The 230,686-nt window shown below is 52.7% G+C and carries 207 protein-coding genes, 7 tRNA genes, 1 other RNA gene, 2 pseudogenes, 1 riboswitch and 1 other annotated feature (1 of these 219 cut by a window edge); of the genes and pseudogenes, 94 read left to right on the plus strand and 123 right to left on the minus strand.

Annotated elements, in window-relative coordinates; genetic code table 11:
• Both F3J40_RS12745 and F3J40_RS12750 read right to left on the minus strand, forming a co-directional pair.
• On the minus strand, positions 1-226 hold a 226-nt coding region (locus F3J40_RS12745), incomplete at its 3' end, for a hypothetical protein (protein ID WP_167015181.1).
• A gap of 81 nt (positions 227-307) precedes the next feature.
• Positions 308-736, minus strand: a complete 429-nt coding sequence (locus tag F3J40_RS12750; RefSeq protein WP_017345580.1) for a DcrB-related protein — start codon at positions 734-736, stop codon at positions 308-310.
• 322 nt (positions 737-1,058) lie between these two features.
• A riboswitch (TPP riboswitch) is annotated at positions 1,059-1,148 on the plus strand.
• 45 nt (positions 1,149-1,193) lie between these two features.
• Between F3J40_RS12750 and thiB the strand changes: the two genes are divergently transcribed.
• Genes thiB through thiQ form a run of 3 tightly spaced genes read left to right on the plus strand, consistent with a single transcriptional unit; the run spans position 1,194 to position 4,445 of the window.
• A complete protein-coding gene (gene thiB, locus F3J40_RS12755) occupies positions 1,194-2,180 on the plus strand; it encodes a thiamine ABC transporter substrate binding subunit (RefSeq protein WP_167015183.1) in 987 nt (328 codons plus the stop codon).
• Positions 2,180-3,766 (plus strand): thiamine/thiamine pyrophosphate ABC transporter permease ThiP, encoded by a 1,587-nt coding sequence (gene thiP, locus F3J40_RS12760; RefSeq protein WP_167015185.1) that lies wholly within the window; start codon positions 2,180-2,182, stop codon positions 3,764-3,766. The genes thiB and thiP overlap by 1 nt, the downstream gene beginning before the upstream one ends.
• Positions 3,750-4,445, plus strand: coding sequence for a thiamine ABC transporter ATP-binding protein ThiQ (thiQ, locus tag F3J40_RS12765; protein WP_167015187.1), 696 nt, complete (start codon positions 3,750-3,752; stop codon positions 4,443-4,445). The genes thiP and thiQ overlap by 17 nt, the downstream gene beginning before the upstream one ends.
• Here thiQ and F3J40_RS12770 read toward each other — a convergent pair.
• Positions 4,442-5,206 carry a DedA family protein gene (locus tag F3J40_RS12770; protein ID WP_017345584.1) on the minus strand — a complete coding sequence of 255 codons (765 nt, stop codon included), beginning with the start codon at positions 5,204-5,206 and terminating at the stop codon, positions 4,442-4,444. The genes thiQ and F3J40_RS12770 overlap by 4 nt on opposite strands.
• Positions 5,207-5,322: 116 nt before the next feature.
• Here F3J40_RS12770 and polB point away from each other — a divergent pair, with 116 nt between their 5' ends.
• The 3 genes from polB (at position 5,323) to rluA (ending at position 11,474) form a co-directional block, all read left to right on the plus strand.
• Positions 5,323-7,719 (plus strand): DNA polymerase II, encoded by a 2,397-nt coding sequence (gene polB / locus F3J40_RS12775; RefSeq protein WP_205297358.1) that lies wholly within the window; start codon positions 5,323-5,325, stop codon positions 7,717-7,719.
• A gap of 155 nt (positions 7,720-7,874) precedes the next feature.
• Positions 7,875-10,781: an RNA polymerase-associated protein RapA gene (rapA, locus tag F3J40_RS12780; protein ID WP_167015191.1), complete on the plus strand. Its 2,907-nt coding sequence runs from the start codon at positions 7,875-7,877 to the stop codon at positions 10,779-10,781.
• 39 nt (positions 10,782-10,820) lie between these two features.
• Positions 10,821-11,474: a bifunctional tRNA pseudouridine(32) synthase/23S rRNA pseudouridine(746) synthase RluA gene (gene rluA / locus F3J40_RS12785; protein WP_167015665.1), complete on the plus strand. Its 654-nt coding sequence runs from the start codon at positions 10,821-10,823 to the stop codon at positions 11,472-11,474.
• A 98-nt stretch (positions 11,475-11,572) separates the two neighbouring features.
• Here the strand turns inward: rluA and djlA are convergent, their stop codons facing one another.
• Positions 11,573-12,388, minus strand: a complete 816-nt coding sequence (djlA, locus tag F3J40_RS12790) for a co-chaperone DjlA (RefSeq protein WP_167015193.1) — start codon at positions 12,386-12,388, stop codon at positions 11,573-11,575.
• A 181-nt stretch (positions 12,389-12,569) separates the two neighbouring features.
• Between djlA and lptD the strand changes: the two genes are divergently transcribed.
• The 6 genes from lptD to apaH are packed head-to-tail and all read left to right on the plus strand — an operon-like array spanning position 12,570 to position 19,388.
• Positions 12,570-14,939, plus strand: coding sequence for an LPS assembly protein LptD (gene lptD / locus F3J40_RS12795; protein WP_167015195.1), 2,370 nt, complete (start codon positions 12,570-12,572; stop codon positions 14,937-14,939).
• Between the two features lie 54 nt (positions 14,940-14,993).
• Positions 14,994-16,289, plus strand: coding sequence for a peptidylprolyl isomerase SurA (gene surA, locus F3J40_RS12800; protein ID WP_167015197.1), 1,296 nt, complete (start codon positions 14,994-14,996; stop codon positions 16,287-16,289).
• Entirely contained in the window at positions 16,279-17,271 is a 993-nt protein-coding gene (gene pdxA, locus F3J40_RS12805; RefSeq protein ID WP_167015199.1) for a 4-hydroxythreonine-4-phosphate dehydrogenase PdxA, read from the plus strand. Before surA ends, pdxA begins: the two co-directional genes overlap by 11 nt.
• Positions 17,264-18,088, plus strand: a complete 825-nt coding sequence (gene rsmA / locus F3J40_RS12810; protein ID WP_017345592.1) for a 16S rRNA (adenine(1518)-N(6)/adenine(1519)-N(6))-dimethyltransferase RsmA — start codon at positions 17,264-17,266, stop codon at positions 18,086-18,088. The genes pdxA and rsmA overlap by 8 nt, the downstream gene beginning before the upstream one ends.
• Positions 18,089-18,092: 4 nt before the next feature.
• On the plus strand, positions 18,093-18,470 hold the full coding sequence (gene apaG / locus F3J40_RS12815; RefSeq protein ID WP_017345593.1) for a Co2+/Mg2+ efflux facilitator ApaG/CorD: 378 nt from the start codon (positions 18,093-18,095) through the stop codon (positions 18,468-18,470).
• 60 nt (positions 18,471-18,530) lie between these two features.
• A complete protein-coding gene (gene apaH / locus F3J40_RS12820) occupies positions 18,531-19,388 on the plus strand; it encodes a bis(5'-nucleosyl)-tetraphosphatase (symmetrical) ApaH (RefSeq protein WP_167015201.1) in 858 nt (285 codons plus the stop codon).
• Positions 19,389-19,439: 51 nt separating this feature from the next.
• On the opposite strand, the gene folA is transcribed toward apaH, so the two are convergent.
• From folA to dapB, 5 genes are all read right to left on the minus strand, one after another.
• Entirely contained in the window at positions 19,440-19,919 is a 480-nt protein-coding gene (folA, locus tag F3J40_RS12825; protein ID WP_017345595.1) for a type 3 dihydrofolate reductase, read from the minus strand.
• A gap of 229 nt (positions 19,920-20,148) precedes the next feature.
• Positions 20,149-21,291 (minus strand): porin, encoded by a 1,143-nt coding sequence (locus tag F3J40_RS12830; protein WP_167015203.1) that lies wholly within the window; start codon positions 21,289-21,291, stop codon positions 20,149-20,151.
• 526 nt (positions 21,292-21,817) lie between these two features.
• Positions 21,818-25,042 carry a carbamoyl-phosphate synthase large subunit gene (gene carB / locus F3J40_RS12835; RefSeq protein ID WP_167015214.1) on the minus strand — a complete coding sequence of 1,075 codons (3,225 nt, stop codon included), beginning with the start codon at positions 25,040-25,042 and terminating at the stop codon, positions 21,818-21,820.
• 13 nt (positions 25,043-25,055) lie between these two features.
• A complete protein-coding gene (gene carA, locus F3J40_RS12840) occupies positions 25,056-26,204 on the minus strand; it encodes a glutamine-hydrolyzing carbamoyl-phosphate synthase small subunit (RefSeq protein WP_167015216.1) in 1,149 nt (382 codons plus the stop codon).
• A 469-nt stretch (positions 26,205-26,673) separates the two neighbouring features.
• Positions 26,674-27,489: a 4-hydroxy-tetrahydrodipicolinate reductase gene (gene dapB / locus F3J40_RS12845; RefSeq protein ID WP_167015218.1), complete on the minus strand. Its 816-nt coding sequence runs from the start codon at positions 27,487-27,489 to the stop codon at positions 26,674-26,676.
• A 252-nt stretch (positions 27,490-27,741) separates the two neighbouring features.
• On the opposite strand from dapB, the gene F3J40_RS12850 reads away from it, so the two are divergent.
• Positions 27,742-28,776 (plus strand): pentapeptide repeat-containing protein, encoded by a 1,035-nt coding sequence (locus F3J40_RS12850; RefSeq protein ID WP_167015220.1) that lies wholly within the window; start codon positions 27,742-27,744, stop codon positions 28,774-28,776.
• Between the two features lie 46 nt (positions 28,777-28,822).
• Here F3J40_RS12850 and ispH read toward each other — a convergent pair whose 3' ends face one another.
• The 5 genes from ispH to ribF are packed head-to-tail and all read right to left on the minus strand — an operon-like array spanning position 28,823 to position 34,520.
• A complete protein-coding gene (gene ispH, locus F3J40_RS12855) occupies positions 28,823-29,773 on the minus strand; it encodes a 4-hydroxy-3-methylbut-2-enyl diphosphate reductase (protein WP_017345602.1) in 951 nt (316 codons plus the stop codon).
• On the minus strand, positions 29,754-30,224 hold the full coding sequence (fkpB, locus tag F3J40_RS12860; protein ID WP_017345603.1) for an FKBP-type peptidyl-prolyl cis-trans isomerase: 471 nt from the start codon (positions 30,222-30,224) through the stop codon (positions 29,754-29,756). Before fkpB ends, ispH begins: the two co-directional genes overlap by 20 nt.
• 4 nt (positions 30,225-30,228) lie before the next feature.
• Positions 30,229-30,735 carry a signal peptidase II gene (lspA, locus tag F3J40_RS12865; protein ID WP_017345604.1) on the minus strand — a complete coding sequence of 169 codons (507 nt, stop codon included), beginning with the start codon at positions 30,733-30,735 and terminating at the stop codon, positions 30,229-30,231.
• Positions 30,735-33,554 (minus strand): isoleucine--tRNA ligase, encoded by a 2,820-nt coding sequence (ileS, locus tag F3J40_RS12870; protein ID WP_017345605.1) that lies wholly within the window; start codon positions 33,552-33,554, stop codon positions 30,735-30,737. The genes lspA and ileS overlap by 1 nt, the downstream gene beginning before the upstream one ends.
• 27 nt (positions 33,555-33,581) lie before the next feature.
• On the minus strand, positions 33,582-34,520 hold the full coding sequence (gene ribF / locus F3J40_RS12875; protein WP_017345606.1) for a bifunctional riboflavin kinase/FAD synthetase: 939 nt from the start codon (positions 34,518-34,520) through the stop codon (positions 33,582-33,584).
• A 317-nt stretch (positions 34,521-34,837) separates the two neighbouring features.
• Here ribF and rpsT point away from each other — a divergent pair, with 317 nt between their 5' ends.
• Positions 34,838-35,101, plus strand: a complete 264-nt coding sequence (gene rpsT, locus F3J40_RS12880; RefSeq protein WP_026042361.1) for a 30S ribosomal protein S20 — start codon at positions 34,838-34,840, stop codon at positions 35,099-35,101.
• A 411-nt stretch (positions 35,102-35,512) separates the two neighbouring features.
• A complete protein-coding gene (locus tag F3J40_RS12885) occupies positions 35,513-36,532 on the plus strand; it encodes a YVTN family beta-propeller repeat protein (RefSeq protein WP_167015222.1) in 1,020 nt (339 codons plus the stop codon).
• A gap of 33 nt (positions 36,533-36,565) precedes the next feature.
• On the opposite strand, the gene nhaA is transcribed toward F3J40_RS12885, so the two are convergent.
• The 6 genes from nhaA to tal form a co-directional block, all read right to left on the minus strand.
• Positions 36,566-37,744, minus strand: coding sequence for a Na+/H+ antiporter NhaA (nhaA, locus tag F3J40_RS12890; protein WP_167015224.1), 1,179 nt, complete (start codon positions 37,742-37,744; stop codon positions 36,566-36,568).
• Positions 37,745-37,922: 178 nt separating this feature from the next.
• A complete protein-coding gene (dnaJ, locus tag F3J40_RS12895) occupies positions 37,923-39,062 on the minus strand; it encodes a molecular chaperone DnaJ (RefSeq protein WP_167015226.1) in 1,140 nt (379 codons plus the stop codon).
• Between the two features lie 100 nt (positions 39,063-39,162).
• On the minus strand, positions 39,163-41,073 hold the full coding sequence (dnaK, locus tag F3J40_RS12900; protein ID WP_167015228.1) for a molecular chaperone DnaK: 1,911 nt from the start codon (positions 41,071-41,073) through the stop codon (positions 39,163-39,165).
• A 203-nt stretch (positions 41,074-41,276) separates the two neighbouring features.
• Positions 41,277-42,575 (minus strand): MFS transporter, encoded by a 1,299-nt coding sequence (locus F3J40_RS12905; RefSeq protein ID WP_167015230.1) that lies wholly within the window; start codon positions 42,573-42,575, stop codon positions 41,277-41,279.
• 113 nt (positions 42,576-42,688) lie between these two features.
• Positions 42,689-43,276, minus strand: coding sequence for a molybdopterin adenylyltransferase (gene mog / locus F3J40_RS12910; protein WP_017345613.1), 588 nt, complete (start codon positions 43,274-43,276; stop codon positions 42,689-42,691).
• A gap of 122 nt (positions 43,277-43,398) precedes the next feature.
• The gene (gene tal / locus F3J40_RS12915) at positions 43,399-44,352 is read right to left on the minus strand and encodes a transaldolase (protein ID WP_017345614.1); all 954 of its coding nucleotides are present in this window, start codon (positions 44,350-44,352) and stop codon (positions 43,399-43,401) included.
• Positions 44,353-44,576: 224 nt separating this feature from the next.
• Here tal and yaaA point away from each other — a divergent pair, with 224 nt between their 5' ends.
• Complete coding sequence (gene yaaA, locus F3J40_RS12920) at positions 44,577-45,353, plus strand: peroxide stress protein YaaA (RefSeq protein ID WP_167015232.1); 777 nt, start codon at positions 44,577-44,579, stop codon at positions 45,351-45,353.
• A 5-nt stretch (positions 45,354-45,358) separates the two neighbouring features.
• On the opposite strand, the gene F3J40_RS12925 is transcribed toward yaaA, so the two are convergent.
• The 8 genes from F3J40_RS12925 to F3J40_RS12960 all read right to left on the minus strand — a co-directional run bounded on the left by F3J40_RS12925 (position 45,359) and on the right by F3J40_RS12960 (position 55,699).
• Complete coding sequence (locus F3J40_RS12925; protein WP_167015234.1) at positions 45,359-47,458, minus strand: peptidase domain-containing ABC transporter; 2,100 nt, start codon at positions 47,456-47,458, stop codon at positions 45,359-45,361.
• Complete coding sequence (locus F3J40_RS12930) at positions 47,458-48,735, minus strand: HlyD family secretion protein (RefSeq protein ID WP_167015235.1); 1,278 nt, start codon at positions 48,733-48,735, stop codon at positions 47,458-47,460. Before F3J40_RS12930 ends, F3J40_RS12925 begins: the two co-directional genes overlap by 1 nt.
• A gap of 471 nt (positions 48,736-49,206) precedes the next feature.
• A complete protein-coding gene (locus tag F3J40_RS12935) occupies positions 49,207-49,536 on the minus strand; it encodes a hypothetical protein (protein ID WP_167015237.1) in 330 nt (109 codons plus the stop codon).
• Between the two features lie 435 nt (positions 49,537-49,971).
• A complete protein-coding gene (gene thrC / locus F3J40_RS12940; RefSeq protein ID WP_167015239.1) occupies positions 49,972-51,258 on the minus strand; it encodes a threonine synthase in 1,287 nt (428 codons plus the stop codon).
• A gap of 3 nt (positions 51,259-51,261) precedes the next feature.
• Positions 51,262-52,191 (minus strand): homoserine kinase, encoded by a 930-nt coding sequence (thrB, locus tag F3J40_RS12945; protein WP_167015241.1) that lies wholly within the window; start codon positions 52,189-52,191, stop codon positions 51,262-51,264.
• 2 nt (positions 52,192-52,193) lie between these two features.
• Positions 52,194-54,656 carry a bifunctional aspartate kinase/homoserine dehydrogenase I gene (gene thrA, locus F3J40_RS12950; protein WP_167015243.1) on the minus strand — a complete coding sequence of 821 codons (2,463 nt, stop codon included), beginning with the start codon at positions 54,654-54,656 and terminating at the stop codon, positions 52,194-52,196.
• Positions 54,657-54,681: 25 nt separating this feature from the next.
• Positions 54,682-54,801: a sequence feature (Thr leader region), on the minus strand.
• Positions 54,740-54,901: a thr operon leader peptide gene (gene thrL / locus F3J40_RS25200; protein WP_369410947.1), complete on the minus strand. Its 162-nt coding sequence runs from the start codon at positions 54,899-54,901 to the stop codon at positions 54,740-54,742. Its footprint overlaps the feature before it by 62 nt.
• A gap of 93 nt (positions 54,902-54,994) precedes the next feature.
• The gene (locus F3J40_RS12960) at positions 54,995-55,699 is read right to left on the minus strand and encodes a tRNA/rRNA methyltransferase (protein WP_017345622.1); all 705 of its coding nucleotides are present in this window, start codon (positions 55,697-55,699) and stop codon (positions 54,995-54,997) included.
• Between the two features lie 594 nt (positions 55,700-56,293).
• Between F3J40_RS12960 and arcA the strand changes: the two genes are divergently transcribed.
• Entirely contained in the window at positions 56,294-57,010 is a 717-nt protein-coding gene (gene arcA, locus F3J40_RS12965; RefSeq protein ID WP_017345624.1) for a two-component system response regulator ArcA, read from the plus strand.
• Positions 57,011-57,079: 69 nt separating this feature from the next.
• On the opposite strand, the gene creA is transcribed toward arcA, so the two are convergent.
• Positions 57,080-57,553 (minus strand): protein CreA, encoded by a 474-nt coding sequence (gene creA, locus F3J40_RS12970; RefSeq protein WP_167015247.1) that lies wholly within the window; start codon positions 57,551-57,553, stop codon positions 57,080-57,082.
• Between the two features lie 194 nt (positions 57,554-57,747).
• On the opposite strand from creA, the gene robA reads away from it, so the two are divergent.
• Complete coding sequence (robA, locus tag F3J40_RS12975) at positions 57,748-58,629, plus strand: MDR efflux pump AcrAB transcriptional activator RobA (protein ID WP_167015249.1); 882 nt, start codon at positions 57,748-57,750, stop codon at positions 58,627-58,629.
• Positions 58,630-58,664: 35 nt separating this feature from the next.
• On the opposite strand, the gene gpmB is transcribed toward robA, so the two are convergent.
• Entirely contained in the window at positions 58,665-59,312 is a 648-nt protein-coding gene (gene gpmB / locus F3J40_RS12980) for a 2,3-diphosphoglycerate-dependent phosphoglycerate mutase GpmB (RefSeq protein ID WP_167015251.1), read from the minus strand.
• A 47-nt stretch (positions 59,313-59,359) separates the two neighbouring features.
• Here gpmB and yjjX point away from each other — a divergent pair, with 47 nt between their 5' ends.
• Positions 59,360-59,881, plus strand: coding sequence for an inosine/xanthosine triphosphatase (yjjX, locus tag F3J40_RS12985; protein ID WP_167015253.1), 522 nt, complete (start codon positions 59,360-59,362; stop codon positions 59,879-59,881).
• A gap of 9 nt (positions 59,882-59,890) precedes the next feature.
• Here yjjX and trpR read toward each other — a convergent pair whose 3' ends face one another.
• The 3 genes from trpR to F3J40_RS13000 all read right to left on the minus strand — a co-directional run bounded on the left by trpR (position 59,891) and on the right by F3J40_RS13000 (position 63,876).
• Positions 59,891-60,208 carry a trp operon repressor gene (gene trpR / locus F3J40_RS12990; RefSeq protein WP_167015255.1) on the minus strand — a complete coding sequence of 106 codons (318 nt, stop codon included), beginning with the start codon at positions 60,206-60,208 and terminating at the stop codon, positions 59,891-59,893.
• A gap of 46 nt (positions 60,209-60,254) precedes the next feature.
• The gene (sltY, locus tag F3J40_RS12995; RefSeq protein WP_167015257.1) at positions 60,255-62,174 is read right to left on the minus strand and encodes a murein transglycosylase; all 1,920 of its coding nucleotides are present in this window, start codon (positions 62,172-62,174) and stop codon (positions 60,255-60,257) included.
• Between the two features lie 88 nt (positions 62,175-62,262).
• A complete protein-coding gene (locus tag F3J40_RS13000; RefSeq protein ID WP_167015259.1) occupies positions 62,263-63,876 on the minus strand; it encodes a methyl-accepting chemotaxis protein in 1,614 nt (537 codons plus the stop codon).
• A 211-nt stretch (positions 63,877-64,087) separates the two neighbouring features.
• Here F3J40_RS13000 and deoR point away from each other — a divergent pair, with 211 nt between their 5' ends.
• Positions 64,088-64,852 (plus strand): DNA-binding transcriptional repressor DeoR, encoded by a 765-nt coding sequence (gene deoR, locus F3J40_RS13005; RefSeq protein ID WP_167015261.1) that lies wholly within the window; start codon positions 64,088-64,090, stop codon positions 64,850-64,852.
• 26 nt (positions 64,853-64,878) lie between these two features.
• Here the strand turns inward: deoR and F3J40_RS13010 are convergent, their stop codons facing one another.
• Positions 64,879-65,403 (minus strand): chorismate mutase, encoded by a 525-nt coding sequence (locus F3J40_RS13010; protein WP_205297359.1) that lies wholly within the window; start codon positions 65,401-65,403, stop codon positions 64,879-64,881.
• Positions 65,404-65,636: 233 nt separating this feature from the next.
• On the opposite strand from F3J40_RS13010, the gene ettA reads away from it, so the two are divergent.
• Together ettA and F3J40_RS13020 are read left to right on the plus strand one after the other, a co-directional pair.
• Positions 65,637-67,304 (plus strand): energy-dependent translational throttle protein EttA, encoded by a 1,668-nt coding sequence (ettA, locus tag F3J40_RS13015; RefSeq protein ID WP_167015263.1) that lies wholly within the window; start codon positions 65,637-65,639, stop codon positions 67,302-67,304.
• Positions 67,305-67,439: 135 nt separating this feature from the next.
• Complete coding sequence (locus F3J40_RS13020; RefSeq protein WP_167015265.1) at positions 67,440-68,441, plus strand: zinc-binding alcohol dehydrogenase family protein; 1,002 nt, start codon at positions 67,440-67,442, stop codon at positions 68,439-68,441.
• Here the strand turns inward: F3J40_RS13020 and nadR are convergent.
• From nadR to serB, 3 genes are read right to left on the minus strand one after another with little or no spacing between them, the layout of a single operon-like run.
• On the minus strand, positions 68,435-69,664 hold the full coding sequence (gene nadR / locus F3J40_RS13025) for a multifunctional transcriptional regulator/nicotinamide-nucleotide adenylyltransferase/ribosylnicotinamide kinase NadR (protein ID WP_167015267.1): 1,230 nt from the start codon (positions 69,662-69,664) through the stop codon (positions 68,435-68,437). The two genes, F3J40_RS13020 and nadR, sit on opposite strands and share 7 nt — an antisense overlap.
• Before the next feature lie 31 nt (positions 69,665-69,695).
• Positions 69,696-71,078, minus strand: a complete 1,383-nt coding sequence (radA, locus tag F3J40_RS13030; RefSeq protein WP_017345637.1) for a DNA repair protein RadA — start codon at positions 71,076-71,078, stop codon at positions 69,696-69,698.
• Positions 71,079-71,103: 25 nt separating this feature from the next.
• Positions 71,104-72,069: a phosphoserine phosphatase gene (gene serB / locus F3J40_RS13035; RefSeq protein WP_017345638.1), complete on the minus strand. Its 966-nt coding sequence runs from the start codon at positions 72,067-72,069 to the stop codon at positions 71,104-71,106.
• A gap of 107 nt (positions 72,070-72,176) precedes the next feature.
• Between serB and F3J40_RS13040 the strand changes: the two genes are divergently transcribed.
• Positions 72,177-72,833: a YtjB family periplasmic protein gene (locus F3J40_RS13040; protein ID WP_167015269.1), complete on the plus strand. Its 657-nt coding sequence runs from the start codon at positions 72,177-72,179 to the stop codon at positions 72,831-72,833.
• A 5-nt stretch (positions 72,834-72,838) separates the two neighbouring features.
• On the opposite strand, the gene yjjJ is transcribed toward F3J40_RS13040, so the two are convergent.
• The 4 genes from yjjJ to F3J40_RS13060 all read right to left on the minus strand — a co-directional run bounded on the left by yjjJ (position 72,839) and on the right by F3J40_RS13060 (position 75,798).
• Positions 72,839-74,149 carry a type II toxin-antitoxin system HipA family toxin YjjJ gene (yjjJ, locus tag F3J40_RS13045; RefSeq protein ID WP_167015271.1) on the minus strand — a complete coding sequence of 437 codons (1,311 nt, stop codon included), beginning with the start codon at positions 74,147-74,149 and terminating at the stop codon, positions 72,839-72,841.
• Positions 74,150-74,275: 126 nt separating this feature from the next.
• A complete protein-coding gene (gene yjjG, locus F3J40_RS13050; RefSeq protein ID WP_167015273.1) occupies positions 74,276-74,956 on the minus strand; it encodes a pyrimidine 5'-nucleotidase in 681 nt (226 codons plus the stop codon).
• A 19-nt stretch (positions 74,957-74,975) separates the two neighbouring features.
• On the minus strand, positions 74,976-75,416 hold the full coding sequence (gene rimI / locus F3J40_RS13055) for a ribosomal protein S18-alanine N-acetyltransferase (protein ID WP_017345642.1): 441 nt from the start codon (positions 75,414-75,416) through the stop codon (positions 74,976-74,978).
• Positions 75,388-75,798, minus strand: coding sequence for a DNA polymerase III subunit psi (locus tag F3J40_RS13060; RefSeq protein ID WP_017345643.1), 411 nt, complete (start codon positions 75,796-75,798; stop codon positions 75,388-75,390). The genes rimI and F3J40_RS13060 overlap by 29 nt, the downstream gene beginning before the upstream one ends.
• Positions 75,799-75,905: 107 nt before the next feature.
• Between F3J40_RS13060 and rsmC the strand changes: the two genes are divergently transcribed.
• From rsmC to F3J40_RS13080, 4 genes are all read left to right on the plus strand, one after another.
• On the plus strand, positions 75,906-76,937 hold the full coding sequence (rsmC, locus tag F3J40_RS13065) for a 16S rRNA (guanine(1207)-N(2))-methyltransferase RsmC (RefSeq protein WP_167015275.1): 1,032 nt from the start codon (positions 75,906-75,908) through the stop codon (positions 76,935-76,937).
• Positions 76,938-77,093: 156 nt separating this feature from the next.
• A tRNA-Leu gene (locus tag F3J40_RS13070) sits at positions 77,094-77,180 on the plus strand.
• 31 nt (positions 77,181-77,211) lie between these two features.
• Positions 77,212-77,298, plus strand: a tRNA-Leu gene (locus tag F3J40_RS13075).
• A 37-nt stretch (positions 77,299-77,335) separates the two neighbouring features.
• Positions 77,336-77,422, plus strand: a tRNA-Leu gene (locus F3J40_RS13080).
• A gap of 134 nt (positions 77,423-77,556) precedes the next feature.
• Here the strand turns inward: F3J40_RS13080 and F3J40_RS13085 are convergent.
• Positions 77,557-77,841, minus strand: a complete 285-nt coding sequence (locus F3J40_RS13085) for a DUF1435 domain-containing protein (RefSeq protein WP_167015277.1) — start codon at positions 77,839-77,841, stop codon at positions 77,557-77,559.
• Between the two features lie 229 nt (positions 77,842-78,070).
• Here F3J40_RS13085 and F3J40_RS13090 point away from each other — a divergent pair, with 229 nt between their 5' ends.
• The 3 genes from F3J40_RS13090 (at position 78,071) to F3J40_RS13100 (ending at position 80,594) form a co-directional block, all read left to right on the plus strand.
• The gene (locus F3J40_RS13090; RefSeq protein ID WP_167015279.1) at positions 78,071-79,159 is read left to right on the plus strand and encodes a GGDEF domain-containing protein; all 1,089 of its coding nucleotides are present in this window, start codon (positions 78,071-78,073) and stop codon (positions 79,157-79,159) included.
• A gap of 79 nt (positions 79,160-79,238) precedes the next feature.
• Entirely contained in the window at positions 79,239-80,036 is a 798-nt protein-coding gene (gene fhuF / locus F3J40_RS13095; protein WP_167015281.1) for a siderophore-iron reductase FhuF, read from the plus strand.
• Between the two features lie 93 nt (positions 80,037-80,129).
• Positions 80,130-80,594 carry a YbaK/EbsC family protein gene (locus F3J40_RS13100; protein WP_017348582.1) on the plus strand — a complete coding sequence of 155 codons (465 nt, stop codon included), beginning with the start codon at positions 80,130-80,132 and terminating at the stop codon, positions 80,592-80,594.
• Here F3J40_RS13100 and F3J40_RS13105 read toward each other — a convergent pair.
• From F3J40_RS13105 to F3J40_RS13120, 4 genes are all read right to left on the minus strand, one after another.
• On the minus strand, positions 80,591-81,811 hold the full coding sequence (locus F3J40_RS13105) for an MFS transporter (protein WP_167015283.1): 1,221 nt from the start codon (positions 81,809-81,811) through the stop codon (positions 80,591-80,593). The genes F3J40_RS13100 and F3J40_RS13105 overlap by 4 nt on opposite strands.
• A 206-nt stretch (positions 81,812-82,017) precedes the next feature.
• Positions 82,018-83,004 carry a nucleoside hydrolase gene (locus tag F3J40_RS13110; RefSeq protein WP_167015285.1) on the minus strand — a complete coding sequence of 329 codons (987 nt, stop codon included), beginning with the start codon at positions 83,002-83,004 and terminating at the stop codon, positions 82,018-82,020.
• Positions 83,001-84,035, minus strand: a complete 1,035-nt coding sequence (locus tag F3J40_RS13115) for a LacI family DNA-binding transcriptional regulator (RefSeq protein ID WP_167015287.1) — start codon at positions 84,033-84,035, stop codon at positions 83,001-83,003. Before F3J40_RS13115 ends, F3J40_RS13110 begins: the two co-directional genes overlap by 4 nt.
• 12 nt (positions 84,036-84,047) lie before the next feature.
• Positions 84,048-85,439, minus strand: a complete 1,392-nt coding sequence (locus F3J40_RS13120; protein ID WP_167015289.1) for an MFS transporter — start codon at positions 85,437-85,439, stop codon at positions 84,048-84,050.
• A 562-nt stretch (positions 85,440-86,001) separates the two neighbouring features.
• On the opposite strand from F3J40_RS13120, the gene F3J40_RS13125 reads away from it, so the two are divergent.
• Entirely contained in the window at positions 86,002-86,559 is a 558-nt protein-coding gene (locus F3J40_RS13125) for a histidine phosphatase family protein (RefSeq protein ID WP_167015291.1), read from the plus strand.
• On the opposite strand, the gene F3J40_RS13130 is transcribed toward F3J40_RS13125, so the two are convergent.
• Both F3J40_RS13130 and F3J40_RS13135 read right to left on the minus strand, forming a co-directional pair.
• Positions 86,556-87,506, minus strand: a complete 951-nt coding sequence (locus F3J40_RS13130; protein ID WP_167015293.1) for a beta-propeller fold lactonase family protein — start codon at positions 87,504-87,506, stop codon at positions 86,556-86,558. The genes F3J40_RS13125 and F3J40_RS13130 overlap by 4 nt on opposite strands.
• Before the next feature lie 87 nt (positions 87,507-87,593).
• Positions 87,594-88,508 carry a LysR substrate-binding domain-containing protein gene (locus F3J40_RS13135; protein WP_167015295.1) on the minus strand — a complete coding sequence of 305 codons (915 nt, stop codon included), beginning with the start codon at positions 88,506-88,508 and terminating at the stop codon, positions 87,594-87,596.
• 123 nt (positions 88,509-88,631) lie between these two features.
• On the opposite strand from F3J40_RS13135, the gene F3J40_RS13140 reads away from it, so the two are divergent.
• Positions 88,632-89,021: a tautomerase family protein gene (locus F3J40_RS13140; RefSeq protein WP_017348590.1), complete on the plus strand. Its 390-nt coding sequence runs from the start codon at positions 88,632-88,634 to the stop codon at positions 89,019-89,021.
• A 186-nt stretch (positions 89,022-89,207) separates the two neighbouring features.
• Positions 89,208-91,499 (plus strand): phosphatidylglycerol--membrane-oligosaccharide glycerophosphotransferase, encoded by a 2,292-nt coding sequence (gene opgB, locus F3J40_RS13145; RefSeq protein ID WP_167015297.1) that lies wholly within the window; start codon positions 89,208-89,210, stop codon positions 91,497-91,499.
• A 43-nt stretch (positions 91,500-91,542) separates the two neighbouring features.
• Here the strand turns inward: opgB and F3J40_RS13150 are convergent, their stop codons facing one another.
• A complete protein-coding gene (locus F3J40_RS13150) occupies positions 91,543-92,253 on the minus strand; it encodes a GNAT family N-acetyltransferase (RefSeq protein ID WP_167015299.1) in 711 nt (236 codons plus the stop codon).
• 107 nt (positions 92,254-92,360) lie between these two features.
• Complete coding sequence (locus tag F3J40_RS13155; RefSeq protein WP_167015301.1) at positions 92,361-92,792, minus strand: RcnB family protein; 432 nt, start codon at positions 92,790-92,792, stop codon at positions 92,361-92,363.
• Between the two features lie 270 nt (positions 92,793-93,062).
• Here F3J40_RS13155 and F3J40_RS13160 point away from each other — a divergent pair, with 270 nt between their 5' ends.
• Complete coding sequence (locus tag F3J40_RS13160) at positions 93,063-93,728, plus strand: YecA/YgfB family protein (protein WP_167015303.1); 666 nt, start codon at positions 93,063-93,065, stop codon at positions 93,726-93,728.
• Positions 93,729-93,850: 122 nt separating this feature from the next.
• Positions 93,851-95,026: a serine hydrolase domain-containing protein gene (locus F3J40_RS13165; protein ID WP_167015305.1), complete on the plus strand. Its 1,176-nt coding sequence runs from the start codon at positions 93,851-93,853 to the stop codon at positions 95,024-95,026.
• Positions 95,027-95,214: 188 nt separating this feature from the next.
• On the opposite strand, the gene F3J40_RS13170 is transcribed toward F3J40_RS13165, so the two are convergent.
• Complete coding sequence (locus F3J40_RS13170) at positions 95,215-96,108, minus strand: helix-turn-helix transcriptional regulator (protein ID WP_167015307.1); 894 nt, start codon at positions 96,106-96,108, stop codon at positions 95,215-95,217.
• Between the two features lie 108 nt (positions 96,109-96,216).
• Between F3J40_RS13170 and F3J40_RS13175 the strand changes: the two genes are divergently transcribed.
• Positions 96,217-97,641 carry an MFS transporter gene (locus F3J40_RS13175; RefSeq protein WP_167015309.1) on the plus strand — a complete coding sequence of 475 codons (1,425 nt, stop codon included), beginning with the start codon at positions 96,217-96,219 and terminating at the stop codon, positions 97,639-97,641.
• 78 nt (positions 97,642-97,719) lie between these two features.
• Positions 97,720-98,985 (plus strand): mechanosensitive ion channel family protein, encoded by a 1,266-nt coding sequence (locus F3J40_RS13180; protein WP_167015311.1) that lies wholly within the window; start codon positions 97,720-97,722, stop codon positions 98,983-98,985.
• 37 nt (positions 98,986-99,022) lie between these two features.
• On the opposite strand, the gene F3J40_RS13185 is transcribed toward F3J40_RS13180, so the two are convergent.
• From F3J40_RS13185 to F3J40_RS13205, 5 genes are all read right to left on the minus strand, one after another.
• Positions 99,023-100,630 (minus strand): purple acid phosphatase family protein, encoded by a 1,608-nt coding sequence (locus F3J40_RS13185; RefSeq protein WP_240155459.1) that lies wholly within the window; start codon positions 100,628-100,630, stop codon positions 99,023-99,025.
• Between the two features lie 141 nt (positions 100,631-100,771).
• Positions 100,772-101,827: a DUF1176 domain-containing protein gene (locus F3J40_RS13190; protein WP_167015313.1), complete on the minus strand. Its 1,056-nt coding sequence runs from the start codon at positions 101,825-101,827 to the stop codon at positions 100,772-100,774.
• Positions 101,828-101,850: 23 nt separating this feature from the next.
• The gene (locus tag F3J40_RS13195; protein WP_167015315.1) at positions 101,851-103,578 is read right to left on the minus strand and encodes a DUF4153 domain-containing protein; all 1,728 of its coding nucleotides are present in this window, start codon (positions 103,576-103,578) and stop codon (positions 101,851-101,853) included.
• 13 nt (positions 103,579-103,591) lie between these two features.
• Positions 103,592-104,668, minus strand: a complete 1,077-nt coding sequence (locus F3J40_RS13200; protein WP_167015317.1) for a DUF1176 domain-containing protein — start codon at positions 104,666-104,668, stop codon at positions 103,592-103,594.
• A 23-nt stretch (positions 104,669-104,691) separates the two neighbouring features.
• Positions 104,692-105,036: a hypothetical protein gene (locus F3J40_RS13205; RefSeq protein WP_167015319.1), complete on the minus strand. Its 345-nt coding sequence runs from the start codon at positions 105,034-105,036 to the stop codon at positions 104,692-104,694.
• Positions 105,037-106,092: 1,056 nt separating this feature from the next.
• On the opposite strand from F3J40_RS13205, the gene F3J40_RS13210 reads away from it, so the two are divergent.
• Genes F3J40_RS13210 through F3J40_RS13225 form a run of 4 tightly spaced genes read left to right on the plus strand, consistent with a single transcriptional unit; the run spans position 106,093 to position 109,204 of the window.
• The gene (locus F3J40_RS13210; protein WP_167015321.1) at positions 106,093-106,263 is read left to right on the plus strand and encodes a hypothetical protein; all 171 of its coding nucleotides are present in this window, start codon (positions 106,093-106,095) and stop codon (positions 106,261-106,263) included.
• A 10-nt stretch (positions 106,264-106,273) separates the two neighbouring features.
• Positions 106,274-106,819, plus strand: a complete 546-nt coding sequence (locus tag F3J40_RS13215) for an ABC-three component system protein (protein ID WP_167015323.1) — start codon at positions 106,274-106,276, stop codon at positions 106,817-106,819.
• Positions 106,816-107,304 (plus strand): ABC-three component system middle component 5, encoded by a 489-nt coding sequence (locus F3J40_RS13220; protein WP_369410948.1) that lies wholly within the window; start codon positions 106,816-106,818, stop codon positions 107,302-107,304. Before F3J40_RS13215 ends, F3J40_RS13220 begins: the two co-directional genes overlap by 4 nt.
• Complete coding sequence (locus tag F3J40_RS13225; protein ID WP_167015325.1) at positions 107,291-109,204, plus strand: SMC family protein; 1,914 nt, start codon at positions 107,291-107,293, stop codon at positions 109,202-109,204. The genes F3J40_RS13220 and F3J40_RS13225 overlap by 14 nt, the downstream gene beginning before the upstream one ends.
• 386 nt (positions 109,205-109,590) lie before the next feature.
• Here F3J40_RS13225 and F3J40_RS13230 read toward each other — a convergent pair.
• Both F3J40_RS13230 and F3J40_RS13235 read right to left on the minus strand, forming a co-directional pair.
• Positions 109,591-109,820 (minus strand): annotated as a pseudogene (locus F3J40_RS13230) (ogr/Delta-like zinc finger family protein); the annotation flags it as partial.
• 23 nt (positions 109,821-109,843) lie between these two features.
• Entirely contained in the window at positions 109,844-110,038 is a 195-nt protein-coding gene (locus F3J40_RS13235) for a hypothetical protein (protein ID WP_167015327.1), read from the minus strand.
• 29 nt (positions 110,039-110,067) lie between these two features.
• On the opposite strand from F3J40_RS13235, the pseudogene F3J40_RS13240 reads away from it, so the two are divergent.
• Positions 110,068-110,367 (plus strand): annotated as a pseudogene (locus tag F3J40_RS13240) (helix-turn-helix domain-containing protein); the annotation flags it as partial.
• Positions 110,368-110,568: 201 nt separating this feature from the next.
• On the opposite strand, the gene F3J40_RS13245 reads toward F3J40_RS13240, so the two are convergent.
• Positions 110,569-110,695: transfer RNA gene (locus F3J40_RS13245), tRNA-Leu, on the minus strand.
• 34 nt (positions 110,696-110,729) lie between these two features.
• Between F3J40_RS13245 and F3J40_RS13250 the strand changes: the two genes are divergently transcribed.
• The 4 genes from F3J40_RS13250 (at position 110,730) to F3J40_RS13265 (ending at position 114,585) form a co-directional block, all read left to right on the plus strand.
• Entirely contained in the window at positions 110,730-111,959 is a 1,230-nt protein-coding gene (locus tag F3J40_RS13250; protein ID WP_167015329.1) for a tyrosine-type recombinase/integrase, read from the plus strand.
• 109 nt (positions 111,960-112,068) lie between these two features.
• Positions 112,069-112,446 (plus strand): hypothetical protein, encoded by a 378-nt coding sequence (locus F3J40_RS24900; RefSeq protein WP_240155461.1) that lies wholly within the window; start codon positions 112,069-112,071, stop codon positions 112,444-112,446.
• 107 nt (positions 112,447-112,553) lie between these two features.
• Positions 112,554-112,814 carry a hypothetical protein gene (locus F3J40_RS13260; RefSeq protein WP_167015331.1) on the plus strand — a complete coding sequence of 87 codons (261 nt, stop codon included), beginning with the start codon at positions 112,554-112,556 and terminating at the stop codon, positions 112,812-112,814.
• Between the two features lie 958 nt (positions 112,815-113,772).
• Complete coding sequence (locus F3J40_RS13265; protein ID WP_167015333.1) at positions 113,773-114,585, plus strand: ribonuclease HepT family protein; 813 nt, start codon at positions 113,773-113,775, stop codon at positions 114,583-114,585.
• A 50-nt stretch (positions 114,586-114,635) separates the two neighbouring features.
• Here the strand turns inward: F3J40_RS13265 and F3J40_RS13270 are convergent, their stop codons facing one another.
• From F3J40_RS13270 to F3J40_RS13280, 4 genes are all read right to left on the minus strand, one after another.
• Positions 114,636-115,286, minus strand: a complete 651-nt coding sequence (locus tag F3J40_RS13270) for a hypothetical protein (protein WP_167015335.1) — start codon at positions 115,284-115,286, stop codon at positions 114,636-114,638.
• A gap of 42 nt (positions 115,287-115,328) precedes the next feature.
• Positions 115,329-115,955, minus strand: a complete 627-nt coding sequence (locus F3J40_RS13275) for a DUF4145 domain-containing protein (RefSeq protein WP_167015337.1) — start codon at positions 115,953-115,955, stop codon at positions 115,329-115,331.
• Between the two features lie 17 nt (positions 115,956-115,972).
• On the minus strand, positions 115,973-116,254 hold the full coding sequence (locus F3J40_RS25205; RefSeq protein ID WP_369410943.1) for a 7(1) septoil knot domain-containing protein: 282 nt from the start codon (positions 116,252-116,254) through the stop codon (positions 115,973-115,975).
• Between the two features lie 952 nt (positions 116,255-117,206).
• Positions 117,207-117,291 (minus strand) — tRNA-Leu (locus F3J40_RS13280).
• A 412-nt stretch (positions 117,292-117,703) separates the two neighbouring features.
• Here F3J40_RS13280 and F3J40_RS13285 point away from each other — a divergent pair.
• Together F3J40_RS13285 and F3J40_RS13290 are read left to right on the plus strand one after the other, a co-directional pair.
• On the plus strand, positions 117,704-118,219 hold the full coding sequence (locus F3J40_RS13285) for a YjjA family protein (RefSeq protein WP_167015339.1): 516 nt from the start codon (positions 117,704-117,706) through the stop codon (positions 118,217-118,219).
• Positions 118,220-118,780: 561 nt separating this feature from the next.
• On the plus strand, positions 118,781-119,419 hold the full coding sequence (locus F3J40_RS13290) for a hypothetical protein (protein WP_167015341.1): 639 nt from the start codon (positions 118,781-118,783) through the stop codon (positions 119,417-119,419).
• Positions 119,420-119,823: 404 nt separating this feature from the next.
• On the opposite strand, the gene F3J40_RS13295 is transcribed toward F3J40_RS13290, so the two are convergent.
• From F3J40_RS13295 to F3J40_RS13305, 3 genes are read right to left on the minus strand one after another with little or no spacing between them, the layout of a single operon-like run.
• Positions 119,824-121,089, minus strand: a complete 1,266-nt coding sequence (locus F3J40_RS13295; RefSeq protein ID WP_167015343.1) for a c-type cytochrome — start codon at positions 121,087-121,089, stop codon at positions 119,824-119,826.
• 4 nt (positions 121,090-121,093) lie between these two features.
• Positions 121,094-122,863: a GMC family oxidoreductase gene (locus F3J40_RS13300; protein ID WP_017350093.1), complete on the minus strand. Its 1,770-nt coding sequence runs from the start codon at positions 122,861-122,863 to the stop codon at positions 121,094-121,096.
• Between the two features lie 36 nt (positions 122,864-122,899).
• Positions 122,900-123,631 carry a gluconate 2-dehydrogenase subunit 3 family protein gene (locus F3J40_RS13305; protein ID WP_026042896.1) on the minus strand — a complete coding sequence of 244 codons (732 nt, stop codon included), beginning with the start codon at positions 123,629-123,631 and terminating at the stop codon, positions 122,900-122,902.
• A 444-nt stretch (positions 123,632-124,075) separates the two neighbouring features.
• Here F3J40_RS13305 and F3J40_RS13310 point away from each other — a divergent pair, with 444 nt between their 5' ends.
• From F3J40_RS13310 to F3J40_RS13320, 3 genes are all read left to right on the plus strand, one after another.
• A complete protein-coding gene (locus F3J40_RS13310) occupies positions 124,076-125,650 on the plus strand; it encodes an ABC transporter substrate-binding protein (protein WP_167015345.1) in 1,575 nt (524 codons plus the stop codon).
• 80 nt (positions 125,651-125,730) lie between these two features.
• Positions 125,731-127,233: a helicase HerA-like C-terminal domain-containing protein gene (locus F3J40_RS13315; protein WP_167015677.1), complete on the plus strand. Its 1,503-nt coding sequence runs from the start codon at positions 125,731-125,733 to the stop codon at positions 127,231-127,233.
• 16 nt (positions 127,234-127,249) lie between these two features.
• The gene (locus tag F3J40_RS13320; RefSeq protein ID WP_167015347.1) at positions 127,250-128,521 is read left to right on the plus strand and encodes a DUF445 domain-containing protein; all 1,272 of its coding nucleotides are present in this window, start codon (positions 127,250-127,252) and stop codon (positions 128,519-128,521) included.
• 192 nt (positions 128,522-128,713) lie between these two features.
• Here F3J40_RS13320 and rnpB read toward each other — a convergent pair.
• Positions 128,714-129,090: RNase P RNA component class A (gene rnpB, locus F3J40_RS13325), an RNA gene on the minus strand.
• 33 nt (positions 129,091-129,123) lie between these two features.
• The gene (rsmI, locus tag F3J40_RS13330) at positions 129,124-129,987 is read right to left on the minus strand and encodes a 16S rRNA (cytidine(1402)-2'-O)-methyltransferase (RefSeq protein WP_167015349.1); all 864 of its coding nucleotides are present in this window, start codon (positions 129,985-129,987) and stop codon (positions 129,124-129,126) included.
• A 62-nt stretch (positions 129,988-130,049) separates the two neighbouring features.
• On the opposite strand from rsmI, the gene F3J40_RS13335 reads away from it, so the two are divergent.
• Genes F3J40_RS13335 through dolP form a run of 4 tightly spaced genes read left to right on the plus strand, consistent with a single transcriptional unit; the run spans position 130,050 to position 133,649 of the window.
• The gene (locus tag F3J40_RS13335; protein WP_167015351.1) at positions 130,050-132,107 is read left to right on the plus strand and encodes a penicillin-binding protein activator; all 2,058 of its coding nucleotides are present in this window, start codon (positions 130,050-130,052) and stop codon (positions 132,105-132,107) included.
• Positions 132,065-132,460, plus strand: a complete 396-nt coding sequence (locus F3J40_RS13340; protein WP_017349657.1) for a YraN family protein — start codon at positions 132,065-132,067, stop codon at positions 132,458-132,460. The genes F3J40_RS13335 and F3J40_RS13340 overlap by 43 nt, the downstream gene beginning before the upstream one ends.
• A gap of 14 nt (positions 132,461-132,474) precedes the next feature.
• A complete protein-coding gene (diaA, locus tag F3J40_RS13345; RefSeq protein ID WP_017349656.1) occupies positions 132,475-133,062 on the plus strand; it encodes a DnaA initiator-associating protein DiaA in 588 nt (195 codons plus the stop codon).
• 14 nt (positions 133,063-133,076) lie between these two features.
• Complete coding sequence (gene dolP / locus F3J40_RS13350) at positions 133,077-133,649, plus strand: division/outer membrane stress-associated lipid-binding lipoprotein (protein WP_167015353.1); 573 nt, start codon at positions 133,077-133,079, stop codon at positions 133,647-133,649.
• A gap of 59 nt (positions 133,650-133,708) precedes the next feature.
• Here the strand turns inward: dolP and F3J40_RS13355 are convergent, their stop codons facing one another.
• Entirely contained in the window at positions 133,709-134,410 is a 702-nt protein-coding gene (locus F3J40_RS13355; RefSeq protein WP_017349654.1) for a pirin family protein, read from the minus strand.
• Between the two features lie 130 nt (positions 134,411-134,540).
• On the opposite strand from F3J40_RS13355, the gene F3J40_RS13360 reads away from it, so the two are divergent.
• A complete protein-coding gene (locus F3J40_RS13360) occupies positions 134,541-135,440 on the plus strand; it encodes a LysR family transcriptional regulator (RefSeq protein ID WP_017349653.1) in 900 nt (299 codons plus the stop codon).
• 53 nt (positions 135,441-135,493) lie between these two features.
• Here F3J40_RS13360 and cybC read toward each other — a convergent pair whose 3' ends face one another.
• Together cybC and pmbA are read right to left on the minus strand one after the other, a co-directional pair.
• Positions 135,494-135,880 (minus strand): cytochrome b562, encoded by a 387-nt coding sequence (gene cybC / locus F3J40_RS13365; RefSeq protein ID WP_167015355.1) that lies wholly within the window; start codon positions 135,878-135,880, stop codon positions 135,494-135,496.
• Positions 135,881-135,949: 69 nt separating this feature from the next.
• Positions 135,950-137,290 carry a metalloprotease PmbA gene (pmbA, locus tag F3J40_RS13370; RefSeq protein WP_167015357.1) on the minus strand — a complete coding sequence of 447 codons (1,341 nt, stop codon included), beginning with the start codon at positions 137,288-137,290 and terminating at the stop codon, positions 135,950-135,952.
• A gap of 116 nt (positions 137,291-137,406) precedes the next feature.
• Between pmbA and yjgA the strand changes: the two genes are divergently transcribed.
• Positions 137,407-137,949 (plus strand): ribosome biogenesis factor YjgA, encoded by a 543-nt coding sequence (yjgA, locus tag F3J40_RS13375; RefSeq protein ID WP_017349650.1) that lies wholly within the window; start codon positions 137,407-137,409, stop codon positions 137,947-137,949.
• Between the two features lie 28 nt (positions 137,950-137,977).
• On the opposite strand, the gene miaE is transcribed toward yjgA, so the two are convergent.
• Together miaE and rraB are read right to left on the minus strand one after the other, a co-directional pair.
• Positions 137,978-138,745 (minus strand): tRNA isopentenyl-2-thiomethyl-A-37 hydroxylase MiaE, encoded by a 768-nt coding sequence (miaE, locus tag F3J40_RS13380; RefSeq protein WP_167015359.1) that lies wholly within the window; start codon positions 138,743-138,745, stop codon positions 137,978-137,980.
• 46 nt (positions 138,746-138,791) lie between these two features.
• The gene (gene rraB / locus F3J40_RS13385) at positions 138,792-139,214 is read right to left on the minus strand and encodes a ribonuclease E inhibitor RraB (RefSeq protein WP_017349648.1); all 423 of its coding nucleotides are present in this window, start codon (positions 139,212-139,214) and stop codon (positions 138,792-138,794) included.
• A gap of 169 nt (positions 139,215-139,383) precedes the next feature.
• Between rraB and argF the strand changes: the two genes are divergently transcribed.
• The 6 genes from argF (at position 139,384) to nrdG (ending at position 145,100) form a co-directional block, all read left to right on the plus strand.
• The gene (gene argF / locus F3J40_RS13390) at positions 139,384-140,391 is read left to right on the plus strand and encodes an ornithine carbamoyltransferase (protein WP_167015361.1); all 1,008 of its coding nucleotides are present in this window, start codon (positions 139,384-139,386) and stop codon (positions 140,389-140,391) included.
• 260 nt (positions 140,392-140,651) lie between these two features.
• Positions 140,652-141,587, plus strand: a complete 936-nt coding sequence (pyrB, locus tag F3J40_RS13395; RefSeq protein ID WP_017349646.1) for an aspartate carbamoyltransferase — start codon at positions 140,652-140,654, stop codon at positions 141,585-141,587.
• Between the two features lie 7 nt (positions 141,588-141,594).
• Positions 141,595-142,059 (plus strand): aspartate carbamoyltransferase regulatory subunit, encoded by a 465-nt coding sequence (pyrI, locus tag F3J40_RS13400; protein WP_026042845.1) that lies wholly within the window; start codon positions 141,595-141,597, stop codon positions 142,057-142,059.
• Between the two features lie 55 nt (positions 142,060-142,114).
• On the plus strand, positions 142,115-142,501 hold the full coding sequence (ridA, locus tag F3J40_RS13405) for a 2-iminobutanoate/2-iminopropanoate deaminase (protein ID WP_017349644.1): 387 nt from the start codon (positions 142,115-142,117) through the stop codon (positions 142,499-142,501).
• A 230-nt stretch (positions 142,502-142,731) separates the two neighbouring features.
• On the plus strand, positions 142,732-144,591 hold the full coding sequence (gene nrdD / locus F3J40_RS13410) for an anaerobic ribonucleoside-triphosphate reductase (protein ID WP_167015362.1): 1,860 nt from the start codon (positions 142,732-142,734) through the stop codon (positions 144,589-144,591).
• Entirely contained in the window at positions 144,588-145,100 is a 513-nt protein-coding gene (nrdG, locus tag F3J40_RS13415) for an anaerobic ribonucleoside-triphosphate reductase-activating protein (protein ID WP_167015364.1), read from the plus strand. The genes nrdD and nrdG overlap by 4 nt, the downstream gene beginning before the upstream one ends.
• Here nrdG and F3J40_RS13420 read toward each other — a convergent pair.
• A complete protein-coding gene (locus tag F3J40_RS13420) occupies positions 145,081-145,506 on the minus strand; it encodes a YhbP family protein (RefSeq protein ID WP_167015366.1) in 426 nt (141 codons plus the stop codon). The two genes, nrdG and F3J40_RS13420, sit on opposite strands and share 20 nt — an antisense overlap.
• A 101-nt stretch (positions 145,507-145,607) precedes the next feature.
• Between F3J40_RS13420 and F3J40_RS13425 the strand changes: the two genes are divergently transcribed.
• Positions 145,608-145,919 carry a GIY-YIG nuclease family protein gene (locus F3J40_RS13425; RefSeq protein WP_167015368.1) on the plus strand — a complete coding sequence of 104 codons (312 nt, stop codon included), beginning with the start codon at positions 145,608-145,610 and terminating at the stop codon, positions 145,917-145,919.
• Here F3J40_RS13425 and F3J40_RS13430 read toward each other — a convergent pair.
• Positions 145,879-146,415, minus strand: a complete 537-nt coding sequence (locus F3J40_RS13430) for a GNAT family N-acetyltransferase (RefSeq protein ID WP_167015370.1) — start codon at positions 146,413-146,415, stop codon at positions 145,879-145,881. The two genes, F3J40_RS13425 and F3J40_RS13430, sit on opposite strands and share 41 nt — an antisense overlap.
• A gap of 470 nt (positions 146,416-146,885) precedes the next feature.
• Here F3J40_RS13430 and F3J40_RS13435 point away from each other — a divergent pair, with 470 nt between their 5' ends.
• Positions 146,886-147,896, plus strand: coding sequence for a luciferase-like monooxygenase (locus tag F3J40_RS13435; RefSeq protein ID WP_167015372.1), 1,011 nt, complete (start codon positions 146,886-146,888; stop codon positions 147,894-147,896).
• 57 nt (positions 147,897-147,953) lie between these two features.
• On the opposite strand, the gene F3J40_RS13440 is transcribed toward F3J40_RS13435, so the two are convergent.
• From F3J40_RS13440 to rlmE, 17 genes are all read right to left on the minus strand, one after another.
• Positions 147,954-149,837, minus strand: coding sequence for a DEAD/DEAH family ATP-dependent RNA helicase (locus F3J40_RS13440; RefSeq protein WP_167015374.1), 1,884 nt, complete (start codon positions 149,835-149,837; stop codon positions 147,954-147,956).
• A 16-nt stretch (positions 149,838-149,853) separates the two neighbouring features.
• Positions 149,854-149,910 (minus strand): protein YrbN, encoded by a 57-nt coding sequence (gene yrbN / locus F3J40_RS25210; RefSeq protein ID WP_100229640.1) that lies wholly within the window; start codon positions 149,908-149,910, stop codon positions 149,854-149,856.
• Between the two features lie 103 nt (positions 149,911-150,013).
• Positions 150,014-150,898: a lipoprotein NlpI gene (nlpI, locus tag F3J40_RS13450; RefSeq protein WP_017349636.1), complete on the minus strand. Its 885-nt coding sequence runs from the start codon at positions 150,896-150,898 to the stop codon at positions 150,014-150,016.
• A 126-nt stretch (positions 150,899-151,024) separates the two neighbouring features.
• Complete coding sequence (pnp, locus tag F3J40_RS13455) at positions 151,025-153,157, minus strand: polyribonucleotide nucleotidyltransferase (protein WP_017349635.1); 2,133 nt, start codon at positions 153,155-153,157, stop codon at positions 151,025-151,027.
• Between the two features lie 309 nt (positions 153,158-153,466).
• A complete protein-coding gene (gene rpsO, locus F3J40_RS13460) occupies positions 153,467-153,736 on the minus strand; it encodes a 30S ribosomal protein S15 (protein WP_017349634.1) in 270 nt (89 codons plus the stop codon).
• 128 nt (positions 153,737-153,864) lie between these two features.
• Positions 153,865-154,809 carry a tRNA pseudouridine(55) synthase TruB gene (gene truB, locus F3J40_RS13465; protein WP_167015376.1) on the minus strand — a complete coding sequence of 315 codons (945 nt, stop codon included), beginning with the start codon at positions 154,807-154,809 and terminating at the stop codon, positions 153,865-153,867.
• Positions 154,809-155,216 (minus strand): 30S ribosome-binding factor RbfA, encoded by a 408-nt coding sequence (rbfA, locus tag F3J40_RS13470; RefSeq protein WP_017349632.1) that lies wholly within the window; start codon positions 155,214-155,216, stop codon positions 154,809-154,811. Before rbfA ends, truB begins: the two co-directional genes overlap by 1 nt.
• Positions 155,217-155,281: 65 nt before the next feature.
• Positions 155,282-157,978 (minus strand): translation initiation factor IF-2, encoded by a 2,697-nt coding sequence (gene infB, locus F3J40_RS13475; protein ID WP_017349631.1) that lies wholly within the window; start codon positions 157,976-157,978, stop codon positions 155,282-155,284.
• A gap of 17 nt (positions 157,979-157,995) precedes the next feature.
• Positions 157,996-159,483, minus strand: coding sequence for a transcription termination factor NusA (gene nusA, locus F3J40_RS13480; protein WP_017349630.1), 1,488 nt, complete (start codon positions 159,481-159,483; stop codon positions 157,996-157,998).
• A gap of 24 nt (positions 159,484-159,507) precedes the next feature.
• Positions 159,508-159,960: a ribosome maturation factor RimP gene (rimP, locus tag F3J40_RS13485; protein ID WP_167015378.1), complete on the minus strand. Its 453-nt coding sequence runs from the start codon at positions 159,958-159,960 to the stop codon at positions 159,508-159,510.
• Positions 159,961-160,173: 213 nt separating this feature from the next.
• A tRNA-Met gene (locus F3J40_RS13490) sits at positions 160,174-160,250 on the minus strand.
• Between the two features lie 59 nt (positions 160,251-160,309).
• Positions 160,310-160,396: transfer RNA gene (locus tag F3J40_RS13495), tRNA-Leu, on the minus strand.
• Positions 160,397-160,445: 49 nt separating this feature from the next.
• Complete coding sequence (secG, locus tag F3J40_RS13500) at positions 160,446-160,778, minus strand: preprotein translocase subunit SecG (RefSeq protein WP_017349628.1); 333 nt, start codon at positions 160,776-160,778, stop codon at positions 160,446-160,448.
• A 218-nt stretch (positions 160,779-160,996) separates the two neighbouring features.
• Positions 160,997-162,331 carry a phosphoglucosamine mutase gene (glmM, locus tag F3J40_RS13505; RefSeq protein ID WP_167015380.1) on the minus strand — a complete coding sequence of 445 codons (1,335 nt, stop codon included), beginning with the start codon at positions 162,329-162,331 and terminating at the stop codon, positions 160,997-160,999.
• Between the two features lie 8 nt (positions 162,332-162,339).
• Entirely contained in the window at positions 162,340-163,173 is an 834-nt protein-coding gene (gene folP / locus F3J40_RS13510) for a dihydropteroate synthase (RefSeq protein ID WP_017349626.1), read from the minus strand.
• Between the two features lie 82 nt (positions 163,174-163,255).
• The gene (ftsH, locus tag F3J40_RS13515; RefSeq protein WP_017349625.1) at positions 163,256-165,187 is read right to left on the minus strand and encodes an ATP-dependent zinc metalloprotease FtsH; all 1,932 of its coding nucleotides are present in this window, start codon (positions 165,185-165,187) and stop codon (positions 163,256-163,258) included.
• A 114-nt stretch (positions 165,188-165,301) separates the two neighbouring features.
• Positions 165,302-165,931: a 23S rRNA (uridine(2552)-2'-O)-methyltransferase RlmE gene (gene rlmE / locus F3J40_RS13520; protein WP_017349624.1), complete on the minus strand. Its 630-nt coding sequence runs from the start codon at positions 165,929-165,931 to the stop codon at positions 165,302-165,304.
• Between the two features lie 126 nt (positions 165,932-166,057).
• On the opposite strand from rlmE, the gene yhbY reads away from it, so the two are divergent.
• The gene (yhbY, locus tag F3J40_RS13525; protein WP_167015382.1) at positions 166,058-166,351 is read left to right on the plus strand and encodes a ribosome assembly RNA-binding protein YhbY; all 294 of its coding nucleotides are present in this window, start codon (positions 166,058-166,060) and stop codon (positions 166,349-166,351) included.
• Between the two features lie 116 nt (positions 166,352-166,467).
• Here the strand turns inward: yhbY and greA are convergent, their stop codons facing one another.
• Positions 166,468-166,944, minus strand: coding sequence for a transcription elongation factor GreA (gene greA, locus F3J40_RS13530; protein ID WP_026042843.1), 477 nt, complete (start codon positions 166,942-166,944; stop codon positions 166,468-166,470).
• Positions 166,945-167,194: 250 nt separating this feature from the next.
• Between greA and dacB the strand changes: the two genes are divergently transcribed.
• Entirely contained in the window at positions 167,195-168,628 is a 1,434-nt protein-coding gene (gene dacB / locus F3J40_RS13535; protein ID WP_167015384.1) for a serine-type D-Ala-D-Ala carboxypeptidase, read from the plus strand.
• Positions 168,629-168,676: 48 nt separating this feature from the next.
• On the opposite strand, the gene F3J40_RS13540 is transcribed toward dacB, so the two are convergent.
• Positions 168,677-170,905 (minus strand): TonB-dependent siderophore receptor, encoded by a 2,229-nt coding sequence (locus tag F3J40_RS13540; protein WP_167015386.1) that lies wholly within the window; start codon positions 170,903-170,905, stop codon positions 168,677-168,679.
• A 245-nt stretch (positions 170,906-171,150) separates the two neighbouring features.
• Between F3J40_RS13540 and fes the strand changes: the two genes are divergently transcribed.
• Genes fes through F3J40_RS13555 form a run of 3 tightly spaced genes read left to right on the plus strand, consistent with a single transcriptional unit; the run spans position 171,151 to position 176,562 of the window.
• Complete coding sequence (fes, locus tag F3J40_RS13545; RefSeq protein ID WP_240155462.1) at positions 171,151-172,383, plus strand: enterochelin esterase; 1,233 nt, start codon at positions 171,151-171,153, stop codon at positions 172,381-172,383.
• 41 nt (positions 172,384-172,424) lie between these two features.
• Positions 172,425-172,646, plus strand: a complete 222-nt coding sequence (locus F3J40_RS13550) for an MbtH family protein (protein WP_167015395.1) — start codon at positions 172,425-172,427, stop codon at positions 172,644-172,646.
• Entirely contained in the window at positions 172,639-176,562 is a 3,924-nt protein-coding gene (locus tag F3J40_RS13555; protein ID WP_167015397.1) for an enterobactin synthase subunit F, read from the plus strand. The genes F3J40_RS13550 and F3J40_RS13555 overlap by 8 nt, the downstream gene beginning before the upstream one ends.
• A gap of 30 nt (positions 176,563-176,592) precedes the next feature.
• On the opposite strand, the gene F3J40_RS13560 is transcribed toward F3J40_RS13555, so the two are convergent.
• The 4 genes from F3J40_RS13560 to fepB all read right to left on the minus strand — a co-directional run bounded on the left by F3J40_RS13560 (position 176,593) and on the right by fepB (position 180,501).
• Complete coding sequence (locus tag F3J40_RS13560; RefSeq protein ID WP_167015681.1) at positions 176,593-177,354, minus strand: ATP-binding cassette domain-containing protein; 762 nt, start codon at positions 177,352-177,354, stop codon at positions 176,593-176,595.
• A 32-nt stretch (positions 177,355-177,386) separates the two neighbouring features.
• A complete protein-coding gene (gene fepG, locus F3J40_RS13565; RefSeq protein ID WP_167015399.1) occupies positions 177,387-178,370 on the minus strand; it encodes an iron-enterobactin ABC transporter permease in 984 nt (327 codons plus the stop codon).
• The gene (gene fepD / locus F3J40_RS13570) at positions 178,367-179,353 is read right to left on the minus strand and encodes a Fe(3+)-siderophore ABC transporter permease (protein WP_167015401.1); all 987 of its coding nucleotides are present in this window, start codon (positions 179,351-179,353) and stop codon (positions 178,367-178,369) included. Before fepD ends, fepG begins: the two co-directional genes overlap by 4 nt.
• A 179-nt stretch (positions 179,354-179,532) precedes the next feature.
• Positions 179,533-180,501, minus strand: coding sequence for a Fe2+-enterobactin ABC transporter substrate-binding protein (gene fepB, locus F3J40_RS13575; protein ID WP_167015403.1), 969 nt, complete (start codon positions 180,499-180,501; stop codon positions 179,533-179,535).
• A 177-nt stretch (positions 180,502-180,678) separates the two neighbouring features.
• Between fepB and F3J40_RS13580 the strand changes: the two genes are divergently transcribed.
• Genes F3J40_RS13580 through F3J40_RS13600 form a run of 5 tightly spaced genes read left to right on the plus strand, consistent with a single transcriptional unit; the run spans position 180,679 to position 185,535 of the window.
• The gene (locus F3J40_RS13580) at positions 180,679-181,857 is read left to right on the plus strand and encodes an isochorismate synthase (RefSeq protein ID WP_017349612.1); all 1,179 of its coding nucleotides are present in this window, start codon (positions 180,679-180,681) and stop codon (positions 181,855-181,857) included.
• Positions 181,858-181,867: 10 nt separating this feature from the next.
• On the plus strand, positions 181,868-183,484 hold the full coding sequence (locus F3J40_RS13585) for a (2,3-dihydroxybenzoyl)adenylate synthase (protein WP_167015405.1): 1,617 nt from the start codon (positions 181,868-181,870) through the stop codon (positions 183,482-183,484).
• Between the two features lie 17 nt (positions 183,485-183,501).
• Positions 183,502-184,356 (plus strand): isochorismatase family protein, encoded by an 855-nt coding sequence (locus tag F3J40_RS13590; protein ID WP_167015407.1) that lies wholly within the window; start codon positions 183,502-183,504, stop codon positions 184,354-184,356.
• Positions 184,353-185,111, plus strand: a complete 759-nt coding sequence (gene dhbA, locus F3J40_RS13595; protein ID WP_167015409.1) for a 2,3-dihydro-2,3-dihydroxybenzoate dehydrogenase — start codon at positions 184,353-184,355, stop codon at positions 185,109-185,111. Before F3J40_RS13590 ends, dhbA begins: the two co-directional genes overlap by 4 nt.
• Before the next feature lie 4 nt (positions 185,112-185,115).
• Positions 185,116-185,535, plus strand: coding sequence for a hotdog fold thioesterase (locus tag F3J40_RS13600; RefSeq protein ID WP_167015411.1), 420 nt, complete (start codon positions 185,116-185,118; stop codon positions 185,533-185,535).
• A gap of 298 nt (positions 185,536-185,833) precedes the next feature.
• Here F3J40_RS13600 and cgtA read toward each other — a convergent pair whose 3' ends face one another.
• From cgtA to rplU, 3 genes are all read right to left on the minus strand, one after another.
• A complete protein-coding gene (cgtA, locus tag F3J40_RS13605; RefSeq protein WP_017349605.1) occupies positions 185,834-187,015 on the minus strand; it encodes an Obg family GTPase CgtA in 1,182 nt (393 codons plus the stop codon).
• 240 nt (positions 187,016-187,255) lie between these two features.
• On the minus strand, positions 187,256-187,513 hold the full coding sequence (gene rpmA / locus F3J40_RS13610; RefSeq protein ID WP_017349604.1) for a 50S ribosomal protein L27: 258 nt from the start codon (positions 187,511-187,513) through the stop codon (positions 187,256-187,258).
• A 15-nt stretch (positions 187,514-187,528) separates the two neighbouring features.
• Positions 187,529-187,840: a 50S ribosomal protein L21 gene (rplU, locus tag F3J40_RS13615; RefSeq protein ID WP_017349603.1), complete on the minus strand. Its 312-nt coding sequence runs from the start codon at positions 187,838-187,840 to the stop codon at positions 187,529-187,531.
• 257 nt (positions 187,841-188,097) lie between these two features.
• Between rplU and ispB the strand changes: the two genes are divergently transcribed.
• Both ispB and F3J40_RS13625 read left to right on the plus strand, forming a co-directional pair.
• Entirely contained in the window at positions 188,098-189,069 is a 972-nt protein-coding gene (gene ispB, locus F3J40_RS13620) for an octaprenyl diphosphate synthase (protein ID WP_167015413.1), read from the plus strand.
• A gap of 230 nt (positions 189,070-189,299) precedes the next feature.
• Positions 189,300-189,599 carry a helix-turn-helix domain-containing protein gene (locus F3J40_RS13625; RefSeq protein ID WP_167015415.1) on the plus strand — a complete coding sequence of 100 codons (300 nt, stop codon included), beginning with the start codon at positions 189,300-189,302 and terminating at the stop codon, positions 189,597-189,599.
• A gap of 159 nt (positions 189,600-189,758) precedes the next feature.
• On the opposite strand, the gene murA is transcribed toward F3J40_RS13625, so the two are convergent.
• The 7 genes from murA to mlaF form a co-directional block, all read right to left on the minus strand.
• Positions 189,759-191,018: a UDP-N-acetylglucosamine 1-carboxyvinyltransferase gene (murA, locus tag F3J40_RS13630; protein WP_017349600.1), complete on the minus strand. Its 1,260-nt coding sequence runs from the start codon at positions 191,016-191,018 to the stop codon at positions 189,759-189,761.
• 55 nt (positions 191,019-191,073) lie between these two features.
• A complete protein-coding gene (gene ibaG / locus F3J40_RS13635) occupies positions 191,074-191,331 on the minus strand; it encodes a BolA family iron metabolism protein IbaG (protein WP_017349599.1) in 258 nt (85 codons plus the stop codon).
• Between the two features lie 114 nt (positions 191,332-191,445).
• Positions 191,446-191,751 carry a lipid asymmetry maintenance protein MlaB gene (gene mlaB / locus F3J40_RS13640; RefSeq protein ID WP_167015417.1) on the minus strand — a complete coding sequence of 102 codons (306 nt, stop codon included), beginning with the start codon at positions 191,749-191,751 and terminating at the stop codon, positions 191,446-191,448.
• The gene (gene mlaC, locus F3J40_RS13645) at positions 191,751-192,383 is read right to left on the minus strand and encodes a phospholipid-binding protein MlaC (RefSeq protein WP_167015683.1); all 633 of its coding nucleotides are present in this window, start codon (positions 192,381-192,383) and stop codon (positions 191,751-191,753) included. The genes mlaB and mlaC overlap by 1 nt, the downstream gene beginning before the upstream one ends.
• 13 nt (positions 192,384-192,396) lie before the next feature.
• Positions 192,397-192,930: an outer membrane lipid asymmetry maintenance protein MlaD gene (mlaD, locus tag F3J40_RS13650; protein ID WP_017349596.1), complete on the minus strand. Its 534-nt coding sequence runs from the start codon at positions 192,928-192,930 to the stop codon at positions 192,397-192,399.
• 4 nt (positions 192,931-192,934) lie between these two features.
• The gene (gene mlaE / locus F3J40_RS13655; protein WP_017349595.1) at positions 192,935-193,717 is read right to left on the minus strand and encodes a lipid asymmetry maintenance ABC transporter permease subunit MlaE; all 783 of its coding nucleotides are present in this window, start codon (positions 193,715-193,717) and stop codon (positions 192,935-192,937) included.
• Positions 193,718-193,721: 4 nt separating this feature from the next.
• Positions 193,722-194,537 (minus strand): phospholipid ABC transporter ATP-binding protein MlaF, encoded by an 816-nt coding sequence (mlaF, locus tag F3J40_RS13660; protein ID WP_017349594.1) that lies wholly within the window; start codon positions 194,535-194,537, stop codon positions 193,722-193,724.
• A 223-nt stretch (positions 194,538-194,760) separates the two neighbouring features.
• Here mlaF and F3J40_RS13665 point away from each other — a divergent pair, with 223 nt between their 5' ends.
• The 11 genes from F3J40_RS13665 to npr all read left to right on the plus strand — a co-directional run bounded on the left by F3J40_RS13665 (position 194,761) and on the right by npr (position 202,740).
• Positions 194,761-195,747 carry a calcium/sodium antiporter gene (locus tag F3J40_RS13665; protein WP_017349593.1) on the plus strand — a complete coding sequence of 329 codons (987 nt, stop codon included), beginning with the start codon at positions 194,761-194,763 and terminating at the stop codon, positions 195,745-195,747.
• A gap of 15 nt (positions 195,748-195,762) precedes the next feature.
• Entirely contained in the window at positions 195,763-196,749 is a 987-nt protein-coding gene (gene kdsD / locus F3J40_RS13670) for an arabinose-5-phosphate isomerase KdsD (protein ID WP_017349592.1), read from the plus strand.
• 13 nt (positions 196,750-196,762) lie between these two features.
• Complete coding sequence (kdsC, locus tag F3J40_RS13675; protein WP_167015419.1) at positions 196,763-197,329, plus strand: 3-deoxy-manno-octulosonate-8-phosphatase KdsC; 567 nt, start codon at positions 196,763-196,765, stop codon at positions 197,327-197,329.
• The gene (gene lptC / locus F3J40_RS13680; protein ID WP_017349590.1) at positions 197,326-197,889 is read left to right on the plus strand and encodes an LPS export ABC transporter periplasmic protein LptC; all 564 of its coding nucleotides are present in this window, start codon (positions 197,326-197,328) and stop codon (positions 197,887-197,889) included. The genes kdsC and lptC overlap by 4 nt, the downstream gene beginning before the upstream one ends.
• A complete protein-coding gene (gene lptA / locus F3J40_RS13685; protein ID WP_167015421.1) occupies positions 197,873-198,424 on the plus strand; it encodes a lipopolysaccharide ABC transporter substrate-binding protein LptA in 552 nt (183 codons plus the stop codon). The genes lptC and lptA overlap by 17 nt, the downstream gene beginning before the upstream one ends.
• Positions 198,425-198,429: 5 nt before the next feature.
• Entirely contained in the window at positions 198,430-199,155 is a 726-nt protein-coding gene (lptB, locus tag F3J40_RS13690) for an LPS export ABC transporter ATP-binding protein (protein WP_017349588.1), read from the plus strand.
• A 51-nt stretch (positions 199,156-199,206) separates the two neighbouring features.
• Positions 199,207-200,640 (plus strand): RNA polymerase factor sigma-54, encoded by a 1,434-nt coding sequence (gene rpoN / locus F3J40_RS13695; protein WP_017349587.1) that lies wholly within the window; start codon positions 199,207-199,209, stop codon positions 200,638-200,640.
• A 21-nt stretch (positions 200,641-200,661) separates the two neighbouring features.
• Positions 200,662-200,949, plus strand: coding sequence for a ribosome hibernation promoting factor (gene hpf, locus F3J40_RS13700; RefSeq protein ID WP_017349586.1), 288 nt, complete (start codon positions 200,662-200,664; stop codon positions 200,947-200,949).
• A 140-nt stretch (positions 200,950-201,089) separates the two neighbouring features.
• Positions 201,090-201,569 carry a PTS IIA-like nitrogen regulatory protein PtsN gene (gene ptsN / locus F3J40_RS13705; protein WP_167015423.1) on the plus strand — a complete coding sequence of 160 codons (480 nt, stop codon included), beginning with the start codon at positions 201,090-201,092 and terminating at the stop codon, positions 201,567-201,569.
• 47 nt (positions 201,570-201,616) lie between these two features.
• Entirely contained in the window at positions 201,617-202,471 is an 855-nt protein-coding gene (rapZ, locus tag F3J40_RS13710) for an RNase adapter RapZ (protein ID WP_017349584.1), read from the plus strand.
• Positions 202,468-202,740, plus strand: a complete 273-nt coding sequence (gene npr / locus F3J40_RS13715) for a PTS phosphocarrier protein NPr (RefSeq protein WP_167015425.1) — start codon at positions 202,468-202,470, stop codon at positions 202,738-202,740. The genes rapZ and npr overlap by 4 nt, the downstream gene beginning before the upstream one ends.
• Here npr and mtgA read toward each other — a convergent pair.
• The gene (gene mtgA / locus F3J40_RS13720) at positions 202,737-203,459 is read right to left on the minus strand and encodes a monofunctional biosynthetic peptidoglycan transglycosylase (RefSeq protein WP_167015427.1); all 723 of its coding nucleotides are present in this window, start codon (positions 203,457-203,459) and stop codon (positions 202,737-202,739) included. The two genes, npr and mtgA, sit on opposite strands and share 4 nt — an antisense overlap.
• A gap of 888 nt (positions 203,460-204,347) precedes the next feature.
• Positions 204,348-206,684 (minus strand): aerobic respiration two-component sensor histidine kinase ArcB, encoded by a 2,337-nt coding sequence (gene arcB, locus F3J40_RS13725; protein ID WP_167015429.1) that lies wholly within the window; start codon positions 206,682-206,684, stop codon positions 204,348-204,350.
• Between the two features lie 898 nt (positions 206,685-207,582).
• On the opposite strand from arcB, the gene F3J40_RS13730 reads away from it, so the two are divergent.
• Positions 207,583-213,108: a glutamate synthase-related protein gene (locus F3J40_RS13730; protein WP_167015431.1), complete on the plus strand. Its 5,526-nt coding sequence runs from the start codon at positions 207,583-207,585 to the stop codon at positions 213,106-213,108.
• A gap of 64 nt (positions 213,109-213,172) precedes the next feature.
• On the plus strand, positions 213,173-214,927 hold the full coding sequence (locus F3J40_RS13735; RefSeq protein WP_167015433.1) for a sulfite reductase subunit alpha: 1,755 nt from the start codon (positions 213,173-213,175) through the stop codon (positions 214,925-214,927).
• A gap of 59 nt (positions 214,928-214,986) precedes the next feature.
• Here F3J40_RS13735 and F3J40_RS13740 read toward each other — a convergent pair whose 3' ends face one another.
• The 7 genes from F3J40_RS13740 to F3J40_RS13770 form a co-directional block, all read right to left on the minus strand.
• Complete coding sequence (locus F3J40_RS13740; RefSeq protein ID WP_167015435.1) at positions 214,987-215,322, minus strand: YmdA family protein; 336 nt, start codon at positions 215,320-215,322, stop codon at positions 214,987-214,989.
• Between the two features lie 404 nt (positions 215,323-215,726).
• On the minus strand, positions 215,727-216,758 hold the full coding sequence (locus F3J40_RS13745; protein ID WP_167015437.1) for a fimbrial protein: 1,032 nt from the start codon (positions 216,756-216,758) through the stop codon (positions 215,727-215,729).
• A gap of 24 nt (positions 216,759-216,782) precedes the next feature.
• Positions 216,783-219,341, minus strand: a complete 2,559-nt coding sequence (locus F3J40_RS13750; protein WP_240155464.1) for a fimbria/pilus outer membrane usher protein — start codon at positions 219,339-219,341, stop codon at positions 216,783-216,785.
• Between the two features lie 74 nt (positions 219,342-219,415).
• On the minus strand, positions 219,416-220,099 hold the full coding sequence (locus tag F3J40_RS13755) for a fimbrial biogenesis chaperone (RefSeq protein ID WP_167015441.1): 684 nt from the start codon (positions 220,097-220,099) through the stop codon (positions 219,416-219,418).
• 52 nt (positions 220,100-220,151) lie between these two features.
• Positions 220,152-220,691 (minus strand): fimbrial protein, encoded by a 540-nt coding sequence (locus F3J40_RS13760; protein WP_017349574.1) that lies wholly within the window; start codon positions 220,689-220,691, stop codon positions 220,152-220,154.
• Positions 220,692-221,051: 360 nt separating this feature from the next.
• Positions 221,052-221,762 carry a PilZ domain-containing protein gene (locus tag F3J40_RS13765; protein WP_167015443.1) on the minus strand — a complete coding sequence of 237 codons (711 nt, stop codon included), beginning with the start codon at positions 221,760-221,762 and terminating at the stop codon, positions 221,052-221,054.
• 60 nt (positions 221,763-221,822) lie between these two features.
• The gene (locus F3J40_RS13770; protein ID WP_167015445.1) at positions 221,823-222,071 is read right to left on the minus strand and encodes a hypothetical protein; all 249 of its coding nucleotides are present in this window, start codon (positions 222,069-222,071) and stop codon (positions 221,823-221,825) included.
• A 463-nt stretch (positions 222,072-222,534) separates the two neighbouring features.
• Between F3J40_RS13770 and F3J40_RS13775 the strand changes: the two genes are divergently transcribed.
• Positions 222,535-222,888: a hypothetical protein gene (locus tag F3J40_RS13775; RefSeq protein ID WP_167015447.1), complete on the plus strand. Its 354-nt coding sequence runs from the start codon at positions 222,535-222,537 to the stop codon at positions 222,886-222,888.
• A gap of 137 nt (positions 222,889-223,025) precedes the next feature.
• Here F3J40_RS13775 and sspB read toward each other — a convergent pair whose 3' ends face one another.
• The 5 genes from sspB to zapE form a co-directional block, all read right to left on the minus strand.
• Entirely contained in the window at positions 223,026-223,508 is a 483-nt protein-coding gene (gene sspB, locus F3J40_RS13780; protein WP_017349569.1) for a ClpXP protease specificity-enhancing factor, read from the minus strand.
• A 5-nt stretch (positions 223,509-223,513) separates the two neighbouring features.
• Positions 223,514-224,146, minus strand: a complete 633-nt coding sequence (gene sspA / locus F3J40_RS13785; RefSeq protein WP_017349568.1) for a stringent starvation protein SspA — start codon at positions 224,144-224,146, stop codon at positions 223,514-223,516.
• Between the two features lie 397 nt (positions 224,147-224,543).
• Entirely contained in the window at positions 224,544-224,936 is a 393-nt protein-coding gene (rpsI, locus tag F3J40_RS13790; protein ID WP_017349567.1) for a 30S ribosomal protein S9, read from the minus strand.
• A gap of 15 nt (positions 224,937-224,951) precedes the next feature.
• Positions 224,952-225,380, minus strand: a complete 429-nt coding sequence (gene rplM / locus F3J40_RS13795; protein ID WP_007886599.1) for a 50S ribosomal protein L13 — start codon at positions 225,378-225,380, stop codon at positions 224,952-224,954.
• A 235-nt stretch (positions 225,381-225,615) separates the two neighbouring features.
• Positions 225,616-226,743 carry a cell division protein ZapE gene (gene zapE, locus F3J40_RS13800; protein WP_167015449.1) on the minus strand — a complete coding sequence of 376 codons (1,128 nt, stop codon included), beginning with the start codon at positions 226,741-226,743 and terminating at the stop codon, positions 225,616-225,618.
• Between the two features lie 177 nt (positions 226,744-226,920).
• On the opposite strand from zapE, the gene zapG reads away from it, so the two are divergent.
• From zapG to degS, 3 genes are all read left to right on the plus strand, one after another.
• Positions 226,921-227,325 (plus strand): Z-ring associated protein ZapG, encoded by a 405-nt coding sequence (gene zapG, locus F3J40_RS13805; protein ID WP_017349564.1) that lies wholly within the window; start codon positions 226,921-226,923, stop codon positions 227,323-227,325.
• Between the two features lie 110 nt (positions 227,326-227,435).
• The gene (gene degQ / locus F3J40_RS13810) at positions 227,436-228,809 is read left to right on the plus strand and encodes a serine endoprotease DegQ (RefSeq protein ID WP_167015451.1); all 1,374 of its coding nucleotides are present in this window, start codon (positions 227,436-227,438) and stop codon (positions 228,807-228,809) included.
• 88 nt (positions 228,810-228,897) lie between these two features.
• Positions 228,898-229,953, plus strand: a complete 1,056-nt coding sequence (gene degS / locus F3J40_RS13815; protein WP_017349562.1) for an outer membrane-stress sensor serine endopeptidase DegS — start codon at positions 228,898-228,900, stop codon at positions 229,951-229,953.
• Between the two features lie 671 nt (positions 229,954-230,624).
• On the opposite strand, the gene epmA is transcribed toward degS, so the two are convergent.
• On the minus strand, positions 230,625-230,686 hold the 3' end of the coding sequence (gene epmA, locus F3J40_RS13820; RefSeq protein WP_017347403.1) for an elongation factor P--(R)-beta-lysine ligase. The gene runs 916 nt beyond the window's last position; only the last 62 of its 978 coding nucleotides appear in the window; its start codon lies off the right edge, out of view; its stop codon occupies positions 230,625-230,627.

Raw genomic sequence — 230,686 nt, forward strand, 5'->3', positions numbered from 1 at the left:
CCGCCCCGACCACAATGCCGCTGAGTACACAACTGCTGCTGATGGCGGTGACGGTCATCGCCACGGCCCCGGCCGCCACAAACGGCGCGGCGGCGGTGGCGGCGGCCATCACGTAAGCGCCTGCCAGGCCGTAGGTGACGGTTTCGGCCACCACGCTGATGATGTCCGCCAGCAGGGTGGTGTGAATAATCGGGTCGCCCTTGCGGGCTGCGTATCCGTCGCTCACTGCGCTCTGTCCTTAAATTCTGGTAGGCCAATCGGCCCAAAAAATAACATCCTGGTTAAGGGGCTTACGTGCCCCCTTCAACTAACCTTGCAACGTCAGCGACGTACAAATCTCCTGCCAGCGCTGGTGATCTTCGGCGGTGAATTCACGCGCTGCCGAAAGGGTCAGCACCAGCATCTGCTTGCCATCCGTCACCGGCAGCGCCAGCTGTTTTTGCCACAGCGGCTGATTATTGTGGCTAAACGCCGTTTCCACCGCGGTGGCCGCTAAGCGCCCTTCCGGCCCGACCAACACGGTGCTGAATTCACTCTGCGCCGTGACCTGCATTTGCGGACGCAACATCTCCCACTGCTGGCGAAACGCCTGAGCCGCAGTGTCTCCGCTGGCGAGCGGCGCACGGCTGATGACAATAGTCAGACCACCTTTTGTATCACGCAGAATTTGAGTCGATGCGTCCTGCCACTCCGCAGGAAACAGTGAGAGTGAGCCTTCGTTAAAACGATAATCCATAACCGGTTCCTGTCTTGTGATCCCTGATGCGTCAACCAGACCCACCGCCTGGAGCGCGACCGGCGGAACATTCACAAAATTAAAGCATGATGTCAATCAGAGCAGCGCGCAAAAATCCGCCAGCGCATGTCTCATCTAATGGGCCGGGTAAAACATCCTGCTGCTCAGCGAAATCCAGGGCAATAATGCATCGCAAATACAGCGATACACCTGATGATTCCCACCAATATTCTGCCCAATTATTTATAAAAAAATTTCCTGCTACCCCACCGTACATTGGGCAAAGCACTGGCAGTCTCTGCACGGCTTCACTAGAATGAGCGCGTTCTCAACGGGGTGCCACAAGGCTGAGAGAAACCCGTCGAACCTGATCTGGTTAATGCCAGCGGAGGGATTTGAGAGGCTGTGAAACTCAGATCCTTTGCGCATAACATGACAAATGCCTCTGGAGCGCAAAGTGTTGAAAAAAATCTTACCTGTCCTGCTGCTGATAACAGCGCCTGCCTTCGCGGCCAAGCCGGTATTAACGGTCTACACCTACGACTCATTCTCCTCTGACTGGGGCCCCGGCCCGGCAGTGAAAAAAGCCTTTGAAGCACAATGTGGCTGTGAACTGAAATACGTTGCCCTGGAAGATGGTGTTTCGCTGCTCAATCGTCTGCGTATGGAAGGCAAAAACAGCAAGGCGGATGTGGTGGTCGGGCTGGATAACAATCTGCTTCAGGCGGCGCAGCAAACTGGTTTGTTTAAGGCAAGCGGCGTTGATACCAGCAAACTGCAACTGCCAGAAACCTGGCAGAACAACACCTTTGTCCCGTTTGATTACGGTTACTTTGCCTTTGTTTATGACAAAAATAAGCTGCCGAACCCGCCCAAAAGCCTGAAAGAACTGGTGGAAAGCCCGCAAAAATGGCGCGTGATTTATGAAGATCCCCGCACCAGTACGCCTGGGCTTGGCCTGCTGTTGTGGATGCAAAAAGTGTATGGTGACCAGGCACCTGCGGCCTGGCAGAAACTGGCTCAGAAAACCGTGACCGTAACCAAAGGCTGGAGTGAAGCCTATGGTCTGTTCCTGAAAGGAGAAGCGGATCTGGTGCTGAGTTACACCACCTCTCCGGCGTACCACATTATTGAAGAGAAAAAACAGAATTACGCCGCCGCGCCGTTCAGCGAAGGGCATTATGTGCAGGTCGAAGTGGCCGCACAGCTGAAAAACAGCCAACAGCCGCAGTTGGCACAGCAGTTTATGCAGTTCATCGTCTCCCCGGCTTTCCAGAATACCATTCCACAGGGCAACTGGATGTATCCGGTGATCAAAACCGATCTTCCGGCCGGTTTCCAGGGGCTGGTTCAGCCTGCAACCACGCTGAGCTACTCCGCCGAACAGGTGGCTGAGCATCGCGCCGGTTGGGTCAACGCCTGGCAAGCAGCCGTTAGCCGCTGATGCCACGTTGGTTACTTCCCGGCGTAAGTGCCATGCTGCTGCTAGGCAGTGTGGCACTGCTGGCCTTCGCTGCACTGTGGTTCTCCGCGCCCACGGCCAATCTTTGGGGTTTGCTGCAAGATAGCTATCTGCGTCACGTGCTGTTTTTCTCCTTTACCCAGGCACTGCTGTCCGCGCTGCTGTCGGTTATTCCGGCGCTCTTCATTGCACGGGCACTGTGGCGCAGGCGTTTTCCAGGCCGGGAGTGGCTGCTACGCCTGTGCGCCATGACGCTGGTGCTGCCGGTGCTGGTGGCGGTGTTTGGTCTGCTCACCGTCTATGGGCGCGTCGGCTGGCTGGCACAGCTTTGTCAGCATGTAGGGCTGGCGTGGAACTTCTCCCCCTATGGCTTGCAGGGCATTCTGCTGGCGCACGTATTCTTCAACTTGCCACTAGCCACCCGCCTGATGCTGCAAGCGCTGGAGCGCATTCCGGCGGAACAGCGCCAACTCGCGGCTCAGCTCAACCTGCGCGGCTGGTATGGTTTTCGCCTGCTGGAGTGGCCGTGGTTGCGTCGCCAGTTGCTGCCCGCAGGGGCGCTGATTTTTATGCTGTGCTTCGCCAGTTTTGCCACTGTGCTGGCGCTGGGGGGCGGCCCGCGAGCCACTACCATCGAACTGGCTATCTATCAGGCGCTGAGTTATGACTACGATCCGGCTCGTGCGGCACTGCTGGCGCTCCTGCAACTGCTCTGCTGCCTGAGCCTGTTGGCGGTGAGCCAGCGTTTGAGTAAGTCGTTACCCAGCGGGCATACGCAACTCCTGCAATGGCGCGATCCTCACGACTCTGGATTCGCGAAAATCACCGATAGCCTGCTGATTGGGTTTACCCTGCTGCTGTTGCTGCCGCCGCTGCTGGCGGTGGTGGTGAATGGCCTGCAAGGGGGCATTGCCCACGGGCTGGCGCAACCTGCACTGTGGCAGGCAACATTCACTTCACTGCGTATCGCACTCGGTGCAGGAATACTGTGTATTGTGCTCACCATGATGCTGTTGTGGAGCAGCCGGGAGCTTCGCCAGCGTCAGCGTTTGCTGGCGGCACAGAGTATGGAAGCCAGCGGGATGTTAATTCTGGCAATGCCGGGTATTGTGCTGGCGACCGGTTTCTTTTTACTCCTCAATAACAGCATTGGACTGCCCGAGCGCCCTGATGGACTGGTGATCTTCACTAACGCATTGATTGCCATCCCCTACGCGATGAAGGTACTGGAAATCCCGATGCGCGATCTAAGCGAGCGTTATGCACCACTGTGCGCCTCGCTTGGCCTGAGCGGCCTTAACCGACTGCGAGTGATTGAGCTGCGGGCATTAAAGCGCCCACTGGCGCTGGCACTGGCGTTTGCCTGTGTGTTGTCACTGGGGGATTTCGGCGTTATTGCCCTGTTTGGTAGCGAGAATTTCCGCACGCTACCCTTTTACCTTTATCAACAGATTGGCGCTTATCGCGGCTCGGATGCGGCAGTGACCGCGCTCCTGCTACTGCTCATCTGTCTGATTTTGTTCACCGTGATGGAAAAACTTTCAGGTCGCCATGCTGACACTCAATAATCTGACCTACCTCTATCAACATCTGCCGATGCGTTTCAACCTTGAGATCAAGGCAGGCGAACGGCTGGCGATTCTTGGGCCAAGTGGCGCAGGGAAAAGTACCCTGCTCAACCTGATTGCCGGATTCTTACCCGTGAGCCAGGGCAGCATCTGGATTAATGGTGACGATCACACTCACAGTGAACCGGCACAGCGGCCGGTCTCAATGCTGTTTCAGGAAAACAATCTGTTTCCCCACCTGACCGTACAGCAAAATATGGCTCTGGGGCTGCATCCGGGCATGAAACTGAATGCCACGCAGCGCGCGCAGGTGCTGGAGATTGCACAACAGATGGGGCTGGGGGAGATGCTGTCACGTTTGCCAGGGCAGCTCTCTGGCGGGCAACGGCAGCGCGTGGCGCTGGCGCGCTGTTTACTGCGCGAACGCCCGGTGCTGCTGCTCGATGAGCCCTTCTCTGCCCTTGACCCGGCCCTGAGAGCAGAGATGCTTCAGCGGGTTCGCAGCCTGTGTGAAGCGCGCCAGATGACGTTGCTAATGGTGTCACACAGTCTGGAAGATGCGCAGCAAATTGCACCGCGCAGCGTAGTGGTCGTAGATGGCAGAGTTTACTGGGATGGCCCTACAGCGCAGCTACTGACGGGAGAAAGCCCCGCCGCCAGTATTCTGGGTGTGCGCTAACCGAAAAACACCCGCCACAGTAGATGACGGAACAGTGGCATCATCGGGTGGAATTGCAGGGCAACAAACGCCCCACCACCGATGATAAGCCCGAGGGGTGCCAGCCAGCGTAATCGGGCCACGGTGAGTTTGGGCGACAGCCAGTCCTGGGTTTTTGCACTGCGCCACCAGCGCCAGCAGAGCCAGGCACCCAACCAGACCAGCACTGCCGTGCCTAACAGCAGCCACTTAAACCCGCCGCCCTGATCCGCCTTCGGCACATCAATGGCTACGCCAGCCAGAATACCGGGCATCAGGTAGATCGGTGGCCAGAGCAGGCAGCCGATCAAGTTCGGGGCAATAAATTTCCGCACCGGCAGTTCCAGCATTCCCGCCAGCAGGGGGATCAGTGGCCGCGTTGGCCCGACAAAGCGCCCCACCAAAATGGTAAACATGCTGTGTTCATACAGCGCATGTTCGGTTTTATCGAGCAGCTTTTGATGCTTTTTCAGGTATTTCCAGCGGTGCAACGGCCCCTGGAATTTCCAGCCAATACCGTAGGAGAGCCAGTCACCCAGCAGGCAGCCGGCAAATCCCGCCGCCCACGCCGGATAGAGGCCAATCTGGCCACTGCCCACCAGCGCGCCGAGGCTCGCCATCATCACTGTACCCGGCAGCAGTAGCCCGACCAACGCGAGAGATTCGAGAAAAGTCACCAGTGCAACGGCAAATAAAGCCCACTCCAGTGACTGTGTAAACAGATGTTGTACCCAGGCTTCCATAACCATCCTTAACGACAACCGAAGGCAGGATTGTCCAGAGCCAGGCCGACAGCGTCAAGGTGAGAATTGTAGAGAGGCATTGACATTAAGTGCCATTGGGAACTGTATAAATATACATGCTATACTCTCAGCAACTACGCAGCGGAGTTATTGTGACCACACCTCAAGCCGGATTTCTTCTCAGTCGCCACTGGCGCGATACCCCAACAGGCAGTGAAATCAGCCTGTGGCTGGCTACGGACAGTGGCCCGCAACAGGTGATTTTACCACCACAGGAAGCGGTGGCTTTTATTCCGGAAGCCTGGCGCGAACAGGTTGAAGCCTTGTTAAAGCCAGAGTCGCACTGGCGCATCACGCCGCTGACGCTGCGGGATTTTCGGCATCGTCCGGTATTTGGCCTCTACTGCCGCCAATATCGTCAGCTACAACGGCTAGAGAAGCTGCTACGCGAGCAAGGTATACCGGTTTATGAAGGTGATATTCGCCCCGCCGAGCGCTTTTTAATGGAGCGTTTTATCACCGCTGCGGTGTGGTTTGATGGCGAACCGCGCGGCGGAGTAATACGTAATGCCCGTATCAAGCCCCATCCGGATTATCGCCCGCCGCTGAAGTGGGTATCACTGGATATCGAAACCACGCAACACGGTGAACTGTACTGCATCGGCCTGGAAGGCTGTGGTCAGCGTCAGGTATACATGCTCGGCCCCGCTAACGGGGATGCCAGTAAACTGGATTTTGAACTGATCTACCTTGATAGCCGCCCACAGCTGCTGGAGGCGCTTAACGCCTGGTTTGCCCAACACGATCCCGATGTGGTTATCGGCTGGAATGTGGTGCAGTTTGATCTGCGTGTCTTGCAAAAGCATGCTGACCGTTACGGCATTCCACTGCGCCTGGGCCGCAATAATAGCGCACTGGAGTGGCGCGAACACGGCTTCAAACCCGGTGTGTTTTTTGCCCAGGCCAACGGTCGCCTGATCATTGATGGTATCGAAGGGCTTAAATCCGCCTTTTGGGATTTCCCCTCTTTCAGCCTTGAAGCCGTTGCCCAGCAGTTGCTGGGTGAAGGCAAAGCGATTGACAACCCCTGGCAGCGCATGGAAGAGATCAACTGGCGCTTCGCGAACGATAAGCCAGCCCTGGCGCGCTACAACCTGAAAGACTGCGAGCTGGTCACGCGCATTTTCCATAAAACCGATCTGATGCCTTTTTTACTGGAGCGTTCAGCGGTGAATGGCCTGGCGGTAGACCGGCATGGCGGTTCCGTCGCTGCGTTTGGTCATCTCTACATTCCTCGCATGCATCGGCTTGGGTTTGTTGCCCCCAATTTAGGCGAAGTGGCACCAGAAGCCAGCCCCGGCGGCTACGTGATGGACTCTCGCCCCGGCCTGTATGATTCCGTGCTGGTGCTGGATTTCAAAAGCCTGTACCCCTCCATCATTCGTACTTTCCTGATCGATCCGGTTGGGCTGGTGGAAGGCCTCGCCCATCCTGATGATGTGGATTCCGTACCGGGCTTTCGCGAGGCGCGCTTTTCACGCCATACCCATGCGCTACCCGCCATCGTGGAGCAAATCTGGCAAGGCCGCGAACACGCCAAACAGCAGGGCAATAAGCCGCTGTCGCAGGCGCTGAAAATCATCATGAATGCCTTTTATGGCGTGTTAGGCACGAGCGCCTGCCGCTTCTTCGATCCCCGCCTCGCCTCGTCAATCACGCTACGCGGCCATGCCATCATGCAGCAGACGCGGGCACTGATTGAAGCCGAAGGGTTTGACGTGATTTACGGCGATACGGATTCCACCTTTGTCTGGTTGAAATCCGCCCACAGTGAAACCGAAGCCGCAGAAATTGGTCAGCGGCTGGCAAGCCACGTTAATCAGTGGTGGCAGCAGCATTTGCAGCAGGAGTACGGGCTGAGCAGCGCACTGGAGCTGGAGTATGAGAATCACTTCTGCCGTTTTCTCATGCCGACCATTCGTGGTGCGGAACAGGGCAGTAAAAAACGTTATGCCGGTTTGATTCGCCAGGGTGAGCAGGCCCACATGGTGTTTAAGGGGCTGGAGTCAGTGCGTACCGACTGGACGCCACTCGCGCAACAGTTTCAGCAACAGCTCTATAGCCTGATTTTTCATCGCCAGCCCTGGCAGGAGTATATCCGCACCACCGTCAGCCAACTGTTGGCCGGAGAACTGGATGACCAGTTGGTGTATAAAAAACGCCTGCGTCGCCCACTCAAAGAGTATGAACGCAACGTACCGCCACATGTGCGCGCGGCTCGGCTAGCCGATGACTTCAATCAGAAACAGGGGCGACCGTTGCTCTACCAAAATGGCGGTTCGATCCGCTACGTCATGGCCACCGCCGGGCCGGAACCGCTGGAAGCTCGTTCAACGCCGCTTGACTATGATCACTACATTAGTCGTCAGCTACAGCCAGTTGCCGATGGCATCCTGCCTTTTGTCGGTGATGACTTTGCTACACTAATAACAGGTCAGTTAGGACTGTTTTGACTGTTGGCGAAAGCCCCGCCTTCCAGTACCATAGCGCCCTTCCTCACCTTCACTGCAAAGTTACCTGCACCAGGCCCCTTCGCCTGGCGACAAACTATTGCCTGTGAGCAGGAATACATATCAAAAACACACTAAGAGAATCGAGCTAAAAAAATATGGTGTTTACATTAGGTCAGCGCTGGATAAGTGATACGGAAAGTGAACTGGGACTGGGTACCGTGGTAGCGGTGGACGCACGTATGGTTACGTTAATGTATCCAGCAACGGGTGAGAACCGCCTTTACGCCAGCAATGACTCTCCCATCACACGTGTTATCTTCAACCCCGGTGATACCGTTACCAGCCACGAAGGCTGGCAGATGGTCGTCGATGAAGTGCGCAATGCCAATGACCTGATGACCTATATTGGTACCCGCCTCGATACCGAAGAGAGCGGCGTGATACTGCGCGAAGTGATGCTCGACAGCAAACTGGTGTTCAGTAAGCCACAGGATCGCCTGTTCGCCGGTCAGCTTGACCGCATGGACCGTTTCGCCCTGCGCTATCGCGCACGTAAATATCAGAGTGCTCAATATCGCTTAGCCGTCAGTGGCCTGCGCGGTATGCGTACCAACCTGATTCCGCACCAGCTCCACATTGCCCATGATGTAGGCCGTCGCCACGCGCCTCGCGTACTGTTGGCGGATGAAGTGGGCTTGGGTAAAACCATTGAAGCCGGGATGATCATCCAGCAACAGCTGCTGGCTGGCCGTGCTGAGCGCGTGCTGATTGTGGTGCCAGAAACCCTGCAACATCAGTGGCTGGTTGAAATGCTGCGCCGCTTCAACCTGCGTTTTGCCCTGTTTGATGACGACCGCTACGCCGAAGCCCAACACGACAGCACCAACCCGTTTGATACCGAGCAGCTGATTATCTGCTCGCTGGACTTCGTGCGTCGTAACAAGCAGCGCCTGAACCTGCTGGCTGAAGCCGAGTGGGACCTGCTGGTGGTGGATGAAGCGCACCACCTCGCCTGGTCTGAAGGCGAACCGAGCCGTGAGTACCAGGTGATTGAGCAACTGGCCGAAAGCACCCCTGGTGTACTGCTGCTGACTGCAACCCCTGAGCAGCTCGGGATGGAAAGCCACTTTGCGCGTCTGCGCCTGTTGGACCCGGATCGTTTCCACGATTTCGAAGCTTTCAATGCCGAACAGCAGCAATACCGCCCGGTTGCCGATGCGGTCTCTTCGCTGTTGGCTGACAACGCCATCTCCAATGATGAGATGAACCTGATTAACGATCTGGTCGGCGAGCAGGACATTGAACCGCTGCTACAGGTCGCTAACAGCGAGCGCGAAGGCAAGCTGGACGCACGCAAAGAGCTGATCAGCATGTTGATGGATCGCCACGGCACCAGCCGCGTGCTGTTCCGTAACACCCGTAACGGTGTGAAAGGCTTCCCGAAACGCGAACTGCACCAGATCCGCCTGCCACTGCCTGCGCAGTATCAAACGGCGATCAAAGTTTCTGGCATCATGAGTGCGCGTAAAAGCGCGGATGAACGCGCGCGTGACATGCTCTATCCAGAACAGATTTATCAGGAATTTGAAGGCGATAGCGGCACCTGGTGGAACTTCGACCCACGCGTTGAGTGGCTGATGGGCTATCTGACCACCAACCGCAAACATAAAGTGCTGGTGATTTGCGCCAAAGCCGCGACCGCACTGCAACTGGAACAGGTTCTGCGCGAGCGCGAAGGTATCCGCGCTGCGGTGTTCCATGAAGGCTTGTCGATCATCGAACGCGACCGCGCAGCGGCCTTCTTCGCCTCAGAAGAAGATGGCGCTCAGGTGCTGATCTGTTCTGAAATCGGTTCTGAAGGCCGTAACTTCCAGTTCGCGAGCCGCCTGGTGATGTTCGACCTGCCGTTTAACCCGGACCTGCTGGAGCAGCGTATTGGTCGTCTGGACCGTATCGGTCAGATGCGCGATATCGAGATCATGGTGCCGTGGCTGGAAAAAACGGCTCAAGCGGTGCTGTTGCGCTGGTATCACGAAGGTCTGGATGCGTTTGAACATACTTGCCCGACCGGTCGTACCATTTATGACAGCGTCTATGGTCAGTTGATCGAATATCTGGCGGCACCTGAAAACCCAGAAGGGTTGGATGAATTTATTACTGGCTGCCGTAAACAGCACGATGCGTTGAAATTGCAGCTGGAACAGGGCCGTGACCGCCTGCTGGAGATGCACTCCAACGGTGGCGAAGCCGCACAGCAACTGGCTGATGAAATTGCTGCTCAGGACAACGACACCGAGCTGGTTAACTTTGCCCTCAACCTGTTTGATATCGTCGGTATCAACCAGGAGGATCGCAGCGATAACCTGATTGTCCTGACGCCATCGGACCACATGCTGGTGCCGGATTTCCCAGGCCTGCCGGAAGATGGCTGCACCATTACCTTTAACCGTAATCAGGCACTGTCACGGGAAGATGCGCAGTTCATCACCTGGGAACATCCTCTGATTCGTAACGGTCTGGATCTGATCCTGTCAGGTGATACCGGTAGCTGCGCCCTGTCACTGCTGAAAAACAAAGCTTTGCCGGTCGGCACGCTGCTGGTGGAGCTGGTGTATGTGGTGGAAGCTCAGGCACCGAAGCACCTGCAACTGACCCGCTTCCTGCCGCCAACGCCAGTGCGCATCCTGCTGGACCGCAACGGCACTAACCTGGCGGGTAAAGTGGAGTTCGAAAGCTTCAACCGTCAGCTCAACGCCGTTAACCGTCATACTGGCAGCAAGCTGGTGAATGCCGTACAGCAAGAAGTTCACGCCATTCTGACCAAAGGTGAAGATGTGGTGGCACCGGAAGCGCGTGCACTGATCGAGGTTGCCCGTCAGGAAGCGGATGAGCAGTTGAGTGCTGAGCTGTCACGTCTGGAAGCATTGAAAGCGGTGAACCCGAACATCCGTGACGATGAAGTCGAAGCGCTGGAAACCAACCGTCAGGAAGTGTTGAACAGCCTGAACGATGCCAACTGGCGTCTTGATGCGTTACGCCTGATTGTGGTGACACACCAGTAAGTTTATGGGGCCGTAAGGCCCCTTGTTTTGGAACAGATGATGGAACCTTATAACCCTCCGCGCGACCCCTGGCTGCATATTCTCTACCAGGACGATTTTATTATGGTCGTCAATAAACCCAGCGGTTTGTTGTCCGTACCTGGCCGACTGGAAGAGCACAAAGACAGCGTCATGACGCGCGTTCAGCGTGATTTTCCTGAAGCGGAGTCAGTGCATCGCCTTGATATGGCCACCAGTGGTGTGATTGTGGTCGCGCTGACCAAACCCGCTGAACGCGAGCTGAAACGCCAGTTCCGCGATCGTGAGCCGTCCAAGACTTATGTGGCTCGCGTGTGGGGGCATCCGACGCCGGAAAAAGGCCTGGTGGATCTGCCGCTGATTTGCGACTGGCCGAATCGGCCGATGCAGAAAGTGTGCTATGAAACCGGTAAGTCGGCGCAAACCGAGTATGAAGTGCTCTCTTACGATGCGGATAACAGCGCGCGGGTTTCGCTAAAGCCCATCACTGGCCGTTCGCACCAGCTGCGTGTTCACATGCTGGCGCTGGGTCATCCGATTCTTGGCGATAACTTTTATGCCCATCCAGAGGCTAAAGCCATGGCTCCACGCCTGCAACTGCACGCCGAATCACTGACGATTGTGCACCCGAAATTCGGTAACAGCATGACTTTTCGTCAGCCTGCGGAGTTTTGATTCGCACTCCGCGACAGCCTGACAGCCAAACCGTTTTCTGGCCGATCGATGAAGTAAACCAGTGTTTAGTTCATCGTCTCAGCCAGAATAACCCGCCGTTACTTAAATCCTTTTTCCTTTCGAATCAGATCATAAGCTGACTGGATTGACTGCGCTTTTTGCTTGGCCATCTCCATCATTTCCGGTGGCAAACCTTTAGCCACCAGTTTATCTGGATGGTGTTCGCTCATCAGCTTACGGTAGGCGCGCTTAATCGTGGTGGCATCATCCGAGGCTTTCACACCCAATACGCTGCATGCATCCTCCAGCGTTGGGCCGCGTTGGGCCTGCTGGTAGCCGCCGCCGTAACCGCCGCGATGACCGCCGCCAAACTGCTGCCCGCCCTGCATCATGCGCAAGAACTGCTCAAACTGCATCCGGGAAATACCCAGCTCTTCAGCGATGATATACAACACCTGGCGCTCGCTGGGATGCAGCGAACCATCAGCAAATGCGGCCTGGATCTGAATTTCGAGAAACATCTGAATCAGATCATAACGACCAAAGCAGACACTGCGAAAAGACTGTAACTTGCTGCGCAGTGGAAAATCACTTTGCTTGCCTTCACGGAAAGCCTGCTGCGCTGCCACACGCGCTTCCCCGTGCAGTTGCATGCGATCCATGAGCAAAGAGGCTACCTGAATGTCCGCTTCCGTGACTCGTCCCTTCGACTTCGTGAGATGTCCCATTACCTGGAAAGTGGTACGGAAAAAGGTGGCCTGCCGCGTCTGGTTATTGGCGCGAAACGCCTTCACCTGCTCACTGCGACCCACGTCCACCAGGTGCCCAATCAGCAACCCCGCAACAATCCCCCAAAAGCCAAAACCGGAAATTAACCCCAGCAAGAGACCGATTACTTTTCCCCAGTAGCGCATAAACTCCTCAATTCGCCATGCTTGCGGCTGAAAATTGCATTATCATACCTTTCATTTACTTCAGTGCCTAACAGCAACGCGATCAGACATGGATTAACACTGGCACAACGCCGGGCAGTAAGTTAGTCTCTGAGCCGATTGTCGGCATGATGCCCGTTTTCATGGAAATCCCGAACCGCGTATGAAAAAACAGATACCTACCCTGCTGGCAACCATGATTGGTGCCGCACTATACAGCCAGTATTCGCTGGCTGACGACCTCACGTCGCAGTGTATGCTGGGCGTGCCGAGCTACAATCGTCCGTTGGTTCCCGGCACGACGAATCAGCTTCCGGTCACCATTCACTCGGATTCCGTGAAAGGTAACTATCCTGATGACGCGGTTTTCACCGGCAACGTAGATGTCCAACAGGGCAACGGGCGGCTGACTGGCGATGAAATGCAGTTGCATCAACGCCAGCAAGACGGCCAGACCACCCCGGTGCGCACCGTTGATGTGCTGGGTAATGTGCACTATGACGACAATCAGGTCATCCTGAATGGTCCTAAAGCCTGGTCTAATCTGAATACCAAAGATACCAACGTCTGGAACGGGGATTACCTGATGGTAGGCCGCCAGGGACGTGGTACCGCAGACCAGATGAAACTGCGCGGCAATAATCGCTACACCATTCTGGAAAATGGCAGCTTCACCTCTTGCCTGCCAGGTGCCAACACCTGGAGTGTAGTCGGTTCTGAAGTGATTCAGGATCGCCAGGAAGAAGTGGCGGAAATCTGGAATGCGCGCTTTAAGCTCGGCAGTGTACCAATCTTCTACAGCCCGTATCTGCAATTACCGATTGGTGACCGCCGCCGTTCCGGGTTCCTGATCCCGAACGCGAAGTATGGCAGCAGCAACGGTTTCGAATTCATGCTGCCTTACTACTGGAACATCGCGCCGCAGGCGGATGCCACCATTACGCCGCACTACATGAGTAAGCGCGGCCTGCAATTGCAGAATGAATTCCGTTATCTGTCGCAGTTCGGTGCGGGTCTGATGGAGCTGGATTTCCTGCCTCATGATTCCCAGTACAACCGTGATAAAGCGGTGCGCAGCATTGCCGATGATGATAGCTCCAACCGTTGGTTGTTCTACTGGCGTCACTCTGGTGTGTACGATCAGCACTGGCGCATGAACGTTGACTACACCAAAGTCAGCGATCCTTACTACTTTAACGATCTGACCTCGCGCTATTACAGCTCGACAGATGGCTACGCCACGCAGAAATTCAGCTTCGGGTATGCCGATACTAACTGGAACGCCACACTTTCCACCAAAGACTTCCAGGTATTCGGTAACACCAGCACCAATAACGTTTATCGCGCTATGCCGCAGTTGGACGTTAACCTGTATCAGAATGATATCGGTCCGTTTGATGGCCGGATCTATGCGCAGGCGGTGAAATTTACCAACGTAAACAACGCCTATCCGGAAGCCACGCGACTGCACATCGAGCCAACGCTCGACCTGCCGTTGTCCAATAGCTGGGCGAGCCTGGATACAGAAGCGAAGTTCCTCGCGACCCACTATCAGCAAACCGGTGTGGATTATTACAATGAAAACATTGATACCACACACACCAACCAGCTGAAAAACTCGGTCAACCGCACCATGCCTCAGTTCAAAATTGATGGCCGTATGGTGTTTGACCGCGATATGGACTGGTCAAAAGGCTACACTCAGACGCTGGAACCGCGCGTTCAGTACCTTTACATCCCGTATCGCAACCAGAGCAATATTTATCCGTACGACTCAACGTTACTGCAAACGGACTACACCGGCCTGTTCCGCGATCGTACTTATTCTGGCCTCGACCGCATTGCCTCTGCCAACGAGTTAGCCACCGGTGTCACGACGCGTATTTATGATGACAATTTGGTTGAACGTTTTAACCTTTCTGTTGGTCAAATCTACTCGTTTACCCCGTCTCGCACGGGCGCGACGCAAACAACCGATGAAGATGACACCGGCAGCTTGATCTGGGCAGGTGACAGCTACTGGAAAATCAGCAATCGCTGGGGTGTGCGCGGCGGCATTCAGTATGACACGCGCCTTGATAACGTAGCGCAGGGCAATGCGGTTATTGAGTATCGTCAGGATGCCGACCGTATGGTTCAGCTGAGCTACCGTTACAGCAGCCCGGAATACGTTGCCAGCGCGCTGAATGACTCTTCTCTGCTGAATAACCCGATCTACAAAAACGGGATTTCGCAGGTAGGGGCCACCGCCAGTTGGCCAATTGCTGATTCGTGGTCTGTGGTAGGCGCAACCTACTATGACACACGTAACAGCCGTCCGGCAGAACAGCTACTCGGCCTGCAATACAGCTCTTGCTGCTATGCAATCCGCGTTGGCTACGAGCGCAAAATCAACGGTTGGGAAAATAACGACAGTAAGTATGACAACCAAATCTCATTCAACATTGAGCTACGTGGTCTGAGTTCTGGCTATGGCCTGGGCACCGATCAGATGCTGCGTGAGGGCATTATCCCTTACCAGCGCGCTTTCTGATGTTGTGATGTTTGACAGGCAATCCCGCAGTGCGGAAACAACAATGGATAAAGTATGAAGAACTGGAGAATGCTGATTCTTGGTGTGGCGATGGCTGCCAACACTGCGTTCGCAGCACCACAAATGGTGGACAAAGTTGCCGCTGTGGTAAACAACGGTGTGGTTCTGGAAAGTGACGTCGACAGCATGATGCGTACGGTGAAATCCCAGGCGACTCAGGCTGGTCAGCAACTGCCAGACGACAACACCTTGCGCCATCAGATCCTGGAGCAGCAGATCATGGACAGCATCATCCTGCAAATGGGTGATAAAGCCGGCCTGCAAATTACCGATCAGCAGTTAGATCAGGCAATTGGTAACATCGCTGCACAGAACAAAATGACAGTGGATCAGCTGCGTAGCCGCATTGCCTATGACGGCATTGACTACAACACCTACCGTGCTCAGATCCGCAAAGAGATGACCATTGCTGAAGTGCGTAACGGTGAAGTTCGCCGCCGCATCACTATTCTGCCGCAGGAAGTGGATACGCTGGCACAGCAGATGAGCGCGCAAAACGCACCAGGCACTGAAGTGAATGTCAGCCACATCCTGCTGCCACTGTCAGAGAACCCAACCCAACAGCAGGTTGACGATCAGGAAAAACTGGCACGCCAGCTGATCGCTCAGCTGAAAGGCGGTGCTGATTTCGGCAAACTGGCCGTGACCTACTCAGCAGACTCACAGGCGCTGAAAGGCGGCAACATGGGCTGGAGCAAAATTGAAGAGCTGCCAACCCTGTTCACCCAGGCACTGGCTAGCGCGCAGAAAGGCGACATTGTTGGCCCAATCCGTTCGGGTGTTGGCTTCCACATCCTGAAAGTGAACGATGTGCGTAAAGAGACGCCTAACGTCTCCGTTACGGAAGTCCACGCACGCCACATTCTACTGAAGCCGTCACCGATTCTGAGTGATGACCAGGCGCGTGCTAAAATCGAACAGATTGCTGCTGATATCCGCAGTGGGAAAACCACTTTCGCTGCTGCTGCGAAACAGTTCTCTGACGATCCAGGCTCTGCCAACCAGGGCGGCGATTTAGGCTGGGCTTCCCCAGACATCTACGATCCTGCGTTCCGCGATGCGCTGCTGAAGCTACAAAAAGGCCAGGTAAGCCAGCCTGTTCACTCCTCTTTCGGCTGGCACCTGATTCAGCTGCTGGATACCCGTAAAGTGGACAGAACCGGTTCGGCAGAAAAAGACCGTGCTTATCGCCTGCTGTTCAACCGTAAGTTTGCTGAAGAAGCGCAAACCTGGATGCAAGAGCAGCGTGCCCAAGCCTATGTGAAGATTCTGGATAACAATGGCCAGTAATTATCGTGTAGTGATCACTCCCGGCGAACCCGCCGGGATTGGTCCCGATCTCACCGTTCAACTGGCCCAGCAAGACTGGCCGGTTGAACTGGTGGTGTGCGCCTCAGGCGCACTACTACAAAGCCGGGCCGAGCTACTGGGCTTACCGCTCAGCCTGCGTGATTATGATGCCAGCGCTGAGCCTGTCGCTCAGCGCGCGGGCAGCCTGACGCTACTCAACATCGATACTGCGCAACCGGTACAGCCGGGTAAGCTGAATGTTGAGAACGGGCATTACGTACTGGATACGCTGGCTCGTGCCTGTGACGGTTGCATTAGCGGCGAGTTTTCCGCCCTGATCACCGGCCCTGTACAAAAGAGCGTGATCAATGACGCGGGTATCCCTTTTACCGGTCATACTGAATTCTTCGCCGATCGCGCCGGTGGCCATCGCGTCGTGATGATGCTGGCAACCGAGGAGCTACGCGTAGCGTTAGCGACCACGCATCTGCCGCTCAAAGACGTCTCTGATGCCATTACCCGTGAGAGCTTGCATGAAGTGATCACGATCCTGCATCAGGATCTTCAGCAGAAATTTGCCATTGCAGAACCGCAAATTTACGTCTGCGGCCTTAACCCACACGCGGGTGAAGGCGGCCATATGGGACGTGAAGAGATCGATACCATTAGCCCCGCGCTAGAAGAACTGCGCGCCCAGGGCATCAAACTGACCGGACCTCTGCCTGCTGATACCCTGTTCCAGCCCAAATATCTGCAACATGCCGATGCTGTGCTGGCGATGTATCACGATCAGGGGCTTCCAGTGCTAAAATACCAGGGCTTTGGTCGCGCGGTGAATATCACCCTCGGCCTCCCCTTTATCCGCACCTCCGTTGACCACGGCACCGCCCTTGAACTGGCGGGTCTGGGCAAAGCAGAACCGGGTAGCTTTATAACGGCGCTTAATCTCGCCATCACCATGATCAAGAGCAGTAATGAATAATCGCGTCCATCAGGGGCACTTTGCCCGTAAACGTTTCGGGCAGAACTTCCTGAACGATCAGTACATCATCGACAGCATCGTAGCTGCCATCCATCCGCAGCGCGGCGAAGCCGTGGTAGAAATCGGCCCTGGGCTGGCAGCCTTGACTGAGCCCGTTGGCGAGCGCATGGACGAGCTGACCGTCATCGAACTGGACCGTGACCTTGCTGCTCGTCTGCAAACACACCCGTTCCTCGGTCCTAAGCTGACGATTTTCCAGCAGGATGCCATGACCTTTGATTTCGCCGCATTAGCCGCGGAACGTGGTCAGCCACTGCGTGTGTTTGGCAACCTGCCATACAACATCTCGACGCCGCTGATGTTCCACCTTTTCAGCTATACTGGTTCGATTAAAGACATGCACTTCATGCTGCAAAAAGAAGTGGTTAATCGACTGGTTGCGGGGCCAAACAGCAAAGCCTATGGCCGTCTCACCGTAATGGCGCAGTATTACTGCCAGGTGATCCCGGTACTGGAAGTGCCACCTTCTGCGTTTACTCCACCACCAAAAGTGGATTCCGCGGTAGTGCGCCTGGTGCCTTACACCGAGCTGCCACACCCAGTGAAAGATGTGCGCCTGTTGAGCCGCATCACGATGGAAGCCTTCGGTCAGCGCCGTAAAACGCTGCGCAACAGCCTGAGCCACATGGTGGCGGCCGGTGCTTTTGAAGAGCTGGGCATTGATGCCTCACTGCGTGCAGAGAACGTTTCCGTAGCCCAATTCTGCCAGTTGGCAAACTGGCTGGCCGACCATCAGGAAAGCCTGAAGGAGAGTTAATCTCATGAGTGATTCGCCTCGCGTTGTGATCCAGGTGCAGACGCTGTATGTAGAAACCCAATCCTCACCCGATGAGGAGCGTTTTGTTTTTGCGTATACCATCACCGTGCGCAATCTGGGGCGAAATCCCGTGCAGTTGTTACGCCGCCACTGGCTTATCACCAACGGCAACGGGCGTGAAACTGAGGTAAAAGGCGAAGGCGTGGTGGGCGAGCAGCCCACTATTTCTCCCGCCAGCGAATATCAGTATACCAGCGGTGCGGTACTGGAAACGCCGATGGGAACCATGCAAGGCCACTATGTCATGGTAGATGAAAACGGTGAGGAGTTTGCCGTGGACATCCCGGTTTTCCGTCTGGCCATTCATACCCACATCCACTGATCGCATCCTGCTGCCCGGCCTCTCCGGGCTTTGTTTTTTTCTATTCCGGACGAAACGTTTATGAGTACATACCTGATTGGCGATGTTCACGGCTGCTACGATGAATTACGTGCACTGCTGAAACAGGTCGATTTCCAGCCCGAGCAAGATACTCTGTGGCTGACGGGTGATTTAGTTGCACGCGGCCCCGGCTCACTGGAAGTGCTGCGTTACGTGAAATCCCTTGGCGAGAGCGTGCGCATCGTGCTGGGTAATCACGATCTCCATCTGCTCGCAGTCTATGCCGGAATTAGCCGCAACAAACCGAAAGATCGTTTGACGCCACTGCTGGAAGCACCGGATGCCGATGACCTGATTAACTGGCTGCGTCGCCAGCCGTTATTGCAGATAGACGAAGAAAAACAGTTGGTCATGGCGCATGCAGGCATCACTCCCCAGTGGGATCTTGAAACCGCGAAGGTCTGTGCAGCTGAGCTGGAAGCGATCCTCTCTAGCGATAGCTACCCGCTGTTCCTCGACTCCATGTACGGTGACATGCCAAATAACTGGACGCCGGAGCTGAGCGGTTTGTCTCGTTTACGGTTCAGTGCCAATGCGCTGACGCGGATGCGTTTCTGTTTCCCGAACGGGCAACTGGATATGATTTGCAAAGAAGAACCTGCGTCTGCGCCACCGCCGTTAAAACCCTGGTTTAACGTGGCAAACAAAATTCCTGAAGGGTACAGCGTGGTGTTTGGTCACTGGGCTTCGCTGGAGGGCAAAGGCACGCCCGAGCACGTTTACGGCCTCGATACCGGCTGTTGTTGGGGTGGCGTGTTGACCTTGCTGCACTGGGAGAGCCAGACCTACTATGTTCAGCCTTCCAATCGCAAACAGGCGTTAGCGACCGAAGCGGTCACACAATCTTCAACGGACTGATAAAACAACGCCCGGTGTTTAATGACCGGGCGTTTTCACTTCTGACACCACTTAACGACGTTCCAGAATCTCGAAGCAGTAGCTGTGGGAGTTCTTCGCGTCTGCATCGTGGAATTCACTGAACACCGACTGCCAGTGGCCGGGATCGTAATCCGGGAAATGTGTATCCCCTTCGACTTCCGCATCAATGTGGGTCAGGTAGAGCCGATCTGCATGTTTCAGCATCTGTTCGTAGATGCGTCCACCGCCAATCACCATCACCTCTTCTACTTCGCCTGCTACGCTCAGGGCATCTGCAATTGAAGTGACCCAGGTAACACCTTCATGGATGCCAGGCTGGCTACTGATAACGATATTCAGTCGCCCAGGTAACGGACGCCCAATGGATTCAAACGTCAGCCGTCCCATAATCACTGGCTTATTGAGTGTATTGCGCTTAAACCACGCCAGATCTGCAGGCAGATCCCAGGGCATGGCATTTTCCATGCCGATAACGCGATCTGCTGCCAGTGCCGCGATCAGACTAATCATGATTAAGACTCACAGGTAAAAAATTGGCGACATCATACGTAAAGCACAAAGTTTCGTCGATAGGAGGGAACGTCTAATTGCGTAAAGCCGTTTTGCCACCGCATTTTGTTGCTAAGTCAGCGTAAAACTCCGCCACAACACAGGAGAGTGATGGATATCGCCAGAGATGTGTAGAGAAGCAGTGGATTAGAGGGTAAAAAAACGGCTCCCGCAGGAGCCGTTGCTATTATCAGAAATCGTAACGCAGACGCAGCAGGTTCACGTCACCCAGCGATTTGTCGGTGCTGGAGGTGAAGACATGCTCGTAGTAGAAGCTGAAGCCGTAGCCAAAGCCAAGCTTCACACCCAGACCGTTATCGATACGCTGATAGTTGCGGCCATTTACGTACTCCAGACGGTCACCCATCGCGTATGGCTGGATGTAAGTCAGCACTGGGTTTGCCAGTGGGAACTTATAGGCTGCGTAGTATTCAACGCCCCATGCATCGTCTGCGAAGTAGTTATGTACCTGGCTGGTTTTGGTCAGCAGGAAGTTCTGGTAGTAACCTACACCGCCAGACAGCGTCCAGTTGCCTGGGGTCCAGCTCAGAGCAGTACCATAGATGTTCTGGTTGTAGGTTTTGTTATCGCTGTTGTCGCGGTTGCGTACATCAGCACGCGTGTAGTTCCACGCAGTACCCCAGGTCAGGTCTTTGGTGATGTGGTAGTCCACACCCAGAGAACCACCGCCATCACGCTTGTAGCGGATGCCTTTGCCTGGCAGGTAGTTAGTATCTTCAAACAGGTAAGCGGCATAAACATCCGCAGCACCGTAGGTGTTCTTGTACTTCAGCATTTTACGTGAACGGTAAGAACCGTCGTAATCGCCGTTAATACCGTTGCCTGGTGCCTGCGCCAGCATGTCGTAGTTCCACTGGTCAGTTTTCACACCTACCACATCGTAGAACACGCTGTTCTGCTGACCGAAGGTCAGAGTACCCCAGGTTTTGCTGGTGAAGCCGGTGTACAGCTGGCGACGCGTGGTGTTGTGAGCGCCATCAGCATAGTGACCATCCCAACCAAACCATGCCGGGAAGTTAACGCCCAGCTCGTAGTAACCTACCCAGCTGACGTCATCGAACAGGTAGTAGTTCGCGGTGAAACGGAAACGTGAACCGCCATCATAGCCGTCACGCTTGTAAGATTTGTCGCCCACACCGGTCATGCTCTGGACCTGAGGACGGATGCTACCACCTACTTTAAAATCGAGGCGGCTCAGCGGATCACCCGCTTTCGGATCTTGCTTCAATAAAGTAATTTCGGCCTGGCTGGCTAATGGAAGACCTGCCATCAGTGCAGCAACTGCACACAGGGAGAAAGCACGCATTTTCATTTTTTAATAGTTTTCCATAGTTATCGCTGCAGTAATGAGCGAAAAACATCTTACTTATGAATTAAATTTTCAGGAAGTGTCATTTTTATAATTTTGTGCGATTAATTATGCACAAATTGAACCTTCCTTCGAAGCTAAAAACATAAGTAAAATCATTGCGTTTAGTCATAGTTTAATCATTCTGTGTCATTTCCAAATATGTCACAAGCTTACATTTTGCTCATGTTTAACGTTTGTTGTTGTTTTAAAAGTGAAATGATCAGAAGGCAGAGCGTTAGAAGCAGAATGGTATGAAGCCTAATTGTTTATTTATCGTGCCGCGCATCAGGTTTATTAACGCGATTAAACTGTAAATTATTTAGTACCGCCACGAAATCACCCGCAAAAAAATTAACGATATTTTCGATAAAAAATATCAAATGGCTAAATATCATTCAGGCGAAAGTGACAATTGACGGCATTATGGCATTAAAAAAGCCAGTCAGCGTAAACTGACTGGCTTAAACACGTTCACTTTCTGGCTAGATTAGCCGTTCAGCTGCGCGTGCATCTCCTGCACAGAAATCACCTGCTCGGTTGGATCAGCAGTCAGTGCATTCACTGTGGCAAAACCGCCGTTCAGTGTGGTGTCGTAGTGTACTTTGTACTGGAGTGCGCTACGGCGAATCAGTTTCGAATCTTCGATAGCCTGACGACCTGCCGTGGTGTTCACGATGTAGGTGTATTCGCCATTCTTGATACGGTCCTGAATGTGCGGACGACCTTCATGCACCTTGTTCACCAGACGCGGGTTAATGCCTGCTTCACCCAGCACTACAGCAGTACCGTGAGTAGCATCCAGCTCAAAGCCAAACTGCTGCAGCTTCGCAGCCAGCGCGACAATACGCTTCTTGTCGCCTTCACGTACTGACAACAGTGCGCGACCCGACTTCTTCATATTGCTCTGTGCGCCCAGCATCGCTTTAGCAAAGGCTTCGGCAAAGGTACGACCCACGCCCATCACTTCACCGGTAGAACGCATCTCAGGGCCGAGGATTGGGTCAACGCCCTGGAACTTGTTGAACGGCAGTACCACTTCTTTAACTGAGTAGTATGGCGGGATAACTTCTTCCGTCACACCCTGCTCTGCCAGTGATTTACCGGCCATGACGCGAGCAGCCACTTTTGCCAGTGCTACGCCGGTCGCTTTGGAAACGAACGGTACGGTACGCGCTGCACGTGGGTTAACTTCAATCAGGTAGACTTCGTTGTCTTTAACCGCGAACTGCACGTTCATCAGACCACGTACGTTCAGCTCAAATGCCAGTTTCTCAACCTGCTGACGCATCACATCCTGAATCTCTTTGCTCAGGGTGTAAGCAGGCAGAGAACACGCAGAGTCACCAGAGTGAACGCCCGCCTGCTCAATGTGTTCCATGATGCCGCCAATCAGCACACGTTCGCCGTCGCAGATTGCATCAACGTCTACTTCAACAGCGTCATCCAGGAAGCGGTCCAGCAACACTGGTGCATCGTTAGAAACTGACACTGCGGTCTGGAAGTAACGCTTCAGGTCGATTTCGTCATAAACGATTTCCATCGCACGGCCGCCCAGCACGTAGGATGGACGCACCACCAGCGGATAACCGATGGTTGCTGCACGCTCTACTGCCTGCTCAATCGCGGTTACGGTGGCGTTTTCTGGCTGTTTCAGGCCCAGGCGCTCAACCGCCTGCTGGAAACGCTCACGGTCTTCTGCACGGTCAATGGCATCCGGGCTGGTACCGATAACCGGTACGCCAGCGGCTTCCAGCGCACGCGCCAGCTTCAGCGGAGTCTGGCCGCCGTACTGCACGATAACGCCTTTTGGCTTCTCGATGCGCACGATTTCCAGCACGTCTTCCAGCGTTACCGGCTCGAAGTAGAGACGGTCAGAGGTGTCGTAGTCGGTAGAAACCGTTTCTGGGTTACAGTTGACCATGATGGTCTCGAACCCGTCTTCACGCAGTGCCAACGCCGCGTGTACACAGCAGTAGTCAAATTCGATACCCTGACCGATACGGTTCGGGCCGCCACCCAGCACCATGATTTTGTCACGGTCCTGATTTGGGTTGGCTTCGCACTCTTCTTCATACGTGGAGTACATGTAAGCGGTATCGGTAGCAAACTCCGCCGCACAGGTATCAACACGCTTGTAGACCGGGTGCAGGTTGTACTGCTGACGCAGTTTACGGATTTCGTTCTCTGACACGCCCGCCAGCGTAGAGAGGCGAGCATCGGCGAAGCCTTTGCGCTTCAGCTGACGCAGGAAATCGGCTGACAGGCCGTTAACGCCTTCACGCTCAACTTGTTGCTCCAACTGCACCAGCTCTTCAATCTGAACCAGGAACCAGCGGTCGATGTTGGTCAGGGCAAACACATCTTCTACGTTCATGCCTGAACGGAAGGCATCTGCGATGTACCAGATACGGTCTGAGCCCGCGTCTTTCAGTTCGCGACGAATACGGGTTGCCGCTTCCGCATCATCCAGGCTGACTTTAGGGTCGAAGCCGTTAGCACCGACTTCCAGGCCACGCAGGGCTTTCTGCATCGATTCCTGGAAAGTACGGCCGATAGCCATAACTTCACCTACTGACTTCATCTGCGTCGTCAGACGGTCGTTGGCGCCAGCGAATTTTTCGAAGTTAAAGCGTGGAATCTTGGTCACGACATAGTCGATAGATGGCTCAAACGACGCTGGGGTCAGACCGCCAGTGATGTCGTTCATCAACTCATCCAGCGTAAAGCCAACCGCTAATTTAGCGGCCACTTTCGCAATCGGGAAGCCAGTCGCTTTAGAAGCCAGTGCAGAAGAGCGTGAAACGCGTGGGTTCATTTCAATAACGATCAGGCGACCATTTTCTGGGTTAACCGAGAACTGAACGTTGGAACCGCCGGTTTCGACACCGATTTCACGCAGTACCGCCAGCGAGGCGTTACGCATGATCTGGTACTCTTTGTCGGTCAGGGTCTGTGCAGGCGCAACGGTGATGGAGTCACCGGTGTGGATCCCCATCGCATCGAAGTTTTCGATCGAGCAGACGATGATGCAGTTGTCGTTTTTATCACGCACCACTTCCATCTCATACTCTTTCCAGCCAATCAGCGACTCATCAATCAGCAGCTCATTGGTTGGCGACAGGTCGAGGCCACGCTCACAGATCTCTTCAAACTCTTCGCGGTTATACGCGATACCGCCACCGGTGCCACCCATAGTGAAGGATGGGCGAATGATGCACGGGAAACCAACGTCTTCAGCGACTTTCAGCGCCTCTTCCATGGTGTGTGCGATACCTGAACGCGCGGTATCCAGACCGATGCTTTTCATTGCAACGTCGAAGCGACGACGGTCTTCTGCTTTATCGATAGCATCTGCGGTAGCACCGATCATGGTGACGCCGAACTCTTCCAGTACGCCCTGACGCTCTAATTCCAGCGCACAGTTCAGTGCTGTCTGCCCACCCATGGTTGGCAGAACAGCATCCGGGCGCTCTTTTTCGATGATTTTGCGCACCACTTCCCAGTGAATCGGCTCGATATAGGTCGCATCGGCCATGTTAGGGTCGGTCATGATGGTGGCTGGGTTGGAGTTCACCAGGATAACGCGGTAGCCCTCTTCACGCAGCGCTTTACACGCCTGAGCACCGGAGTAGTCGAACTCACAGGCCTGGCCGATAACAATCGGGCCAGCGCCAAGGATCAGGATGGATTTTAGGTCTGTACGTTTTGGCATCTTAGGCTCCTGATTACTTAGCGTTAGAACGGAAGGCTGCAATCAGCTCAATAAAGTGGTCAAACAGCGGTGCTGCATCGTGCGGACCCGGGCTGGCTTCAGGGTGGCCCTGGAAGCTGAACGCCGGTTTGTCGGTACGGTGAATACCCTGCACGGTTTTATCGAACAGCGAAATATGCGTCACGCGCAGGTTCGCTGGCAGGCTGTTTTCATCGACTGCGAAACCGTGGTTCTGTGCGGTGATCATCACCGTGTTGTTGTCCAGATCCTGTACCGGGTGGTTACCACCGTGGTGGCCCAGCTTCATCTTGACGGTTTTTGCACCGCTCGCCAGCGCTAATAACTGGTGACCGAGGCAGATACCGAAGACAGGAATATCCGTCTGCAGGAAAGACTGAATCGCGTTGATGGCATAATCACATGGCTCCGGGTCACCAGGGCCGTTGGACAGGAAAATACCGTCTGGATTGAGCTTCAGCACATCTTCAGCCGGGGTTTGCGCTGGCACTACCGTCAGGCGGCAGCCGCGATCCACCAGCATACGCAGGATGTTGCGTTTTGCGCCGTAATCATAGGCGACAACATGATAAGGCAGTTCAGCTGCGGTTTTGGCTGCTGGCAGGTCACCTTCCAGTGTCCAGCTGCCCTGCTGCCAGGCGTAAGTTTCCGCCGTGGTCACTTCTTTCGCCAGGTCCATCCCTTTCAGGCCAGGGAATGCCTGAGCCTGTTGCAGTGCCAGTGCGGCATCTGGGTTATCACCCGCGATGATGCAACCGTTCTGCGCCCCTTTTTCACGCAGCAGGCGCGTCAGCTTACGGGTATCGATATCCGCGATGCCGACGATGTTGTTACGTTCCAGATACGCTGACAGGCTCTCTTCGCTACGGAAGTTGCTGGCAATCAGTGGCAGGTCACGAATAACAAGGCCTTGTGCATGAATTTGGCTAGATTCTTCATCTGCGGCATTGGCGCCGACATTACCAATATGGGGATAAGTGAGAGTGACGATCTGGCGGGAATAGGAAGGATCAGTGAGGATTTCTTGATAACCGGTCATTGACGTGTTGAAAACGACCTCCCCCACTGCCGTTCCGGTTGCCCCGATGGCCCGACCGTGGAATTGGGTTCCGTCTTCCAGAACCAAGAGCGCTGACTTAATCAAAACATCCTCCAGGGAATAAACAGTCACATTAATTGCATATTAATTCATAACCACTGCCTGAATCAACGTCAAAAACGCCTGTTTAATCGATTTTTGGCAAATTGCGCGCATTCTAATGATCACCCCGCGGGTTGTCCAGTCAGAAGGGCATTTTTTTTGCTTGTTTTGGGGTTCAGAGTGCTAATAAGAGGAATACAGGGCAAAAACAGATAAAAAGTCAGTAAAAAAATCGTTTGCCTGGGTGTTAGATCTGAAAAAATGGACTAGCGAGCCAATTGTTTTGACCAAATGGTCAAAAATAATGTCCCTTGATGACAAAAAACCGATAAAACAACGAAAAACAGCAGTTAGACTAAAAAATCACATCGAAAAGTCTGTTTTTAAATAAAATTAAGGGCAATGATAACATTGCCCTTTTCAATCAATACATTACTGATTGAAACAACCACATCACGATGGTTCACAACACTCACAACATCGATAAATCCAGCACGTCACGCATATCAAACAAGCCAGATTTCTTATCTTTGAGCCATAACGCCGATTTCACAGCGCCAGTGGCGAACGTCATGCGACTGGAGGCCTTATGGGTGATTTCAACGCGCTCACCGACATCCGCAAACATCGCGGTGTGCTCCCCAACAATGTCACCCGCTCGCACTGTCGCGAAGCCGATGGTCTGTGCTTCACGTTCGCCGGTGTAACCTTCACGGGCATACACGGCATGCTCATCCAGCTTCCAGTTCATCGCATCCGCAATGGCTTCACCCATTGCCAGCGCTGTCCCCGAAGGAGCATCCACTTTATGACGATGGTGCGCTTCAATAATCTCGATGTCCGCGTAGTCACCCATCACTTTGGCGGCTTTCTCCAGCAGCTTGAGCACCAGGTTGACGCCAACGCTAAAGTTAGCCGCGAACACCACACCAATCTCTTCTGCAGCAGCACGGATAGCCGCTTTACCTGCCTCATCGAATCCGGTCGTACCGATAACGATGGCTTTCTGATGCTGGCGACACAGTTCCAGATACGCCAGGGTGCCTTCCGGGCGGGTAAAGTCGATCAAGACATCAAAGTCATCGATCACGCTGAGCAGGTCGTCCGTCAACGTGATACCGATATGTCCTACTCCTGCGAGTTCACCAGCATCGCTGCCGACTAACGTCGAACCGCTGCGTACCAGCGCTGCGCCTAATTCTGCGCCTTCTGCCTGTTGGGTGGCCTGAATCAAAAAGCGGCCCATTCGGCCCGATGCGCCCACAATGGCGATGCGGCTATTTTTCATAACTATTCATTCCTGAAGTCAAACTATGCATGCAAAGCGTACTCAGGTTAACCAGCAGTTAACGTGCACGCTACCCTTATAAATCGAAGATAAGAATTTTACGCCAGCCGGACGGGATTATCAGTAAAACAGATTGCCCGCATGCGAACTCTCCGCTGATTTCACTCACCCAATCTGGGCACAGCCAACCGGCTCGCGTTGATGAAACGGATAGCCGCAGGAGAACACTGCGGCATCTTGAGAGGACATTTTATGCCAGGTATCTATAACAATCTTTCTTACATGACACAGCAACCACACCCTGTTGGCGAGCAAGCTTTCCGCAGCCTACATGACTTAAAAACGAGTTTTGATACGCTGGATAATGCCAGTTTCCATATCCGATTTACCAATACCCCGCAGGATATCAAGATTGAACTGGCGCGCTGCGCGATTGACAGTAATGAAATGGCACTGCTGAACTATTTAATGGATTCACTGCCCACGGCAACCGTCATGCGCCAGCAAATTTTACCGCCAGGCACTAAGTTAACCGAAAAGGACCTGAGCAAAAGCGAACTTTCGGGGCTGCACCTGCCGCAAATGATGTTTGAGAAATGTAATTTTTCTCATTCGGCTATGAATAATAACCGGATGGTACGCGCGGAAATACAAGACTGTGATATGAGCCACTGCGCTTTGCAGGGCACGCAGTTGCTGGCCGCGATGCTATTCAACTGTAATCTGGATCACAGCGATCTTACCAATGCCAGCCTGGCAGGTGCACGATTGAAAAATTGCACGTTGCGTAACGCTGACCTGCGGTCCGCGAATCTTATGAATATGCAGTTGTTGGAAGTCTCGCTCTCCGCAACCCGGTTCGAGGGCGCAAAACTAGAGGGCAGTAGCGTCACGTTAAACGACGCCGAATTAAAACAGCATTTCGCCGGCCTTAAAGATTCACCTACAGCCCGTCACAATCTTGAGTCGATCCTCAACAGCGTTGCGTCTATTGACCGAAAATATCAACCACTTAAAGATTCTCTGTTCTGCCAGGTGTTGTCTCACAGCCCGGTGGCTCAAGGACAAAGCTATGCACTCGAAACGCCCGCCGACATTCATCTGGTAGCGGACATTTTCACTGAACATCCGGATAAAAAGCGTTTTATCAAAGAACAGAAAAAGGCTTTTCTTAATCTTTGTATATCCGCGTATCACCATAAAGATCCGGAGTTACTCCAGAAGGTGAGTGACCTGATGGCAATAGATCGCGTCGATGCAATCACCATTAAACCTCAAAAAAAGTGATTCAATATAAAAAAACCGATGCCTGGGCATCGGTTTTTTTATTGTGCTAAAGCTGCTTAACTTCTACTCGCAGCTCTTTTGGCACTTCAAAGACGATATTCTCTTCGCGGCCAATCAGCTCAATTGCCGCCTTGCCACCATACTCTTGCAGACGTTGAATCACTTGCTGCACCAGAATATCTGGCGCTGAAGCACCGGCCGTCACGCCGATAATCTCTTTGCCTTTCACCCACTCTTCCTGGATGTCGTCGGCAGAGTCAATCAGCTTAGCCAGCTTACCGGCACGCTGTGCCAGTTCCGCAAGACGATTCGAGTTGGAGGAGTTCTTCGAACCTACCACCAATACGACTTCTGCATCACGCGCCAGCACGCGAACCGCTTCCTGACGGTTGGTCGTTGCATAGCAAATATCATCTTTACGCGGACCGACAATCGCAGGGAAGCGCTGACGTAGTGCATCAATCACTTCGTAGGTATCATCTACTGACAGCGTCGTCTGAGTCATGAAGCAGAGATTGCTCTCATCTTTGACCTGTAATTTAAAGACATCTTCCGGGGATTCGACCAGATACATGCCGCCGTTGGCATTGTTGTACTGTCCCATGGTGCCTTCAACTTCCGGGTGTCCCGCGTGACCAATCAGGATCGCTTCAGTCCCTTTGCGGCTGGCACGCGCAACTTCCATGTGTACTTTAGTGACCAGAGGACAGGTCGCATCAAACAACATGGTCAGATTACGTGCCTTCGCTTCTGAGCGTACCGCCTGCGAAACGCCATGCGCGGAGAAGATCAGAATAGCGTCGTCCGGGACATCACTGATCTCTTCGATGAAGATCGCCCCACGCTCACGCAGACTGTTCACCACATAGCGGTTGTGCACCACTTCGTGGCGTACATAGATTGGCGCGCCATACATCTCCAGCGCGCGCTCTACAATACTAATGGCACGATCAACACCGGCACAGAAGCCGCGTGGATTAGCTAACAGAATTTGCATCGCTTGCCTCCAGCACCGGATCAATCTCCAGCACTTCGATGTCAAACTGCACCCGGTGCCCAGCCAGTGGATGGTTGAAGTCGACGGTGATCGAATCCCCCGACACTTCACGAATCACACCCGGCATTTCGCTTCCGCCTCTGCCGCTGAACAGCATGATGGCACCGACTTCTGGTTCACCCGCATCATTAAATTCACGACGGGAGAAGTACTGAATCAGATCCGGGCTGGTAGGACCAAACGCATCCTCTGGCTCCAGGGTGAAAGCGAACTTGTCACCCTGTTTGCGCGTCAGCAGCTGCTTTTCCAGCGCTTCTGACAGGCTTCCATCGCCAAGGAAAAACATTGCGGGCTTACCGTTTGCACGGGTGGACTCAGCCACCGAGCCATCTTCCAGCTTCAGTGAAAAGTGCACCAGCACGGCACTGTCATGCTGTACAGAGTCTGTCATTGCCTTACCCTTTCTGTTTTTCCTGTTTGCTGGCGGGGTTGATAAACCCCTCCAGCACCACCAACGCAGCACCAATACAGATGCCGCAGTCAGCGATATTAAACGTGGCGAAGTGCCAGTCACCGATATAGAAGTCGATAAAATCGACCACAAAACCATGGTAAGCACGGTCAAACAGATTGCCCAGCGCACCACCAATAATCAACGCATAGGCGATGTTGGTGATCTTCTGGCTAGCGCGGTTGCGGTACATCATCACCAACAGCGCTACGACGATTGCAATCGCGATACCCGCAAAGAACCAGCGCTGCCAGCCGCCTTTATCGGCGAGGAAGCTGAATGCAGCACCATAGTTATGGGCATAGAACAGATTGAAGAACGGCATGAGCGGCAGAGTTTCATGCAGCATCATGTTGTCCATTACCCACTGCTTGGCGGCGAAATCGACGCCAATCAGTACCAGCACCAGCCATAGCCAGCGCAATCCGGTTGAAAGTACAGGTTTAGTCATCAGGCAAACTTACGCTCTTCACCTTGTCCGTGGACGTTGGTATAACAGCGGCCACAGACTGCAGCATGTTCTGCGTTCTGTCCCACATCCGTAGTGTAATGCCAGCAGCGTGGACATTTCTCGCCTTCTGCCTTCTGCAACGCAATTTTCAGACCTTTGAACAGTTCGCTCTGCTGTGCATCTTCGCCCGCCTGAGCGTAATCCGCCACCGTTGCGCCGGAGGTCAGCAGTACGAAACGCAGCTCGTCGCCCAGCGCTTGCAGCTTCGCAGCCAGCTCCGGTTCAGCAAACAGCGTCACGTTAGCTTCCAAAGCACCGCCAAGACGCTTATCACTGCGCGCCTGCTCCAGTACCTTGTTCACTTCGCCACGCACTTTCAGCAGATCGTCCCAGTATGCGTCGTTCAGTGCTTCACCTTCGGCAAGGCCAAACAGATCGCCATACCACTCTTCAGTGAAGACATACTGCGTACGCTCACCTGGCAAGTAGCCCCAGATCTCATCCGCAGTAAAGGACATGATCGGTGCCATCCAGCGAACCAGCGCTTCAGCAATGTGCCACAGAGCCGTCTGGCAGCTACGACGTGCCAGGCTGTCGCCTTTAGCGGTGTACTGGCGGTCTTTGATCACATCGAGATAGAACGAGCCCATCTCAATAGAACAGAACTGCATCAGACGCTGTACCACTTCGTGGAAATCATAATTCTCGTAAGAGTTGATGATGTCGTTCTGCGCTGCCAGCGCGCGGCCTACAGCCCAACGATCTACCACCACCATCTCTTCTGGCTTCACGCTATCCGTTGCCGGATTGAAACCTGCCAGGTTTGCCAGCAGGAAGCGCGCGGTGTTACGAATACGACGATAGGTATCTGCGGCACGCTTCAGAATTTCATCGGACACCGCCATCTCGCCTGAGTAGTCGGTTGATGCGACCCACAGACGCAGAATGTCTGCACCCAGTTTGTCCATCACATCCTGCGGCGCTACGGTGTTACCGATGGATTTGGACATTTTACGGCCCTGACCATCAACGGTGAAACCGTGCGTCAACACCTGACGATAAGGCGCTTTGCCTTTCATTGCGGTGCCAATCATCAGCGAGGACATAAACCAGCCACGGTGCTGATCCGAACCTTCCAGATACATGTCAGCTGAATGGCCGCCGAACTCTGGGCGCGCATCAACCACAGCAGAACTGGTTGAACCTGAGTCAAACCAAACGTCCAGCGTATCCGGGACTTTAACGTAGTTGTCTGCGTCATCGCCCATCAGGTCACGCGGGTCGAGATCCCACCATGCCTGAATACCTTCCTGCTCAACACGCTGTGCGACTTTTTCCATCAGCGCCAGTGAGTCTGGGTGCAGTTGCTCAGTGTCTTTGTGGACAAACAGAGACATCGGCACGCCCCACGTACGCTGACGGGAGATGCACCAGTCAGGACGGTTAGCGACCATCGCTTCGATACGAGCCTGGCCCCAGTCTGGGATCCACTGCACGCCTTTAATCTCTTTCAGTGACTGCGCGCGCAACCCTTTCTGATCCATGCTGATAAACCACTGTGGCGTCGCACGGAAAATGATTGGGGTTTTGTGACGCCAGCAGTGTGGGTAGCTGTGCAGCAGTTTTTCTACGTGCAACAGCGCGCCTTTTTCACGCAGCAGTTCAACAATCAGATCGTTGGCTTTAAAGACATTAACGCCATCCAGACCTGGGTAAGTCCCTGGCAGGTAAGCGCCATCAGGCCCAACCGGGTTAGCCACTTCAATGCCGTACTTCTGGCCGATAACAAAGTCATCCGGGCCGTGACCTGGTGCAGTGTGTACAGCACCGGTACCCGCTTCGAGGGTAACGTGTTCACCCAGCAATACCGGAGACTGGATGTTTTCCAGGAACGGATGCTGGAATTTCTGCAGCTCCAGCTCAGCGCCTTTGATTTCGCCCAGCACGGTCCACTCGGTGACACCCGCGCGTTTCAGTACGCCTTCTACCAGGTCGGTCGCGAGGATCAGCGCGCGGCCTTCAATTTGCACCAGCTGATAGTCAAATTCAGCGTGCAGTGAAATCGCACGGTTTGCTGGCATCGTCCACGGCGTGGTGGTCCAGATGACCAGAGAGATTGGGCCGTTAACGTTGCTGGCACCAAACTTCTCCGCCACTGCCGCAGCATCGATAGCGTTGAACATCACGTCAATGGACGGTGAGGTTTTGTCGTAGTACTCAACTTCGGCTTCAGCCAGCGCTGAGCGGCAGTCGATACACCAGTGCACCGGCTTAGCCCCTTTGTGCAGGTGGCCATTACCGATGATTTTACCCAGTGCGCGAATGATGTTGGCTTCAGTTTTGAAGTCCATCGTCAGGTATGGGCGATCCCAGTCACCCAGAACGCCAAGGCGGATAAAGTCTTTCTTCTGCGCTTCAACCTGTTCAGCCGCATAGTTACGGCAGGCAGCACGGAACTCAGCCGCAGTGACTTTCTCACCAGGCTTACCAATCATCTGCTCGACTTTGTGTTCGATCGGCAGTCCGTGGCAATCCCAACCTGGGACGTATGGCGAATCGTAACCCGCCATGCCTTTGGACTTCACGATAATGTCTTTCAGAATCTTGTTAACGGAGTGACCAATATGAATGCTGCCATTCGCATAAGGAGGGCCATCATGCAGAATAAAGGTTTTTTTCCCTTTTTTAGCTGCGCGGATGATGCCGTACAGATTGTCATCAGTCCAACGCTGCAGCATTCCCGGTTCGCGCTTGGCCAGATCGCCACGCATCGGGAACCCCGTTTCCGGCAGATTCAGGGTAGATTTATAGTCACTCATCAGATTCTCGGTTCCGTATTTCGGTCATTAAACCGGTGTTTTTAGCCCAAAAAATTGGCGGGCCGTCACCACATCTTTCGCTATTTGTTCTTTCAACGCATCCAGCGACGCAAAGCGCTGCTCATTGCGAATTTTCATTCTGAGCACCACGTCAATGTGATGCCCGTATAAATTGATATGTGTATCCAACAGGTGAACTTCAAGCTGCTGGCGTACACCTTTTACCGTCGGGCGGGTGCCAATGTTAGCCACCCCGGCAATCGGCTGCTCGCTGACCCCATGCACCTCAACCGCATACACGCCTTTTACCGGCGTGACAGAACGACGCAAAGGGAGATTAGCCGTAGGGAAGCCGATGGTACGACCCAGTGCATCACCATGCACTACGCGCCCGGAGATACTAAATGGATGGCCCAGTAACGTCTGGGCTTGCTGCAGATCATCATTTGCCAGTGCTTCGCGCACGGCAGTGCTGCTGATACGCTTGCCGCCATCGCAGAAGGTTTCCGTGCTTACCACGTCAAAACCATATTCTGCGCCAGCCTTCTCTAATAGCAGGAAATCCCCTTCGCGACCAGCACCAAAGCGGAAATCATCACCTACTGCGAGCAGTTTAACATTGAGTTTATCCACCAGCAGTTCGCGAATAAACGCCTCTGCGGTCCATGCCGCAAAGCGGCGGTCAAAACGGACACACAGCACATTGTCGACCCCCATCTCCGCCAGATAGCGCAGTTTTTCACGCAGGCGAGTCAGGCGAGCAGGTGCTTTATCGCTCGCAAACAGCTCCAGCGGCTGTGGCTCGAACAACATCACAGTGACCGGCAACTGCCGTTTTTGGCCTTCGGCAACCAGCTGGGACATCAGTGACTGATGGCCCCGGTGAACGCCGTCAAAATTACCAATCGTCAGGACACAGCCCTGCTGTTGTGCTTTCAGATTGTGAATACCGCGGATAAACTTCATGGCAGACTCAAACCGGTGGAAATCGGCGGATTATACCCTTGAAAGCGGTCAAGGTTAACCCGTCTGCGCGCCTTTCCTGCATTAAGCCTCTGCTTTCGCTACAAAGCGCCACTCCCGGCCCTGCTTACAACAATTTTATGGCGAAAAGCTGTATTCACAGGCATGAAGCTGGTAGAATCTTGCGCCATCAAATACGTAACCGAGTGTTGCCCCTAAAGCGGCGCTTATTTGCACAAATCCATTGACAAAAGAAGGCGCAAAAGGCATAGTCCTCGGCCTTTGATTTGTCCATATAGAACACATTTGGGAGTTGTACCTTGGCTAATATCAAATCAGCTAAGAAACGCGCCGTAACATCTGAGAAACGTCGCAAGCATAACGCGAGCAACCGTTCTATGATGCGTACTTTCGTTAAGAAAGTATACGCGGCCATCGCTACTGGCGATAAAGCTGCTGCGCAGAACGCATTCAACGAAATGCAACCAATCGTGGACCGTCAGGCTGCTAAAGGTCTGATCCACAAAAACAAAGCTGCACGCCATAAAGCAAACCTGGCTGCACAGATCAGCAAACTGGCTTAATCGCTACTGCTTATCGCTTTGTTGAAAAGAACCGGCTCTGAGCCGGTTTTTTTTCGCCTGTTTTTTCTCCACAAACTCCGGCACTGAACAACACCACACACACCTCCACCCTCCTGAGACTTCAGTTTGCACACCCATAGATGAAATCTTTCAGCTGATCGCATGCGACCATGGGCTTGATGCGTGCCGCAACAGTATTGCGATCAAAAAGGTTTATTAACCTGCAGGAATTAACGCTAAATCAAACAAAACAGAATAATGCCTCTCCGAACACCCTTTCGCACAAAAAAACCAAAGACCGGTCTGGGAATACCATGGGGTGAGCAGATTCTTATTTATTATTTGCTACCCTGCGCGGGCCATACTGAGATGACTTAATACTCATAACTCCCCGAACCGCAGGAATCCCTTATGCAAAAACACGCCTTAGCCGTGCTTATCACCAGTTTACTCACTCTCTCATTCAGCCCTTCTACGCTGGCAAATGTCGTACCTGTCGCGGGCTGTAGCGCCAAAGCAGTGGCTGATAACCAGCGCTTTGATGCGCAAATAAGAAATAACACGCTGGCAATCAGCCCAGATGAAAAAATTGCGGTTGTCGCGAACAGCGAACGTTCAGAGATTATTATCTATGATTTAACCACGGGTAAAATCAGGGAGACACTGCAAGGCTATCTGACTCCAAGAAATATTCTCTTCTCGCCTGATGGTGACTATTTTTATATTTCTGATAGCAGCCTGGGGAAAATCAGTAAAATAGAAACTGCCACATTAAAAAACACCCTGAATATTGCTGCTGGTCCTGGCGTATTCGGAACGGCTATCAGCAAGGACGGTAAAAGTCTCTACGCTAACAACCAGGCCAGCAGCACAGTCTCTCATTTCAGCAGCGAGTACGGCATCGCCTCGGCTGTCATTCAGGGTTTCTCTCAACCGCGTCAGGGCGTCAAACTCAGCCCGGATGGCAAACTGCTACTGGTGACCAATTTTGTCGGCGATAAAATCACGCTGGTAGATACCAACAGTGACAGCATCGTGGGGGAAATTACCGGATTTAATAAAATTCGTGCCATTTCAATCACCGCAGATGGCAAAACAGTGTTTGCCGCAAACAGCGGCAGTGATTCGATCGCAGTGGTTGATGTTGCGACACGAAAAATCGTCAAAACTATCGCCGTTGGTAAAGAGCCCTATGGTGCAGCGCTAACGCCGGATGGGAAGTTCCTTTACAGCGGCAATCTGGCGGATAACTCGCTTTCCGTGATTGATGTCGCCAGCCTCGCCGTCACGAAAACCGTCACCGGGCTGAACGGCCCTCGCCAGGCTATCGCGTTCAGTAAAGATAACCAGTCGGTGTGGGTCCTGAATGCCGATCTCAGTCTGGTTCAGCTCGATCGCCAGTCACATAGCACCCTTAAAACGGTGCAGTAAGCAAAAGGGGGGAAATCATCCCCCCCTTCTCCATCAGCGCAACTTGAATCGTAACAACAGATATCCCAGCACCGCTGACAGCAGCGAGCCGCTTAGAATACCGAGTTTCGAGAATGTCACCAGTTGCTCATGGGCGGCATCAAACGCCAGTGAACTGATGAATATCGACATGGTAAAACCGATGCCACACAGCACACCAATTGCCGCAATATCTCTGATGCGGGTATTTTCCGGCAGCACTGCCAGCCGCCATTTCACCGCCAGCCAACAGAACAGCGTGATGCCTAAAGGCTTGCCGATCAGCAAACCGAGAATAATACCCATCGGCTCCGGTGAGAAGACATCGCTAAAGGTGATGCCTGCCAGCGAGATCCCGGCGTTCGCGAAAGCAAACAGCGGCAGGATCAGCCAGTTCACCCACGGCATTAAACCGTGCGCCAGGTGCTCGGCTGGGGAGTGCCCCTCTTCTTCTTTAAGTGGGACAAAGAAACCGACCACCACGCCAGCGAGCGTCGCATGGACACCGGATTTCAATACTGCCGTCCACAGCACCACGCCAACCAACATATAGATAGCGAGGTTGCGCACGTTGAAGCGGTTTAACAGCGCGAGAACCACAATTGCCCCTGCTGCCACACTGAGAGAGAGCAGTGAAAGGTCGCTGGTATAGAACAGTGCGATAATGACAATCGCACCCAGATCGTCAATGATCGCCAGCGCCATCAGGAAGACTTTTAGCGCCGCAGGCACACGGCTGCCCAGTAAAGCCAGCACACCCAGAGCAAAAGCGATATCAGTAGCGGTAGGGATCGCCCAGCCGTTACGGGCAATGGGATCGCCATGGTTGAACAGCGTGAAGATCAGCCCTGGCGCAACCATGCCCCCTAAGGCGGCAATCACCGGGAAAATCGCCTTATCGCGGCTCGCCAACTCACCGCTTACCAATTCGCGCTTCACCTCAAGGCCAATCAGCAGGAAGAACAGGGCCATCAGCGCATCGTTGATCCACAACAGCAGATCTTTACTGATATCCAGCGCGCCAAAGCGAACTTCAACCGGCGTCTGTAAGATACTCTGATACCAATGCGCTGTGGCGCTGGTGTTAGCCAGGATCATCGCTGCCACAGCAGCAATAATTAATACAATGCCGGTACTGGCATCACTTGCGATAAAACTCTTTAAATAACACGTCAAACTGCGGGGTTTATTCACAACTCCTCCTGAGTTAAATCAGCCAGCGCGGAGTTTACCTTTTGTTACACATGACCAAAAGGGCGTTTACTTCAAGAAAAAGCTTCTTTACCGTTTAAAGGTGAAGAACATGACATAAATCAATAAAAAAAGAGGCAGATATACAAGATATCCGCCTCTTTAAGATAGAGCCTGTTGCTTATCGCGTCAGGTCATCAAAGAATTTTTTTACGCCGTCGAAGAAGCTCTTCGAACGTGGGCTGTTGTTTTCACCGGTTGGGCCGCCAAAACTCTCTTCCAGCTCACGCAGCAGGTTTTTCTGCTTCTCATTGAGGCTGACTGGGGTTTCCACCACAACACGGCACAGCAAGTCACCTACCGCACCACCGCGTACTGATTTCACCCCTTTACCGCGCATACGGAACAGCTTGCCAGTTTGGGTTTCAGAAGGCACTTTCAGCTTCACACGGCCATCCAGCGTCGGCACTTCAATTTCGCCGCCCAGTGCTGCCATTGAGAAGTTGATCGGCACTTCACAGTACAGGTTGTTATCTTCGCGCTCGAAGATCGCGTGTTTCTTCACAGAAACCTGAACGTAGAGATCGCCCGCTGGCGCGCCCTGCTCTCCTGCTTCCCCTTCGCCGCTCAGACGAATACGGTCGCCGGTATCAACACCCGCAGGGATTTTCACAGACAGCGTTTTAGATCGCTCAACCCGGCCATGACCGTGACAGGCGTTGCAAGGGTCTTTGATCACCGAACCACGACCATGACAGGTCGGACAGGCCTGCTGTACGGTGAAGAAGCCCTGGCGCATCTGTACCTGGCCTTGGCCGTGACAGGTTGGGCACGTCTGTGGCTTGGTACCCGCTTTTGCACCGCTGCCATGGCAGACGTCACACTCTTCCAGGGTTGGAATGCGGATCTCTTTGGTCACGCCGCGTACCGCTTCTTCCAGCGTCAGCTCCATGTTGTAGCGCAAATCGGCACCACGGGCTGCGCGCTGACGGCGGCCACCACCAAAGATGTCACCGAATACGTCGCCAAAGATATCGCTGAAATCAGCACCACCGCCACCGAAGCCACCACCAAAGCCGCCACCGCCGCCGCCCTGTTCAAAGGCTGCGTGACCGTATTGGTCGTAAGCTGCGCGCTTCTGCGCATCGGTAAGGATTTCGTAGGCTTCTTTTACTTCTTTAAATTTCGCTTCGGCTTCTTTGTCGCCCGGATTACGGTCCGGGTGGAATTTCATCGCCAGACGCTTATAGGCTTTTTTGATTTCGCGCTCGTCTGCCGATTTTGAGACGCCTAAGATCTCGTAAAAATCTTGTTTTGCCATTTTTAGCCCTTAACATGCTCGCACGGGCGTGGAGAGAACTCCTACGCCCGTGCTGGTTTCAACGGCTGTCAGGCCAACCGTCGTGCCCGGTCAGGGGCAATTATTTTTTATCTTTAACTTCTTCGAATTCAGCGTCGACAACGTCGTCATCTTTCTTCGCTGAAGCATCGCCAGCGTCTGCTGCCGCGCCTGCCTGCTGTTGCTGAGCCAGTTCGATCAGTTTGCTTGAAACTTCCATCAGCGCCTGAATCTTCGCTTCGATTGCCGCTTTGTCTTCGCCTTTCAGCGCAGTTTCCAGCTCGGTCAGCGCAGATTCGATTGGTGCTTTGTCGTCGGCAGACAGTTTGTCACCGGCTTCTTCCAGCTGCTTACGGGTGCTGTGAACAACCTGGTCACCCTGGTTGCGCGTCTGAACCAGCTCTTCGAACTTACGGTCAGACTCGGCGTTCGCTTCTGCGTCGCGCACCATTTTTTCGATCTCTTCTTCGTTCAGACCTGAAGAAGCTTTGATGGTGATCTTCTGCTCTTTACCGCTGTTTTTGTCTTTCGCGGAAACGTGCAGGATACCGTCAGCATCGAGGTCGAAGGTCACTTCGATCTGTGGCATACCGCGTGGCGCAGCCTGAATACCATCCAGGTTGAACTGTCCCAGTGATTTGTTATCGCCTGAACGCTTACGCTCACCCTGCAGCACATGGATGGTTACCGCAGACTGGTTGTCTTCTGCAGTAGAGAACACCTGGCTGTGCTTGGTTGGGATGGTGGTGTTTTTGGCGATCAGTGAAGTCATCACGCCGCCCATGGTTTCGATACCCAGTGACAGTGGGGTAACGTCCAGCAGCAGTACGTCTTTCACGTCGCCCGCCAACACGCCGCCCTGAACCGCAGCACCAACAGCAACGGCTTCATCCGGGTTAACGTCTTTACGTGGCTCTTTACCGAAGAACTCGGTTACTTTCGCCTGCACCATTGGCATACGAGTCTGACCACCGACCAGGATGATGTCGTTGATATCAGAAACAGACAGGCCAGCATCTTGCAGTGCAACTTTCAGTGGATCGATTGAACGAGCAACCAGATCTTCTACCAGTGATTCCAGCTTAGCGCGGGTCACTTTGATGTTCAGGTGCTTAGGACCGGTGGCATCTGCAGTGATGTACGGCAGGTTCACGTCGGTCTGCTGAGCAGATGACAGTTCAATTTTCGCTTTCTCAGCGGCTTCTTTCAGACGCTGCATTGCCAGTGGATCGTTGTGCAGATCGATACCCTGGTCTTTCTTGAATTCTGCTACCAGATAGTTGATCAGGCGGCTGTCGAAGTCTTCACCACCGAGGTGAGTATCACCGTTGGTTGCCAGAACTTCGAAGGTTTTCTCACCGTCAACTTCATCGATTTCGATGATGGAGATATCGAAAGTACCACCACCCAGGTCATATACCGCGATAGTACGGTTGCCCTGGCCTTTATCCAGACCGTAAGCCAGTGCAGCTGCGGTTGGTTCGTTGATGATACGTTTTACTTCCAGACCCGCGATACGGCCGGCATCTTTAGTTGCCTGACGCTGTGCATCGTTGAAGTATGCTGGAACGGTGATAACAGCTTCAGTTACTGCCTCGCCCAGGAAATCTTCCGCGGTCTTTTTCATTTTTTTCAGGACTTCCGCAGAGATCTGCGGTGGTGCCATTTTCTGGCCCTTCACGTCCAGCCATGCATCACCATTGTCTGCATTGGTGATTTTGTATGGCATGATTTTGATATCGCGCTGTACTTCTTCGTCCTGGAAGCGACGACCAATCAGGCGCTTAATCGCGAACAGGGTGTTCTGCGGGTTAGTCACAGCCTGACGTTTAGCCGGTTGACCGACCAGAGTTTCGCCATCCTGAGTGTATGCAATGATCGACGGCGTGGTGCGGTCGCCTTCAGCATTCTCCAGTACGCGCGCTTTGGTGCCATCCATAACCGCAACACAAGAGTTGGTTGTACCCAGGTCAATACCAATAATCTTACCCATCTAAACGTCTCCCACTTAAATTCTTTGCCAGTTCGGGTTGTGAACCTTAGATGCGGTCGCTTTGTTGAGTTTCAACTCGCAACGCCTCTTTTTTTCATCGCTCACAACCTCTCGATGAGAACTAAATGGGGCCAGTTCAAAGCGCATCAAGGGTTAAATTAAAAAAAAATTACGTTCTCCGTTAATGCGCTAAAGATTGGCGATTAAATATTCACTTCACTGAGCACCGCACGACCCCGCTGTGAAGCGAGTAAATAGGCGCTAACCAACACTCCCACCGCCGCCAGAATCAGTACATACCAGGCGGGAGCCAGCGCCGTTACCTGCAACAGTAAGGTGACAAAGATCGGCGTCAGACCACCAAAAATGGCGTATGAGAGATTGTAAGAAAAAGAGATGCCCGTGAAGCGGACCGCAGCAGGGAAAGTGCTGACCATAATAAAGGGCACCACGCCGACCACACCAACACTAAACCCCGCCAGTGCATAGCTGGCAAACAGTGTAGCCGTGGAACTGTGGAACTGATGGAAGAAGTGCCAGGTGCAAATGCCCATCAACACAGAACCCACCAACAGTGCGCGCGGTGCGCCAAACCGATCGACGGCCCATCCCGCCACAATACAGCCCAGCAGCAACATGATGGTGGCGAGACTGTTCGCCTGCAAACTCAGCGCCGCTGTAATGCCCTGCTTCTGCATTAATGTCGGTGCCATGAGAATCACCACCACAATGCAGGCAGAGAGCAGCCAGGTGAGCAGCATCGAAACCACAATACTGCGTTTATGCTGAGACAAAATGGTCTGGATCGGCAGTTTGTCGGCCAGCGATTTGCGCTGCTGCATCTGTTTGAAGACCGGCGTCTCATGCAACCAGCGGCGCAGGTACATGGCGATCAAACCAAAGATGCCACCGAGGAAAAACGGAATACGCCAGCCATAAGCGCTGATATCCGCAGGACTCAGCCAGGTGCTGATGCCAGTAGCAACCAGCGACCCCAGCAGAATCCCCGCGGTTAAGCCTGCCGTTAAGGTGCCGCAGGCAAAGCCGACCCGCTGCTGTGGCACATGTTCAGCAACAAACACCCAAGCCCCCGGAACTTCACCACCAATGGCAGCACCTTGCAGCATACGCATCAGCAACATCAGTAAAGGTGCCGCGACGCCAATCGTGGCAAACGTCGGCAGTGCGCCCATCACCAGCGTAGGCAATGCCATCAGGAGAATGCTCAGGCTGAACATTTTCTTGCGGCCCACCTTATCGCCAAAGTGCGCCATCACCAGGCCACCTAATGGGCGTGCCAGGTAACCCGCTGCAAAGATGGCGAAGGTTTGTAACTGACGCAGCCACTCTGGCAAATCCGGAGGGAAAAACAGTTGGCCAATCACGGTGGCAAAGAACACGAAGATGATGAAATCGTAGAATTCCAGTGCCCCGCCCAAGGCGGCCAGTGCCAGCGTGGTGTAATCCTGGCGACGAAGAGTGACAGGCTGATGTGGATCCATAATGGTGCAGCTTCCAGAGTAAAAATTAAACGGGTTGTAAAGTTTAAGTTACTATACCGTCAATCTTTAGCCACACCAGCAGCAGTTGCATTTATAACGTAATCCGGCGATTTTTAGTGATTAATCTCACGAATGGCACTCTTTGGGCGGAAAGCTGCTACCACGGCCGCATGCGTTTCCACGTATGGCCCTTCCAGCAACTGTAAACAATATGGTACAGCCGCAAAAATGCCCGGCACCAGCACTTTGCCTTCGCTATCCTTCAGGCCTTCCAGCGTCTCTTTGATCGACTTTGGCTGACCCGGCAGGTTCAGAATCAGCGATTGCTTACGGATCACACCCACCTGGCGCGAGAGGATCGCGGTAGGCACAAACTGCAAGCTAATCTGGCGCATTTGCTCACCAAAGCCCGGCATTTCTCTGTCGGCAATCGCCAGAGTGGCATCCGGCGTGACATCACGACGTGCGGGCCCGGTGCCACCGGTCGTCAGCACCAGATGGCAGAAACGCTCATCCACCAGTTCACACAGCGCATGCTCAATCATCGGCTGTTCATCCGGCACCAGGCGGGTTTCAATTTCAAACGGTGTGGCAAGCGCACCTGACAGCCAGGCCTCAAGTGCAGGGATACCCTGGTCCTGGTAAAGCCCATTGGCGGCGCGATCGGAGACTGAAACCAGTCCAATTCGTAATGTATTCATGCTGTTTTCGCTAAAATCAGGCGCAAAAGCGCAAAAAAGAGAGGGGACAGACGACAGGATAGTACAAGCGGGAAAGCGGAGAAAAGAAAAACCGTGGCAGCGAAGCCACCACGGTAGGGGAATTACAGCAGCTCTTCGATCATCTTCTCGAGTTTGCCCTGGTCTACGGCAAAGTTACGGATGCCTTCAGCCAGTTTAGCGACCGCCATTGGATCCTGGTTGTGCTGCCACAGGAACTCAGCTTCGGTCATCTTCGCTGGACGCGCTTTAACTTCACCGCTGTAGCTCAGTTTACGTTCCAGAGTCCCTTCGCTCTCCGCCAGCTCTTTCAGCAGTGCAGGTGCGATGGTCAGGCGGTCACAGCCAGCCAGCTCAATGATTTCGCCTACGTTACGGAAGCTTGCACCCATAACTACGGTTTCGTAGCCGTGCTGCTTGTAGTAGTTGTAGATTTCTGACACAGACACCACACCTGGATCTTCGTGTGCGGCGTACTCTTTTTTGTCAGTGTTGGCTTTGTACCAGTCAAGGATACGGCCAACAAATGGTGAGATCAGGAATACACCCGCTTCTGCACAAGCACGCGCCTGCGCGAAGGAGAACAGCAGAGTCAGGTTACAGTTGATGCCTTCTTTCTCTAACTGCTCAGCAGCACGGATACCCTGCCAGGTTGAAGCCAGCTTGATCAGGATACGGTCATTGCTGATACCCGCATCGTTGTACAGTTTGATCAGGCTGTGCGCCTTAGCGATGCTGCCTTCAGTATCGTAAGAGAGACGCGCATCAACTTCCGTTGAGATACGGCCAGGGATCAGTTTCAGGATTTCCAGACCAATGTTGACGGCCAGTTTGTCAGAAATCAGAGAGAGCAGGTCTTCCTTGCGGCCATTTTGCTCACGCGCCCATGCAATCGCTTCATCGATCAGTTTACGGTACTCAGGGATCTTGGCGGCGTTGAGGATCAGGGAAGGGTTGGTCGTTGCGTCTTGCGGCTGGTACAGCTTCATCGCTGCGATATCGCCGGTGTCAGCAACCACAGTGGTCAGTTGACGCAAGGAAGTCAGTTTGTCCGTCATGGCTTTTTTCTCTTAGTTAACTGTCAGGGTGTAAACAATTCTGTAAAAAGCATGTTGCGATAATATCACGCGCAGACCGTGGCGCAAGGTGAGCTTTTGCGCATTACGATAGCGCAAACTGATAGCAGTGATTTGCCGATGCGTGCAGCTTTTTTTGTTACACTGCACCGATTAAAGCCGGGTTAATACCCTGAAATTTCTGCGGGTTCACTGAGGAAATAGCAATGTTAATGGTGATCTCACCAGCAAAAACACTGGATTACGACTCTCCGCTGGCAACGCAGCACTTCAGCCAGCCAGCGCTGTTAGAAAAGTCACAACAGTTAATTGACGTCGCGCGCGATCTGTCACCAGCACAAATTGCCTCGTTGATGAGCATCAGCGACAAACTAGCCCATCTGAATGCCGATCGTTTTAACGCCTGGCAGCCGCCCTTCTCGCTGGAGAATGCCCGTCAGGCGATTTTGGCCTTCAAAGGCGACGTTTATACCGGCCTGCAAGCCGAAACCTTTAGTGAAGCTGATTTCAGCTTTGCCCAGCAGCATCTGCGTATGCTCTCCGGGCTGTATGGTTTACTGCGCCCGTTAGATTTGATGCAGCCCTATCGTCTGGAGATGGGCATTAAACTCGCGAATCCGGCCGGCAAAGATCTCTATGGTTTCTGGGGCGAACTGCTGACGCAAAAGCTCAACGAAGCATTGCAGGAACAGGGTGATGATGTGCTTATCAACCTCGCTTCTGACGAATATTTTAAAGCGATTAAGCCCAAAGCATTGCAGGCGCGTCTGATTAAACCGGTCTTCCTCGATGAGAAAAACGGCAAGTTCAAAGTCATCAGTTTCTATGCGAAAAAAGCGCGTGGCCTGATGAGCCGCTACATCATTCAGCAACGCCTGACCCAGCCTGAGCAGCTGAAACAGTTTGATGTTGATGGCTACTTCTTCGTGGCCGAAGAGAGCAACGAGAAAGAATTTGTGTTCAAGCGGCACGAGCAGCGTTAAAAAGATTACTGCGCATCTGAAAGATGCAAAACAACATCAGCAGAGTCAATCGTTGTCTGACGGTGGGCAACGATAACTCTGGTGATATTGAGAGCAGAAATGGCCTGATTGATTTTCCTCTCATTCGCCGCATCCAGATGACTGGTTGATTCATCCATGAAGAGAATTACAGGCTGTTTATACAAAGCTCTGGCAATTAATATGCGCTGCTTTTGCCCGCCCGATATTGTACCGCCCAGTTCACTGAGTAACGTGTCATACCCCATCGGCAACGCCATAATCTCCTCATGGATGGAAGATTGCTTCGCGCAGAAAACAATACGCTCTCGGTCCGGATCGGTGACAAAACTACTGATATTTTCGTTCACAGTGCCGGAAAGCAATCGATCATCCTGCAGGACACAAGCTATCTGGCTACGGTAATTTCCCAGCCCATGCTTGCGGATACTCTTACCATTAACCTGAACCTCCCCTGATGAGGGCTGTAGTAACCCCGCCATGATTTTTAGTAATGTGGTTTTCCCCACCCCTGAACCACCGGTTATTGCTAAACTGCTGCCAGCAGGAACATCAAATGACAGGTTTTTGAAAATGGGTTGACTAAAATCATCGTAGCTAAATGCCAGATTATTACAGGAAAGGCTTAAACTATCTGTTGAAACAGGCAATAGAAGTTGGAGTGTGCCTAAATCTTCCCCCTCTGATAAAAGGATATCGGATACCCTCTCCTGGTGTAGCGTCGCCATTTTTATCGCAACCATTGAATCAATAATATTCCCTGATCTCATAGAAAACTCAGAGCGATAAATATTGAAAGCCATTAACATGCCGAGAGAGAGTTCATTCTGAATCACAAGTTGGATACCAACCCAGAGGACAATAATGGAATCCAGGGCCGAGATCAGCCCTGATACGGTAGAATAAACAATATTAAACCGTGCAGATTTTAAATCAACATTCAATTCATTCACATTCAGATTATGCCAACAGGATAGTCGGGCACTTTGCATGTTCATACCCTTTATTGATGCTATGCAATAAAGAGTTTCCATGAAATGTGAACTCTGCAACGCACTTTTGTGTATTTGCTCTGCGGATATCCTTCGGTAATGGCTATAAGTCACAATCCGTATTGATATATAAATGAGCAAAAAAAACACAACTAAAAAATAGAGTACAGGCGAATACAGCATCATGATTACTGAAGCGCCAATCAATATGATAGTATCCAGTACGATTTGAATGATGTTGGTGGTAAAGGTCTCTCTTAAGGCATCGAGTGAATTAAATCTTGAGACAACATCACCGAGTTTTCTCCTCTCAAAGAAGCTAACCGGTAAATTGATTAAATGTCTGAACATCGATTTTCGCCAAAGCAGTTGTAGCTTCGTACCAAAAATAATGGCCATCCACTCTCTCATGACAGAGATGAATGTCTGGGTAATGGTCAGTAACAGCATCGCAATACAAATTAATGTCAAAAAACCATAGTCTTTCGCAGGAAGCACATGGTCCATCATCAATTGATTACCCATCGGGAGCAGCAGTGTGAAAAATTCTATAGCTAAAGAAAGAATAAATATTTTAAAACAGGCACTCTTTAATCCCTGCACACCTGAAAAAAGCGCCTTCAGAGAGATTAAATTCTTTGGCTCCACATTTTTTTCGAATCCTTTCGCTGGGCTGATCTGCAAAGCAACACCCGTGAAATGTTGTGATAACTCTTTTTTATTAACCTTAATTTCGCCCAATGCGGGATCGTGTAGGGTAAAGTATCTTTTCCGTATTTTCGTAAGAACAACAAAATGCGTTAAATCCCAGTGCAGCACACAGGGTAATATCAGCTCATGGAGCTCATCAATATCAATAGACACAGGTTCTGTATCAAAGTGATATTTCTCCGCCAGTTTATTGAGATCGTATAGGTTCATACCTCGGGATGGAAGATTGTTTTGACTTTTTATCTTGAGGAGATCAAGGTTAGCTCCATAGTAGTTCATTACCATGAGTAATGATGTTACCCCACACTCAGCTGCCTCTGATTGCAGAATAACGGGCGTACGCTTTCTCCAGTTAAAATGAAGCCCATCATGATATTTCTGCATTAAACTGGCTCCGCAATGCTGGATTGCATTTCATATAATGGCGATAAAATCCATTGCCAGAGCGATCTTTTTTCCAGAAAAAGAGTGACGCTAGCCGTTAGCCCATTAGAGAGTTCGATGAACCGCCCCTCATAATACAAGCCTTTTTCTGATAGGCTGCAAATTATACGATAATAATTTCCGCCACTTTTTATTAGTTCCTCACGTGGTGCACTGCGATATGCAGCCATTTCTTGCAGGGTGGCTGGAACGGTAGAGATTTCTTTTACTGCCCCAGAAAACTGACCAAATTTCTGCCATGGAAAAGCATCATAACGCACGTTTATTGCGGCATCAGGGATAAGATAGGGCATTGTTGTGTCAGGTACCCAAAGTGTCATTAAATAATCACCGTCAAAGTCAGGTAGTATCTGAGCTAGGCTATCGTTAAACGTCACAAACTGGCCAAGGCTGGTATGTTCGGAGACTATCTTACCATCATGAGAAGCCGTGACATATATTTCACCTTCTGCTTCGGCCACTATTTTTTCCCTTAGAAGCTCCTGAATTTTCAATTCATGCTCTAATAATTTATTTTTAAACTCTATTCTGCGAGAGTTGATTTCTTTATCAATTGTCATTAGCTGTATATTTTCCTGTGCATTCTGAATTTTAATATCATTTAACATTCTTTCCTGCTGATAATAGTTATTTAATTGAGATATGTAGTGATCATTAGTGATCATTCCCTTCCTACGATGCTCAGCATAATCACTTACAATCTTTCCAAAATAATTCATAGACTGGCTTGTATTTTCTACCAATAGTGCAGATTGTTTTTCAAGATCGGAATATTTTTCTTTTTGACTTATTAACTCTGTTATCGTTATATTTTCATCCTCTCTGAGTCCTGACATAATCTCTTCTATTTTATCTATCTGCAATTCAATCCTCTTTTTTTGTTGATAAGGAACTTCACCACTAACATTCTCATTTCCGGTTGTTATTTTATAAATCCTCTGACCTTTTTTTATCATATCTCCTGTGGAAAAATATCTCTCTGAAATATAACCCTGATGATGGGATAATATGTTAATTGGTCTAACCGGGGATATTAACTCCCCATATACTTCTATTCGTTGCGTGTAGGACCCAAAGGTTATTAATAAACATATAAATGCTACTATCAAGGTTAAGATGAAGGAACAAAGCCAACTTTTTATTAAGTTTGACCTGAGTATGTGAGAATTTTTCACCTCATTCCTTTCAAATACTTCCTTTCTGAAAATATCAGACATGCTCCTCCTGTCAAAACTTCACATATAAAGCCCACAAATTACTCCTTTGTGGGCTTTATATAACCTTGAAAATTAATACTGGAAGATAAATATCAGATATACATGCTTATTAGGCTCTCAGGTTTCAACCTAAACCTTGTTCATTAACACATCTTAAACACACATTAAAGATGAAAAAATGAACATTCATAATTAATAGTCTAAAAAGATAATATTAAACATATTATTTACGAAGTGAAACGATAAAAAACATCATCTGAATACTTTCCTCACTAGCCATAATGCCACTTTAACAAGTGCTGATAAAGTTAATATGATAACCAACGGTCTTGATATCGACACAGGGAATTTAATCCAGTTATCAAAAGCTATGCCTGCACCACTGAGTAAGGAAGCTCCAAAAATCACACTCAGAAAAATAGAAATCCAGCTAACATATCGCTTCATGATTTTCCTCGTGTGTTATATCCTCTACCATTTACATTGTGCTCCATAATTTTGAGCGCCCCCCGAACCTTTACCATTATTGTTATTTGACGATGAACTCTCGTTTCTAAAACATCCACCCGCTATAGCCCCTCCTACCATCCCCACAGCCATTCCAGGTACTCCACCTAAACTACCGGCGAGTGTTCCACCAATAATTCCATCATTACAACTCTTGACGCGCTCGCTCATTGTTCCTCGCCTATCACCACGCCCTCCTCGGCTATCATTACTGACCCGACCACCAGAAGATTTATCCGCAAAGTTACCTGCACCTGAGACCATCATCATTTCTTCATTATTAAGCTTTTTCATAATTATTCCTTTTTAGTTAACAGGCCTTCATAAGAGGCACGTGAATAATTACTCAAAAGAACTATACATTCAATAACACGACAGCTAATTAATGAAGTTCACTTTATGAATTAAAAACAAGACACGACTCGCATTTAATATAAAAATCGATAGCTATTGATAATAAAAATAAACTTTCATTGATACAAATCAAAAGATATTTATTTAAATTACACTTTTCAGATAAAAATTAGCGTGGCAGCTGAACTCTGGCTTATTTTATTATTTTGATTTTTTGTGATACAAATCTCATGATTAGAAATTTTTATAAATACTTTAATTCTCATGCTATTATTAATTTAACTTTATAACTGATTATTTTTAATGAAAAAAAACCCGGCAATGCCGGGTTACGGGGTACTTAACTGCATGAACACGTCATGTTACTAGCAACATTCACGCCTTCAGTAAGAACGCGCGCAGTTCTGCGAAGTCCGCAGAGAGTTTGTGCGACAGCAGCTCCAGATCGGCACGATCGGCCAGCTCTTTTGGCAGTGGCAATTCCTGACCAAGAATCTCTTCTACGCTCTCTTTGAACTTCGCCGGGTGAGCGGTGCCAAGGAACAGGCCGAACTCGCCTTCCTGCAGCTGATCGCGCAGTAAACGGTAAGCGATGGCCGCATGCGGTTCGGAGATATAACCGATATCGCGCAGCTCACGCACGGTCTCTTTGGTAGTCTCGTCACTCACCGCGCCGTAGGCCAGATCGGTCAAACGCCAGGTTTTGCGGCGGAACAGCTCTTCCACACGCGGCCAGTTGTTTGGCTGGCTAACATCCATGGCGTTAGAGAGTGTTGCCACAGTTGGGTTTGGCGTCCACGCACCATTGCCAAGGAAGCGAGGTACGGTATCGTTCGCATTGGTTGCCGCAATGAAACGTTTAATCGGCAGGCCAAGGGATTTTGCCAACAGGCCAGCCGTCAGGTCACCGAAGTTACCGCTCGGGACTGAAATCACTAGCTGGTTGCGTTTATCTTGCGGCAACTGTGCTACCGCTTCGAAGTAGTAGCAGATCTGTGCCAGCAGACGGCTGATGTTGATGGAGTTAGCTGAGTTCAGGCCAATCGCCTTCTTCAGTACTTCATCATCAAACGCCTGTTTCACCAGCGCCTGACACGCATCGAAGTCGCCATCAATCGCGATAGTTTCGATGTTGCCGCCCAGCGTACAGAACAGTTTTTCCTGCAACGGGCTGATCTTACCTTCTGGATAGAGGATCACCACGCGTACGTTTTTCATGCCGTAGAATGCATGAGCAACGGCTGCACCGGTATCACCCGAGGTCGCCGTCAGAATGGTGATTTGCTCATCTGAACCGGACACATAAGAGAGCATCTGCGCCATGAAACGGCCGCCGAAGTCTTTGAACGCCAACGTTGGGCCGTGGAACAGCTCAAGACAGGAGATATCTTCACTGACTTTTGCGACCGGTGCCGGGAAGGCAAAGGCCGCTTTAACACGCTCAGCCAACTGATGGGCTGGGATCTCATCACCAATGAAGGCAGAGAGAATTTTGCTGCTACGGCTGACGAAATCCATTTCCAGCATGGCGTCGATATCCGTCAGTTCAAATTCCGGCAGTTCCAGTGGAAAAAACAGCCCCTGCTGTGAGCCCAGGCCTTGTTTAACCGCCTGTGCAAAGCTCACCTGCTCGTTATGATCTTTAAGATTGTAGAGTTTCATGCGTTATCCCAGTTTACGTGCGCCAGCCGTATCAAGACGGCAGATATGGACGAAGCCTTCATCGTTTTGCAGATAGTTTTCTTGCAGCCATGATGCCATCTGCTGTGCCGTTTCCATTTGATTGCAAACAGCGAAAAGCGTTGGGCCGGAGCCAGAGATGCCACACGCCAGCGCACCGATTTCCAGCGCGGCCTGGCGGGCTTCCGCAAAGCCCGGCAGCAGTTGGGTGCGATAAGGCTCAGCCACCACATCCTGCATAAGTTTAGCGGCCAGAGCCGGTTGGCGTGTGTGGCAGGCGTGAATAAAGCCCCCCAGCAGACGGCCATGCTTGATGATGTCGGATTTTGCGTACTGCGCTGGCAGAATGGCTCGCGCTTCAGCCGTGGAGACTTTAATGCCAGGATAAGCCATCACCCACAGCCAGTCATCAAAACCCGGAACTTCCTGGCTGATGATGCCGTTCTCTTCCAGCATCAGTTGGATGCCGCCGAGGAAACAAGGTGCCACGTTATCAAAGTGGACGCTGCCAGAAATGCGCCCTTCCAGCTCGCCCATCAGCGCCAGCAATTCGGTATCGGTCAGCGGTTTGCCACAAAACTCATTCATCGCCATCAGTCCGGCAACCACTGAGCAGGCGCTAGAACCCAGACCTGAGCCAATTGGCATGTTCTTTTCCAGCTTCATTGCTACCGGAACCTGCTTGCCAATCGCTTCACAGAAGCGCTGCCAACATTGATAAACAATGTTTTCCTGCGGATTGGTCGGCAACTTGCTGACAAAACGCCCTTCGTTCACCAGGCTAAAGCTGTCAGCCGCTTCTACGGTAACGCAGTCACCCAACAACGTGCCATCTACCGGCGATACCGCCGCGCCCAGCACATCGAAGCCGACGCTAACGTTACCAATCGAGGCCGGCGCATAAATTTTAACCATTATCAGACTCCCAACTTCCACGACAGTGTGCGCAGCAGATCGGCGAATACGCCCGCTGCAGTCACATCATTTCCCGCACCGTATCCGCGCAACACCAGCGGAATGGGTTGATAGTAACGGCTATAGAATGCCAGGGCATTCTCGCCATTTTTCACTTTATACAGCGGATCGTTGCCATCTACCGCAGCAATCTGCACTTTGCATTTGCCGCCCTCTTCGATCGCGCCGACAAAACGCAGCACTTTACCGGCATCACGCGCCTGCGCCACGCGAGCCGCAAACGCATTGTCCAGCTCTGGCAAACGCTGCATAAAGGTTTCGACATCGGCGATGGCGTTCAGCTCATCTGGCAACACTGCTTCAATTTCAATGTCGCTGAGTTCCAACTGATGGCCCGCTTCACGCGCCAGGATCAGCAGTTTACGCGCGACATCGGTACCTGAAAGGTCATCACGCGGGTCTGGTTCAGTGAAACCAAGCTCACGCGCCATTTTGGTTGCTTCCGAGAGTGAAACACCCTCATCCAGCTTGCCAAAAATAAAGGACAACGAGCCAGAGAGGATACCGGAAAATTGCAACAGTTCATCGCCCGCGCTCAGCAGGTTTTGCAGGTTTTCGATAACCGGCAGGCCCGCACCTACGTTGGTGTCGTACAGGAACTTACGGCGTGATTTAGCCGCCGCAGCACGCATCTGCTGATAGTACGCCCAGGAAGAGGTGTTGGCCTTTTTGTTCGGCGTCACCACGTGGAAGCCTTCGCCGAGGAAATCAGCATACTGATCGGCCACCGCCTGGCTAGAGGTACAATCCACAATCACCGGGTTGAGCAGATGATACTCCTTCACCAGACGGATCAGGCGACCGAGATTCAACGGCTCTTTGGCTTCTGCTAACGCAGATTCCCAGTTGCCCAGATCGATACCGTGAACGTTAGTTAACAGCGCACGGGAGTTAGCAATCCCGCAAACGCGCAGATCGATATGCTTCTGTTTCAGCCAGGCTTGCTGGCGGCGTAACTGCTCCAGTAAGGCTCCACCAACACCGCCAACGCCCACCACGAACACTTCAATGACCTGGTCAGTAGCGAACAGCATCTGGTGCACAACACGTACGCCAGTGGTGACCTCATCATTGCTCACCACCACCGAGATGGAACGCTCCGAAGAGCCCTGAGCGATGGCCACAATATTGATGTTCGCGCGGGCCAGTGCCGAGAAGAACTTCGCTGAGATGCCACGCAGCGTGCGCATACCATCACCTACCACCGAAATGATCGCCAGGCGTTCAATCACTTCCAGAGGGTCCAGCAGGCCATCTTTCAGCTCAAGGTAGAACTCTTCTTCCAGGATACGACGCGCGCGCGCCTGCTCGCCCTGAGGGACGCAGAAGCTGATGCTGTATTCAGAGGAAGACTGGGTGATCAACACCACAGAAATGCCCGCACGTGACATTGCGGCAAACACCCGCGCTGCCATACCGACCATGCCTTTCATCCCCGGCCCGGAGACGTTGAACATGGTCATGTTATTCAGATTGGTGATGCCTTTTACCGGGCTGTCATCCAGCTCGCTGCTGCCACCGATCAACGTGCCCGGCGCTTGCGGGTTCGCAGTGTTTTTGATCAGGCACGGGATCTGGAACTGCGCAATCGGAGCGATGGTGCGAGGATGCAGCACTTTCGCACCAAAATAGGAGAGCTCCATCGCCTCCTGGTAAGACATCGATTTCAGCAAACGGGCGTCCGGCACCTGGCGTGGATCGCAAGTATAAACACCATCGACATCGGTCCAGATTTCACAGCAGTCGGCGCGCAGGCACGCGGCCAACACCGCCGCAGAGTAGTCAGAACCGTTACGGCCCAGTACCACCAGCTCACCGCGATCGTTACCGGCAGTGAAGCCTGCCATCAAAATCATATTCTGCGCAGGGATCTGGCTCGCGGCGATGCGGCGGGTTGATTCAGGAATATCGACGGTAGATTCAAGATAGTGGCCCACAGCCAACAGCTTCTCTACCGGATCAATCACGGTGACGGCATAACCACGCGCCTGCAGCAGCGCTTCCATGACGGCAATCGAGAGTTTTTCACCGCGACAGATGATGGCCGCATTGACGCTATCCGGGCACTGCCCCAGCAGGCTGATGCCATGCAGGACTTGTTTAAGCTGTGCGAATTCCTGCTCAACGCGACGTTTAACGCCCGCCAGGTCAAACCCCGGCGTGGCATCGGCCAGGCCTTGCAGCAGGCTGGCAAAAATGTGTTCGGCATCGCTGATGTTAGGTTGAGCGTCCTGCCCGCTGATGGTTTTCTCAATCATCGCCACCAGATGGTTCGTAATTTTTGCGGGTGCAGAGAGCACGGTGGCAACCTGTCCCTGCTGCGCATTACTTTCAAGTATATCGGCAACGCGTAAAAAACGTTCCGCGTTCGCTACCGAGGTCCCACCGAATTTCAGCACTCGCATGTTAAAACTCTCCTGAATTTATGCCGAAAAAAAAGCCCGCACTGGTTAGGTGCGGGCTTTTTTCTTTGTTTTTCCTGTATGCGTCAGCCCGCACCGTTACCTGTGGTAATGGTGGTGGTAATAATGGTAATAATCAGGCTGTTTGTACGCATTGAGATTTTTTCTGTCTGTCTTTTTAAGTCTGTCTGTCTTCCAGAAGTAAAGCAAAGTGCTATGTAAGTCAACGCATTTGTCCATTTGGACATTTTTTCAACACTGCGCAATCATGCGCCAGATCACCCTGATTTCTGCTGTATTGATTAAAAAAGCATAGGCAAATGCGATCTGTTGCTGAAGAACTAGGCTTTTCCAGCGGAATTATCTATAAGTTTTTTTTCTACGTCATGCAGCAGACGATGCAACATGGCGCTGTCACGCTGCGCCAGCAGGCCAAGGCGTTGGTCGATCCAGTCCGCCAGTTTACGATCATCACTGACTTCCAACTGTAGCAAGAGTTGCTCCAGTCGTTGGCGCAACGCCTGGAGCTGCTGACCATCCGCTGGCGCTTCTACCTGCGCCGCCACCTGATTGAGTGAAGCCAGTTGATAGCAGTACACCATCACCGCCTGACCAAGATTGAGCGAAGGGTAATCGTTCGCCATCGGAATGCCGGTCAGCAGGTCCACCTGCTCCAGCTCCTCATTCGTCAATCCGCTATCTTCACGACCAAACACCAACGCCATGCTGTTGACCCATTGACGCTTCTCCTGCAACAACGTCTCGACCTGCTGTGGCGTGGCATAGTAACGAAACTTCGCCCGGCTCCGCGCGGTCGTCGCTACTGAGAAGTCAATATCCGCCAGCGCTTGCTCCAGCGTGTCAAAAGTTTGCACCGTATCAAGAATTTCACCTGCGCCATGGGCAACACGCCGGGCTGCGGGGTCCTGCCAGGCGTCACTGGCAACGATACGTAACTGGGTAAAGCCCATGGTTTTCATGGCGCGCGCTGCCGCACCAATATTTTCCGGGCGAGCAGGAGAGACGAGAATAAGAGGGAAATGCATGTTTCTTTCACCGGTTCATAAGATATCGCGGCCTATGTTGGCATGCAGCGCCCGGAATTAACAGCACTCAGCAGAAAGGAAAAGGAGATGTTAATAATGTTAAAAGACAGAAAAAATGTGCCACCCTCTGTTTTTAAGTCAAAGAACGAGATTTATCTTTGCTATGTAAATAAAAACATTTTAATTCAAAGCAATGAAATATAATCTCTGTAAAAAGGAGACAATCTCAGACAGGTCTTAAGATGTAGCAAAAATGCTGCATTTTGTGAGCTAAGCTGGCATTCCAGGAGAAGTTTTTCACAAAAGTGTTAACGTGCTACACTTGCATTTGATATAAGTCAACGAAGCGTTTTTTTTATGCTTCTCGGTTGTTGTTGGTGCTGTAAGGTTGCTGTTAATACGGTTAGGATATGCACCAATCATTCCGGGGCATGCAGCATTCATCCTGACTGGCTGAGCTAACTCTGTTGTTGACGTTGATGCATCGTGTATCAATTACATAATTTCGTATAGTGGTTCATTGTTGCTGAACCCGGTAATATTACCGCTGTACGCCCTGTTTTCGATTTGTTGGCAAATTTTAGGTAGCGAGACATGCAGACCCCGCACATTCTTATCGTTGAAGACGAACTGGTCACCCGAAACACGCTCAAAAGTATTTTTGAAGCGGAAGGCTACGTCGTTTATGAAGCCACTGATGGTGCCGAAATGCACCAGGTGTTGACAGAAAATGATGTCAATCTGGTGATTATGGACATTAATCTGCCAGGGAAAAATGGCTTGTTACTGGCACGTGAATTACGTGAACAGGCAAACGTTGCACTGATGTTCCTGACCGGGCGTGATAATGAAGTTGATAAAATCCTTGGGCTGGAAATCGGCGCTGACGATTACATCACCAAACCATTTAACCCGCGTGAGCTGACGATTCGTGCCCGTAATCTGCTGTCACGCACCATGAATCTGGCCGTACCAAGTGACGAACGTCGCCTGGTAGAAAGCTATCGCTTCAATGGCTGGGAGCTGGATATCAACAGCCGTTCACTGGTCAGCCCAAATGGCGAACAGTACAAACTGCCACGCAGTGAGTTCCGCGCGATGCTGCACTTCTGTGAGAATCCGGGCAAGATCCAGACCCGTGGCGATCTGCTGAAGAAAATGACCGGCCGTGAACTCAAGCCGCATGACCGTACTGTGGACGTCACTATCCGCCGTATTCGTAAGCACTTCGAATCAACGCCAGATACCCCAGAAATTATCGCCACCATTCATGGTGAAGGTTATCGCTTCTGCGGTGAGCTGGAAGGTTAAGTCTTTACGTATCCGCTAGTCGCTAGCGGATACGCTCTTCACCCTGCTTTCAGATTAGGCCATTGGCTTTTAGTGCCAGGGAATAATCGGGACTGCACTGATCGCATTCTTCGGTGAACCATCGACGACCTTGTCGGAATAACTCAGGTACACCAACGCGTTGCGTTTTTTGTCAAAGAAGCGTACAACCTGCAACTTCTTAAACAGTAATGACGTGCGCTGACGAAATACGATATCGCCCTGCGCTTTGCCCTGCGTAATTTTGTCGTTAAGCTCTACCGGGCCTGTTTGTTGGCAAGAGATGGCCGCATCGGAGGTATCTTCAGCCAGCCCCAAACCGCCTTTAATGCCGCCGGTTTTTGCGCGACTGATATAGCAGGTTACATTTTTAACATCAGGGTCATCAAAGGCCTCCACCACAATTTTATGATCCGGTCCGAACACCTTAAATACCGTATCGACGGAGCCAATCTCCTCGGCGATTGCCGGGCTGCTCAGTGCCAGTGTGGTGAGCGCTGCGATCAGAATGCGAATTGTTGACATTGGGTTACCATTGCAAGATTTATCGTTAAAACGGTAATGTACGGGGAAACCGATCATTGACCAATACATGGCAGAGTAAAACCTGCATTGATATAGCACAATCAACCACACAAAACCCCCCAGTTAAATTGTGCATTTAGTGCTATCATTCAGCGACTTCGTTTAGCTGCAACACCAGAGTATGAGGAAGTAATATGGACCAGGCTGGTATTATTCGTGATTTGCTTGTCTGGCTGGAGAGTCACCTTGATCAGCCCCTTTCCCTGGATAATGTTGCCGTCAAGGCAGGCTATTCCAAATGGCATTTACAAAGGATGTTTAAGGATGTCACCGGTCATGCCATTGGTGCCTATATCCGGGCTCGTCGCCTGTCCAAAGCCGCTGTTGCGCTACGTCTAACCAGCCGTCCTATTCTGGATATCGCGCTGCAGTACCGCTTCGACTCACAGCAAACTTTTACCCGGGCATTTAAAAAACAGTTCGATCAGACACCTGCCTGGTATCGCCGTTCTTCAGACTGGAATTCGTTTGGCATACGTCCGCCGATCCGCCTGGATGATGACTCCATGCCAGCGGCCAGTTTTGTCAACCTATCGCAGACGCGGCTATTGGGGCAGACCCAGAGCTACACCTGCACGCTGGAACAGATTTCCAGCTTCCGTGATGAGATGCGCATGCATTTCTGGAAGCAGTTCCTGCTAGAGACCGACACTGTGCCACCGATACTGTATGGCCTGCACGAGTCACACGCTAGCCACGAAAAGGATGATGAGCAGGAGATCTCCTACACCACGGCAGTACCGGATGATGAAGCAGCAAAAAGCCTGCTCTCAGGTCAGCCAGTGACGCTGGAGGGCGGTGATTTCGTCCAGTTTACTTACACTGGCCCACGCTCAGGTCTGCAAGATTTTATTCTGCTGCTTTACGGCACCTGCATGCCGACGCTGGGACTTACCCGCCGTCAGGGTCAGGATCTCGAGCGTTTTTATACCCATGGCGGTAAAAAGCGCAGCGAGCCACCAACAGAAATTCGTTGTGAATATCTGATTCCCATCCGCCCGCAGCAAGCCGGATAATATGACGCCGCCCGGTTTACAGGGCGGCTTCTTTTTTAGCGCTGAAGCTCATCGAGTGAAGGTGCATCAAGATGTGCAATCCCACCCGCAGTCTCCACCACCCATCCCCCCGCTAGCCAAGGGCTTTGCTGGTAATCCACGCGAGAAATAGAGCAGTTGCGCAGACGCAGGCGACGTTCAGCGTTCGCGGGAAGACCAAGAATTGTCCCCACTAACACGCCTAATGCCATGCCGTGGCTGACAATCAGCGGGCGACTGCCTTCCGGCAGTTCCAGGCAGGCATTGAGCGCTTCATGCATGCGCGTCGCCATTTCAGCCATCGATTCGCCCTGTGGAATACGGCCATCTACCGTGCCATCCACCAGCGCTTTACGCCAGCCCTCTTCCTCTTCTGTCAGACTCGCCAGCGTACGCTCTTCCAGGACGCCCATATTCAGTTCACGCAGGCGCTTGTCATAACGCACTTCGCAACCACAGGCCGCAGCGATAATCTCTGCGGTGGCTCGGGTGCGTCCGAGATCGCTGCTGATGATATGGGTGATACCAAAGGTTTTCACCCGCTGCCCAACCTGACGTGCCTGCTGCTCTCCTTGCGCCGTCAGTGCGCTATCTGACTGGCCCTGAATACGCCGTTCGGCATTCCACAGCGTTTCGCCATGACGAACAAGATAGACCTGTAACATGCTTTGCTTCCGTTATACTGCGACAAATTCGCCGATGAGGATCAATTATGTACCATGTTGTCGCAGCCACCACCAATCCCGCAAAAATTCGCGCAATTGATCAAGCGTTCAGCGACGTTTTCGGCGCAGGATCCTGCCATATTGAGGGGGTGGGGGTCGAGAGCGGCGTAGCAGCACAGCCCCTTTCTGATGTGGAAACGAGAACTGGCGCACGTCAGCGGGTAGCAAACGCGCGAGAAATACGTGCTGATGCCGATTTCTGGGTCGCCATTGAAGCCGGGATTGAAGGCGACTGCGCTTTCGCCTGGATGGTGGTTGAAAACCCACAGCAACGCGGTGAATCGCGTTCCGCCAGCTTTACCCTGCCGCCCGTGGTGATGGCAGGATTAGAAGCGGGGAACGAACTGGGTGATGAGATGGCGCGCCTGACCGGCGTCGATAATATTAAGCAGAAAGGCGGCGCAATTGGCGCATTCACCAACGGACTGTTAAGCCGCTCCAGCGTCTATCATCAGGCGCTGATTCTGGCTCTGTGCCCGTTCGTGCATCCACTGTATCAACAACGTTAAGCTGTGGGTTTACTCGCGCACCAGCCAGTTTTCCAGCCAGCGTTTGAGCTCTGGCGGTGCTTCCTTCAGGCTGTTAGAGCCTCGGGTAATGGTGGCAATCCCTACCCCTAACTCACTTTTCAGTTCGCGCTGGCTGATTTCACCCTGTAACAACGCTTCGATGATGCGCAAACGGGTGCCAAGCGCTTCGCGCTCATCGGGGGTGAGCATCAGTTGCAACAGCGGCAACGACTGACCATCAGCAAAAGCCTGCTGCATCATGCCAATAAAGCGTTGCCAGTTATCTTCCGTAGGGTGTTCAGCAACTACAGCGTCAGAGTGTGACATGGTGGAGACTTCCGTACTCATTGATGAGTACGGAAGCATAACATAGTCAGTAAGCGTGATTCCACTCCCCGTCAGCCAGGATTTTATCCGGCTTGCCAAGGAAATGGCGATAGTAAGCGTCGTAAGCCAGCACGTTCTTCACATAGCCACGCGTTTCAGAGAACGGGATAGTCTCGATAAACGCGACGGCATCCAGCCTGCCTGCGCTGTTCCCCAGCCAGGTGCGTACTCTGGAAGGGCCAGCATTGTAAGCTGCCGAAGCAAAGATACGGTTCTGATCAAACTGCTGGTAAACATACTCAAGATACTGCGTACCGATCTCGATGTTGGTTTGCGGATCCAGCAACTGCGAGCTGTTCACATAACCCGGGATACTGTACATCTTCACGGTGTGCGCTGCGGTGGCTGGCATCACCTGCATCAGACCACTGGCACCGACCGGAGAGCGAATTTTCGGGTTCCACGCACTCTCCTGACGAGAAATAGCCATGGCATAGCTTTGCGGAATGCCTTTGCCTGCGGTGTACTGCTGATAGAGATTCTGCCACGCCAGCGGGAAACGCTCCTGCAAACTGTTCCACATTTTAGCGGTAATCGTGGCCTGCACGCTGAGATCCCACCAGTCTTGCTCACTCGCGTAACGCGCCAGCATCTGCTGCTGGACGTGGGTTTTACTGTTGATGAGGTTGGCCCACTCGCTGCGCGCCAGGTTATCCAGCCCCCAGTACATCAGCTCACGTACGCGTGCCAGTTCTGGCCCCTGAACGGTGGCGGCATCCGGGCGCGGTGCCGTATCAATTTGCAGTGGATAATCCACACCGAGGCGCTGTGCGGCGACCATCGGATAGAAGCCACGCCCCTGCATCAGCTTACGCAGGATCTCATCGCCCTCTTCCTTGCGGCCCTGAGAAATCAGCAAATCTGCCTGCCAGTATTGCCACTCATCTTTCTCTTTGTCTTCCGGCGACAGGCGTGCAATCCAGGTATTCAGACCCCGTTTGTCATTGGTAGAGAGCGCCAGACGAACCCGACGCTCCAGCAGCGCGGTGGACTCGCTGTCCATCACCACACTGTCGCGCCAGCGCGCCTGTTCTGTGGTCAGGTCCATGCCCATCAGACGCCATACCACCGTCTCTTTCAGCCCCTGAGCTTCGGCAGGGCTCATTTTCTGCGCCTGCACCAACTGCGGGATCATACTGCGAGCATTTTCCACATCATCACGCGCCACGCGAGCAAACGCATACGCCGTTGCCTGACGGGTAAAGTCGGTTGGGCCCACGCTGTTCGCGAACGTCACCACGGTAAGCGGGTTCTGCTGTAGTGCCATAATGGCATTCGCCATGGTCTGGTAATCAGCGGGCAGCATCTTCGCCAGGTAGTTGACCAGGCTGTCATTACCGGCCTTCATCGCCAAACGGATACGTTCCAGGATGGTAATCGGCGACAGTTGCCCGGCGGCCTGCCAGGCAGAGAAGAGTTTATCGCAGTCGTTCGGCAACGCGGTTCCACGCAGCCAGATTGATTTCGCGCCAGCCCATGCCGCCTGCTGCTGGCCGGTGGCCCACTTGGCGTAATACCAGTTACAACGCGCCTGCACCGGCTGTGGTTCCGTTGGGCTAAAATTCAACACGCCCTGCCAGTCCTGACGATTCGCCAGCACGTTAACAAAACGGGTGCGCAGTGAACGGGCCGGTGGCAGCGTGGGATATTGTTGAATGAAATTATTGATGGCGAGCGCAGGCTCCTGATCGAGGTCCTGCGCCAGCATGCGGTATTCCAGATAGGGGTAGAGTGGATAATCTTTCAGCGTCGGCATCAGCTGATTGACGGTATCCATCTGCTTCTGATCCCACGCCTGCTTGATTTGCTGATAACGCTGCCGCTGCTGATCCAGTGAATCAGCCCACGCGCTGCCTGCCATACTGACCAGACAGACACCTAACATCCAGTTTCGCCACTTCTCCACTCTGCTCTCCTCATATCGCTGCACTACTGCGGCCCGAGTAATGCTAACCAGGGGAACGGCGTCTTGCCACGCCCTTTAAGAAATTTACTTAAGCTGGTTGTGGTGATGGTGAGGTTTCCTCGCGGGTTTCAGCTTCAAGGCGGAAGACGCTGACATTATTGACCAGCACATTAACCTGTTGATTCAGGTCACGTGCCGCGTGGGAAGATTGCTGTGAAAGTGTTGCATTCTGTTGGGTGGCAGCATCCAGATGCGTCACAGCCAGATTAACCTGTTCAATCCCACTGCTCTGCTCAGTGCTGGCTGCGGAGATATTTTCCATTAGCTCGCACAGTTGCTTAACGCTGCACACGATCTCCTGCATTGAACTTCCCGCGCCTTTAACTAAGGTATTGCCGTGAGAAATTAACCCTACCGAGCGGTCCGTCAGTGCGCGGATGTCTCTTGCAGCAACACTCGATCGCTGTGCCAGAGCACGGACTTCCGCCGCGACGACAGCAAAGCCGAGCCCTTCATTGCCCGCACGCGCAGCTTCGACAGCCGCATTGAGCGCGAGAATATTGGTCTGAAATGCGATGCCATCAATGACAGTGACAATTTCATTAATTTCCTGAGAAAACTGGTGAATTTCATCCATGGCCACCACGACCTTATCCACCACCACGCCACCTTCTGCCGCACGATCCCGCGTGTGCTGAGCGATATCACTGGCATGCTGTGCGTTACTGGCATTGTTTTTGACCACGGAGGTCAGCTCTTCCATTGACGCTGCGGTTTGCTCTAATGCACTGGCCTGCGCTTCATTACGAACAGAGAGTTCCCGGCTGCCGTCGGCAACCTGCTCTGTGGTCTGGGCAATCGCATCCGTACCGGCCCGCACACTGCTGACGATACGTGTCAGGTTGTCGTTCATTTCTCGCAGCGCCAGCATAAGCTGTGCTGTTTCATCCGCGCCTTTAACCGTAATTTGACCCGTCAAATCGCCGCTGGCGACCCTTTTTGCTACCGCAATCGACTGATGCAACGGCCGGGTAATACTCTGTATCAGCCAGCAGGTGACAAGCGTACCCAGCAGTAGCACACTTCCCATGCCCAGCAGCAGCGTCATCCGCGTGTGCTGATAGTTTTGCAAGTTACTGGCCGCAATGGTTTGGTGCATCTCCTGCGATTGCTGTAGCGTTGCAGTGACCAAATCGTCAATCATCTGGGTTGGTGCACGGTCAATACCTTTCACCAGCTTATCGACGCGCTGAGCACTGCCAATATCATGCTGATCGTAATTCTCCAGGGCATGAAGATAGTTAGCTTCAAGACCCGCATGTATTTCTCGGGTTTTTTCGACGGCGGTCGTGCTCATCCCCAGTTGCTTCTGGATACGTAACAGATGGAACAGCAGCTCCTGCGTTTGCTGGCTCTCCTGCAAAAATGCCGTTTTGTATTTATTAAACATCTCGGTTCCCTGAGCACCGCGTAACAGCGTATCTTTCCACTCCTGAACCTGAATTTTAAAATGCACCTGCGCATTACGCGCAGTGTCTATGCTTTCGGCAATCAGCAACTCCTGCGCCATGATCGCCTGATTGTTGGCTAATGCCTGCTGATTCACCAGCAAACCGCGCGCACCAGTCAGTAAAGTTGCAAACAGAAGTAGCCCAGCCAGACAGGCTAAGCGATGACCAATTTTAAAATGATTAAGCTTCATAAATCCTCTACGCGCAGGTGAACACAGGATAATTGCGCAAAAGGCGCAGCCTGAACCCTGCGGGTTATCGGCAGACGATGTGATGAATTGCGTGAAGTTTTTGTGACAAGAGAAAGGGTGTTCTCAACTTGCTGAAATTTGTCGGTTTACCTTGTTTCAGCACTGTACTATGTTGGCTGACTGATTGAGTGTGGTAAGGAGCCTGCCCGCAATGGAAACCCGTCGTGAAGAACGCATCGTCCGCCTGGCGCAGGCGCTGAAGCGTACTGATAAACTGCATCTGAAAGAAGCCGCTCAATTGCTTGGCGTCTCTGAAATGACTATTCGCCGCGATCTGGGCGAGTCTGCCAGCAGTGTCGTATTGCTTGGGGGCTACATCGTGCGCGATCCGCGCCAGCAGGTAGCGCACTATTTTGTCAGTGACCAACAAAACCTGAACGTCGCGAAAAAACAGCGTCTGGCGCAACACGCGGCGGCGCTGGTGGAAGCGAATGACATCATCTTTTTTGACTGTGGTACCACGCTACCGCTGGTGATTGATGCGATTGATAACGAGCTGCCGTTCACTGCGGTGTGCAGCGCAATCAATACCTTCCTGGCGCTACGCGAAAAACCCCGCTGTCGGGTGATCCTGAGCGGAGGGGAATTTCACCCGGATAACGCAGTATTTACGCCGCTGGCGCTGGAGTCGGTACTGGATAGCATCAACCCGAACAAAGCCTTTATCTCCGCCGCGGGGCTGGATGTATTACAGGGTGCCACCTGCTACAACCTCAACGAACTGCCGGTTAAACAGCGGGCGCTCCAGCGAGCACAGCAGAAGATCGTGGTGGGCGATAGCAGCAAGTACGGCAAAGTGCTGCCGGCTCGCATCGGAGATTTTTCACTGTTCGATATTCTGGTCAGCGACAGTGTACCGCCGCCAGAATTACAACGTGAGCTGGAGCGCGCTGGCGTCAGCTTGCATTGTGACTGACCCCAGGCCTCAAGCCGGCAGCAATATTATTGCGCGAGCTTAACTTCCCCTAGCGCCTGCCAGATATGCAACTTATCTGCCGTTGAGAGATGCGTTTGTTGAAGATGGGCAAGGAATTGCGCTTTGTCAGGCGGAGATTTTTGCTTTAACAGCTGTGCGGTCTGCGTCAGTACCGCATCGCTCAGGCTGCTGATTTTTTCGCGCACCTCAGCCAGTGACAGGTTTGGCAACGCGGTATCCGGCTGCGCCAGCCAGTCAGCCCGATAGCGATACTGAATGGCTTTCGCGGCATCCATCTGTGCCTGAATAAACGGCTTCACCGACTCTCCATCCAGCCCCAGTTCGACGGCACGCTGTGCAGTTCGCGCCAGTACCTGCTGCTCCTGAGCCAGATCTTCCACCGCTTTATGCGTGCGGGCTTTATCTGCGGCCACCGCCTGCATATAACCCAGCCGTTGATTGATCAGTTCAGCCAGCCGGGAGCTGGTCACCGGAGCGGCCAGCGAACTGGCGCTAAAAGCGAGCATCAGTACACAAAGTGTCTTTTTCATGGCGATTCCTTATCCATTGCAACATTCACCGGATTTAATCATCAACGCGAGGCGCATTTTGCTACAGGTGATGCTGGGCCGGAAAGTAAAAAAAGGCTAAAATCGGGCAATACGAACAGTTTGAAGACCAGGATGGCATTTGCCCTGTGGCCGATGATCCCCACCTGAAGTTTTCGTTATCCCACCGGTTACAGGCTGACACCTGCAACCCGTCAACAGAGGCTCATTACAACGTGGCTCAATTCGTCTATAGCATGCATCGCGTCGGCAAAGTGGTTCCGCCGAAGCGTCACATTCTGAAGAACATCTCACTCAGCTTTTTCCCTGGGGCGAAAATCGGCGTTCTCGGCCTGAACGGCGCGGGTAAATCTACCCTGCTGCGCATCATGGCGGGTATCGATACGGATATCGAAGGGGAAGCACGTCCACAGCCAGGTATTAAAGTGGGCTATCTGCCACAAGAACCAAAGCTGAACCCAGAACATACCGTGCGTGAGTCGGTAGAAGAGGCGGTTTCCGAAGTCGTTGGTGCACTGAAGCGCCTGGATGAAGTGTACGCACTGTATGCCGATCCGGATGCGGACTTCGATAAACTGGCTGCTGAACAGGGTCGTCTGGAAGAAGTGATCCAGGCGCACGATGGTCACAACCTCGATACGCAACTGAACCGTGCCGCAGATGCGATGCGCCTGCCAGACTGGGATGCCAAAATTGGCAACCTGTCCGGTGGTGAGCGTCGCCGTGTGGCCCTGTGCCGCCTGCTGCTGGAAAAACCAGACATGCTGCTGCTCGACGAACCGACCAACCACCTGGATGCGGAATCCGTGGCATGGCTGGAACGCTTCCTGCACGACTTCGAAGGGACCGTGGTAGCCATCACCCACGACCGTTACTTCCTCGATAACGTTGCCGGTTGGATCCTCGAGCTGGACCGTGGTGAAGGTATTCCATGGGAAGGTAACTACTCTTCCTGGCTGGAACAGAAAGATGAGCGTCTGGCACAGGAAGCCTCTTCCGAAGCGGCACGCCGTAAATCGATTGAGAAAGAGCTGGAGTGGGTGCGTCAGGGTGCCAAAGGCCGTCAGTCGAAAGGTAAAGCACGTCTGGCACGCTTCGAAGAGCTGAACAACACTGAGTACCAGAAACGTAACGAAACCAACGAATTGTTCATTCCACCTGGGGCGCGCCTCGGTGACAAAGTGGTTGAAGTGACCAACCTGAAAAAGTCGTATGGCGATCGCGTTCTGATTGACGATCTCTCCTTCTCGCTGCCAAAAGGTGCGATTGTCGGGATTATCGGTCCAAACGGTGCGGGTAAATCTACCCTGTTCCGCATGATGTCTGGTCAGGAACAGCCTGATTCCGGCAGCATCGAACTGGGTGAAACCGTGAAGCTGGCTTCGGTTGATCAGTTCCGTGATTCAATGGACGGCTCCAAAACCGTTTGGGAAGAAGTTTCTGGCGGCCAGGACATTATGCGTATCGGCACCACCGAAATGCCAAGCCGTGCTTACGTCGGCCGCTTTAACTTCAAAGGCACCGACCAGGGCAAACGCGTGGGCGAGTTGTCTGGTGGTGAGCGTGGCCGTCTGCACCTGGCGAAACTGCTGCAAGTTGGCGGTAACCTGTTGCTGCTCGATGAACCAACCAACGACCTGGACATCGAAACCCTGCGCGCACTGGAAAACGCCCTGCTGGAGTTCCCAGGCTGTGCGATGGTTATCTCGCACGACCGTTGGTTCCTCGACCGTATCGCGACGCACATCATCGACTACCAGGACGAAGGTAAGATCGAGTTCTTCGAAGGTAACTTTACCGAGTACGAAGAGTACAAGAAACGCACCCTCGGCGCGGAAGCGCTGGAGCCGAAGCGTATCAAGTACAAGCGTATGGCGAAGTAATCTTACAGGCGGCAGCAATGCCGCCTTTTTTATCCCCGCATCCTGTGCCGCACAAGCTGCCTAGCGTCCATCCCAAAGATTGTTCATCTTATTGCTCCGACATCTACACTTGCTGTTTGAGACAGGAGAACAGCCATGACCCTTCATGCGATTGCGGTTAACCCCGCTGATACGAAAAATTTTATTGCGATTGAACAACCGACACCGCAACCCGGCGAGTACGATCTGCTGGTGGAAGTCCGTGCAGCCTCGGTCAATCCGGTCGATACCAAGGTGCATAAAGGTGCGGTCAAAAACGGCCTCTCTGAGCCGCGCATTCTCGGCTGGGATGCCAGCGGTGTGGTATTAGCTGTTGGTACTCAAGTCAGCAACTTCAAGGTTGGCGATCAGGTGTACTATGCGGGCGATATTACCCGTCCTGGCAGCAACAGCAGCCAACAGCTCGTCGATGCACGCATTGTCGGCCACAAACCCACCAGCCTCGATTGGGCAGCCGCAGCGGCCTTGCCCCTGACCGCCTTGACGGCATGGGAAGGATTGTTTGAGCGACTGAATCTCTCATCGGCAGGTGAAAACCAAACGCTGCTCATCGTAGGCGGTGCCGGTGGTGTGGGTTCGCTGGCGATTCCGCTGGCAAAACTGCACAGCAAAGTGAAAGTGATCGCCACCGCGTCACGGGAAGACTCCGCCCAGTGGTGCCGCGATCGCGGTGCGGACCTGGTGGTTAATTATCAGGACCTGGTGGGTGAACTGGAGAAACAGGGCATCAAGCAGGTGGATTACATCTTCTGCCTGAACGATACCGATGGCCACTGGGAAAACATGGCGAAGCTGATTGCGCCGCAGGGCCACATCTGCACCATCGTTGAAAACGAAAAACCCCTGGCGATGGATCAGCTGAAGCTGAAGAGTGCTGCACTGCATTTTGAATTTATGTATACCCGCAGCATGTTCAATACCCCGGATATCGCGCGTCAGGGTGAGATTCTGAACGATGTCGCCGCTCTGGTAGATGGCGGAAAATTACAAAGTACCTTAAGCGAGGTGCTGCACGGCCTGAGCGTGGAAACACTGCAGGCCGCGCACCAGAAAGTACTGGCAGGGCATATGCGCGGCAAAGTGGTGATCGTCTACTGATCGCCTAACATCTTGCGCACCAGCTCGATACAGCGCAGGAAGCGGTTATCGTAGTCATCTTCGCGTACGTGGACAAAGTCGATGTTGTTCTCCCGCAGCATGGTGATCAACATCGACTGAAACTCTTTACGATCCATTGAGCTGCCGAGACTGCGTAGGCCATCGGCCACCCACGGCACGTTATTCTCCAGCAAAATCACCAGGTCAAAGCGGTATTCATCGATCATGGCCTGAATAAACGGGTGTTCACGCCCTTCATACTTGAGGCAAAACGCCTGCGTGGTAATAAAGTCGGTATCAATAAAGGCGACTTTATTGGCATATTTCACCGCAAAATCGATGTACTGCGCCTGACCGAGCGCGATTTTATCGTAATCGGAGTATTGCAGAGCGATCTCATCCCCACCTAAATGTGAGAACACATAGTCGCGTCCAAACTCCCAGGCGCTGGTGGTATTGAAGATGTTAGCGAGCTTATTGACCAGCGTCGATTTGCCGCTCGATTCGCCCCCGAGGATCGCCACAGTGCGCACGAAAAACGGCTTCACTTCCGTCGGAATGTAGTCCCAGTAGCGGAACGGATCCTGCCTGATCTGTGCCCCGCTGATGCTCATAAACGATCGGTTCGGATCGATAACAATAGCCGGAACGCCCAGCACCTGCTCGTACATCGGGGCATCCGCCTCTTCGCTGGTGTAGATGCAGTCCGGTACGATGCCTTTCTCAGTGAGAAACGCATTGACCCCGGTACTCCACACATCCCAGCCGTGCGGATAAGGCTCAATCCCCTCTTCATCAAACGAGTGGATACGGATGTTCTTTTGATATTTGAACGTCTGTAGCAGCCAGCGTAAGCGATCAGCCACCGTGGGTTGCTGCGACATGGCGCTGTTCTCAAACAGCAGGCGATCGCGTGGCTCATCATGGCCCATGATGATATGCAGCTCATCCACCTGGCTACAGGCGCGCTGAATCAGGTAGATATGGCCGGTATGTAACGGGTAAAACTTACCAAAAATCACCCCGACCGTTTTTGCCTGACGGGGAAACTCCAGCCCAAGGAAACGGTGCAGTGCTTCCAGCTTCTGCGCACTTGGGCTTTTGATTTTGGCGTTGATCAGCTGGCTCAAGTAGCCTTTGGTCATGCCACTGGCATCTGCCACCTGTTGCAGCGTATGGCCCTGCTGTCGGATAGCCGTTTTTAAGTAGTCAAACGACGACACGTCGTGCCTCCTGCCTGATTAGTGGGGAAAGTTACAGCTCATCCAGAATGGCCAGCGCATCGGCTAGCTTCTTCGCACTGTAAACTTTCATGCCTTCAATCTCTTTTTTCGGCGCATTACCTGCCGGGACGATGGCACGTTTAAATCCGTGCTTCGCTGCCTCAGAAATGCGCTCCTGGCCGCTTGGCACCGGGCGGATTTCACCAGCCAGCCCCACTTCACCGAAGATCACCAAATCCTGCGGCAGTGGGCGATCGCGGAGGCTGGAAACCATCGCCAGTAATAACGCCAGGTCAGCACTGGTTTCGGTGACTTTCACCCCACCGACTACGTTGACGAACACGTCCTGATCCGCCATCTGTAATCCACCGTGGCGGTGCAAGACTGCCAGCAGAATCGCCAGGCGGTTCTGCTCCAGGCCAACGGCAACACGGCGCGGGTTGCCCATCATGGAGTGATCGACCAGCGCCTGAATTTCGACCAGCAGCGGACGTGTACCTTCCCATACCACCATCACGGAACTGCCAGAAGTAATCTCGTCCCCGCGTGACAGGAAAATCGCTGAGGGGTTGCTGACTTCACGCATCCCCTGTTCGGTCATGGCGAAAACGCCCAGTTCATTGACGGCACCAAAACGGTTTTTATGGCTGCGCAGGGTACGGAAACGGGAATCCGCATCCCCGTCCAGTAACACCGAGCAGTCAATGCAGTGTTCCAGCACTTTAGGACCGGCCAGCGAGCCATCTTTGGTCACGTGGCCCACCATTACGATCGCCACCCCACGGGTTTTGGCGAAGCGCGTCAGGTACGCGGCCGTTTCACGCACTTGCGCTACGCTGCCCGGCGAAGACTGGATCTCCGCCATGTGCATCACCTGAATAGAGTCGATCACCATCAACCTCGGCTGCTCCTGCTCGGCAATCAGGCAAATTTGCTCAATGCTGGTTTCTGACAGCATATTGAGGTTCTCTGCCGGCAACCCGAGACGGTGTGCACGCATTGCCACCTGCTGTAGTGACTCTTCCCCTGTGACGTAAAGGGTCTTCATCTCCTGTGCCAGACGGCACATCACCTGCAGCAGCAGCGTGGACTTACCGGCACCGGGATTACCGCCGATTAAAATCGCACTGCCCGGCACCACACCGCCGCCCAGCACCCGGTCAAACTCTTTAAACCCGGTGGAGAAGCGTGGCAAGGCTTCCAGGCTGATTTCCGACAGCTTCTGTACCCGGCTAACGCCCGCACTGCCCGCATAGCCGCTCAGCCGCTCGTTGCGGGCTGCCGCAGGGGAAGCCGCTAAACGGACTTCAGTGATGGTGTTCCAGGCCTGGCAGGCGCTACATTGCCCCTGCCAACGTGGATAGTCAGCGCCGCACTCATTGCAGACGAACGCGCGTTTTGCCGCTTTGGCCAAATCAACTCCTCAGTGACAACCCGAATTAATGCAGGCTGCCGCTTAAAATACACAGCACACCCATCAGATCCGCATGGCGAATGGTGATTTCGGTCTGTTCGTTCACTTTTGGCTTCGCATGATAGGCAATCCCCAGCGAAGCCACTTTGATCATCGGCAAATCATTGGCGCCATCACCAATCGCAACGGTTTGATCGGCGGCAATTTCAAAACGCTCAGCCAGCTTCAACAGCGTATCGGCTTTATATTGCGCATCGACAATCGGACCAACCACTTCGCCCGTGAGTTTGCCATCGCGCATTTCCAGCTCATTTGCAGCAGCAGCAGCGAGGCCCAGCGTATCGCGCAGATAATCGGCATAGTAAGTAAAGCCGCCGGAGGCAATCGCCACCTGCCAGCCAAAACCTTGCAACTGTGCGACCAGCGTTTTCAGGCCTGGCATCAGCGGCAGGGTATCACGTACCTGCTTGAGAATATTGGCATCAGCCCCTTTCAGAGTCGCAACACGTTGGCGCAGGCTGGCTTTGAAATCCAGCTCACCGCGCATAGCGCGCTCGGTCACTTCCGCGACCAGTTCACCGCTGCCCGCCAGCTTGGCGATCTCATCAATACATTCAATCTCAATCGCGGTGGAGTCCATATCCATCACCAGCAGTCCTGGCGTTTTCAGATGCGGAATCTTACCGAGTGGCGCGACGTCCAGCCCGTTGTTGTGCGCCAGCTCAGTGGCTCTTGGCGTCAACGAGCCCGCCAGGCGAATGACATGATAATCATCCACGCTCCAGGCACTGACGATCACCATCGCGGCGCCCAGCTTATGCTGGTAATCCGTCAGGCGCTGCTTATCCAGCTTGCGCCCGTACAGCAGCCAGCCGGTACGTCCAGCACGATAATCCAACGGCATCACTTCATCACCGCTGAGAGAGAGAGGCAGACCTGGCCAGAGAGAGACATCGGCAGGCAGATCGCACCAGGTTAAACTGTTAGGCATTACGGCTCCTGTAGGGACAACAAAACCACGCAGAAGGCTACCTTGTCTGCGCCGCTTCTGGCAACATAATCTGTCTGCTTTCTGTTGCGATGTGACCCGGGTTGGTAATGGCAAAATCCACACTAAAATTTCGACTGCACCGAACGGTGATTGTCTTGATCTCACTGGCGCTGCTGGTGATCCTGATGCAGGGCGCATCATGGTTCAGTCTCGGCCATCAAATGGCACGCTCTGAGCAGGTGGAAGATCTGGCGCGCGCACTGGCGAAGCAGGTGGCATTCTCCCTGCAACCGCTGATGGACAACAGCGACGATAACCGCCCGCAGATTGAAGCCATCCTGCAACAGATGACCAGCAACAACCGTATTCTTGATGCTTCGGTCTATGCTGATGACGGCTCGCTGGTGGCACGGAGCGGAGAAGGCATTAATGTCCGTGACCGGCTGGCGTTAGATGGCCGCCGCGCAGGCAGTTATTTTAATCACCAAATCGTACAACCGCTGGGTGGCAGTGATGGTCCGCTCGGATTCTTGCGCATCACGCTGGATACGCACGTGCTGGTGACAGAATCACGTCAGGTGGATAACACCACTAACCTACTGCGCCTGATGATGTTAACCGCCCTGGCCATTGGCATTATTCTCTCCCGCACCCTGCTGCGCGACCGCCGCACACGCTGGCAGCAATCCCCTTTCCTGCTTACGGCTAGCACGCCGGTGCCAGAAGAAGAGGATGAGACCGAGGAAGAAAAGAAAACGCCGTAAGCCGTTCAGGCCATTCGTGCGATCACCGCCTGCATATCCTGTAGCTGCTGCTGTGCTGCACGGGCAATGGCACGGAAGCCAGCACTGAACCGTTCGTCCTGCTCAATACCCTGCCAGTAGCTCAGCGCCAGCGCTGAGGCTGGCTGCCAAACTGCACGTGGCAACGCCGTTTCCAGACGCAACTCCACTTCATTGCGCATATGACCCTGGCTGTTGGGGGCCAACGCCATCGGCAGCATGTCATAAGCTGGCGTAAGCTCCAGTGGCTCTGAAGCGGTGAAAAACGACAAATTACCGGCGTGCATATCGCTGTTAGCAATAAGCCGCCCAAATGCCCACTGTAAGGTGCCGCGCTCGACGGCCTGCTGGGAAATTACTTTCTGCTGTCGCAACGCCTGCAACGCCTGCGGCCACTGTTGGGGTCTGCCTGCATACTCCGCGACCAGTGCTTCCAGCGACACCATTCCGAACCTGCCACGCTCACCACAGCGATCAAAACGCTGTACTTCAAGGAACACTTGACCGCAGCTCTCATACAGTTGGCTCTGGGCAGCGGGCAGGCCGGCATGCAACATCTGCTGTAGTGCATGATGTTCTGCCCGCAGCATATCGCGCCAGCGCTGACCATTTTCGTTTTCTGCATTGGTGCTGAATTTCACCAGGCAGTGACCTACATCGGCATAACAGAGAAATTTCGGCTGCTCACCGCCCGCAGAAGAACCGGGCTCTTCACCGCTTAATGCCTGACTTGCCAACCGCGGATATTGCTGTGATTTTTCGGCTCCCCCGATGGGTGATGTTGCTGCTGCCGTTAACCAGCGCTGGTAAGTGGTTTCGCCAACCAGCCAGTTACCGGGCATATCTGCCCCGCACAGAGCCAGCGCCAGCAAACACTCCTCTTCCTGCCACTCGCGAATATCAGCCGTCAGCCCCAACACCGCCGCATGCTCTCGCCCCCATGCCCGACCAAGAAAGCCCTGCGGACGCATATCCTGCAAAAACCACGGCAGACCGGGGTAGAACTGCCCATGCTGTTGAGTATTAACGTAAAGACAGCTCCCCTGCGGCCAGACAGGGAATAAGGTGCCAGCCTCTTCGGCGACGCCTTGTGATGTTACGCGCCACAAGGCTATTTGACGCCGATCGCGAATCGGTCTGAGCAAGGCATAGCGTGTGGCACGGGCTTTTCCCCAACTGATCACTTCCGGCTGGCTGCGAATCTGCCGCGACAGCGTCGCAGGGCTAATGCCAAGCAGCGCCTGTAGCTCAGCGCCGCTGCGGGGATCTTCAAGCAACAAAGAGACTAAATCAGCCATTTTCGCACGCCCATGAAATGATTCGTGAAACGATTCTTGAAACGATTCTTGAAACGATACTACTATAAAAAAAGCCCGACTGGCGGGCTTTGTGGCGCATAACATGCACTATTCGTGAAACGATTCTTAGCGCGTCAGCAGCGCTTCTAGCTCGGCCAGTGACTGTACCTGCCAGGTCGGTTTGATTTCTGGGGGCAGCACGCGAGAGCCGTTATCCAGCCAGCAGGTTTTCAGCCCGGCATTGATGCCGCCAAGAATATCGGATTCGGGCGTATCGCCAACCATCAGCACACGCTCACGATCGGGGTTGCCCAGCAGCGCCAGCGTGTGGTCAAAAATACGCACATCCGGTTTCGGCACGCCAACCTGCTCAGAGATCACCAACACATCCAGCAGCTCGCGCAGGCCAGTACGCTCCAGGCGCGCCTGCTGCAAGGCCGTAAAGCCGTTGGTGATGATGCCAACCTGCACTTTGCCATGCAGGGTTTTCAGCAGGTGCGCAGCACCGTCCAGCGGCTGGCAAATCTCAGCCATGGCCGCGAGAAAACCGCTGTTAAGCACCTCAGGCGCGACGCTAAGTTTGTCGCCCCAACCGATGAAACGGCGCGTTTGTAGTTGCAGTGCGCTGATGGCACCGTTTTGATAATCGACCCAGAGTGGCTTATTAATCGCCTGATACTCTGCATAGTCGTGGTCAGTAAACTGCACATCATAACTGGCGAACAGACGCTGCAACCCGGCAAGGGCATCAAAATGAAACAGCGTGTCGTCGGCGTCGAACAGAATGCAGTCCCAGTCTTGTAACATAATCTTCCTTAGCACAACGCTACAGCGTTAACGCCATCAGGATGGCGTCTTCTCGCCCGCTGGCAGTGGGGTAATAGTTAGCCCGGCGGCTGACCTGGTTAAAGTCGAGCTGCTCGTAGAGCGCAATCGCTGGCTGGTTTGAAGCGCGCACTTCCAGCCATAACGTGAGTATTTCGCGCTTTTCCAGTTCACCGATCAGGTGTTGCAGTAACTGACGCGCGTAGCCACGGCGCTGAAAAGCGGGATCGATAGCAATGTTAAACAGTGAAGCTTCATCCAGCACCACCTGGGTGATGGCATAACCCACCATTTGCCCTTCAACATCGAGGCGCAAATTAATAAAACGCTCGCCCTGGTTACTGGCAAAGGTCTGCTCGCTCCAGGGAAACGCATGGCAGCGACGCTCAATATCTAGCGCGGCAGGCAGCGCTTCAGGCGTGAGTAAAGAGAGGGTTGTCATGATCACACATCTGTTGCCACAGGGCGCGTTTTGCCGCTGCACTGTGGTTAAGCTCAGGGAAAGTGGCACTCGTTAACACGATGCCGTTAAATGGTTGCTTGCTCTCTACACCCAATAACCAACCTGCACAGCTGAGTTTCTCTGGCAAACGATCGAGTTGATCCGGTGTCAGCAGCATCACCTGAGCCGGTTGTAAATTAAGCGTATGGAGCACATCCTGCAGCAGCGGTTCACGCAGTGCAGGCAGGGTTTCGGCGACAATCACTAAACGCGTATCCGCCGCCAGCGCTACCGCAATTTCCCCTTGCAGCACGCGCGGGCGATGCAGTTGGTACTGAGCGATCCCCATTTGCTGTAAAAGCCAGTCACGCCTGGACGTCATGCGGTTTCCTGAATTTGCGGCTATATTGCGACGCTATGCTAGCAAACCCATCGAACATGTGCCAACAAAGCACTATAATCGCCGCTCTGATCTAACAGGAGTTTGCAATGTCTGCTTTTACCCCGGCCAGTGAAGTCATACTGCGCCATAGCGATGAATTTGTTACCCGCCATGTGTTGTTTGCTGGCGATCTGCAGGATGACCTGCCCGCCCGTCTGGAGACTGCCTCTTCGCGTGTCCATACCCAGCAATATCACCACTGGCAGGACTTAAGTCGCTCTCTGGGTGAAAATGCCGCCTATGGCATGGTCGCGACCGCTGAAGATGTTCAGGGCTGCGATACGCTGGTGTACTTCTGGACGAAAAACAAACCAGAAGCACAGTTCCAGCTGCAAAACCTGCTCTCGTTACTGCCCGTTGGGACGGATGTCTTCGTTGTCGGTGAAAACCGCAGCGGCGTGCGCAGTGCAGAAAACGTGGTAGAAGAGTGGGTTCAGTTAGAGAAAATCGATAGCGCGCGTCGCTGTGGTCTCTATCACGGCCAGCTCACGCAGCAGCCGAGCTTCTCACCAGAAAACTACGGCAATACCTATGCGCTGGAACATCTGACCATTCATACCTTACCAGGCGTGTTTAGTCGCGATGATCTGGATGTTGGCAGTGCCCTGCTGCTCTCCACCCTTGCCCCTCACACCAAAGGGAAAGTGCTGGATATGGGCTGTGGTGCTGGTGTGATTGCTACCGTGCTGGCTCAGCATTCGCCAAAAGTCCGTCTGTGGCTGTGTGATGTGCACGCTGCGGCGATTGAAGCGAGTAAAGCGACGCTGGCCGCCAATGGTGTGGAAGGTGAAGTGTTTGCCAGTAACGTCTTCTCTGACGTGACGGGCCGTTTTGACCTGATCCTGTCTAACCCGCCATTCCACGAAGGGACGCAAACCAGCCTCGATGCAGCCAATGCGCTGATTCGCGGAGCGGTGAAGCACCTGAACAGCGGCGGCGAATTGCGCATTGTGGCTAACGCCTTCCTGCCTTATCCGCAGGTGCTGGATGAAGTCTTTGGTAGTCATGAAGTGCTGGCACAAACTGGCCGCTTTAAAGTCTACCGCGCCGTTTATGGCCGAGGTGCCCGAGGACGTTAATTCCGCGTTTTTCCCCTGGTGTCATCCGTTTTTCACGGCTTCGTGATGCTTTTTAAAGCAGTCAGCCAAAAGCCGCGAAATATCTGTTGACGCCAACGGGAAAATCTCTAGAATGCGCCTCCGTGGTTAGCAATACTGTAATGTATTGCACGGTACGCGACGGTGGCGGAATTGGTAGACGCGCTAGCTTCAGGTGTTAGTGTCCTTACGGACGTGAGGGTTCAAGTCCCTCCCCTCGCACCAATAATCACATAGTTTGTATCATACGCACTGAGCGATGGTGGCGGAATTGGTAGACGCGCTAGCTTCAGGTGTTAGTGTTCTTACGGACGTGAGGGTTCAAGTCCCTCCCTTCGCACCAATGCTATGATAGAGACGAAAAAATAAGACAACACAATGCGATGGTGGCGGAATTGGTAGACGCGCTAGCTTCAGGTGTTAGTGTTCTTACGGACGTGAGGGTTCAAGTCCCTCCCTTCGCACCACGTTGTCTTAAGTTGTATCCCTTCAGCAAGACTTCCGAAGATTCTCTTCAATTTACTTAAAAAAAAATCAAAAAAATTACAGCCGACGTTTCTTCGTCCGCATGTTGTCATTTGTGAACTACCCCGCCCGACAATCAGGCGAGATGGAAATTCACTGATACCGCAGCCAGTCCACTTGCCAACGCCAGGCAAGACGGCAGTAACATGAAGTGACGCAAACGCCGATGGAACAGCATCACCACGGTCAGCAACAACGCCACGACCATCACCACACGCCATTCGCCAAAGCCCGGTTTCCAGAGCGCCAGCAACGGCAGCGCCGCGCAGGGTAATAACACCCCCCAACCACTGTCCAACCGCTTACCCATCATCCAACTGACTGCCCACAATGCGCAGGCTGCTATGATCGCCATCACCATTGCCCGACCCTCAAACGATAACCATTCCTATTAGCATATGGTAATAACTCTCATTTTGCAGCTTATTTTTGCTGCCACACCCCATCTGGATGACAGTTCAGAGGGAAAGTGATAAATTGCCGACGTAATCATTCTCCATTACAAACATAATAATTCCTCCTGGTCCGTCAGAAGTAATAGCGCTGTCGGGTTGTGCTTTGATATTTCAAAGCCATCACGAGTATGAATAATGAAACTTTTGTCTTACGATGAATTGAAACACAGCAAATATCAGTTATCACTTAAGCTTTTCCTGTTTTTAAATATAATAGTGGCCCTGTTTCGCATGTTCCCCTTTATCGGGGGAAGCGCATCAGGCCTCAGTTGGCCGTTGGCGAGCGTCGCTCTATTCTCTCTGCTATGCATCGCCTTGTGCTTTATCCTACCCAAAGGAAAATATTGTTTATTATCTCCTGTCGCACTGGCTATTGGATCTTTATGGGCATGGAATATTAACTATAAATTCCAGTTAATATCCCATTACGATAGTAGTTTCTTAATAGTAAGCTTACTGAGTATTTTCTTTATCTGTGCAATTGCTTTAAGCGACTATCTGTTTGCCTTTACATTAGCCACCCTGCCACCCGCTATTGTGGTGCTGGTTCTGGACCAGGGGCAGCATATTCCCGCCATACTGCTGACGATTTTACTGCCGCTAGTCGGCTTCTCTTTACAACACTATATGCGTCGATGTCTTGATCGCTTTACGCATCGCATGATGCGCCAGCTTCATGAGGAAAAGCAGACGTTCAGCAATCTCAGCATGATGGACCCTCTTACCGGGCTCTATAACCGACGCGGCCTGACCAACCGGCTGGAAAGCATTCTGGAGCACCACATGGGAAGCCACTATGTGCTGCTGCTGGATATCGACCATTTCAAAGCCTATAACGACAATTATGGCCATGCGATGGGCGATCAGGCTTTGTCGCGGGTTTCTGCGGCCATTCGTGATGCGGTGCGATCGCGTGATGTGGTGGCCCGCTACGGCGGAGAAGAGTTTCTGGTACTGATCACCAACGTAAATGCCACCATTGCCCTGCGCATGGCGGAGCGTATCCGGCAGCACGTACTGGATCTGGCCATTCCTCATCGGTTTAATGACAAGGTATCGACCCACGTAACCATCAGCGCGGGGTTTGCTTTGATGGAAGGCGATGACTTTGAACTGGCGGTTGCCAGTGCCGATCGTGCCCTGTACGTGGCGAAAAACTGCGGCAGGAACACCATTCTCAGCGCGGAGGATCTGCCGGTAAATACACATATCGAAACCGGATAAGCCACCTCTGCCAGCTTGTAGATGCTATCGGGAACGATTATCATTAATCTTCCCATTTAAACTGCATCTCAGGAACGGCATGGCTATTATCGCGCGTCAGGACAACCGCTTCGGCGACCTTGCTCCGATCTTCCTGCAACACAGCCGGCCGCTGGCGGTGGCGCTGCGCGATCTGCTGCAAGAACAGCGTAGCTACCTGCTAGAGAGCATTAAACTGGGAGAATCCGCTCCTGCGGAGAGCATGACACTGGCGCACTGGGGCCAGCCTGCGCAGTTCACCGCCCTGAGCCAGCGCTACAGCGACTACCTCTACCGTGACCATCCTGATCATGTGCAGGAGAGTAAGCCGGTGCAATCACTCTGGGCACAGTGGTATTTTGGCCTACTGGTGCCGCCTATGATGATGGCACTGCTGCTGGAGCCCCGCGCGCTGGACTGCTCACCGGAGCATATTCGCGTACAGTTTCACGATAATGGTCACCCTGCGGTGTTCTGGTTTGATGTGCAGGAAGACCAGGCGGCACGCTATCTAAGCCCGGTACAACGTATTGACCGTCTGATCCATCAACATTTAATTCCGGCAGTGGCGGGCATCACGCGTCACGGTGGGATCAATGCCAAGCTCATCTGGAACAATATGGGCTTCTCTTTCTGGTGGTTCCTGGGTGAACTCAAAAACCAGTTAGACCCGGACCTGTGCCATCAGTTAGAGCAGCAGCTCTTTCACACCCCGCAATTGCTGGACGGCAGTGATAATCCGCTGTATCGCACCATGATCCTGCGCCACGGTCAGATGGAACGTCGCAGTTGTTGCCAACGCTATCGCATTCCTGATGTCGCCCAGTGCGGTAACTGCACGCTGGCCGCTAACAGTTAAAAACGCATTCTGTTACCCATTCGCTTTGCCCCCCGTTTACAGATCTGCTCGCTTATGGCAGTTTTACGCCATTAAACCTAAGGAAAGAGCATCATGAGTCTGGAGTCGGTACGGCAGTTCTTTGCAGATAATGCACCTGAAATCGATATTATTGAGATGCCGCACAGCACCGCAACGGTGGAGATGGCGGCACGAGTCCACGGTGTCACACCGGGGCAGATTGCCAAAACCCTGTCACTAAAAGTCAAAAATGAAGTGATCCTGATTGTGACGCGTGGCGATGCCCGGCTTGATAACCGCAAGCTGAAAGCGACGCTGGGTTCAAAAGCGCGCATGCTAAGCGTAGATGAAGTGATTAACTGGACCGGCCATCCGGTGGGGGGTGTCTGCCCATTTGGGCTGGAGCACCCGCTGCGCGTCTATTGCGATGTTTCACTGCGCAGCTTTGAGGAAGTTTTACCAGCCGCAGGTGCCATCCATAGCGCCGTACGTATTACGCCGCAGCGCATGGCTGAACTGACTGCGGCGAAATGGGTTGATGTGTGCGAAGGCGCTTAATCGCGCTGTTCTGATACTGAGCCGGAGATCTGCAAACCACGGGTCTCCCGGCCAAACGCAACAAACAGACAAATCAGCACCGCGACCGTTCCCGCCACAATCGCCATCCCTAAGCCGTAGTTGCCACCATGCGCTTCAGCAATGCGTGACTGTACAGTCGCATTCACCGACGCAATCAGGTTACCTAACTGGTAGACAAAGCCTGGCAACACCGCACGGGCGTTGGCTGGCACCAGTTCGGTCAGATAGGTCGGGATAACCCCCCACGCACCCTGCACCATAAACTGCATCAGGAATGCGCCAATACCAATCGCCCACGATCCGCTGGAGAACGCCCACAGCGGCAGCACCGGTAAGGCCAGGAAGGCCGCCAACATAATCGCTTTCTTACGTCCAATCCGCTCTGACAGGCTCCCGAAGGTGATCCCTCCCAACATGGCCGCAATATTGTAGGCAATGGCAATAATACTGACGGTGTGCGGATCAAACTGGTGCTGCACTTTCAGGAAGGTCGGATAGAGATCCTGGGTGCCGTGGCTAAAGAAGTTAAAACAGGCCATCAGCAATACCATATAGATACAGATCTTCCAGTGCTGACGAATAATCGGCAGCAGCGCATGACTCTCTTTGCGCGCTTTCGACGCCAGCCACACCGGTGACTCAGGCACTTTAAAATAGATATACGGCAGCAGCAGGATCGGCAGCGCGCCAATCAGGAACATGCCGCGCCAACCCACCGATTCAAAGAACAGCCCAAATACAATCGATGCCAGTAAGTAACCACACGGATAACCCGCCTGGAAAATACCGGACATCAAACCGCGTGAACGGTCCGGAATGGTTTCCAGTGCCAGCGAAGACGCCACGCCCCAGATGCCACCCATCGCGATGCCGTAAATAATGCGGAACGCAAGGAAAGCAGTGAAAGTTGGAGACCAGGCAGAGAGCAGCTCAAACAGCGAGAACATCACAATATTGAGCATCAGAATCGGTCGACGACCATATTTTTCCGCCAGACGACCAAACAGCAGCGCGCCGATGGGGCGCACGGCCAACGTGAGCATAATAGCCAGTGAAACATCGGAAACGGAGGTGTGGAAGTATTGCGCTAAGTCGCTCAATACAAACACCAAAATAAAGAAGTCGAACGCATCCAGCGTCCAGCTCGCGAAACTGGCGAAAGCCACATTCCGCTGGGTAGGGGTCCAGTTAAACATAAAAGTATCCTGTTACGCGCTTCTGGCTCATCGGCCAGAATATTTTTAGAGATTGCACCGTGAAGGCGCTGATGTGTGCTTACTATTTTTATATAGCACGCGCCGCGTAACTGGCTGTGAAGGCATTTGTCAGCTGATAATTCTGGTTGTAAATAAGTGTCATACTTAGTGATATTGCTTCAGCCGGGGCGTACCCCGGCGAAAGGTTAATGCGGCAGGGATTTTAAAGCGGATTCAATCATTTCCAGTAAAAGCGCATTGTTCACGCTATGTAACACATGCACCTGCGCGCCGGTCTGGGGTGGGATGCCAATATCCAATCGCAGTGGCTCCCGATAACGCCAGCTTTTGCCCCGCGTGGCACCCGCACGCAGTTCAATATCCACGCGATAATCCATGCCGCAGGCCACCTGTTGATTGAGCAACCAGGCCACCACCAACGCATCATGGATCCAGCTGCCAGGCAGCTGACGGGTGCGAACGGAATAGTCGATCCACGGGCGCAGCGTCTCACGCACAAAATCGGCCAGCGGGTGATCTACCGCCGTGACGCGCGTCAGATCAGGTTGGGTCATCAAGGTTTGCGTGGTGACATCCATGGGCACCAGCGTAATGGCTGCGCCGCTGTGCAGCACCTGATGTGCCGCCTCGGGATCAAAACCAAAGTTGGTATCTTTGATGTAGTCATCAACGGCGAACACGCCGCCCATAATGACAATTTCCGCGACCGATTCCGCCATGGCCGGAAAACGCGTCAGCGCCTGCGCCACGTTGGTCAGCGGGCCAATCGCCACCAGGGTAATCTCGCCGGGATTGTCACAAATCAGCTTGCCCATCGCCCCTGCGGCATCATTGCCATCAGGCGATAATGCCTCAGGTTTACGCACGCTGCGCCACAAATCTTTGAGCTCTGCCGAATCATTTTTACGATCCAACAGCTCGCGCCACGGTCGCGGATCTTCTTCCAGTGCCTGTAACGCCCCCTGCACCACCGGAATCTCCGCCCCTAAACGCGCCAGCAGGTCTTTAGCGACCTGCGCTCCTACCGCACTCGGCGTATTGCCGCTGACGGTAGTAATCAACTCTAGCGACAGCGCAGGTGAAGCCAGCGCCAGCGAAAGTGCCAGCCCATCGTCTGTATTGGCACCTGCGATGCCATTCCCCGGATCACAATCAATAATTATACGTTTCATGGTTTTTTCATTATTTTGCCCGTGCCTGAACAGCCACAGGATTCGCCGATTTCCAGATAGTGGGGGAACTCCTCCACTCGTGCTTCACCGTCCCAGGACTTCAGCATGGCGATGGCGCGCCGGGCCAGTTCATCAACCGGCTGACGCATGGTGGTAATCGCCGGGACATGAAATCCCGACTGGTCGGTTCCGTTAAAGCTCACCAGCGCAACGTCCTCCGGCACGCGCAAGCCACGTTCCTGTAATGCACGCAGACAGCCCATCGCCTGCGCTTCGTTGCTGGTGAACAAGGCGCGCGGCAGCTGCGGCAACGCCAAAATTCGCTGGGTAGCATCATAGCCACCCTGACGTGTGTAGCTGGTAGAGAAAATCAGTTCAGGCCTTGGCTCCATACCGTAGCCCTGTAGCGCATCACGCCAGCCCTGAATACGATCCTGGGCATTTTGCATCGCCAGTGGACCGGCGATCATGGCAATGGTGGGATAGCCGTGGCTGAGCAGATGGTGCGTTGCCTGAAAAGCCGCATAGCGTTCGTCGACGCGCAGAATACTTACGCCCGGCTGGACTTCGACCCGATCAAGCATCACCAGCGGCGTACCGCTGGCGGTGATCATCTCAATCCACGGCTGACGATCGACGCTGGTGTAAAACAGGCCATCCACCTGGCGGCTGAGTAAGCCCTGAATCACCTCTTGCTCACGCTTCCGGTCGTCGCCCGCATCACCTAACAACATCACATGACCGTGACGCATCGACTCATGCAACAGCCGATGCGCCATGGAAGCGACAAAAGGATTGCTGATATTTGGCACCACCAGGCCGTAGGTTTTGGTGCTACCAGAAGCCAGGGCGCGGGCAACACCGTTAGGCCGATAACCAGTCTGTTTAATCGCAGCCAGAACCCGCTCACGCGTGGCCTCAGCCACCGGACGCGGACCGTTATTGATTACGTAGCTCACCACGGCAACGGAGGTTCCCGCTACGCGGGCCACGTCGCTGCGCGTGACACGTTCGGATTTAGGCGGTGCCAATCATCACTCCTGTTATGCCGCGTCTTCGGGCAAGTTGAGGTCGCGCCCACGGGTTTCCGGGGCAAAGAAGGTCGTAATAAAGCCCACAGATGCCATCAACGAGAAATAGAGCGCGATCGACCACCAGTGGCCGGTGTAAGAGAGCAGCGCTGCCGCCACCAGCGGTGCAGTGCCGCCAGAAATAATCGACCCCAGCTCCTTCGCTACCGCCATTTTGCTGTAGCGATGACGTACACCAAACAGCTCTACGCCCCAGGCGGCCTGTACGCCAAAAATACCCAGCGAAGCCAGAGCCATACCCACGACAATCACCGGGATGACAATCGCGGGTTCGCGGCTATCCAACAGGGAGAAGGCAGGCCAGGCGTACACCATCAGCAACAAGCAGAAGCAGCGATAGGTAACGCGGCGACCAAAGCGATCTGACAAGAGGCCAGCCAGCGGAATGATCAGGAAGCCGAGGAGTGAAGCAATCAGCACGGCGGTGGTAGGGACAGATTTATCCACCATCAAGACCTTCGCGACATAGCCCACCATAAAACCCTGAGCCAGGTACGAAGGGCCATTCTCGCCAATGCGTAAGCCCACCATCAGCCAGAACGCCCGGCTACGCTGCCAGAAACTGCGCGTATCCTGAGGTTCAGCCTGTTTCAGCGTCTCAGCACGTTGTGCCTCCAGTTCCGCTTTACGCTGCTCAAACACCGGGGTTTCACGCAGGTGGCGGCGGATCCACAACGCAGCCAGTGCAATCAACACGCTGCTTAAGAAAGGAATACGCCAGCCCCAGGCCAGCAAACTTTGCGGATCCATCTGCACCACAATCAGCCATACCAGGGCGGCCAGCAAGGTTCCGCTGTTTGAGCCGAGTGCAATCACAGAAGAGACCAGACCGCGCCGTTGCGTTGGAGCATATTCCCCCAGCATCACCGTTCCACCGGAGAGCTCAGCCCCTGCGCCCAGCCCCTGGGTAAAGCGTAAAATCACCAGGCAGGTCGGTGCCCAGACGCCAATAGTGGCATAGGATGGAATCAGGCCGATGAGGGTGGTTGAAGCGCCCATCAGAATGATGGTGATAATCATCACGACTTTGCGGCCGTGGCGATCGCCAATCCAGCCAAACAGGACAGCACCGATCGGACGCGCAATAAAGCCCACCGACCAGGTAGCAAAACTGGAGAGCAAAGCCATAGTAGGTGTGGCGTTGGGGAAGAAAACATCGCCAAAGATAATGCCGGCGGCAAGGCCATAGAGTGCGAAATCCGCATACTCCATGGCGGTGCCAAGCCAGCAAGATAAGGTGGCACGCCAAAACGCTTTGCGGCCAGAAGGTGTTGCGAAACGTGCATCTGCGGCATTTTCAGCAGCGACGGCTGCTGATATGTCGGCGGTCTTATGTACCGTCATAACAATTCCCTGATGTAGGCAGATCGATCAAACGCCTTCCCTGACGCAATACTCGCTAATGCGGGTACTGCCGGTGGCGACGTTGAAGAAGGCAAACCATGATGAGAGGTCAGTGAATTCCCTGGTGTTGGAATTTTTTACTGCTGCTTCTGGTGTTGGTTTTTAACATCGCCAATCGTTTCAGAAAGCAGAAGAACTGAACTTTCACTGGGCCGTTTTTACATCGGGCACCGTGAGCAATCACTGTACCCTTAGTGTATCTACGCGCGTAGATAAATCAAGCAAAAGAATGAAAAACGATCATTTTAATTCACCATTTATAATGTGATTGGATTGATTTACGAGCAAATACAGCGAGTTAATGCTAAATTAAGCATGTATATTAATCAGTACCGTTACGTGATTAACTAATAAAGCTTATCATTTGAAAAATTTTGTGTGCCAGGTCGCTAAAACGAGCACGAGGGTCGCAAAGCCGCATGACCAACTGATGACAGTGGAGCTGATTTCTGTAAAAGTTCAACAACAGGCTGTGTCACCGACCCCCGAATACAGAGGTGCTATGACGATAATATTGATGCGCCACGGCAAGCCTGACCATCCGAATACAGGTGTACTGGATGCCGCTGGTGTCGCTGCATGGTGTGCAGCCTACGATCTGGCGGGGGTATGCGATCACCCGCCGCTGCGCAGCCAAACTATTGCGGCAAATGCGGGCATCATTGTGAGCAGCTCTCTGCCGCGCGCCCGCGCTTCGCTGGAGCGCCTTGGCCTGCAACCTTGTGAAGTTAACGACCTGTTTTGTGAAGTCGGGATCCCACAGGTGAAAAGTAAACGCCTGCAACTGCCCACCACGCTCTGGCTGGCCGTATTGCGTTTACTGTGGCTGTGCGGTTATCAGGATGGGCAAGCTGAATCTTTGCAGCACGCCCGCCAGCGTGCTGTGCTGGCGGCGGAACGGCTGATTACCCTGTCGCAGCAGGGAACCGTGCTGTTAGTCGGTCACGGCATCATGAATAAAATGATTGCCCGCCAGCTACGCAAGCGCGGATGGCAAGCCGAGAAACATGCCAGTAGCCGCCACTGGAGCACGGCTATCTATCATCGCCCGTTTATTTAATCGAGCTGGAAATAACTGAGCACTTCACAGCCGGTTCCGGCATTCGGTGTGGCAATCACCTTACGCGAGGCCAGGTCGATGACGCTCAGCGTGCCGTCCCCCTCATTGGCAATCAGCAGCGTTTTTTTATCCGGGCTAAAGCAGCCATCCATCGGCTTCTCCCCCACCGCGATGTCGCCCAGGGGGTTCAACAGATCGTCAAACAGCGAGATCACCGGTTCACGATCGCCAACCGCGACCAGCAGATCGCCATCCGGGCTAAAGCGTACCACCTGACAGGGCTTTTGATGCCCCGGTAGCGCCAGCCGCTGGCGAACACGGTGACTCTGGCGATCCACTACATACAGCAATGGCTTATCGGCTGCGCTGGCCACCAGATAGGGGTGTTTAGGTGACGCCGCGATCCCGGCGATTGGACCAGGCAATAGCACCGTATCAATGACCCGCCCCTCTTTCTCACACAAATCCACCACGGTGATGCTGGCATCCTCTTCGTTATCGGTAAACAATTTACGCCCACTGGGCGAGAGCGTCAGTCGATGGGCGTTATGGGAAGGAATGGGGATGGTTTTTTCAACTTCATCACGTTCAGGATCGATCACTGCCACAACCGCACTGTTTTCGCAGCAGATATAGACTTTTCCATCGCGTCCCAGCTGCCCACTGTGTGGCGACTGCAATGGACGGAGATCAATAAATTTGCTGACCTGCCGATGACGCAGGTCGATGACGGCAATTTTATGCCCCGGATGCGGGTTATTACCATGAATGCCATCGCCATAAATCGGCACATAGGCTTTTTCCCACTGTGGCAGCATCAGTAATTCATGGGGGCGCGGTGGAAAAGCATTCAGCTCAGTCTCCACTGCAAAGGTCTCAGGATTAAGAAACAAGACACGGTTGCCCTGTTTATCGACAGCCAGTAAGCCATGGGTGTGCTGCTGCATAACGCCTCCTTTCTGAATCAATGACCTCTGGGTTAAGCGTAGCCAACCCTGCCAGCTATGCAGCGGCAGCGGCACAAAAGGTATCTATCAAGCCCTTTCAAACTGCGCGCGTAGCCAATGGGTAAAAGTGGTGACCGCGCGTGGCACCTGGGCGCTAAAGGGACGCACAATCCACAACTGGGACGCAAAGGCTTCAGTTGGCTGCCACTGAGTGAGCACTTCGGTCAGTGAGCCGTTTGCCAGCGCCTCTTGCGCGCTGAAGTCGGGCAACATGGCAATGCCCAACCCCTGAATGGCCGCATCACGAATGGATTCGCTGTTGTTAGTGGCAAAGCTGCCGTGAATCCGCACCTGCTCTTTTTCCCCGGCCAATTGCGCGCTGCTAAAGGTCCAGCGGGGCGATTCAATGCCGCGCGGATAATAGAGGCAATTATGCTGTTGCAGATCTTGCGGCCGCTGAGGATGCCCATGACGGGCCAGATATTGTGGCGCGGCCACCAGCAAGGTGCGCGTCTCGCACAACGGCAGGGCGACGTGGGTTTCAGGCAAGCTATCACTGTGGCGAATCGCCAGATCAAACCCTTCACTGCCCAGGGAAACGATGCGATCGGAAACGTTGAGCTGGAGCTGCACCTGAGGAAATTCCCGCAGGAACTCACCGATAATCGGCACTAACTGCTGGCGCGCAAAGGCAACAGGTGCGGTCACTCGCACCAGACCACGTACTGGCCCAGCCGCATCGCGTACGCTGAAAAAACTCTGTTCGATGCGTGAGAAAGGCTCCCTTAGCTCCTCCACCAGCTTTTCACCTGCGGCGGTCAACCGCACGCTGCGCGTGGTACGTTGCACCAAAGCTACACCGGCTAACGCTTCTAGCTCTTTAATTTTTAGGCTCATCGCCGCTTTGCTTACTTCGAGGCGTTCAGCGGCGCGGGTAAAACTGCCCTGCTCTGCCAGCACCGTCAACCAGTGCAAATGGTCCCAGATTGCGTCGGTTTTCATAGCCACCTATTGTTCAAAATAGTAAACAATCATTTTAAACCACGCGCTTTTTCTTTGCGTCAGAAATTGCCAGAATTGCCCCAACGAAACAGATTCTGTTTTACTTTTATCGGGGAGATCACCATGCCATTACTGCAATTTGACGTTATCCAGGGCCGTTCTGAGTCAGAATTACGCACTTTACTCGATGCAGCACATCGCGCCGTTTTGACAGCATTCAAAGTTCCTGAGCGCGATCGTTATCAAATTGTTCAGGAAAACAAATCCTACCAAATGGTATTTCAGGATACAGGGCTGGGTTTCAGCCGAACAGATAACTTGGTGATGGTGCGCGTTTATACCAGCCCACGCTCGAGCGAGCAGAAACAGCTCTTCATGGCTGAACTGGCGCGCGAGCTACGTGAAAGCAGCGGCGTGCAGGGTAATGACCTGATGATTAGCTTTATCACCAATGACAAAGGCGACTGGAGTTTTGCCGATGGTGAAGCACAGTACCTGACCGGCAAGTTGTAATCGTTTTTCGCTCTGGCGGGGATAACCCCTCGCCAGCCATTTCAGAGCAATCCTAAACACCGCTTAAACCAACTTTCGAGCAACCACGCAAAACTGTTAGCCAACATTGCAGCATGATGACAGCAGGGTTAAATTGGCGAAAAAGCACAAGAAACGTCCTTTTCCGACCTTTCCTGAGAAATTATCATGTCTGAATCTATTTCTGTGGCGCTGTTTCTGGCCGCAATTGCTGTTTATAGCTACAAAGCCGGGAATCACCGCTTCTGGTTCGTTCTGGTCATCACGCTGCTGATTCTGTTTATTTTGCTCAATGCCACGTTGCTCGCCAGTAACTACTTTACCGGCAGTGGCATTACTGATGCGGTGGTCTACACCCTCACCAACAGCCTGACCGGGGCCGGCGTAAGCAAATACGTGGTGCCTGCACTCGGGCTGATACTGGGTTTAGGTTCCCTGTGCTATCTCCTGAGTTGGCTGCTGCGCCGACGCGATCGTCCACACCATTTAGGCTGGAGCCTGCTTGCCGTGGCCTGCGCTGCCGGGTCAGTACAGACCACGCCTGCATTTCGCCAGGTCAGCGGACTGATAGCCGCTCATACTCAGGCTGCCGACTCCGATTTTGAAGACTATTTCAAAGTGCCAAACAAAAGTATTCCGCAGCCAAAACTGAACGTGGTTTACATCTACGGTGAGAGCCTGGAACGGACCTATTTCAATCAACAGGCCTTCCCGGATCTGGCACCCGAACTGAGCCGGGAGAAAGATCAAAGCCTGGATTTTAGTGAGACGGAACAACTGCCGGGCACCGACTACACCATTGCTGGCATGGTGGCTTCACAGTGTGGTATCCCGCTATTTGCTCCCTTTAACGGCAATGCGTCAGCGGCGCTTTCTAGCTTCTACCCGCAGAATATCTGCCTGGGCGATATCCTGAAAAACTCGGGCTATGAAAACTGGTTTATTCAGGGCGCGGATTTACGCTTCGCGGGCAAAGATGTGTTTCTTCGCTCGCACGGCTTTGATCCCAGCCACATGTACGGTTCACAAGAGTTGCAGAGCCGGGTAGTCGATCCGAATTACCGCAATAACTGGGGCTATTACGATGACACGGTGATGGATGAGGTGTATGAGAAATTCGCAGAGCTATCGCGGGAAAATAAGCGCTTTGCGCTGTTCACCCTGACGGTGGACACGCACCACCCGGACGGCTTTATCTCCCGCAGCTGCCAGCGCAAAAGCTACAGCTATGATGGCAAGCCCAATCAATCTTTCAGCGCCGTGGCCTGCTCACAGGAGCATGTCGCACGGTTGATTGAGCGTATTAAAGCCTCTCCTTATTTTAAAAATACCGTCATCGTGGTGGGCTCCGATCACCTCGCCATGAACAATACCGCCTACCCGTATCTGCTTAAACAACCACGACGCGATCTGTTCATGGTGATTCGCGGCGATCGGCCCGAAGCGAAAATCATTGAGGGCAAACGTAGCACGCTGGATAACGGCGCAACGCTGCTGGATATCCTCGGCGGGGATAATTTTATCGGGCTGGGGCGGAGTAGCCTCTCCTCGGCATCGCTCTCAAGTACCTTCGACGACATGACGCAGAAGGTCACCGCGTGGAAAGCCGACATCATTCAGCTGTGGAACTTCCCGAAAAAACTCGACACCTTTACCCTCGATCAACAGAAGAACACCTTCAGCTTCTCCGGTTCGACCTTCAAAATGCCGATTCTGTTCCGCATTACCGATCAGCACGTCGAGCCGCTGCCGGAAGGGGAATATGCCGCACCGCTGCGCTATCAAATCAGCGATTTTGCAGCCGGAGAGAAATTTGTCTGGGTCGATCGCTGTTATAAAGTTGCCCGCCTGTGGCAGCCAGACCTAGCGCTGTCGACCGATCTCTGTATGGCCGTGGGTCAAATGGGCGGTAAACCCAGCGTAACGCGCGTTGATCAACCTATCTGGAAAGGAAAAATTCACTGGCCTGACAGCACGCTAAGCGTTAATCAGTATGAAGAGAACGTAGCGAATGCACGCATCAAAGAGAACGACATCCGCTATCCGGCCAACAGCTTTATCTTCGCCATTCCCGGTGCGCCAGCCAGTGTGAAGCAGTTCAGTGGCATTTCACGTCAGGAGAACTGGGGACGCTGGTCTAATGCGAATCTGGCGCCCAAGGTGACCATTGAGTATAACGATCCCCTCCCGGCGAACTTTGAGCTGGTGATTACCGCGCGCGCGTTTGGGGACAATATCGGTAAGCCCATTCCGGTACAGATCGGCAATCAGGTGCAAAACCTGGTGCTGAGTGAGGCATTCTCAACCACGACGCTGCGCTTTAATAACCCCGGTACCAGCCATACGCTGACCATTACACCACCCGATCCACAATTCAGCGATCTGGATAATATTATCGGTCAGGCACCGCGCAAGCTGGGTATTGGCATGCGTGAGATTAAAATTGTGCCGCAGGAATAGAGAAGAGAGCCGCTATCATGGTGTGATGGTAGCGGCGCGGGAATCAGCCTGCGCGCAGCACTTCCAGCGCGCTGTGCTGTTGGCCTTCCGGCGAAAAGTTTTCCTCTGCCAGCCAGCGCGTGAACCCCTGTTTTACCTGCGGCCACTCGCCATCGATAATCGAGTACCACTGGGTATCGCGGCTGCGCCCCTTGTACACAATTGCCTGGCGGAAAGTGCCCTCAAAGGTAAAACCGAGCCTAAGCGCTGCACGGCCAGAGGGCGCATTGAGGCTGTCGCACTTCCACTCGTAGCGACGGTAGCCAAGCTCATCAAAAGCGAAAGCCATCAGCAGGAAATGCGCTTCTGTTGACAGCCGGGAACGCTTCATCAACGGCGAGAAAGCCACGTGCCCTACTTCCATCACGCCATGTTCCGGCACAATACGCATCAGGGCCAGCGTTCCTACCGCCTTGAGGGTTGTCAGATCAATCACCGCGTAATGCTGTGGATCGCGACTGGCTTCTAACTGCCGGGCATAGCCCAGATACGCCTGCTCATTCGCAAAGGGTCCGCTGAACATGTAAGTCCAGTCGCTGCCGTCAGGTGCAGAGAGATACGCCGCCGCTAAATCATGGCCATGCCGCTCGCTATTAAACGGTTCAAGACGACAATAGCGTCCTTGTAATACGCGAGGTTCGGGAAAAGAACGCGCCTGCCAGTCTGGCTGTGGTGCGCCTATGGGTTGCCCCGAGGAATTACTGTAGTGCGTCATGCCAGCTCCCTGTATCAGTGAAAAATACAGAGTGCCATTACGCAGGCGTTGCTGGCAATCGGGGAAATCAGCGCAGGCGACCCGGCTCGCACGCCGCCTGCTGCCGTTTAGCCTTTGAAGAAGATATCGCCTGAGACACCTTTCACAATCCGGCCACCTTCATCGGTGATCAGGATGTAGTTTGCATTGATGTAGGCCCAGTGTGTACCGGCATCAGGTGCAGACAGATTACGTTTCTGCCATTCGGTGATGGTGTAAGCTTTGTCAGTGTAAGCCTGCGGGACAATATCACCCACTTTGTACTCTTTGTAATCAATGACAATCGTGGTGAGATCGAACTTGCCTGGCTTAGCCTGTGGTGCTGCGGCTGGCGTCTCTGGTTGAGCTGCCACTGGCGCCTGGGACTGCGCATCTGCTGGTGCAGTTGCCGCAACCTGTGGTGGCTGTGGCACTGCCTGTGCATCTTCAGCCTGAACAGCGAGACTCATGCCTCCCAGAAGCAACCCTGCTGTGAATAAAACGACTTTACTCCTGACCATACTTACTCCGCGTTAATTTTTATTTATCAAGGCTCAGGGTTAGGACACCCCGACAAGGCGCAAGGTTCCGGCAACAGTTTGCCAATCCGCCCTGCGGCAGTGCCGCGTAGTTTACCCTGCAAGCGGGTAGCTGCACGAAAGAATTTGTGTCAGAAGTTAACCGTTTTACCTCAGGTCCGCGCTGATGGGGCATAATTTAACGGCTGGCGGGTGTTACTCGCCGCAAAGCCGATTACAATGCTGCCCCCCACCGGTAGAGAGAGACGCCCGATGAAAGATGAACCTTTGAATGAAAACGAGTTGGCATGGCTGGAAGAGATTCTGGAAAAGTACAGTAATGATGCCTCCGTGGTGGACGTCTCTGAGCTTGATGGCCTGTTGACTGCCGTCCTGTCCAGCCCGGTCGTGGCTGAGCCGAGTGAATGGCTGGTGGCCGTGTGGGGTGGTGAGAAAAACATTCCAAAATGGACTAATGAGCGGGAAATGAACCGCTTCATCAACCTCTGCTTCCAGCACATGAGCGACATTGGTGAGCGTCTTGAGCATTATCCCGATCAGTTTGAACCGCTGTTTGGCGTTAACGAGATGGAAGGCCGCGAGTTCACCGTGGTTGAAGACTGGTGCTTCGGCTATATGCGCGGGGTCGATTTAGCGAACTGGCCAGCGCTGCCCGCCGACCTGCAAACCCAACTGGATGCGATTGCCCTGCACGGCCGTGATGAGCAACTTGAGGCGCTGGAAAGCCTGACGCCTGAAGCCTTTGCCGACAGCATTGAGGCCATCAAACCTGCGGCTCTTGAGCTGTATGACTATCTGAGCAGCCTCGAAGTCGAGGAACCAGAGCCTCAGCAGCCGGTGGTTAATGAGAATAAAGTAGGCCGTAACGATCCTTGCCCCTGTGGCAGCGGCAAAAAGTTTAAGCAGTGCTGCCTGTAACCCTCTGATGTTCTCAGGGTGCGCAAGCACCCTGAATTTTCCCAGGCACACAAAGCCATTTCTCCACCAAAATTAATCCGTTACTCTGCACATCTCCTGCACAACATTAGGAAGATGCTGTCATGAATATCCCCACTTCAAATACACCTTCACGCCCTGCCATCACCCATGCTGTCCACACGGCTATCAACCAGCAACGTCTGGTCGGTGCGGTGGTGCTGGTCGCCCATCGTGGCGAACTGGCGCATGTCCAGGCTAGCGGATTCGCCGATCGCGAGCAGCAGCGTGCCATCGATGTGGATACCCTGTTCCGCCTGGCTTCGGTGTCTAAACCGATTGTTTCAACCGCAGCGCTGGTGCTGATTGCACAGGGCAAACTGGCGTTGGATGAGGATATCCGCCGCTGGCTGCCAGACTTCACCCCGCGTTATGACAGTAAAACCGATGCGGTCATTACCGTGCGTCAGTTGTTGAACCACACTGCGGGGCTGAGCTACGGCTTTTATGAAACGGACAGCCATTGCCCACTGGCGAAAGCGGGAGTTTCTGATGGCATGGATAGCAGCCCGGTTACGCTGGCGGAAAATATGCGCCGCCTGGCCAGCGTACCGCTGCTGTTCCCTCCGGGCAGCGCCTGGTGCTACTCGCTCTCGGTAGATGTACTGGGCGCAGTGGTTGAACAGGTGTTTGGTGCTCCGCTCCAGGTAGCCGTGCGCGAACTGGTTACCGCCCCACTGGGTATGCACGACACCGGTTTTAGCGTTGACAGGTCGCAAGCTCAGCGCCTGGCAACACCGTACGTCAACGATCAGCCTCAGCCACACATCCTGCAAGAAGATGAAAAGGTCAGTGATGATGAGACCACCGTCGGGGTGACGTTCAGTCCCGAGCGTATCTTTAACGCTGCGGCATTTCCTTCTGCGGGTGCCGGAATGGCAGGCAGTGCGCCCGATTTACTGCGCTTGCTGGAGGCGCTACGCGCCAATCAAGGTGCTATTTTGCCCCCAGAACTGATCGCAGAAATGGGGCGTGACCAGATCCCCGGCTTCGAGATGCCAGATGCACCGGGTCAGGGCTTTGGCCTCGGCTTCTCGGTCCTGCGCGATCCACAAGCGGCGGGCTCTCCCGCATCCCCAGGCACCTGGCGCTGGGGCGGCGTTTATGGCCACTCCTGGTTTGTCGATCCCGTGCGGGAAATCAGCGTCGTAGCAATGACCAATACGCTGTATGAAGGCGTAGGCGGTGCCTTTGTCGAAGAACTGCGCAATGCGGTTTATGACAGCCTGAAAGACTCGTAAAAGAGGAAAATCCCTGTTTTTAAACGGGGATTACCTTTTCACAACGTGACATGCCATTGCCGTCAGTCGCTGATGCCTATCAGCGGTAAAAATGCCCAGCCCAGTACGGATAATCGCCTACTGGCGAACTCTCCACCATCCCCGATATTTTGTAGGGGATTGAGAAAGGATTCCTCTTTTCCGTCGCGCTATTCGTTAGCCGATTGCGCCCCCACAGCTTGTGCATCCAGCCAGGCCAGCGCCTGCTCTCCGGCTTCATCCATCGGTAAATAGACCAGCAGTCGCGATCCATTACGTGGTGCGGAGAACCAGTACATCTGTTGCAGGCTAAAGCGGCCCAATTGAGGATGATTAAACCATTTCACCTTATTTTCGACACCACGAACGTCATAACGCTGATGCCATAAGGCTTCAAACTGCGGGGAGACCGCAAAGAAGCGCGCCAGTTTGTTTTCCCATTCTGGATCGCCGCGATGCTCAGCCATTGCCGCACGGAAATAGGAAACAAAGGTCGACAGCACCTCGGGATCGTCAATGCGAGCACGCCAGACCGGGTGTGTAAGATAGAGATAGATACAGTTGCGATCTTCTGGCGCGATAGTGTCGAAATCAATGCCCATCAGGCGGCAAAAACTGCTGTTCCACGCGACAATATCAAAGTTGGATCGCTGAATGCTGGCCGGCTGCGGCATCAGGCTATCCAACATGCGGCGTGTCCCTTCACTGATACCTTCACAATGTGGCATCTGGGGTGATTCGGGTGGCGTCAGGCCCGCCAGCACAAACAGGTGACGCGTCTCCAGTGGGCTGCACTGGAGTGCGAGAGCCACCGCAGTCAGCACCGTTGCAGAAGGATTCACCTCTCGCCCCTGCTCCAGCCACGTGTACCAGGTTACGCCCACATCCGCCAGCATCGCCACCTCTTCTCGCCTGAGGCCGGGCGTGCGCCGACGCCCCACGCGGGGCAGACCAAGCCGCTGAGGATCGAGGCTTTCACGCCGCGCACGTAAAAACGCACCGAGTTGCTTACGTCGATCATCGGTAGCCACGACTGAGGCTTCAGGTTGCAGCAGGATTGTCATGATCTCTCCAGACGGGTAGTGCCAATACCAGTATAAACAGGAACTGGTACCCGTTTACGTTATCAGCGATGCTACGGCCATCTGCAATATGACGCAATGAGAACAACTATGAATTCGTCTACTGTTTCACCCGGTCGGGCTGGGCTGTTTCTGTTATTAACCGGGCAGATGTTGCCTATGATTGATACGTCAATTACCAACGTCGCGCTGGATTCCATCACCGCGTCACTGCACGCCAGCGCGACACAGCTGGAGCTGATTGTCGCACTCTACGGCGTCGCCTTTGCGGTGTGCCTCGCCATGGGCAGTAAGCTGGGCGATAACTATGGCCGCCGTCGTCTGTTCTTGTGGGGTGTCGCGTTGTTTGGCCTTGCTTCACTGCTGTGTGGCGTTTCACAGTCGATTACCCAACTGCTGCTGGCCCGGACTATTCAGGGTGCTGGCGCGGCGCTGATTGTGCCGCAAATTCTTGCCACCCTGCACGTCACGTTGAAGGGCCCGGCGCATGCGCGTGCCATCAGCCTGTATGGCGGCATCGGCGGCATTGCGTTTATTGTTGGTCAGATGGGCGGAGGATGGCTGGTTTCAGCGGACATTGCCGGTATGGGCTGGCGTAACGCCTTCTTTATCAACGTGCCAATCTGCCTGTTGGTGCTGGCATTTAGCCAACGTTATGTGCCGGAAACGCGCCGTGATGAACATGCCACCATCGACTGGCAGGGCACGTTTAGCCTCGCGTTGATCCTCTGCTGCCTGCTGTTCCCGATGGCTTTAGGGCCGGAACTGCACTGGCCATGGTCATTACGTTTGTTGCTGGTGGCGGTATTGCCATTATTGTGGTGGATGAGAGTCAGTTCATTGCGCAAACAGGCACGTAATCAGCATCCGTTACTGCCGCCGCGCTTGCTGAAGCTCACCAGCATCCGCTTTGGTATGGCCATCGCGCTGCTGTTCTTTAGCGCCTGGTCGGCATTTATGTTCTGTATGGCACTGACGATGCAATCCGGGTTGGGCATGGCACCGTGGCAGTCGGGCAACAGTTTTGTCGCGCTGGGTGTTGCCTACTTTGTTTCTGCGCTGTACGCACCTAAGCTGATTGCACGCTACAGCATCAACCGCATTCTGTTGACTGGGCTGGGCATTCAGATTGTCGGTCTGGCACTGCTGTGTATCACCCTGAAAATGTTCGGCATGCAGACATCGACTCTGGCGCTGGCTCCGTCGACGGCGTTGATTGGCTATGGTCAGGCGCTGATTGTGAACAGCTTCTATCGCATTGGTATGCGCGATATCAACGCCAACGATGCGGGTGCCGCCACCGCCATTCTCAGCACCTTGCAGCAAGCGACGCTCGGCCTGGGGCCAGCCATCTTAGGCTCGCTGTTCCTGGCCTTCACCCATCACAACGGGGGTAACTATCCCCAGGCGCTGATTGGCTTCCTGCTGGTAGAAATGGTGATGATGTTGATATTAGGTGCCATCACCCTGTGGCTACGCCAGCGCCTCAGCGTCTCCCCGGCTCCGGTCTTATAATTTTTCGCTGCATAACGTCACCCTTTACCTACCTGATGACCAGAGGCGATGATACCCGCCGAATCAACAGGAGACGTTATGCAGCAATTTTTCGCGCAACTGGCCACTTTTGGCTTCGACATTACCCCAACCTCTTCGCTAGCCCTGGTTGCTGGCATCATGATACTGACCGCCCTGGTCATCCACCTGATCCTGCATCGACTGGTGCTGCGCACCTTTACCCGTCGCGCACAATCGAGTCGCCGTCTGTGGCTGCAAATCATCACGCAGCATCAACTTTTTCAACGGGTTGCCCTGCTACTGCAAGGGGTGATCGTGCAGATACAGGCGCGGCTGTGGCTACAGGCGGGTAGCGAGGCGAGCAATATCGTCACCACCTGCGCTCAGCTGTGGGTGATGCTTTATACCCTGCTGGCTTTCTTCTCACTGCTGGATGTTATCCTCAATCTGTCACGCAAGCTGGCCGTTGGATCGCAGCTCCCTCTCAAAGGCATTTTCCAGGGGATTAAGCTGGTCAGTGCGATCCTGGTGGCTATCCTTGCCATCTCGTTACTGCTCGGGCAGTCCCCCGCCATTCTGATCAGCGGATTAGGCGCGATGGCAGCGGTGCTGATGCTGGTGTTTAAAGATCCAATCCTCGGTCTGGTGGCAGGCATTCAGCTCTCCGCCAACGATATGCTTAAACTGGGTGACTGGCTGGAGATGCCAAAATATGGCGCAGATGGCGCGGTTACCGATATCGGCCTGACCACGGTGAAGGTACGGAACTGGGACAATACCATCACTACGATTCCGACCTGGTCACTGGTTTCTGATTCATTCAAAAACTGGAGTGGCATGTCAGCGTCCGGCGGACGTCGTATCAAACGGAGCATCCACATTGATACCAGCACCATCCATTTTCTGGATGCCGCCGATCAGCAACGTCTGATGCAAGCCCGGCTGTTACAGCCCTACATGGCAGAGCGCCAGCAGGAAATTGCACAGTGGAATCAGCGCAACAATGCCAGCCCCGCGTCAAATACCGCCGAAATTTCCCTGCTTAATCAGCGCAATATGACCAACGTTGGAACCTTCCGCGCCTATCTGCACGCCTATTTGCGCCAGCACCCGCATATCCATCAGGAGATGACGCTGATGGTGCGCCAACTCGCGCCCGACAGCCATGGCTTGCCGCTGGAGATCTACGCGTTTACCAACACCGTGGTTTGGGCAGAGTACGAGACGATTCAAGCGGATATTTTCGATCATCTGTTCGCGGTGATCGCCGAATTTGGTCTGAAAGTCCATCAGGTGCCAAGCGGTAGCGATTTACGCGCCCTGCTGAACACCCCAAACGGATAACGTGCTGAGAAGGGGCGCACCCGCGCGCCCCTGGCGTTTAGCTATCCCGACGTGGTCGACGCAGGATAAAACTCTCAAACGCTTTGCTCTGCCCATCCGGGCCGGTGACATCGTAGTAGGTCACTTTGATGGTGGTGTCATCCCCTGGATGCTGGCCGGGATCAAGCTCAAACCCAGCAAAGCCATAGGCGCGAGCGGCATTACGCACCGCAGACCAGGGGGCATCCTCTTCCACATACACCGGGCGGCGTTTGCCATTGACCGGATCACGCTCCGCAACGGCGGTAATCACCCGGCAACGAGGCGGATTGAAGAACAGCTGATTCGAGGGCGCGCTGGTGCCGCCACCGCCAATCACCATATGAACCGTCCCTTTGGTGGTATCAATCACGTCGGTTGCCGTAGAGACATGAATAGGCGTCAACGTGCTGTTCTGCTGCTGGCCGCGCAGCGGGTGGGAACGTTCGTAATGGTGTTCATGCCCGCACACCACGAGATCCACGCCATATTTATCGAACAGCGGTAGCCACTCCTGGCGAATCCCCAGATCGGCACCGTTGAATTTATCTGCGGTGGAGATCGCCACCTGATGCATACAGACGATGACCCAGTCGATCCCCGTGTCGGCACGTGCCGCCGCCAGCGCCTTCTCCAGCCAGGCCTTTTGCTGACCTTCCGAGTAACCCCGCACGTAGGAGTCGCCCGCATCCTGATAGCAGACATCATCGTTAGCGATCGCAATCACCCTGACTGAACCGGCGGTGAAGCTATACCACAGGCCGTGTGTCACCTCAGTTTGGTTTTCCGCTTCCGGCAGTGAGAAGTAAGTCTGGTAAGCCTGATAACCAATCGGCCCGTTACCCAGTTCGTTCTCATGGTTGCCCGGCGAAGGCATCCACGGACGGTTACGCGCACTGCGCGTATTGTTGTTCCAGAAATCCCACCAGGTGCGGACGCGGTCTTCCGCCAGGTTGGCGTAGCAGAGGTCGCCATTAAACAGGTGGAACAGCGGAGTAAGACGCTCAACACCCAGCGTGGTATCTCCCGCCGCCGGTGAGCCGAGATTATCATTGATATATATCGACTTAATTGCCGAACTGGGCTTGCCCTCGTGTACCGTTTGCACTTCAACCAGACGGCCCAGCGTCGGTGTGCCCTGGTCACCAAAGCTGGTAAACGTGAGCTTCTGGCGACCGCGTGGCGAGGTGCGGAAGGTACCAAATTCAGGCGCTGCCCCTTCATGCAGTGCAGCATAGAGATAAGCAGTATTCGCCTGGAGGCCAGTTATTTTTGCGTGCCACGCGTAAACAGTTTGCTTTGATTTACCGTCGACGTAGTGCTTCATTTCGGCACTGACCACCTTCTCAAAGCTGCCATCTGGTCGCCCCAGAATCACCTGCGGTTGTGAAACCGGCTGTAGGGTATGCCAGGAGACAACCACTTCACTTGATGCATCCGCACCGAATTGAATATGCAGGCCGCTGACTGGCGCATGCTCACCGCCCGGCTGTGGCAGGGCAACCGCGTGGCTGGCAGGCGTACTTTCGCCCTGTTCCGCCATCGCGTTAAATGAAGTTGTTAGCAGGCCACCCGTCGCAATACCTGCGGCGGTGAGTAAGCGTCTCCGGGAGATCTCCGTCATCATTAATCCTTAGCTGAATGGCATTAAGAGGCCCTCAATATAGTAAGGATTAATGACAACCTTTTGACTGCTCCCCCTTCACGCCAGGTGCGTTAGCGTGAGGGGGGAGCTGAGGTGTGCGACAACAGCATCTGCGCTCTGCTTTCAGGGCGCGTGCGCAATCACTTTACGGATGAGGGTGGGCAGATCCCAGGTGCCGCCAAGGCGGATATAGGCACAGCGCCCGGTGTTGGTGACTTTGGTCTGCACAAAGTGCTGGCCGTCCCACGTCCAGTCCGCGCTGCTGACGCAGTCAGCAATACCTCGTCCGGCAGAGCTGCTGCTCACAACGCCCTTTTCGTACCCTGTACCTGAATAGGTCACAAGCTGTGGCGCGGCATCTTGGCTGACAACATAGTAAACATCCCCCATGTTATAAGCCGCCTGCCAGCAGGTCGTATTAACCAGCGTGTGCTGCTCATCTAAGCGAGTGATCCACCACCCCATGCTGCCAACAACTTCCTCTGAGCAGACACTTTCACCGTCTTGTTTGAGCGCCAGAATCAACGGCATTAGCACAGGCTTATACCTAGCAATTTCCGCTTTGGTCATCGGGCGGTCGTCGTTATCCAGCACCGCTGCCTGCTCAACCTGTGGCGCGGGGATTGCCGCTTTTACCGAGGATTCAGCCAGGTTACCTTTTTTGATCAATGCACCCGGCGTGCCGACTCGCCCCTGCACATCATCCATCTTTAACAGTACCGCCGTAGCCCCCTCACCCGAGAAGATAAAGGTGCGCTGGCTGTTACGAAAACCAATGCTTTGATCGTGGCGGAGTGCATTCAGAAAAGCGGTGTACTGGGGTGCGGACATTTGCCAGCCTCCATCGGCGGCAGGCTGAAGGTTGCCCTGCGATTTGCCACTAAGCAGCAGCACTGGCACCGTTTGCTTCTGGTTTTCCGCATCTTCCGTATCCGCCAGCATCACCCGGTTGGTCACAGGGGTGGATGGGCCTGCTCCACGAGTCAGTAAGACCGTCGATCCGGTCCCACCGGGCGTTTCATCTGGCGAATACCCGGCGGCACGACAGGTTAAGGTGTTATCACACACCAGGTCCCAGTCTTTATGGGAGAAATTGACACTCTTCGCAGGCTGCGCCGCCTGAGCCACCATGGTCACTGCGCTGCACAACGCCACTGCGAAAAACCTTTTAAGACGCATTTATTTCCCTTATTGACGTAAAACTATTCCATCGGATCTTCCGGCGTACCGTAGTACTGCACCGGATAGCGCGTGCCATCTATGTTCAGGTCATGCCAGCGTTTTTCCTGAGCCGTCATGTGCCCTTGCTCTAGCACTTTCTCCGCGGGCATCGCACTGGAGAAGCCAGAAATTTCACCAATCATCGACCACTTCGCACCCGCATGCTGGTAGATGTTGATACGGCTGAGATCGCGATTGTAGAGCAACACCTCAGGCACATTGTCATTGTTAAGATCCAACAGCCACACCAGGCAGCGGTTGGTTTTATCCAGACAGCTGAGACTAAAACGACTGTCAGGATCGGAAGCGAGATATTGCCACCAGCCCTCTGCAGGTGCTGGGCTGTGCTCACGCAGGCTGATTTTTTCCTGCAAGGCCGCGACTGTCACAGCGTGACTCTCTTTGCTGTTATGACCCGGCAGCATACTGCTTAGCGTGTACTTGTCTTCACCACTTTTTATCCATTCCGGGTGTTGCTGGAGCTGTTGGAGCGCCTTATCCCCGCGCCGTCCCGCCTTACTGAATGAATAGAGGTCCATGCTGTCTGCTTTGGCTTTGCCACTGCTGTAACGGGCGAGTTGGCTGTTAACCTCAATGCGATAGGGATCGAGCAGCGGTGAGTGCAGCAGACACCAGCTGAGAGTGATTAAAGCCAGCATAATGACATTCAGACGCGGAATGTTGCCGCCTGGCTGGTCCCAGTTTTTCCACTGTTCAATTACCATCATTAACGACCAGAGCAAGGTAAGCGCGACCACGATAGCGGCCTCTACCCGACTGGCCGTCCAGCCATATTGTGCAATGCGCACCCACAGCGCATAAACCGCCAGTATCGCCAGCAGTGGCGTCAGACACTGCACCAGCCAGACTGCGCGAATCAGCCAGCGCGGATAGCGCAATGTGCCCTCTTGCCCGGCATTGATGGTGCCCAACAGCAGCATGATCAGCGCCATCGTGATCAGTAAGGTCGCTGACGAAACCTCCGCAGGAATGATGGTTAAGCCGGTAAACACCAGGCAAGCCAGAAAGACCAGGCTTATCAGTGCATGAAGCGGTTGCAGCACGCCAGACAGCAGTGAAAATAGCTGTCGGAACATCTGTGCGGTTTTCGGTAAGTTGCGACATAGCACAATGCCCGTTGCGACAATGCCGCCAGTGGCGACAGGCGGGAACAGGTGATCTCTGAAGAAGAGATCTTCAAACAGTTCAATCCCGATAAGCTTGAACAGCTTGCCCCACAGCAGCAAGACGAGCCAGAACACGCCGGTCATTAAGGCGGTGATTAAAACCGTGAAGCTGTTGTGCCAGAGCGCATCCGTGGCTGACTTGCCCCAGCTTTCACGCTGCGTATCACACCATGCCTGGATTAACGGCATGATAAGGAAGAGGAAAAAGAGTTGAGCCAGCAGGCTATCGATAGCAAAGTCGCTGGAATCCAGGGTGTCGGGGAAGGTCCAGCGTAGCCAGCCGGTCATCAGCGCCTGCACGGGCAGCACCAACGCTGTGCACAGCCACGGCCGCCACTGACGTATTGAGGTCAAGGTAAAAGCCAGCACGCTGGCAGCACTGAACGAGAGTGACAGCAGATACAGACGCCAGCCGCTAACCTGATGCGCTCCGTCCAAAATGCCCCAGATCAATCCCGTTAATAGACCAATCACGACAATTAGCCACATTGTTCGTGGCGCGCTCAGACTGTGTTGCAACATTACCTCATCCTTGTTATTTGGCGGGAATGACCTTGCTGACAATCAAGGGCATCTCACACGCTTGAATATCGTTGTGCAGTGCACACAGGCCGCGATAGGTATTTTCGCTATCGACAAAGCGCTGGCCATCCCACACCTGCTTATAGCTGGATAGCGTGATTCCCATGGAGTTACCGAGGAAGGAACCGGAAATCACGCCACTGTCATAATCGACGGAGTCATAAGTCACACGTTGCAGGATTTGGTTCAGATCCGGGTTCAATACATACCAGAGTCGCCCTTCATTATAGGCCCCACTCCAGCAGGTGGCGCTGACCAGACTGTGGCTGGCATCAAGCCGGGCAATGGACCAGCGCTGGGTCGCCAGATCGTCCGTGCAACTCTCTTCCTGGTTATCCGCATCTTGTTGCACGATCTGTTTTAAGGAACCGGCAAATGCCTTTTGTTCCGGATCAGTCATCGGACGCATCGCGGCATCGATCACTTTTGCCGCTTTGATTTCCGGCACTGGAAGGGGAGCTTTTACGCTGGTTTCGTCACGGTTACCCTTTTTAATCAGCGCGCCAGGTGTGCCAATGCGGCCCTGAATATCATCCATACGCAGCAGCACCGCACTGGATCCTGACGAAGAGAGCGCATATTGGCCGAGATTGTCGCGGAACGTAATCTTCGCGCTGTGCTGTAAAGCCTGCATAAAAGCGGTGAACTGCGCCTTATCCATCTGCCAGGTGCCTTGCTCGGCGGCCTGCAATTTTCCCAGAGACTGCTGGTTAATCAGCAGTTCTGGCACAGAGGGTTTCTGCGGGTCTGTGTCGCCGCTGTCGGTAAGCACTACGCGGTTTGTTACCGGCGTACTGGGACCAGCAGCGCGGGTCAAAATGACTTCTACGATATTCTGATTTTCTGCATTGAGGCTGTATTCAGAATCCCCCGCCGCCCGGCAGGTTAGCGTGTTATCACAATTGATATTCCATTCGCCGTGCGTGAAGCTCATATCACTGGGTTTAGCTGCGATGCTGTAGGAACTGGTAAAAGCCGCGATAATGCCAGCCAGCCCAAAGCCAGCCATGCGGGATGTCCATAATTTCATTGTGAATCCTTTCAATTTTGCGGTTATAGCGGGGTTTCTTCGTCAATCAACTGTAGATTGATCATCTTGATGCGCACCGATCCCGGCTTACGTTGGTAGCGCGCAGCAAAGGCAGTTAAATCAAAACCGCCCGCTTCATAGTGGGTTATCAGCTCAGAGATTTCATCTTCTTCCCATTTCGCCCCATGGCGCGGCCACTGGGATTTGACCTCTTCACCGGCCGGATGATTTAGCTCAATGAACCCCACCAGCTCGGTGATATTTTTCTGGTCGAAATCGGGAATGATACCGCTGCGATGGATCGCCCGGCTGAGCGTAACCCACTGACGGAGTTGTTTATTGCTAATCGCTTCCTGTGACTGTGACATTGACGCTCCCTGTAATAAATAGCGGTTTTTGCGCTAAGTAGGATAGCGTTTTTGATTTGGTGTGGGTAGGCCAGCAGACGACTGGATGGTGGGTTTGCGAGGGGGAGCGAGAGAGTTTTTGGGTGTTGCAGCAACTTAGCATCGCTCAATTGCTGCGGTTTCCAGTCTTTGATTTTCCCCGTCTCTCCGGGTTATGGGATGTATTCAGCGCTGACCTTGTACACGGTTTTCTGATCATTCTGAGCTGACTCTTTTATTAGTCCCTGCTGTACCAAATTGCGGAGATCGTTACGAGCGGTGTTGTTGGAGCAGGTGGTTCATAGCTAGGGTTGTGGCGTGTTTTTCAACAAACTCACAGGCTGGTGTCATCAGAGAAGTTGAAACGAAACCTGCCTGCTGGTCCTAATTATTGAAGAGATTAAGCTGCTAAATTGCGGCATCGCGTGCTCGACTCGTCATGCTCCATGCCAAAGCGACGTTCTCCCCTTTTGCTGTACGACGGCAGAACTCATCAACGGGCAGATAGCGACCTTGCTCATCCGTGATCCTGCGATACCGCTGATAAGCGGCAATCTCTGCACCTGTTAGTGATTCGAGAGGCACAAGCGCGGGTGGTCGTTTGATAGACATGGTTAATCTTTCTCAAAAAAACGGAAAATTGAGATAGTTTGGCGGTTTTTGTTGGGGGTGTGGAGGTTTTTTGAACGGAAATGGGTTGGAGAGTGGGTTGAGGGGATGGAGGTTTGTGCGAAAGCTGAATTTCAGACACAACAAAAGCCGCTCGTAAGCGACTTATTTGCATCGTATGGTGCCGAAGGCTGAATTCCCAAAAGAATAACAACATATTGTTTTAATTACAAAATTAATTTTATTACAATCATAAGGGCCACCAAAATGCCCCCTACCGATTTTCTTTTACTTCTCAAAACTACAAAATTCTTCCATAAAACTGTCGCGCCAAAAGTTTTCAAGATGTATCTTATTGCTTTAGGTTGCATGACAATGATAACGGCTCACACATTGCAACCTTGATAATAATTACACAAGGTGACAAAAATGGAATTTGATACTTCAACAATAATAATCGGCGTATGCCTGTTGGCAGCAATTCTTGCAGCACCAGTATGGAAAATTTGTTCAAAAATCCTCGTCAAAGGAGGGGTTAGTAATAAACTCAAAAATGTTGATATAGGAGGTGACTATACTGGCCGTGACAATAAAAAATAGGTAGCCTAAAATGGGTGTTTTTAACCGCTTAAAGCATGTTTTAATTGGCGGAGATTATGTGGGTGGCGACAAAATAACCAACCTTCCAGCTCCAACGCAATTAATCCTCCTTCAAGAAGAGTATCAGGAAGAGCTTAAAAATAATCTAACCTGTTCAGATTTAATAGATGAATTAAATCACTACAATTCAAGAAAAAGCGAAATCAGAGATCTCCAAAAAAAACTCGCATCATCAGGCTACGAAATTTTAATTGAAGAAGGACAAGAGTTAAAAGAACTAGTAGCAAAAATGATAATCAAACATCAGCATTATAAATCCGCCCAGAAGATTATCGTTTACTTGCTTTCAGATGTTCACTCTATATTTCAGTTCACAATCAAGCCTCAAGTGTTATCCAAAGCAACTAAAGATGAACTACTTGAAACAATACATATTGAAATAGAAGAAAAATTAAGCACAAAGCTTGGAGTTAATTCTTTAGGAATATATAATAGACACCTTCGAGGTATGGTTTTCTTTTTAACAGGAAACTGTCATTTGGAGTGGGAGAAATGATTCTATACAACAAGGCTTTTGACATTAACCACACAACCTTGAGAATGTATTATTGGTTAGCAAATACCAATAAAATCCATATTTCCCTAGAAAAACTAAGGTTGTATGATTTCATTATTGCATTTCCATTTTATATATCCTGCCTTTCGTTAAGCCGGGAGTTACTAAGCGAAAAAACAAAGTTCAAGAAATTTATAAATCCATATAATAATTTTGATGCGCGATCGTTATTTAATCAGATGGAAGGCATTCAAAAATCATCAATTTGCAGCTTGGTTTCAACGGAAACATTAATCAGAAAAGACAATGAGATATACGAAGTAAACTCTGAGTCATTTAAAGAAGTTAAGTTAGAACATTTCTCCAGCATTAATGTAGAGGCAATCAACTTTATTAAAGACCACCTTGAGCCTATGTCTTACTTTGGGAAAAATGGGCTTAAAGCCGCAAGCAAACTAATGAGCTTTAAATATGATATCTTATAACCCAACCTTGAACATAAAAACACTCCATGCTTTTAAAAATGCAAAGGAAGTTCTTTATATGGAGTTCCATAATGGTTTAAACGTAATCCACGGTTCGAATGGAAGCGGCAAAACCTCAGTAATTCAGCTACTCACTTATGCTTTAGGTGCAACTGTTTATAACTGGAAGGAAGAGGCGGGAAGTTGTGATTATGTTATAGCTGAAATTTATGCTAACGAATCTACCATCACAATAGGCCGAGAAATAAAAGAAAGCTCAGCAAGTATGAACATTTTTTTTGGCGATTATGCTGAAAGCCTTAAAAATGGTAAGACAGGTTGGTTTAACTATCCTTACAGCATTTCTCCTTCTAGAGAAAGCTTTTCTCAAAAATTATTTGAAATTTTGAATATCCCTGAAGCTAAGTCAGACGGAATAAACAATTTAACAATGCATCAAATACTGAGGGTTGTATATAACAACCAGTCTAGCCCAGCCACAAGCATATTTAATGATGAGCCATTTGACTCAGCTATTAAACGTGAATTTGTGAGTAACTATTTGCTAGGCCTTTATGATGATAACTTGTATAGTAATAAGCTTGAGCTCATAAAAAAAGATAAAGAACTTACAAAAACAATATCTGAGTTAAAAGGTCTGTATCTTCTTGTAGATGGAAGCGATACCGATTTTAGTTTCTCAAGCACTGAGGAGCATATTGAACAACTACAATTGAGAATTGATCTTTTAATTAATTCCATAGAAGAAAAGAAAAATATCGACCTATCCATTAATTTTAAAAATGAGACCAAAGCAACAAGCCCTATTGAAATTGTTAAATTAAAAAAAGATTTGCTTTTCCTTGAGATTAGCTTAAAACAACTCGATTACAATATAAGTGACTCAACAAGTTTCATTGAAGAATTAAAACAAAAAATACTAGCAATAGAAGACTCAATGAAATTTGGAAAGTATTATAAAGCAAAAGAATTTGATACTTGCCCTTCATGTTTTTCACTATTAAAATCTGCCTCTGATGAAAATAATTGTTCTTTATGTGGAACTCACAATGCTTCTAACTCTAAAAACATGAATTATGCTCGTATGAAAAATGAGATATCTATTCAGTTAAAAGAATCAAGTGATATATTAGCCAAACATGAAAAAGAGAAAGAAAAAATTGCTCTTGCAATAAAAGAAACAAAGAAAAATTTGCGTGCGAAGATAAATAAAATTTCCATTATAAGTAATTCTCTTAATTCTGATAATGATAGTTCTTTATATGATGCTTATAGGGAAGTTGGTGAATTAGAGGAGAAGATAAATAGTCTCTCGCAGCTTAGCAAAATTTACCTGCAAATAAATAAACTTAGAGAGCTTCGAAATACTTTGCAGGATAGAGTTAGTCATCTTGAATCAGAAATTGATAAAAAAGAAACTGCACTTTTACTTAAGCTGCCGAAAATTCAAGAAAAAATAACAGGTTACATGATCGAAATTTTAAGTAAGGATCTTGAAAACATAGAGGACCCACATGACAAAGCAGAGTTTAGCAATATTACGAGCATAGGATTTGATTTAGCATCGAACAGAATCATCATCAATAACAAGGTTTCTTTTTCCGAAAGTTCAATGTACTATCTAAATAATGCCCTACACATCTCCTTACTTAAATTAAGCCTAACTGATAAAGCTGTTAGATTTCCTCGATTATTGATACTAGATGGAATTGAAAACGGTGGAATGGAAGATATTCGGTCTAAAGGGATACAAAAAACCATCAAAGAAATTTCTGATGAGTTCGACGGAATTCGACACCAAGTTATAGTTACGACAAAAGGTATTAATGCTGAAGTAGATAATAGCAAATACAGAGTTGGTGATAAATTCACCAGCTCAAATAGAAGTTTAAAAATGTGATTTTTAAAAACTTCACTGTATGGCGAGTAGAGTTTTGCTCGCTACAAGTGAGAAATATATAAGAAAATCATTAGGGGTGTATATAAAATTATTAAACATGCCATGTCGATATTTAACAGAGGTTAAATATTTTTACGCGCAATACTCCCTCTAGCCTACGCGCTCTGACTTTATCATGCACATTTCATGCATGACTCAGAGGCCCTGAAAGCCCTTACGGCGCGGGGTTTCGGCTATCTTGAGAGGCTGGAGACCCATGAAAAATCATGTACCCTATGCATGTACGCTCGATTTAAGATAGGCTAATCAGAAAAAGGCTGTTTTTGGACTTGGGGAACGGTAAAAACATCGCAGCAGGGCCAGTTCCATAAGTGAAATGTTTGATTTCGGCTATAACTGCAGTGACGGTTTAATGTCCTTTTTTCTGGCGACGATAAATCATCACCGTTTCCGTTTGAATGGGCTGACATAAATTCTTATCGACACTCTCTACTGTTTTAAAGGTAAAGGAGCGCACGATATTTTGGCGCTGGTAATAGGCTTCTTTCTTCTGCTCCGTGATATAACGGCTGGTACGAGTATAAGAAGAATGTGTACCAAGTGGGCAACGTATCATGATGTGGCCCCTTGCTGCTGCAATCATTGACGTTTTGTTTTCAGCTCAGTTGCAACCTGCACTCGACACATTGGGCTGTTTTGCAGTTCTGGCAATACTCCGGTTTCTTCCGCCTTCGTTAGCCCAATGTCGTTCAATACCTGGGGCTCAATGGCCTGTAGTGCCGTGGCCGCATGAATATGGCCGCTCAGTACTGTGAGTTCAACGGGTCGAAGCAACGCTATCCTTAAACGGGGGGTACGCTGCCATGAAACGAAGAACGCACATTTACTACACACCAGAACAGAAAGCGATTATCTGGGACAGGCACAAACAAGGTGATTCCCTGCATAATATCGCCAGGATACTCAACAGAAATCATTCTTCTATCATGCCCACTATCCACCAGACTGGTGGGTATCGTCCCTCTGTCCGAAAGCGGCACTGACTAGCTCTTTCACTTGATGAAAGAGAATAGATATCCAGAGGACTGGTAGCAAAACGTAGTATCAGGGACATTGCTGGCAGATTATCAAGGACTCTCTCGACGATTAGCCGCGAGATCAAAATGTAAGTATCCTTTCAGGGACTCTATATGGGTACAAACATTTTCGAACCACATTATCCCCGCAGATATACTCGCGTCAGAAAGTTGATGTAGATTGAATAAGGTTGTTTCAGATGGATAAAAACGAAGATAAATCCTTGTGGAAACTGAATTTCAGGCACAAAAAAAGCCGCTCGTAAGCGACTTATTTGCATCATAAGGTGCCGAAGGCCGGAATCGAACCGGCACATCTCTCGATGGTTGATTTTGAATCAACTGAGTCTAACAACTTATTGATAAACCACAATAAGCTGTTTTCCACCAGATGGTGTTCAGCACCAATTTCGCCATGAAATTGCCCCGAAAATTTAGCCGGGGTTTCCATGATTTACAAGAGAGATCGTTATTTGATCTTAGATCCATGCGGAGTATATCCCGTAAGGATCGCCATCCCTGACTACATGAGGGGCCACTTTTGCGGAAAACGTAACTTCCTCAAGAGCACAGGCTCACGCGACATTCGTCAGGCAAGGCTCTTTCGTGATGCGATTGCACTTGAGTTCGCCAGATTACGTGAACAGCTAAAGCCACAACCCAGCGGTTCAAAGGTTGAGCGAATAATCAACGATCTACGGCGCATAGGAAGTTATGCGAAAGATAACCCACTACAGATTGGCACACCTTTGCAGTCTTGCCCTTCTCTACTGCGAATGAGGGATCTTTATTTTCTCCAGTTTGGCGACAAACGCAAGTTAACCACCCTTTCCAAGACCAACAAAGCCGTAGAGCAAATCTTAGCTCACTTGAAGAAGCGCGATATCCATTTACGGGAGATCAACCGAACAGTAGTAACTGGCTGGTTAGATAAGTTGAAGAAGGAAAAGGAAAGAGCACTCCAGACGATTCAAAATTACATTAGCTCATTGGCTCAGATATGGGATTTAGCAATGAACCGCTATCACGATGCGCCACAGGCTACCCCCTGGCGTGGTCATGGATTGGAAGCGAAAAGTAGTAAGGTGAATTATGAGGTTTTTACTCATGTAGAACTGGCGAAGGTATTTTCAGCGTTTGAAGGTGACGCTGAGATGCAGGCAGTGATCTTGATCGGAATGTATAACGGCATGAGGCTCAATGAAATTTGTTCATTACAGGTTGGGAATATCCGCTCAATCGGAGACGTTCCTTGCTTCGAGGTCTTGGAAGGCAAGACCAAATCGGCGGCGCGTTTAATACAGGTTCACTCATGCATTACACATTTGGTTGAGACACTTATTCATAAACCACACGACAGTTTTCTTTTCTACCATGCATCAATCACAAATCGTGCTGACGGCAAGCGTTCAACGTGGCGTACACAGCGTTTCACAAGGGCAAAGCGTAATGTCTTGGGAGAGGTTGGCACAGAAAGAAAGGTATTACACAGCTTACGCCATGAATTTGCTCAACAGCTTGACCGTAACCAAGTTCCAGAAGACAGGATCGCATTATTGATGGGGCATGATCGAGGCAGCACGGAGGCATTTAAGACGTATTCAAAAAATTCAGCATCACCACAAGAACTATTTGGTTATATAAATAAAATAAGATACGATGAGAATTATACATCGTGATTGAATAACACCCATTTTTGGTAGTTGAATTTACTTAATGGATTAGGTTAATCTGAAAAGCCACCATTAAAAAATTTGAAAATCAATACCTTTAAATTAGGAATTACACATGGCTATGAAAAAGTGTCGTGAGTGTGGCGGTAAAGTCTCATCATCGGCTAAGACTTGTCCCCATTGTGGGGTAAGTAAACCGTACACATCCCCATCTGGCTGTTTAATATTTATTTTAGCCGCTGCATTTGCAACTTACATGACGTTTTTTAAGGATGATGATAAAAAACCTGAGAATAGTTATGAAAAAGCAGAAGACACTCAAGAAGTAAGAAGTGAAGCACAAGCAGTCATACAATCAAGAGGATTTACTTGCACAAAAGTAAACAGCACACACGCAGCGGCCTTTGGGGGTTCAATCACAGTATTCTGTGACGATGTTTATGAATATAAAATTAAAGATAATGGTGGAAAATATCAAGTCACCGCAGAGTAATTTATTGTTTTCCTCGCAAAGTGACTGCATTTATTATTTACCACCATCCAGTAAGGTGAATCATTATTTGAAATAACTGAACATCAAATTTTGGAGATTGTATTTCCATGTATATCACCATTACGACACAAAAAGCACACACGCATAAGAAGAATATCAGACGTGACGATCTTCAAGGGCTTACGTGTTTTATGCAAATGGCAAAAGGTGTGCGTGTTACCGCATCCTTGGATCATCAGTCAATTGTCAGCAATGTGCTGGGTGAACCTGACAGTCGTGAACACCATCAGTTAGATTCACATTGGCGTTGGAACGATGTCGATGCAGTGAAGTTAGTCGATGTGTTGCACGCTGTCGCCACAGTCTAAGCATAGAGTTCAGAGTAAAAAAGCCCGGCGGTTTACCGCAAACCAAACCGGGCATATCAACCTTAGGATCACCGAAATGACCAATTGTCGAACCGTGAACCGTGAACCGTCGATCACTGTGTTGATGAGTTCATGCAGCCGTTGCCGAAGGGTGAAGTGATGGAAATGTGCCGCCTGCAACCTGGAGACAGCCAACGGGTTGAATTCGGATATTCGGTACAATGAGCCGGAAGTCGTGTAAAATTACTGAACAAGTTTTCTTGCCAACAAAGTGGCGATCATGTGTGGAAACAAGCATCATCTTGTCGCCGCCTCCTGAAACCTTCGCACACGCAAAACCACACAAATAGTGTTGTCTATCCCGATTTTAAATGTCACTCTGATTTCGTTCATTTATCGAATATTCCCGGCAAGTTATCTGTTTGAGTGTGCCGCGATGATGGACGCTATGTCGGTGGTCGCTGACGCCTCAGCGCTCATTACAAGCTGATGTGATGCCGTGCCGCTTGGCGTGCATTATTCACCGCTGCCGCGCCCAACTTTATAGCGTCTCGGAATCGGGAAGGAAGTTTATAGATAAGAAACTGATATTCCTAGGTTATTGTTGGTTTTCTCCAAGGGATGGGGCAGTCCGTCAGGCAGATCCGCAATAGAGTCAGAGATATTTGCCAGCCCTTCTATATATAGAGGCACCCCATAATGTGATTTTTTCGTGGGAGGCTGGAGGTCATATTGCTATTCCCAGAGCGTTCAGTTATTAATGTTGGACTAACTCTTTGCTGCTATATACTTAAATGTCATCAGACATTACATATTTAACTCCTACTTTCAACTAAACTAATTAACTAATAAAATTGTGATAAATTCAATATTGAAATTTGTTCCAAATAGAACCTTAGTAAGTTGAGCGTTAATTTTTATATGTGAAAATAAAACTTAAATTAAAAAAAGAGGTAAAATGAATAGACATAGACCACACGGAAGAAAACCAACAACTTTGGAATCTGATATCCTCAAAGTTCGCGCTCTTGAAATGATTTTAATCCTATTCTACATGGAAAATTTAAAAACATTTATTCTCGAATCAATTGAGAATACCAATATAATTCCCAATGAAGATGAATCAGAATATAATAAGAAAACAATCGGGAAAGGTAAGTTATTCGAAGGTGCACGTTCAAGACTTGTTAAAAAAGGCATAATTAGCAAGGAAGAAAGTGAAATTTTAAAAGAACTTATTGATTACAGAAATGACATAGGCCACAGAATATATATGCTCACCTTTGATGTTGGGGCATATTCAAGTTTAGGAATTAAACCTCGCTATGACTATACCGCTGCAAAAAAAGCTCGTATATTAAGACGTAAAATCATGAATGAGATGGGCAAGCATTTCATACTGACATTAAGTTTCGACAGTCTTGCTTTTGAATCCGCTGAAAATTCATATACAAAAGAGATCGAAAGACTAAAGAAGAAAATAAACAAAGGAATTGAAGCACTCAACATTGAAGCAACTGAAATAAACAGGCAAATAAATTCCATACCTAAGTCTGTAATAGACAAACTCCAACCCGGCCACCCTAAAAACCATAAAGGTAATGGAACACTTAGCCCACAGGGTTTTGAGTGCGTTTTTACACTATTTGAATTACAAGTAAGACCTTTAACTGTCTCATACATTATGAGATGCTCTTATCGCACAGCTATATCTTGGTATAAAAAATGGAAGGAAAGTAAAAAACACGACTCTCTGGTGGGGGTAAAATAAAAAGGCTTACTATTAAGGTAAGCCATACACATAACAGATGTTGATAACTTTTATTTTTTATCGGTTATCGCAGGGACACCTTTTATTGTAAACTTTCTCCTCCCATCAAAATACAAAGGTGATTTAAAGTATGGACCATTATTAACAATTACTGCCGATTGAATTAAAGCATCAATTGCATCTTCTAAACCATCGTCCTGAAATGCAACAGAATCTTCACCCTGAGGATAACCTTCTGTTATTACCTGACAATTAATCATAGGATGACCAACACACTCTATCAAGTATATTTCAAAGGCTTCACGGGGAAGAGCTAACCCAAATTCACGCCAGGCATACTTCCTGCCCCAATAGTAACCATCTGACTCAGAATGCTTTACTCTTGAATCGTTTTTCCCTCTATTCTCTTCATGCTTCTGTTTAGACATATTACGGGCATATTGATAACTAAAGTCCTTATCCAAAACTGAGGCTTTTGACAAACAAGATGTATCAATAGTCTTGATGCCATTATCCTCTGTAAATCCTATGTTATATCTTTCGCCTTGAACCAGTACATCCTCTGCATTTGCTTCAAATTGATAGATTGTATCCGTTGTCGATGGCTGGAATGTATGTAAAAAACGGCCATTACCTAAATCATGCTTTTGATAATTTGTAACAATCAGATCATGAATTGTTTTTAAATTCCGAGATTTCATAAAACGCTCCTTATCAAAGGTAAATAATAGATTGAATCAACCTCAGGAATTCTTATCTCTATTTTCAATTCCTTGTAAGGCGTTTGCTGGTAGGTTTTTAAACATGTTATCAATTTCTTTATGTCGCGTTATTTGTTCTGAGACAATAACATTAAGCAATCTAAATAAACTATGAGCCAATTTCGGATCATCATCAATATTAATCTCCCCCGGATGAACTGCTTGATTACCTACGATCCTGCAAATATCAGCAGCTTTCTGAACCATAGGTGGAAGTCCTTTAGCTACCAAAGATTTGATATCATCATTGATATTCTTTCCTGGCTGGTCTAAATGAATCATTAGCTTTTGCAGGCAAAGTCGCAATAACGCTGCAGCCCCCTTAGGTGACAAATTAATGATACTGCGAGCTTCCATATAATCTTGCGTACAATTTTCTGGCATATCAGGATTAGGCATTTCGACATTAGCTGACGCCGGAATCAACATGACTCCTTCAAACCAGTAGCTCTTATTACGACAGCGTTCGCATGAAGCAGTTTCCATCGGAAGAGAGTTCGAGGAGCTGTAATAATACAAATGATCCCATGATTGCTTGGCATACGCATTGCAAAATGGACAATTAAAGGCGTCTTTCCTGTATTCTGGTGCTTCAAAAGGTATTGACATGACTATCCTGCCTTAAATTACAATTTACCTTGCAAGCGGTGTGCTTTTGCCCAACCTGCAACGCTGCGAGATCCCACATAACAAATTAATAAATCAGCCAAACTGCGCGAATTAACAAACTTTACTTTCGAAGATGCGACATTTCGGGAAGTTACTTCACACCAAAGACCATCGACCCCTTGAGAGGCACTACGAGATTCAACTTTACATACAAGAAGATCAGCCACTGACCTGGAACCCACAACGCAAACAGAAAAATCAGCAGCACTGAGGCTACCTACTTCACATATCCATGCCATTCAGATCGCCCTCTCATTGCGCTCAATCTTTCAGTAATGAAACTGGAAACACGAGATGTTCAAATTTCATGTGGCACAGCTAATTGATAGCGCGAAGAAAATTAGGATTAGTCCCAGATTATCGAGTGTGTACGATTTGTGCAACTACCAGTTATGAGATGAGGATGGGCATTTAAAGCGATCTAATAGCAATGTTTGGGCTAAAGAATGGGGTTTGATATGTGCGAAATGAGCTAAAGAGATTTGAAGTGCTGGAGCGAATCGGAATCCAAAGTGCCATCATCCCAATCTTGCTGCCGCATCTTACGATAATTCTTGCGACTCACCTTTATCTCTGACGCTCTCTTAGGATTTTCATCAGACAACAACCGCCCTTGAACTATGTGCAATATCTGTTTTTTGCGCATACATCACCATCAGCCAAGTTTCGAACTATTTTAGTTCGCTACCTTACTGAGGACAATAGCACCCATAAAGCCCCGTTGGTGATAAGACAACAAGCGAAGCGTAGCGAAATCATCAGGGTTATGTCAGTCAGTGAAATTTATCAGGATAACCGTGTACCCTTTCAGGAGCGTGGCTGAAACGCTGGCAGAGCTTGCATTTGGTGTGCAAGTACCGAGACCACCATAAACCTGTTTATCCTCTACACTGCCATCACGACAGGTAGCTTTAAGAGGGCATCGAGCTGAAATGCAATTCACTGAAAGTTTTTTGGGAGAGTTTTAAGGCGCTAGCAGCGTCATTAGCTTCAAGTTGGATGCTGAACGGTGAGGCTGTTCACGCTTGTACGTATTTGAGCCTGGAACTACACGCCGCTGTAGGTTAACAGCCCGATTCGCCACTATAAACCACAGCGGCAATTTCAGGTGAAGCGAAGACAACAATCTTCCCGTGCAGAAAAGACAGAAACTTTTGTCTAATCTATTGATTTTACAGGAAAATGAATAGATGGTGCCGAAGGCCGGACTCGAACCGGCACGTATCTCTACGGTTGATTTTGAATCAACTGCGTCTACCGATTTCGCCACTTCGGCACTGAAGAGGATGCGGAAAACGTTGTGGATTATACCGTTACACGTCGGCGGTGCAACAGGATTTATCGGGGTTGCGAACTGAATGCTGAAAAAACCAGCGAAGCAGCCCGTTTACTGCGTTTTCAGCCTAGTTTGGCCATGAATAGTGCTCCACATGCCTCGCCAAACCAAGCACAGCACAGCACAGCACAGCACAGCACAGCACAGCACAGCACAGCACAGCACAGCACAGCAGTATAAAGTCTGACAAACCCAAACCCACCACCAACGCTACAGGCTACTACTCATCTCATCTCATCTCATCTCAACAGAATCCTCCCAAACGCGGCTATCTGCCTCTTTACCCAGGAACTTTCTCCCTTCAGACTCCTCTTATCCACACTGAGAGTGCTCAGCGATTATCGAGGTTGACATGAAAGCAATAAAAAAAGGCGTTTGGGGATTGGGGCTGGCGGCGGTGCTGTTAGCGGGTACGGCACAGGCTGCGAGCTGGCAGGAGCAGTTAAGCAGTGCGGCTTCTCAGCTGTCACAGCAGAATAGCGGGACGGCGACGAACAGTGGGACTGCGCAAAATGGCGGGCTTTCGCTTTCAGGCCTGAGCGGGTTGTTGAACGGTGGCGATAGCGCCGTGAGTTCCAAGACCATGACGAATGCCGCTGGCGTGATGGAATACTGCGTGAAGCATAACGTGGTCGATAACAACGTGAAGTCGGTGAAAGATAAAGTGCTGAGCAAGTTAGGGCTGAGCGATAGCTCTGCGCAGCAACAGAACACCGGCTATCAGCAGGGGCTGGAAGGCTTGCTGAATACCAGCAACGGTCAGCAGCTTAACTTGCAGAGCCTGAGTAATTCACCGCTGGGTGAGAAGCTGAAGACCAAAGCCTGTGACGTGGTACTGAAACAAGGTAAGAACTACCTGCTGGGATAACCCCCCCTCATCCCAGCCGTCTCCCGTTTGGACGGCAGACGGGGCTGATTGGTGCAATGCTGCAAAACAGAAAACCACCCTCATCCCAGCCTTCTCCCGTCTAAACGGGAGAAGGAGCAGACAGTGCCAAGCTGCAAAACGGGGAAAACTCCCTCATCCCAACCTTCTCCCGTCTAAACGGGAGAAGGGGCAGATTGGTGCAATGCTATAAAATGGGAAAAAGCGCCCTCATCCCAACTTTCTCCCGTTTAGACGGGAGAAGAGGCAGATTAGTGCCAGGCTGCAAAATGGGAAAAGCGCCCTCATCCCAGCCTTCTCCCGTTTAGGCGGGAGAAGGGGCAGAACGAGCAAAGCTGTAAAATCGCAGAGCATCCTCGCCTGTCCCCACATCCCGTACAAAGCGCAGCAGCCTGCCTCCACTAAATCTTGGATTTTTAATCCCATCTCCGAGCCCTCTCGCAAAACCGGCACCAAAAGTCGTTCCTTGCGGCAACGGTAATGTTTTTCATCATAAATCAGCGCTATAGTTAGGCCTCGGCCCTCTCGCACAGGAACGCGCAAATGCCCGCTAAAATCTCTGCAGCCATCTATTTTGGCCCGGAACATATCAGGGCCTGTGCCCGACTGCCTGAAACTGGCTTAGAAGAGAAAATCTTTGCCTATGAAGACGCAGTGATCGAAGAGGTGTTTAGCTGGGTGCAACAATATCCGGTTAAGCGTACTCACATCTGCCTGATTGAAAACGAAAGCGTTGATCTGTTTGCGGATGACCTGGCTGACACCGGTTTTCATGTTTACCAGGTGAACATTCATACCCTGCTCAACTGGCTGGCCACCGCGCCACCACAAACGCCAGATGGCACCACGGAACGTCTGATGCTGCGCTATCTTGAGACGCAACGCCCGCCACAGTATGAATCACGCACCCCACAAACCGATGCGCTGCTGGAGATGTTCGACTATCTCGATATGCTGGATACCGCTCTGGAGCAGGATGACCCCACGCTGCTGCCGGAAGATGTGCAGGAACGCATGGAACGGAAATCGTTGGACATGGAAGAGGTGATTGATGACTATCGCCAGGCCCAGGTTCAGGCGATTCGTGAACACCTGATGACCTTCCCGGAGCTGATGACACCAGAAATTCTGGAAGAGTTCTTCCCGGAGTTAATCGAGTCCTTCCAGCATCAACGCCATTGATTGGTTACACGCAGGCACACTCTGCTCGTTTTAATACACAATCGATCAGACATAAAAAAGGGGCGCAGTGCGCCCCTCAGTGTGTTGACAACTTTCCCTATGGCCAGGTAGCTGCTAGTTAACAAAATCACTTATAAATCAAAATTTTAATTATCATTGCTCGGTTAAAAACCATCAAAAAACATTTGCTGAAATATATCAGCCGTTTAGGGAGCACTGAGTGCCACTTAAATGTGTTTATAACGTAATCTGGCTAGTAATCGTTATGACAAATTAAAATAATCAAATACAAATCAAATGGTTAACTAAAACCCTGATAATACTGCCCTCAAAAAATCATTTTCTGAGATTTATCAGCTATTTAAAGGGCGCAGCGCGCCCCTCAATATTACCCGTCAACAAACTTACTTTTTCAGTGACTTACGCACTTCCGCAACCTGATCGGCAGTGACAGCAGAAGCGGTGTTGCTCCAGCCCTGACGCACAAAGGTCGCCAGCTTCGCCACTTCGTCATCACTCAGACGCGCACCAAAGCCAGGCATCGCCAGCGTCGACGGCGTTTTAGCCGTTGATGGCTGCTGCGCACCCACCAGAATGGTGTGGATCAGACCGGTCGGATCTTTCGCATTCACGATGGTTGCCTGATCCAGTTCCGGGAAGGCACGCGGTGCGCCCTTACCGGTCACGTAGTGGCAAGCCCCACAGTTATCCAGATACAGTCGCTCACCTTCGGTCAGGTTCTTAGCGGCAGTGAGTTTCGCTTCAGTTGCCTGCTGCGCCTGCTGGTTATAGGCCTGGAGTGGTGGATTACCGCCAAGGAACTTCAGGTACGCGGCGATAGCTTGCAGATCGGCATCGGTCATGTGTGAGCTACTGTGCTCAATCACTGACTTCATCTCTCCACCAACGGAAGCTTTATCGTTACGTCCGCTTTGCAGGTAGTCGACGATCTCCGCTTCGCTCCAGCGTGGCAGGCCACGCAGTGACGGCACATCCCAGTTATTCAGGCTGCCACCAGCAAGGAACTGGCTGTCGCTGCTATCCAGCGCTTTCTCGTTCATACCAAAGCCGCGCGGTGTATGGCAGCTACCGCAGTGACCAAGGCTCTCAACAATATAGGCACCGCGATTAACCTGCTCGGAAGCACCACCAATCGGCTGGAACGGTTTATTGTCCGCAAAAGCCCAGTTCCAGAAGCGCATGCCCCAACGTTGGCTGAACGGGAAGCTCAGGCTGGTCTCTGGTGGCTGCTCAGCGCTTGGCTGTACGCCTTGCATAAAGTAGACATACAGCGCGTGCATATCTTCATCGCTGATCTTGGCGTAATCCGGATATGGCATCGCCGGATAGAGGCGTGAGCCATCAGGTAATACGCCTTTACGCACAGCGTCAGAGAACTGCTGTTCGGTATAGTTGCCAATACCGTGCTGCTTGTCTGGCGTGATATTGGTGGAGTAGATGGTGCCAAGGTTAGATTCAATCGCCAGGCCGCCCGCATACGCCGGTTTTCCTGCCACAGAGTGACACGCCATACAGTCGCCCAGACGCGATAAATACTCACCTTGTTTGATCAGTGCTGCGTTATCTTCCGCCTGCGCCTGCAGGGCAAAACCGCTGCCCAGCAACAGAGCAGTGGCGAGTGATAAAGATTTAAAAGTAAACTTTTTCATACGCTTATGCCTGTACCAGTGGGCCGGGGTTTTTCAGATACTGTTCTTTGATCGCCTGTGCCGCCATCAGGGTAATCGCGCCGATGGTATCGGTCGGGTTCGCCTGGAAGTTCTGCGGGAAGGCGTTACCGCCCGGTACAAACACGTTGTGCACGTCCCAGCTTTGCAGGTACTTGTTCAGCGCGGAAGTCTGTGGGTTATCACCCATCACCGCACCGCCAACGTTGTGCGTCGAGACGTATTTGGTCAGGTCAAAGTCAGCACCCATTGGCAGGAAGCTCATGCTCATGCTGTCGGGGTTCAGCTCCTTCGCGATATTGCCAACAATGCCCTTCAGGTACTGTTGCAGCTTCAGTTCGTTCTCTTTCCAGTTAAAGGTCATGCGCAGCATTGGCAGGCCACGGTGATCCTTATAGTTCGGATCCAGATCGAGATAGATATCGCGATAAGACTGGCAAGTGGTGGTGATGCTGATCTTCATGGAATGGCCGTACCACTCTTCCAGTCCCTCTTTCCAGCCGGTGCCCCAGCCCGGCGTGCCTTTTGGCAGTGCGGTACTGATTGGCGTACCGGTCGCCTGTGAGCTGTGGATCTTCGCGCCCCCCAGGAAACCAAGCGCAGGACCATCAAAGTTACCCGGTGAAATGTCGTTAAACATCTGTCCGGTTGGGCCGGATGTGGCGAACGGATTGAAGTTTTTATCTTTGAAGAACAGCGTTGCGCCGCCGTTAGACAGGAACGCATAGTTACGCCCAACGACACCCTCTTCAGTGATCGGGTTGTAAGGCTTGCCGATGCCAGAGAGCAGCATCAGACGCACGTTGTACATCTGGAAGCTGGAGAGCACCACGATCTTCGCCGGCTGGAAGCACTCATTGCCGTCTTTATCGAAGTAGATCACGCCTTTAGCGGTCTTCTTGTCATCATTCAGAACCACTTTCACCACTTCCGCGTTCACTTCATAGGAGAAGTTAGGCATACGCTTCAGCGCATCCATGACGGCGGTCTGCGGTGAGGCTTTGGAGTAGTTCAGGCACGGGTATTTACTGCAATAGCCGCAGTAGTTACAAGGCGCTATCTGGTTGCCGTACGGGTTGGTCCAGGAACGGGAAGCCGCCGCAGAGGGGTTCGGGAACGGGTGATAGCCGAGCTTTTTCGCCGCCTCTTTGAACATCACGTTGTTAAGCGTGTCTTCCAGGGCTGGCATGTTGTATGGCTCTGAACGCGGCCCTTCAAACGGGTCGCCGCCTTCAAGGATCTGACCGCGCAGGTTACCGGTGTTACCCGACTGGCCGCAGATCTTTTCAAATTTGGTGTAGTGCGGTTCGATCTCATCCCAGGTGAACGGGAAGTCCATCACGCGCATGTCATCCTGCAAGATGCCTGGCTTATAAGCCTGATCGACATAGGTTTTCAGCTTAATGTCGGTCGGGGTTGGACGAATCAGTACGCCGGTCCAGTGCAGACCAGAACCACCCACGCCGGTGCCCGGTGCGAAAGCGCCCCACTTACGGGTCGGCAATGCCGTCTGGCTCATGTTGTAGCGTACAGTCACCGCCACTTCTGCCGGGGTAGCGAACACTTTGTTGCGCACCGCGTAGGCATATTCATCCGCCGGTTTTGGGTAGGCGAACTCATCGTAATCACGATCGCCGCCGCGCTCCAGCGCACGTACTTCCAGGCCAGCTAGCGCCAGCTCAATGCTCATCAACGAGCCTGCCCAGCCGAGGCCGCAAACGACGACGTCGACTTCTTTTTTTGTAATCTGTGCCATGATAATCCTGTCTCAAATACCTGATTCGTTAACGACTTAAGCGCGCTCGCCCTGAATGCTCACCGGGCCTAACGGATACGGCACGTTGTGCTGTTTCACCCATTCGGTGAAGCTGGCGCGTGCGCCCGGGAAGCCGATGGCAATCCAGGCTTTCATGCCCTTGTTACCGCCGTACATCGGGTCGGCTAGGTAGCCATGTTTGGTATCTGAGAGCAGTTGGCTGAAGAACTGCGATGCTTTGAGGTTTGGTTCACCCAATGCCGGGAAATCGATGCCATCGTTTTTGTTCACTTTCGCCAGCACCGCATCCTTCTCTTCCGTCGAGAGCTCATGGAAAGATTTTTGATAGGTGCTCTGCGTCCACTGTTCAACCAGCTTGATGCCGGTGTGATAGATCTGTTGTGGATAGAACGGGATCTGATAACCCATCGTCGCCGGCGCGTTGATATCAAACGGCCCCTGCATGTAGATCTCTTTCCCGAACTCTTCGCTATGCAGCTGCTGGTCGATGAAGATCGGTACGTTGGTTTCCAGTGCGCCCGGCGCTTTGCCTTTCCCGCCCGCTGGGATCAAGCGATCGGTGGCGGCCAGAATAAACTGCCACTCCGCAGCGCTGAAGAATACCGGCTGGTACTCAGACAGCTCAGGTGCGGCCAGTTCTGCCGCCTGTGCCGCTGTCAGTCCTTTTAACACCAGGTCTGTCAATGGCAAAGCCAGCAAAGACCCAAGTAAAAACTTACGTCTGTTGGTCGGTTTTTGAAGAAGCATGGGGTGACGACTCTCACTTGCTAAAAGGGATGGTTTTTTTTGTTAACGAATTTTTTATATAAACAACAATAGGCAATATTAAGTATGTGGATATTTCAATGTGTAAAAATGAGAGATCAAATGTTTTTATGATTAAAAACAATCATACTGTTAATTTTCAGTTACAGCGTGGTTACGGGATTTTAGGCGAGTTATTGCACTTAAAACCCTGTTTTTAACGTGGACTTGGTGATTTTTATTGTGCAAACAGACAAAAATGAATCATCTGAGAAATAGTCGCCTGACTACACTGATAAAAAAAAGTCATCGATCGATTGCGACTGCTCATCCCCGAAAGGGGGATCTTTTTCAGCACAAATTATGCATAGCTCAGAACAAAGCGGCATTTATCCCCCTGTCACCAACCCGATACAGTGGCTGCATTCTCCGTTCAGGAAACATCTTATGCGCCGTACACTGGTTCTACTGCTCTCCCTGCTGACCATCACACCCGCCGTGCTGGCAGCAACCCCAAAAGACACCTTAATTGTCGCGATCCCGCTGGATGGCATCATTAGCTTTGATCCGGCAGAAAGCTTTGAAACCGTCAGCAATGGCGTGCAGATCAATCTTTATCAGACGCTGATCGCCGCTGACCGCAAAGATGCACAAAAGCTGGCTCCGGCTCTGGCCAGCAGCTGGCAGCCAGGCAGTACGCCGCATAGCCTGGTGTTTACCCTGCAACCTGGCGCGAAATTTGTCAGCGGCAATGCGGTAACGCCACAAGACGTGGTGTTTTCACTCAGCCGCGCGGTGAAACTGAACAAAGCGCCGTCATTTATTCTGGGTGAATTTGGCTGGACGCCGGATAACATCGATAGCCAGTTAAAAGTGCTTAATGACCATCAGGTTGAGATTCAGTGGCCGGCCCAGATTGGTGCTAACCTGGCGTTACGTCTGCTCACTGCGCCAATTGGCTCGATTATCGACAGTAAAACCGCGCTGGCACACGCCAGCAACAATGACTTCGGTAATGCCTGGCTCCACACCCACTCTGCCGGTAGCGGGAGCTTCCAGATCCAGCAGTATGTGCCGCAACAGGCGCTGGTGCTGGCGGCCAATCCCTATGCCAGCAACCCGCCGCACGTCAAACGCGTGCTGCTGAAAGGCGTAGCTGATGCAGGCACCCGCCGCCTGCTGATTCAGCAAGGTGATGCAGATGTTGCTTATCAGCTCGGGCCGGATCTGATCAGCGCACTCAAAAGTGATAAAAACCTGAAGATCACCGCCTTCCCTTCCGATCTGGTCTATTACCTCGGGTTTAACACCAAAGATCCGCATCAGCCTGCGCTGGGTAATCCGGCCCTGTGGCAAGCAGCGCGCTGGCTGGTGAACTATGACTCGTTGGCAAACCAGTTGTTAAAAGGGCAATACAAGGTTCATCAGAGCTTCCTGCCGCAAGGTTTTGATGGTGCGCTGGAGAACACGCCATTCCACTACGACGTGGCAAAAGCGAAAGCGATCCTTAAACAAGGAGGCATTGCGCCAGGTACTCACATTGCGCTGACCGTGATCAATCAGCCGCCGTACATTGATGTCGCGCAGGCGTTACAGGCCAGTTTTGCCGCTGCGGATGTGCAGCTCGATATTCAACCCGTGGCTGAATCTGAGCTGTGGAGCAAAATGCGTAGCCGCGATTTCCAGTCGATCTTCATCTACTGGGGCGCGGATTATGTCGATCCGAATACCAATGCCAGTGCCTTTGCGTACAACGTTCCCGGCGGATCAAAAACTCTGGCCTGGCGAGTAGGCTGGGATATCCCGCAAATCAGCGCGGAGACTCGCACTGCCGCAGGAGAGAGTGATGCAGGCAAACGCCGTGCGCTTTACACCCAGCTGCAACAACAGCTGCAACAGGAATCGCCCTACGTCATCATGCTTCAGGGCGCACAACAGGTCGCCGTGCGCAGTAATCTGAGCCACGTCGAGCAGCCAATCGGCGTGAGCCTGCTCTATTTTGATAGCGTAGAGAAAAATTAACCCGTCGTGGCGGGCGTCGTTGCCCGCCGCGATCCGTTTCGCTTGCTATGCTGATGGTATCTTTTTAGCGCGAGTAAACCATCATGACGCCTCTTCTGATCGCCCGAACCCCAGAGAAAGAAGTTCATCTGCTGCCACAAATGACCAATCGCCACGGCCTGATCACGGGAGCGACCGGCACCGGTAAAACCGTGACGCTACAAAAACTGGCGGAATCGCTGTCGAATATCGGCGTACCGGTTTTTATGGCGGACGTGAAAGGCGATCTCAGTGGTGTAGCGGCAGAGGGGCAAAGCTCGGAGAAGTTACAGGCGCGGCTGGCTAAAATTGGCGTCAGCGACTGGGAACCGCAGAAAAATCCGGTGGTGCTGTGGGACATTTATGGCCAGCAGGGCCACCCGCTTCGCGCCACCGTGTCCGATCTGGGTCCGCTGCTGCTGGCTCGCTTACTGAGCCTGAATGAGGTGCAGAGCGGCGTCTTGCAGATTATCTTCCGCGTGGCCGACGACCAGGGCTTACTGCTGCTCGATTTCAAAGATTTGCGCGCGATGACGCAATACATCGGTGATAACGCCAAGTCCTTCCAGAATCAGTACGGCAATATCACCAGTGCGTCAGTCGGTGCCATTCAGCGTGGCCTGCTGACGCTGGAGCAGCAAGGTGCCGAGCACTTTTTCGGCGAGCCGATGCTGCAAATCAGTGACTGGATGCGCTGTGATGAGAACGGGAAAGGCGTCATCAATATCCTTGCCGCCGAGAAGCTGTTCCAGCAACCGAAACTTTACGCCACCAGCCTGCTGTGGATGCTCTCTGAGCTGTATGAACAGTTACCAGAAGCTGGCGATCTGGATAAGCCTAAGCTGGTGTTTTTCTTTGATGAAGCCCATTTGCTGTTCAACGATGCGCCAGCGGTGCTGTTGGATAAGATCGAACAGGTGATCCGCCTGATCCGATCCAAAGGCGTTGGCGTGTGGTTTGTGACGCAAAATCCGGCTGACGTGCCGGAAACGGTGCTGGGCCAGTTGGGTAATCGTGTGCAGCATGCCCTGCGCGCCTTTACCCCAAAAGATCAAAAATCCCTGAAAGCTGCCGCCGATAGCCTGCGCACCAATCCTGCGATTGATACCCTCGCGGCACTCCAGCAACTGGGCACCGGCGAAGCGCTGATTTCGCTACTGGATGAAAAAGGAAGCCCTGCAATTGTCGAACGCGCCACGGTGATCGCCCCCGGATCACGCATGGGCCCATTGAATGCCGATGAACGTAATCAGTTGATCAATAACTCTGCGCTGTATGGCAAATATGATGAAGCGCTGGATCGTGAATCCGCCTATGAGAAGTTGCAGCAAGGTGTGCAGCAGGCACCACAGCAAAATAGTGCACCAGAGGCGAAAGGCAACGGCGTGAATGTGGATGACGGTATTCTCGGCGGGCTGAAAGATATTCTGTTTGGCAGCACTGGCCCGCGCGGCGGCAAGCATGATGGTGTAGTACAAAGCGTCGCGAAAAGTGCCGCACGCCAGGTGACGAATCAGATCATTCGTGGCGTTTTAGGCAGCCTGCTCGGCGGCCGCGGGCGCTGAGTGCTATGCTGTTCAAATGGAAAATGATAAACAAAAACAGTTACAACGCAGCAAACTACTGGCACTGAGCCTGCTGCTGGCAGCAACCCTGACCTTTATCGTCACGCTGTTTCTGCCGCCCAACTTTTGGGTTAACGGCGTGAAGGCCGTGGCGGAAGCGGCCATGGTGGGCGCGCTGGCAGACTGGTTCGCGGTGGTGGCACTGTTTCGTCGCGTGCCTATCCCCTTTATCAGTCGCCATACGGCGATCATCCCACGCAATAAAGATCGTATCGGCGATAACCTCGGTCGCTTTGTGCAGGAGAAGTTTCTCGACAGTGAGTCTCTGCTGAGTCTGATACGTCGCCACGATCCGGCACAGATGCTGGCCGACTGGCTGGCCCAGGGCGAGAACGCGCGCCGCGTCAGTCACCACCTGTTGCAGGTAATGCGCGGTTTCCTCGATCTCACCGATGACAGCCGCATTCAGGACTTTTTACGCCGGGCGGTGCATCGTGCGCTGGATAAGGTGGATTTTAGCCAGTCCGCCGCGCTGATTCTGGAGAGCATGACGCGTAATAATCGCCATCAGGCGTTGCTGGATGCCACTATCGATCAGCTGCTGAGCCTGCTCAATCGCCCTGATACCCGCGCTTTTATCGCCCGTCAGATCACCAGTTGGCTAAAGCGCGAACATCCCATTAAAGCCAAAATGCTGCCTACCGAGTGGCTGGGTGAACAGAGTGCTGAGGTGGTGGCAAACGCAGTGGATTCGATTCTGGATGAAGTCGCGATCGATCAGGGGCATGAGCTGCGTCAGGGCTTTAATCGCGCCGTGGCTAAGCTGATTGAACGGCTGAAAAGCGATCAGGAGATGGCCGAGCGTGCCGAGATGGTGAAAAGCTGGCTGAAAGAGGACGCGACGCTGAATCAGTATATTGGTGAGCTGTGGCAGGATTTGCGCAGCTGGCTGCGTCAGGATCTCAGCAGTGATAACTCCCGCGTTGAGCAGCGCATGCAGCAAGCCGCGCAGTGGCTGGGTGAGACGCTGTTAGCGGATCAGGCATTACGCAGTGCCATGAACCAGCATCTGGAAGAAGCCGCCCGCTCCGCCGCACCGGACTTTTCCGCCTTCCTGACCCGGCATATAAGCGATACGGTGAAAAGCTGGGATGCACGCGATATGTCGCGCCAGATCGAACTGAATATTGGCCGCGATTTACAGTTTATTCGCGTCAATGGCACCCTGGTCGGCGGCTCAATCGGGCTGATTCTGTATCTGCTTTCGCAGCTGCCGCAGGTACTCTAGAAAGAGATTTGCGAGATAGGTTCTTACTGGTAGATAGCAAAAAACCCGCCGAAGCGGGTTTTTCACATGCAAAAGTCGAAACTGGCCGGTAAGCCGCTTTCATGTCATGGAGAACGGAGTGGACAGTCATTCATCTTGTTCCCATGCTCCAGATAGCAAAAAACCCGCCGAGGCGGGTTTTCCACATGAAGAAGTCGAAACTGACCGATAAGCCGGGTTCTGTCGTGGACAGTCATTCATCTAGGCCAGCAATCGCTCACTGGCTCAAGCAGCCTACCCGGGTTCAGTACGGGCCGTACCTAGTGAACCCCTATTTGGCCTTGCTCCGGGTGGAGTTTACCGTGCCACGAACTGTTGCCAGCCGCGCGGTGCGCTCTTACCGCACCCTTTCACCCTTACCTGATCCCATTACTGGGCCATCGGCGGTTTGCTCTCTGTTGCACTGGTCGTAGGCTTGCGCCCCCCAGGCGTTACCTGGCACCCTGCCCTATGGAGCCCGGACTTTCCTCCCCTCTGCCTGTCTCCCCCGAAAGGGACGACGACAAAGCGGCGACTGTCTGGTCAGCTTCGGCGCGGGATAATAGGGCATTCAGCGCGATTTGTCACGCCTCTTGCTGCTCCAGAGCGAACTTATACAGCGCATTCTTCTTAACGCCATGAATCTCCGCGGTTAGCGCCGCTGCTTTTTTCAGCGGCAGCTCCTTTTGCAGCAGCGCCAGCGTACGCAGTGCCTCCGGCGGGAGGGCTTCTTCATCGGCATGGAAGCCTTCAACAATCAGCACCATTTCGCCTTTGCGGCGGTTTTCATCTTCACGTACCCACGCCAGCAGTTCGCCAACCGGAGCACCGTGAATCGTCTCCCAGGTTTTGGTGATTTCGCGTGCCAGCACCACATACCGCTCAGCCCCTAGCTCTTTCACCATATCTTCCAGGCTATCGAGCAGGCGATGCGTAGATTCATAGAAAATCAGCGTGCGCGGCTCCTGCAATAACGCGCGTAACGCATCGCAGCGACCTTTACTTTTCGCGGGCAGAAACCCTTCGTAACAGAAACGATCTGACGGTAATCCCGCTGCGCTTAATGCTGTGATCGCGGCGCAGGCTCCCGGTAACGGCACCACGCGCACTCCGGCTTCACGGCACAGGCGCACCAGATGATAGCCAGGATCGTTGATTAACGGCGTGCCGGCATCGGAGACTAATGCGATACTCTGGCCTTCCTGGAGCTTCTTCAGCAACAGTTCTGCCTTCTGCTGTTCGTTGTGATCGTGAAGTGCGAACAGTCGCGCATTGATGGCGAAATGTTGTAGCAACAGCCCGGTATGACGTGTATCTTCCGCAGCGACCAGATCGACGCTCGCAAGCACCGTCAGCGCCCGCTGGGTGATATCACCCAAATTACCAATCGGGGTTGGAACGATGTAGAGCGTGCTGGCAGAAATGTCTGCCCGATCGAGTTGTTTCATTGTTTCATCCGAATTGCCGATTTAATATTGAGCATCTTGAAAAAAACATCACTGGATACAGTATGCTTCCTTCAAAAATGGTACGTCGTAAAGCTGGACGTCTTCTGCCCGCACTCCTTGCCGGGCTCATCTTAGCTGCCTGTAGCAGCCAGGGACCGCAAACCTCTAACGTCAACATTCAAGGCCCGGCCACCGCCCGCTCTGATTACTACCTGCAACAGGTGCAGCAAAGCGATGATAATAGCAAGACCGACTGGCAATTACTCGCAATCCGCGCCCTGTTGAATGAAGGAAAGTATCCACAAGCCGCACAGCAGATGAGCCAACTGCCTCAGCAGCTTTCGGACGTTCAGCAGCAGGAAAGCCTGCTGCTCAGCGCCCAGCTCCAGACCGGGCAGCAAAATACGGCTGGCGCACAGCAGGCATTGAGCCAGATTAAGCTGGAAAATCTGTCGCAAGATCAACAAGCCCGCTTCTATACGCTGCAAATTGCCGCCGCACAAGGAAAGCCTTCCCTGCCGCTGCTTCGCGCCTATATCGCGCAGGAGCCACTGCTGCGCGGGGCAGATCACCAGAAGAACATTGATGCAACCTGGCAGACTCTGACGCAGATGTCGCCGCAGGATGCTGGCAATATCGTGATCAATGCCAATGAAAATGTGCTGCAAGGCTGGCTAGATCTGCTTAACGTCTGGCGCGCTAACAACCAGGATGCCCAGATGCTGAAAGCGGCAGTCAAAGACTGGCAAACGCGCTATCCGTACAATCCTGGTGCGAAAACCCTGCCTTCTGCGCTGAACCAGGCGCAGAACATGACGAAAGCCTCGACCAGCACCATTGCTCTGCTGCTGCCGCTGAATGGCCAGGCGCAACTGTTCGCCAATGCCATCCAGAAAGGCTTCAACGATGCGAAAAACGGCGCACTGGTGTCGGCTCCGCAACCGCAGTCGGTAGCCGCCGCTCAGCCTGCCGCAGCCCCTTCTGACGCGGGCACTGCTGCACAGCCAATCAGCTACTCAGGCAACAGTGATAACGCGGTTGTCAGCCCTTCAGCCGCGCCGGTTGATGCGACAACACCAGCACCAGCGCCTGCCTCTCAGCCGGCTGCCGCGCAGTCTGCTCCGCAGGTGGCTCCGGCTGGCAACGCACAGATTAAAGTGTATGACACCAGCAGCCAGCCTATCGCGCAGGTGATGCAACAGGCACAACAAGATGGCGCGACCATTGTGGTTGGCCCACTGCTGAAATCAGATGTCTCAACGGTGGTTAACAGCCAAACCCCGTTGAACATCCTGGCCCTTAACGAGCCGGAGCAGATCCAGAACCATCCGAATGTTTGCTACTTCGCCCTTTCTCCTGAAGACGAAGCGCGAGATGCCGCTCATCATATGTGGGATCAGGGTAAACGCTCACCGCTGCTGTTGGTGCCGCGTAGCAACTTTGGCGATCGCGTCGTCAACGCCTTCGCTCAGGAGTGGCAAAGTCTGGGCGGTGGCAGTGTGCTGCAACAGCGCTTTGGTTCCGCAGCCGAGCTGAAACAGGGCATTAACAGCGGTGCAGGTATTAGCTTGAGCGGCACCCCAGTTAACATCGCGCCTGCCCAACCGCAGGGAATCAGCATTGCGGGTATGAATATTCCGGCTCCGCAGGTTGAGCCGGTAGCGGCAGCCGCCAGCAGCGGTAACGTGGATGGCGTCTATATTGTTTCGACTCAGGCCGAACTGGAGCTGATCAAACCGATGATCGCGATGCGCACCAGCAGCCGTAACAATATCGCGCTGTACGCGAGCTCACGCAGCTTCCAGGCGGGTGCGGGCCCAGATTTCCGTCTGGAAATGGACGGCTTACAGTTCAGTGACATCCCACTGCTTTCGGGTGCTAATCCGGCACTGATGCAGCAGGCCGTGAAGTCATTTAATAATGATTATTCACTGGTCCGTCTGTATGCAATGGGCGTGGATGCCTGGACACTGGCGAACCATTTCAACCAGATGCGCCAGACGCCGGGTTACAGCCTTAACGGCAACACCGGCACGCTGACCGCAACATCGGATTGCGTGATCAACAGGAAGTTGTCATGGAACCAGTATCGTCAGGGCGAAATCGTTCCGGCCTCCTGAGTCCTCAGAGCAGCGGCGCGCACTATGAACAACTGGCGCGCCGTTATCTGGAACAGGCCGGATTACGCTGGGTAGCCAGCAACGTACGTTGCCGCGCCGGTGAAATTGACCTCATCATGCGCGCAGGTCGCTGTTGGGTGTTTGTTGAAGTGCGCTATCGGCGCAATGATGGCTTCGGCGGCGCGCTAGCCAGCATCACCCGACAGAAACAGCAAAAATTGCTGCGCGCCGCCGCCTTCTGGCTGGCGGGTCGCGGGTGCAGTTTCGACACAGTAGACTGCCGCTTTGACGTGGTAGCCATTACCGGTGATACACTGGAATGGCTACCGAACGCGTTTCAGACCGATAACTAAAACCAGGTGAATCAGTGCAGGAAAGAATAAAAGCGTGCTTTACCGAGAGCATTCAGACACAAATCGCCGCAGCCGAAGCGCTGCCCGATGCCATCTCCCGAGGGGCAATGACGCTGGTGCAGTCACTGCTTAACGGCAATAAAATTCTCAGCTGTGGTAACGGTGCTTCGGCAGCCAACGCGCAACACTTTGCCGCCAGCATGATCAACCGTTTCGAAACCGAACGTCCGAGTCTGCCTGCGCTGGCACTCAGCGCAGACAACGTGATGCTGACGGCCATCGGTAACGATCGTCAGCACGATGAGATCTACGCCAAACAGGTACGCGCGCTGGGTCAAACCGGTGATGTGTTACTGGCGATCTCAACCCGTGGTAATACCCGCGATATCGTTAAAGCAGTTGAAGCCGCTGTCACCCGTGATATGACAATTGTCGCATTGACTGGCTATGATGGCGGTGAACTGGCAGGCCTGCTTGGGCCAAATGATGTGGAAATTCGCATCCCTTCGCACCGTAGTGCTCGTATCCAGGAGATGCATATGCTCACCCTGAACTGCCTGTGCGATCTTATCGACAACACCTTGTTTCCACACCAGGAATGACTGAAGGAGCTCCTATGAAAGCATTGAATGCTGTAGCCATTCTCCTCTGCGCCATGATGCTGCAAGGCTGTATTGCCGTTGTAGCGGGTGGTGCTGCCGTTGCCACCAAAACCGCCACCGATCCTCGCACCGTTGGCACCCAGGTCGATGACGGCACGCTGGAACTGCGCGTTTCCAATGCCCTCGGCAAAGATCAGCAACTGAAACAGCAGGCCAATATCAGCGTAACCGCCTATCAGGGTAAAGTGCTGTTAACCGGCCAGGCACCAGACAGCAGCCTCTCTGGCCGTGCGAAACAGATCGCAATGGGCGTAGAGGGCGCGACTGAGGTGTATAACGAAGTGCGCATCGGGCCAAAAGCCAGCCTCGGTACCGCCTCTTCAGATACCTGGATCACCACCAAAGTCCGTTCCCAGCTCCTGGGCAGCGATCAGGTGAAATCTTCCAATGTGAAGGTCACTACGCAAAATGGCGAAGTGTTCCTGATGGGCTTAGTCACCAATGAAGAAGCCCGTGCAGCGGCAGACATTGCCAGCCGAGTCAGTGGTGTTAAGCACGTTACCACCGCTTTCACCACGCTGAAGTAAGCGCAGCCCCATCAGATACGATGCCAGTCAGCAATGACTGGCATTTTTTTTGCCCCAGCTCAAACCGGGATATCAATCACCAGTGCCCGCAGCGGCGTTTTTGCCGTGATGCGAAGCTGATGTTCATCCTGTAAAAACGCCCCATCACCACACTGCAACTGCTCGGCAGCACCGCTCGCCGTAACCTCAATCTGTCCGTGTATGGATTGCAGGTAAGCGCGCGCCCCGCGAATGGTTATCTGTTGAGATTCGCCCGCCGCCAGATGGAGTTGATGGATCCATACCTGCTGGCGAAGTTGCAGACTTTGTTGATCCCCATCGGGTGAAGCCAGCAACTGCGTCACTGCCTGCGGTGCAATAGCGATTTTTTGCTGCAACGGATTTTCACGCTCCGGGCAGGCCGTGAGCCAGAGCTGCATTCGGGTCAGAGGAACATCTTTACTCAGGTTATGCTCGCTGTAGCTGACGCCAGGCTGCGTCGCTAACAACAGCGCTTCACCGGCACGTGCGACCCAGTGATTGCCTTCGCTGTCGCGGTATTCCGCCTCACCTTGCAGCACCAGGTTCAATACATCTACGTTGGGATACGTGCGTGGCTGAAACGCAGCGCCCGGCGCTAACACTTCCTGGTTCAGGACGCGTAGCGAAGCGTAACCCATTAATTTAGGGTCAAAATAGTGGCCAAAAGAGAAGCTGTAGCGCGCCTGTAGCCAGCCGAAATCGGCCTGCCCGCAAGCGGACGCGCTGCGTGTCGTTATCATGATTTACCTCCAGGCGGTTGCCTGTATCAGCAACCTTCGACTTGCACCTCATTATGGTAAAAGGCTGGACGCCGTAATGTTAGCCAGTTAATCTGCCGGGAATGTTCAAATTTCCTGACAGAGAATCCGCATGGCCAGAGAGCGTGCCCTTACCCTTGAAGCATTACGTGTGATGGATGCGATTGATCGACGTGGCAGTTTTGCTGCCGCTGCCGATGAGCTAGGCCGCGTCCCTTCCGCCCTGAGCTACACCATGCAGAAGCTCGAAGAGGAGCTGGATGTGGTGCTGTTTGACCGCTCTGGTCATCGAACTAAGTTTACCAACGTCGGGCGTATGCTGCTGGAACGAGGCCGCGTATTGCTGGAAGCGGCTGATAAACTCACCACCGATGCCGAAGCGCTGGCGCGCGGCTGGGAAACCCATCTGACCATTGCCGTAGAAGCGCTGGTGCCCGCTGAACGCCTGTTCCCTCTGGTGGAGAAGCTGGCGGAAAAAGCCAATACCCAAATTTCACTGATTACCGAAGTGCTGGCAGGCTCCTGGGAGCGACTGGAACAGGGTCGGGCCGATATTGTTATTGCCCCGGACATGCACTTCCGCGCCTCAACCGAGATTAATACCCGCAAGCTCTACACCATGATGAGCGTCTATGTTGCGGCGGCGGATCACCCCATTCACGCCGAGCCAGAGCCGCTGTCTGAAGTGACTCGCGTGAAATATCGTGGGATTGCGGTAGCAGATACGGCACGTGAGCGTCCGGTGTTAACGGTACAGCTGCTGGATAAGCAGCAACGTCTTACGGTGAGCAGCATGGAAGATAAGCGCAGAGCATTGCTGGCAGGCTTAGGGGTTGCGACCATGCCGTACGCTATGGTCGAGCAGGATATCGCTGAAGGCCGCTTACGCGTGGTCAGCCCGGAATACACCCGCGACGTTGATATTATTATGGCGTGGCGTCGTGACAGCATGGGCGAAGCGAAAGCCTGGTGCCTGCGAGAAATTCCGCGTCTGCTGAAAAACAGCCATTAAAAAAAAGCGCATCGCGTTTGGCGATGCGCTGTATTTCATCTCTGCGGGCAGGCTTAACGGAACTTCTTGTGTCCTTCGTTGCGAATCGTTTCCAGCTTCTTCGACTCTTCTTTCACACCCGCCAGATCATTCGCTTTTGCTTTCGCATCCACCACATCAATCTGCGCAATCAGCTTATCCAGTTCGGCATGGTAGTCTTTCACCTCTGCGCTATCTGCTGATTTCCCTTCCAGCGTCTCTGGGGTGGATTTTTTTGCATCTTCCGCTGCGGTACGCATCTCAGCCAACGCTTTCTGGATAGCCTGCGCATCACTGCTCTTTTGGACCACGCCAAGTCCATCTTTCAGGGTGTGCATATCCGCTTTTAAATCAGCGGCATACAGACTAGCGCTGGAGAATAACAGGGTAATCGACAACATTGCTAACAAGGGTTTACGCATCTTACTTTCCTTTTTATTGTGGTAAAAAAAAAGCAGCCTCTGTGGGCTGCTTTCTGGAAATTGATGGTTTTATTGTCCGGCTATCTTCATTTCAGGTAGCAGTACCGAGCCGCACTGAATATTGCTGCGGGTTTCGATGTCGTCGCCGACGGTGACAATATTGCTCCACATCTCTTTCAGATTGCCCGCGATGGTGATTTCGCTTACTGGGTACTGGATTTCGCCATTTTCTACCCAGAAACCAGCGGCACCACGTGAATAATCGCCGGTGGTTGCACTCACTGCCTGCCCCATCAGTTCAGTGACCACCAGGCCGGTGCCAAGCTGTTTCAGCAGGTCATTAAAGCTGTGGCCCTGACCGGCAATACGCCAGTTATGAATGCCACCTGCATGACCGGTGCTGATTAACCCCAGTTTACGTGCGGAATAGCCCGTCATCAACCAGGTTTGCAGCACACCACGGTCAACAATAAGACGGTTCTGGGTGCGAACCCCTTCGCTGTCAAACGGGGTGGAGGCCAGGCCTTTCAGCAGATGCGGTTTTTCTTCGATAGTCAGCCATTCAGGCAGAATCTGCTTGCCGAGTGAATCCAACAAGAAGGTGGATTTACGATAGACGCTGCTGCCGCTGATCGCCCCCACCAGATGCCCAAACAGGCCCGTTGCCACTTCCGGAGCGAAAATCACTGGCGCTTTGCGCGTTGAGAGTTTACGTGGAGAAAGGCGCGACAATGTGCGTTGCGCAGCTTCAGCACCCACCCACTCCGGGCTTTTGAGATCGTCCATTGAGCGGCCAATGGTGTAAGCGTAATCACGCTCCATATCACCATTCACTTCAGCGATAACACAGCTTGAAAGGGAGTGACGGCTAGAGCAGTAGCTCTGCAACATGCCGTGGCTGTTACCAAATACCTTGATACCGACGTGGCTGTTAAAACTGCCGCCTTCGGTATTGGTAATGCGCTTATCGGCTTGCAGGGAAGCTTGTTCTGCCTGCGCGGCCAGTTCAATCGCGCGATCGGCATCAATCTCCCACGGATGGTAAAGATCGAGATCCGGTGCTTCAAACGCCAGCAGTTCCGGGTCTGCAGGGCCAGCGAAAGGATCGGCGGAGGTGTAGCGTGCGATATCAATCGCGGCTTGCACGGTGCGTTTAATCGCTTCCGGGCTGAGATCGGTTGAGGAGGCACTGCCTTTGCGATTCTGATGATAAACCGTGATGCCCAGTGCGCCGTCGCTGTTGAATTCGACGTTCTCCACTTCACCATACCGGGTGCTGACGCCAATCCCGGTGGTTTTACTCACGGCGACTTCAGCGCCATCTGTATTGGCCTTCGCCAGCTCCAGGGCTTGTGCGACTGCCTGTTCCAACACTTTACGCTGTTCTGCAACCTGAGTAGATACGTTCATCGACCTGCCGTCTAATCTTAGGAGTGAATATGTTGAGTCTAACAGAGTCGGAGAACAATTTCGCAGTCGCCCGATAAACTGGTAGCATTAGCCTCTTTTTTTTAGGGAGCCCCAAAATGGCCAAACAACCTGAAGAGTGGCTCGACGATGTGCCCGATAATCACGAAGAAGAAGATGACGAGATTATTTGGGTCAGCAAGAGCGAAATTAAACGTGATGCAGAAGAGCTGAAGCGCCTGGGCGCTGAGCTGGTTGAACTGGGTAAAAACGCCCTCGACAAAATCCCACTGGATGAAGAGCTGCGCAATGCCATTGAGCTGGCACAGCGCATCAAGAAAGAGGGACGACGTCGCCAGTTGCAGCTGATTGGTAAAATGCTGCGCTCACGCGATGAAGATCCGATTCGTCAGGCGCTGGATAAGCTGAAAAACCGCCATAACCAGCAGGTAGCGCTGTTCCATAAACTGGAAGCCCTGCGCGATCGTCTGATTGAAAAAGGTGATGATGCACTGGCCGAAGTGATGGGTCTGTACCCGGATGCCGATCGCCAGCAGTTACGTAGCCTGGTGCGTAACGCACAGAAAGAGAAAGCGGCGAATAAACCACCGAAGTCTTCCCGTCTGATCTTCCAGTACCTGCGCGAACTGGCAGAGGCGTAATCCTCTGCCCTTCAGGGGGAAGCGCGGATTAAAACGCAGGAACCCCACTGTGAAAACGCAGTTCGCTATCTGGCTCGCTGATCAAGCGTGCCTCTGCTGCGCCAATCGCTTGCACGCGCGGGGTGATATCTCGCGGTGAGATGTGCTCAGCCAGCCCCAGGTAATCCTGATAGTGACGCGCTTCAGAGCGCAGCAGTGAGACATAAAATTTTGCCAGCTCTGCATCCAGGTACGGGGCGATACTGGCAAAACGTTCACAAGAGCGCGCTTCAATGTAGGCGCTGCAAATCAGCTTATCCACCAACATGTCTGGCTCATGGTTGGTCACTTCACGCATCATCCCTTTGCCATAACGGCTGGCGGTGATTTTACGGTAGGGTAAACCGCGCGCCTGCATGATCTCCCACACCTGGTAAAAGTGGTGCAGTTCCTCTTTGATCAGCAGTACCATTTTCTCTAACAGTTCGTCGGCCCACGGCAGCTCATTGCGCACAATAATGCTTTTACTCAGGCTTCTGTGTGCGTTGATAAAGTCGCTGTCGTTACTTTCACGAAAGATAAAATCTTCATAGGGCTTTAACCAGTTACGCATCAGATCGCCACTGGGTTTATCGGCAACATACTTACGAATAAACCAAATCGCGGTTTGCGCCGCTTTGAGTTCACACACCAGATGATCGGTCAGAAGCAGTGTCAGGTTTTCTGGCTTGCTGGCTTCATCGATCCACGCCTGTGGCGTAGGGCAATGCAGGAACTGGTTGATGGGTTCAAGCAGGGAAGCGTAATTTTCAGTCATATTCTTCACAAAACAGAGGGCGGTGCATAGACACCGCCCTGGTTACTTAGTGGCGAACGCCGTTGTCTTCTTCGTCATCAATGAAGTCGCCGTCTTCGTCTTCATCTTCTGCGTCCGGATCTTCGAAGTAGGTACCCCATCCGTCGTAATCGACGTTGTATTTACCTGCCAGGTTCACCAGTTGTTCAACCTGCGCATCAATCAGTTCAGGATTCAGGGCACCTTCGCTGAGGATATCCACACAGACAACCTTCTCTCCATCTTCCAGCTCCAGCTCTTCTGGCTCGGAAACCTCATAACCCAGCTTAAAGGCATCCACGGCCACTTTTTCCAGCGAGTCGAAGTTAACGCTGGAGAGGTGGTGTTCGATGGTGTAAAGCGCATCAGGATCGCTGCCATCTTCTAAAAGCTCTTCAATGATCAGGCGGGTCTCTTCGCGCTGTTCTTCCAGCAATTCTTCGTATGCCATGGCGGTGTCCTCAATATTTGGCAGGGAACTTCTCTTTGACAAGTATTTTCCCACACTGCCCGACGCGCCACTACTCAAAAGAGAAAGTTTCTTTTCCCTGGGGTTGAAAATGAATATTCATACGGTTAAATTGAATTTTAATTCAATTAAGCGTTACACGGAGTGCACCATGAGTCAGCTGTACAAACGTGATTTCCTGAGGTTGATGGACTTCACCCCGGCCGAGACCGGTTATTTTCTTGAACTTGCCGCTGAATTAAAACACGCGAAAAAATCCGGCAATGAACCCCAGTACCTGAAAGGCAAAAATATCGCGCTCATCTTCGAAAAAGACTCGACCCGCACCCGATGCTCTTTCGAAGTTGCCGCATACGATCAGGGCGCTAATGTGACGTATCTTGGCCCAAGCGGCAGCCAGATCGGCCATAAAGAGTCGATGAAAGACACCGCTCGGGTATTAGGCCGGATGTACGACGGCATTCAGTACCGTGGCTACGGCCAGGAGCTGGTGGAAACGCTGGCTGAGTTTGCCGACGTGCCGGTCTGGAATGGCCTGACAACCGAGTTCCACCCGACACAGCTGCTGGCTGACCTGCTCACCATGCAGGAACACCTGCCGGGCAAAGCCCTGAATGAAATGACGCTGGTTTACGTTGGCGATGCGCGTAACAACATGGGCAACACCATGCTGGAAGCGGCTGCGCTGACAGGCCTGGACCTGCGCCTGGTTGCGCCTGAAGCGTGCTGGCCTGAAGCGGAGTTGGTCGCGGAGTGCCGTCAGTTGGCAGAGCAAACCGGCGGTAAAATTACCCTGACGGAAGATATTGCCGCGGGCGTACAGGGCGCAGACTTTATCTATACTGATGTCTGGGTCTCAATGGGTGAGGCGAAGTCGGTGTGGGCTGAGCGTATCGCGCTGCTGCGTGCTTATCAGGTCAACCGCGCTATGCTCGATTTAACCGGCAATCCACAGGTTAAGTTCCTGCACTGCCTGCCCGCCTTCCACGACGATCAAACCACCCTCGGCAAACAGATGGCCGAGCAGTACGGTTTGCAGGACGGTATGGAAGTGAGTGACGAAGTGTTTGAGTCCAGCAACAGTGTGGTGTTCGACCAGGCGGAGAACCGGATGCACACCATTAAAGCGGTGATGGTTGCCACGCTAGGGCAGCGCTAAGCCCCTGGCCCGTGACGCACCGCAAACGTTTTCCCCGCGCCGCGATTTTCACTTGCCGCGTCCCGGTGAATGCGTATAATGCGCCACAATTTGCCGGGAGGAAGCATGCAACAGCGTAGCTTACAATTTGTGGTTCACACTCGCTATTGTGCGTGCGGTGCGGCTGTTGCTTCTTTCCGTCAACGAACCGATCGTCAAAAAAGCCCCTTTTAGCAGGGGCTTTTTTTTGTCTGTAATCCGGCAGCGCAGAGGAGAAAGCTATGGCCAACCCGCTTTATCGTAAGCATATTATTTCTATTAATGACCTTAGCCGTAATGAGCTGGAGCTGGTACTTGAGACCGCTGCAAAGCTCAAGGCCAACCCGCAACCGGAGCTGTTGAAGCATACCGTCATCGCCAGCTGTTTCTTTGAGGCCTCAACCCGTACGCGCCTGTCATTCGAAAGCGCCATGCACCGTCTGGGTGCCGCTGTGGTTGGATTTGCCGATGGCGGCAACACCTCGTTGGGTAAAAAAGGCGAAACCCTCGCCGATACCATTTCCGTCATCAGCACCTATGTTGATGCGATTGTCATGCGTCATCCTCAGGAAGGGGCTGCGCGTCTTGCTACGGAGTTTTCCGGCGGCATTCCGGTATTGAATGCCGGTGATGGTGCCAATCAGCATCCAACCCAAACGCTGCTGGATCTGTTCACCATTCAGGAGACGCAAAATCGTCTCGATAACCTGAATGTGGCAATGGTCGGCGATTTGAAATATGGCCGTACCGTACACTCGCTGACCCAGGCGCTGGCGAAATTCGACGGCAACCGCTTCTTCTTTATCGCCCCGGATGCGCTGGCTATGCCCGCTTACATCACCGATATGCTGGATGAGAAAGGCATTGTCTGGTCACGCCATGACAGCATTGAAGAAGTGCTGCCACAACTGGATATTCTTTACATGACGCGGGTGCAGAAAGAGCGCCTTGATCCTTCTGAATATGCCAATGTCAAAGCGCAGTTTATCCTGCGTGCCGCCGATCTGGTTGGCGCTCGTGAACAGATGAAAGTGCTGCATCCTCTGCCACGTATTGACGAGATCACCACCGATGTCGATAAAACGCCGTATGCCTGGTATTTCCAGCAGGCCGGTAACGGCATCTATGCGCGTCAGGCACTGCTGGCGCTGGTCCTCAATAGCGAAGTGGTAGCGTAAGGAGAAGATGATGACAGATAACAAATTGCAGGTTGAAGCGATTAAACGTGGCACGGTTATCGACCACATCCCCGCACAGGTTGGCTTTAAGCTGCTGTCGCTGTTTCGCCTGACCGAGACCGATCAGCGCATTACCATCGGCCTGAACCTGCCTTCTGGCGAAATGGGGCGTAAAGACCTGATTAAGATCGAGAACACCTTCCTCACCGACGATCAGATCAACCAACTCGCCGTGTATGCACCGCACGCGACGGTGAACCGCATCGATGAGTATGAAGTGGTGGCGAAGATCGCCCCGACACTGCCGAATCGGATCGATCGTATCCTGACCTGCCCGAACAGCAACTGCATCAGCCGCAGTGAGCCGGTTGCCTCTAGCTTTGCCGTAAAACAGCGTGAGGAAGAGGTGCATTTGAAGTGCAAATACTGTGAGAAAGAGTTCGCACGTCATGTGGTGCTCGGCCACTGGTAATCCGACTGTTGCCCCCTATAATGGGGCAACATCTGCTAAAAACTCAGGAGAAACAATGTCTCGCGAAATCAGTACTACCCAGGCTCCCGCTGCTATTGGTCCTTATGTTCAGGGCGTTGATCTCGGCAGCATGATTATCACCTCCGGTCAGATCCCTGTTAACCCTCAGACTGGCGCAGTTGCGGAAGATATCTCTGCGCAGGCACGCCAGTCGCTGGAAAACGTGCAGGCTATCGTTGAAGCGGCCGGTCTGAAAGTTGCAGATATCGTAAAAACCACCGTTTTTGTGAAAGATCTGAACGATTTCGCGACCGTAAACGCCACTTACGAAGCTTTCTTCACCGAACATAATGCGCCGTTCCCGGCTCGCTCGTGTGTTGAAGTTGCTCGTCTGCCAAAAGATGTGAAGATCGAAATCGAAGCTATCGCAGTTCGTCGCTAATCACGTCATTTTCCCGCTTTTTGTCAAGTCATAGCGCAAGAAGCGGGATTATCTTTCTATACCGTTTTGCTGTTTTCTGGTCCCCGCTTTTACTCCTCACACCATCACGGCCGCTTTAACAACGCCTTCCTTGTTCCAAATCAATTGCTGCGCGATTTTACCCGACGCAGACACAACATATAGCCACTACACTCCTGCGAATGCACAACATCTCGTTAATGGAGAGACTCATGAGCGCCAGTACTCATCCCTTGACGGCCGCAATTCGCGACCTTCTGGAACAAAATAATCCGGCACTGCTGTATGAAAATGCCAATAAAGACAGCAACGTCATTCCGACCCAGCGTGACCTGCTGGCGGGCATTGCGGCGCGTTACTACGCCTGCGAATATCTGCTGCCAGAGAATGTGGTGCAGGCGCATCAGCGCGGTGAGATCCACTATCACGATTTGGATTATGCCCCCTACTTTCCCATGTTTAACTGCATGCTGGTTGACCTGCAACAGATGCTCAGTCAGGGCTTTCGCATGGGGAATGCCGGGATCGAGCCACCCAAGTCGATTGCTACCGCCACCGCAGTGACTGCCCAAATCATCGCTCAGGTGGCAAGCCACATTTATGGCGGCACCACCATTAATCGTATTGATGAGATCCTCGCGCCCTATGTCAGCATGAGCCGGGAGAAGCACCGTGCTGTCGCGGTGCAGTGGCATATCAGCGATGTCGAGGGTTATGCTCACTCACGGACGGAAAAAGAGTGCCATGATGCTTTCCAGGCGCTGGAGTATGAAGTGAATACCCTGCATACCGCCAACGGACAGACGCCGTTCGTGACCCTGGGTTTTGGGCTTGGCACCAGTGAAGATGCGCGGATGATCCAGAAGGCGATCCTTGGCAACCGCCTGAGTGGCTTGGGCAAACATCATAAAACCGCGATTTTCCCCAAACTGGTGTTTGCTATTCGCGCTGGAGTCAATCGTAAACCCGGCGATGTTAATTACGATATCAAGCAGTTAGCACTCAAATGTGCCAGCCAGCGCATCTACCCTGACATTCTCAATTACGACAAGGTGGTTGAAGTCACGGGAAGTTTTAAAACGCCAATGGGCTGCCGCAGCTTTTTGAACCGTTATGAAGAACAGGGAAAAGAGATTCATGACGGGCGCTGCAATCTTGGTGTGGTCACCCTCAATCTGCCCCGGATTGCACTGGAGGCGGCGGGTAAAGAGTCGCGTTTTTGGTCACTGCTGGAACGCCGGCTGCTGGTGGCACGTCAGGCGCTGATGACCCGCATTGCCCGGCTGGACAAAATACCGGCACGTGTCGCGCCCATTCTCTACATGGAAGGTGCCTGTGGCATACGCCTGAACGCAGACGATCCTATCGGCCAACTGTTCCGTCATGGTCGCGCATCGATTTCACTGGGCTTTATCGGCCTGCATGAAACCCTGCTGGCACTCAGCGATGGCTCCACGCACCCCTACGATTCACCAGAGATGCGTGCCAAAGGCCTTGCCATCATCGCACGCTTGCGCGAAGCGACGCAGGCATGGAAACGTGAAACCGGTTATGCCTTTAGCCTGTACAGCACGCCCAGTGAGAATCTGTGCGATCGCTTCTGCCGCCTCGATCGCGCTGAATTTGGCGAAGTTGCGGGCATCACCGACAAAGGCTACTACACCAACAGCTTCCACCTTGATGTGGAAAAGAAGGTCGATCCCTATGCAAAAATCGACTTCGAAGCGCCTTATACTGCCCTCAGCAGCGGCGGGTTCATCTGCTATGGCGAATATCCCAACTTACGCCATAACTTACAGGCGCTAGAGGATGTCTGGGACTACAGCTATGATCGCGTGCCCTACTACGGCACCAACACGCCGATTGATGAGTGCTATGAATGCGGTTTTACAGGCGAGTTCACCTGTAGCGATCATGGCTTTAGCTGCCCACAATGTGGCAACCACAATCCAGCCAGTGTCTCTGTGACGCGCCGCGTGTGCGGTTATCTCGGTAGCCCGGATGCACGTCCTTTTAATAGCGGCAAGCAGCAGGAAGTGGCTCGACGCGTTAAACATCTGCCTGAACTATGAATATTCACGCCTACTACCCGATAGATGTGGTCAACGGGCCGGGAACACGTTGTACGTTGTTTGTTTCCGGCTGTGAGCATCGCTGCCGTGGGTGTTATAACCCACGCACCTGGCGGCTAGACTCAGGCCAGCCGTTTACGCTGGCGCTTGAAGAACAGCTTATTGCGGACCTGAATGATACGAAAGTTCCCCGGCGTGGGTTGTCGATTAGCGGTGGCGATCCGATGCATCCCGACAATGTCCCCCATGTGCGACGCCTGCTACATCGCGTACGCCGCTGCTGTCCGGGAAAAGACATTTGGCTGTGGACTGGCTATCAGTGGGAAACCCTGAGTGAAGCGCAGCAAACCGTGATAGCACTGGTGGATGTGCTGATAGATGGGCCGTTTATCCGGGAAGAATACGATCCACAGCTGCGCTGGCGTGGCAGTAAAAACCAGCGCATCCTGAAAACCGCAGAGTTAGGTCAGCGTAAGGATTTGTTTACGACTATACCCGCTGCCAGCTAATCTTCTTACCAAAGCCCAGGGCGTTATCCGTCATCTTTAACTCATCCACCCGGAGCGCCCATAGCGGAGCGGTCACTTTCCGGGCTACCGGGAAGCGCTTTTGATAACGGATACGCGCACGCTCCTCTGCATCACCTTCCAGCCGGGTGATCACACCACGGTACTGCACACCTTTGATCAGCAGTACCGTCTTAGGCTGGCCATTCACCGTGCCGGCCACTTCAAGGTTGGCCATCATCAGTGTGCCGTGGCGCGTCTCAGGTTCCGTCATCAAAAAGAAGGTCATTTCGCCCTCATCAAAAATGTAGAAACAGTTAGCGCACCATAGCTCACCTTTGTGCGTCGCACAGAGCGAGAGGACATGCTGTTTTTTTAGATAGCGAATCAGATGGGCGTGATCGGACATGTTTCAACTCCGTGCAGGCTCAAAGAGCCACAAATAGCGAATAGCAGTAACAGAGACAGCGCGTTACACTGCCGAAAAGAGTAAACCGAAAGAGCCTAAAGATGAGCCACGGCTGGCAGCTTTACATTGTGCGCACCGCTAGCGGCGCGCTCTATACCGGCATCACTACCGATGTAGAACGTCGGGTGGGACAACATCAACGCGGCATAGGGGCGCGCGCGTTACGCGGTAAAGGCCCGATTACGCTGGTGTTTCACTGCGCAGCAGGCGATCGCGCCAGCGCTTCCCGTCTGGAGTATCAGGTCAAACAGCTCAAGCGACAACAGAAATTGCAGCTGGTAGAGCACCAGCCGCACTCACTGACACAGTGGCTTACTCAAAACGATCAAACGGCGCAGAGTACTCAACCTTGATTGCTGGTGATTCAGACTGAGCGGCCAAATCCTCTGTCTGGATGAAAGCTTCTTCTGCCAGTTTATAAACCTGGAATGCAGACTCACTGCCCGGCCATTTACAGTGCAGAGCATGGCTTACGGCAGGTTCAAACCCAAAGCGGCTGTAATATTGGGGATCACCCAACACCACCACGGCGCTGTAGCTGAATTCGTTTAAAGTATCTAATCCTTCAAACACCAGCTTACGGCCGAGATCCTGACCTCGGATGGATTCATCCACGGCCAGTGGAGCAAGGGCTACCCAGTTAAGATCTTCCCCTTGCAGGGTCACCGGGCTAAATGCAGCGTAGCCAAGCACCTGACCTTCATCATCGGTGGCGACGACACCCAACGTTAGCAACCCATCTTCACGTAATTGCTGAACCAGCTCAGCTTCGCCCGCAGTAGGGAACGTGCGTCTTAATAGCGCGTCGATGCCCGCAGCATCTACGCCAATCTCAGTACGAATTAACATTTTACACCTGTGCATGACGGTGGAGTGTGCAGATGACTCGCTTCCATTACCCTTAATCCTCCAGTGCATGATTGCCAAAAGGCATAGGCTTATCGGCAGGCTTTCGTAAAGTTTAACCTATCTGCGTCAAGAGCAGGACTAAATTGCTGAGTTTATCATGACAGCAAATACACCCGTTCACCGGGCCAGCTTCACCGGATTATCTTAGCTTTCCCCCGGTCTGCTTCACAGACATTACCGCCAGTAAGACAATTAGCCCAGCGGTTATTACTTAAATAATTCTTATAAATAGTGACAACCCTGGTTTACAACCTGGCTAATATACTGCGTTAGCAGGTTAAACCAGTTAGACAAAGGCACATTCCGGCTACATTGCTGCCGATATTAGCAGTTTTAATATGGGTAACGATGCGTAATACTGCTGTATGCAGGCCCAATCAACGCCCGCGCCATTTTAATCTGGAGTACCCATGTCTGAAAAAAAATCGGTTCGACTCTCTGTACTCGACCTTGCCCCAGTACCACAAGGTTCACGCCCTCACGATGCCTTCAACACATCTCTGGCTTTGGCACGACAGTCTGAGCAATTAGGTTATCACCGCTACTGGTTGGCAGAACATCATAATATGACCGGTATCGCCAGCGCTGCTACTTCTGTGCTGATTGGCTATCTCGCCGCTAACACCAAACATCTTCGCCTGGGTTCAGGCGGGATCATGCTGCCGAACCACGCACCGCTGGTGATTGCCGAGCAGTTCGGTACGTTAGCCACACTTTATCCTGACCGTATCGATCTTGGCGTTGGCCGAGCGCCAGGCTCTGACCAGCGCACCATGATGGCGCTGCGTCGCCATCTTTCCAGCGCCCAGGCAGATACCTTCCCGGATGATGTTGCTGAGTTGATCCGCTGGTTCGATCATCAAGAGAGTGAAGCGCCGCTGGTGCAACCGGTGCCAGGACTCGGCATCAATATTCCTCTCTGGCTGCTGGGCTCTAGCCTGTACAGCGCCCAGCTGGCTGCCAAAATGGGCCTGCCTTTTGCTTTTGCCTCACACTTTGCCCCAGAGCAGCTGATGCATGCCCTGCACCTCTATCGTGAAGAGTTCCAGCCTTCAGCGCGCCTGGATAAGCCTTACGCGATGGCGTGCGTCAATGTGATAGCCGCAGACTCGGTGCAAGAAGCCCGCTATCTGTTTACCTCCCAGCAGCAGCAGTTCATCAACCTGCGCCGGGGTAAACCCGGTCCACTGCCGGCACCGGTCGAAAACATGGATAATATCTGGTCGCCCTCAGAGCAGTATGGCGTTCAGCAAGCATTGAGTATGTCGTTGGTGGGTGATGTGGAGAAAGTCCGTCAGGGGCTTGCTACATTACGCCGTGAAACGTTAGTGGATGAGATCATGGTGAATGGACAAATTTTCTCGCCTGAAGCACGTCTACATTCTTATGCTCTGGCGATGGAAGCCGCTGACGGCTTATAAGTCTGGAAACAAAAAAAGAGGCCCAAGGGCCTCTTTTTTATTTACGCTAACTGCGTATTAGCTGTCACGACGCTGTGGACGTGGTGCATCGCCATCTTCACGACGTGGGCCACGACCGCCTTCACGGCTGAAGCGTCCGCCTTCACGACCACCTTCACGGCGATCAGAGAAACGACGCGGTGCGCCTTCACCACGTGGTGCGCCACGACGCTCACCATCACGACCGCCTGGACGACGTTCGCTACGCTCATGAACCGGAGCATCACCCATCAACTGCATATTCATCGGCTTGTTCAGAATACGAGTACGTGTGAAGTGCTGCAGAACTTCGCCCGGCATGCCTTTCGGCAGCTCGATGGTAGAGTGAGTACCGAACAGCTTGATGTTACCGATGTAACGGCTGCTAATGTCGCCTTCGTTAGCGATAGCACCAACGATGTGACGAACTTCAACACCATCATCACGGCCAACTTCAATGCGGTACAGCTGCATTTCGCCAACGTCACGACGTTCACGACGTGGAGCGCCATCACGATCGCCACGGTTTTCGCGTGGGCCACGTGAATCACGTGAATCACGACGGTCATCACGATCGCGGAACTCACGACGTGCTGGACGTGGTGCCTCTGGTGGCAGAATCAGTGGACGTTCGCCCTGAGCCATTTTCAGCAGTGCTGCGGCCAGAGTTTCGATGTCCAGATCTTCACCCGGCTGCATTTTGCTCAGCAGTGCGCGGTACATGTCCAGATCGCTGCTTTCCAGCTGCTGCTGTACTTTTGCTGCGAACTTAGCCAGACGACGCTCACCCAGCAGTTCTGCGTTAGGCAGTTCAACTTCTGGAATGGTCAGCTTCATGGTGCGTTCGATGTTGCGCAGCAGACGACGCTCGCGGTTCTCAACGAACAGCAGTGCGCGACCTGCACGGCCAGCACGACCGGTACGACCGATACGGTGAACGTAAGATTCTGCGTCCATCGGGATGTCGTAGTTAACAACCAGGCTGATACGCTCAACGTCCAGACCACGTGCCGCAACGTCAGTTGCGATCAGGATGTCCAGACGACCATCTTTCAGGCGCTCCAGGGTCTGCTCACGCAGTGCCTGGTTCATATCACCGTTCAGTGCTGCGCTGTTATAGCCGCTGCGCTCCAGCGCTTCAGCCACTTCCAGCGTTGCGTTTTTGGTACGCACGAAGATGATAGCAGCATCAAAATCTTCTGCTTCCAGGAAACGAACCAGTGCATCAGTTTTACGGCCGTAAGCGGTCCAGTAAGACTGAGAGATGTCAGGGCGAGTAGTCAGGCTAGACTGAATACGCACTTCCTGTGGATCTTTCATGAAGCGTTTAGTGATGCGACGAATCGCTTCTGGCATGGTTGCTGAGAACAGCGCGGTCTGGTGACCGTCTGGGATCTGCGCCATGATGGTTTCAACATCTTCGATGAAGCCCATACGCAGCATTTCATCAGCTTCGTCCAGCACCAGGCCACGCAGGTTAGACAGGTCTAACGTGCCACGCTTCAGGTGGTCGAGCAGACGGCCAGGTGTACCCACAACAACTTGTGGTCCCTGACGCAGAGCGCGCAGCTGAACGTCATAACGCTGGCCGCCGTACAGGGCCACTACGTTTACGCCACGCATGTGTTTAGAGAATTCATTCATGGCTTCAGCAACCTGAACAGCCAGTTCGCGGGTTGGAGCCAGCACCAAAATTTGCGGTGCTTTAACAGTTGGATCAACATTGTTCAGCAGCGGCAAAGAGAACGCTGCAGTTTTACCACTACCGGTCTGCGCCATACCCAGCACGTCACGGCCCGCCAGCAGGTGTGGGATACACTCAGCCTGGATTGGGGAAGGCTTCACGTAGCCCATACCGTTCAGTGATTCAAGGATATCAGCGTTCAGGCCAAGATCGGAAAAAGTGGTTTGAATATCAGTCATGTAGTACACGTGCCTCTTAGATTGCGGCGGCCAGTCTACATAACTCGTCGTGAAAATTTTCAGTCATTTTCATCAAAAAGTGTGAACCGGCTCAAATTAGAAGTTTTGACGAACAGCAAAGCCGCCACCTTGGAGGTGATGGCTTTACAGGTATTCAGACAATAAAAGTTCGTCAGCTATTGCTGGTCGGATTCTGATAAATCGTCTTGTGCCTGGCCGAGTTGTGCCAGTTCCAACAATGCGTAACGGTGCTCAACAAAGTTGTTAACGTTGTTAGCAACCGCCAGTTTGAACAACGCTTTCGCGTCGTCCTTCTCCCCCAGACTTAGGTAGTACTTACCTAAATAGAAGTTGGTTTCACTGAGATGTTCAGCGAGCGAGGTGTTATCCGTTGCGTCTGCCTGGAGGCTTTCCATCAGTGCTTTTTCGCTGATATCGCCCAGGTAGAACTCGACAATGTTCCATCCCCATTGATCTTTCTTCGCCTTGTCATAACGCTGTTTCAGCGCTGCTTTGGCAGAGTCTACATCCATCTCGCGTTCCACGAGATAGAGCCACAGACTACGGAAAGGATCATTAGGATCGTCTTGATAAAACGCCAGCAGATCATCTTGCGCTAACTTGTATCGTCCGCCGTAATAGAGGGCGATACCACGGTTCAAATGCGCGTAGTTGTAAGTTGGATCAAGCTCAAGTACAGAATCAAACGCTTCATAGGCAGCATCAAAATTGCCTGCCTGCGTTAAATATATGCCTAAATAGTTAAACACTTCAGGCATATCCGGTCTTATAGACAGCGCTTGCGAAAAATCGTTCCGCGCCAATGCCCGCAGACCTAAACTATCATACAACACTCCGCGCTCATATAACAACTGTGCGCGTTCATCATCGGTCAGTGCACGACTGGCAAGAATTTGTTCCATGCGTGCCAGAATCACTTCCTGTTGCAGTGTCGGTTGTAGCGGTACTGCAAGAACTTCGTTCTTACGCCAATTGGAGTTGCTGCATCCTGCCAGCGTCAGAGCTGTTGCAACAAAACACCAGCGCAAAAAAGGCTTCATTTCCCACTCCCGAATACAAACATTAGGATGAACATCCTGTCATCCGGCTGCTCTGCACAAGGATTCCTGCCCTCGCGATGACACAAAAGCCCCTTCCCGCCTGGCAGGAAGGGGCCAATTAAGTGCTTATTCGGCGTCAGGTGCCTGTACAGCCGCGGCTTCTTCAGCTGGCTTAGACTCTGTCGCTTCTTTGATGCTCAGACGAACGCGGCCCTGACGGTCCACTTCCAGAACCTTCACAGGAACTTCCTGGCCCATCTGCAGGTAGTCAGCCACTTTCTCAACACGCTTATCTGCGATCTGAGAAATGTGTACCAGACCTTCTTTACCGCCGCCGATAGCAACGAAGGCACCGAAATCAACGATACGCGTTACTTTACCTTCATAGATACGGCCCACTTCGATTTCAGCCGTGATCTGCTCGATGCGACGGATCGCCTCTTTAGCTTTGTTACCATCAGTTGCTGCGATCTTCACGGTGCCATCATCTTCGATTTCGATGGTGGTGCCGGTCTCTTCGGTCAGAGCACGGATGACAGAACCACCTTTACCGATGACATCTTTGATCTTGTCAGCGTTGATTTTGATGGTGTAGATGCGTGGTGCGAACTCAGAGATTTCCTGACGTGGAGTGCTGATTGCCTGCTCCATTACGCTCAGGATGTGCAGACGCGCACCTTTAGCCTGGTTCAGAGCAACCTGCATGATTTCGCGGGTGATACCTTCAATTTTGATATCCATCTGCAGTGCAGTGATACCGTCGCGGCTACCCGCAACTTTGAAGTCCATATCACCCAGGTGGTCTTCGTCACCCAGGATATCAGACAGAACCACGAAGTTTTCGTCTTCTTTAACCAGACCCATAGCAATACCAGCAACGGCAGCTTTGATCGGTACACCTGCGTCCATCAGTGCCAGAGACGCACCACACACGGAAGCCATAGAAGAAGAACCGTTAGATTCAGTGATTTCTGACACCACACGTACGGTGTACGGGAAGGCTTCTTGCTTAGGCATTACTGCCAGCACGCCACGCTTCGCCAGACGGCCGTGACCAATTTCACGACGCTTCGGTGAGCCAACCATACCGGTTTCGCCCACAGAGTACGGAGGGAAGTTGTAGTGGAACAGGAAGCTGTCAGTACGCTCGCCCATCAGTTCGTCCAGGTTCTGTGCATCACGGGCAGTACCCAGAGTTGCAGTTACCAGCGCCTGAGTTTCACCACGGGTGAACAGAGAAGAACCGTGAGTACGCGGCAGTACGCCAGTGCGCACGTCCAGACCACGAATCATATCTTTTTCGCGGCCATCGATACGTGGCTCACCACGGATGATACGGCTACGCACAACGCTCTTCTCGAGATCGTGAACGATGTCAGCGATTTCGCCAGCATCCAGCGTTTCGTCTTCAGCCTGCAGCGCAGCGATAGTCGCGTCTTTAACTGCGCCAACTTGCGTGTAACGCTCTTGCTTATCAGTGATGCGGTAAGCATCAGCAATACCGGCTTCTGCCAGTGCAGCAACACGTGCAATCAGAGCATCGTTAGCAGGCTCTGGCTGCCAGTCCCAACGTGGTTTGCCTGCTTCAGCAACCAGTGCGTTGATGTTTTCGATAACAACCTGCTGCTGATCGTGGCCGAACACCACCGCACCAAGCATCTGATCTTCAGTCAGGATGTCAGCTTCTGATTCAACCATCAGAACGGCGTTCTGAGTACCTGCAACAACCAGATCCAGACGAGATTGTTTGATCTCATCAGCAGTTGGGTTCAGTACGTATTGATCGTTGATGTAACCTACGCGTGCAGCACCGATTGGACCGTTGAATGGCAGACCAGACAGCGCCAATGCAGCAGAAGCACCGATCATCGCAACGATGTCCGGGTTAACCTGTGGGTTTACAGAAACAACGGTCGCAATAACCTGCACTTCGTTGATGAAACCTTCCGGGAACAGTGGACGAACCGGACGGTCGATCAGACGAGAAATCAGGGTTTCGCCTTCGCTTGGACGGCCTTCACGACGGAAGAAGCTGCCAGGGATGCGGCCAGCAGCGTAAGTACGCTCCTGGTAGTTAACAGTCAGTGGGAAGAAGTCCTGACCTGGTTTAGTTTTTTTCTGGCCGACAACAGTAACGAATACTGCGGTGTCATCCATGCTGGCCATTACTGCCGCGGTGGCCTGACGAGCCATCATGCCGGTTTCCAGCGTGACGGTGTGCTGACCATATTGGAATTTACGTACGATCGGGTTCAGCAAAATTCACTTCCTTAAACTTCGGGGCAGGCGATTTCTACCTGCCATAGGGTTTCCGATCTTTAGATGCATCCTCGCGACTAATGACAACCTTCAACCGCTTATGCGGTAAAGCTTCTCATTAGCCGCGCGAACCTCTGCACGCTAAGATCACTCAAAGCAACAATACATGAGTTTGGACCGGATTGCTTCGGCCTGCTCAAAAAAAGGGGCCATAAAGGCCCCCTTTTCGCGAAACTCGCATTAATCCGATCGTCAGATCCGTTTTTCTGCACATTACTGCGCTTACGCCTTTGATCGGATTATTCAGACTTAGCGACGCAGACCCAGGCTTTCGATCAGGCTTGAGTAACGAGCAACGTCTTTACGCTTCAGGTAGTCCAGCAGCTTACGACGCTGTGAAACCATGCGCAGCAGACCGCGACGGCTGTGGTGGTCTTTTTTGTGCTCAGAGAAGTGACCCTGCAGGTGGTTAATCTGAGCAGTCAACAGAGCAACCTGAACTTCGGTTGAACCGCTGTCGTTAGTACCACGACCGTATTTAGCAACGATCTCTGCTTTCGCTTGTACGCTTAGAGACATAATGAACTCCGGTAAAAAATGAATGTATGGGTGGCCGATCTCTAATTCAGCTGCCCGCTTTAAAGCCGCGCTATTCTACTCTTCGCCTGTTGGCAACGCAATTGCGCCATGCGGCTGGAGCGTAAAGTTTACGCAGGATACTCTACGACCAGGCGACGTGGAGCCACCCGACCATCGGTGGCGATTTCCGCCATACCAATAAATTTCCGCTCATCGCCTTCCGTCACGCGGACTAATCCTTGTTTCGGTGCCTGCTCCGCCTGAACCGGTTGGCCCAGTTTGAAGTAGGTTGCGACAGCGGTGGGTAAATTAACTGCCGGGAACTCGGCGGCTGGGCTATCCATGGGCATCAGCAGCGTATCCAACGACGCCAGCGCACTGGTGCCATTTTCTTCCGCTACGGCCACCATCGACTGTAACTGCTCCAGCGTGACCATTTTTTCGATCGGATAAGTCGCTACCTGTAAGCGACGCAACATAATGACGTGCGCACCACAGCCTAGCTTTTCGCCCAGATCATCAATAATGGTGCGGATGTAGGTGCCTTTGGAAACGTGAATTTCCAGCTCCAGCTCATCCCCTTCCCAGCGAATAAATTGCAGCTCAAATACCTTGATTGGACGCGCTTCACGCGGCACGGTAATGCCTTCACGCGCGTACTCATACAGCTTGCGGCCCTGGTATTTAAGTGCTGAGAACATGGTCGGCACCTGCATGGTGTCGCCACGGAAACTTTCCAGCGCGACGTCCAGCTCAGTCTGGCTGAACGTCACCGGACGTGTTTCGACCACGTTACCATCAGCATCAGAGGTATCGGTGCGTTCGCCAAGGCGAGCAATCACCCGATAACGCTTATCCGAGTCCAGCAGGTACTGAGAAAACTTCGTCGCTTCGCCAAGGCAAATCGGCAACATGCCCGTTGCCAACGGGTCAAGTGCGCCCGTGTGGCCAGCGCGATTGGCATTGAACAGCCGTTTTACTTTTTGCAGCACGTCATTGGAGGAGTGCCCTTGATGCTTATCCAGCAGCAGCACGCCGTGAATGTCGCGGCCGCGACGACGAGGACGACTCATTACGCTTCCTCGTCGCCTTCTTCTGGCTGATCGCCACGACGTTCAACGTCGTTTCTCACCACGTTGGTGACGAGGTTCGACATGCGCATCCCTTCAATCAGGGAGTTGTCGTAGAAGAAGGTCAGGTCCGGCACGATACGCAAGCGCATGGCTTTACCCAACAGAATACGAATGTATCCGGTCGCTTCTTTCAACGCTTTCAGACCGAGTTTTACCTGTTCTTCGTCTTTGTCATTGAGGAAGGTGACGAACACTTTGGCGTATGCCAGGTCGCGTGACACTTCTACACCAGAGACGGTGACCATCATGCCCAGACGTGGATCTTTGATCTCACGTTGCAGGATCATGGCGATCTCTTTTTGCAGCTCCTGGGAAACACGCTGCGGGCGGCCAAATTCTTTTGCCATTTTTCTTTCTCCCAAATAATTCGGGAGGCCAGCGGCCTCCCAAATTGCAACACATCAGATGATGATCAATCGATGGTGCGTTTAATTTCAATCACTTCAAACACTTCGATCATATCGCCAACGCGAACGTCGTTGTAGTTCTTCACGCCGATACCACATTCCATGCCGTTACGCACTTCGTTGACATCGTCTTTAAAGCGACGCAGAGATTCCAGCTCGCCTTCGTAAATCACCACGTTGTCGCGCAGAACGCGAATCGGGTTGTGACGTTTGATGTTGCCTTCGGTGACCATACAGCCGGCGATTGCGCCGAACTTCGGTGACTTAAACACGTCACGTACTGCTGCCAGACCGATGATCTGCTGTTTGTACTCAGGTGCCAGCATACCGCTCATTGCTGCTTTCACTTCGTCGATCAGATTATAGATCACGGAGTAGTAACGCAGGTCGACACTTTCAGCATCAATTACGCGGCGAGCAGAAGCGTCAGCACGTACGTTGAAGCCAAGAATGATAGCGTTGGATGCAGCCGCCAGGGTTGCGTCGGTTTCGGTGATACCACCTACGCCTGAACCGATAATCTTCACCTTCACTTCGTCGGTGGAGAGTTTCAGCAGCGAGTCAGAGATCGCTTCCACAGAACCTTGTACGTCAGATTTCAGTACGATGTTCAGCTCAGACACTTCGCCTTCAGTCATGTTGGCGAACATGTTCTCCAGCTTAGACTTCTGCTGACGAGCCAGCTTAACTTCACGGAATTTGCCCTGACGATACAGTGCAACTTCACGTGCTTTCTTCTCGTCACGTACCACAGTGGCTTCATCACCCGCTGCTGGCACGCCAGACAGACCCAGGATTTCCACAGGGATAGATGGACCAGCAGACAGCACTTCGCGGCCCAGCTCGTCACGCATCGCACGTACGCGGCCGTATTCGAAGCCACACAGAACGATATCGCCTTTGTTCAGCGTACCTTCACGCACCAGTACGGTAGCAACCGGACCACGACCTTTATCCAGGAAGGATTCGATAACCACACCGCTTGCCATGCCGATACGTACTGCGCTCAGTTCCAGAACTTCAGCCTGCAGCAGGATGGCATTCAGCAGTTCGTCAATGCCGGTACCCGCTTTAGCAGATACGTTGACGAACATGTTTTCGCCGCCCCACTCTTCCGGGATGATACCGTACTGAGTCAGTTCGTTTTTAACGCGATCTGGATCTGCATCTGGCTTATCACATTTGTTCACAGCAACAACTACTGGCACGCCAGCGGCTTTCGCGTGCTGGATAGCTTCGATAGTCTGTGGCATCACGCCATCGTCTGCTGCAACAACCAGGATAACGATATCCGTTGCCTGAGCACCACGAGCACGCATTGCGGTAAACGCGGCGTGACCTGGGGTATCCAGGAAGGTAACCATGCCGTTATCGGTTTCAACGTGGTATGCACCGATGTGCTGGGTAATACCACCTGCTTCACCAGAGGCAACTTTGGTTGAGCGGATGTAGTCCAGCAGAGAGGTTTTACCGTGGTCAACGTGACCCATGATGGTAACCACTGGAGCACGTGATTCAGCAGCTTCGCTACCGGTGTCACGATCGCTCATTACCGCTTCTTCCAGCTCGTTCTCACGGCGCAGGATCACTTTGTGACCCATTTCTTCCGCTACCAGCTGAGCAGTTTCCTGATCGACAACCTGGTTAATGGTGGCCATAGCGCCCATTTTCATCATCGCTTTGATGACCTGGGAGCCTTTTACCGCCATTTTGTTTGCCAGTTCAGCAACAGTAATGGTTTCGCCGATCACAACGTCACGGTTAACAGCCTGCGCTGGCTTGTTGAAGCCCTGCTGCAGGGTGCTGCCTTTACGGTGTTTACCACCTTTACCGCCACGAATTGCCGCACGGGCTTCTTCACGGTCAGTTTTGGCTTCAGCGTGCTTGTTGCCTTTCTTAGGACGAGGCGCTTTAGGCGCAGTACGAGCACGGCCACGGCCGCCTTCTACTTCGCGATCGTTCTCGTCTTCAGCCTGGCGAGCGTGCTGAGAGGTGGTCACATGGTAATCACTGGTGTCTTCTTCAACCGGTGCTTGCCAGGTTTCGCCTTTTTCTTCTGCCAGACGGCGTGCTTCTTCAGTCGCCAGGCGCGCTTTTTCTTCCGCTTTACGGCGGGCTTCTTCGTCTGCTTTACGCTTAAGTTCAGCTTCTTCAGCTTCGCGTCGGGCTTTGTCAGACTGTGCCGCTTTGGTTACTTCGTCGGTTTGTTGATTTGTCACTTTCACATTTTCCGCTGCTTCACGCTTGGCCTTTTCAGCGGCTTCGCGCTTGGCTTTATCTTCGGCTTCACGTTGCGCTTTTTCTTCAGCTTCACGGCGGGCATTCTCTTCAGCTTCCCGACGCGCCTTTTCTTCCGCTTCACGCTGCGCCTGAGCTTCTGCTTCTGCCTGAGCTTGCTGCTCGGCTTCGCTTTCACCCTTCACATATGTGCGCTTTTTGCGGACTTCGATCTGCACCGATTTACTTTTACCGCCAGTACCTGGAATATTCAAGGTACTGCGAGTTTTTCGCTGCAACGTCAACTTGCTTGATTCACCCTGACCGCTTTCGCGGTTCAGGTGCGACAGTAAGGTTTCTTTCTCGTGCTGGGTCACCGCATCATTTTCAGATTTACGGATACCCGCATCAGCAAACTGCTGTACCAGACGATCGACCGAGGTCTGAATTTCGGCGGCCAGCGATTTTACGGTTACATCTGTCATGCTGTTCCTTCCTGTTATTATGCGTCATCGCCGAACCAACAGATATTACGCGCAGCCATGATAAGTGCGCCGGCTCGCTCATCGCTGAGCCCTTCGATATCCGACAGGTCGTCGACGCCCTGCTCAGCGAGGTCTTCCAGCGTGCAAACGCCTTTCGCTGCCAGGCGGTAGGCCAGGTCACGTTCCAGACCTTCAAGATTCAGAAGATCTTCCGCGGGTTCCTGCCCACTACGGCTCTCTTCTTTCGCCAGAGCAAGGGTGGTTAACGCATTTTTAGCTCGTTCACGCAGGGCTTCGACAGTCTCTTCGTCCAGTCCATCGATTTCCAGCAGCTCGTCGATCGGCACATAGGCCAGCTCTTCCAGTGAAGAGAAACCTTCCTGCACCAGCACAGTGGCGAAATCTTCGTCAATGTCGAGATGCTTGGTGAACACATCAATTGCTGCGTGAGCTTCAGCCTGGTGTTTCGCTTGCAGGTCATCCACAGTCATCACGTTCAATTCCCAGCCACTCAGCTGAGATGCAAGACGGACGTTCTGGCCATTACGACCGATAGCCTGCGCCAGATTACTGGCTTCAACAGCAATATCCATGGTGTGATTGTCTTCATCCACCACAATTGACGCCACATCGGCCGGGGCCATGGCGTTAATGACAAACTGCGCCGGGTTATCGTCCCACAGAACGATATCAATACGTTCGCCGCCCAGTTCACTGGAAACAGCCTGAACGCGAGCACCGCGCATACCTACACATGCGCCGACCGGGTCAATACGTTTGTCATTGGTTTTTACCGCGATTTTTGCACGAGAACCTGGGTCACGCGCAGCGGCTTTAATTTCAAGAACCTCTTCACCAATTTCCGGCACTTCAATGCGGAACAGTTCGATCAGCATTTCCGGCTTGGAGCGGGTTACAAACAGCTGAGCACCGCGCGCTTCAGGGCGAACAGCGTACAGCACGCCACGGATACGGTCACCCGGGCGGAAGTTTTCACGCGGCAGCATGTCTTCACGAATGATGACAGCTTCTGCATTACTGCCCAAATCGAGCGTAATGTTGTCACGGTTTACTTTCTTCACCACACCGGTGATGATTTCGCCTTCCTGCTCGCGGAACTGATCAACCACCATCGCACGCTCAGCTTCGCGCACTTTCTGCACGATAACCTGTTTAGCGGTCTGCGTGGTGATACGGTCGAAGGTGACAGATTCGATCTGATCTTCAACATATTCGCCCAGATTGAACGCTTCATCTTCGTAGCGTGCTGCATCCAGCGTGATCTCGCGCGTCGGCTGGGTCACCTCTTCTACAATTTCCCAACGACGGAAAGTGTCGAAATCGCCGCTTCTACGGTCGATGCTGACGCGCACATCAATCTCTTGCTCGTATTTCTTCTTGGTCGCAGTGGCCAGCGCGCTCTCCAGCGCTTCGAAGATTTTCTCACGCGGCAGGGCTTTTTCGTTAGAAACGGCTTCTACGACAGCTAAGATCTCTTTATTCATCCTGGTTAGCCTCAATCCGGACTTTTAAAAGTGGGGGACCAGGTTCGCTTTCTGAATGTTACTCAGTGCGAACACTTCATCTTTCCCCTCTACGGTTACCGTAATCATTTCGCCTTCGACAGCTTTAATTATACCCTGCCATTTGCGACGATTCTGTACGGCCATACGCAGTACCAGACTCACTTCATCGCCTGTAAAACGCACATAGTGTTCAGCGGTAAACAGAGGACGGTCGAGACCCGGTGAGGAGACTTCGAGGTTGTAAACCACAGTAATTGGATCTTCCACATCCATTACAGCGCTTACCTGGTGGCTGACATCAGCGCAATCATCAACATTGATGCCATTTTCACTATCAATATAGATGCGCAAGGTGGAAGTACGGCCACGGACGAACTCAATTCCGACTAATTCGTAGCCAAGCGCTTCTACCGGAGCGGAGATCAATTCAGTTAACTTTTGCTCTAATGTGGACAAGCCCACCCCCAAGACATAAAAAAAGGGCCTAATAGCCCAGTATTGCGATTTCCTGATAACAAAAAAACCCCGAACATGCGGGGCTTTTTGCGACTGGACCCTGTATGCCGCAATGCGGCTCGGAGCACAATCCAGAAGAAATTTTTTCAAAATCTGCTGTAAGAGCATCCGTCGATACATACAGTATATTTGAAAAAGAACTCTAAGGGAAAGTGGTTGCGGGGGCCGGATTTGAACCGACGACCTTCGGGTTATGAGCCCGACGAGCTACCAGGCTGCTCCACCCCGCGTCCGAAAACGTGGCGAATGTTACGCCGAACGAACTTGCATTGCAAGTACTACTAAGATTTGGTACCGAGGACGGGACTTGAACCCGTAAGCCCTTTCGAGCACTACCACCTCAAGGTAGCGTGTCTACCAATTTCACCACCTCGGTACATCATGACAATGGCTTTTCTGACAGCCTTGTCGCGAGCTTAACGCTATTACTGCGGGATATCGTTACCCGGTGTTGCCGGTTTAGCTGGCTGAGTCTGTTGAGACTGCGCCGGAGCTGTAAGATTTTCCCACTCACTTCCTTTTGAAGGCTTGTTCGTGTTCAGGTTACCCAGAAGCAAGCTGATGATGAAGAACAGTGCCGCTAAGATGCCGGTCATACGTGTCAGGAAGTTACCTGAACCGTTAGAGCCGAACAATGTCGCGGATGCGCCTGCACCGAATGAGGCTCCCATATCAGCGCCTTTACCTTGCTGCAGCATGATCAAAGCCACGAGGGCGATGGCTACAATAAGGAAAACAACTAAAAGAGCTTCGTACATAATCAACCTGTTTCCTTGCACGATAACCGTACAGTTAAAGCTTCAACCAGTATTGATGGGAGATCTCGTTGTCACCCATCGGAAGCGGGTCTGAATACTAACCAATGGCGCATACCTCTGCAAGTGCAATTTTCACTTCAATCATTGATTGGAGAAAAAAACGCCATCGTGGTGATTTTACAGGCGGTTTGCATTTCTGCTCCCCGCCAGAACAGGGCTTAAACTGCCTTCACCGCATCGGCAATTTTGTGCGCCAATGCCGTCACCTGGGCTTCATCTTCGCCTTCGACCATCACGCGGATCAGCGGCTCAGTACCCGATTTACGCAGTAAGACACGCCCGCGTCCCGCCAGCGTTTTTTCAACTTCGGCGGTCACCACCTTCACGGATTCCTCTTCCAGCGGATCGTTATCGCCGCTGAAACGTACGTTAACCAGCACCTGCGGCAGTAGCTTCATGCCGATGCACAGATCGTGCAGGCTCATATGGTTACGGACAATCGCGGTGAGCACTTGCAGACCCGCAACAATACCGTCGCCTGAGGTGGTTTTGTCTAACAGAATCACATGCCCGGAGTTCTCAGCCCCGAGACGCCACCCCTTCTCTTGCATCTTCTCCAGCACGTAACGGTCACCCACTTTGGCGCGCGTAAACGGAATGCCGAGCTGCTTCAATGCCAGCTCCAGACCCATATTACTCATTAACGTACCGACGACACCGCCGCGCAGTTGGCCCTGACGTAATGCCTCACGCGCAATGATGTAGAGAATTTGGTCGCCATCCACTTTATGGCCAAGATGGTCAACCATCATGATGCGGTCGCCGTCGCCGTCATAGGCAAGGCCGAGGTCGGCTTTCTCTTCCAGAACGCGCTGCTGCAGCAGGCGCAGGTCGGTGGCACCACACTCTTTATTAATGTTCATGCCATCAGGCTGTATCGCAATAGCAATCACCTGCGCACCCAATTCACGCAGTACGTTTGGTGCGATGTGATAAGTCGCGCCATTGGCGCAGTCCACCACAATTTTCAGGCCATTCAGGCTGAGTTCGCTAGGGAACGTGCCTTTACAGAATTCAATGTAGCGCCCGGCGGCATCAACGATGCGGCTGGCACGCCCAAGTTCAGCGGACTCAACGCAGGTAATCGGTTTTTCCAACTCCAGTTCAATCGCCTCTTCGACATCATCCGGTAACTTGGTACCTTCAGCCGAGAAGAACTTGATACCGTTGTCATCGAAAGGATTGTGCGAAGCAGAGATGACAATGCCCGCCTCTGCACGGAAAGTCCGCGTCAGATAAGCAATAGCAGGGGTTGGCATTGGGCCAGTAAACGCCGCAGATAAACCTGCCGCCGCCAGCCCAGCTTCCAGAGCGGACTCCAGCATATACCCTGAGATGCGGGTATCTTTACCAATCAGGACTTTTTTGGAGCCGTGGCGTGCCAGAACTTTACCTGCCGCCCAACCCAGTTTCAGTACAAAATCAGGCGTGATAGGCACCTGGCCCACGGTGCCGCGAATGCCATCTGTTCCGAAATATTTACGATTACTCATCTCTGTTCTTATCCTTTGGCTCTGCGCGTCGCTTCGACGATGCGCATCGCTTCGACCGTTTCTTTAACATCATGCACGCGAATAATCTGCGCACCCTGCATAGCGGCAATCACGGCACAGGTCAGGCTGCCCGTCAGGCGCTGCGAAGGACCGACATTTAACAACTGACCAATCATTGATTTACGCGACATTCCCACCAGCAGTGGGAGGCCGAAATGGTGAAAATCACTGAGGTGGGCCAGCAGTTCGTAGTTGTGGTTGAGATTCTTACCGAAACCAAAGCCGGGGTCGAGTAACAGGTTCGATTTTTTGATCCCAGCGGCTTCACAGCGAGCAATCTGAGCAGCGAAGTAAGTATCCACTTCAGTGAGAACGTTTTGGTAATCAGGGGCCTGCTGCATAGTGCGCGGTTCACCTTGCATATGCATCAAGCAGACAGGCAGCTGCACTTCAGCCGCAGCTTCCAGCGCACCCGGTTCGGAGAGTGAGCGAATATCATTAATGATATGCGCACCCACGCGAGCCGCTTCACGAATGACTTCGGCTTTTGAGGTATCCACTGAAATCCAGACCTCAAAACGTTGCGCGATCGCTTCCACCACCGGAATGACGCGCGCCAGTTCCTCTTCCACGCTGACTTCATCCGCGCCTGGTCGCGTCGACTCGCCGCCCACATCAATGATTGTTGCTCCCGCATTGACCATCTCGTTGGTGTGCGTCAACGCATCAACCAATGAGTTGTGCGTCCCACCATCCGAAAACGAATCTGGCGTGACGTTCAAAATCCCCATCACGTGTGGGAAAGAGAGATCGAGATGGCTATCGCGAGCGAACAACTGCATTGCGGGTTACTCCTGGAGAATTACGGGTATGGCGGATATAAAAAACCCCGGACCAGCCGGGGTTTGTGTTTAAACAGACAGATTATTTATCGAGCTGCTCAGACATAGTATTACCTGGGTTCGGCGTACGCGGCTCATCAACTGGACGTGGCGCTTTTGGCGTGCCGTTGTTGTCCGAAGAGTTGCTGCTGCCGGAGTCGTCCCAACCTGCTGGTGGACGCACTTCACGACGGGCCATCAGGTCATCGATCTGTGGTGCGTCAATGGTTTCATACTTCATCAGCGCATCTTTCATCGCATGAAGAATGTCCATGTTTTCACCCAACAGAACGCGAGCACGTTGGTAGTTGCTATCGATCAGGTGTTTAACTTCCTGGTCAATGATGCGTGCTGTTTCATCAGACATGTGTTTCGCCTTCGCCACAGAGCGACCAAGGAACACTTCGCCTTCTTCTTCAGCGTACAGCAACGGACCTAACTTCTCGTTGAAGCCCCACTGCGTCACCATGTTGCGCGCCAGGTTAGTGGCCACTTTGATGTCGTTAGAAGCACCAGTAGAAACGTGTTCTGCACCGTAGATAATCTCTTCCGCCAGACGACCGCCATACAGCGTTGAGATCTGGCTTTCAAGTTTCTGGCGGCTGGCGCTGATAGCATCACCTTCCGGCAGGAAGAACGTCACACCCAGAGCACGTCCACGCGGGATAATCGTCACTTTGTGCACCGGATCGTGTTCCGGCACCAGACGACCAATAATCGCATGGCCTGCTTCGTGGTAAGCGGTAGACTCTTTCTGCGCTTCGGTCATCACCATGGAGCGACGTTCCGCACCCATCATGATCTTATCTTTGGCTTTTTCAAACTCAACCATTGAGACCACACGCTTGTTGCCACGGGCAGCAAACAGAGCAGCTTCGTTGACGAGGTTTGCCAGGTCAGCACCGGAGAAACCAGGCGTACCACGGGCAATGATCGCAGCATCAATGTCAGTTGCCAGCGGCACACGGCGCATATGCACTTTCAGGATTTGCTCACGGCCACGCACATCTGGCAGACCTACAACAACCTGACGGTCAAAGCGACCTGGGCGCAGCAGCGCTGGGTCAAGCACGTCTGGACGGTTAGTCGCAGCGATAACGATAATGCCTTCATTACCTTCGAAACCATCCATCTCTACCAGCATCTGGTTCAACGTCTGCTCACGTTCATCGTGACCACCGCCTAAACCAGCACCACGCTGACGGCCTACTGCATCGATTTCATCGATAAAGATGATGCACGGCGCGGCTTTTTTCGCCTGCTCGAACATGTCACGCACACGAGATGCGCCCACACCGACGAACATTTCAACGAAGTCAGAACCGGAGATAGTGAAGAATGGGACTTTTGCTTCACCGGCAATCGCTTTTGCCAGCAGCGTTTTACCCGTACCCGGAGGGCCGACCATCAGGACGCCTTTCGGGATCTTACCGCCCAGTTTCTGGAAGCGGCTCGGTTCACGCAGATATTCAACCAGCTCACCTACCTCTTCTTTAGCCTCATCACAACCGGCTACGTCCGCAAAGGTGGTTTTGATCTGGTCTTCGGTCAACATGCGGGCTTTACTCTTGCCGAAGGACATCGCGCCCTTACCGCCGCCGCCCTGCATCTGACGCATAAAGAAGATCCACACGCCAATCAGCAGCAGCATTGGGAACCATGAGATGAAGATAGAAGCCAACAGGCTTGGTTCTTCTGGTGGTTCGCCTACTACTTTGACGTTTTTGGTCAACAGGTTATCGAGTAACTTGGGATCGTTGACAGGAATGTAGGTCGTGTATTTATTACTGTCTTTTTTGATAACGTTAATTTCACGCCCGTTAATACGTGCCTCGCGGACCTGATCCTGGTTCACTTCCGACAGGAAGGTTGAATAATCAACCCTACGGCCATTCGACTCGCTGGGCCCAAAGCTCTGGAATACTGACATCAGCACGACCGCGATGACTAGCCAGAGAATCAGGTTTTTCGCCATGTCACTCAAGGGATTAACCTCATATTACAACGGTGTTAACAGACAGCGTAGGGTACTATATATCCTTGTTACATGGAATCGCTGCGGTACTGACAGCGATGCCAGGGAAGTTGGTTATAGTTTGCGCCCTGTCGCTACAATGTACACTTCACGCGAACGAGAGCGCGAAGCGTCCGGCTTACGAATTTTTACTTTCGTAAACAGGGAGCGAATTTCCCGTAGGTATTCATCGAAGCCATCTCCCTGAAACACTTTCACTAAAAAGCTGCCGCCAGGTGCGAGAACGTCTTTACACATCCCTAACGCCAACTCTACCAGATACATCGATCTGGGAATATCAACAGCGGGTGTACCGCTCATATTCGGAGCCATGTCAGACATGACCACCTGAACTTTCTTGTCGCCCACTCGTTCCAGCAGCGCGGCTAACACCGCTTCCTCACGGAAATCGCCCTGCAAAAAGTCAACACCAACAATAGGGTCCATCGGCAGGATATCACAAGCGATAATGCGACCGTTTGCGCCTATTTGCTCTACGACATACTGCGACCAGCCTCCAGGTGCAGCACCCAGATCTACCACGGTCATGCCGGGTTTGAAAAGCTTGTCACCCTGCTGTATTTCCTCAAGTTTAAACCAGGCGCGCGAACGCAACCCCTTTTTCTGTGCTTGCTGCACATATTTATCGCTAAAGTGTTCCTGTAACCAGCGACTGGAACTGGCTGAACGCTTCTTACCGGTCATAATTTTTCCAACTAATTGCTCATCGTAGCGATAAATCCGCGCGCAATGGGTTGCGTTAATTTGGCTATAACCCGGAGATGGCGGTAGAATGAACCGTTTTCAATCCCTGAGTAAGCAAAAAATACGATGAATCTGAGTAACAAACAAAAACAGCACCTGAAAGGCCTTGCCCATCACCTTAACCCGGTGGTGATGTTAGGCGGTAATGGCCTGACTGAAGGCGTGCTGGCCGAAATCGAGCTAGCGTTAAATCATCATGAATTGATCAAGGTGAAAATCGCTGCTGAAGAGCGTGAGACTAAACAGCTGATTGTTGAAGCGATCGTCCGCGAAACCGGCGCTTGCAACGTGCAAGTCATCGGTAAAACGCTGGTACTGTATCGTCCAACACAAGAAAAAAAGATCTCACTGCCACGCTAATTCTGCGTTGCCGGCAATTGAAATTGCCATGTGCTCGCAGAGGATAAAAGGCCGCAGTGCGGCCTTTTACCCGTCTTTACAATTGTGTCCAGTATTGCTGCGACACTTTGTCCCTGTTACAGGTATTCCACATGCAGGACTTCGTATTCAACATCCCCGCCAGGCGTTTTAATAATAGCCACATCATCGGCTTCTTTGCCAATCAGGCCACGCGCCATCGGTGAGTTAACCGAAATCAGATTTTGCTTAAAGTCAGCTTCATCATCACCCACAATGCGGTAAGTGAACTCCTCGTCGGTATCCACGTTAACCACTTTAACGGTGGCACCAAAAATGACGCGACCTGACTTTGGCATTTTGGTGATATCAATCACCTGGGCATTGGAGAGCTTAGCTTCAATTTCCTGAATGCGCCCTTCACAAAAACCCTGTTCTTCACGCGCAGCATGGTACTCCGCGTTCTCTTTCAAATCGCCGTGCTCACGGGCCTCAGCGATAGATGCAATGATGCGCGGGCGCTTGACAGTTTTCAGCTCTTCCAGTTCTTCGCGCAGCTTGTCAGCGCCCTGTAACGTCATCGGAATCTGATTCAGACTCATGTTATCTCCTCGTCATCTATTTAACAGTGTCATCCTGACCGGTGACTGCAGAAAATGGCGTTCTGCGGCGCATTACCACGTTTTGCAAGCAAAAAGAACCTGACCCGGAGACTGTGTCCAGGTCAAGTAATGGTTTTGCAATTTGATACGTATTTTACCCCAGAGTTCCCTGTGGGTCATCGTTTACTTTCTACCACCCGGCAACGTAGTATTGTCGCCTTCACCCGCTAGTTAACGCGAGATTATGCGATTTTCACGACTTGTTACCGGATTAACCTGTGCATTTATGCTGCAGGCGCAGGCCGCGCCTGTTGAGGAATACATGCAGTATCTGCCTGATGGTACCAACCTGGCGTTGCTGGTGCAGAAAATTGGCGCCCCCACACCCGTGGTGGATTATCACGGCTCGCAGATGGCCCTTCCTGCCAGTACCATGAAAGTCTTTACCGCGCTCGCCGCTCTGCTGGAATTGGGGGCCGATTTCCGTTTTCAAACCACGTTTGAAACCCACGGCGCAGTCAGCGATGGCACCCTGAATGGGGATTTGGTCGCACGCTTTGCTGGCGATCCCACCCTGAGTCGCCAGGGTCTGCGCAATATGGTCGCCGCGCTGAAAAAACAGGGCATCAACCATATCAAGGGCAATCTGGTCATCGATACCTCCGTCTTCGCTTCCCATGATGAAGCGCCAGGCTGGCCGTGGAATGACCTGACGGAGTGCTTCAGCGCCCCACCAGGTGCCGCAATTGTCGACAAAAACTGTTTCTCCGTTTCGCTCTACAGTGCCAAACAGGCAGGACAGAACGCCTTTGTGCGCATCGCCTCTTACTATCCGGCGCACATGTACAGCCAGGTCCGCACGCTGGCACCAAATAGCGGAGAAGGACAATATTGCGAGCTGGATGTCGTCCCAGGCGAGCTAAACCGCTACACCCTGACTGGCTGTATGCGCCAGCGCTCGGAGCCTCTGCCGCTGGCCTTTGCCGTACAGGATGGGGCCGCATGGGCAGGAGAGATTCTGCGTGATGAGCTAAAGCAAGCCGGGATTGATTACAGTGGCCATCTGCTGCGTCAGCCGCTGGTCACGGAACCCGGCACTGTTCTGGCTTCAACGCAATCGGCTCCGTTGCACGACCTGCTGCATACCATGCTGAAAAAGTCGGACAATATGATTGCCGATACGGTGTTCCGTACGATTGGTCATCACTACTTCAACGTTCCAGGTACTTTCCGTGCAGGTTCTGACGCGGTACGCCGAATTCTGAAAGAGAAAGCCGGTGTCGATATGGGCAACTCGATCCAGGTGGATGGCTCCGGCCTGTCACGCCATGATTTGGTCTCCCCTACCACCATGATGCAAGCGTTGCAGTTTATTGCGAAGAATGACCAGACGCTGGACTTTATTTCCATGCTGCCGCGCGCGGGCTATGACGGTACATTGCAATATCGTGGTGGTCTGCACGAAGCAGGCGTGGATGGCAAAGTCTCGGCGAAAACCGGTTCATTGCAGGGTGTTTATAACCTCGCGGGCTTTATCACCACCGCCAGCGGCGCACGCCTGGCCTTTGTTCAGTATCTCTCTGGCTATGCTGTTCCGCCACAGGATCAAAAAACACGCCGCATCCCGCTGGTGCGTTTCGAAAGCCGCCTGTACCGCGATATCTACCAAAACAACTGATCGACCCCACACAAAAAAACAGCCCGCTATCACAGCGGGCTGGTTTCATCAGAAGTGCGTATTCAGACTCATGTAGTAAGTCCGGCCCGACTCGTTGTAGGTATTCGCCCCCGCGCCATACATATAAGCACCGGTCTGAGCATTCCCGGTGGTTTGCGCATTGCCTTCGCGGAAGTGACGTTTGTCGAACAGGTTATCTATACCCAGCGTGACGCTCGCGTATTTATTCACCTCATAAGTCCCGCTCATCCCCACTAACGTATAGGGGCTGACCTGATCGGTCTCACTGCCGGTCACTGGCTGGCCTTTATAGTTGTACTTCTTCGGCACCTGCTTACCGTACCAGGTCAGCGTGGTTTGCAGTGAAAGATCCTGCGTTGCCTGCCAGCTCAAGCTGGAGTTCAGCGTGTAGTCTGGAATGATCGACAGACGATCGCCCGTCTCCTTATTCTTACTCTGCAGCATGTAGGTCAGGTTATTGGTCCACATTACCGTATCAGAGAATGGCATGTTAAAGGTGCCTTCCAGCCCCTCGACCACCGCCTTTGGTACGTTTTCCCACTTATACACGTCTGTTAAGCCAGTACTCGACACGCCGGTTGGCAGATAACCCGCTTCAATCTTGTTGCGATAATCATTACGGAACCAGGTGATACCCGCCTGATAATCGTCATGCTTCCACTCAATGCCGACTTCTTTGTTGATACTGTGCTCAGCGCTTAAGTCCGGGTTCCCCACCAGATAGCACCCGCCGGTACTTGCAGCACAGCCCTGACCACGGCTATACAGCACATAGTTCGGGTTGGTTTGATAGAGGTTTGGCGCTTTGTAAGCACGGGCAATGCCCAGCTTCAGCGTGAAGTCATCTCCCAGGCCCTGCGACAAATTCAGTGACGGGCTCCAGTTATTGCCGACGATCGAGTGATGATCAAAGCGTAACGCCGGGGTCAGCATGGTGGAGTCCGTCAACTCCATATTGTCTTCAGCAAACAGCGAGAAGATCTCAGCCTGGGTATAAGGGCTGCGGTTGGTGCTGTCGATGCCAGGGATCGCGCCGCCCAGCATGGATTGCGTATTAGAAGCGAGATCTTTCATGCGCTGCTGGTTCCATTCGGTACCCAGCGTCGCGGTTTGATTGACCAGCCACTCAAACGGCACGCTGACTTCACTGTGCAGCAGGATGTTTTCCAGTTGGATATTCGAGAAGCCGTCGTCAGAGAAGATCCCTTCTGTCCCACCGGCCAACCCTTCATTCATTCGCGTGTTACGTGTTTTTTCGTACTGCGCATAGGTGCGTGAGCTGATGCCACTGTCCCACGCACCGGTCCACGTCAGCGCAAAGTTGTTGCGATACAGACGATTGGTTTCCTTTCCATACATGCTCTGCACCAGCGCACTGGTGTTGGTATTCTGCGTATCGCCAGCGTAGAGGTTATTCTGACGGCTATAGCCTGCCTCAAACTCTAAAGCCTGACGTGGCGCGAATGCCCAGCGCAGTAACGCGTTGATATCTTTATTTTCAGAACCTTCTCGCCCCGCAGGGATGGCGGTGGCATAAGCCCCGGTACGCAATGACTGATGGCCTTCATTAATAAACTGCGCATCTGCCTGCGTCTTCGCTAAACCACCATATAAACGGAAGCTAAAGTCATCGCCCAACGGGCCTGACAAGCTGAAGTTGGTGCGCTTAGTGGCACCCTCTTGTTTATGTTCAGGGATGTTGTAGTAGCTATCCCATGAGCCGTGCCACTGCCCGGTCTCTTTTTTGGTGATGATATTCACCACCCCGCCCGCTGCACCGTTGCCATAACGCGCGGCGGCAGGCCCACGAATAACTTCAATACGCTCGATCATCTCCGGTGGCACCCAACTGGTATCACCACGAGTATCGCGCTCACCGCGCCAGCCAAATCGCACAGAGTTACGGCTTGAGACCGGCAGGCCATCAATCAGAATCAGGGTATTTTCCGGCCCCATACCGCGAATATCGATTTGGCGATTATTACCGCGCTGACCGCTGGTGGAGTTCCCGGTCAGGTTAACCCCCGGCATGGTGCGGATGATCTCCGAGACATCGCGTGCAGGCGGATGTTTCTTAATTTCATCGGCTGTAATGGTGGAAACGCCAGGTGCCTGGAGTGTCTGCTGCGCCGCAGTGACGACCAGAGTATTGTCTTCGCTGTTGGTTTTATCCGCTGGTGTTTCTGCTGCGCTGACTGCGCAAGGAATGGCTGTTGCCATAAAAATGGCACAGGCCAAAGGTGATAACGTTTTCATTATTCTCGTCCCTGGTTTGCCAGCAGATGTAAAAAAGCGTTAACTGCTGTCGCACCGGTGTTGAAAGATATTGTACATACTTTCATGCACACAGCGGGCCTTGGCGGCCACTCCCTGCGATAACATCGCCCTCTGGGGGCAATGTGACGGAAGGCGCATGGGTGCATCCCCATCAAGCGGAAACACCCTATTGCAAACGAAAATAATTATCAATAGTATTACTTCTAACATTCATGGAACTTCTCATGGCATGTAATCAGACCGATGGCACAATGACGTTGTTTAATAAAGAAACGGGCTCTGACGCCTGGTGGGAAAATCAGCAAGCACTTGGCATCCCCTATATTGAAGCGGGTGTTGATGGCCATTGTCAGGTTACCTTCTTCTGGCGCGACCCCGAGGGCGATGAACGCACCTCTTCCACTCGCCATGTCTGGATCAATATCACGGGCGTCACCGATCACCACCAGCGAGCCGCCCCCGTTTCTCTGTCGCATCTGCCACAGACGGATGTCTGGTACTGGCAAACGCAGCTTCCTTCGACGTGGCGCGGCAGTTACTGCCTGATGCCCGATCGCGAAACGCCACTGTTTCAGGGACAGCCTGACATGCACAGCCTGCGTGACTGGTGGCGCAATAAATTCCCGACCGCACAGAGCGATGCCTTGAATCCACTGCGCGCCTGGTCTGGTGGACGTGGGATGGGCGTTTCCCCACTGCATCTGCCGCAAGCCCCGGATCAGCAGGTCTGGCAGGCCGTTGACGAAGGCCGCGCGCCGCACATGGCGTTGCAACACATCTGTTGGGAGAGTGAACGCCTCAATAACCGCCGTTCGGTGTGGATTCATACTACCGGTGATGCCAGCCATGACCGCCCTCTGGCGATCCTGCTGGATGGGCAATTCTGGGCTAACAGCATGCCCATCGCCTGGCCGCTACAGCAGCTGACCGATAACGGCGAACTGCCTCCTGCGGTGTACGTGATGATCGATATCATCGACCGTGAGCACCGCAGCCGCGAACTGCCGTGCAACCCTGAGTTTTGGCAAGCCGTGCAGGAAGAGTTACTGCCACAGGTGGCGCAGATCGCCCCCTATCGGCAAAGTGCGGATTCCACCGTGGTGTCCGGCCAAAGCTTCGGTGGGCTAGCTTCGGTTTATGCCGCACTGCACTGGCCGCACACTTTTGGTGCCGCAATCAGTTTATCCGGGTCCTTCTGGTGGCCCGCACGCGGTAATGCCCACGGCTGGCTGTTAGATCAGCTCGAGCAGGGGTTACTTCAGCCGGAACCGTTGCGTTTCTGGCTGGAAGCAGGCCGACGCGAACACCTGATTATTCAGGCTAATGAACTGCTAGAACATTATTTGACGGCTGCCGGGCATTCGGTTAGCTATCAACCCGTAGAAGGCGGCCACGATGCGCTCTGTTGGCGCGGTGGTTTGCTCAATGGACTGAAAGCAATGTGGCAAACACGCTAACTCAGTAATCTCACCCGTTTTTGGTGGGCAGGAGTCTTGCAATGCAACAACTTAATCCTTTCGACAATCCTGAGCAGGATTGTTACGTGGTGCAAAACCCGCAGCACCAATTTAGCCTGTGGCCGAGCTTTAATACCGTACCCTCAGGATGGCAAGCGGTGTTTGGCCCGCAGCCGCAGTCCGCATGTATTGCGTGGCTGAATGAAAACTGGCGCGATATTCGCCCAACCGTAGCCGCAACTGAGCGGGGCGAACATGTCTGAGACACTTATGGCAGAAACATCCGTTAAGACCACAGAGGCCATGCCACTGGTGGCCGCGCAGCCAGGTATCTGGATCGCCGATCAACTCTCAAAACACCCTAATGCCTATGCGGTAGCGCACTTTATTGAGCTGCAAGGTGAACTGAATAGCGAAGCGCTGAAACAGGCAATTATTGCGGGGATGCAGGAAGCAGACACCCTGAATATGGCCTTTGGTGAAGAAGAAGGCGATCCGATTCAATGGCCACAACCGCAGACGTTTAGCCCAGCGGAAGTCGTCGATTTACGCCATGAAAGTGACCCTGTTGCCGCAGCACGGCAGCAGATGCAGCGGGATATGGCGGGTAATCTCCGTGTATTGAGCGGCGCTTCGCTGTGGCAACACATTCTGTTCCGGCTGGATGAACAGCACTGGTTCTGGTATCAGCGCTACCATCATCTGGTGGTGGACGGCTTTAGTTTTACCGCCCTCACGCGCCGTATCGCCAACCTTTATACCGCGCTCTGCCGTCAGGAACTCCCTGAGCCCTCTCCCTTCATTCCTTTCCGGGAAGTGGTTGAAGAGTACCAGCGTTATCAGGATTCCCCCTCTTTCAGCCGCGATCGTGATTTCTGGCGGGAAAAAGGCGCGGCGTTGCCAACGCCAGCCTCGCTCTCCCCGCTGCCGCTGGCAGGTCAGAGCGCATCTACCGATCTGTTGCGCCATACCTTGACGCTGGACAGCTACAACTTCCACGCGCTGAGTCGCCATATGCAGCAACATCAGCTCAGTGCCGCTGACAGCGCCTTTGCCCTGGTGGCACTCTGGCTGGCGCGTCTGAGCGGGCAAAATGACTTCGCCGCGGGCTTTATCTTTATGCGCCGTATTGGCTCTGCCGCACTCTGCGCGACGGGCCCGGTGATTAATGTGCTGCCGATGGCAGTTCATTACGACCCGGCTCAGCCACTGAATGTGTTGGCCGCGCAGTTGGCCGCTGAAGTGAAAAAGATGCGCCGCCATCAACGCTATGATGCAGAGCTGGTACAGCGCGATCTTGGCCGCCTGGGGGATAACGATCCGCTGTATGGCCCGGTGATCAACCTGAAGATGTTTGACTACCAGCTGGATTTCAACGGCGTGCCGGGCATCACCCACCAACTCGCCTCTGGACCGGTGCGGGATCTTGAAATCGCTATCTACATCAGTGAGCAAGGTGACTTAACCCTTGAGCTGCTGGCGAATGCCGAGCGTTATCGTCTCGACACCCTGCAACAGCACGCCAGCCGCTTTGACCTCCTGTTGGCTCAGTTGGCCAGCGATCCTGGCCTTGCGGGTGGCGAGCTGGACCTGCTCACCGTGCCTGAGCACCAGCAGTTAGCGGAGATCAACCACACGGCACATCCAATCCCGGCCGAAACGCTGGCCAGCCTGTTACAGCAACAGGCTCAGCGCACGCCGTTGGCACCGGCCCTGGCGGATTCCCAGCATAGCCTCAATTACCAGCAGATGCAGGAGCAGGTCACGGCGCTGGCACAGCAGCTGCGAGCCGCAGGCGTCAATCGCGGGGATATCGTGGCAGTGGCGCTACCGCGTTCGATTTTCCTGTCGCTGGCGCTGCAGGCGATTGTCAGCGTAGGTGCCGCCTACTTGCCGCTGGATACCGGTTACCCGGACGATCGTCTGGCACTGATGCTGGAAGATGCCGCGCCAAAACGTCTGATCACCAGCCCGGCGTTGGCTAGCCGTTTTGCTGCAATCAGCAACGTAACGCCGCTTTTCTATGCTGAGCTACAGCCCGTTTGCGCCACCCCAGCGCCGCTGGAAGCACCTCAGCCACAGGATGGTGCTTACATTATTTATACTTCCGGCTCCACCGGGCGTCCTAAAGGGGTGCTGGTCGGCCATGAAGCGATTGTTAACCGACTGCTTTGGATGCAGGATCACTACCCGCTCACCGCCGATGATGTCGTGTTGCAAAAAACCCCGAGCAGCTTTGATGTCTCCGTGTGGGAGTTTTTCTGGCCGTTGATCGTCGGTGCCCGCTTGGTGATGGCTCCGCCGGAAGCACATCGTGATCCGGAAGCCCTGCAAACCCTGTTTAAACAGTATCGCGTCACCACCACCCACTTCGTGCCTTCAATGCTGGCCGCGTTTGTTGCCGCGCTTGAAGAGAGCAGCAGCTGTGCCAGTCTGCGCCGCGTTTTCTGTAGTGGTGAAGCGCTGCCCGCGGATTTGTGCCGCCAGTGGGAGCAGCTGACTCAGGTGCCGCTGCATAATCTGTATGGCCCAACCGAGGCCGCCGTGGATGTCAGCTACTATCCGGCTTATGGCCCGGAGCTGGCCGCAGTCACCGGGGCCAGCGTGCCGATCGGTTTCCCGGTATGGAACACCGGCCTGCGCATTCTGGATAACCGCTTACAGCCCGTGCCTCCGGGTGTCGCGGGTGATCTCTACCTCACCGGTATTCAACTGGCTCACGGTTATCTTGATCGCCCCGATCTCACCGCCAGCCGCTTTGTCGCCGATCCCTTTGGTAAAGGCAGCCGCATGTACCGGACAGGTGATGTCGCCCGTTGGCTGCCTAACGGTGCGGTGGAATACCTCGGACGCAGCGACGATCAGCTGAAAATTCGCGGTCAGCGTATTGAACTGAATGAAATTGATCACGCGCTGGCGGATTTACCCGGCATTCAACAAGCGGTAACGCATGCGGTGGTGTTGGGCGATCAACACAGCCAGCAAGGCGATGCGCGCCAGTTAGTGGGTTACGTGATTGCGGACTATGCGGTTGAGAGTGAAAACCTCCGCACCGCTCTGGCCGAACGCCTGCCTGCACATATGGTGCCGGTAGCGATTGTGCAGTTAGAGACCTTCCCACTGAGCAGCAACGGTAAACTCGACCGCCGTGCGCTACCGTTGCCGCAGGCGCAAGCCGCGTCCGCTGGCCGTGAACCACGTCCGGGCCTGGAAACCATGCTGGCTAATGCCTTCGCCAGATTGCTGGAGCGAGAACAAGTGAGCGCAGAGGATGATTTCTTTGCCCTCGGCGGTCACTCCCTGCTGGCGATGCGCCTTGCTGCCCAGCTACGGCGTGAACTGCAACAACCGGTCTCTGTCGGGCAAATTATGGTAGCAGCCAGCGTAGAGAAGCTGGCGCGTTTGCTGAGCAGTGATGAACCCGCCAGCAGCCGTGCTGGATTTGAAGCCGTGCTGCCGCTGCGTACCGGCAACGGGCCGACCCTGTTCTGCTTCCATCCTGCTTCTGGTTTTGCCTGGCAGTTCAGCATCTTGCAACGCTATCTGGACAGCCGCTGGTCACTGGTGGGTATTCAGTCACCGGATGCCACCAGTCCGTTGCATCAGGCCCAACATCTGGATGACGTGTGCGAAGCGCACCTACAAACACTGCGCAGCGTGCAGCCACATGGCCCTTACTACTTCATCGGCTACTCACTCGGCGGAACGCTGGCACAGGGCATTGCTGCTCGCCTTGAAGCTTTAGGTGAAGAAGTGGCGTTCCTCGGCCTGCTGGATACCTGGCCGCCAGAGACGCAAAACTGGGATGAAAAGCGCGGTGAGAATGTGCTGGACCCGGCGGTGCTTGATGAAGTGAACCGTGAGCGTGAGCAGTTTGTTGCGGCACAACGCGCGCAGGCTGGAGAAGGCATGGAGGCGATGTTCAACACCATTGAAGCCAACTACGCCAGCTCGGTGCGTCTGCTAGCGACCGCGCGCAGTACCCGTTTCAATGGCCGCGCTACGCTGTTCTCTGCGCTGCAAACCCTACAGCCAGGCCAGGATGCACGCCGTGCCTGGGCACCATGGGTTGGCGAACTGGAGATCTGGCCGCTGGACTGCGCACACGTTGATATTATTTCACCACGAATGTTTGAGCAGATTGGTCCATTGCTCCAGAAACTGCTGGCGAAATTCTGAAAATAAGGGGCGCAGAAAGCGCCCCTTTGCTTAACCTTCTCGACCTAACGGCACAATCATCGGAGTGCCAGCCACCGGGTCATCAACAATCACACAGCGCAAACCATAAACCGCCTCAATCAATTCGGGCGTCACAATCTCTTTCGGTTTGCCCTCGGCAAGGATTTTCCCGCCTCGCATGGCAATTAAGTGGGTTGCGTAACGGCAGGCATGATTCAGTTCATGCAGCACCACCACCAACGTACGACCATGCTGACGATTCAGGTCTTGCATGAGTTCCAGCAGCTCAATCTGATGGGTGATATCCAGCCAGGTCGTGGGTTCATCCAGCAGCAGCAAAGGTGTCTGTTGTGCTAACACCATGGCGATCCACACCCGCTGACGCTGACCGCCAGAGAGTGTGTCCACACTCTGTTCCGCCAGATCGGCAACGCCAGTGGCCTCCATCGCCTGTTGTACTGCGGCCTCATCTTCCTCTCGCCAGCGACCAAACAGGGTCTGATGTGGATAGCGGCCACGCGCGACCAGGTCGCTAACGCTCAATCCAGCAGGGGCGTGTGAGCTTTGTGGCAATAACCCTAAACGGCGGGCTACTTCTTTGGTGGGATAACGGGCAATCGCCTCGCCATCCAGCCAGACCTGCCCTTGTAAGGGTGATGCCAGACGGCTCAGGGCGCGTAACAGCGTCGATTTACCACACGCGTTTGGCCCGATAATCACCGTTAACTCGCCATCCGGGATGGTGACTGAGAGATCCTGCGCCACAATTTTCTTGTCATAACCGAGGGTCATGCCCTCGCCACGTAACCGGGCAGTTAATTCACTCACTGGCGTCGCGCCTCCCTTACGAGCAGGAAAATCAGATACAGCCCGCCGAGGCTGACAGTAATCACCCCAACCGGCAGTTGATACGGTAAAAAGAAGTGTTGAGCAGCATAATCCGCGGCCAGCAGCAGCAGCGCACCGCAGAGTGCAGCCAGAGGTAATGCACCACGCACGCCGCCACCAAGACGACGGGCAATTTGCGGGGCCAGTAGCGCGACAAACGAAATAGGCCCGGCTAATGCGGTTGAAGCGGCCGTTAACACCACGCCGATCAGCATCAACCACAGGCGGCTGCGTTCAACCGGCACACCCAGCGCGGTAGCCGTATCATCGCCCATCTCTAACAGACGCATCCGCCGCGAGAGCAACGCTGTGGCTAACAGCGCCAGCAGCAGGGCCACAATCACCGGGGGCGTTTTAGCCCAGGTGATCCCATTGAGCGAACCCGCACTCCACAACCCGGCACTGAGTGCCGACTCCAGTGAAGCGCTGATGATTAGCCAGCTATTAAGTGCCATCAACAGCGCCCGAACACTGATGCCAACAATAATCAAACGGAAGGTTTCGACACCGCGCCGCCAGGCAAACAAATACACCACCGCAGCGGTAATGACGCCCCCCACCAACGCAGCCAGCGTCATTCCCTGAATATCTTGCTGGAACAGCACCAGCGCAATCAGCACACCACTGTACGCGCCGGTGTTGAAGCCGAGAATATCCGGGCTGCCGAGTGGGTTGCGCAGTAGCGATTGAAAAATCGCCCCGCTCACGCCCAGTGCTGCGCCAATCAGCAGCGCCATGAGCACACGCGGAAGCCGCCACTCAAGGACGATGAGCTGCACGTTACGCGCCGCCTCACCGTGAATCAGTTGCCATATTTCGCTGGCACTGATGGATAGCGTGCCACGCGTCACCCCGAGAAACAGCAACACCAGGCTAGCCACCAGCAGCCAACTGGCGTGCAACCATGCTTGACGGCTCATTGCGGCCTCCCGATTTTGCTGCGTACCAGAATAATCATGACCGGCGCGCCAATCATGGCGGTCATGATCGAGACACGCAGTTCGCCCGGCACCAACACACGACCAACAATATCCGCTGCCAGCAGCAGAACCGGGGTAATGAGGAGTGTGGCAGGAAGCTGCCAGCGGTGATCTTGCCCAACCAACCAACGAGCAAAATGAGGCGTCATCAAGCCAATAAACGCGATTGGCCCAACAGCCGCTGTGGCCGTGCCGCTCAGCAGCGCAACAGCCACCAGCCCGGTCAGTTGAGTGCGCAACACGCGCGTCCCCAACGCCGTTGCCATGTCGCCGCCCATGCTCAGGCTATTCAGTGCCGGGGCCAGCGACAGCGACAGCACAACGCCAACCAGCGCCGCCGGAGCCAGGGTGCGTAGCACAGTGAAATCGCGGATATCCAGCGAACCGCTCTGCCAGAAGCGCAGATGATCGTAAATATCTGGGTTCATCAGGGACAGGCCAGACGTCAGCCCTTCCAGTACCGCACCAAGCGCAACACCTGCGAGGGTGAGCCGTACCGGATTCACTCGTCCTCCGCCCATTGCGCCGGTTAATGCCACCAGTAATGCCGCGATCAGCGCGCCACTAAAAGCAAAACCCAGCCAGCCTGCTGGCGAATCGGCACCAAACAGTGCGATGCCCAGCACAACAGCGAAACTGGCACCAGCATTCAGCCCGAGAATACCGGGGTCGGCCAACGGGTTGCGCGTCAGGCTTTGCATCAACGCGCCAGCCAGGCCGAGCGAAACGCCAGCTAACAGGCCTGCCAAAGTACGCGGCAAACGCGCATCACGCACGATGATGCAATCGGCGCTGTTGCAGTTGCCGGAGAGCGCGTGCCACACCTGATCAAGAGGAATGGGTTTGGCTCCCAGCATCAAACTGAGAGCAATGAGAAGTAACAGCAGCATCCCTGTGCCTGCCATTACGCGAAGCTGGCGCATAGCGTTAACGACCCTGAAAACAGTGTGATAATGAGACGTGTTATCGGATTTTTCTGCGCCGTATGGTAACACGGCTAGCGGGCAACATGAGGAGGAATAAAGAAATTTACACAACGGAGCACTCCCTGCGCCGATTGTGCGTGATGGGCTGTTGAGTCAGCCCATCGCACTATCAAATGTTACTTCACAAACAGCTGCTCGAGCCGATCCAGCAGATGACTGGCGCTGTAGTAATCGAGACGGAAAGTATCCGCTCCCAGGGCATAAACCTGTTTTTGCTGCACGGCAGCCGTCTGGGAGACAAACGGATTTTTCAGCACGTCATTCGCGACCTGCGGCGGCTCAGCGGCAAACAGCAGCCAGGTTTTTCCATTCAGCCCGCTGGCCATATTCTCACCAGAAAGCTGGATGATATCCTTGCGCTTGCCCATGCTATGGCCTTCCTGCAAGTTCGCAGGCGGAGTAGCAAGCGTGAAGCCCAACTGTTGCAGTAACTGCCCCTGAGCGGATTCGCCAGTCCACAGATTTACCGCGCGACCATTGCCGTTCCAGACCATCGCAGAAACCGGCTGCGGCGGTAGCTTCAGCTTCTGCTTCAGTGCGGCTTCACGCGCATCAAAAGCTTTGACCTTTGCAGCAGCCTCGGCTTCATGCCCAGTGGCTGCCCCTAACTCTGTGACCACCTGTTGCCAGCTCTTATCGTCATAGTTCACCACCAATACCGGCGCAATCGCCGACAGTTGATCAACCAGCTTCAGCGCGGAGTCATTGCCGGTCGCGCTGACCAGAATTAAGTCGGGCGCTTCTGCCGCCACCGCTTCCGCATTCGGCTCGCCAATGTATAACCGTTTTACATGGCGCTGCTTCGCCACATCGCCCCACTGGCGGAAGAAACCCTGATCGTCGGATAAGCGACTGTTCGGTGCCGTTGCGCCGCTGGCAATCACCGGTGCATCAATCGCCAGCAGTGAGCCCGTCAGAGTCACACTGGTAGAAACGATACGTTGTGGTGCTTTTTGCAGGGTAATTTTGCCATTCGTGCCTTCAAGGGTACGCGGCCAGGAACCCTCGGCCCAGGCATTTTGGCTAACCAACTGTAGACAAAACAAAAGCGTGGCACAGATCGCCAGAAAACTACGTTTAAACATAAGATTATTCCATCGTTTTATCGGGACAAGGCATACACGGATTGCGCTGAATTGCCGGGCAAACGCAGAGAAAATCACTGCGCTTTGTTGACACCAAATACGGTTCGTCGTAGCTTACAGAACCACAATAAAAATGATAATCATTATTAATTAACTTATCATTCAATGGATGTGATTATGGTGGACACTTCAACGTTTGAAAATGCCTGGCTACAGGATTATTCCACGCTCTGCCGTGGGTTTGTTTTTACCTCTCCCTGGCAAAGTATTGCCACACAAGGTTGTTTCACGACGTTAACCAATCCGGTCACGGATGGGGCGTTGTTACAAGGAAACTTCCAGCAACAATTGCGTCAACATTTCGCTGCTGCAAAGCAGCAAGGAATCGAAAACCCGGTTGTGGTTGGGGCGATTCCTTTTGATGTTAACGAACCGGCGGCTCTGTTTATTCCCGAGTCTTCGCGCAAGTTCAACCGTGCCGATCTGCTGGCAGGCCTGCCGGTAAATCATGCGCCGTTGCCCGAAGTCACGCGGAGAACCGCCGTGCCGGAGCACGATCGCTTTACCGGCATGGTGGCTGATGCCGTCGCAACCATCAAACGTGGCGAGCCAGAGAAAGTGGTGTTGTCGCGCTTAATGGACATCGTCACGCAGAATCCGGTCGACAGCGCAGCGCTGATGCAGCGTGTGCTGGCTCAAAACCCGAACAGCTATCACTTCCACCTGCCATTACCGCAGGGAGGCGTGCTGTTAGGTGCCAGCCCGGAATTAATGATTCGTAAGCAGGGAGCCGCATTCAGCTCATGCCCGTTAGCCGGTTCGGCACGGCGGGAAAAAGATGAAGCCAGCGACCGCGCTTCCGGTGAAACGCTGATGAACTCAGGCAAAGATCGCCACGAGCATAAGCTAGTGACCGATGCCATGCGTGATGTATTGCAGCCGCGCAGTAGCCAGCTTTCTGTGCCTTATACGCCGGAGCTGATCACCACGGCAACGCTATGGCACCTGGCAACTCAAATTGATGGCACCGCCAAAGACCCACAAGACAATGCGCTATCACTGGCCTGCTTGCTGCATCCAACGCCTGCATTAAGCGGTTTCCCGCATCAGCAGGCTATGCAGTTGATTCAGCAGCTTGAGCCGTTCGAACGCCAACTGTTTGGCGGCATTGTCGGCTGGTGTGATGCCGAAGGCAACGGTGAGTGGGTAGTGACTATCCGCTGTGGCACCGTACACGGCAATCGCGTCAGACTGTTTGCCGGCGCAGGCATTGTGGCTGACTCACAGCCAGAATCTGAATGGCGTGAAACGGGCGTAAAACTCGATACCATGCTGCGCGCCTTTGGATTGCAATAAAGGAAAACTCATGACTGTTCCCTACACTCGCTGGCCAGATGACCTCGCCGCACGCTACCGTGAAAAAGGTTACTGGCTGGATTTACCGCTGACCGACATCCTTGAGCGCCATAAAACCAATGATGCTACCGCCGTCGTTGATGGCGATCTGGTGCTGAGTTATCGCCAGATGGCAGAGCAGAGCGACAATCTCGCCGCTGCGCTGCTGCGTCGTGGTGTTAAGCACGGCGATACTGCTTTGGTGCAGTTAGGCAACGTAGCCGATCTCTACGTGACGCAGTTTGCGCTGTTCAAATTAGGGGTTGCCGCTGTGTATGCGCTGTTCAGCCACCAGCGCACCGAATTGACCGCCTATGCCAGTCAGATTGCCCCTACGCTGCTGATTGCCGACCGCCAGCATGCTCTTTTCCAGGACAACAGCTTTATCGATACGCTGTGCCAGGCTGCACCGGCCATCCACAGCGTGATCCTGCGTAATGATGGTGAACATGAAAACGCACTGGAAACACTGAAAACAGAAACCGCGACGGGCTACATTGCAACACCAACGCCAGCGGATGAAGTGGCCTTTTTCCAGCTTTCAGGTGGCAGTACCGGCACACCAAAACTGATCCCTCGTACGCACAATGACTACTATTACAGCATTCGTGCCAGTGACGATATCTGCCTGATTAATGCCGATACGCGCTATCTGATTGCCCTGCCCGCTGCGCACAACTTTGCCATGAGTTCACCAGGTTCGCTGGGCGTATTCTATGCCGGCGGCCAGGTGATCCTTGCGGCCGACCCGAGCGCAACACTCTGTTTCCCACTGATCGAAAAACATCAGGTAACGGATACCGGCCTGGTCCCACCTGCGGTGAGCCTGTGGTTACAGACCATCGCCGAGTGGGGCAGCAATGCACAGCTGGCTTCATTACAACGCATCCAGGTTGGCGGCGCGAAGCTGAGTGAAAGCGTTGCACGCCGCATCCAGAGTGAAATGGGCTGCCAGCTACAGCAGGTGTTCGGTATGGCGGAAGGGCTGGTCAACTACACGCGTTTTGATGACGATGAGCAGACCATCCTGACCACCCAAGGGCGTCCAATCTCCCCGGATGATGAAGTCTGGGTTGCCGATGAAAATGGTCATCCACTGCCGGAAGGCACCACAGGCCGCCTGATGACACGCGGGCCTTACACTTTCCGTGGCTACTTTAACAGCCCAGCACACAACGCCAGCAGCTTTGACAGCGAAGGGTTCTACTGCTCGGGCGATCTGATCGAGATCAACGCAGCCGGTAACATCACTGTTCAAGGCCGCGAGAAAGATCAGATTAACCGTGGCGGCGAGAAGATTGCCGCCGAAGAGATCGAAAACCTGCTGCAACGCCACCCGGATGTGATCCACGCGGCGCTGGTTTCGATCACTGATGAACTGATGGGCGAAAAAAGCTGTGCGATCCTTGTGGTCAGCCAGCCAGTGAAAGCTGTTGCCTTACGTCGTCATTTGCGTGATTTAGGCGTGGCAGAATTTAAGCTGCCCGATCGTATTACTTTTGTAGATGCATTGCCGCTGACCCCGGTCGGTAAGGTTGATAAAAAGCTTCTGCGCCAACAACTTGCCGATCAACAGGCTCAAGCCTGATCGTTTCCGGAGATTTTATGGCTATTCCAAAACTGACGTCTTATTCACTGCCGACTGCTGCTGAGTTACCCACTAACAAGGTGAAGTGGGTGGTAGAACCTCAACGTGCTGCATTGCTGATCCATGATATGCAGAACTACTTCCTGAACTTCTGGGGTGAGGACAGCCCGCTGGTGAATCAGGTGGTTGAGAACATCGCTCGCCTGCGCAGCTACTGCAAAGCTCAGGGCATTCCGGTGTTCTACACCGCGCAGCCTAACGAGCAAAGTGATGAAGATCGCGCCCTGCTGAACGACATGTGGGGACCGGGGATCAACAAGCACCCTGAACAGCAGAAAGTGGTTGATGCCCTGGCACCGGATGCAGACGATCAGGTTCTGACGAAATGGCGTTACAGCGCATTTCGCCGCTCGCCGCTGGAATCGATCCTGAAAGAAACCGGTCGCGATCAGCTGATCATTACCGGTGTTTATGCCCACATTGGCTGTCTGACGACGGCAACTGATGCCTTCATGCGTGATATTCAGCCGTTTATGGTGGCTGATGCGCTGGCTGATTTCAGCCGTGAAGAACACATGATGGCGCTGACTTATACCGCAGGTCGCAGTGGAAAAGTGGTCATGACGGCCGATCTGATCCCGCTGCCGCAGAGCAAAGATGAACTGCGCGCTTTGGTGCTGCCTCTGCTGGAAGATGATGATGTGCCGGAAGATGATGAAAATCTGATCGACTACGGTCTCGATTCCGTACGCGTTATGCAGCTCGCCGCACGCTGGCGTCAGGTGCACGCAGATATCGATTTCGTTAGCCTGGCGAAAAACCCAAGCATTGATGGCTGGTGGGCACTGCTGTCGCGGGAGCCACAGGCATGAGTGCGACCTGGGACTTTAGCGGTAAAACTGTCTGGGTAACCGGCGCGGGTCAGGGTATTGGCTATCACACTGCGCTGGCGTTTCACGCCGCTGGCGCACAGGTGATCGGTTTTGATCAACGTTTCCACGATCAATCCTATCCATTCACCTGCCATCAGATGAATGTAGCCGATCCTGCGCAGGTGAAAGAAGTTTGCCAGGCGGTACTGGCTGCGCACCCGCGCATTGATGTTCTGGTTAATGGTGCGGGTATTCTGCGCGTAGGTTCCACTGAAGAGCTGAGCTTTGAAGACTGGCAGGCGTGCCTGACCGTCAACGCTGGCGGGGCATTTAACCTGTTCCAGCAGACGTTACCAGTATTCCGTGCTCAGCGTGCTGGTGCGATTGTTACCGTGGCTTCCAATGCGGCACACGCACCACGCCTTGGCATGTCGGCTTACGGTGCATCAAAAGCCGCGCTGCGCAGCCTGTGCCTGACCGTGGGTCTGGAAATGGCGCCGTACGGCGTACGCTGCAACATTGTTTCACCGGGATCGACCGATACCGAGATGCAACGCAGCCTGTGGCACACCCCTGAGGGCGAGCAGCAGATGATCCAGGGCTACCCGGATCAATTTAAGCTCGGGATCCCGCTGGGTAAGATCGCGCAGCCACAAGAGATCGCGGCCAACATTTTGTTCCTGGCATCGGATCTTGCCAGCCATGTAATACTGCAGGATATTGTGGTCGACGGCGGCGCAACGCTGGGAGCCTAATATCATGACCGCAATCTGGAAACGTGCGATCACGCTTGAAGCACTGAATGCGATGGGGGAAAACTCCCTGGTGGCGCATATCGGGATCAAATTCACCGTAATCGGTGATGATTATCTCGAAGCGACGATGCCTGTTGATGCAAGGACGCATCAACCATTTGGTTTGCTGCATGGCGGCGCTTCAGTGGTGCTAGCCGAATCGATGGGTTCCGTAGCAGGTTATCTCTGCGTTGACGAGGGGCACAGCGTAGTAGGCATTGAGGTGAATGCCAGCCATCACCGTTCGGTAAGCAGTGGTGAAGTGCGTGGTATTTGCCGTCCATTACATCTGGGGCGACGCAATCAGAGCTGGCAGATTGAGATTCGTAACGGTCGCGATCAGCTTTGCTGTAGCGCACGTCTTACGGTGGCGGTGCTGGGATAATACCCTCACCCCAGCCCTCTCCCACAAGCGGGAGAGGGAGCTAGCACGGTGCTTTGGACGAGAGTCCAGCGCACCATATCCTCTTCCAGAAGGAGGGAGCTAGCCCGGTGCTTTGAACGAGTCCAGCGCACCATATCCCCTTCCAGAAAGGGGAGCTAGCACAGTGCTTTTGAACGAGTTCAGCGCACCATATATCCCCTTCCAGAAAGGGGGAGCTAGCCCGGTGCTTTGAACGAGTCCAGCGCACCATATATCCCCTCTCCCTTACAGGGTCAGGGTGAGGGTATAAGCGCAGGAATTAACGCTGATAGATGATCTCGACGCCTTCGTCGTCTTCTTCATCCCAGTCGTCCCACTCTTCATCATCTTCTTCTTCCACTTCCACCGCGTTTTCCAACGCTTCACGGTGGTAGTCATCCCACATGAACTCGACTTTCTCTGGTTGCTTCATCTCTTCCAGCTCAGCCTCTTTCGGGTTGGCATTGATGAAGTGCATCACTTCCCAGCACAGGTCGGTCACGTTCTGACGACTCGCCGCAGAAATCAGGAAGTATTTACCTTCCCAGCCCAGGGCTTCTGCAACCGCTTTAGCACGGCTTTCTGCTTCTTCCTGGCTCAGCAAGTCACACTTGTTGAAGACCAGCCAGCGTGGCTTCTGGAATAGCTTCTCGCTGTACTTTTCCAGCTCACCGAGAATAATGCGGGCATTTTCAACCGGATCAGATTCGTCAATTGGCGCGATATCGATGAGGTGCAGCAAGACGCGGCAACGCTCAAGGTGTTTCAGGAAGCGGATACCCAAGCCAGCACCATCAGAAGCGCCTTCGATCAATCCTGGGATGTCAGCCACCACGAAGCTCTGCTCATGGTCCATGCGGACCACACCAAGGCTTGGTACCAGGGTGGTGAACGGATAGTCGGCCACTTTTGGCTTCGCTGCCGAGACGGCACGGATAAAGGTCGATTTGCCTGCGTTTGGCAGACCCAGCATACCCACATCCGCTAACAGCATCAGTTCCAGCATCAGGTCACGGTGTTCGCCTGGCGTACCCATGGTTTTCTGACGTGGGCTACGGTTCACTGAAGATTTGAAACGGGTATTACCCAGGCCGTGCCAACCGCCTTTTGCCACCATCAGCTGCTGGCCATGGCGCGTCATATCACCCATGGTCTCGCCGGTGCCCTGATCGGTAACACGCGTCCCTACAGGCACTTTAACGATGACATCTTTACCACGCTTACCGGTACAGTCACGGCTCTGGCCATTCTGACCACGTTCGGCGCGGAAAGCTTTTTCGAAACGATAGTCGATCAGGGTGTTCAGGCTTTCGTCTGCTTGCAGGTAAACATCACCGCCGTCGCCGCCGTCACCGCCATCAGGACCACCGCGTGGAATATATTTCTCACGACGGAAGCTTACACAACCGTTGCCGCCATCACCTGCGACAACCAGAATCGCCGCTTCATCTACAAACTTCATTTTCTCTCTCCGTCACGCTGTCGTCTGCGCCAGATAACAGGCGGCAAACAGGTCCGCCAGGGTCTTCTGCGCTGACCGGGGGCGGATGAAAACAGGGGCACTCAGTGCCAGTATATAAAGTGTACTGCAAAGGTAGGTGCAGGTCGCGTTGCAGCCTGCATCAGAATGTAAAAAGCCCCGCAAAAGCTGCGGGGCCTTCAATTCGGTGTTCAGACGGAAACCGTCTGCGCCACGCCAACCTTACTCAGCAACGATGCTGATGTATTTACGGTTGTTCGGGCCTTTAACTTCGAATTTAACTTTGCCGTCTGCGGTAGCAAACAGGGTGTGGTCACGACCACAACCTACGTTGGTACCTGCGTGGAATTTGGTGCCACGCTGACGAACGATGATGCTACCTGCCAGAACAGACTCACCACCGAAACGTTTTACGCCCAGGCGTTTTGCGTTGGAGTCACGACCGTTACGAGTCGAACCACCAGCCTTCTTGTGTGCCATTTGTCAGATCTCCTCTTAGGCGCTGATCGCAGTGATTTTCACATCAGTGAACCACTGACGGTGACCCTGCTGCTTACGGTAATGCTTACGACGACGGAACTTAACAATCTTGATTTTGTCGCCACGACCGTGAGCTACGATCTCTGCTTTAATCAGGCCGCCTGAAACCAGTGGCGCGCCGATTTTCACGTCTTCGCCATTTGCAATCATCAGAACCTGGTCGAACTCAACAGTTTCGCCGGTTGCGATGTCCAGCTTTTCCAGGCGAACGGTCTGACCTTCGCTAACTCGGTGTTGTTTACCACCACTTTGGAAAACCGCGTACATATAAAACTCCGCTTCTGCGCTTGCCTTTTTTGTTTCTCAGGCGGCGCGATAAATATTCACAATAGGGCGCGAATTCTACGCAAAACTCCAGCAGAAGACAAGAGCACTTTGCACACTCTTGCAGAAAAAAAACACAGAGCTCATGCAGACGTTTCGTATCCAGATTTTTCAAGTACAATCAGTAACAGATTAACTGAACTCCAGTGGGATGAAAGCCCTTAACATGGCGCTCTACCCCGCCATAGCCGAACAGACGAATGAACTTAGAACAGATAAACGAACTTACCGCGCAGGACATGGCGGCGGTTAACCAAACCATACTCGACCAGCTCGATTCTGATGTCTCACTGATTAACCAGTTGGGTTACTACATCATCAGCGGTGGCGGCAAACGTATTCGCCCATTGATCGCTGTGCTGTCTGCGCGGGCGCTAAACTACACCGGCAATCTGCACGTCACCAACGCGGCGCTGATCGAATTTATCCACACCGCCACGCTGCTGCATGACGATGTGGTGGATGAATCCGATATGCGCCGTGGTAAAGCGACAGCCAATGCTGCTTTCGGTAACGCCGCCAGCGTTCTGGTGGGGGATTTTATTTATACCCGCGCCTTCCAGATGATGACCAGCATGGGCTCGCTGCGCATCCTGGCGCTGATGTCAGAAGCGGTGAACGTGATTGCTGAAGGCGAAGTTTTGCAGTTGATGAATGTTAACGATCCGAATGTCACTGAGGAGAGTTACATGCGCGTGATTTACAGCAAAACCGCGCGCCTGTTTGAAGCAGCATCGCAGGCTTCCGCCATTCTGGCTGAAGCAACGCCTGAGCAGGAAGTCGCGATGCAAGATTACGGTCGTTATCTGGGAACCGCTTTCCAGCTTATCGACGATCTGCTCGACTACAGCGCGGATGGCGAAACGCTGGGTAAAAACACCGGCGATGACCTGAGCGAAGGTAAGCCAACGCTGCCATTGCTGCACGCCATGCATAACGGCACGCCAGAGCAGGCGGCAATGATTCGTGAAGCTATCGAACAGGGTAACGGTCGCCATTTGCTGGAGCCGATCCTTGCTGCGATGGAACAGAGTGGCTCATTGGCCTGGACACGCTTGCGCGCTGAGCAGGAAGCGGATAAAGCCATCGCAGCACTCTCTGTTCTACCTGAAAGCCCATGGCGTACCGCCCTGGAATCTCTGGCACATATGTCTGTGCAACGCGAATACTGATCCCATTCCCGGAGCAGCAATTGTTCCGGGATCTTTCCCCCACTCACGCCCTCTCTTTGTTTTGCATCCAGTTTGCGAACTTCCGCGCATTTTTTTCACTTGCTGTAAAATTTACTGGAAACATATGGAAATATTCTGTTATAAAAACCCTGAAATTTCCAGTTGACCTTACCGGTCGCACATACCTCAACACGCTAATGTGTTAAGCAGGGATAAGGAGGAACACGCTTATGTATGCAGGGAAACAGGACTGGCATCCCGCCGACGTTATCGCCGCGTTGCGTAAGAAAGGGACAACCCTGGCTGCACTTTCACGCCATAATGGGTTGAGCTCATCAACGCTCTCTAATGCGCTGAGTCGCCCGTGGCCGAAAGGTGAATGGCTCATCGCCACCGCATTGGCTTTACACCCCGCAGAGATCTGGCCAAGCCGTTATTTTGATCCCGTGAGTCGCCGATTAGTTGATCGTAAACAGCGGATGCGCGTCCCGCTACGACCGACCCCTATCCGTCTAACGATCAAAAAATAGCAGAGGATCCGCGAGATCCTCATAAAGAAGATCCTCGGAGATGCTGCTAAAGATCAAGCCAGGAGACCACGTGAGTTGCCCGCCGTCTCAGCGTCAACTTTACGGGCCAAAAAAAAGCCGCTGACGATCAGCGGCTTTTTTGTCGATCATACGGAAAAATTACTCTCCGCTGATACGCTCTATGTTCGCACCCATCGCCTGCAGCTTATCTTCGATATGCTCATAGCCACGATCGATGTGGTAAATACGATCAACGATAGTGGTGCCTTCTGCGATACAGCCCGCTAATACCAGGCTAGCAGAAGCACGCAGATCGGTTGCCATCACTTGCGCACCAGACAGCGTCTCTACACCATGACAGATCGCCGTATTACTTTCGATCTCCGCATGTGCTCCCATACGAATTAACTCAGGGATATGCATAAAGCGGTTTTCAAAGATGGTTTCGGTGATCACGCCAGTCCCTTCTGCGACCAGGTTCAGCAAAGTAAACTGCGCCTGCATATCAGTTGGGAAACCTGGGTGTGGCGCAGTGCGGATGTTAACCGCTTTTGGCCGCTTACCGTGCATATCAAGGCTGATCCAGTCATCGCCAACCTGAATATCTGCACCGGCATCACGCAGTTTTGCCAGAACGGCATCCAGCGTGTCTGGCTGCGTTGCGTGGCACACCACTTTGCCGCCAGAAATAGCCGCAGCCACCAGGAAAGTACCAGTTTCAATACGGTCTGGTACGACACGATAAACACCACCACCAAGACGTTCAACGCCCTCGATAATGATCTTATCGCTGCCAGCACCGCTGATCTTCGCGCCCAGGGTGATCAGGAAGTTCGCAGTATCAACGATCTCGGGTTCACGCGCGGCGTTCTCAATGATCGTGGTACCGGTTGCCAGGGTGGCGGCACTCATAATGGTCACGGTCGCACCAACGCTAACCTTATCCATCACGATATGCGCGCCCTTCAGGCGACCTTCAACAGAGGCTTTTACGTAGCCTTCTTCCAGTTTGATCTCTGCGCCCAGCTGTTCCAGACCGGTAATGTGCAGGTCAACCGGACGTGCGCCGATAGCACAGCCGCCAGGCAAGGAAACCTGTCCCTGACCAAAACGCGCCACCAGTGGACCGAGTGCCCAGATAGAGGCACGCATGGTTTTCACCAGGTCATAAGGGGCACAAAAAACGTTAACCTCACTGGCATCCACATGCACAGAACCATTACGCTCAACCCGGGCTCCGAGCTGGCTCAACAGTTTCATGGTGGTATCAATGTCGCGCAGCTTAGGCACGTTCTGGATTTCGACCGGTTCTTCCGCCAGCAGCGCAGCAAACAGAATCGGTAATGCAGCATTCTTTGCCCCGGAAATGGTCACTTCACCACTTAAACGGGTGGGGCCTTGCACACGAAATTTGTCCATTAACACCAATCTCAATTAACAATCAAAAAATGAAACAGTCCTGCCTGTGGACAGCTTAGAAACCGTTGAGTTTACGGTCACGCGCCCACTCAGCAGGCGTATAGGTTTTAATGGATACCGCATGAATACGGTTATCCGCAATGTACTCCATCAGCGGCGCGTAAACAGCCTGCTGCTTCTTGACTCGGCTCAGTTCACCGAACATCTCGCCAACAGCGATCACTTGAAAATGACTGCCGTCGTTGCTGAGAACATGCACTTCATCTAATGCCAGTGCCTGCATCAGCACAGCCTGAACTTCGCTATTTTCCATTGCTCTTAACTTCTGTTGATAATAATAAGGCGGATATATTAGAGGAAAGCGGCTGACTCTTAAATATGCAAAAGCCCCTGCAGCACGCAGGGGCCAGTATGTGCAGCACACAATTTAAGCGGTTTTATCAGCAGAAACAATAAACTGCTGTAAATTGTAGAGCGTGATGAGGGAATCAAGTTTATCGCTGATGCCGCTAAAATGCGGGGCCCGCTGCGCTTTTGCGCCCTGCTCACGCAGATGCACCAGCAAAGCCAGCCCGGCGGAATCAACCCGTTCAAGCGCGGCAACATCAATCACTTCAATGCCTTCCAGCAGCTCTTGACGCTGCTGCCACAAAGGCAGCAGCGAATCGCGATCCAGATGACCACGTAACACCAGGCGTTGTGCCTGGCGTTCCCAGCTTAATGCCTGTGCCATCACTGTTGCTTGTTCAGCGTAATCGGCTGAGCCGCAGAGGTTTTCAGCTGTGCTGTCAGCGCATCGATACCCTTGGTACGCAGCAGGTCGCCCCACTCGTTCTGCTTGGTGGTGATCATGCTGACGCCTTCTGCAACCATGTCGTAAGCCTGCCAGTTACCGGTCTGGCTGTTCTTGCGCCACTGGAAATCCAGACGTACCGGCGGACGACCAGTAGGATCGATAATGGAGACACGGATGGCTACGATGTCGTTGTTACCCAATGGTTTTTCTGGCTCGACCTGATAAGTCTGGCCATGGTACAGCGCCAGCGCTTGACCATAAGCCTGTGCCAGATAGTCACCAAACGCCGCAAAATAAGCATCGCGCTGCGCCGGGGTAGCATCACGGTAGTAGCGACCCAGTACCAGAGCGCCCGCGTATTTGATCTGCACGTACGGCAGCAGCTCCTGCTTAACGATCTGACGCAGGTAGTCCGGGTTTTGCTTGATCTGCGATTGCTCGTTTTTCAAACGGCTAAACGTCTTCGCTGCGGCATCATTCATCAGCTTGTATGGATTAGATTGATCCGCCGCATTGGCTGCCAGCGGTGCAATAACCAGCATAGCGATCATCATTAAACGCTTAAACATCATGTTTTTCCTCTCAAGGTTGTGCCGGAGCCGCAGTGTGATTTTCCGTCTGCGACTGTTTGTCATCTTTGTTGTCACCACCGCTTTTATAGAGGAACTGACCAATCAGATCTTCCAGTACCAGCGCTGACTTGGTGTCACGTAATGTTCCGCCATCTTTAAGCATAGAAGAGCCTAAATCAGGATCGTCAAACCCGAGGTTTAGCGCGAGGAATTGCTCGCCTAACAGCCCCTGGGTACGAATGGCCAGGGAGCTGGTATCCGGGATTTTATCCAGATAACGATCGCTGATCGCCATCGTGACCTGGGGTGACAGCGTCTTCTCATCAAGACCAATGTCTGTCACGCGCCCAATCACCACGCCACCGATTTTCACCGGTGAGCTGACTTTCAGGCCGCCAATATTGTCAAAAGTGGCTGTAAGCTTCCATGTCGGTTCTGTACCAAGAGATTTCACATCTGCCACGCGCAGCGCGAGGAACAGCAACGCGATAAGCGCCAGCAACATGAATACGCCAACCCAGATTTCACTTTTTTTACTTTGCATTCCATCAGTTCCCAAACATCAGTGCTGTGAGCACAAAATCTAAACCGAGCACCGCCAGTGATGAATGCACCACGGTACGCGTTGTCGCCCGACTAATTCCTTCTGAAGTCGGCACGGCGTCATAACCATTGAACAGCGCGATCCAGGTCACCGTAATGGCGAAGACAATACTTTTGATCACACAGTTAATGACATCCATACGGAAATCGACCGCATTCTGCATCGCTGACCAGAAGAAGCCAGGATCAATGCCTTTCCAGCTCACACCGACCAGAGCACCACCGGCAATGCCGACAGCGGTGAAAATGATCGCCAGCAGCGGCATACTGATGACGCCAGCCCAGAAACGAGGTGAAACCACGCGCCGCAGCGGGTCAACGGCCATCATCTCCATACCGGAGAGCTGTTCCGTGGCTTTCATCAGGCCAATTTCTGCTGTCAAAGCGGAGCCAGCACGCCCCGCAAACAGCAGCGCCGTGACCACAGGGCCCAATTCACGTAGCAGCGACAGCGCAACCAGCATGCCGAGGCTCGTTTCGGCGCTATAAGTTGTAAGTACCAGATAACCTTGCAGCCCCAGTACCATGCCAATAAATAGCCCGGACACGCCGACAATCAGCAGCGACATCACGCCCACGCTGTAAAGCTGCTTCACCAGCAGCGGAGCATGTTTCCGCAGCGCCGGTTTACCCACCAGCGCATGAAACAGCATCATTCCAGCGCGGCCAAAGGTGGCGCAGGTAGAAATTCCCTGACGTCCCATAGACGCCAGCATTTTAACCAACATCGATTTACACTCTCCCTGAGCCGGTTAAATCGGCTAAATAGTCCCCGGCAGGATAGCGGAACGGCACCGGTCCATCCGCGTGCCCATCAATAAACTGACGTACTCGCGGATCGGGATCGCTACGTAATTGTTCCGGGCTGCCCTGCGCGATAATTTTTTGCCCCGCCACAATATAGGCGTAGTCGGCGATGCTCAACACCTCTGGCACATCGTGTGAAACCACAATACAGGTCACGCCCAGCGAGTGGTTGAGTTCATCGATCAACTTCACCAACACGCCCATTGTAATCGGGTCCTGACCGACAAAAGGTTCATCAAACATGATGAGATCCGGCTCTAAGGCAATGGCGCGAGCCAACGCTGCGCGACGTGCCATCCCGCCAGAAAGCTCAGCCGGTTTAAGCTGTGCGGCCCCGCGCAACCCTACGGCTTCAAGCTTCATCATCACCGTACTGTGTAAGAGTTCGGGTGGTAATTGCGTGTGCTCACGCAGCGGCCAGGCGACATTTTCATAAACCGTCAGATCGGTAAAAAGCGCGCCGGACTGAAAAAGCATACTCATCTTCTTACGTGCCTCATATAAACCGGCACGAGACAGGGCTGGAATGTTCTCTCCGTTGAACAAGATTTCACCGCGATCGGGTTGAAGTTGCCCACCGATCAGGCGAAGTAGTGTGGTTTTACCAATCCCCGATGGACCCATAATTGCTGTGACTTTACCCGCGGGCACCGTCAAAGAAATATCGTCGAAGATTTTGCGGTTTCCGCGCGTAAAACTCACGCCTCGAATCTCCACCAGATTCGTCTGCTGCTGGGTCATTCTTACCTCGTTATACGGCCTACTCATGGGTTAGGATGGTAGCCTGTAAAAAAACACCTGGCGGATAGTTTTACAGAAACTTACCCGGAAGGTGTGGCGAAAATAGCCTTAAAATTTACTTTTGCCTCTCAGACCGTCAAAATCAGCGCCAGTTCATCCACCTCTGATCCTGAAACCTGCCGGACAAGGCGTGTCGGCACAGAATTTCACCCAAGGATTTTCCATGTTTGTAGCTATTGCCCTGCTGATCATTGGTCTGATTTTGCTCTCTTATGGCGCAGACCGCCTGGTGTTCAGTGCATCGATCTTGTGTCGATCTTTTGGGGTTCCACCGCTTATTATCGGTATGACAGTGGTCAGCATTGGCACCTCACTGCCTGAGATCATCGTTGCGTTTTCTGCCGCCATGCACGGACAGATCGATTTCTCCGTCGGTACCGCATTAGGCTCAAACATTACCAATATTTTACTCATTCTTGGCGTTGCCGCCCTGCTCCATCCACTGACGATTCACTCTAATCTTATCCGCCGCGAACTGCCGCTGATGCTACTGGTCTCACTCCTCAGTGGCATCATGCTATTTGATAGCCATCTTAGCCGGTTAGATGGTGTTGCCCTGCTAGGAATGGCCTTAATTTATCTGTTGGCGGTGATACGCATCGCACGACGTGCAGAACGCGATAACAACGATACGCTAACGCGTGAACAATTGGCTGAGCTGCCGCGTGAAGAGAGTGGTAATGGCAACACCGTCGCGTTTTTATGGCTAGCGGTCGCGCTGGTAATCCTGCCGATGTCCACACGCATGGTGATCGACAATGCTACCGTGGTGGCGGATTTCTTTGGCATGAGCGAACTGGTGATGGGCCTGACCGTCGTGGCCGTCGGCACCAGCCTGCCAGAACTTGCCACCGTGATTGCGGGCGCATTAAAGGGTGAAGATGATATTGCCATCGGAAACTTGATCGGCGCCAACATTTATAATGTCGCTATCGTACAGGGCTTACCGGCGCTGATTCATCCCGGCAACATCGATCCTGCCGCGTTTGCCCGAGACTACTGGGTGATGTTAGGCGTCAGCACCCTGTTTACCTTGTTGTGCCTGTTACGCAGCCGCCGTATTGGCCGCCTTGCTGGTGCATTACTTTTGTGCGGTTTTGTTGCCTGGGTTGCCTTGCTCTGGCTGCAACCCGCGCTGGTTGATGGATAGAAGGATAAATTCACCATGACGAATCATCCACTGAGCCCTGACTTTGACTTTCAACACGCGGGCAAGACCGTGCTACGCATTGAACGTGAAGGGCTGGAACAGCTCGACCAATACATCAATGAAGATTTCACGGCAGCCTGCCAGCTGATTTACGGCTGCACCGGCAAAGTGGTTGTCATGGGCATGGGAAAATCTGGCCATATTGGGCGGAAAATGGCGGCAACCTTTGCCAGTACCGGCACCCCCGCCTTTTTTGTTCATCCCGGAGAAGCCAGCCACGGCGATTTAGGCATGGTCAGCGGCAATGATATCGTGATTGCCATCTCCAACAGTGGTGAAGCGAATGAGATCCTGGCGCTGGTGCCGGTCCTTAAGCGCCAGAAAGTGACGCTGATTTGCCTGACCAGCCGTCCGGAAAGTGCGATGGGCCGGGTAGCGGATGTTCATCTCTGTGTGAAAGTGCCGCAGGAAGCGTGCCCGCTGGGTTTAGCCCCCACCACCAGCACCACTGCCACACTGGTGATGGGCGATGCCCTTGCCGTTGCCTTGTTAGAGGCGCGCGGCTTCACGCCGGAAGATTTCGCGCTATCGCACCCAGGCGGCGCGCTGGGACGCAAACTGCTGCTGCACGTCAGTGATATTATGCACAGCGGCGAAGAGATCCCGTTTGTGCCACGCGATGCCTCGCTGCGTGATGCATTACTGGAGATCACCCGTAAAAAGCTTGGCCTGACGGTTATCGTCGATGAACAGATGAAAATCGCCGGGATCTTTACCGATGGTGATTTACGCCGCGTGCTGGACAGCGGCATTGATGTGCAGACCGCAACCATAGCCGCCGTGATGACACCGGGTGGTGTTCGCGTGCGCCCCAACCTGCTCGCCGTTGATGCCCTCAATTTGATGCAAAGCAAAAATATTACCGCCCTGCTGGTCGCCGATAACGACCGTCTGGTCGGCGTCATTCACATGCACGACATGCTGCGCGCTGGCGTAGTCTGAACAGGAAGAAGTAATGAGTGAACAACAAGCCGTGATCGAAACCTGCTATGGCCCCGTCAGCGAGGATGTGATGACGCGCGCCAGCAAGATTCGTCTACTCATTTGTGACGTAGATGGCGTAATGTCTGACGGTGTTATCTTCATGGGTAACAACGGTGAAGAGCTGAAAGCATTTAACGTGCGTGATGGCTATGGCATTCGTTGCCTGCTGACCTCGGATGTAGAAGTCGCTATTATAACCGGTCGAAAGGCTAAGCTGATGGAAGACCGCTGCAAAACCCTCGGTATCACCCATCTCTATCAGGGACAATCTGATAAACTTATTGCCTATAATGAACTGATTACCCGTTTGTCGTTGCAGCACGAAGAAGTCGCCTACATTGGTGATGATTTGATCGACTGGCCGGTCATGGCCAAAGTGGGTTTGAGTGTTGCCGTTGCCGATGCGCATCCCGTGCTGCTGCCACGAGCCGATTATGTCACTCGTATTGCAGGCGGACGCGGTGCCGTGCGTGAACTGTGCGATCTGATTCTACTAGCGCAAAACAAATTTGAGGATGCCAAAGGGCAATCGGTATGAGTAAAAGCAGGCGTTGGATAACGCTGATCCTGGCGCTAATTGCACTGGTATTGATTGGCTGGAACTTAGCCAATCCCGATGATACCCAGACGCCAGCCGCCACTAACGATCAGGAGCCAACTTACACCAGTGCTAACTCAGACTCGGTGGTGTATAACCCGCTGGGCGGCCTGGCTTATCGTTTGGTGTCTGACAAAGCGACCTATTTCTCGCTACAGGAAATCAGCTGGTTCGATAATCCAGTGATGACCACTTACGATGACAACAAAGTGGCGACCTGGTCGGTACGAGCAGATAAAGCCAAGCTGACCAAAGATCGTATGTTGTATCTTTACGGGCACGTCGTGGTGAAATCTCTGACGGCCGATGCACCTCTACAGCGAATTGAAACTGACAGTGCGCAGGTTAACCTCGTCACCCAGGATGTGACATCGGAAAGCCAGGTCACATTGTTTGGCAGCAACTTTAATTCTACCGGTATGAAAATGCGCGGTAACTTACGAACTAAAAATGCCGAGTTGATTGAAAAGGTCAAATCCTCCTATGAAATTCAAAATTAACTACAGCATTAAGCTGTTGATGGTAAGCGCCCTGCTGGCGAGCAGCGTACCGGCACTCGCCCTGACCGGCGACTCGGACAAGCCGGTGAACATCGATTCAATCAACCAGGCGCTGGATCTACAAGGTAACGTTGCCACCTTTACGGGCAACGTGGTCGTCACTCAGGGTTCAATTAAAATCACTGCGGATAAAGTCGTTGTGACACGTCCCGGTGGCGACAGCAAAAAAACCATCGTCGATGCCTGGGGTAATCCCGCGACCTTCTATCAGATGCAGGACAGCGGAAAACCGGTTCAGGGCCACGCCGCCAAGCTCCATTACGAACTGGCCAATGATTTCATTGAGCTGACAGGCAATGCCTTTATCCAGCAGCAAGACAGCAACATCAAAGGCGACCGCATTACTTATCTGGTTAAGCAGCAGAAAATGCAGGCCTACAGTCAAGGCCAGAGCAAACGCGTCACCACAGTGTTGGTACCTTCGCAGCTGCAAGATAAGAACGGTTCATCCAACGGCGCTAAAAAGAGTAACTGATCCTTATGGCAACTTTAGTCGCAGAAAACCTGGCAAAAGCTTATAAAGGCCGCCGTGTGGTCGAAGACGTCAGCCTGCAGGTTAAATCTGGCGAAATCGTCGGCCTGCTCGGCCCTAATGGTGCGGGCAAGACCACAACCTTCTATATGGTTGTCGGTATTGTCCCACGCGATGCCGGACGCATCGTGATTGATGACGAAGATATCAGTATCTTGCCGCTCCACGCGCGTGCGCGTCGTGGCATTGGTTACCTGCCGCAGGAGGCGTCTATTTTCCGCCGCCTCAGCGTGTACGACAACCTGATGGCAGTCCTGCAGATCCGTGATGACTTAACCGAAGAGCAGCGCCAGGATCGCGCCAAAGAGCTAATGGAAGAGTTTCATATCGAGCACCTGCGTGACAGCCTGGGTCAGGCACTGTCCGGTGGGGAACGCCGTAGGGTGGAAATTGCGCGCGCACTGGCGGCAAATCCTAAATTCATCCTGCTGGATGAACCCTTCGCGGGGGTTGACCCGATTTCCGTTATCGACATCAAAAAAATTATCGAACACCTGCGCGACAGTGGCTTAGGCGTACTGATCACTGACCACAACGTGCGTGAAACCCTGGCAGTGTGTGAACGCGCCTACATCGTAAGCCAGGGCCACCTGATTGCCCACGGTACCCCCGCAGAAATCCTGGAAGATGAACAGGTTAAACGGGTTTATTTGGGTGAAGAGTTCAGACTCTGATAAGGTGTTCGTAACAATTGATGTAAGCGTTAAGGAAATCCTGTCGGGACTATGAAGCAAGGTTTGCAACTCAGGCTCAGCCAACAGCTGGCAATGACACCGCAACTGCAGCAGGCGATTCGTCTGCTGCAACTTTCTACGCTTGAACTCCAGCAGGAACTGCAACAAGCTCTGGAGAGCAACCCATTACTGGAGCAGACAGAACAGCACGATGAAGTTGATGCACGTGAGTACGAAGAGAAAGAAGCTCTGGATACCCGCGAAGCGTTAGAGCAGAAAGATATGCCGGAAGAGCTGCCGCTGGATGCCACGTGGGACGAGATTTACACCGCAGGGACTCCCTCTGGCACCGGCACCGACTATCAGGACGATGAACTGCCGATCTACCAGGGTGAAACCACCCAGTCACTGCAAGATTATCTGATGTGGCAGGTAGAGCTTACCCCGTTTAGCGATACCGATCGCGCCATCGCCACCTCGATTGTTGATGCCATTGACCCCACTGGCTATCTGACTGTACCGCTGGAAGACATTTACGACAGCATCGGCGACGAAGAGCTAACCCTGGAAGAAGTCGAAGCGGTGCTTAAACGCGTGCAACGCTTTGACCCGGTGGGTGTTGGTGCACGCGATCTGCGTGACTGTCTGCTGGTACAACTCTCTCAGTTTGCGCCAGAAACCCCGATGTTGTCTGAAGCTCGCTTGATAGTCAGCGAGCATCTGGATCTGCTTGCCAACCATGATTTCCGTAGCCTGATGCGCGTGACCCGGCTTAAAGAGGAGATCCTCAAAGCCGCCATGCTGCTGATTCAGTCTCTTGATCCGCGCCCCGGCCAGTCAATTAATACCGGCGAACCCGAATATGTGATTCCCGATGTGCTGGTGCGCAAAGTGGGCTCACGCTGGAGCGTGGAACTGAATAGCGATAGCCTGCCCCGTCTGCGTATCAATCAACAATATGCCGCCATGAGTGGCAATACGCGCAATGACAGCGACAGCCAGTTTATTCGCAGCAATCTGCAAGAAGCACGCTGGCTGATCAAAAGTCTCGAAAGCCGTAATGATACACTGCTCAAAGTGAGCCGCTGTATCGTTGAGCAGCAGCAGGAGTTCTTTGAACAGGGCGAAGAGTTTATGCGCCCAATGGTACTGGCAGATATTGCTCAGGTGGTCGACATGCACGAATCCACCATTTCACGCGTCACGACGCAAAAGTATCTGCACAGCCCACGCGGCATTTTTGAGCTGAAGTATTTCTTCTCCAGCCATGTGAATACCGAAGGCGGTGGTGAAGCCTCTTCCACCGCCATACGCGCTCTGGTGAAAAAGCTGATCTCAACCGAGAACCCAGCCAAACCCTTGAGCGACAGCAAATTGACCTCCATGTTATCAGAACAGGGGATCATGGTGGCACGTCGTACCGTCGCCAAATACCGCGAGTCTTTGTCTATCCCGCCATCAAACCAGCGTAAACAGCTGGTGTGAAAGAAATGAGAAGGAAGACCTATGCAGCTGAACCTTACTGGGCAGAATGTTGAACTCACACCGGCATTACGTGAGTTCATCAATGAAAAGTTTCCTAAGCTGGAACACTTTTTTGATCATATCAATCAGGCCTATATTGTCCTGAAAGTAGAGAAGGTGAAGCAGGTAGCGGATGCTACACTGCATATAAACGGTGGTGAGATCCATGCCTCTGCCGAGGCGGATGACATGTACGCGGCCATCGACGGGCTCATCGACAAGCTGGCCCGTCAGTTGACTAAACATAAAGACAAACTGAGAAAACACTAACCTTCACCTTTGCCGGGCCGTATCAGCGTGCCCCGATGCAGACTATGGGGCGGATTAACCGCCCCGTTTTGCCATCTGTGCAGAGGCCAGCGGCGCGCTATTGCGTCAGGCTGGCAGGTGAACATGCAAGTGAAACCACAATGAACAACGATCTAACACTGGAACTGAGCGCTGTGCTCACCCCAGACTGTACCCGCAGCAGTGTACACTGCCAAAGTAAAAAACGTGCGCTGGAAATCATCAGCGAACTGGCAGCGAAACAGCTAAATTTGCCTCACCAGACGCTTTTCGAAGCGATTCTGACGCGTGAACGCATGGGCAGTACTGGCATCGGTAATGGTATTGCCATCCCACACGGTAAGCTTGAAGAAGATACCTTGCGCGCGGTGGCGGTCTTTATCAGTCTGGAACAACCCATCGCCTTTGATGCGGTGGATAACCAGCCTGTTGATCTGTTGTTTGCTCTGCTGGTTCCCGCCGATCAGTGCAAAACCCACCTGCACACGCTGTCGCTGGTGGCAAAAAGACTGGCGGATAAAACGGTTTGTCGTCGGTTACGTGCAGCGCAGAGCAATGAAGAACTCTACGCCATAATTACAGAATCACCGGAAGAGCAGTAAGTGCATTTTACCGGCGTGTTTGCCGGTTAATAACGGGAGACAAGGTCATGGTGCTGATGATTGTCAGTGGCCGTTCTGGATCGGGGAAATCGGTGGCGCTGCGCGCCCTCGAAGACATGGGTTTTTACTGTGTTGATAACCTGCCAGTCACACTGCTGCCTGAACTGGCGAATTCGCTGTCCACACGAAATATTTCGGCGGCAGTGAGCATTGATGTACGTAATATGCCGGAATCACCGGAGATTCTGGAAGCCGCACTGGATAATTTGCCAGAAAACTTCTCGCCACAGTTGCTGTTTCTTGATGCCGATCGCAACACATTGATCCGTCGCTATAGCGATACGCGTCGTTTGCACCCCCTTTCCAGTAAGAACTTATCGCTGGAAAGCGCCATTGATGAAGAGAACGATCTCCTGGAGCCGCTGCGATCGCGTGCGGATCTGATTGTCGATACGTCGGAAATGTCGGTGCATGAGCTGGCGGAAATGCTGCGTACACGCCTGTTAGGCAAGCGTGAACGTGAGCTGACCATGGTCTTTGAGTCTTTCGGCTATAAACACGGTATTCCGATTGATGCCGATTACGTGTTTGACGTGCGTTTTTTGCCCAATCCACACTGGGATCCCAAACTACGCCCGATGACCGGTTTAGATCGCCCGGTTGCTGCGTTTCTTGATCGCCATACCGAAGTACATAATTTCATCTACCAGACCCGCAGCTATCTCGAACTGTGGCTTCCGATGCTGGAGACCAACAACCGTAGTTACCTGACGGTGGCGATTGGCTGTACCGGGGGAAAACACCGTTCGGTGTATATTGCTGAGCAACTGGCAGACTACTTCCGCTCGCGGGGCAAGAATGTTCAGTCCCGTCACCGCACGCTGGAAAAACGTAAATCATGACGGTCAAACAAACGGTAGAAATCAGAAACAAACTGGGGATGCACGCACGCCCAGCGATGAAACTCTTTGAGCTGGTTCAGAGCTTTGATGCCGAAGTGCTGCTGCGTAATGAAGCGGGCACAGAAGCCGAAGCCAGCAGCGTCATCGCGCTGTTGATGCTGGACTCCGCGCAGGGCGGCCATATTGAAATCGAAGCCAACGGCCCGCAGGAAACTGAAGCCCTGAAGGCCGTGATTGAGCTGTTCGAAGCAGGTTTCGACGAAGATTAATTCAGCCGGTAACGCTGTAAAAATCCTTCTCCTCCCAGTTGGCGCATCTGGCGCATGATCCACTGCTGGCGCGAACGCGTATAGCCAGAAGGTGCATCAGCACGGAACAAAATAGGGTTAGGGAGTACCGCAGCCAACAGCGCCGCTTCGCTGATGGTTAACCGGCTAGCCGGTTTATGAAAGTAGCGCTGTGCTGCGGCTTCGACACCAAATGTCCCGTTACCAAACTCCGCGATATTCAGATACACCGTCAAAATCCGCTGTTTACTCCACAACGTTTCCAGCCCCACCGTCAAACCCGCCTCCAGACCTTTACGCACCCAGCTACGCCCATCCCACAAAAACAGGTTTTTGGCGGTTTGCTGAGAAAGCGTTGAAGCACCACGCATGCGCCCATCATCACCGTTTTCCAACACAGTGCTGATCGCATCCACATCGAAGCCCCAATGGGTCGGAAATTTTTGATCTTCTGAGGCGATAACGGCCAGTTTCATCCAGGGGGAAATTTCATCATGCCCTACCCAATCTGAGTGGGCCACGTTGTGAAAATTGCCCTGCATCAAAGCAGCGATCTGCCGTTCAGCCATGACGGCCGAAAAGGGTACCGGTAGAAAGCGAAACAGAACCAGCGCGACCACCCACAATCCCAACAGAGCCACCAGGGCCTTAAGCACTCCTCGTTTGATTGCTAGCCACAGATTCCCTTTATACTTAATCATGCTTTTTTTCCTGTACCGGTTCCTGGCGTTAATCAATATTTAGCGGGCTGCACGTTGGCAGCCTGAAAAACCGCTCTGATGATGATAAATACGTCGTTTTAGCGCAGCGGATTTTGTTAAAAAAATGTTTTAATTCATACAATAACAGCGCGACATCACAATTTTAGCCCACGATGGGATCGGTACCATTCCTGAGAGTAAGAAACTAATAACGCGGATGAGTATTATTTAATTGTGATCATACTCACATTAAATGATTCACATCTCTTAACTTTCATATTCACTAACGTTTGAAGATCTGTAACACATGCTACGACTAATCTGAAAACGAGCAATTCTGACTCGGTGGTTTTTCCCTGCATTTAATGCTGTATTGATAAAATAGTGCGAAAATTTTTATCTAACATCCGCTGAGAAATTCCAATCTGGAACCTTTTGGAGCGCGTTTCCAGAACGCCTGCTGGCGGCCAGAGCGAAACGCTCAACTTTTCCTGGTTTTCATTATTTTAGAGCGAGTTACAGGAAGTATACTGGCGTTTTAATCGCTTTTTCCCTGACCACCCCGTCAGGCCCGATAGCGCCTGACGTAAACGGCAAAAAAAACAGGATAATTGATCAAAATATCTGCAATACAGCAAAGAAACTAATTCCTTACTTGACTGTGTCACCAAATTAATGTTTTCTGTATTTAAACGATGCTCAACATCACACATTTTAATGAATCTGTTCGCAAGACTTTCTGGATTTGCTAAGGTGATGTTAGACGTTTAACCAATACCACGCTGTTGCACTTAATAACACTAAGCATAGCAACAGCGCCGATTTCCCTGGTGTTGGCGCAGTATTCGCGCACCCCGGCCTAGGCTGGGGTCATTTTTTTTCAGCGGTCTACACTTTTTCCTGATCTGCAACCCACTGACGCAGGACTTCAACGTCATGCATCCACAGATGTTTTAGCTCATCAATCCAGTCAGCCACGTTATCCCACCATGCGGGGAGCTCCGGTGACTGAATCTGTTTTGCCAACTGCTGTAAACGTTGCAGACCCACAGAACCCGCAGCCCCTTTGATTTTGTGCCCCTCTTCCACGATGCCCTTTTGATCGCGCGCCATCATGTTGGAGTCCAGCACTTCCAGGTAGCCAGGCATCATCTGTTCAAACATCGTCACGCTTTGAGTGATTAACCCCGGCCCAACCAGCTCGATGTACTGCTCCAGCATGGTAATGTCTAATAACGCCTGTACGCCTTCCTCAGCCACGTTCTCCTCCTCACCCTGCTCACCCCCTTGGGTATCCCAGAACTTCTTGATAATCGCTGTCAGAGCCGGCACAGCGAGGGGTTTGCTCAACACATCATCCATACCTGCGTCGAGATACTCTTTTTTATCTTTCAGCACGTTGGCGGTGAGCGCCACCAACGGCGGCAATGTGGCATTGTGATAGCGCTGGTGAATGGCGCGGGAGACATCCAGACCGGTCATATCCGGCAGTTGAATATCCAATAGCACCAGGTCAAATTCTGCCGGATCAAACATCGCCAGTGCATCCGTGCCGGTCATGGCAACTTCAACGCTACAGCCCAGCTTTTCCAGCACTGAGCGCGCAACGATCACGTTCAGCTCGATATCTTCGACCAGCAGCACATGCAGCGCGGGCAGCGGTATCGCTTCGGCGCTGTTGGCGTCTTCGATAGGCTCAGCCACGCGTGGGGCTTTGATGCTGACGCTAAAGCAGGAGCCTTCACCTGGCGCACTCTGCACGCTGATATCGCCGCCCATGGCCTGAGCAAGACGACGAGAAACCGCCAGGCCAATCCCCGTACCGGTAGCAGGCTTGCCACCAAACTGATCTTTCACCTGATAATACATGGCAAAGATTTTATCCTGCTCATCCTGCGGGATGCCCTGCCCTGAATCCTGCACCTCAAACCTCAGCGTGGCATCCTGGTCATAGGCCACCTTCACCACGATTTCACCGTGATGGGTAAACTTCACCGCATTACCAATCAGGTTCCACAGGATCTGCCGTAAGCGCGTGCCGTCGGCGTACACCTTATGCGGCAGCGGCAGGCGCGGCATCATGACAAACTTCAGCCCTTTCGGCTGCGCCAGCAGGCCAGAGAGGTTTTCCAGATCGGCGAGGAAACTGGTGAAATCCAGAGCTTGGTTATCTAACTGCACCTTACGTCGTTCGATCTTATCCATCTCAATGACATCATTGAAAATATTGCCCAACGTAATGGCCGAGACATGGATCGTCTTGAGGTATTTAATCTGTTCCTGATTGAGGTCGGTGTCCAACAGAATGCGGCTCAAACCAACAATGCCATTCAGCGGCGTACGCAGCTCGTGGCTGATGGTAGAGATAAAGGTGGTCTTTTCCCTACTCGCGTTCTCTAACGCGTCCTGGTAGCGCTTACGCTCGGTAATATCACGGCCGAAGCCCATCAGCCCACTGCGCTTGCCCACGCGATCGTAATAGGGGACTTTGCGGATCTCAAAACAGGCTTTGCGCCCGTCAGGGTATTGCAGCCACTGCTCATACGTCAGCGCGACATTATGACGGAACACTTTCTCATCGGTTTCCAGCACTTTCGTCGCGGCTTCTTCGTCGTAGATATCGCCCGGCGTCAAGCCGATCAGCTGCTTTTCACTTTTGCCCGTCAGTAACTCCATGGCACGGTTACAGCCGGAGAACTGTTTGTTGATGTTGCGATAGAACACCAGGTCTGGCGAAGCATCGAGGAAAGAACGCAGGAAAGTGGACTGCTGTTCCAGCTCAATTTGCGCCTGTTCACGTCGTGCCATCTCTTCACGCAGCTTGTGCATCACCTGCTCACGCGCCTGCTCCGCTTTGATACGGTCCGAGATCTCCTGATTGAGCCGGGTAATGGTCTCCTGCATCTGCTGATTCAGCTCAAGATCGCGGCGACGCATCTCTTCCAGCTTATCCACCAGACGGGCAAGCCGCTGGCGTGAATCTTCCAGTTGGTCAACAACGACCGAGAGGAAATAGACCGCCCAGGGGGTGATCAGTAAGCCGAAAAAGACCGACCGCACCATATCGATGCTTTCAACATGGCCGCGCAGCACCATGGTGATCGCCATCTGAACAATCATTGCTAACACTACCAGCGCAGAGGCCAGTAGCAGTGAGAAACGGACAAGGCCGAGTTTTACCATTAAATCGACGTAATATTGCGCCAACAGGCGAATTTGTTTCATACCGGCTCCCTGAGTGGTAAACGGGGTCATGATAGCGCAACTCCCCTACCCTCTGCCGCATCAGAGAGTGAGAAGCGATGAAAAACTGCGCTGTTCCATGGCGGAGCAAATCGAGGTGCTATCAAGGTGCAGTGACGGCGTTTAAGCTGTGATCTGCTTCAAATCCTTAACAGTTTTCCGGTTTTGAATAGACCACCTGCTGCTCTTTTTTGGTGCAGCAGGCGCCAAAGGCGCTACGGCGGCACCTGGCGCAGGGTATATCCCTTCAATCGCCCGAACGTATTGAATATAAATTCATGAAAAGTTGCATTCATATGCAAAAATATCGTGATTAATTTTGCTAATCTGCCCGTCGAAATGATTCAAATGTTGCGACATAAGAAAAACAGATACATCCAGTGTAACAAATGAATCATCCAGCATTTAATGCTGCCAAATAGGTAATTCAAAGCATCCAAGGCCGATTTACCCCCCTTCCCACAGTGATAGCATGTGCAATCCCACCTCGCTTGTAAGGCCTATGCTTATTGTGATTTTTGTTTAATTTAATAATAAATTCATGAAGTTAACCTTGTTTTCATGCTATTAGCTGGACAAGGCTCGATATTTGACCTGCGTGTGCTTTCCCGATACTTTGGAATTCCGCTGGATACGTTCCCAACGGGACAGCGTCTCGGCATATCTATGCAGAATATGAAGACTCCCTCGTGATATCACTTCACGCCGCTTATGCACTCAGCCACCTGAGAACAGTTCATACAAGGATGTAAGGTCCTGGGATGAAACGCTCAGGAAATCGGCGTCTGAGTGACTAAGTCAGGAAAGGCCCCTTCGCTGCGCGCTGTGCCCTAAAAAAATAAGCAGGTAATGTCAAAAGAGCAGTTTTAAGGAGGCCCACATGTCCACTCAAAAACCGTACCCATACGGCTTATACGATCCCGCCCAGCAGAGCGATAGCTGTGGTGTTGGTTTTATTACCCGTAAAGATGGCGAACAGACCCATGAGATTCTGGCGATGGCGCACAGTGCGCTGTGTACCGTTCCTCACCGTGGAGGGATGTCTGCCGAGGGCGTAGGTGACGGTGCCGGTGTGAACGTGGACCTCTCACTGAACTTCTTCCGCAAAGTAACGGGGCAGCCGCTGGAAGCTGGCCGTTTCGGTGTGGGCAACTTCTTTGTGCCAAAAGACGCAGAGCTGCGCGCTAACGCTGAGCGTCTGGTGGAAGATACGCTGGCCACTTATGGCCTTGAAGTGCTGATGAAGCGCGACCTGCCGCTGGATAACAGCGTCACTCGCCCAGCGGCTGCGCAGTTCCAGCTGCCTATCGCACAGTGGATCTTTGCTGCGCCACAGGGCGTTAGCGATCAGACCGAATTCGAAAAAGTTATCTATCGCGCGCTGTTGGATATTGAAGCCCGTGCCTTTACTGACAGCAGCTACGGCGGCCTGTATCCGCTCTCTCTGTCTTCACGCACTCAGGTATTCAAAGCGCGTCTGAACTCTAATGAAGTGATCCCTTACTTCAAAGACCTGACCGATGAAGACCATCAGGTACGCGGTCTGTTCTTCCACACCCGTTTCTCGACCAACACCGACCCGCACACCACCATGGCGCAGCCGTTCCGCCTGATGGCGCACAACGGTGAGTTGAACACCGACCGTAAAAACCGCATTGCCGAAGCGGCCCTGATGCTGGCTCGCGGCAAAACCATTGTGCGTCCGAAAGGCCAGTCTGACAGTTCGCGTCTGGACCAGAGCATCCACAGCCGTCTGATGGAAGACAATCTCGATCTGATCACCGCTGTGGTATCTATGATGCCGCCAGCGTGGGAAAACGATGAGTTCCTGTCAGAAGAAGTGCGCGCGATGCTGGAGTACTTCTCGCTGTACGAAGAGAAAAACGATGGCCCAGCGGCACTGATCTTTGGTAACGGTGAAGTGATTGGCGCACGTCTGGACCGTCTTGGTCTGCGCCCACTGCGTTCCGTTGAAACCGCTGACTATATCGGTGCGATGTCCGAAGCCGGTCAGATCGCCTTCCCACCGGAGAGCGTACTGCGTCGTGGCCGTATCGAAGCGGGCGGTATGCTGTACTGGGATCACAAAGAACAACGCAGCTACACCACGCACGAAGCGCTGGAAAAACTGGCTGCGGTAAAAGATTACAAAGCGCTGCTGCGTGCAGCACGCGTTGACCTGAAAGAGCTGCCAACCGTACCGGCTGAGAAGCTGGGCTCACCGCTGCGCTACAGTGGTGACCTGAAAACGTACCAGCGGTTTGTGGCGTACTACTACAACCAGGAAAGCTTCAAATTCATGATGGACCCGATGCTGGCAACCGGTGCAGAGAAAATCTCTGCCATGGGTTACGGCAATGCGATTAACGGCCTGTCCGATCATGAAGGTGGCGTTGCTCACTACTTCTCACAGCGTTTTGCTCAGGTCACCAACCCACCGCTGGACTCCATCCGCGAAGTGGACGGTATGACCCTGCGCGTTGCGCTGGGCGCGAAGCCGCACCTTGGCCGCAGCAAAGGCAAACAAATTGTTGTGCCAACCCCAATCCTGACGCATCTGGATATGCTGCAACTGCGTGAGCAGGATGTCGCGCCTTATCAGCGTTTCGATATGCTGTACACGCCAGTCATTGGTACTGACAGCATCAGCCGCGCCGCGAATGAAAACGCGCTGGAGCAGGCGATCGATGACCTGGCTCAGCAAGTGGTGGATTTCGCCCGTGAACAAGGCGGTATTGCGGTACTGACTGACCGCCACATCTCTTCCAGCCGTGCCGGTATGCCAATGCTGCTGGTGGTTTCTGCCATCAACCAGCGTCTGGTACAGGAAGGCCTGCGTCTGGATGTTTCCCTGGTGGTTGAGAGCGGACAGAGCATCTCTTCCCACCATATCGCTGCGGCACTGGGCTTTGGTGCTTCTGCTATCTATCCGCTGGGCGTACAGATGCGTGCGGAAGAGAAGTACGGTGAAGGCGAAGAAGGCAACAAAGCGTTTAAACGCTATGCCAAAGCCGCAGAAAAAGCATTGATGAAAACCATGGGTAAAGTGGGTCTCTGTACGGTTGAGAGCTACACCTGTGGTGAATTCTTCGAGCCGAACTTCCTTAACACCGAAGATCGCGTGCTGAAGAAATATTTCCCGAATATCAAAACGCCAGTGGGCGGTGCGGGCTTCGCGACCATCGCACAGATGGCGCACGACTGGCACCAGAGCGCCCTGAGAATCCAGGGTGAGTCTGAAGTGCCCTTGCTCGGCCTGTTCAAAGAACGTGCCGAAGGCGCGGGTCACTCTTACGGCACCATTGCAGTACGTACCTTTATCGATATGACCGAGCAGCCGATCCGCTTTGCGGAGAAGCCACAGGAAGAAGATAACTTCATCCGCCTGCTGACGCTGTCTAAGCTGGAAAGCGCGCTGAACATCAAAGCCGCAGCCTTCACGAAAACCAGCTTCGAGCGCATCCCGGATGACGTGATCAACAATTTCCAGATCACCGCCGACTACCGCCAGTTCTCCAGCCTGATGCTGGAAGAGCGTAAGCGTCGTCCAGCGGCACTGCGTGACATCCTCGCGTTCCCGGCAGATCTGACGCCAGTGGACAGCGAAGCAGAATTTGCTCGCAAACTGGGTCGCTACTCGCTGGTGAACAACGGCTATGCCATTCGTGGCCTCTCTTGCGAGAGCAGCAGCGAAGGTGAGTTTGTCCTGCGTCTGAGCAACACCCTGTCAGGCCTGAAACCTCAGTCCGACCGTCTGGCAGCGCTGGCTCGTGCGCTGCAAGGCCGTTTCAATGAAGCTATCAGCCAGGCAGAAGTGGTAGATGAAACCCTGCGTATCAGCGCTACTGGTAAAGCGGCAGATTACCTGTCACGCATCTTTACGGCTCAGCCTTCTATCGAACTGAGCGAAGTACAGCCAGCGTGCGAAATCACCCGCACCTTTGCTTCTGGTGCTATGAGCCACGGTGCTCTGGTAGCCCCAGCGCATGAAGCTGTTGCGCACGGAACCAACATGGTTGGCGGCATGAGTAACTGTGGTGAAGGCGGTGAACACTACTCCCGTCATGGCACCATCCGCGCTTCACGTATCAAACAGTTAGCTTCTGGTCGCTTCGGCGTCTGGGCGGCCTATCTCGCCGACCCGATGCTGGAAGAGCTGGAGATCAAAATCGGTCAAGGTGCAAAACCGGGTGAAGGCGGTCAGTTGCCTGCGCCGAAGGTAACGGTTGAGATCGCCGCAGCGCGTGGCGGTACGCCGGGTGTTGAGCTGGTTTCTCCACCGCCGCACCACGACACTTACTCTATCGAAGATCTGGCGCAGCTGATCCACGACTGTAAAGCAGCACGCGTGCGCGTTATCGTTAAACTGGTTTCTTCTGAAGGTATCGGTACGATCGCTGTCGGCGTAGCAAAAGCGGGCGCGGATGTTATCAACGTAGCCGGTAACACCGGGGGCACGGGTGCGGCTTCCGTTACCAGCCTGAAATACACCGGTCGTGTGGCGGAAATCGGTATTGCGGAAGTACACCAGGCACTGTGTGCTAATGGCCTGCGCGATAAAGTTCTGCTGCGCTGCTCTGGCGCACAGCAGACCGGTAGCGATGTGATCAAATCTGCCCTATTGGGTGGTGATAGCTTCGAATTCGGTACCACTGCGCTGATGATGCTGAAGTGCGTCATGGCGAAAAACTGTAACGTGAAATGCCCGGCCGGTCTGACCACCAATGCCGAAGCCTTTGATGGTGACCCACGCCAGTTGGCGCAGTACTTCATCAACGTTGCTCAGGAAGTGCGTGAGATTCTGGCTCGTCTTGGCCTGCGTTCTCTGCGTGAAGCGCGTGGACGCTCTGACCTGCTGCACCTGATGGAACACCCGCTGGAAGTGGGCAAACTCGACTTCCGCGCAATGTTAACCGTGGTGCCAGAAGTCAAAATCCACAATCCGGTCTATCTGGAAAAAGATTTCGAGCTGGACAACGCCTGGGTTGAAGAACTCAACAACGCCTGGCATCTCAACGCGAACGCGCCAGTTCAACTGGGCAATGGCGTAGCGCTGAACAACCGTAACAAGAGTGTTGGTGGCCAGTTGGCTATCGATATCGAACGCGTACTGAACTACAAGCTTTCTGCTGAGCAAGTGGCTGCGCATCCGGCCGTGTTGCAGGATGACCGTGGTCGCCGTTACCTGGCACCGCGCAGCGTGAACGTCTCTACTACCGGTTCTGCGGGCCAGTCTTTCGGTGCCTTCTGTAACGATGGTATGCAGATGAAGCACAGCGGTACCTGTAACGATGGCGTAGGTAAAGGCCAGTGTGGCGGGGAAATCCTGGTGCTGTCCCCGGGCGGTGGCTCACAAGAGAGCGATGGCAACGTACTGATCGGCAACTTCGCCTTGTTCGGTGCCACCGGTGGACGCCTGTTTGTTCAGGGTCAAGCCGGTGACCGCTTCGCGGTGCGTAACTCTGGTGCGACTGCCGTAGTGGAAGGCGTGGGTGATTTCTGCTGCGAATATATGACCAACGGTGCAGTACTGAACCTTGGCAGCTTTGGTAAAGGTTTCGGTAACGGGATGAGCGGTGGCTTCGCCTACCAGTATGACCCGTACCACAAACTGGCTAGCCTGGCATCGGTGGATTCCGTGTTGTTTGGTGCTATCACCGATGACAACGAAATGGCGCGCGTCCACAAAGAAGCGGTCTTCACCATGCTGAACTGGCACGTTGAAGCGACCCAGTCACCGCGTGCAGCCTGGTTGCTGGAGCACTGGGAAACCGAGTGCCACAACTTCGCCTACGTGATGCCACGTTCACTGTTGCTGTATCAAGACAGCGCAGAGATCCTGAAAGCGAAAGCGCGTAAAGATCTGCTGGAAGAGCTGTCTACGGCACTGGCGACCCATCAGGTCACCAAGTTCAAAGCCGCATGGCGCAGTGGTAAAACCATCGCTAACGGTGCAGTACCTGCCTATGGCGCAACGGATACGCCAGAGATGTTTGTACTGCTGAACAACTACACCGTGCTGAGCTTCGCACAGCAACTGGCGCTGACCAAACTGCCGAAAGGCACTGCGGTTGATGGCCCTGAAGTTGAAAAAGCGGTACGCAACTTGCTGATGACAGAAGACTTCTCGTTGATCAGCAAATTACAGCGCCATGCGCGTTCAGCGATTGAAGGCTACAGCGATGATGAACTGGCCAGCCTGATCGCCAACAAGCGTATGACCGATTATAAAGCGGCATTGACGCAGCGTAATATTCGCTCGATGGACAGCCTGGCAACCTATGGCTGGATCATTTATCAGGATGCTTCAAACCGTGAAGTACTGGGTAAACTGCCTGATTTCGAAGAGCTGTTCGCCCGCGCTGCACTGCCGGAAATCGCTGCTGCTGTCGGAAAATTGTCCTGACAGCAGGCAGGAAGCATGTGAATATTGACTGAATAAGACGAACGGGATTGAGCACAGAAAACTGATGAAAATACCTTATATTCCTGAAGACGCCCCTTTTAATGGCGAGCAGAAGTACTGGCTGGCAGGTTTCCTCGCTGGACTGCATTCACGCTTACTGGTACTCGAAGACAAACAAACTGCCGCAGCGCCTGGCGCTGCTGCCCAGACCCAGCTGCACATCCTGTTTGGTTCACAAACCGGTAATGCAGAAGCTCTGGCACAGAGTGCAGCCAAAGTTGCCCGTTCGAAAGGTCTGGTGCCGGTTATCTCGGCACTGGACGATGTCGATATGGATGTGTTCGCCACCATGCGCCACGTCCTGATCGTCACCTCTACTTATGGCGAAGGCGAAATGCCAGACAACGCCCAGCTGTTCTGGCAGGCGCTGTCCGCCAGCACCGCGCCGCGTCTGGAGCAGATGCACTTTGCCATTCTTGCTATTGGCGATACCGGCTATGACGGTTTCTGCCAGGCAGGTAAATTCTTTGATATGCGTCTGGAGCAGTTGGGTGCGAAGCGCCTGACCGATCGTATCGATTGCGACATCGATTTCGAACAGCCTTCCAGCGACTGGATCAACGCGACCATGCCGCAGTTTGCCGCAAATGCGGGCAGCAACGGCCCAGCGTTGGATAACCAGCCAGAAGCGCCTGTCATCCCAGGCAGCAACAAACAAAACCCGCTGGCGACTGCGATGCCAGTGAACAAGCGCCTTTCTGGTGAGCAATCTGGCAAAGACATTCGCCACTTTGAATTCGACATCAGCGGTAGCGGCCTGACCTATGAAGCGGGTGATGCGCTGGGCGTGTTCCCGGTTAACGATCCGGATCTGGTACAGCTGCTGCTGACCCAGCTGAAGGGCGAATATGACACGCCGGTGCCGGGCTTCGAACGTAATCTCGGCGACCTGCTGACCTATCAGTTCGAGATTTCAGAGCCATCACGCAAGTTGATCGACTGGGTGGGACAGAACACCACCAACCAGGAACTGCGTCATATTTTACAGCACGACGACAAAGATACGCTGGGCGTATGGTTGTGGGGCAAAGATACCCTTGATCTGCTGCAACTGGATCTGACCCGCACGCTGAGCGTGCCAGAGTTTGTCGCGATGCTGCGTCCGCTGCAACACCGTGCTTACTCCATCTCTTCCAGCTCGAAAGCGCATCCAAACCGCGTCCATCTGACCGTAGCGGCCGTGCGCTTCCACAGCGGTGGTCGTGAACGTAGCGGCGTGTGCTCCACCTATATGTCGGACCGTATCGGTCGTGGCGATCAGCCTGCGATCTTTATCTCACCGAACAAGAGCTTCCGTGCCCCTGCCAGCGGCGATGCGCCACTGATCATGGTTGGCCCTGGCACAGGTATCGCTCCGTTCCGTGCCTTCCTGCAAGAGCGTGAAGCCACGGGCGCAAAAGGCAAAAACTGGTTGTTCTTCGGCGATCAGCATCAGGAACATGACTTCATCTATAACGATGAACTGGCAGCCTGGCAGGAAAGCGGTTTACTGACCCGTCTTGATTTAGCGTTCTCACGCGATCAGGAGAAAAAGATCTACGTACAGACGCGCATGCTGGAACAAGGTGCTGAGCTGTGGGCATGGCTGGAAGAAGGCGGTCACTTCTATGTGTGTGGTGATGCTTCACGCATGGCTAAAGACGTTGATCGTGCCCTGTTCGAGGTGGTGAGCAAGTTTGGTGGTCTGTCTGCGGAGAGCGCAGCAGCCTACATCGATCAGCTGAAGAAAGAGAAACGTTACCTGCGTGACGTTTATTAATCGCCTTCAGTGAGTGAAAAGCCGGTAACCGCAAGGGAGCCGGCTTTTTTTATGCCGGTTTAACGGTAGCTGACGGTGAGAATGCCTTCACGCTGGCTGCTGTCCAGCCAGGCCAGCTGAGCCTGGGTGCGATTATCGTTGAAAGCCAGTGCGGAGGTTGTACTGACCTTTAACGCCCGCTGCTGGAACTGCCCCTGCTGATAGCAGTTACTGGCAACCGTCGCCTGATCGACGTTGATACGGCAAGCCGGTTCATAAATCTCCCCGCTAAAAGCCACCCGTCCGCTGGAGACCACACCAAAACGCTCCTCTGCCGTTGCCTGCTGCATGACGCCCGCCAGCAGTAATGCGGCAACCAGTCCTGACTTTGCAATAACCCGAACAGATATCGTCATGTTGTGTTCCTCTCTCAATCATCAGGGGCGGCCCTGTGTTAAATCGAGCATACAACAAGATTTTTCCGATTGAGAACACACTTATGAACAATTAGCAGATGTTTATTTCTATTGTTTACTGACAATTAATTTATAAAAACGATCAATGATATATTGACGAAGTTATCGCAAATAAAAACCATAAATTCAGGACATAAGACAAATCTGGCAGATGAATCACCTGGCAATAAATCTACACTCGCCTGATGACAGAATGGCGAAAAAGGCGAATTTGTTGGCAGGAGGCAAAGTTGAGAGGGTGATGGGATAAAAATGCAGCGATCCAGCGAGTGAATTTCCGCCAGACAATGAGCTATTCGTGCTACTGCACTCAAGCCCGGCTTTCAGGCTTGAGTGCAATACGTTTATTTGAATGTCACATCTACGTTGGCTGAGGCGTTGAATGTGCCAATGGCCGGGGAGCTGTTGATCCAGCGCAGGCTAGCGACAAAATCATTCTGCACCACTTGTCCGTTGGCATAGCCCAGCAGCGTGCTGGTGTTAAACGGAATAAAGCTGGTCGGCGCGGAGGCCGGGGAGATAGAGATACCAAAACCGCTGCTGCTGGTCGGCATCAGCATATCAGTGCCACTGGTGGGATACGTGGTGCTGAAACTCGCCATCAGCGTCTGTCCCTGGCAATCCTGGCCGGTGCCCGTCAGGTTAGCGACTACCGAGAACGGCACCTGTTTTTCTGTTACCCCAGCCACTGCATTGCTGGCGCGAATCGTGCCGAAATTCACGATCGAGCCGTTGTTCCCTGCCACGCTGATCTGTGGCTGGCAGGAGATAAACCGAATGTTCCCGAGCCCCGTGATATAGGCGCGGAAGTTGCTGTTTGGCGTGCTGTTCAGACCCAGGACGCCATCCACCTGGAATACGGCATACTTTCCATTGTTTGCGATGCGACCGCTGGCTGGCGGTGCGCTGCCGGTGGCTTTGATAAACACCGAATAGCTAACCGTGACCGTGAGAGAACGCGCAGGTGAAGCACAGCCAAAGCCCGAGCGGCGGCAAGAAGTGCCTGGTCCAACATCGTTACGCTGCCCCGGAATTAAGGTGATGTTGACGCTGTTATACGTCACGCCGACCTGAATAGAGGGGTCGATGCTTCTGAGTTCACTTTGCGGGTCCCAGTAGAGATAGGCATCTTCTCCGCCAGGGTAGTTGTTGGTATCAGAGCATTTAAACGTCGAGGTGTAGTTCTGTGAACGCCACAAGATCGTCCCGGCCTGGAGCGTCGCGGTTGAGACCTGAATGTCTTTATCAATATTGATCAGCTGCGACAGGCTCCCGGTGGAAGCCTCCACGCAGGAGAGCGCCCAGGTCAGCGGGGAAAACAGGCAAAAAACCAGGCCCACCAGGGTAATAACCAGATATTTAAATTTTTTTAGCAACGCGGATACCTCGACTTCATCCTGTTAATTTTGCTGGCAAACCAGCGTTAATTCCTTATATCCCGCTGTGCTCGCTTTGAGCTCAGGTAGCGTAATCTGGCAGCTCTCCCCTTTTACGTCTCCCCATTTCACCAGCAGCGACTCTTCACTCTTCACACCCGCGACGAAGGTATCGCCGTTGGTACCGACGGTGCCAATATTGCTGCCTGCCGCGTTGAAGACTGAGGCTCCAATCATCGGCACATCCCCTTTGCTGAGATGCGCATGAATCAGCACACTCTGCCCGCTGCGGGTGTCAAAGGTGACGCGACTGATTGCACCGTAAGTCGGGACCACATCTTTCGCGGCCGAAGGAATATCCAGCCCGGCACCAATATCTTCAGTGCGCAATGCCACGCGGTTATGGCGATACGGTGTGGCGGAGTTCATCACTGCATAGCCAAAGTGGTCAATCGAAACCCCAGGCTGGTTCTCCAGACGTACGCCCTGCGCACCTTTGGCTTCCACTAACACCACGGTGTTTTGTAATGGCTGGCTCAGCGTGACACCACCGCTGTGGGCTAAAGCGCCGCCTGCCAGATTCAGCGAGGTCTGCTGGTAATTGCCACTCCAGGTGTAGCCCAGCTCCGCTGTGCCCATGCTGCCCATGTAGCTCAGATCCGCCGTGCTGGTTTGTCCTGATCCGCTGGCGTGGCCGCTCTGCAAGTAGTAGTTCAGGCGGTTGTCATCCAGCGCGCTGCCCGAGATGCCGGTGTTGTAGCTGTCACCGCTCTGTTTGCTGTGCGTCATATTCAGGCTTACGTTCATCGGGTGATGCTCAAAGGCGCTGAACGGTATGCTGACGGTCAGGGTGGCGCTACGTTCGCTCTGGCCATAGTTGCTACGGCTATCCTGCACGTAGAGACCATAGCTGACATCGTGCCAGGTACTGTTGATCCCGGTCTGAATGGTACGATCGCGATTCTCAGTACCCCAATAGGTCTGATTGGTCACGCTGGTGTACAGCGTGAACGGGCCAACGTGCTGGTTGAGTGTGATCTCCAGCCGCTGACGTTTGTTGTTATAGGTGCTGGTGTAGTAATACTTATGCTGATTCTGCGCCCAGGCTGGCACACCGGTTTCCGTGTCGTCGGTATCCGTATATTGATTACGATACTGACCATTCTCGTAGTCGGCGCGTTCTGCCACCATATCGCTGAAGTCGTAATAACCGGAGGTCGAGTAGCGATAACCGGCAATTTGCAATTCCGTTCCCAGGGTGTTCAGGGATTTTGAGTAGAGAAAACGGAAGCTCTCCCCCTGCTTGTCATCACCGTTGGCCAGTGACGTCTTCGCCCAGGCTGCATCAAACGAGAGTGCCCCAAACATGCCAAGGTTTTTACCTATCCCCACCACCGCAGAGCTGTAGTGATCTGCCAGCAGCACGCCACCGTAGGGCGTCATCTCATGGCCGATACCCCGGGACAGCGTGCCCTGTACAAAGCGCGGATGATAGTTAGTGGAACCATCCACATACTTACCCGCCGTCAACGCATAATCCCAGATCCCCTCACGCAACATGTTGGTCACCGAGGAGTAAGGCACCGTGAAGTGCTGCTGCGAGCCATCGGCTTCGTTGACCGTGACCTGTAAATCACCGCTCAGAGTGCTGGGATAGATGTCCGTCAGCGAGAACGGGCCAGGGGCGACGTTGGTGCTGTAAACGGTATAGCCATTCTGCCGCACATCTACGCGAGCGTTGGTTCTTGCCACACCGCGCACCACTGGCGCATAGCCACGCAGGCTATCTGGCAAGATGTCGGTAACGCTGGAGATTTGCGCGCCACGGAACTGGAAGCTATCAAACACCGCATTATCGGTGCTGCTCTGGCCGAGCAGCAGGCGGGAACGCCACGGAACAATATCGGTTTCCGCCCAAGTGGAAATAGACTGCCAGCGACTCCCGGCATCACTTTGCTGCTGCCAGGTCGAGTTATTACGCAAGCGCCAACGGCCCAGGTTGAGGCCATTGTTAGTCGAGAGATAATAATAACGGGTATCGCCATTCGCCCCACTGGCGCGAGTGCGATAATCGGAACCGCTAAAATTATAATTGACGAAAGCCGCATTAATGCCGTTATCGTAGACGCGGGGCGAAATTTCCCCTTTAGGCTGCGCCTGCATAAAGATCTGCGGTACTGAAATATCGACTCGCTGTACGCCAGCATCATAAGTCAGTGATGCGCCTTTGATGGCCTGGGTTAAATCAACACAGTCATCCTTAGCATCGATATCATTCAGTTGCACACCGTAGGAAAATAATTCCTGCGCGGAAATGCACGGGCGAATAGGTAATTCCGGATCAACTTTACGAAATTCAACATCACGGTGATCGACACGCTGTTCATTCACGTAAATATCGAACGGGTAACGTCCAGGCAGAATATCATCGCTGGCAGAGAGTTCGTTGACGATAGAAGCATCGCCATGAATAAAGGAGGTATTGAATTTTTCTTCTGCACAGGCCAGCGTGCTGCTACAAAGCGAGACGGTAATAGCAATAATTTTCAGTGGCAGAATAAAATCAGCATGTTTTACCAACATGCTTTTATTCCACTGCGCTGCTTTCACCATGATCCGTCTCGCAATAAATGATTCTGGCCTGTTGCATTTAGCAATTACAGGCGAGCGTCAGTCCCTGAGGAATTTCCACCAAAATCATTGATATAGGTGAACTGTACTTTGCTTGCGCTCTCGGAACCTGCTGGCAGATGAATCACAGCCTTATCAAAGGCTTTCACCATATCTGCGTTCACATCCCAGGTTTTACCCGCGCTATTTTTCAATTTCACTACGCCTAAAGTGACGTTAAGCGGGCCAGCATTCTCGATCACCAGGTTATTATTTTCCCGGTGCCATTTCAGCTTGTCAGCCTGCTGTGCCAGGGTGGTATTCAAACCTTCCGGGCGATAGAACAATTTTACTCGGGTGCGTACCGCGATCTGTAAGACATTTTCCTGCTTCGGTGCCGGTGGAATTTCCTGCACATTGACCCAGAAAACAGATTCACGATCCTGCGGTAAGCCGGTGCCAGAATAAATAAAGCGTAAAATCGCCTCTTTTTTTCCTGCCACTTTCAGGACGGGCGGAACCACCTGAATAGGAATATTTTTTGGTACCTGGCGTGCATCTCCGTTATCCAACCATGTCTGCACCATATAAGTGTCAGGCTGGTCGTTGCGGATATCTAATGAAGCCGATTTCGCGTTACCATTGTAAATCACGCGGGTTTCGTCCACCTGAATACCAGCAACGGCATTCACGGAGACGGAGATTAACAGTGCAGCCAGTAATTTTTTCATTCATCAACTCTTCTTTGAAGACGCCGTCCCTGGCATCTACAGGGATCAGACGTTATTTGTATTCAATGGTGAAGTTAGCGTTTGCATTCGCGTCACCTGCAGTCACCGCTGAAGCGTATGACTTATAGCGTGCTTTCAGGTTGAAAGTCGCAGTGCCGGTGGCGTTTTTCGAATCGGTGCTGTTATTGGTAATCGCTACCCACGGCGTTGTGCTATCTGCAGTCTGGTTAATTGGCAGTACGTTCTGCGCGTTATCCAGGATCTCGATACCTACGCCAGTTGCTGCGCTAACAGACAACAGGTTTGGGCTACCTGCAACGGTTGGGCCGTCAAAACGCAGGGTGTAGTTACCGGTTTCACAGTTGGTCAGGTTAATGGTGAAGGCTTTAGAAGCCGTCACATCACCGATTTTGGTGAAGGCACTGGTAGGGTATTTACCAATGAAAACCTGTTTGTTTTGATCGCCAGAACTCACGCTACAGGTTGAGTTCACGATGCTACCTGTGAAGGCTACTGTACCGTTGGATGCGTGTGCATTCATTGCCAGTAAGCTCAGTCCAATTGAAACCATCGGCAGCAGAATTTTTTTCATTTTTATCTCCAGAAGGGGAAGCAGTCGTTCAGTTTTAATAAGAATTTCCCCCTCCACGCACCCCTGTTACGCTTGCAGGCCATGCTGCATTTGCGTCCATGTGGTTAGGAAAACTCTTAATTCGCAGCGACTATACCGGGCTACCTTCTGGTGAATGATTGGTAATAACTTTCGTTTTCTTTACATGAATCATTAAAAACGATGAAACATAGGTGTTTTTTGTAAGTCAAATTTCGACATTATTGCGTCTTTCCCCCCGGTATGGGGGCCATCTGGACGCAGTAAAACACCACTAAGCCAAATTTTATCTTTTAAATTCAATGAGTAATTAAAAACACTTACCTAAAACCCTAACGGAAATTAACGTAAGCGTTTGGTACGTTTCAGGTCAAGAATCAACTCCATGACCACCTCTTCCATCTTGCGTACAAACGCTGGCGAAGGTTTCGCAAACATGCAGGAGAGCGTATGCCAGCTCACGGTTTGCCCCTCATCATCAATATGCGTCAGCGCTTTCATGTTTAACAGATTGAGATCAACCGGCCATGTGCCAAACTTGCCGAGATAAATGGTCATGTTTTTCAATAACATGCCATTGCGAGTGAGAGTGGGGAGCGGCTGGGTACATTGCAGCTGTAGCCCATGCGCAGAGAGATCTTTTATCGCGAAGGTGTAGTTAAAACCGTCTCTGAAACGCCCTTCACAACGGAAGCCGTAGTAGTCAGGCACGGTAATACGCATACTCTGACGGCGCTGGATAACGACAATTTCCTCAGGAAAACCATAAACCAGATGGCCAGCTTGCTGGTCAACGCTTTGCAACTGCGCATTAAACTCAATTTTTTCGCCAGAACCTTTGATGACCATGGGCAGAAACTCGCTGATGGCAGAAAGCTCTTCCATCCACGCCACGTGAAAGCCATTTAAATCGACCTGGAGAAACGGGCAGCTCAGAATTTTGTCATCATAGGCGATCTCAATATGGCCGCTTTTTTTTCTGGCTTCCCGCATCATGGCGAGAATTTCGAAACGGTCTTGTTTGGTAATTTCCTTATAAAGTGTATTTTCCATCGAGAGTGAAAGTCCTTATCGCAAGCTGTGTTTAATTTGGGTTTTTTAAGAAAACAATATTTACATTTTAATCCAGGGGATGGCTGCAATGATCTGGCTGCCACACGCTGCCGTCTGAACTCTTCTCACACACAGTGAATGAAACTCACTGCTGTGATGCATCTGACTTTTTGCCTTGCTATGTAAATATAAAAATCGGGGAATTTGTTTTGTAAAAACACATCCCTCTAAAATGGGCACTTCATCACTGCCGCGATGAAAAATCGCAGCAACGTTTTCCGGTGCTTTTTTCCTTTCCCACAGACGCAAGGTGCCTAACGCACCAGAAATGACACTTAAAAAAACCTGTCATAACACACTGTTTTTATTAGTTATTTTTTCAAGTAAATTTGGTGCGCCGTTATCCTACAATAAAATTAAACATGAGTCCAGAAAGGTCTTATGGTCACCAATTGAACGCTTTTTTAAGCGCAAATGCTGTGAGAAAAATGCACAAGTCATCATGATTTATTTAACAGCTCATCTGTTTTAACCGCGCATAAAAGCCCTGAGCACTGACAAAACCTCATTAACCTTATTTTTAGCATGGTCATTTTATTGCTGCGCTTAACTATTTTTCCCGGTTCGTTTTCAGGCTGCATCTGAAAAAAACCATCCCCCTTTACAGAAAAATGTTAAGAAAGAATAAAGATTGACAGCACGAAATGTTAAATAACATTCCGATATTTTCTGCGTAAAATCATCGCTCACAAAAAATGGAATTTTAATAACAATGAAAACTAAAATCGTTGTACTGGCACTTGTCAGTACTGCTTTCTGCTGCGCGGCATTTTATCTCTGGACAAGCAACACCCGCGCAGAAAAGGATGTGTTAGCCTGCCAGCACATGACGGTTGATGATGCTGATAATATCGTAGTCAATGATTTACTCAGCAATGCACCGGCAGAGGTGTTCAATAAGTCTCGCGTGACCATTGGCTCCATTTATATAGAAAAATCAGATATTTACACCATGAATCAGCGCTATTATATCGTGCCATTCTCGCTAACAGGACAGGCTTCTGGTCAGTATCAGGCCACTTTTAGTTGCTCTGATACGCAAAATATTCGCTACTCATCGCGTTAAATAAGGGCGTTAATCAGGGATTAAAAATCACAAGACGTGAAGAATGACGCGAGGGAAATAAGATGTGGAAAAAAAAGATTCGAACTTAAAATAAAAAAACCGGCTACTGAAGATTAGCAACCGGTTAATTGAAGCGCTTATTTTACTACGCGCAATGCTGGACGGCCGCCACGTGGTGGTGGCTCATCATCAGGCGATGAATCGTCTTCTGCATCATCTGGTCGGTTACCTTCAATGACTGACATCACCGTCTCTTCCGGGCTGTCATTCGTCACTTCGGCACCTTCTTCGTAAGCGGGCTCAGGTTCAAACATCGTCCCTGCTCCATTCTCACGCGCATAGATAGCCAGCACTGCCGCCATAGGTACGACGACCTGGCGAGGTACACCGCCAAAGCGGGCGTTGAATTCAACGACGTCATTACCCAGTTCGAGATTGCCTACTGCGCGAGGAGCAATGTTCAGGACAATTTGCCCGTCACGTGCATACTCCAGCGGCACCTCGACACCTGGTAGATGGATATCCACCACCAGATGAGGCGTTAACTGATTGTCGAGCAGCCAGTCATAAAAAGCCCGTAGCAGATAAGGACGACGGGCAGTCAGTTGCGACATTTCCATGACAATTAGCTCAGGCGCATTTCACGTTCAGCTTCGGTCAACGAAGCCAGGAAGGAATCACGCTCAAAGACGCGAGTCATGTAGCCTTTCAGCTCTTTAGCACCAGCGCCTGTCAGTTCAACACCCAGCTGGCTCAAACGCCACAGCAGCGGTGCAAGGTAGCAATCTACCAGGCTGAACTCTTCGCTCATGAAGAAAGGCGTACGTGAGAACAGCGGTGCAATTGCCAGCAGCTCTTCACGCAACTGTTTGCGCGCAGCATCAGCTTCAGCAGCATTGCCTTGTTCAATCTTCTTCATCAGGCTGTACCAGTCCTGCTCGACGCGATGCATCATCAGGCGGCTTTCACCACGAGCAACCGGATAAACCGGCATCAGAGGTGGATGTGGGAAGCGCTCATCAAGGTATTCCATGATGATACGAGATTCATACAGCGTCAGTTCACGGTCTACCAGCGTTGGTACAGTACCATACGGGTTGAGGTCGATCAGATCCTGCGGCAGGTTATCCATTTCAACCTGTTCAATCTCCACGCTCACTCCCTTCTCAGCCAGCACAATGCGCACCTGATGACTGAAGATGTCAGTAGGACCGGAAAACAGCGTCATTACCGAACGTTTGTTGGCAGCGACAGCCATGAAAACCTCCAAGTTTGTTCACAAAAAAATACTGCGAATAGCCAACCACACGGCGACTCACCTGCTGAACCATCTGGCACTCTTACCTACCGTTCCGGTTGCCAACCGTCAGAATAATCTTTAGTCAGCAAAATAACGGTGGTAGCGAGCACAAAGTTGCAGAGAGTCTACCAGATTTTAGACACCTTGTGGGGGGCCATCGTGAGAATTGTGGGTAATTTACGTGCAGCACAGGCGTTTTCTCTACCATACGCCTGTTTTTCAGAGCTACCTTGAATTTCTGACGCGAACCCGCCAGATACAATGACGGTAGCGCGAAGTTTTCCTGCGCCAGAAAATAAAAAACCCACGCCGAAGCGTGGGTTTTTGCCAACTGTATCTGCCGAAGCAGAAACAATTAACGTTTGGAGAACTGTGGACGACGACGTGCTTTACGCAGGCCGACTTTCTTACGTTCAACTTTACGTGCATCACGGGTTACGAAGCCCGCTTTGCGCAGTTCTGAACGCAGAGATTCGTCGTATTCCATCAGAGCGCGGGTGATACCATGACGGATCGCACCGGCCTGACCTGAAATACCACCACCTTTAACAGTGATGTACAGATCCAGTTTACCAACCAGATCAACCAGTTCCAGCGGTTGACGCACGACCATACGTGCAGTCTCGCGACCGAAATACTGCTCCAGAGAGCGCTGGTTGATTACGATGTTACCGCTACCCGGTTTGATGAAGACGCGTGCGGATGAGCTTTTGCGGCGACCAGTGCCGTAGTTTTGAGTTTCAGCCATTGCCTGTAATCCCGATTAAATGTCAAGAACTTGCGGTTGCTGTGCCGCATGGTTGTGCTCGTTGCCCGCGTAAACTTTCAGTTTACGGTACATTGCACGACCCAGCGGGCCTTTCGGCAGCATGCCTTTAACCGCGATTTCAATCACACGCTCAGGACGGCGTTCGATCATCTCTGCGAAGGTCGCTTGCTTGATACCACCGATGTGGCCAGTGTGGTGATAGTAAATCTTGTCAGTACGCTTGTTGCCGGTTACAGCAACTTTTTCTGCGTTCAGAACGATGATGTAATCACCAGTATCAACGTGCGGGGTGTATTCCGCTTTGTGCTTACCACGCAGACGGCGTGCCAGTTCAGTCGCCAGGCGACCCAAGGTTTTGCCAGTTGCGTCAACAACATACCAGTCACGCTGTACGGTTTCTGGTTTAGCTGTAAAAGTTTTAATGGACATAAAAAAGCTTACCCAAATTAAGTTACACGTTGGTGAATACCCAAACGCTTAAGTAAACGATTGAGGCTCACACGACAATTTTGCCCAGTAAGCCCACCCACTTATGATGAGTTACCGGAACACAAAGGGTTTTGGGAAAAAAACCATCTGCTGTAACGTGGGGTCGCAAGATTATAGAGAAGTCATCCCTAAAGATCGAACATTTTTTTACGACCCGGCACAGTAAAAGTTACGGCAGATGTGGCAGTGCGAGGTACTCCTCACTCTGCATCTCCTGCAAGCGTGACAGACAGCGCTGATACTCAAATTTGAGCCGCGTGCCCTGATAAATTTCGAACAGCGAGGTCTCGGCGGCAACCACCAGTTTGACGTGCCGCTCGTAGAATTCATCCACCAATGCGAGGAAACGACGTGCCTGATCTTCAGTTTTGTAGATCATCACCGGCACATCATACAGCAAAACGCTATGAAAACGGCGGGAAAGCTCAATGTAATCATGCTGGCTACGCCCTTCGCCACACAGCGTGAGGAAGTTTATCGCCAGAACGCCATCACCCACGCCCAACGTTGGCATGGCACGGTGGTTGATTTCCAGCACCGGGGCTTCGTCACGCGCTTTACCAGACAGCGCCTTAAACATGCGCTCCATTTCCGCGTGGGTTTCATCGTTAAGCGGGAAGTTCCAGAGATGCGCGGAGGTTAATGTACGCAGACGATAGTCGATGCCGGCGTCCACATTCATGATGTCGCAATGGGTTTTAATCTGTTCAATCGCAGGCAGGAAGCGCGCGCGCTGCAGACCGTTGCGATAGAGGTCATCTGGTGGAATGTTTGACGTTGCCACCAGCGCGATTCCCCGCGCAAACAGCGCTTCCATCAATGTGCCCAGCAGCATGGCATCGGTGATGTCCGAGACAAAGAACTCGTCAAAGCACAGCACGTCGGTTTCGGCTTTAAAGATATCCGCAACCGTCTGCAGTGGATCGCTTTGCCCCTGCAGTTTGGTCAGCTCTTCATGTACACGCAGCATGAAGCGGTGGAAGTGCAGACGGGTTTTACGCTCACCAGGAATTGACTGAAAAAACATGTCCATAACCCATGTTTTCCCACGTCCTACGCCCCCCCACATATACAACCCGCGAACGGGCTGCTGGCGGGTATTTTTTTCTTTGTTCATCAGCGAGGAGAGTCGGCCAAACAGGCCTTTTGCCGGTGCCGGGTTTTCGCCGGGCCGGGCTATCAGCGCCTGTTGAATGGCGTCCAGCCGGGTGATGGCTTCGCGTTGTACCGGATCGGGTTTGAAGTCGCCCTGCGACAGCGCCTGCTCATAGCGCGCAAGGGGAGATAAGCTTTGCATTGTTGTCTCAAAGTCCCTGTAAAAGGTCTTACACACGTATCGGTTGACGAAAAAAAGTCCGCTCTACACTAAGCGATGCTGCTCCAGAGTTCCACAACCATAAGATTAACGGGTATAGTGATTAAGAGTGAAACGGTGAATGCCCTACGGAACAACGGAAATTACACGGGAGTCTTTATGACCTGGGAATACGGGCTAATTGGTTTAGTCGTTGGTATCATTATCGGCGCAGTGGTCATGCGTTTCGGTAATAAAAAATTACGTGAGCAACGCAGTCTGCAGTACGAACTGGAGAAATCCAAAGCCGAACTGTCTGACTATCGCGAAGAGTTAACTAACCACTTCGCACGCAGCGCTGAGCTGCTGGACAATATGGCGCGCGATTACCGCCAGCTGTATCAACATATGGCGAAAGGCTCCAGCGATCTGCTGCCGAACCTGCCGGGTGAGAAGAACCCGTTTGCCTATCAGCTGACCGAAGCAGAAGCGGATAACGATCAAGCCCCAGTGCAGATCCCGCGCGACTACTCTGAAGGTGCATCTGGTCTGTTACGCGCCGGTGAGCGTCCAGCCAGTAAATAAACATTTTGGGGCGCTCCCTACTAGCGCCCCAGGTTTTTTCCGAACCCTGACCTGAATCCACTGTCACATACTTTTACTCCCCCTTCTTTTTTGCAGCGAGCTTTGTAGCGATGAAAAAACATTCACAACTGTTAAGCGCATTAGCACTGAGTATTGGATTAGGCCTTGCCGCTGCACCTTACGCTACGGCCGCCTTACCGGCTCAGGTTCAGGGGCAGGCCTTACCAAGCCTGGCACCCATGTTGGAAAAAGTGCTGCCCGCCGTAGTGAGCGTGCATGTAACAGGAACCGAGTCTGCTGACCAGGCCCAGGACATTCCTGAGCCGCTGAAAAAATTCTTTGGTCAGGGGCAAGGCAATAACAGTCAGCCACAGCCTTTTGAAGGCTTAGGGTCTGGCGTGATTATTGATGCCGCCAAAGGCTACGTCCTGACCAATAACCATGTGGTGAACGGCGCCGACAAGATTAACGTTCAACTGAGTGATGGCAGCGAATACGATGCCAAACTGATTGGGCATGATGAACAGACCGATATCGCGCTGATTCAGATTCAGGGCGCGAAGAATCTGACCCAGGTGAAGATTGCCGATTCCGACCAACTGAAGGTGGGTGATTTTGCCGTGGCGATTGGTAATCCCTTTGGTTTGGGCCAGACGGCAACCTCCGGCATCGTTTCGGCATTGGGTCGAAGTGGCCTGAATCTGGAAGGGTTGGAAAACTTTATTCAGACGGATGCTGCGATTAACCGCGGTAACTCCGGCGGCGCGCTGGTCAATCTTAACGGTGAACTGATCGGGATCAATACCGCTATCCTGGCCTCAAGCGGTGGCAACATCGGGATTGGTTTTGCTATCCCAAGTAATATGGCCTTGAATCTGGCCGATCAGCTGATTAAGTACGGCGAGGTGAAGCGCGGTCAGCTCGGTATTAAAGGCACCGAGATGACGGCAGATATTGCCAAGGCGTTTAATGTCACTGCACAGCGTGGTGCCTTTGTTTCTGAGGTATTGCCGAAGTCAGCCGCTGAGCAGGCGGGCATCAAAGCCGGTGATATTATTACTTCGGTCAATGATAAGGCGATTACCAGCTTCGCCGAGTTGCGCGTGAAGATTGGCACAACCGCACCAGGCGAGAAGGTGAAGCTTGGCTTGCTGCGTGATGGTAAACCGCTGACGGTCGAAGTGACGCTGGAACAGAGTGCCCAGACCACAGCCAGCGCCCAGTTGCTCTCTCCGGCGCTGCAAGGTGCCACCCTGAGCGACGGCCAAACCAAAACAGGCGATAAAGGTGTGACGGTGAGCAGTGTCGATAAAGGCACGCCAGCTGAGCAGGTTGGTTTGCAGAAAGATGATGTGATCATCGGCGTGAACCGCAATCGCGTGCAGAATTTGGCTGAGATGCGCAAAGTGCTGGAGAGTAAGCCACCGGTGTTAGCACTGAACGTTGTGCGCGGCGGCGAGAGCATTTATTTACTGTTGCGTTAATCCCTCGTTAAGGCGGACACAACCGCGTGTTTGTCCGCCTGTCTCGTGTTATTCTGCCCTGCGATCCCCCCAGACCTGAAATAACACCATGTTTCCTAAACTTTTGCGTGCCATAGTAACGGGTTTAATTGTTGCCATGATTTTGCTGGTAGCATTACCGACTCTGCGTCAGGGTAGCAGTATCCTGTCGGACAGTAAGAGCAGTGACAGCGAAACGCCCTTTAGTTTTAATCCGGGTGTCCGTAGAGCTGTGCCTGCTGTTGTTAACGTGTATAACCGCACCAGCAATAGTAACCATGGTATTACAACCCTCGGCTCCGGGGTGATCATGAATGAGAAGGGTTACATCCTGACCAACAAGCATGTGATCAATAACGCCGATCAGATCATTGTTGCCCTACAGGATGGACGTTTCTTCGAGGCCACGCTGGTTGGCTCAGACAGCATGACGGATTTAGCGGTGTTAAAAATTACGGCACCTAATCTGCCCGTGATTCCCATTAATCCGGCACGTATCCCACACATCGGTGATGTGGTGATGGCGGTTGGCAACCCCTACAATTTAGGCCAGACGGTGACGCAGGGGATTATTAGCGCGACCGGCCGCATTGGCCTGAGTTCATCAGGCCGTCAGAATTTCCTGCAAACCGATGCGTCCATCAACCGGGGCAATTCCGGTGGTGCGCTGATCAATTCGCTGGGCGAGTTGATGGGCATTAATACCCTGACTTTCGATAAGAGCAACGATGGCGAGACGCCAGAAGGCATCGGTTTCGCCATTCCTACCGCTTTAGCCACGAAAATCATGGATAAGCTAATCCGAGACGGGCGCGTGATTCGCGGTTATATCGGTATTACTGGCAGCGAGTTGCCACAGTTGCACGGCCAGAGCAGCAATCTGGATCGTATTCAGGGCATTATCGTGAGTAAGATCGAGCCTGGAGGGCCAGCGGATAAAGCCGGCATTCAGGTGAATGATGTGCTGGTCAGCGTGAATAACAAACCGGCAATTTCCGCCCAGGAAACGATGGATCAGGTTGCTGAAATTCGCCCAGGCTCAGTGATTGACGTGCAGGTACTGCGCAACGATAACAAGCTCACCCTACCCGTAACGATTCAGGAGTTCCCTGAGAGTAACCAGTAGGCCTGCGGACTGTGTCCGTGCGTTCCAGTTGGGATGGTGCGGTGGGTGTTCTTATGTTTCAGGTTGGCACGGTGCGGCTGGTGTTCGTGCGTTTCAGGTTGGCACGGTGCGGGTGGCGTTCTTATGTTTCAGGTTGGCACAGTGCGGCTGGTGTTCTTGCGTTTCAGGTTGGCACGGTGCGGGTGGCGTTCTTATGTTTCAGGTTGGCACGGTGCGGCTGGTGTTCGTGCGTTTCAGTCGCAGATGGTGGGGAGTGCCGTAAAGACGCCGTGAATCCTCCCTGGAGGCTCTGCCGCTGCATCCATGCAGCGGAAGCTTTACTCTACTCCCCACCATCCCCGCCTTCATGTGAGTGATGCGCAGACCTTCGTCCGTGCGATTTGTGGCTGCACAACTCACAGACATACCCTCTCCCGCGGACGGAAGAGGGAATGTGCAGCACAGTTATCACATGCATCACAAGGCGGGCTCCCTCTCCCGCGGACGGAAGAGGGAATGTGCAGCACAGTTATCACATGCATCACAGGACGGGCTCCCTCTCCCGCGGACGGAAGAGGGAATGTGCAGCACAGTTATCACATGCATCACAGGACGGGCTCCCTCTCCCGCGGGCGGGAGAGGGCTGGGGTGAGGGGAAGTCTGCTACAACCCAACACGCAATCACATCACTCTCAGCAGCGATCCACCGGGAAGGCAATCACTTCACTCAGTGATTCTGCTTTCAATGCCAGCA

It is taken from the genome of Candidatus Pantoea multigeneris, from assembly GCF_011752615.1.
Classification (GTDB): Bacteria; Pseudomonadota; Gammaproteobacteria; order Enterobacterales; family Enterobacteriaceae; genus Pantoea; species Pantoea multigeneris.

Excerpts from the sequence above, each read along its gene's own strand:
- F3J40_RS12750 (WP_017345580.1), bottom strand. The coding sequence starts at position 736 with ATGGATTATCGTTTTAACGAAGGCTCACTCTCACTGTTTCCTGCGGAG.
- thiP (WP_167015185.1), top strand. The coding sequence starts at position 2,180 with ATGCCACGTTGGTTACTTCCCGGCGTAAGTGCCATGCTGCTGCTAGGC.
- thiQ (WP_167015187.1), top strand. The coding sequence starts at position 3,750 with ATGCTGACACTCAATAATCTGACCTACCTCTATCAACATCTGCCGATG.
- F3J40_RS12770 (WP_017345584.1), bottom strand. The coding sequence starts at position 5,206 with ATGGAAGCCTGGGTACAACATCTGTTTACACAGTCACTGGAGTGGGCT.
- polB (WP_205297358.1), top strand. The coding sequence starts at position 5,323 with ATGCTATACTCTCAGCAACTACGCAGCGGAGTTATTGTGACCACACCT.
- rapA (WP_167015191.1), top strand. The coding sequence starts at position 7,875 with ATGGTGTTTACATTAGGTCAGCGCTGGATAAGTGATACGGAAAGTGAA.
- rluA (WP_167015665.1), top strand. The coding sequence starts at position 10,821 with ATGGAACCTTATAACCCTCCGCGCGACCCCTGGCTGCATATTCTCTAC.
- djlA (WP_167015193.1), bottom strand. The coding sequence starts at position 12,388 with ATGCGCTACTGGGGAAAAGTAATCGGTCTCTTGCTGGGGTTAATTTCC.
- lptD (WP_167015195.1), top strand. The coding sequence starts at position 12,570 with ATGAAAAAACAGATACCTACCCTGCTGGCAACCATGATTGGTGCCGCA.
- surA (WP_167015197.1), top strand. The coding sequence starts at position 14,994 with ATGAAGAACTGGAGAATGCTGATTCTTGGTGTGGCGATGGCTGCCAAC.
- pdxA (WP_167015199.1), top strand. The coding sequence starts at position 16,279 with ATGGCCAGTAATTATCGTGTAGTGATCACTCCCGGCGAACCCGCCGGG.
- rsmA (WP_017345592.1), top strand. The coding sequence starts at position 17,264 with ATGAATAATCGCGTCCATCAGGGGCACTTTGCCCGTAAACGTTTCGGG.
- apaG (WP_017345593.1), top strand. The coding sequence starts at position 18,093 with ATGAGTGATTCGCCTCGCGTTGTGATCCAGGTGCAGACGCTGTATGTA.
- apaH (WP_167015201.1), top strand. The coding sequence starts at position 18,531 with ATGAGTACATACCTGATTGGCGATGTTCACGGCTGCTACGATGAATTA.
- folA (WP_017345595.1), bottom strand. The coding sequence starts at position 19,919 with ATGATTAGTCTGATCGCGGCACTGGCAGCAGATCGCGTTATCGGCATG.
- F3J40_RS12830 (WP_167015203.1), bottom strand. The coding sequence starts at position 21,291 with ATGAAAATGCGTGCTTTCTCCCTGTGTGCAGTTGCTGCACTGATGGCA.
- carB (WP_167015214.1), bottom strand. The coding sequence starts at position 25,042 with ATGCCAAAACGTACAGACCTAAAATCCATCCTGATCCTTGGCGCTGGC.
- dapB (WP_167015218.1), bottom strand. The coding sequence starts at position 27,489 with ATGAAAAATAGCCGCATCGCCATTGTGGGCGCATCGGGCCGAATGGGC.
- F3J40_RS12850 (WP_167015220.1), top strand. The coding sequence starts at position 27,742 with ATGCCAGGTATCTATAACAATCTTTCTTACATGACACAGCAACCACAC.
- ispH (WP_017345602.1), bottom strand. The coding sequence starts at position 29,773 with ATGCAAATTCTGTTAGCTAATCCACGCGGCTTCTGTGCCGGTGTTGAT.
- fkpB (WP_017345603.1), bottom strand. The coding sequence starts at position 30,224 with ATGACAGACTCTGTACAGCATGACAGTGCCGTGCTGGTGCACTTTTCA.
- lspA (WP_017345604.1), bottom strand. The coding sequence starts at position 30,735 with ATGACTAAACCTGTACTTTCAACCGGATTGCGCTGGCTATGGCTGGTG.
- ileS (WP_017345605.1), bottom strand. The coding sequence starts at position 33,554 with ATGAGTGACTATAAATCTACCCTGAATCTGCCGGAAACGGGGTTCCCG.
- ribF (WP_017345606.1), bottom strand. The coding sequence starts at position 34,520 with ATGAAGTTTATCCGCGGTATTCACAATCTGAAAGCACAACAGCAGGGC.
- F3J40_RS12885 (WP_167015222.1), top strand. The coding sequence starts at position 35,513 with ATGCAAAAACACGCCTTAGCCGTGCTTATCACCAGTTTACTCACTCTC.
- dnaJ (WP_167015226.1), bottom strand. The coding sequence starts at position 39,062 with ATGGCAAAACAAGATTTTTACGAGATCTTAGGCGTCTCAAAATCGGCA.
- dnaK (WP_167015228.1), bottom strand. The coding sequence starts at position 41,073 with ATGGGTAAGATTATTGGTATTGACCTGGGTACAACCAACTCTTGTGTT.
- F3J40_RS12905 (WP_167015230.1), bottom strand. The coding sequence starts at position 42,575 with ATGGATCCACATCAGCCTGTCACTCTTCGTCGCCAGGATTACACCACG.
- mog (WP_017345613.1), bottom strand. The coding sequence starts at position 43,276 with ATGAATACATTACGAATTGGACTGGTTTCAGTCTCCGATCGCGCCGCC.
- tal (WP_017345614.1), bottom strand. The coding sequence starts at position 44,352 with ATGACGGACAAACTGACTTCCTTGCGTCAACTGACCACTGTGGTTGCT.
- yaaA (WP_167015232.1), top strand. The coding sequence starts at position 44,577 with ATGTTAATGGTGATCTCACCAGCAAAAACACTGGATTACGACTCTCCG.
- F3J40_RS12925 (WP_167015234.1), bottom strand. The coding sequence starts at position 47,458 with ATGCAGAAATATCATGATGGGCTTCATTTTAACTGGAGAAAGCGTACG.
- F3J40_RS12930 (WP_167015235.1), bottom strand. The coding sequence starts at position 48,735 with ATGTCTGATATTTTCAGAAAGGAAGTATTTGAAAGGAATGAGGTGAAA.
- F3J40_RS12935 (WP_167015237.1), bottom strand. The coding sequence starts at position 49,536 with ATGAAAAAGCTTAATAATGAAGAAATGATGATGGTCTCAGGTGCAGGT.
- thrC (WP_167015239.1), bottom strand. The coding sequence starts at position 51,258 with ATGAAACTCTACAATCTTAAAGATCATAACGAGCAGGTGAGCTTTGCA.
- thrB (WP_167015241.1), bottom strand. The coding sequence starts at position 52,191 with ATGGTTAAAATTTATGCGCCGGCCTCGATTGGTAACGTTAGCGTCGGC.
- thrA (WP_167015243.1), bottom strand. The coding sequence starts at position 54,656 with ATGCGAGTGCTGAAATTCGGTGGGACCTCGGTAGCGAACGCGGAACGT.
- thrL (WP_369410947.1), bottom strand. The coding sequence starts at position 54,901 with ATGTCCAAATGGACAAATGCGTTGACTTACATAGCACTTTGCTTTACT.
- F3J40_RS12960 (WP_017345622.1), bottom strand. The coding sequence starts at position 55,699 with ATGCATTTCCCTCTTATTCTCGTCTCTCCTGCTCGCCCGGAAAATATT.
- arcA (WP_017345624.1), top strand. The coding sequence starts at position 56,294 with ATGCAGACCCCGCACATTCTTATCGTTGAAGACGAACTGGTCACCCGA.
- creA (WP_167015247.1), bottom strand. The coding sequence starts at position 57,553 with ATGTCAACAATTCGCATTCTGATCGCAGCGCTCACCACACTGGCACTG.
- robA (WP_167015249.1), top strand. The coding sequence starts at position 57,748 with ATGGACCAGGCTGGTATTATTCGTGATTTGCTTGTCTGGCTGGAGAGT.
- gpmB (WP_167015251.1), bottom strand. The coding sequence starts at position 59,312 with ATGTTACAGGTCTATCTTGTTCGTCATGGCGAAACGCTGTGGAATGCC.
- yjjX (WP_167015253.1), top strand. The coding sequence starts at position 59,360 with ATGTACCATGTTGTCGCAGCCACCACCAATCCCGCAAAAATTCGCGCA.
- trpR (WP_167015255.1), bottom strand. The coding sequence starts at position 60,208 with ATGTCACACTCTGACGCTGTAGTTGCTGAACACCCTACGGAAGATAAC.
- F3J40_RS13000 (WP_167015259.1), bottom strand. The coding sequence starts at position 63,876 with ATGAAGCTTAATCATTTTAAAATTGGTCATCGCTTAGCCTGTCTGGCT.
- deoR (WP_167015261.1), top strand. The coding sequence starts at position 64,088 with ATGGAAACCCGTCGTGAAGAACGCATCGTCCGCCTGGCGCAGGCGCTG.
- F3J40_RS13010 (WP_205297359.1), bottom strand. The coding sequence starts at position 65,403 with ATGAAAAAGACACTTTGTGTACTGATGCTCGCTTTTAGCGCCAGTTCG.
- F3J40_RS13020 (WP_167015265.1), top strand. The coding sequence starts at position 67,440 with ATGACCCTTCATGCGATTGCGGTTAACCCCGCTGATACGAAAAATTTT.
- serB (WP_017345638.1), bottom strand. The coding sequence starts at position 72,069 with ATGCCTAACAGTTTAACCTGGTGCGATCTGCCTGCCGATGTCTCTCTC.
- F3J40_RS13040 (WP_167015269.1), top strand. The coding sequence starts at position 72,177 with ATGGCAAAATCCACACTAAAATTTCGACTGCACCGAACGGTGATTGTC.
- yjjJ (WP_167015271.1), bottom strand. The coding sequence starts at position 74,149 with ATGGCTGATTTAGTCTCTTTGTTGCTTGAAGATCCCCGCAGCGGCGCT.
- yjjG (WP_167015273.1), bottom strand. The coding sequence starts at position 74,956 with ATGTTACAAGACTGGGACTGCATTCTGTTCGACGCCGACGACACGCTG.
- rimI (WP_017345642.1), bottom strand. The coding sequence starts at position 75,416 with ATGACAACCCTCTCTTTACTCACGCCTGAAGCGCTGCCTGCCGCGCTA.
- F3J40_RS13060 (WP_017345643.1), bottom strand. The coding sequence starts at position 75,798 with ATGACGTCCAGGCGTGACTGGCTTTTACAGCAAATGGGGATCGCTCAG.
- rsmC (WP_167015275.1), top strand. The coding sequence starts at position 75,906 with ATGTCTGCTTTTACCCCGGCCAGTGAAGTCATACTGCGCCATAGCGAT.
- F3J40_RS13085 (WP_167015277.1), bottom strand. The coding sequence starts at position 77,841 with ATGGTGATGGCGATCATAGCAGCCTGCGCATTGTGGGCAGTCAGTTGG.
- F3J40_RS13090 (WP_167015279.1), top strand. The coding sequence starts at position 78,071 with ATGAAACTTTTGTCTTACGATGAATTGAAACACAGCAAATATCAGTTA.
- fhuF (WP_167015281.1), top strand. The coding sequence starts at position 79,239 with ATGGCTATTATCGCGCGTCAGGACAACCGCTTCGGCGACCTTGCTCCG.
- F3J40_RS13100 (WP_017348582.1), top strand. The coding sequence starts at position 80,130 with ATGAGTCTGGAGTCGGTACGGCAGTTCTTTGCAGATAATGCACCTGAA.
- F3J40_RS13105 (WP_167015283.1), bottom strand. The coding sequence starts at position 81,811 with ATGTTTAACTGGACCCCTACCCAGCGGAATGTGGCTTTCGCCAGTTTC.
- F3J40_RS13110 (WP_167015285.1), bottom strand. The coding sequence starts at position 83,004 with ATGAAACGTATAATTATTGATTGTGATCCGGGGAATGGCATCGCAGGT.
- F3J40_RS13120 (WP_167015289.1), bottom strand. The coding sequence starts at position 85,439 with ATGACGGTACATAAGACCGCCGACATATCAGCAGCCGTCGCTGCTGAA.
- F3J40_RS13125 (WP_167015291.1), top strand. The coding sequence starts at position 86,002 with ATGACGATAATATTGATGCGCCACGGCAAGCCTGACCATCCGAATACA.
- F3J40_RS13130 (WP_167015293.1), bottom strand. The coding sequence starts at position 87,506 with ATGCAGCAGCACACCCATGGCTTACTGGCTGTCGATAAACAGGGCAAC.
- F3J40_RS13135 (WP_167015295.1), bottom strand. The coding sequence starts at position 88,508 with ATGAAAACCGACGCAATCTGGGACCATTTGCACTGGTTGACGGTGCTG.
- F3J40_RS13140 (WP_017348590.1), top strand. The coding sequence starts at position 88,632 with ATGCCATTACTGCAATTTGACGTTATCCAGGGCCGTTCTGAGTCAGAA.
- opgB (WP_167015297.1), top strand. The coding sequence starts at position 89,208 with ATGTCTGAATCTATTTCTGTGGCGCTGTTTCTGGCCGCAATTGCTGTT.
- F3J40_RS13150 (WP_167015299.1), bottom strand. The coding sequence starts at position 92,253 with ATGACGCACTACAGTAATTCCTCGGGGCAACCCATAGGCGCACCACAG.
- F3J40_RS13155 (WP_167015301.1), bottom strand. The coding sequence starts at position 92,792 with ATGGTCAGGAGTAAAGTCGTTTTATTCACAGCAGGGTTGCTTCTGGGA.
- F3J40_RS13160 (WP_167015303.1), top strand. The coding sequence starts at position 93,063 with ATGAAAGATGAACCTTTGAATGAAAACGAGTTGGCATGGCTGGAAGAG.
- F3J40_RS13165 (WP_167015305.1), top strand. The coding sequence starts at position 93,851 with ATGAATATCCCCACTTCAAATACACCTTCACGCCCTGCCATCACCCAT.
- F3J40_RS13170 (WP_167015307.1), bottom strand. The coding sequence starts at position 96,108 with ATGACAATCCTGCTGCAACCTGAAGCCTCAGTCGTGGCTACCGATGAT.
- F3J40_RS13175 (WP_167015309.1), top strand. The coding sequence starts at position 96,217 with ATGAATTCGTCTACTGTTTCACCCGGTCGGGCTGGGCTGTTTCTGTTA.
- F3J40_RS13180 (WP_167015311.1), top strand. The coding sequence starts at position 97,720 with ATGCAGCAATTTTTCGCGCAACTGGCCACTTTTGGCTTCGACATTACC.
- F3J40_RS13185 (WP_240155459.1), bottom strand. The coding sequence starts at position 100,630 with ATGATGACGGAGATCTCCCGGAGACGCTTACTCACCGCCGCAGGTATT.
- F3J40_RS13190 (WP_167015313.1), bottom strand. The coding sequence starts at position 101,827 with ATGCGTCTTAAAAGGTTTTTCGCAGTGGCGTTGTGCAGCGCAGTGACC.
- F3J40_RS13195 (WP_167015315.1), bottom strand. The coding sequence starts at position 103,578 with ATGTTGCAACACAGTCTGAGCGCGCCACGAACAATGTGGCTAATTGTC.
- F3J40_RS13200 (WP_167015317.1), bottom strand. The coding sequence starts at position 104,668 with ATGAAATTATGGACATCCCGCATGGCTGGCTTTGGGCTGGCTGGCATT.
- F3J40_RS13205 (WP_167015319.1), bottom strand. The coding sequence starts at position 105,036 with ATGTCACAGTCACAGGAAGCGATTAGCAATAAACAACTCCGTCAGTGG.
- F3J40_RS13210 (WP_167015321.1), top strand. The coding sequence starts at position 106,093 with ATGGAATTTGATACTTCAACAATAATAATCGGCGTATGCCTGTTGGCA.
- F3J40_RS13215 (WP_167015323.1), top strand. The coding sequence starts at position 106,274 with ATGGGTGTTTTTAACCGCTTAAAGCATGTTTTAATTGGCGGAGATTAT.
- F3J40_RS13220 (WP_369410948.1), top strand. The coding sequence starts at position 106,816 with ATGATTCTATACAACAAGGCTTTTGACATTAACCACACAACCTTGAGA.
- F3J40_RS13225 (WP_167015325.1), top strand. The coding sequence starts at position 107,291 with ATGATATCTTATAACCCAACCTTGAACATAAAAACACTCCATGCTTTT.
- F3J40_RS13250 (WP_167015329.1), top strand. The coding sequence starts at position 110,730 with ATGATTTACAAGAGAGATCGTTATTTGATCTTAGATCCATGCGGAGTA.
- F3J40_RS24900 (WP_240155461.1), top strand. The coding sequence starts at position 112,069 with ATGGCTATGAAAAAGTGTCGTGAGTGTGGCGGTAAAGTCTCATCATCG.
- F3J40_RS13260 (WP_167015331.1), top strand. The coding sequence starts at position 112,554 with ATGTATATCACCATTACGACACAAAAAGCACACACGCATAAGAAGAAT.
- F3J40_RS13265 (WP_167015333.1), top strand. The coding sequence starts at position 113,773 with ATGAATAGACATAGACCACACGGAAGAAAACCAACAACTTTGGAATCT.
- F3J40_RS13270 (WP_167015335.1), bottom strand. The coding sequence starts at position 115,286 with ATGAAATCTCGGAATTTAAAAACAATTCATGATCTGATTGTTACAAAT.
- F3J40_RS13275 (WP_167015337.1), bottom strand. The coding sequence starts at position 115,955 with ATGTCAATACCTTTTGAAGCACCAGAATACAGGAAAGACGCCTTTAAT.
- F3J40_RS25205 (WP_369410943.1), bottom strand. The coding sequence starts at position 116,254 with ATGGCATGGATATGTGAAGTAGGTAGCCTCAGTGCTGCTGATTTTTCT.
- F3J40_RS13285 (WP_167015339.1), top strand. The coding sequence starts at position 117,704 with ATGAAAGCAATAAAAAAAGGCGTTTGGGGATTGGGGCTGGCGGCGGTG.
- F3J40_RS13290 (WP_167015341.1), top strand. The coding sequence starts at position 118,781 with ATGCCCGCTAAAATCTCTGCAGCCATCTATTTTGGCCCGGAACATATC.
- F3J40_RS13295 (WP_167015343.1), bottom strand. The coding sequence starts at position 121,089 with ATGAAAAAGTTTACTTTTAAATCTTTATCACTCGCCACTGCTCTGTTG.
- F3J40_RS13300 (WP_017350093.1), bottom strand. The coding sequence starts at position 122,863 with ATGGCACAGATTACAAAAAAAGAAGTCGACGTCGTCGTTTGCGGCCTC.
- F3J40_RS13305 (WP_026042896.1), bottom strand. The coding sequence starts at position 123,631 with ATGCTTCTTCAAAAACCGACCAACAGACGTAAGTTTTTACTTGGGTCT.
- F3J40_RS13310 (WP_167015345.1), top strand. The coding sequence starts at position 124,076 with ATGCGCCGTACACTGGTTCTACTGCTCTCCCTGCTGACCATCACACCC.
- F3J40_RS13320 (WP_167015347.1), top strand. The coding sequence starts at position 127,250 with ATGGAAAATGATAAACAAAAACAGTTACAACGCAGCAAACTACTGGCA.
- rsmI (WP_167015349.1), bottom strand. The coding sequence starts at position 129,987 with ATGAAACAACTCGATCGGGCAGACATTTCTGCCAGCACGCTCTACATC.
- F3J40_RS13335 (WP_167015351.1), top strand. The coding sequence starts at position 130,050 with ATGCTTCCTTCAAAAATGGTACGTCGTAAAGCTGGACGTCTTCTGCCC.
- F3J40_RS13340 (WP_017349657.1), top strand. The coding sequence starts at position 132,065 with ATGGAACCAGTATCGTCAGGGCGAAATCGTTCCGGCCTCCTGAGTCCT.
- dolP (WP_167015353.1), top strand. The coding sequence starts at position 133,077 with ATGAAAGCATTGAATGCTGTAGCCATTCTCCTCTGCGCCATGATGCTG.
- F3J40_RS13355 (WP_017349654.1), bottom strand. The coding sequence starts at position 134,410 with ATGATAACGACACGCAGCGCGTCCGCTTGCGGGCAGGCCGATTTCGGC.
- F3J40_RS13360 (WP_017349653.1), top strand. The coding sequence starts at position 134,541 with ATGGCCAGAGAGCGTGCCCTTACCCTTGAAGCATTACGTGTGATGGAT.
- cybC (WP_167015355.1), bottom strand. The coding sequence starts at position 135,880 with ATGCGTAAACCCTTGTTAGCAATGTTGTCGATTACCCTGTTATTCTCC.
- pmbA (WP_167015357.1), bottom strand. The coding sequence starts at position 137,290 with ATGAACGTATCTACTCAGGTTGCAGAACAGCGTAAAGTGTTGGAACAG.
- yjgA (WP_017349650.1), top strand. The coding sequence starts at position 137,407 with ATGGCCAAACAACCTGAAGAGTGGCTCGACGATGTGCCCGATAATCAC.
- miaE (WP_167015359.1), bottom strand. The coding sequence starts at position 138,745 with ATGACTGAAAATTACGCTTCCCTGCTTGAACCCATCAACCAGTTCCTG.
- rraB (WP_017349648.1), bottom strand. The coding sequence starts at position 139,214 with ATGGCATACGAAGAATTGCTGGAAGAACAGCGCGAAGAGACCCGCCTG.
- argF (WP_167015361.1), top strand. The coding sequence starts at position 139,384 with ATGAGTCAGCTGTACAAACGTGATTTCCTGAGGTTGATGGACTTCACC.
- pyrB (WP_017349646.1), top strand. The coding sequence starts at position 140,652 with ATGGCCAACCCGCTTTATCGTAAGCATATTATTTCTATTAATGACCTT.
- pyrI (WP_026042845.1), top strand. The coding sequence starts at position 141,595 with ATGATGACAGATAACAAATTGCAGGTTGAAGCGATTAAACGTGGCACG.
- ridA (WP_017349644.1), top strand. The coding sequence starts at position 142,115 with ATGTCTCGCGAAATCAGTACTACCCAGGCTCCCGCTGCTATTGGTCCT.
- nrdD (WP_167015362.1), top strand. The coding sequence starts at position 142,732 with ATGAGCGCCAGTACTCATCCCTTGACGGCCGCAATTCGCGACCTTCTG.
- nrdG (WP_167015364.1), top strand. The coding sequence starts at position 144,588 with ATGAATATTCACGCCTACTACCCGATAGATGTGGTCAACGGGCCGGGA.
- F3J40_RS13420 (WP_167015366.1), bottom strand. The coding sequence starts at position 145,506 with ATGTCCGATCACGCCCATCTGATTCGCTATCTAAAAAAACAGCATGTC.
- F3J40_RS13425 (WP_167015368.1), top strand. The coding sequence starts at position 145,608 with ATGAGCCACGGCTGGCAGCTTTACATTGTGCGCACCGCTAGCGGCGCG.
- F3J40_RS13430 (WP_167015370.1), bottom strand. The coding sequence starts at position 146,415 with ATGTTAATTCGTACTGAGATTGGCGTAGATGCTGCGGGCATCGACGCG.
- F3J40_RS13435 (WP_167015372.1), top strand. The coding sequence starts at position 146,886 with ATGTCTGAAAAAAAATCGGTTCGACTCTCTGTACTCGACCTTGCCCCA.
- F3J40_RS13440 (WP_167015374.1), bottom strand. The coding sequence starts at position 149,837 with ATGACTGATATTCAAACCACTTTTTCCGATCTTGGCCTGAACGCTGAT.
- nlpI (WP_017349636.1), bottom strand. The coding sequence starts at position 150,898 with ATGAAGCCTTTTTTGCGCTGGTGTTTTGTTGCAACAGCTCTGACGCTG.
- rpsO (WP_017349634.1), bottom strand. The coding sequence starts at position 153,736 with ATGTCTCTAAGCGTACAAGCGAAAGCAGAGATCGTTGCTAAATACGGT.
- truB (WP_167015376.1), bottom strand. The coding sequence starts at position 154,809 with ATGAGTCGTCCTCGTCGTCGCGGCCGCGACATTCACGGCGTGCTGCTG.
- rbfA (WP_017349632.1), bottom strand. The coding sequence starts at position 155,216 with ATGGCAAAAGAATTTGGCCGCCCGCAGCGTGTTTCCCAGGAGCTGCAA.
- infB (WP_017349631.1), bottom strand. The coding sequence starts at position 157,978 with ATGACAGATGTAACCGTAAAATCGCTGGCCGCCGAAATTCAGACCTCG.
- nusA (WP_017349630.1), bottom strand. The coding sequence starts at position 159,483 with ATGAATAAAGAGATCTTAGCTGTCGTAGAAGCCGTTTCTAACGAAAAA.
- secG (WP_017349628.1), bottom strand. The coding sequence starts at position 160,778 with ATGTACGAAGCTCTTTTAGTTGTTTTCCTTATTGTAGCCATCGCCCTC.
- glmM (WP_167015380.1), bottom strand. The coding sequence starts at position 162,331 with ATGAGTAATCGTAAATATTTCGGAACAGATGGCATTCGCGGCACCGTG.
- folP (WP_017349626.1), bottom strand. The coding sequence starts at position 163,173 with ATGCAGTTGTTCGCTCGCGATAGCCATCTCGATCTCTCTTTCCCACAC.
- ftsH (WP_017349625.1), bottom strand. The coding sequence starts at position 165,187 with ATGGCGAAAAACCTGATTCTCTGGCTAGTCATCGCGGTCGTGCTGATG.
- rlmE (WP_017349624.1), bottom strand. The coding sequence starts at position 165,931 with ATGACCGGTAAGAAGCGTTCAGCCAGTTCCAGTCGCTGGTTACAGGAA.
- yhbY (WP_167015382.1), top strand. The coding sequence starts at position 166,058 with ATGAATCTGAGTAACAAACAAAAACAGCACCTGAAAGGCCTTGCCCAT.
- dacB (WP_167015384.1), top strand. The coding sequence starts at position 167,195 with ATGCGATTTTCACGACTTGTTACCGGATTAACCTGTGCATTTATGCTG.
- F3J40_RS13540 (WP_167015386.1), bottom strand. The coding sequence starts at position 170,905 with ATGAAAACGTTATCACCTTTGGCCTGTGCCATTTTTATGGCAACAGCC.
- fes (WP_240155462.1), top strand. The coding sequence starts at position 171,151 with ATGGCATGTAATCAGACCGATGGCACAATGACGTTGTTTAATAAAGAA.
- F3J40_RS13550 (WP_167015395.1), top strand. The coding sequence starts at position 172,425 with ATGCAACAACTTAATCCTTTCGACAATCCTGAGCAGGATTGTTACGTG.
- F3J40_RS13555 (WP_167015397.1), top strand. The coding sequence starts at position 172,639 with ATGTCTGAGACACTTATGGCAGAAACATCCGTTAAGACCACAGAGGCC.
- F3J40_RS13560 (WP_167015681.1), bottom strand. The coding sequence starts at position 177,354 with ATGACCCTCGGTTATGACAAGAAAATTGTGGCGCAGGATCTCTCAGTC.
- fepG (WP_167015399.1), bottom strand. The coding sequence starts at position 178,370 with ATGAGCCGTCAAGCATGGTTGCACGCCAGTTGGCTGCTGGTGGCTAGC.
- fepD (WP_167015401.1), bottom strand. The coding sequence starts at position 179,353 with ATGCGCCAGCTTCGCGTAATGGCAGGCACAGGGATGCTGCTGTTACTT.
- fepB (WP_167015403.1), bottom strand. The coding sequence starts at position 180,501 with ATGTTTAAACGTAGTTTTCTGGCGATCTGTGCCACGCTTTTGTTTTGT.
- F3J40_RS13580 (WP_017349612.1), top strand. The coding sequence starts at position 180,679 with ATGGTGGACACTTCAACGTTTGAAAATGCCTGGCTACAGGATTATTCC.
- F3J40_RS13585 (WP_167015405.1), top strand. The coding sequence starts at position 181,868 with ATGACTGTTCCCTACACTCGCTGGCCAGATGACCTCGCCGCACGCTAC.
- F3J40_RS13590 (WP_167015407.1), top strand. The coding sequence starts at position 183,502 with ATGGCTATTCCAAAACTGACGTCTTATTCACTGCCGACTGCTGCTGAG.
- dhbA (WP_167015409.1), top strand. The coding sequence starts at position 184,353 with ATGAGTGCGACCTGGGACTTTAGCGGTAAAACTGTCTGGGTAACCGGC.
- F3J40_RS13600 (WP_167015411.1), top strand. The coding sequence starts at position 185,116 with ATGACCGCAATCTGGAAACGTGCGATCACGCTTGAAGCACTGAATGCG.
- cgtA (WP_017349605.1), bottom strand. The coding sequence starts at position 187,015 with ATGAAGTTTGTAGATGAAGCGGCGATTCTGGTTGTCGCAGGTGATGGC.
- rpmA (WP_017349604.1), bottom strand. The coding sequence starts at position 187,513 with ATGGCACACAAGAAGGCTGGTGGTTCGACTCGTAACGGTCGTGACTCC.
- rplU (WP_017349603.1), bottom strand. The coding sequence starts at position 187,840 with ATGTACGCGGTTTTCCAAAGTGGTGGTAAACAACACCGAGTTAGCGAA.
- ispB (WP_167015413.1), top strand. The coding sequence starts at position 188,098 with ATGAACTTAGAACAGATAAACGAACTTACCGCGCAGGACATGGCGGCG.
- F3J40_RS13625 (WP_167015415.1), top strand. The coding sequence starts at position 189,300 with ATGTATGCAGGGAAACAGGACTGGCATCCCGCCGACGTTATCGCCGCG.
- murA (WP_017349600.1), bottom strand. The coding sequence starts at position 191,018 with ATGGACAAATTTCGTGTGCAAGGCCCCACCCGTTTAAGTGGTGAAGTG.
- ibaG (WP_017349599.1), bottom strand. The coding sequence starts at position 191,331 with ATGGAAAATAGCGAAGTTCAGGCTGTGCTGATGCAGGCACTGGCATTA.
- mlaB (WP_167015417.1), bottom strand. The coding sequence starts at position 191,751 with ATGGCACAGGCATTAAGCTGGGAACGCCAGGCACAACGCCTGGTGTTA.
- mlaC (WP_167015683.1), bottom strand. The coding sequence starts at position 192,383 with ATGTTTAAGCGTTTAATGATGATCGCTATGCTGGTTATTGCACCGCTG.
- mlaD (WP_017349596.1), bottom strand. The coding sequence starts at position 192,930 with ATGCAAAGTAAAAAAAGTGAAATCTGGGTTGGCGTATTCATGTTGCTG.
- mlaE (WP_017349595.1), bottom strand. The coding sequence starts at position 193,717 with ATGTTGGTTAAAATGCTGGCGTCTATGGGACGTCAGGGAATTTCTACC.
- mlaF (WP_017349594.1), bottom strand. The coding sequence starts at position 194,537 with ATGACCCAGCAGCAGACGAATCTGGTGGAGATTCGAGGCGTGAGTTTT.
- F3J40_RS13665 (WP_017349593.1), top strand. The coding sequence starts at position 194,761 with ATGTTTGTAGCTATTGCCCTGCTGATCATTGGTCTGATTTTGCTCTCT.
- kdsD (WP_017349592.1), top strand. The coding sequence starts at position 195,763 with ATGACGAATCATCCACTGAGCCCTGACTTTGACTTTCAACACGCGGGC.
- kdsC (WP_167015419.1), top strand. The coding sequence starts at position 196,763 with ATGAGTGAACAACAAGCCGTGATCGAAACCTGCTATGGCCCCGTCAGC.
- lptC (WP_017349590.1), top strand. The coding sequence starts at position 197,326 with ATGAGTAAAAGCAGGCGTTGGATAACGCTGATCCTGGCGCTAATTGCA.
- lptA (WP_167015421.1), top strand. The coding sequence starts at position 197,873 with ATGAAATTCAAAATTAACTACAGCATTAAGCTGTTGATGGTAAGCGCC.
- lptB (WP_017349588.1), top strand. The coding sequence starts at position 198,430 with ATGGCAACTTTAGTCGCAGAAAACCTGGCAAAAGCTTATAAAGGCCGC.
- rpoN (WP_017349587.1), top strand. The coding sequence starts at position 199,207 with ATGAAGCAAGGTTTGCAACTCAGGCTCAGCCAACAGCTGGCAATGACA.
- hpf (WP_017349586.1), top strand. The coding sequence starts at position 200,662 with ATGCAGCTGAACCTTACTGGGCAGAATGTTGAACTCACACCGGCATTA.
- ptsN (WP_167015423.1), top strand. The coding sequence starts at position 201,090 with ATGAACAACGATCTAACACTGGAACTGAGCGCTGTGCTCACCCCAGAC.
- rapZ (WP_017349584.1), top strand. The coding sequence starts at position 201,617 with ATGGTGCTGATGATTGTCAGTGGCCGTTCTGGATCGGGGAAATCGGTG.
- npr (WP_167015425.1), top strand. The coding sequence starts at position 202,468 with ATGACGGTCAAACAAACGGTAGAAATCAGAAACAAACTGGGGATGCAC.
- mtgA (WP_167015427.1), bottom strand. The coding sequence starts at position 203,459 with ATGATTAAGTATAAAGGGAATCTGTGGCTAGCAATCAAACGAGGAGTG.
- arcB (WP_167015429.1), bottom strand. The coding sequence starts at position 206,684 with ATGAAACAAATTCGCCTGTTGGCGCAATATTACGTCGATTTAATGGTA.
- F3J40_RS13730 (WP_167015431.1), top strand. The coding sequence starts at position 207,583 with ATGTCCACTCAAAAACCGTACCCATACGGCTTATACGATCCCGCCCAG.
- F3J40_RS13735 (WP_167015433.1), top strand. The coding sequence starts at position 213,173 with ATGAAAATACCTTATATTCCTGAAGACGCCCCTTTTAATGGCGAGCAG.
- F3J40_RS13740 (WP_167015435.1), bottom strand. The coding sequence starts at position 215,322 with ATGACGATATCTGTTCGGGTTATTGCAAAGTCAGGACTGGTTGCCGCA.
- F3J40_RS13750 (WP_240155464.1), bottom strand. The coding sequence starts at position 219,341 with ATGTTGGTAAAACATGCTGATTTTATTCTGCCACTGAAAATTATTGCT.
- F3J40_RS13755 (WP_167015441.1), bottom strand. The coding sequence starts at position 220,099 with ATGAAAAAATTACTGGCTGCACTGTTAATCTCCGTCTCCGTGAATGCC.
- F3J40_RS13760 (WP_017349574.1), bottom strand. The coding sequence starts at position 220,691 with ATGAAAAAAATTCTGCTGCCGATGGTTTCAATTGGACTGAGCTTACTG.
- F3J40_RS13765 (WP_167015443.1), bottom strand. The coding sequence starts at position 221,762 with ATGGAAAATACACTTTATAAGGAAATTACCAAACAAGACCGTTTCGAA.
- F3J40_RS13775 (WP_167015447.1), top strand. The coding sequence starts at position 222,535 with ATGAAAACTAAAATCGTTGTACTGGCACTTGTCAGTACTGCTTTCTGC.
- sspB (WP_017349569.1), bottom strand. The coding sequence starts at position 223,508 with ATGGAAATGTCGCAACTGACTGCCCGTCGTCCTTATCTGCTACGGGCT.
- sspA (WP_017349568.1), bottom strand. The coding sequence starts at position 224,146 with ATGGCTGTCGCTGCCAACAAACGTTCGGTAATGACGCTGTTTTCCGGT.
- rpsI (WP_017349567.1), bottom strand. The coding sequence starts at position 224,936 with ATGGCTGAAACTCAAAACTACGGCACTGGTCGCCGCAAAAGCTCATCC.
- zapE (WP_167015449.1), bottom strand. The coding sequence starts at position 226,743 with ATGCAAAGCTTATCTCCCCTTGCGCGCTATGAGCAGGCGCTGTCGCAG.
- zapG (WP_017349564.1), top strand. The coding sequence starts at position 226,921 with ATGACCTGGGAATACGGGCTAATTGGTTTAGTCGTTGGTATCATTATC.
- degQ (WP_167015451.1), top strand. The coding sequence starts at position 227,436 with ATGAAAAAACATTCACAACTGTTAAGCGCATTAGCACTGAGTATTGGA.
- degS (WP_017349562.1), top strand. The coding sequence starts at position 228,898 with ATGTTTCCTAAACTTTTGCGTGCCATAGTAACGGGTTTAATTGTTGCC.